Source organism: Herbaspirillum sp. LeCh32-8 (assembly GCF_017814915.1).
Taxonomy (GTDB): Bacteria; Pseudomonadota; Gammaproteobacteria; order Burkholderiales; family Burkholderiaceae_D; genus Herbaspirillum.
In genome coordinates, this window is record NZ_JAGIPZ010000001.1 from 435,559 (window position 1) to 663,966 (window position 228,408).

At 62.7% G+C, this 228,408-nt stretch carries 211 protein-coding genes, 5 tRNA genes and 1 riboswitch (1 of these 217 only partly in view); of the genes, 128 read left to right on the top strand and 88 right to left on the bottom strand.

The window, feature by feature from the left end:
- Position 1: 1 nt before the first annotated feature.
- The 13 genes from J8I26_RS02055 to J8I26_RS02115 all read left to right on the top strand — a co-directional run bounded on the left by J8I26_RS02055 (position 2) and on the right by J8I26_RS02115 (position 11,462).
- Positions 2–77 (top strand) — tRNA-Gly (locus tag J8I26_RS02055).
- A 418-nt stretch (positions 78–495) separates the two neighbouring features.
- Positions 496–1,461 carry a chemotaxis protein gene (locus J8I26_RS02060; RefSeq protein WP_209603576.1) on the top strand — a complete coding sequence of 322 codons (966 nt, stop codon included), beginning with the start codon at positions 496–498 and terminating at the stop codon, positions 1,459–1,461.
- A gap of 234 nt (positions 1,462–1,695) precedes the next feature.
- The gene (gene cobT, locus J8I26_RS02065) at positions 1,696–2,730 is read left to right on the top strand and encodes a nicotinate-nucleotide--dimethylbenzimidazole phosphoribosyltransferase (protein ID WP_209603578.1); all 1,035 of its coding nucleotides are present in this window, start codon (positions 1,696–1,698) and stop codon (positions 2,728–2,730) included.
- Positions 2,723–3,556, top strand: a complete 834-nt coding sequence (locus J8I26_RS02070; protein ID WP_209603580.1) for an adenosylcobinamide-GDP ribazoletransferase — start codon at positions 2,723–2,725, stop codon at positions 3,554–3,556. The genes cobT and J8I26_RS02070 overlap by 8 nt, the downstream gene beginning before the upstream one ends.
- 4 nt (positions 3,557–3,560) lie before the next feature.
- Positions 3,561–4,175 carry a histidine phosphatase family protein gene (locus J8I26_RS02075; protein ID WP_209603582.1) on the top strand — a complete coding sequence of 205 codons (615 nt, stop codon included), beginning with the start codon at positions 3,561–3,563 and terminating at the stop codon, positions 4,173–4,175.
- A gap of 310 nt (positions 4,176–4,485) precedes the next feature.
- Positions 4,486–4,869, top strand: a complete 384-nt coding sequence (locus tag J8I26_RS02080; protein ID WP_209603585.1) for a response regulator — start codon at positions 4,486–4,488, stop codon at positions 4,867–4,869.
- Entirely contained in the window at positions 4,866–5,489 is a 624-nt protein-coding gene (locus J8I26_RS02085; RefSeq protein WP_209603587.1) for a chemotaxis protein CheC, read from the top strand. Before J8I26_RS02080 ends, J8I26_RS02085 begins: the two co-directional genes overlap by 4 nt.
- Entirely contained in the window at positions 5,486–6,448 is a 963-nt protein-coding gene (locus tag J8I26_RS02090) for a GGDEF domain-containing protein (RefSeq protein WP_209603589.1), read from the top strand. The genes J8I26_RS02085 and J8I26_RS02090 overlap by 4 nt, the downstream gene beginning before the upstream one ends.
- A 323-nt stretch (positions 6,449–6,771) precedes the next feature.
- The gene (locus tag J8I26_RS02095) at positions 6,772–7,206 is read left to right on the top strand and encodes a hypothetical protein (protein ID WP_209603591.1); all 435 of its coding nucleotides are present in this window, start codon (positions 6,772–6,774) and stop codon (positions 7,204–7,206) included.
- 135 nt (positions 7,207–7,341) lie between these two features.
- Positions 7,342–8,220 carry a protease HtpX gene (htpX, locus tag J8I26_RS02100; protein ID WP_209603593.1) on the top strand — a complete coding sequence of 293 codons (879 nt, stop codon included), beginning with the start codon at positions 7,342–7,344 and terminating at the stop codon, positions 8,218–8,220.
- A gap of 153 nt (positions 8,221–8,373) precedes the next feature.
- A complete protein-coding gene (ybaL, locus tag J8I26_RS02105) occupies positions 8,374–10,032 on the top strand; it encodes a YbaL family putative K(+) efflux transporter (protein WP_209603596.1) in 1,659 nt (552 codons plus the stop codon).
- Positions 10,033–10,179: 147 nt separating this feature from the next.
- A riboswitch (FMN riboswitch) is annotated at positions 10,180–10,351 on the top strand.
- Between the two features lie 88 nt (positions 10,352–10,439).
- Positions 10,440–10,973 (top strand): 6,7-dimethyl-8-ribityllumazine synthase, encoded by a 534-nt coding sequence (locus tag J8I26_RS02110; RefSeq protein WP_209603598.1) that lies wholly within the window; start codon positions 10,440–10,442, stop codon positions 10,971–10,973.
- 180 nt (positions 10,974–11,153) lie between these two features.
- A complete protein-coding gene (locus J8I26_RS02115; RefSeq protein WP_209603601.1) occupies positions 11,154–11,462 on the top strand; it encodes a hypothetical protein in 309 nt (102 codons plus the stop codon).
- Positions 11,463–11,563: 101 nt separating this feature from the next.
- Here the strand turns inward: J8I26_RS02115 and J8I26_RS02120 are convergent, their stop codons facing one another.
- Positions 11,564–12,124 (bottom strand): DUF2242 domain-containing protein, encoded by a 561-nt coding sequence (locus tag J8I26_RS02120; protein ID WP_209604747.1) that lies wholly within the window; start codon positions 12,122–12,124, stop codon positions 11,564–11,566.
- A 283-nt stretch (positions 12,125–12,407) separates the two neighbouring features.
- Between J8I26_RS02120 and J8I26_RS02125 the strand changes: the two genes are divergently transcribed.
- From J8I26_RS02125 to J8I26_RS02180, 12 genes are all read left to right on the top strand, one after another.
- Positions 12,408–13,457, top strand: a complete 1,050-nt coding sequence (locus J8I26_RS02125; protein ID WP_209603603.1) for a nitronate monooxygenase — start codon at positions 12,408–12,410, stop codon at positions 13,455–13,457.
- A gap of 208 nt (positions 13,458–13,665) precedes the next feature.
- Positions 13,666–13,887 carry a hypothetical protein gene (locus J8I26_RS02130; RefSeq protein ID WP_209603605.1) on the top strand — a complete coding sequence of 74 codons (222 nt, stop codon included), beginning with the start codon at positions 13,666–13,668 and terminating at the stop codon, positions 13,885–13,887.
- 265 nt (positions 13,888–14,152) lie between these two features.
- Positions 14,153–14,239: transfer RNA gene (locus tag J8I26_RS02135), tRNA-Leu, on the top strand.
- A 31-nt stretch (positions 14,240–14,270) separates the two neighbouring features.
- Complete coding sequence (locus J8I26_RS02140) at positions 14,271–15,677, top strand: integrase (RefSeq protein ID WP_209603607.1); 1,407 nt, start codon at positions 14,271–14,273, stop codon at positions 15,675–15,677.
- Positions 15,674–17,479, top strand: coding sequence for a hypothetical protein (locus J8I26_RS02145; RefSeq protein ID WP_209603610.1), 1,806 nt, complete (start codon positions 15,674–15,676; stop codon positions 17,477–17,479). Before J8I26_RS02140 ends, J8I26_RS02145 begins: the two co-directional genes overlap by 4 nt.
- A complete protein-coding gene (locus J8I26_RS02150) occupies positions 17,476–19,392 on the top strand; it encodes a hypothetical protein (protein WP_209603612.1) in 1,917 nt (638 codons plus the stop codon). Before J8I26_RS02145 ends, J8I26_RS02150 begins: the two co-directional genes overlap by 4 nt.
- Complete coding sequence (locus tag J8I26_RS02155; RefSeq protein ID WP_209603614.1) at positions 19,389–19,796, top strand: hypothetical protein; 408 nt, start codon at positions 19,389–19,391, stop codon at positions 19,794–19,796. Before J8I26_RS02150 ends, J8I26_RS02155 begins: the two co-directional genes overlap by 4 nt.
- A gap of 390 nt (positions 19,797–20,186) precedes the next feature.
- Positions 20,187–21,053 (top strand): alpha/beta hydrolase, encoded by an 867-nt coding sequence (locus J8I26_RS02160; protein ID WP_209603615.1) that lies wholly within the window; start codon positions 20,187–20,189, stop codon positions 21,051–21,053.
- 67 nt (positions 21,054–21,120) lie between these two features.
- Positions 21,121–21,471: a RidA family protein gene (locus J8I26_RS02165; protein WP_209603617.1), complete on the top strand. Its 351-nt coding sequence runs from the start codon at positions 21,121–21,123 to the stop codon at positions 21,469–21,471.
- A gap of 6 nt (positions 21,472–21,477) precedes the next feature.
- Positions 21,478–23,730 carry a bifunctional (p)ppGpp synthetase/guanosine-3',5'-bis(diphosphate) 3'-pyrophosphohydrolase gene (locus J8I26_RS02170; protein WP_209603619.1) on the top strand — a complete coding sequence of 751 codons (2,253 nt, stop codon included), beginning with the start codon at positions 21,478–21,480 and terminating at the stop codon, positions 23,728–23,730.
- 182 nt (positions 23,731–23,912) lie between these two features.
- Positions 23,913–23,989, top strand: a tRNA-Val gene (locus J8I26_RS02175).
- Between the two features lie 414 nt (positions 23,990–24,403).
- Positions 24,404–24,811: a response regulator gene (locus J8I26_RS02180; protein ID WP_209603621.1), complete on the top strand. Its 408-nt coding sequence runs from the start codon at positions 24,404–24,406 to the stop codon at positions 24,809–24,811.
- 96 nt (positions 24,812–24,907) lie between these two features.
- Here the strand turns inward: J8I26_RS02180 and J8I26_RS02185 are convergent, their stop codons facing one another.
- Complete coding sequence (locus J8I26_RS02185; RefSeq protein WP_209603623.1) at positions 24,908–25,099, bottom strand: hypothetical protein; 192 nt, start codon at positions 25,097–25,099, stop codon at positions 24,908–24,910.
- A 528-nt stretch (positions 25,100–25,627) separates the two neighbouring features.
- On the opposite strand from J8I26_RS02185, the gene thrS reads away from it, so the two are divergent.
- The 9 genes from thrS (at position 25,628) to J8I26_RS02230 (ending at position 34,225) form a co-directional block, all read left to right on the top strand.
- A complete protein-coding gene (thrS, locus tag J8I26_RS02190) occupies positions 25,628–27,535 on the top strand; it encodes a threonine--tRNA ligase (protein WP_209603625.1) in 1,908 nt (635 codons plus the stop codon).
- 82 nt (positions 27,536–27,617) lie between these two features.
- Positions 27,618–28,142 carry a translation initiation factor IF-3 gene (infC, locus tag J8I26_RS02195; protein WP_209604750.1) on the top strand — a complete coding sequence of 175 codons (525 nt, stop codon included), beginning with the start codon at positions 27,618–27,620 and terminating at the stop codon, positions 28,140–28,142.
- Positions 28,143–28,382: 240 nt separating this feature from the next.
- Entirely contained in the window at positions 28,383–28,580 is a 198-nt protein-coding gene (rpmI, locus tag J8I26_RS02200) for a 50S ribosomal protein L35 (RefSeq protein WP_006712688.1), read from the top strand.
- Between the two features lie 25 nt (positions 28,581–28,605).
- Positions 28,606–28,968: a 50S ribosomal protein L20 gene (rplT, locus tag J8I26_RS02205; RefSeq protein WP_006712690.1), complete on the top strand. Its 363-nt coding sequence runs from the start codon at positions 28,606–28,608 to the stop codon at positions 28,966–28,968.
- A gap of 211 nt (positions 28,969–29,179) precedes the next feature.
- Positions 29,180–30,208 (top strand): phenylalanine--tRNA ligase subunit alpha, encoded by a 1,029-nt coding sequence (pheS, locus tag J8I26_RS02210; protein ID WP_209603627.1) that lies wholly within the window; start codon positions 29,180–29,182, stop codon positions 30,206–30,208.
- Between the two features lie 66 nt (positions 30,209–30,274).
- Entirely contained in the window at positions 30,275–32,701 is a 2,427-nt protein-coding gene (gene pheT, locus J8I26_RS02215) for a phenylalanine--tRNA ligase subunit beta (protein WP_209603629.1), read from the top strand.
- Between the two features lie 66 nt (positions 32,702–32,767).
- Positions 32,768–33,181, top strand: coding sequence for an integration host factor subunit alpha (locus tag J8I26_RS02220; RefSeq protein ID WP_209603632.1), 414 nt, complete (start codon positions 32,768–32,770; stop codon positions 33,179–33,181).
- Between the two features lie 3 nt (positions 33,182–33,184).
- On the top strand, positions 33,185–33,589 hold the full coding sequence (locus tag J8I26_RS02225; protein WP_209603634.1) for a MerR family transcriptional regulator: 405 nt from the start codon (positions 33,185–33,187) through the stop codon (positions 33,587–33,589).
- Positions 33,590–33,700: 111 nt separating this feature from the next.
- Positions 33,701–34,225: a GNAT family N-acetyltransferase gene (locus J8I26_RS02230; RefSeq protein WP_245200018.1), complete on the top strand. Its 525-nt coding sequence runs from the start codon at positions 33,701–33,703 to the stop codon at positions 34,223–34,225.
- 172 nt (positions 34,226–34,397) lie between these two features.
- Here J8I26_RS02230 and J8I26_RS02235 read toward each other — a convergent pair whose 3' ends face one another.
- Positions 34,398–35,006, bottom strand: a complete 609-nt coding sequence (locus tag J8I26_RS02235) for a phosphatase PAP2 family protein (RefSeq protein ID WP_209603636.1) — start codon at positions 35,004–35,006, stop codon at positions 34,398–34,400.
- A 442-nt stretch (positions 35,007–35,448) separates the two neighbouring features.
- Here J8I26_RS02235 and epsL point away from each other — a divergent pair, with 442 nt between their 5' ends.
- The 11 genes from epsL (at position 35,449) to J8I26_RS02290 (ending at position 50,403) form a co-directional block, all read left to right on the top strand.
- Complete coding sequence (gene epsL, locus J8I26_RS02240) at positions 35,449–36,687, top strand: XrtB/PEP-CTERM-associated polysaccharide biosynthesis outer membrane protein EpsL (RefSeq protein ID WP_209603638.1); 1,239 nt, start codon at positions 35,449–35,451, stop codon at positions 36,685–36,687.
- A 10-nt stretch (positions 36,688–36,697) separates the two neighbouring features.
- Positions 36,698–38,113: an undecaprenyl-phosphate glucose phosphotransferase gene (locus tag J8I26_RS02245; RefSeq protein WP_209603641.1), complete on the top strand. Its 1,416-nt coding sequence runs from the start codon at positions 36,698–36,700 to the stop codon at positions 38,111–38,113.
- 130 nt (positions 38,114–38,243) lie between these two features.
- Complete coding sequence (locus J8I26_RS02250; protein ID WP_209603643.1) at positions 38,244–39,179, top strand: EpsD family peptidyl-prolyl cis-trans isomerase; 936 nt, start codon at positions 38,244–38,246, stop codon at positions 39,177–39,179.
- A 117-nt stretch (positions 39,180–39,296) separates the two neighbouring features.
- Entirely contained in the window at positions 39,297–40,085 is a 789-nt protein-coding gene (epsE, locus tag J8I26_RS02255; RefSeq protein ID WP_209603645.1) for a polysaccharide export protein EpsE, read from the top strand.
- A gap of 92 nt (positions 40,086–40,177) precedes the next feature.
- Positions 40,178–41,584: a chain length determinant protein EpsF gene (gene epsF, locus J8I26_RS02260; protein ID WP_209603647.1), complete on the top strand. Its 1,407-nt coding sequence runs from the start codon at positions 40,178–40,180 to the stop codon at positions 41,582–41,584.
- Positions 41,585–41,651: 67 nt separating this feature from the next.
- On the top strand, positions 41,652–42,533 hold the full coding sequence (epsG, locus tag J8I26_RS02265; RefSeq protein ID WP_209603649.1) for a chain length determinant protein tyrosine kinase EpsG: 882 nt from the start codon (positions 41,652–41,654) through the stop codon (positions 42,531–42,533).
- Between the two features lie 28 nt (positions 42,534–42,561).
- On the top strand, positions 42,562–44,205 hold the full coding sequence (xrtB, locus tag J8I26_RS02270) for an exosortase B (RefSeq protein ID WP_209603650.1): 1,644 nt from the start codon (positions 42,562–42,564) through the stop codon (positions 44,203–44,205).
- Positions 44,206–44,364: 159 nt separating this feature from the next.
- Positions 44,365–45,795, top strand: coding sequence for an O-antigen ligase family protein (locus tag J8I26_RS02275; RefSeq protein ID WP_209603652.1), 1,431 nt, complete (start codon positions 44,365–44,367; stop codon positions 45,793–45,795).
- A 74-nt stretch (positions 45,796–45,869) separates the two neighbouring features.
- Positions 45,870–47,126, top strand: a complete 1,257-nt coding sequence (locus J8I26_RS02280; RefSeq protein WP_209603654.1) for a glycosyltransferase — start codon at positions 45,870–45,872, stop codon at positions 47,124–47,126.
- A complete protein-coding gene (locus J8I26_RS02285; RefSeq protein ID WP_245200019.1) occupies positions 47,123–48,247 on the top strand; it encodes an acyltransferase in 1,125 nt (374 codons plus the stop codon). Before J8I26_RS02280 ends, J8I26_RS02285 begins: the two co-directional genes overlap by 4 nt.
- 62 nt (positions 48,248–48,309) lie before the next feature.
- The gene (locus J8I26_RS02290) at positions 48,310–50,403 is read left to right on the top strand and encodes an acyltransferase family protein (protein WP_348635265.1); all 2,094 of its coding nucleotides are present in this window, start codon (positions 48,310–48,312) and stop codon (positions 50,401–50,403) included.
- 66 nt (positions 50,404–50,469) lie between these two features.
- Here J8I26_RS02290 and J8I26_RS02295 read toward each other — a convergent pair whose 3' ends face one another.
- The gene (locus J8I26_RS02295) at positions 50,470–51,828 is read right to left on the bottom strand and encodes an Atrophin-1 multi-domain protein (protein WP_209603656.1); all 1,359 of its coding nucleotides are present in this window, start codon (positions 51,826–51,828) and stop codon (positions 50,470–50,472) included.
- Between the two features lie 355 nt (positions 51,829–52,183).
- Between J8I26_RS02295 and J8I26_RS02300 the strand changes: the two genes are divergently transcribed.
- The 4 genes from J8I26_RS02300 to J8I26_RS02315 are packed head-to-tail and all read left to right on the top strand — an operon-like array spanning position 52,184 to position 56,252.
- Positions 52,184–53,371, top strand: a complete 1,188-nt coding sequence (locus J8I26_RS02300) for a glycosyltransferase family 2 protein (RefSeq protein ID WP_209603658.1) — start codon at positions 52,184–52,186, stop codon at positions 53,369–53,371.
- Positions 53,358–54,551, top strand: coding sequence for a WecB/TagA/CpsF family glycosyltransferase (locus J8I26_RS02305; RefSeq protein WP_348635266.1), 1,194 nt, complete (start codon positions 53,358–53,360; stop codon positions 54,549–54,551). The genes J8I26_RS02300 and J8I26_RS02305 overlap by 14 nt, the downstream gene beginning before the upstream one ends.
- Positions 54,552–54,594: 43 nt before the next feature.
- Positions 54,595–54,834, top strand: coding sequence for a hypothetical protein (locus tag J8I26_RS02310; RefSeq protein WP_209603660.1), 240 nt, complete (start codon positions 54,595–54,597; stop codon positions 54,832–54,834).
- Between the two features lie 2 nt (positions 54,835–54,836).
- Positions 54,837–56,252 carry a mannose-1-phosphate guanylyltransferase/mannose-6-phosphate isomerase gene (locus J8I26_RS02315; RefSeq protein WP_209603662.1) on the top strand — a complete coding sequence of 472 codons (1,416 nt, stop codon included), beginning with the start codon at positions 54,837–54,839 and terminating at the stop codon, positions 56,250–56,252.
- Between the two features lie 97 nt (positions 56,253–56,349).
- On the opposite strand, the gene J8I26_RS02320 is transcribed toward J8I26_RS02315, so the two are convergent.
- From J8I26_RS02320 to J8I26_RS02330, 3 genes are read right to left on the bottom strand one after another with little or no spacing between them, the layout of a single operon-like run.
- On the bottom strand, positions 56,350–57,309 hold the full coding sequence (locus J8I26_RS02320) for a beta-1,6-N-acetylglucosaminyltransferase (protein WP_245200090.1): 960 nt from the start codon (positions 57,307–57,309) through the stop codon (positions 56,350–56,352).
- 11 nt (positions 57,310–57,320) lie between these two features.
- Positions 57,321–58,322: a polysaccharide pyruvyl transferase family protein gene (locus J8I26_RS02325; RefSeq protein WP_209603666.1), complete on the bottom strand. Its 1,002-nt coding sequence runs from the start codon at positions 58,320–58,322 to the stop codon at positions 57,321–57,323.
- Positions 58,319–59,656: an oligosaccharide flippase family protein gene (locus J8I26_RS02330; protein ID WP_209603668.1), complete on the bottom strand. Its 1,338-nt coding sequence runs from the start codon at positions 59,654–59,656 to the stop codon at positions 58,319–58,321. Before J8I26_RS02330 ends, J8I26_RS02325 begins: the two co-directional genes overlap by 4 nt.
- A 435-nt stretch (positions 59,657–60,091) precedes the next feature.
- Here J8I26_RS02330 and J8I26_RS02335 point away from each other — a divergent pair, with 435 nt between their 5' ends.
- The 5 genes from J8I26_RS02335 (at position 60,092) to J8I26_RS02355 (ending at position 65,440) form a co-directional block, all read left to right on the top strand.
- Positions 60,092–60,634 carry a serine acetyltransferase gene (locus J8I26_RS02335; RefSeq protein WP_209603669.1) on the top strand — a complete coding sequence of 181 codons (543 nt, stop codon included), beginning with the start codon at positions 60,092–60,094 and terminating at the stop codon, positions 60,632–60,634.
- A gap of 29 nt (positions 60,635–60,663) precedes the next feature.
- Positions 60,664–61,695 carry a UDP-glucose 4-epimerase GalE gene (gene galE / locus J8I26_RS02340; protein WP_209603670.1) on the top strand — a complete coding sequence of 344 codons (1,032 nt, stop codon included), beginning with the start codon at positions 60,664–60,666 and terminating at the stop codon, positions 61,693–61,695.
- A 56-nt stretch (positions 61,696–61,751) separates the two neighbouring features.
- Entirely contained in the window at positions 61,752–62,828 is a 1,077-nt protein-coding gene (locus J8I26_RS02345; protein ID WP_209603671.1) for a glycosyltransferase family 2 protein, read from the top strand.
- A gap of 251 nt (positions 62,829–63,079) precedes the next feature.
- The gene (locus tag J8I26_RS02350; RefSeq protein ID WP_209603672.1) at positions 63,080–64,300 is read left to right on the top strand and encodes an acyltransferase; all 1,221 of its coding nucleotides are present in this window, start codon (positions 63,080–63,082) and stop codon (positions 64,298–64,300) included.
- 129 nt (positions 64,301–64,429) lie between these two features.
- Entirely contained in the window at positions 64,430–65,440 is a 1,011-nt protein-coding gene (locus tag J8I26_RS02355) for an LLM class flavin-dependent oxidoreductase (protein WP_209603673.1), read from the top strand.
- Between the two features lie 353 nt (positions 65,441–65,793).
- Here J8I26_RS02355 and J8I26_RS02360 read toward each other — a convergent pair whose 3' ends face one another.
- Positions 65,794–66,957, bottom strand: a complete 1,164-nt coding sequence (locus J8I26_RS02360) for a glycerate kinase (protein WP_209603674.1) — start codon at positions 66,955–66,957, stop codon at positions 65,794–65,796.
- Between the two features lie 297 nt (positions 66,958–67,254).
- On the opposite strand from J8I26_RS02360, the gene J8I26_RS02365 reads away from it, so the two are divergent.
- The 5 genes from J8I26_RS02365 (at position 67,255) to J8I26_RS02385 (ending at position 69,684) form a co-directional block, all read left to right on the top strand.
- Complete coding sequence (locus J8I26_RS02365) at positions 67,255–67,479, top strand: hypothetical protein (RefSeq protein ID WP_209603676.1); 225 nt, start codon at positions 67,255–67,257, stop codon at positions 67,477–67,479.
- A gap of 265 nt (positions 67,480–67,744) precedes the next feature.
- A complete protein-coding gene (locus J8I26_RS02370) occupies positions 67,745–68,605 on the top strand; it encodes a hypothetical protein (RefSeq protein WP_209603678.1) in 861 nt (286 codons plus the stop codon).
- 192 nt (positions 68,606–68,797) lie between these two features.
- Positions 68,798–69,064, top strand: coding sequence for a hypothetical protein (locus tag J8I26_RS02375; RefSeq protein WP_209603680.1), 267 nt, complete (start codon positions 68,798–68,800; stop codon positions 69,062–69,064).
- A 102-nt stretch (positions 69,065–69,166) separates the two neighbouring features.
- Positions 69,167–69,243, top strand: a tRNA-Pro gene (locus J8I26_RS02380).
- A 222-nt stretch (positions 69,244–69,465) separates the two neighbouring features.
- Positions 69,466–69,684: a hypothetical protein gene (locus tag J8I26_RS02385; protein ID WP_209603683.1), complete on the top strand. Its 219-nt coding sequence runs from the start codon at positions 69,466–69,468 to the stop codon at positions 69,682–69,684.
- Between the two features lie 82 nt (positions 69,685–69,766).
- Here J8I26_RS02385 and J8I26_RS02390 read toward each other — a convergent pair whose 3' ends face one another.
- The 4 genes from J8I26_RS02390 to J8I26_RS02405 form a co-directional block, all read right to left on the bottom strand.
- Positions 69,767–70,684, bottom strand: a complete 918-nt coding sequence (locus J8I26_RS02390) for an alpha/beta hydrolase (RefSeq protein WP_209603685.1) — start codon at positions 70,682–70,684, stop codon at positions 69,767–69,769.
- A gap of 239 nt (positions 70,685–70,923) precedes the next feature.
- Entirely contained in the window at positions 70,924–71,322 is a 399-nt protein-coding gene (locus J8I26_RS02395) for an extradiol dioxygenase (protein ID WP_209603687.1), read from the bottom strand.
- 7 nt (positions 71,323–71,329) lie between these two features.
- Positions 71,330–72,025, bottom strand: coding sequence for an SDR family oxidoreductase (locus J8I26_RS02400; protein ID WP_209603689.1), 696 nt, complete (start codon positions 72,023–72,025; stop codon positions 71,330–71,332).
- 42 nt (positions 72,026–72,067) lie between these two features.
- Positions 72,068–73,183 carry an alkene reductase gene (locus J8I26_RS02405; protein ID WP_209603691.1) on the bottom strand — a complete coding sequence of 372 codons (1,116 nt, stop codon included), beginning with the start codon at positions 73,181–73,183 and terminating at the stop codon, positions 72,068–72,070.
- A 105-nt stretch (positions 73,184–73,288) separates the two neighbouring features.
- Here J8I26_RS02405 and J8I26_RS02410 point away from each other — a divergent pair, with 105 nt between their 5' ends.
- Positions 73,289–74,224: a LysR family transcriptional regulator gene (locus tag J8I26_RS02410; protein WP_209603693.1), complete on the top strand. Its 936-nt coding sequence runs from the start codon at positions 73,289–73,291 to the stop codon at positions 74,222–74,224.
- Between the two features lie 206 nt (positions 74,225–74,430).
- Here the strand turns inward: J8I26_RS02410 and dmeF are convergent, their stop codons facing one another.
- A complete protein-coding gene (dmeF, locus tag J8I26_RS02415; protein WP_209603695.1) occupies positions 74,431–75,375 on the bottom strand; it encodes a CDF family Co(II)/Ni(II) efflux transporter DmeF in 945 nt (314 codons plus the stop codon).
- Between the two features lie 14 nt (positions 75,376–75,389).
- Positions 75,390–75,665: a metal/formaldehyde-sensitive transcriptional repressor gene (locus J8I26_RS02420; RefSeq protein WP_209603697.1), complete on the bottom strand. Its 276-nt coding sequence runs from the start codon at positions 75,663–75,665 to the stop codon at positions 75,390–75,392.
- A 325-nt stretch (positions 75,666–75,990) separates the two neighbouring features.
- Between J8I26_RS02420 and J8I26_RS02425 the strand changes: the two genes are divergently transcribed.
- The 11 genes from J8I26_RS02425 to J8I26_RS02475 all read left to right on the top strand — a co-directional run bounded on the left by J8I26_RS02425 (position 75,991) and on the right by J8I26_RS02475 (position 88,331).
- Complete coding sequence (locus J8I26_RS02425; RefSeq protein ID WP_209604759.1) at positions 75,991–77,631, top strand: methyl-accepting chemotaxis protein; 1,641 nt, start codon at positions 75,991–75,993, stop codon at positions 77,629–77,631.
- Positions 77,632–77,818: 187 nt separating this feature from the next.
- Positions 77,819–78,691: a CheR family methyltransferase gene (locus J8I26_RS02430; protein WP_209604761.1), complete on the top strand. Its 873-nt coding sequence runs from the start codon at positions 77,819–77,821 to the stop codon at positions 78,689–78,691.
- Positions 78,688–79,293: a chemoreceptor glutamine deamidase CheD gene (cheD, locus tag J8I26_RS02435; RefSeq protein WP_209603699.1), complete on the top strand. Its 606-nt coding sequence runs from the start codon at positions 78,688–78,690 to the stop codon at positions 79,291–79,293. The genes J8I26_RS02430 and cheD overlap by 4 nt, the downstream gene beginning before the upstream one ends.
- Before the next feature lie 72 nt (positions 79,294–79,365).
- Positions 79,366–80,442, top strand: a complete 1,077-nt coding sequence (locus tag J8I26_RS02440) for a chemotaxis response regulator protein-glutamate methylesterase (RefSeq protein WP_209603701.1) — start codon at positions 79,366–79,368, stop codon at positions 80,440–80,442.
- Between the two features lie 180 nt (positions 80,443–80,622).
- Positions 80,623–81,018, top strand: a complete 396-nt coding sequence (gene cheY / locus J8I26_RS02445; RefSeq protein ID WP_006712751.1) for a chemotaxis response regulator CheY — start codon at positions 80,623–80,625, stop codon at positions 81,016–81,018.
- 1 nt (position 81,019) lies between these two features.
- Entirely contained in the window at positions 81,020–81,670 is a 651-nt protein-coding gene (gene cheZ, locus J8I26_RS02450) for a protein phosphatase CheZ (protein ID WP_209603703.1), read from the top strand.
- A 318-nt stretch (positions 81,671–81,988) separates the two neighbouring features.
- Positions 81,989–83,164 carry a flagellar biosynthesis protein FlhB gene (gene flhB, locus J8I26_RS02455; RefSeq protein WP_209603705.1) on the top strand — a complete coding sequence of 392 codons (1,176 nt, stop codon included), beginning with the start codon at positions 81,989–81,991 and terminating at the stop codon, positions 83,162–83,164.
- Between the two features lie 2 nt (positions 83,165–83,166).
- Positions 83,167–85,266 (top strand): flagellar biosynthesis protein FlhA, encoded by a 2,100-nt coding sequence (gene flhA / locus J8I26_RS02460; protein WP_209603707.1) that lies wholly within the window; start codon positions 83,167–83,169, stop codon positions 85,264–85,266.
- Complete coding sequence (flhF, locus tag J8I26_RS02465) at positions 85,263–86,756, top strand: flagellar biosynthesis protein FlhF (protein WP_209603709.1); 1,494 nt, start codon at positions 85,263–85,265, stop codon at positions 86,754–86,756. Before flhA ends, flhF begins: the two co-directional genes overlap by 4 nt.
- Before the next feature lie 34 nt (positions 86,757–86,790).
- Positions 86,791–87,591, top strand: a complete 801-nt coding sequence (locus tag J8I26_RS02470; protein WP_209603711.1) for an antiactivator of flagellar biosynthesis FleN protein — start codon at positions 86,791–86,793, stop codon at positions 87,589–87,591.
- Positions 87,592–87,596: 5 nt separating this feature from the next.
- On the top strand, positions 87,597–88,331 hold the full coding sequence (locus J8I26_RS02475) for an RNA polymerase sigma factor FliA (protein ID WP_209603714.1): 735 nt from the start codon (positions 87,597–87,599) through the stop codon (positions 88,329–88,331).
- Between the two features lie 87 nt (positions 88,332–88,418).
- On the opposite strand, the gene J8I26_RS02480 is transcribed toward J8I26_RS02475, so the two are convergent.
- The 3 genes from J8I26_RS02480 to flgA all read right to left on the bottom strand — a co-directional run bounded on the left by J8I26_RS02480 (position 88,419) and on the right by flgA (position 90,169).
- A complete protein-coding gene (locus J8I26_RS02480; protein WP_209603715.1) occupies positions 88,419–88,880 on the bottom strand; it encodes a flagellar protein FlgN in 462 nt (153 codons plus the stop codon).
- A 61-nt stretch (positions 88,881–88,941) separates the two neighbouring features.
- On the bottom strand, positions 88,942–89,265 hold the full coding sequence (gene flgM, locus J8I26_RS02485) for a flagellar biosynthesis anti-sigma factor FlgM (protein WP_209603717.1): 324 nt from the start codon (positions 89,263–89,265) through the stop codon (positions 88,942–88,944).
- A gap of 166 nt (positions 89,266–89,431) precedes the next feature.
- Positions 89,432–90,169, bottom strand: coding sequence for a flagellar basal body P-ring formation chaperone FlgA (flgA, locus tag J8I26_RS02490; RefSeq protein WP_209603719.1), 738 nt, complete (start codon positions 90,167–90,169; stop codon positions 89,432–89,434).
- 211 nt (positions 90,170–90,380) lie between these two features.
- Between flgA and flgB the strand changes: the two genes are divergently transcribed.
- From flgB to flgL, 11 genes are all read left to right on the top strand, one after another.
- On the top strand, positions 90,381–90,809 hold the full coding sequence (gene flgB, locus J8I26_RS02495) for a flagellar basal body rod protein FlgB (RefSeq protein WP_209603721.1): 429 nt from the start codon (positions 90,381–90,383) through the stop codon (positions 90,807–90,809).
- 6 nt (positions 90,810–90,815) lie between these two features.
- Entirely contained in the window at positions 90,816–91,220 is a 405-nt protein-coding gene (gene flgC, locus J8I26_RS02500) for a flagellar basal body rod protein FlgC (protein WP_209603723.1), read from the top strand.
- Positions 91,221–91,234: 14 nt separating this feature from the next.
- Positions 91,235–91,957, top strand: a complete 723-nt coding sequence (locus J8I26_RS02505; RefSeq protein ID WP_209603725.1) for a flagellar hook assembly protein FlgD — start codon at positions 91,235–91,237, stop codon at positions 91,955–91,957.
- A 38-nt stretch (positions 91,958–91,995) separates the two neighbouring features.
- Entirely contained in the window at positions 91,996–93,306 is a 1,311-nt protein-coding gene (gene flgE, locus J8I26_RS02510; RefSeq protein ID WP_209603727.1) for a flagellar hook protein FlgE, read from the top strand.
- Between the two features lie 110 nt (positions 93,307–93,416).
- Positions 93,417–94,154, top strand: a complete 738-nt coding sequence (flgF, locus tag J8I26_RS02515) for a flagellar basal-body rod protein FlgF (protein ID WP_209603729.1) — start codon at positions 93,417–93,419, stop codon at positions 94,152–94,154.
- Positions 94,155–94,185: 31 nt separating this feature from the next.
- Positions 94,186–94,968 carry a flagellar basal-body rod protein FlgG gene (gene flgG, locus J8I26_RS02520; protein WP_209603731.1) on the top strand — a complete coding sequence of 261 codons (783 nt, stop codon included), beginning with the start codon at positions 94,186–94,188 and terminating at the stop codon, positions 94,966–94,968.
- A gap of 62 nt (positions 94,969–95,030) precedes the next feature.
- On the top strand, positions 95,031–95,690 hold the full coding sequence (locus tag J8I26_RS02525; RefSeq protein WP_209603733.1) for a flagellar basal body L-ring protein FlgH: 660 nt from the start codon (positions 95,031–95,033) through the stop codon (positions 95,688–95,690).
- A 42-nt stretch (positions 95,691–95,732) separates the two neighbouring features.
- A complete protein-coding gene (locus tag J8I26_RS02530; RefSeq protein WP_245200022.1) occupies positions 95,733–96,863 on the top strand; it encodes a flagellar basal body P-ring protein FlgI in 1,131 nt (376 codons plus the stop codon).
- 97 nt (positions 96,864–96,960) lie between these two features.
- Positions 96,961–97,935 carry a flagellar assembly peptidoglycan hydrolase FlgJ gene (gene flgJ, locus J8I26_RS02535; RefSeq protein ID WP_209603735.1) on the top strand — a complete coding sequence of 325 codons (975 nt, stop codon included), beginning with the start codon at positions 96,961–96,963 and terminating at the stop codon, positions 97,933–97,935.
- 122 nt (positions 97,936–98,057) lie between these two features.
- The gene (gene flgK / locus J8I26_RS02540; RefSeq protein ID WP_209603737.1) at positions 98,058–100,352 is read left to right on the top strand and encodes a flagellar hook-associated protein FlgK; all 2,295 of its coding nucleotides are present in this window, start codon (positions 98,058–98,060) and stop codon (positions 100,350–100,352) included.
- 20 nt (positions 100,353–100,372) lie between these two features.
- A complete protein-coding gene (gene flgL, locus J8I26_RS02545; protein WP_209603739.1) occupies positions 100,373–101,506 on the top strand; it encodes a flagellar hook-associated protein FlgL in 1,134 nt (377 codons plus the stop codon).
- 96 nt (positions 101,507–101,602) lie between these two features.
- Here the strand turns inward: flgL and J8I26_RS02550 are convergent, their stop codons facing one another.
- From J8I26_RS02550 to fliL, 10 genes are all read right to left on the bottom strand, one after another.
- A complete protein-coding gene (locus J8I26_RS02550; protein ID WP_245200093.1) occupies positions 101,603–102,979 on the bottom strand; it encodes an efflux transporter outer membrane subunit in 1,377 nt (458 codons plus the stop codon).
- A gap of 107 nt (positions 102,980–103,086) precedes the next feature.
- Positions 103,087–105,054, bottom strand: coding sequence for a MacB family efflux pump subunit (locus J8I26_RS02555; RefSeq protein WP_209603743.1), 1,968 nt, complete (start codon positions 105,052–105,054; stop codon positions 103,087–103,089).
- Positions 105,055–105,061: 7 nt separating this feature from the next.
- On the bottom strand, positions 105,062–106,285 hold the full coding sequence (locus tag J8I26_RS02560; protein ID WP_209603745.1) for an efflux RND transporter periplasmic adaptor subunit: 1,224 nt from the start codon (positions 106,283–106,285) through the stop codon (positions 105,062–105,064).
- 199 nt (positions 106,286–106,484) lie between these two features.
- Positions 106,485–107,291 (bottom strand): flagellar biosynthetic protein FliR, encoded by an 807-nt coding sequence (fliR, locus tag J8I26_RS02565; protein ID WP_209603747.1) that lies wholly within the window; start codon positions 107,289–107,291, stop codon positions 106,485–106,487.
- 88 nt (positions 107,292–107,379) lie between these two features.
- The gene (fliQ, locus tag J8I26_RS02570) at positions 107,380–107,649 is read right to left on the bottom strand and encodes a flagellar biosynthesis protein FliQ (protein ID WP_209603749.1); all 270 of its coding nucleotides are present in this window, start codon (positions 107,647–107,649) and stop codon (positions 107,380–107,382) included.
- Between the two features lie 9 nt (positions 107,650–107,658).
- Positions 107,659–108,396, bottom strand: coding sequence for a flagellar type III secretion system pore protein FliP (gene fliP / locus J8I26_RS02575; RefSeq protein WP_209604765.1), 738 nt, complete (start codon positions 108,394–108,396; stop codon positions 107,659–107,661).
- 70 nt (positions 108,397–108,466) lie between these two features.
- Positions 108,467–109,033, bottom strand: coding sequence for a flagellar biosynthetic protein FliO (gene fliO / locus J8I26_RS02580; protein ID WP_209603750.1), 567 nt, complete (start codon positions 109,031–109,033; stop codon positions 108,467–108,469).
- Positions 109,034–109,052: 19 nt separating this feature from the next.
- Entirely contained in the window at positions 109,053–109,508 is a 456-nt protein-coding gene (gene fliN, locus J8I26_RS02585) for a flagellar motor switch protein FliN (protein ID WP_209603752.1), read from the bottom strand.
- Between the two features lie 2 nt (positions 109,509–109,510).
- Positions 109,511–110,515 (bottom strand): flagellar motor switch protein FliM, encoded by a 1,005-nt coding sequence (gene fliM / locus J8I26_RS02590; protein ID WP_209603754.1) that lies wholly within the window; start codon positions 110,513–110,515, stop codon positions 109,511–109,513.
- A gap of 22 nt (positions 110,516–110,537) precedes the next feature.
- Positions 110,538–111,053, bottom strand: coding sequence for a flagellar basal body-associated protein FliL (gene fliL / locus J8I26_RS02595; protein WP_209603756.1), 516 nt, complete (start codon positions 111,051–111,053; stop codon positions 110,538–110,540).
- Between fliL and J8I26_RS02600 the strand changes: the two genes are divergently transcribed.
- A complete protein-coding gene (locus J8I26_RS02600; RefSeq protein WP_209604852.1) occupies positions 110,968–111,174 on the top strand; it encodes a hypothetical protein in 207 nt (68 codons plus the stop codon). The genes fliL and J8I26_RS02600 overlap by 86 nt on opposite strands.
- A 40-nt stretch (positions 111,175–111,214) precedes the next feature.
- On the opposite strand, the gene J8I26_RS02605 is transcribed toward J8I26_RS02600, so the two are convergent.
- From J8I26_RS02605 to fliF, 6 genes are all read right to left on the bottom strand, one after another.
- The gene (locus J8I26_RS02605; RefSeq protein WP_209603758.1) at positions 111,215–112,474 is read right to left on the bottom strand and encodes a flagellar hook-length control protein FliK; all 1,260 of its coding nucleotides are present in this window, start codon (positions 112,472–112,474) and stop codon (positions 111,215–111,217) included.
- 42 nt (positions 112,475–112,516) lie between these two features.
- Entirely contained in the window at positions 112,517–112,957 is a 441-nt protein-coding gene (fliJ, locus tag J8I26_RS02610; RefSeq protein WP_209603760.1) for a flagellar export protein FliJ, read from the bottom strand.
- Positions 112,958–112,994: 37 nt separating this feature from the next.
- Complete coding sequence (gene fliI / locus J8I26_RS02615; protein WP_209603762.1) at positions 112,995–114,401, bottom strand: flagellar protein export ATPase FliI; 1,407 nt, start codon at positions 114,399–114,401, stop codon at positions 112,995–112,997.
- Positions 114,402–114,429: 28 nt separating this feature from the next.
- Positions 114,430–115,137 carry a flagellar assembly protein FliH gene (gene fliH, locus J8I26_RS02620; protein ID WP_209603764.1) on the bottom strand — a complete coding sequence of 236 codons (708 nt, stop codon included), beginning with the start codon at positions 115,135–115,137 and terminating at the stop codon, positions 114,430–114,432.
- A 64-nt stretch (positions 115,138–115,201) separates the two neighbouring features.
- Positions 115,202–116,197, bottom strand: coding sequence for a flagellar motor switch protein FliG (gene fliG / locus J8I26_RS02625; protein WP_209603766.1), 996 nt, complete (start codon positions 116,195–116,197; stop codon positions 115,202–115,204).
- On the bottom strand, positions 116,190–117,971 hold the full coding sequence (fliF, locus tag J8I26_RS02630; protein WP_209603768.1) for a flagellar basal-body MS-ring/collar protein FliF: 1,782 nt from the start codon (positions 117,969–117,971) through the stop codon (positions 116,190–116,192). The genes fliG and fliF overlap by 8 nt, the downstream gene beginning before the upstream one ends.
- Positions 117,972–118,225: 254 nt before the next feature.
- On the opposite strand from fliF, the gene fliE reads away from it, so the two are divergent.
- Positions 118,226–118,588: a flagellar hook-basal body complex protein FliE gene (gene fliE / locus J8I26_RS02635; protein WP_209603770.1), complete on the top strand. Its 363-nt coding sequence runs from the start codon at positions 118,226–118,228 to the stop codon at positions 118,586–118,588.
- Positions 118,589–118,733: 145 nt separating this feature from the next.
- Here the strand turns inward: fliE and J8I26_RS02640 are convergent, their stop codons facing one another.
- The 10 genes from J8I26_RS02640 to lexA form a co-directional block, all read right to left on the bottom strand.
- The gene (locus tag J8I26_RS02640; RefSeq protein WP_209603772.1) at positions 118,734–119,489 is read right to left on the bottom strand and encodes a flagellar brake protein; all 756 of its coding nucleotides are present in this window, start codon (positions 119,487–119,489) and stop codon (positions 118,734–118,736) included.
- The gene (locus tag J8I26_RS02645; RefSeq protein WP_209603773.1) at positions 119,490–119,858 is read right to left on the bottom strand and encodes an EscU/YscU/HrcU family type III secretion system export apparatus switch protein; all 369 of its coding nucleotides are present in this window, start codon (positions 119,856–119,858) and stop codon (positions 119,490–119,492) included.
- A complete protein-coding gene (locus tag J8I26_RS02650; protein ID WP_209603774.1) occupies positions 119,845–121,020 on the bottom strand; it encodes a flagellar hook-length control protein FliK in 1,176 nt (391 codons plus the stop codon). The genes J8I26_RS02645 and J8I26_RS02650 overlap by 14 nt, the downstream gene beginning before the upstream one ends.
- Before the next feature lie 2 nt (positions 121,021–121,022).
- The gene (locus J8I26_RS02655) at positions 121,023–121,352 is read right to left on the bottom strand and encodes a flagellar protein FliT (RefSeq protein WP_209603776.1); all 330 of its coding nucleotides are present in this window, start codon (positions 121,350–121,352) and stop codon (positions 121,023–121,025) included.
- 2 nt (positions 121,353–121,354) lie between these two features.
- Positions 121,355–121,816 (bottom strand): flagellar export chaperone FliS, encoded by a 462-nt coding sequence (fliS, locus tag J8I26_RS02660; protein WP_209603777.1) that lies wholly within the window; start codon positions 121,814–121,816, stop codon positions 121,355–121,357.
- 29 nt (positions 121,817–121,845) lie between these two features.
- Positions 121,846–123,927, bottom strand: coding sequence for a flagellar filament capping protein FliD (gene fliD / locus J8I26_RS02665; protein ID WP_209603781.1), 2,082 nt, complete (start codon positions 123,925–123,927; stop codon positions 121,846–121,848).
- Between the two features lie 229 nt (positions 123,928–124,156).
- A complete protein-coding gene (locus J8I26_RS02670; RefSeq protein WP_209603783.1) occupies positions 124,157–124,516 on the bottom strand; it encodes a flagellar protein FlaG in 360 nt (119 codons plus the stop codon).
- A 78-nt stretch (positions 124,517–124,594) separates the two neighbouring features.
- Positions 124,595–125,683 carry a flagellin gene (locus J8I26_RS02675; RefSeq protein ID WP_209603785.1) on the bottom strand — a complete coding sequence of 363 codons (1,089 nt, stop codon included), beginning with the start codon at positions 125,681–125,683 and terminating at the stop codon, positions 124,595–124,597.
- A 441-nt stretch (positions 125,684–126,124) separates the two neighbouring features.
- Complete coding sequence (locus J8I26_RS02680) at positions 126,125–128,077, bottom strand: tetratricopeptide repeat protein (RefSeq protein WP_209603787.1); 1,953 nt, start codon at positions 128,075–128,077, stop codon at positions 126,125–126,127.
- Between the two features lie 232 nt (positions 128,078–128,309).
- Positions 128,310–128,963 (bottom strand): transcriptional repressor LexA, encoded by a 654-nt coding sequence (gene lexA / locus J8I26_RS02685; protein ID WP_209603789.1) that lies wholly within the window; start codon positions 128,961–128,963, stop codon positions 128,310–128,312.
- 309 nt (positions 128,964–129,272) lie between these two features.
- Between lexA and rpsF the strand changes: the two genes are divergently transcribed.
- From rpsF to J8I26_RS02720, 7 genes are all read left to right on the top strand, one after another.
- Positions 129,273–129,638: a 30S ribosomal protein S6 gene (gene rpsF, locus J8I26_RS02690; RefSeq protein ID WP_006462645.1), complete on the top strand. Its 366-nt coding sequence runs from the start codon at positions 129,273–129,275 to the stop codon at positions 129,636–129,638.
- 36 nt (positions 129,639–129,674) lie between these two features.
- On the top strand, positions 129,675–129,968 hold the full coding sequence (gene priB, locus J8I26_RS02695; RefSeq protein ID WP_209603791.1) for a primosomal replication protein N: 294 nt from the start codon (positions 129,675–129,677) through the stop codon (positions 129,966–129,968).
- Between the two features lie 52 nt (positions 129,969–130,020).
- Entirely contained in the window at positions 130,021–130,305 is a 285-nt protein-coding gene (gene rpsR, locus J8I26_RS02700; protein ID WP_006462643.1) for a 30S ribosomal protein S18, read from the top strand.
- Positions 130,306–130,331: 26 nt separating this feature from the next.
- The gene (gene rplI, locus J8I26_RS02705; RefSeq protein WP_209603793.1) at positions 130,332–130,784 is read left to right on the top strand and encodes a 50S ribosomal protein L9; all 453 of its coding nucleotides are present in this window, start codon (positions 130,332–130,334) and stop codon (positions 130,782–130,784) included.
- 241 nt (positions 130,785–131,025) lie between these two features.
- Entirely contained in the window at positions 131,026–132,471 is a 1,446-nt protein-coding gene (locus J8I26_RS02710) for a replicative DNA helicase (RefSeq protein WP_209603795.1), read from the top strand.
- Positions 132,472–132,669: 198 nt separating this feature from the next.
- Positions 132,670–133,296, top strand: coding sequence for a DUF47 domain-containing protein (locus J8I26_RS02715; RefSeq protein ID WP_209603797.1), 627 nt, complete (start codon positions 132,670–132,672; stop codon positions 133,294–133,296).
- 66 nt (positions 133,297–133,362) lie between these two features.
- Positions 133,363–134,370 (top strand): inorganic phosphate transporter, encoded by a 1,008-nt coding sequence (locus tag J8I26_RS02720; RefSeq protein ID WP_209603799.1) that lies wholly within the window; start codon positions 133,363–133,365, stop codon positions 134,368–134,370.
- Positions 134,371–134,492: 122 nt separating this feature from the next.
- Here J8I26_RS02720 and J8I26_RS02725 read toward each other — a convergent pair whose 3' ends face one another.
- The 10 genes from J8I26_RS02725 to J8I26_RS02770 all read right to left on the bottom strand — a co-directional run bounded on the left by J8I26_RS02725 (position 134,493) and on the right by J8I26_RS02770 (position 145,244).
- Positions 134,493–136,184, bottom strand: a complete 1,692-nt coding sequence (locus tag J8I26_RS02725) for a PhoH family protein (RefSeq protein ID WP_209603801.1) — start codon at positions 136,182–136,184, stop codon at positions 134,493–134,495.
- A 454-nt stretch (positions 136,185–136,638) separates the two neighbouring features.
- The gene (locus J8I26_RS02730) at positions 136,639–137,115 is read right to left on the bottom strand and encodes a peroxiredoxin (RefSeq protein ID WP_209603803.1); all 477 of its coding nucleotides are present in this window, start codon (positions 137,113–137,115) and stop codon (positions 136,639–136,641) included.
- Between the two features lie 54 nt (positions 137,116–137,169).
- Positions 137,170–138,111 carry a xylanase gene (locus J8I26_RS02735; RefSeq protein WP_209603805.1) on the bottom strand — a complete coding sequence of 314 codons (942 nt, stop codon included), beginning with the start codon at positions 138,109–138,111 and terminating at the stop codon, positions 137,170–137,172.
- Between the two features lie 293 nt (positions 138,112–138,404).
- Complete coding sequence (locus J8I26_RS02740) at positions 138,405–139,460, bottom strand: bifunctional UDP-4-keto-pentose/UDP-xylose synthase (protein ID WP_209603807.1); 1,056 nt, start codon at positions 139,458–139,460, stop codon at positions 138,405–138,407.
- Between the two features lie 27 nt (positions 139,461–139,487).
- The gene (locus J8I26_RS02745) at positions 139,488–140,405 is read right to left on the bottom strand and encodes a formyltransferase (protein WP_209603809.1); all 918 of its coding nucleotides are present in this window, start codon (positions 140,403–140,405) and stop codon (positions 139,488–139,490) included.
- Complete coding sequence (locus tag J8I26_RS02750) at positions 140,402–141,358, bottom strand: glycosyltransferase (RefSeq protein WP_209603811.1); 957 nt, start codon at positions 141,356–141,358, stop codon at positions 140,402–140,404. Before J8I26_RS02750 ends, J8I26_RS02745 begins: the two co-directional genes overlap by 4 nt.
- Before the next feature lie 143 nt (positions 141,359–141,501).
- On the bottom strand, positions 141,502–142,623 hold the full coding sequence (locus J8I26_RS02755; RefSeq protein ID WP_209603813.1) for a DegT/DnrJ/EryC1/StrS aminotransferase family protein: 1,122 nt from the start codon (positions 142,621–142,623) through the stop codon (positions 141,502–141,504).
- 81 nt (positions 142,624–142,704) lie between these two features.
- Positions 142,705–143,076, bottom strand: a complete 372-nt coding sequence (locus tag J8I26_RS02760; protein ID WP_209603815.1) for an EamA family transporter — start codon at positions 143,074–143,076, stop codon at positions 142,705–142,707.
- Entirely contained in the window at positions 143,073–144,797 is a 1,725-nt protein-coding gene (locus tag J8I26_RS02765; RefSeq protein ID WP_209603817.1) for a glycosyltransferase family 39 protein, read from the bottom strand. The genes J8I26_RS02760 and J8I26_RS02765 overlap by 4 nt, the downstream gene beginning before the upstream one ends.
- 54 nt (positions 144,798–144,851) lie before the next feature.
- A complete protein-coding gene (locus J8I26_RS02770; RefSeq protein ID WP_209603819.1) occupies positions 144,852–145,244 on the bottom strand; it encodes an Mth938-like domain-containing protein in 393 nt (130 codons plus the stop codon).
- 437 nt (positions 145,245–145,681) lie between these two features.
- Here J8I26_RS02770 and J8I26_RS02775 point away from each other — a divergent pair, with 437 nt between their 5' ends.
- Both J8I26_RS02775 and J8I26_RS02780 read left to right on the top strand, forming a co-directional pair.
- Positions 145,682–146,911: a pyridoxal phosphate-dependent aminotransferase gene (locus J8I26_RS02775; RefSeq protein ID WP_209603821.1), complete on the top strand. Its 1,230-nt coding sequence runs from the start codon at positions 145,682–145,684 to the stop codon at positions 146,909–146,911.
- A 72-nt stretch (positions 146,912–146,983) separates the two neighbouring features.
- Positions 146,984–148,294 carry a homoserine dehydrogenase gene (locus tag J8I26_RS02780; protein ID WP_209603823.1) on the top strand — a complete coding sequence of 437 codons (1,311 nt, stop codon included), beginning with the start codon at positions 146,984–146,986 and terminating at the stop codon, positions 148,292–148,294.
- 86 nt (positions 148,295–148,380) lie between these two features.
- On the opposite strand, the gene J8I26_RS02785 is transcribed toward J8I26_RS02780, so the two are convergent.
- The 5 genes from J8I26_RS02785 to J8I26_RS02805 form a co-directional block, all read right to left on the bottom strand.
- Positions 148,381–148,821 carry a surface-adhesin E family protein gene (locus J8I26_RS02785; RefSeq protein ID WP_209603825.1) on the bottom strand — a complete coding sequence of 147 codons (441 nt, stop codon included), beginning with the start codon at positions 148,819–148,821 and terminating at the stop codon, positions 148,381–148,383.
- A gap of 198 nt (positions 148,822–149,019) precedes the next feature.
- Positions 149,020–149,868, bottom strand: coding sequence for a hypothetical protein (locus J8I26_RS02790; protein WP_209603827.1), 849 nt, complete (start codon positions 149,866–149,868; stop codon positions 149,020–149,022).
- Positions 149,869–149,888: 20 nt separating this feature from the next.
- On the bottom strand, positions 149,889–150,500 hold the full coding sequence (gene lpoB, locus J8I26_RS02795; protein ID WP_209603829.1) for a penicillin-binding protein activator LpoB: 612 nt from the start codon (positions 150,498–150,500) through the stop codon (positions 149,889–149,891).
- 50 nt (positions 150,501–150,550) lie between these two features.
- The gene (locus tag J8I26_RS02800) at positions 150,551–150,964 is read right to left on the bottom strand and encodes a YcfL family protein (protein ID WP_209603832.1); all 414 of its coding nucleotides are present in this window, start codon (positions 150,962–150,964) and stop codon (positions 150,551–150,553) included.
- Positions 150,965–151,014: 50 nt separating this feature from the next.
- Positions 151,015–152,649: a hypothetical protein gene (locus J8I26_RS02805; protein WP_209603834.1), complete on the bottom strand. Its 1,635-nt coding sequence runs from the start codon at positions 152,647–152,649 to the stop codon at positions 151,015–151,017.
- 219 nt (positions 152,650–152,868) lie between these two features.
- Between J8I26_RS02805 and J8I26_RS02810 the strand changes: the two genes are divergently transcribed.
- The 6 genes from J8I26_RS02810 to J8I26_RS02835 all read left to right on the top strand — a co-directional run bounded on the left by J8I26_RS02810 (position 152,869) and on the right by J8I26_RS02835 (position 159,521).
- Positions 152,869–154,017, top strand: coding sequence for a hypothetical protein (locus J8I26_RS02810; protein WP_209603835.1), 1,149 nt, complete (start codon positions 152,869–152,871; stop codon positions 154,015–154,017).
- 90 nt (positions 154,018–154,107) lie between these two features.
- A complete protein-coding gene (gene thrC, locus J8I26_RS02815; RefSeq protein ID WP_209603837.1) occupies positions 154,108–155,568 on the top strand; it encodes a threonine synthase in 1,461 nt (486 codons plus the stop codon).
- A gap of 226 nt (positions 155,569–155,794) precedes the next feature.
- Complete coding sequence (glp, locus tag J8I26_RS02820) at positions 155,795–157,057, top strand: gephyrin-like molybdotransferase Glp (protein WP_209603839.1); 1,263 nt, start codon at positions 155,795–155,797, stop codon at positions 157,055–157,057.
- Positions 157,057–157,314, top strand: coding sequence for a molybdopterin converting factor subunit 1 (moaD, locus tag J8I26_RS02825; RefSeq protein WP_209604767.1), 258 nt, complete (start codon positions 157,057–157,059; stop codon positions 157,312–157,314). Before glp ends, moaD begins: the two co-directional genes overlap by 1 nt.
- A 1-nt stretch (position 157,315) precedes the next feature.
- Positions 157,316–157,948 carry a class I SAM-dependent methyltransferase gene (locus J8I26_RS02830; RefSeq protein WP_209603841.1) on the top strand — a complete coding sequence of 211 codons (633 nt, stop codon included), beginning with the start codon at positions 157,316–157,318 and terminating at the stop codon, positions 157,946–157,948.
- A gap of 202 nt (positions 157,949–158,150) precedes the next feature.
- Positions 158,151–159,521 (top strand): gluconate:H+ symporter, encoded by a 1,371-nt coding sequence (locus tag J8I26_RS02835; RefSeq protein ID WP_209603843.1) that lies wholly within the window; start codon positions 158,151–158,153, stop codon positions 159,519–159,521.
- A 638-nt stretch (positions 159,522–160,159) separates the two neighbouring features.
- Here the strand turns inward: J8I26_RS02835 and J8I26_RS02840 are convergent.
- The 6 genes from J8I26_RS02840 to vgrG form a co-directional block, all read right to left on the bottom strand.
- Positions 160,160–161,542: a hypothetical protein gene (locus tag J8I26_RS02840; protein WP_209603845.1), complete on the bottom strand. Its 1,383-nt coding sequence runs from the start codon at positions 161,540–161,542 to the stop codon at positions 160,160–160,162.
- The gene (locus J8I26_RS02845) at positions 161,542–161,799 is read right to left on the bottom strand and encodes a PAAR domain-containing protein (protein ID WP_209603846.1); all 258 of its coding nucleotides are present in this window, start codon (positions 161,797–161,799) and stop codon (positions 161,542–161,544) included. Before J8I26_RS02845 ends, J8I26_RS02840 begins: the two co-directional genes overlap by 1 nt.
- Positions 161,800–161,847: 48 nt before the next feature.
- A complete protein-coding gene (locus J8I26_RS02850; protein WP_209603848.1) occupies positions 161,848–162,576 on the bottom strand; it encodes a hypothetical protein in 729 nt (242 codons plus the stop codon).
- Between the two features lie 20 nt (positions 162,577–162,596).
- On the bottom strand, positions 162,597–164,540 hold the full coding sequence (locus J8I26_RS02855) for a DUF3274 domain-containing protein (RefSeq protein WP_245200025.1): 1,944 nt from the start codon (positions 164,538–164,540) through the stop codon (positions 162,597–162,599).
- A 107-nt stretch (positions 164,541–164,647) separates the two neighbouring features.
- A complete protein-coding gene (locus J8I26_RS02860) occupies positions 164,648–165,337 on the bottom strand; it encodes a hypothetical protein (RefSeq protein ID WP_209603851.1) in 690 nt (229 codons plus the stop codon).
- 69 nt (positions 165,338–165,406) lie between these two features.
- Entirely contained in the window at positions 165,407–167,929 is a 2,523-nt protein-coding gene (gene vgrG / locus J8I26_RS02865; protein WP_209603853.1) for a type VI secretion system tip protein VgrG, read from the bottom strand.
- Between the two features lie 187 nt (positions 167,930–168,116).
- On the opposite strand from vgrG, the gene moaE reads away from it, so the two are divergent.
- Together moaE and J8I26_RS02875 are read left to right on the top strand one after the other, a co-directional pair.
- Positions 168,117–168,569 (top strand): molybdopterin synthase catalytic subunit MoaE, encoded by a 453-nt coding sequence (gene moaE / locus J8I26_RS02870; RefSeq protein WP_209603854.1) that lies wholly within the window; start codon positions 168,117–168,119, stop codon positions 168,567–168,569.
- A gap of 47 nt (positions 168,570–168,616) precedes the next feature.
- Positions 168,617–169,966, top strand: coding sequence for an Nramp family divalent metal transporter (locus J8I26_RS02875; RefSeq protein ID WP_209603856.1), 1,350 nt, complete (start codon positions 168,617–168,619; stop codon positions 169,964–169,966).
- Positions 169,967–170,046: 80 nt separating this feature from the next.
- Here J8I26_RS02875 and J8I26_RS02880 read toward each other — a convergent pair whose 3' ends face one another.
- The 5 genes from J8I26_RS02880 to J8I26_RS02900 form a co-directional block, all read right to left on the bottom strand.
- Positions 170,047–170,235, bottom strand: a complete 189-nt coding sequence (locus J8I26_RS02880) for a hypothetical protein (RefSeq protein ID WP_209603857.1) — start codon at positions 170,233–170,235, stop codon at positions 170,047–170,049.
- 227 nt (positions 170,236–170,462) lie between these two features.
- Entirely contained in the window at positions 170,463–171,443 is a 981-nt protein-coding gene (locus J8I26_RS02885) for an HlyD family secretion protein (RefSeq protein ID WP_209603859.1), read from the bottom strand.
- A gap of 81 nt (positions 171,444–171,524) precedes the next feature.
- The gene (locus J8I26_RS02890; protein WP_209603861.1) at positions 171,525–171,725 is read right to left on the bottom strand and encodes a DUF1656 domain-containing protein; all 201 of its coding nucleotides are present in this window, start codon (positions 171,723–171,725) and stop codon (positions 171,525–171,527) included.
- Positions 171,715–173,958: an FUSC family protein gene (locus J8I26_RS02895; RefSeq protein ID WP_209603863.1), complete on the bottom strand. Its 2,244-nt coding sequence runs from the start codon at positions 173,956–173,958 to the stop codon at positions 171,715–171,717. The genes J8I26_RS02890 and J8I26_RS02895 overlap by 11 nt, the downstream gene beginning before the upstream one ends.
- The gene (locus tag J8I26_RS02900; RefSeq protein ID WP_209603866.1) at positions 173,955–175,451 is read right to left on the bottom strand and encodes an efflux transporter outer membrane subunit; all 1,497 of its coding nucleotides are present in this window, start codon (positions 175,449–175,451) and stop codon (positions 173,955–173,957) included. The genes J8I26_RS02895 and J8I26_RS02900 overlap by 4 nt, the downstream gene beginning before the upstream one ends.
- Positions 175,452–175,663: 212 nt before the next feature.
- On the opposite strand from J8I26_RS02900, the gene J8I26_RS02905 reads away from it, so the two are divergent.
- From J8I26_RS02905 to clpB, 5 genes are all read left to right on the top strand, one after another.
- The gene (locus tag J8I26_RS02905) at positions 175,664–176,644 is read left to right on the top strand and encodes a LysR family transcriptional regulator (RefSeq protein WP_209603868.1); all 981 of its coding nucleotides are present in this window, start codon (positions 175,664–175,666) and stop codon (positions 176,642–176,644) included.
- 76 nt (positions 176,645–176,720) lie between these two features.
- Positions 176,721–177,095: a fluoride efflux transporter CrcB gene (gene crcB / locus J8I26_RS02910; RefSeq protein ID WP_209603870.1), complete on the top strand. Its 375-nt coding sequence runs from the start codon at positions 176,721–176,723 to the stop codon at positions 177,093–177,095.
- A gap of 199 nt (positions 177,096–177,294) precedes the next feature.
- The gene (locus J8I26_RS02915) at positions 177,295–178,425 is read left to right on the top strand and encodes a mandelate racemase/muconate lactonizing enzyme family protein (RefSeq protein WP_209603872.1); all 1,131 of its coding nucleotides are present in this window, start codon (positions 177,295–177,297) and stop codon (positions 178,423–178,425) included.
- Between the two features lie 172 nt (positions 178,426–178,597).
- Positions 178,598–179,920, top strand: a complete 1,323-nt coding sequence (locus tag J8I26_RS02920; RefSeq protein WP_209603874.1) for an MFS transporter — start codon at positions 178,598–178,600, stop codon at positions 179,918–179,920.
- Positions 179,921–180,079: 159 nt separating this feature from the next.
- Positions 180,080–182,665 carry an ATP-dependent chaperone ClpB gene (gene clpB, locus J8I26_RS02925; protein ID WP_209603876.1) on the top strand — a complete coding sequence of 862 codons (2,586 nt, stop codon included), beginning with the start codon at positions 180,080–180,082 and terminating at the stop codon, positions 182,663–182,665.
- Between the two features lie 51 nt (positions 182,666–182,716).
- Here the strand turns inward: clpB and J8I26_RS22770 are convergent, their stop codons facing one another.
- Positions 182,717–184,435 carry a methyl-accepting chemotaxis protein gene (locus J8I26_RS22770; RefSeq protein WP_209603878.1) on the bottom strand — a complete coding sequence of 573 codons (1,719 nt, stop codon included), beginning with the start codon at positions 184,433–184,435 and terminating at the stop codon, positions 182,717–182,719.
- 366 nt (positions 184,436–184,801) lie between these two features.
- Here J8I26_RS22770 and J8I26_RS02935 point away from each other — a divergent pair, with 366 nt between their 5' ends.
- Both J8I26_RS02935 and rraA read left to right on the top strand, forming a co-directional pair.
- Complete coding sequence (locus tag J8I26_RS02935) at positions 184,802–186,484, top strand: sensor domain-containing diguanylate cyclase (RefSeq protein WP_209604772.1); 1,683 nt, start codon at positions 184,802–184,804, stop codon at positions 186,482–186,484.
- Between the two features lie 33 nt (positions 186,485–186,517).
- On the top strand, positions 186,518–187,009 hold the full coding sequence (gene rraA / locus J8I26_RS02940; protein WP_209603880.1) for a ribonuclease E activity regulator RraA: 492 nt from the start codon (positions 186,518–186,520) through the stop codon (positions 187,007–187,009).
- 84 nt (positions 187,010–187,093) lie between these two features.
- Here rraA and J8I26_RS02945 read toward each other — a convergent pair whose 3' ends face one another.
- Both J8I26_RS02945 and J8I26_RS02950 read right to left on the bottom strand, forming a co-directional pair.
- Complete coding sequence (locus J8I26_RS02945; protein WP_209603882.1) at positions 187,094–189,319, bottom strand: FUSC family membrane protein; 2,226 nt, start codon at positions 189,317–189,319, stop codon at positions 187,094–187,096.
- A gap of 250 nt (positions 189,320–189,569) precedes the next feature.
- Complete coding sequence (locus J8I26_RS02950) at positions 189,570–190,100, bottom strand: PaaI family thioesterase (RefSeq protein ID WP_209603884.1); 531 nt, start codon at positions 190,098–190,100, stop codon at positions 189,570–189,572.
- A 469-nt stretch (positions 190,101–190,569) separates the two neighbouring features.
- On the opposite strand from J8I26_RS02950, the gene aceA reads away from it, so the two are divergent.
- Entirely contained in the window at positions 190,570–191,877 is a 1,308-nt protein-coding gene (gene aceA, locus J8I26_RS02955; protein WP_209603886.1) for an isocitrate lyase, read from the top strand.
- A gap of 278 nt (positions 191,878–192,155) precedes the next feature.
- On the opposite strand, the gene J8I26_RS02960 is transcribed toward aceA, so the two are convergent.
- Genes J8I26_RS02960 through modA form a run of 3 tightly spaced genes read right to left on the bottom strand, consistent with a single transcriptional unit; the run spans position 192,156 to position 194,347 of the window.
- A complete protein-coding gene (locus J8I26_RS02960) occupies positions 192,156–192,833 on the bottom strand; it encodes an ATP-binding cassette domain-containing protein (protein ID WP_209603888.1) in 678 nt (225 codons plus the stop codon).
- Between the two features lie 44 nt (positions 192,834–192,877).
- On the bottom strand, positions 192,878–193,552 hold the full coding sequence (gene modB, locus J8I26_RS02965) for a molybdate ABC transporter permease subunit (RefSeq protein ID WP_209603891.1): 675 nt from the start codon (positions 193,550–193,552) through the stop codon (positions 192,878–192,880).
- 24 nt (positions 193,553–193,576) lie between these two features.
- The gene (gene modA / locus J8I26_RS02970; protein WP_209603893.1) at positions 193,577–194,347 is read right to left on the bottom strand and encodes a molybdate ABC transporter substrate-binding protein; all 771 of its coding nucleotides are present in this window, start codon (positions 194,345–194,347) and stop codon (positions 193,577–193,579) included.
- 208 nt (positions 194,348–194,555) lie between these two features.
- On the opposite strand from modA, the gene J8I26_RS02975 reads away from it, so the two are divergent.
- From J8I26_RS02975 to J8I26_RS02990, 4 genes are all read left to right on the top strand, one after another.
- Complete coding sequence (locus tag J8I26_RS02975; protein WP_209603895.1) at positions 194,556–194,912, top strand: LysR family transcriptional regulator; 357 nt, start codon at positions 194,556–194,558, stop codon at positions 194,910–194,912.
- Between the two features lie 12 nt (positions 194,913–194,924).
- Positions 194,925–196,661 carry a ClcB-like voltage-gated chloride channel protein gene (locus tag J8I26_RS02980; protein ID WP_209603897.1) on the top strand — a complete coding sequence of 579 codons (1,737 nt, stop codon included), beginning with the start codon at positions 194,925–194,927 and terminating at the stop codon, positions 196,659–196,661.
- Between the two features lie 254 nt (positions 196,662–196,915).
- A complete protein-coding gene (gene rlmJ / locus J8I26_RS02985; protein ID WP_209603899.1) occupies positions 196,916–197,803 on the top strand; it encodes a 23S rRNA (adenine(2030)-N(6))-methyltransferase RlmJ in 888 nt (295 codons plus the stop codon).
- A gap of 151 nt (positions 197,804–197,954) precedes the next feature.
- Positions 197,955–199,298, top strand: coding sequence for an EAL domain-containing protein (locus J8I26_RS02990; protein ID WP_209603901.1), 1,344 nt, complete (start codon positions 197,955–197,957; stop codon positions 199,296–199,298).
- Between the two features lie 143 nt (positions 199,299–199,441).
- Here the strand turns inward: J8I26_RS02990 and J8I26_RS02995 are convergent, their stop codons facing one another.
- Positions 199,442–200,047, bottom strand: a complete 606-nt coding sequence (locus tag J8I26_RS02995; protein WP_209603903.1) for a hypothetical protein — start codon at positions 200,045–200,047, stop codon at positions 199,442–199,444.
- Between the two features lie 9 nt (positions 200,048–200,056).
- On the bottom strand, positions 200,057–200,947 hold the full coding sequence (locus J8I26_RS03000; protein ID WP_209603905.1) for a methylglyoxal synthase: 891 nt from the start codon (positions 200,945–200,947) through the stop codon (positions 200,057–200,059).
- 238 nt (positions 200,948–201,185) lie between these two features.
- On the opposite strand from J8I26_RS03000, the gene greB reads away from it, so the two are divergent.
- Together greB and J8I26_RS03010 are read left to right on the top strand one after the other, a co-directional pair.
- Positions 201,186–201,743, top strand: coding sequence for a transcription elongation factor GreB (gene greB / locus J8I26_RS03005; RefSeq protein WP_209603907.1), 558 nt, complete (start codon positions 201,186–201,188; stop codon positions 201,741–201,743).
- Positions 201,744–201,875: 132 nt separating this feature from the next.
- Positions 201,876–203,216, top strand: a complete 1,341-nt coding sequence (locus J8I26_RS03010; RefSeq protein WP_209603910.1) for a DUF3422 domain-containing protein — start codon at positions 201,876–201,878, stop codon at positions 203,214–203,216.
- 88 nt (positions 203,217–203,304) lie between these two features.
- Here the strand turns inward: J8I26_RS03010 and J8I26_RS03015 are convergent, their stop codons facing one another.
- Positions 203,305–203,913, bottom strand: coding sequence for an FMN-dependent NADH-azoreductase (locus J8I26_RS03015; protein WP_209603911.1), 609 nt, complete (start codon positions 203,911–203,913; stop codon positions 203,305–203,307).
- Between the two features lie 246 nt (positions 203,914–204,159).
- Here J8I26_RS03015 and J8I26_RS03020 point away from each other — a divergent pair, with 246 nt between their 5' ends.
- Complete coding sequence (locus tag J8I26_RS03020) at positions 204,160–205,197, top strand: LysR family transcriptional regulator (RefSeq protein WP_245200026.1); 1,038 nt, start codon at positions 204,160–204,162, stop codon at positions 205,195–205,197.
- Between the two features lie 100 nt (positions 205,198–205,297).
- Here the strand turns inward: J8I26_RS03020 and J8I26_RS03025 are convergent, their stop codons facing one another.
- From J8I26_RS03025 to J8I26_RS03040, 4 genes are all read right to left on the bottom strand, one after another.
- Positions 205,298–207,559: a bifunctional (p)ppGpp synthetase/guanosine-3',5'-bis(diphosphate) 3'-pyrophosphohydrolase gene (locus tag J8I26_RS03025; protein WP_209603912.1), complete on the bottom strand. Its 2,262-nt coding sequence runs from the start codon at positions 207,557–207,559 to the stop codon at positions 205,298–205,300.
- A 35-nt stretch (positions 207,560–207,594) separates the two neighbouring features.
- Positions 207,595–207,798: a DNA-directed RNA polymerase subunit omega gene (rpoZ, locus tag J8I26_RS03030; protein WP_209603913.1), complete on the bottom strand. Its 204-nt coding sequence runs from the start codon at positions 207,796–207,798 to the stop codon at positions 207,595–207,597.
- A 57-nt stretch (positions 207,799–207,855) separates the two neighbouring features.
- Positions 207,856–208,494 carry a guanylate kinase gene (gmk, locus tag J8I26_RS03035; protein ID WP_209603914.1) on the bottom strand — a complete coding sequence of 213 codons (639 nt, stop codon included), beginning with the start codon at positions 208,492–208,494 and terminating at the stop codon, positions 207,856–207,858.
- Positions 208,495–208,571: 77 nt separating this feature from the next.
- Complete coding sequence (locus J8I26_RS03040; RefSeq protein ID WP_209604774.1) at positions 208,572–209,465, bottom strand: YicC/YloC family endoribonuclease; 894 nt, start codon at positions 209,463–209,465, stop codon at positions 208,572–208,574.
- 347 nt (positions 209,466–209,812) lie between these two features.
- On the opposite strand from J8I26_RS03040, the gene rph reads away from it, so the two are divergent.
- The 5 genes from rph to J8I26_RS03065 all read left to right on the top strand — a co-directional run bounded on the left by rph (position 209,813) and on the right by J8I26_RS03065 (position 215,829).
- On the top strand, positions 209,813–210,541 hold the full coding sequence (rph, locus tag J8I26_RS03045) for a ribonuclease PH (RefSeq protein WP_209603915.1): 729 nt from the start codon (positions 209,813–209,815) through the stop codon (positions 210,539–210,541).
- Positions 210,542–210,576: 35 nt separating this feature from the next.
- Complete coding sequence (gene rdgB, locus J8I26_RS03050; protein ID WP_209603916.1) at positions 210,577–211,167, top strand: RdgB/HAM1 family non-canonical purine NTP pyrophosphatase; 591 nt, start codon at positions 210,577–210,579, stop codon at positions 211,165–211,167.
- The gene (hemW, locus tag J8I26_RS03055) at positions 211,164–212,408 is read left to right on the top strand and encodes a radical SAM family heme chaperone HemW (protein ID WP_209603917.1); all 1,245 of its coding nucleotides are present in this window, start codon (positions 211,164–211,166) and stop codon (positions 212,406–212,408) included. Before rdgB ends, hemW begins: the two co-directional genes overlap by 4 nt.
- A gap of 146 nt (positions 212,409–212,554) precedes the next feature.
- The gene (locus J8I26_RS03060) at positions 212,555–213,754 is read left to right on the top strand and encodes an HDOD domain-containing protein (RefSeq protein ID WP_209603918.1); all 1,200 of its coding nucleotides are present in this window, start codon (positions 212,555–212,557) and stop codon (positions 213,752–213,754) included.
- Positions 213,755–213,759: 5 nt separating this feature from the next.
- Positions 213,760–215,829 (top strand): EAL domain-containing protein, encoded by a 2,070-nt coding sequence (locus tag J8I26_RS03065; protein ID WP_209603920.1) that lies wholly within the window; start codon positions 213,760–213,762, stop codon positions 215,827–215,829.
- A gap of 79 nt (positions 215,830–215,908) precedes the next feature.
- Here J8I26_RS03065 and J8I26_RS03070 read toward each other — a convergent pair whose 3' ends face one another.
- From J8I26_RS03070 to J8I26_RS03085, 4 genes are all read right to left on the bottom strand, one after another.
- A complete protein-coding gene (locus J8I26_RS03070) occupies positions 215,909–216,628 on the bottom strand; it encodes an ABC transporter substrate-binding protein (protein WP_348635281.1) in 720 nt (239 codons plus the stop codon).
- A 583-nt stretch (positions 216,629–217,211) separates the two neighbouring features.
- Positions 217,212–217,305 (bottom strand) — tRNA-Ser (locus J8I26_RS03075).
- A gap of 145 nt (positions 217,306–217,450) precedes the next feature.
- A complete protein-coding gene (locus J8I26_RS03080; RefSeq protein ID WP_209603921.1) occupies positions 217,451–218,704 on the bottom strand; it encodes an aspartate kinase in 1,254 nt (417 codons plus the stop codon).
- Between the two features lie 478 nt (positions 218,705–219,182).
- Positions 219,183–219,464, bottom strand: a complete 282-nt coding sequence (locus J8I26_RS03085) for a DUF4148 domain-containing protein (protein WP_209603922.1) — start codon at positions 219,462–219,464, stop codon at positions 219,183–219,185.
- A 199-nt stretch (positions 219,465–219,663) separates the two neighbouring features.
- On the opposite strand from J8I26_RS03085, the gene J8I26_RS03090 reads away from it, so the two are divergent.
- Positions 219,664–220,575, top strand: coding sequence for a LysR family transcriptional regulator (locus J8I26_RS03090; protein WP_209603923.1), 912 nt, complete (start codon positions 219,664–219,666; stop codon positions 220,573–220,575).
- Between the two features lie 15 nt (positions 220,576–220,590).
- Here the strand turns inward: J8I26_RS03090 and J8I26_RS03095 are convergent, their stop codons facing one another.
- Entirely contained in the window at positions 220,591–221,016 is a 426-nt protein-coding gene (locus J8I26_RS03095; protein ID WP_209603924.1) for a thioredoxin family protein, read from the bottom strand.
- 111 nt (positions 221,017–221,127) lie between these two features.
- Between J8I26_RS03095 and tsaB the strand changes: the two genes are divergently transcribed.
- From tsaB to J8I26_RS03115, 4 genes are read left to right on the top strand one after another with little or no spacing between them, the layout of a single operon-like run.
- The gene (gene tsaB / locus J8I26_RS03100; protein ID WP_209603925.1) at positions 221,128–221,847 is read left to right on the top strand and encodes a tRNA (adenosine(37)-N6)-threonylcarbamoyltransferase complex dimerization subunit type 1 TsaB; all 720 of its coding nucleotides are present in this window, start codon (positions 221,128–221,130) and stop codon (positions 221,845–221,847) included.
- Positions 221,848–221,894: 47 nt separating this feature from the next.
- Entirely contained in the window at positions 221,895–222,323 is a 429-nt protein-coding gene (gene rimI, locus J8I26_RS03105) for a ribosomal protein S18-alanine N-acetyltransferase (protein WP_209604778.1), read from the top strand.
- Positions 222,320–223,387 carry a uracil-DNA glycosylase gene (locus J8I26_RS03110; RefSeq protein ID WP_209603926.1) on the top strand — a complete coding sequence of 356 codons (1,068 nt, stop codon included), beginning with the start codon at positions 222,320–222,322 and terminating at the stop codon, positions 223,385–223,387. The genes rimI and J8I26_RS03110 overlap by 4 nt, the downstream gene beginning before the upstream one ends.
- 1 nt (position 223,388) lies before the next feature.
- Positions 223,389–224,420 carry a DUF1853 family protein gene (locus J8I26_RS03115; protein WP_209603927.1) on the top strand — a complete coding sequence of 344 codons (1,032 nt, stop codon included), beginning with the start codon at positions 223,389–223,391 and terminating at the stop codon, positions 224,418–224,420.
- Between the two features lie 52 nt (positions 224,421–224,472).
- On the opposite strand, the gene lplT is transcribed toward J8I26_RS03115, so the two are convergent.
- Entirely contained in the window at positions 224,473–225,741 is a 1,269-nt protein-coding gene (gene lplT / locus J8I26_RS03120) for a lysophospholipid transporter LplT (protein ID WP_209603928.1), read from the bottom strand.
- 224 nt (positions 225,742–225,965) lie between these two features.
- Here lplT and alr point away from each other — a divergent pair, with 224 nt between their 5' ends.
- Together alr and J8I26_RS03130 are read left to right on the top strand one after the other, a co-directional pair.
- Positions 225,966–227,045, top strand: a complete 1,080-nt coding sequence (gene alr / locus J8I26_RS03125) for an alanine racemase (RefSeq protein WP_209603929.1) — start codon at positions 225,966–225,968, stop codon at positions 227,043–227,045.
- 128 nt (positions 227,046–227,173) lie between these two features.
- Positions 227,174–228,408, top strand: the 5' portion of a protein-coding gene (locus J8I26_RS03130) for an L-cystine transporter (RefSeq protein WP_209603930.1). The gene runs 154 nt beyond the window's last position; 1,235 of the gene's 1,389 nt are visible here — the first part of the coding sequence; its start codon is at positions 227,174–227,176; the stop codon falls past the right edge of the window.

Sequence of the window (228,408 nt, forward strand, 5' to 3'; positions counted from 1 at the left end):
TGCGGGAGTAGCTCAGTTGGTAGAGCGATACCTTGCCAAGGTATAGGTCGAGAGTTCGAGACTCTTCTCCCGCTCCAAAATCGAAAAAGAGGAAGCCTGATGGCTTCCTCTTTTCGTTTCTGCTTTTCCTTCCTGTTTTTTCTCATCTGTATTCGCTGCCGGTGTCGCCGTACCGGGGAGCTTTCGTGCTGCTTTCGCCGCGCGCGATGAATCGCCGAGGGGCGGTATTCAGACACATCACGATAGTTAGGACAGCGCTTTTTTTTGCGTCGTTTCCATGCGCCGATCCGGTGGGAGTGGCTGCGATTTTTGTTGATTTTTCTTGCCGGAATTCATGTGTGGCACAACAATTTTTGAGTCCAAGCAACGAAAATCAACTTATCGCACCACAAGCGCGCGATAAGTGAATTGCACAATTGCTATTGCCGGGTTTCCCATCTACATTGAGCGAAGCAGGCGTTCGCCTGTTCAACTCCATTTGATTCGGGGGAAACAATGGACAGCTTTCAAAAAGAGATTGATGAAAGAACCAATCTCACGGCATCCAACAAGTTCGAGCTTCTGTTGTTCCGTCTGGGGACGGATCCGCACGGAGAGCGTTCCGAGCTGTTCGGCATCAACGTGTTCAAGATTCGCGAGATCGTTCCGATGCCGCCGGTTACCAAGGCCGCAGGCACGCAGTCGCCGATGCTGGGCATGGTCAACATTCGTGGCCAGATCATTTCCGTGATCGACTTGCCGGCCGTGGTGGGCTGTACGCCCAAGACCGGGCTGAACATCCTGCTGGTGACCGAATACGCGCGCAGTACGCAGGCCTTTGCGGTGGAGTCGGTGGATGAGATCGTACGCCTGGAGTGGAAGCAGGTGTTGTCGGCCGAAACCAAGGCCGGCGGTCGCTTCGTCACCAGTATTGCGCGTCTGGATTCCGATCAGGAGACCAGCCGCCTGGCGCAGGTGCTCGACGTCGAGCAGATCCTGCACGAGATCATGCCCAGCAATCGGGAAGAGAAGGTGGCCGGCATGGTCAAGGTGGATGGCCGCATGAAGGCGGGCACCATCGCCATCGCGGCGGATGACTCCAAGGTCGCGCGTTCGCTGATCGAGCAAGGCCTGAATGCGATGGACATCCCGTTCGAGATGCACAACACCGGCATGGATGCGTGGCAGAAGATCCAGCGCATCGCGCGTGAAGCGCGCGCTGAAGGCGTACCGATCACCGACAAGATCGCTTTTGTGCTGACCGACCTGGAAATGCCCGAAATGGACGGCTTCACGCTGACCCGCAACATCAAGGCGGATGATTTCCTGAAGCGGATCCCGGTGATCGTCCACTCCTCGCTGTCCGGCGAGGCCAACGAGGATCACGTGCGCAGCGTCGGCGGCGATGCCTATGTCGCCAAGTTCGAGGCCAATGCGTTGTCAGCCTCCATCCTGAGTGTGTTGAGTCCCGTGCCTGCCTGAGCACCACTGGAAGCCCAGCCTTCAGCGCGCCAACAGAACGCAAAAACGCCGGGTGCATGCCCGGCGTTTTCTTTGGCTCGGCCTCGCCGCCGCGATTTGAACTGCCAGAAGCAGGGCGCAGCTGTTCCTCCCTCGGCGGCGCGCTATCTCGTATACTGTCGTCCTTTCCATTCCTGTCGCGCCACAGGCGGTGGTCCAGCCGGCCGTCACTTCCATCACCTCATTGACCTGTTCATGCAGATTCCCGCCATTGCCCCCATTTACGATGCAGAACTGGCCGCGCGCCTGGATCGTCGCATCGACGACAAGACCAAGCCGCAGGGGAGCCTGGGCGTGCTGGAGCGACTGGCGCGGCAAATCGGCCTGATCCAGCGCAGCGAACGGCCCGTGACCGCCAGGCCGGCCATCGTGGTGTGCGCCGGCGACCATGGCGTGACCGCGGAAGGCGTGTCGGCCTATCCGCAAAGCGTGACCTGGCAGATGGTGGAAAATTTCCTGGCCGGCGGCGCCGCCATCAACGTCTTTGCGCAGCAGAACGCTTGCGCGCTGCATATCGTCGATACCGGCGTGAACCATGATTTCGGAGTGCGTGCCGGCCTGGTCGATCGCAAGGTCGCGCCGGGCACGCGCAACTTCTGCGAGCAGGCCGCCATGAGCTCCGCGCAGTGCGAGCGCGCTCTGCAAGCCGGCATGCAATTCGTCGACGAGTTGGATTGCGACGTGCTCGGTTTCGGCGAGATGGGCATCGGCAACACCACCGCAGCTGCCGCACTGATGGCGGCGCTGACCGGCATTGCCGCGCGCGACTGCGTGGGCGCGGGCACCGGCCTGGATGAGCAGGGCGTCGCCCGCAAGCGTGAAGTAGTCGAGCGCGCTCTGCGCCTGCACGCCGATGCGCGCGATCCGCTGGCCATCCTGGCCGCGTTCGGCGGTTTCGAGATCGCCTTCATCGCCGGCGCCATGCTGCGGGGCGCGCAGCTGCGCAAGGTCTTGCTGGTGGATGGATTCATCGTTACCTCTGCGCTGCTGGTGGCGTCTGCCCTGCAGCCTGCGGTGCAGGACTATTGCGTGTTCTCGCACTGCTCGGATGAGGCCGGGCACCGCCGCATGCTGGATCACCTGAAGGCGCGTCCGCTGATGCAGCTCGACCTGCGTCTGGGAGAGGGCACCGGCAGCGCGCTGGCCTTGCCGCTGCTGCGCGCGGCGGTCAACTTCCTGGAGCGCATGGCGACCTTCTCGTCGGCCAGCGTCAGCGGAAAACATGACTGAGCCGATCGGCGACGGCACCCTGCAAGCGCCCTCCAGCCGGGGCGCGCTGCACCAGCTGCGCCTGTTCTTCATCGCATTGCAATTCTTCACGCGCCTGCCCATCCCGCGCTGGGTGGGCTTTCACGCCGACTGGCTGCAGCGCTCGACCCGTTACTTCCCCCTGGTCGGCTGGGTCGTGGCCTGGGCGGCGGCGCTGGTCTATGTATTGGCGGCGCAGTTGTGGCCCCAGCCGGTCGCGGTGCTGCTCTCGACCATCGCCGGCATCTGGCTTACCGGCGCTTTTCATGAAGACGGTTTCGCCGACGTGTGCGACGGCCTGGGCGGCGGGCTCACGCGTGAGCGTGCGCTGGAGATCATGCGCGATTCGCGCGTCGGCGCTTACGGCGTGATCGGCATCGCGCTGCTGCTGGCGACTAAGGTGGCGGCGCTCAACGCGCTGCTGCCGTTCCAGCTGCTGGCCGCGCTGGGGATTGCTCATCCGTTGTCGCGCTGGCTGGCGACCTGCCTGATCTGGCGGCTGGACTATGTGAGGGAAGAGGGCAAGGCCAAGCCGCTGGCGCAGCACATGGGCGGCGGCGAATTCCTGCTGGCCACCTGTTTCGCGGTCGTGCCCGTGATAGGTGTGATTTGCCTGGGCATGATGTCGTGGCAGCGGGTTGTGGCCGGGCTCGTGTTGGCGGCGATCGCCGCGGCCTGGCTGGCGCGTCGCTTCGTCAGGCGCCTGGGAGGCTATACCGGCGATTGCCTGGGCGCCGTGCAGCAATTGAGTGAAACCGCTTTTTACCTGGGCGCGCTGGCCGCGACGCCCGGCATCTTCAGATATTGATCCCATGAAGCTCCATCTCGTTCGCCATCCCCAACCCATCCTCGACAAAAGCTACTGCTACGGCAGCAGCGACGTGGCGGTCGCCGCAGAGACGCTGGAACTGTGCAGCGAGCTGGTGGCGAGCCAGCTGCCGCGCGGCGTGCCGATCTGCTCCAGCCCCTTGCAGCGCTGCGCCGATCTGGCTCTGGCATTGGCGCAAGCATTGGGTGTGGAAAGCATCGCGTTGGATAGCGGCCTGCAGGAGATGCATTTCGGCAGCTGGGAGCTGCGCGCCTGGGACGACATCGCCTGGGCCGAGGTCGAGGCCTGGAACCGCGATCTCGCGCATCACGCCCCGGGCGGCGGAGAGACCCTGGTGAACGTTGCGCAGCGCGTGTGGGAAGTGTTTGATGAGCTGTGCCTTGCGCGGGTGAGCGACACCATCGTGGTGTGCCACGGTGGTTCGATTCGCATGCTGCGCGCCTGCGCCGCGTGGCAGGCAGAGCATGGCGCCGGGGCCGCGCCGGATGCTACCGCGTTTGAGGCGATCGCCCTGCGTGCAGCGGCGGACCGGCGCGACATCGGCTTTGGCGAGGTGCTGCTGCTGGAGGTGGCGGAAGCGGCGCAACTGGCGGGATAGTTGCAGAGCGGGGTGGGGCTATCAGCGCCTCTCCGTCGGATGGCAACATTGGCGGCGACCGGTAAAGCGGCAAAGCAAAAAGACAAGAGACCTGACGGTCTCTTTTTTTCGTCCCGCATCTGCAGCAGATATCCCGCATCCGCCTGTTTTGGGGACGCATGAGGGCCATGCCATGCGGCAAGTGGACTCAGGAATTTCCTTATACGATTACCAACTTTTTTTAACTACTATTTGACCAATAGTCGCAAAAGGTCTTGTTTCCAATAGTAATATGTGGAAAAAATGACAACTAATTTTGGAGTGTTTTCTCATGGCAATTGATATGTCCGGCAAGACGGTTCTCATCGTCGACGACAGCAAGGTTTCCAGGATGGTGATCAAGGCGCATATCATTGCGGCGCATCCGGACTGGAAAGTGCTGGAGGCGGGCAATGGGGAGGAGGCCGTCAAGCTGGTCGACCAGTCGCCGCCGGATTTCTGCACCATGGATATCAACATGCCGGGGATGCTCGGCACCGACGCCGCCGCCGCGATCCTGCAATCGCATCCGCAGGTGCGTATCGCCATTTTCTCGGCCAATATCCAGGAAACCGTCCAATCGCGCGCCCAGCAACTGGGTGCGACCTTCGTCGCCAAGCCGGTGACCGAAAAGTCGATCGGCCAGGCCCTGCAGCACTTCCTGGGGGCAGCGTGACGATACTCTCCGAGATCGAAACCGATGCGCTGACCGAAATCTTCAACGTCGGCGCCGGGCGCGCTGCGCTGAGTTTGTCGGAAATCGTCGGCGATGAGGTTCGGTTATCCGTGCCGTCGGTCGAAGTGCTGCGCACGCGCGAAATCGATGAGCGCGTGCTGGCGCTGGCCAATGCGCGCTTCGCCACCGTCAGTCAGATTTTCGACGGCCCCTTCGATGCCGAGGCGGTGCTCTTGTTCACGGAAGAGCACGCGCTGGAGATCGTACGCGACATGATGGGCTCGCAGATGAGTCTGGACGAACTCGCCGAGTTCGAGCAAGAAGCCATGTGCGAGCTGGGCAACATCATCCTTAACGCCTGCCTGTCGGCCATGGCGGATATGCTGGGCATCACGCTCAATAGCTCGCTGCCGAACTACGCCGTCTCTTCCCCGGCCGAGATTTCCACGCGCCTGGCTACCGGCGAAAGCGAGGAGACCTACGTCCTGGTACTGCATATCGATCTGGTGATCGAAAAGCACCACACCGAAGGGCACCTGATCTTCCTGTTGAGCTCGACTTCGCTCAACAAACTCGTGACGCACATCCAGCGTTACCTGAACAACATCGCGCTGTCATGACCAGCATCGTTCCAGGCCGCTTTGCCGCTGAAGACGTCTATGACAATCTGAACTTCGGATTGGTCATGCTGGACAAGGACTTCAACATCCTGCTCTGGAACCAATGGATGGTCAGGCACAGTCGTGTGCCGGCCGAAGGCGCCCTGAACGCCAACTTCATCGCGCTGTTCAACCAGCAGCTGGCGCCGGGCTTCCTGCGTGCGCTGTCCAATACCATCAGTTACGGCTTGCCCGCGATGTTGTCGAGTGCCTTGCATCGTTCGCCGCTGCCGCTGTATCACGTCTATGTGCCCAACGACGGCGAGCCGCCGGCGCGCATGGTGCAATCGGTGGTGATGACGCCGATTGCGGCGCCGGACGGCAGCCGTTCCTGCCTGATTCAGATCAGCGACTCCAGCCACTCGGTCAAGCGCGAGAAAATCCTGATGTCGCACTCCGAGGCGCTCAAACGCCAGGTGGTGACCGACGGTCTGACCGGCGTGAACAACCGTCGCTTCTTCGACGAGAACTACACGCTGGCGTTGCAGCAGGCCATGCGCAACCACAGCACGTTGTCGCTGTTCATGATCGACATCGATTTCTTCAAGCAATACAACGATCACTACGGACACGTTGCCGGCGACCGCGTCCTCAAGCGGGTGGCCGAGACGCTCAAGGAGCAGCTGGCTTCGCCCACCGACGTATTTGCGCGATACGGCGGAGAGGAGTTCATCATTCTCTCGGGCGGGCTGGAGAAGGACCAGGCGGCGGAGTTCGGCGAGCGCTTGCGCGAAAGTGTCAGTGCATTGGGAGAACCTCACGACAAATCGCTGGTCAACCGCTGTATGACGATCAGCGTTGGCGTATGTACTCGTGCTCCGGGCGAGGAGGTAGACGGCCGCAACCTGCTGGCCACCGCCGATGCCGCGTTGTACCGCGCCAAACTGGGCGGGCGCAACAAGGTGGTCTCCACCGACTGAGGGCGGCCAGACCGGCATTAATCGCCCGGTCAGTCGTCAAGGCAGCCGTCGATTACTGCAGCAAACATGGCGCGCGAGGTCGCGCCATTATCCACCGATCCATCAATTGTCCAATTCTCGGGCAATTTATAGGAAACCCTTACCCGGCAAGGCTGTCCGATCTTCAGTCGCGGCTTATCAACAGACTTGTTCACAGCTTTTGTGAGTAACTTTTTTGCCGGCGTCTAACCCGCGTGGGGCGGGGATTTGCTCACTTTGCGTATAATGCCGGGCTGCCGCACTGTTGATGGCGTGCAAATAATTTCCTTCCTGATAATGACCTGATGCGACGACTGCTGTTACTGCTGTTGACCTTCCTGCTCCCGCTGCAATTGCTGGCGGCGACGGTGGTCGACCTGCCGTCGCCGGTCGCGCAAGCGCATGCCGCTGCAAGCGCCGACGGCGAGGCGTGCCGGTCGCCTGAGGTTGCGACGATCAACCGGATTGTTGTCGATCCGGCACCCTTGCATGCCTCGACATTCGTCACTGACGGGGCTGTCGCGTCGTCTGCTGCACTGTCTGAATCCGGCGCCGGTCAGGATGGCGAAGAAGACGACGGCGCCGCGCCGTCCGCACAAGCCGAACTCGAAGATCACACCATCCCGGCGCGCATCGCAACGCCGGACATTCCCTGGCAGCCGTTCCCGCACCTCTTCTCGGCTCCGTTGAGCTGGGCCTCCTTCGTGCGCGACCAGCAACGCCCACCGCCGCTAGTTTGATGTCCTTCATGCGCTGACCGCGCCGGGCGCTTGCGTCCGGGCGGGCGCATGCCTGTGCCTTCCTTTCGCAAGTTTCGCAATGCCGCGCCGCACCGGCAGAGGTGCCACGGCGCTTCAACCACCTCGGGAAAAATCATGAAACGCATCATTCTGTTCCTCGTCACCAACTTGGCTGTGATGTTGGTGCTCAGCTTTACCGCCAGCCTGCTCGGCATCAACCGCTATCTCACCGCCAACGGCATGAACTTCGGCATGCTGCTGCTGTTCTGCGGCCTGATGGGCTTCGGCGGCTCCTTCATCTCGCTGTTCATGTCCAAGACCATCGCCAAGTGGTCCACCGGCGCGCGCGTAATCGAGCAGCCGCAGAACTCCACGGAGCTGTGGCTGATGACCACTGTGCAAAACCTGGCGACCCGCGCACAGCTGCCGATGCCGGAAGTGGCGGTGTACGACGGCCCGCCCAACGCCTTTGCCACCGGCGCCAGCAAGAGCAATTCGCTGGTGGCGGTGTCCACCGGCCTGCTGCAGGGCATGACCAAGGAGGAAGTGGAGGCGGTGCTGGCGCACGAGGTGGCGCACATCGCCAACGGCGACATGGTTACGCTCACCCTGATCCAGGGCGTGGTGAATACCTTTGTGATGTTCTTCGCGCGCATTGTCGGCTACTTCGTCGACTCCTTCCTGCGCCGTAACAACGAGGAGAACAACGGTCCCGGCATCGGCTACATGGTGACCGTGTTCGTATGTGAGATCGTGTTCGGCATCCTGGCCAGCGTCATCGTCATGTACTTCTCGCGCCAGCGTGAATATCGCGCCGACGCCGGCGCCGCGTCGCTGATGGGTTCCAACGCGCCGATGATCAATGCGTTGCGCCGCCTGGGCGGCATGCAGTCCGACGGCTTGCCGCAAAACCTGCAGGCGTCCGGCATCTCGGGTCGCGAGTCGTGGCTGGGCCTGTTCTCCAGCCACCCGCCGCTGGAGTCGCGCATCGCCGCGCTGCAGTCGCGTCGCTGATCTCCCGGTCACGCATTCGTGCGGCGCCGCGCCATGCGCCGCACGGATGTTGCCGCACCGACATGTTGACGTGTTAGGCTTGCGGTCGTCGCCGGTGCTTCTTCTTCGCAGTCACTCCAAGACCATCATCCACCCAGAAAGGATCACTGACTGATGCCCCATCACACCCCCCTCATCGCCACCATTGTCGGCGGCCTGGTTCTGGCCTTCATCTTCGGCACCTTGGCTAACCGCTTCAGGATGCCGCCGTTGATCGGCTACCTGGTCGCCGGCATCGCCATCGGTCCCTTCACGCCTGGCTTCGTCGGCGATGCCGACCTGGCGCAGGAGTTGGCCGAGATCGGCGTGATCCTGCTGATGTTCGGGGTGGGGCTGCATTTCTCGCTCAAGGATCTGCTGTCGGTGAAAAATATCGCTATCCCCGGCGCGGTGGCGCAGATCGCTATTGCCACGCTGCTGGGCATGGGGCTGGGGTGGGCGCTGGGCTGGCCGTTCGGTGAGGGCTTCCTGTTCGGGCTGGCGCTGTCGGTGGCCAGCACCGTGGTGCTGCTGACGGCGCTGCAGGAACGTCGTTTGGTGGAGACCAAGCGCGGTCGCATCGCCGTCGGTTGGCTGATCGTGGAAGACATCGCCATGGTGCTGGCGCTGGTGCTGATCCCGGCGCTCTCCGGCGTGCTGGGCGGCAAGGGCGACGCCCTGTCCGGCAACGCCTTGCTGCTGACGCTGGGCATCACGCTGGGCAAAGTGGTGGCCTTCGTGGCGGTGATGCTGATCGTCGGTCGTCGCGTGATCCCGTGGATCCTGGAGCGCATCGCCGACACCGGTTCGCGCGAGCTGTTTCGCCTCGCTGTGCTGGCCATTGCGCTCGGGTTTGCGCTTGGCTCGGCCTATGTGTTCGGCGTCTCGTTCGCGCTGGGCGCTTTCTTTGCCGGCATGATCTTGTCCGAATCCGAGCTGAGCCACCGCGCCGCCGAAGAGTCGCTGCCGCTGCGCGATGCTTTCTCCGTGCTGTTCTTCGTCTCGGTGGGCATGCTGTTCGATCCGTCGGTGCTGGTGCGCGAGCCACTGCTGGTGCTGGCGACCGTGCTGATCATTGTGGTCGGCAAGTCGTTGGCGGCGCTGCTGATCGTGCGTGCCTTCGGCCATCCGATGTCGACCGCGCTGACCATCTCGGCCAGCCTGGCGCAGATCGGCGAGTTCTCCTTCATCCTCGCCACGCTGGGTATTTCACTGGATCTGCTGTCGCCCGTCGGGCGCGACCTGATTCTTGGCGGCGCGATCCTGTCCATCCTGATCAATCCCTTGCTGTTCTCGCTACTGGACAGGCTGCAGGCGCGCGCGAGCGGCGAGGGCGATGCCGCCGCAGCCGAAGCGTCGCTGCAGACGGTGGATCTGGACGGTCACGTGGTGCTGGTCGGCTACGGCCGCGTGGGGCGCGGCATCGGCGAGCAATTGCGCGCCCAGGGGCATCCCTTCGTGGTGATTGAGGCGCAGCTGGAAAATGTCGATGCCTTGCGGGCCCAGGGCGTGCCGGTCATCTACGGCAATGGCGCTCAGAGCGAATTGCTGAAGGCCGCGGCCATCGAGCGCGCGCGCTGGCTGTTGGTGGCGATTCCGGAGGCGTTCGAGGCGGGACAACTGATTGAGCATGCGCGCGCCGCCAATCCTGCTGTGCAGATCGTGGCGCGTGCGCATTCGGATGCCGAGATCGAGCATCTGGAAAAGCATGGCGCGCATCAGGTGATCATGGGCGAACGCGAGATCGCGCGCGGCATGCTGGGGGTCATCGGCACCGGTGCACAGGGCGCTTGAGCTTCGGCGATATTTGGGTTTCGGCGATATCCCCGATATCCCGGGAGCGCAGGATCAAGCTGCGGCGTCTTGCGTCCTGCAGCATTTTTTCAGCCATGCTACAGTCCCGTCTGCCGTGGGGTTGGACTTCACGTCCACTGCACGGCAACAAGTTCTCGGGGCGGGGTGAAACTCCCCACCGGCGGTAATCCCGCGGCGCCACCCGGCGCCGGCAGGTAGCCCGCGAGCGCCCGGCAGTCGATTTGTTCGGCAGCCGGGGTCAGCAGACCTGGTGAGATCCCGGGGCCGACGGTCACAGTCCGGATGAAAGAGAACGGGATGTCCGACACCGCGTGCTGCGTTCGCAGCGTGTGAGCGGCCGCGCATTCCCACGCCCTGTTTATTCATCGAACAGGAGTCCTGAACCCATGTCTCAATCGCATCAAACGCAGCAAGCGCATCTTTCCGCAATCCATTCCCATCACGGCAAGCGCATCGCCTTCGTCCAGGCCAGCTGGCACAAGGACATCGTCGACCAGTGCCGCATCGCCTTTACCGAAGAAATGGGCAAGCTGGGCTGGCCGCTCGAGAGCATCGATTTCTTCGAGCTGCCCGGCGCCTTTGAAATCCCCCTGCACGCAAAAGTGCTGGCCAAGACCGGCAAGTATGCCGGCATCGTCGCCAGCGGCCTGGTGGTCGACGGCGGCATCTATCGCCATGACTTCGTCGCGCAATCGGTGATCTCGGCGCTGATGCAAGTGCAGCTGGAGTCCGAAGTGCCGGTATTCTCGGCAGTGCTGACGCCGCATCATTTCCATTCGCACGGCGAACACCAGACCTTCTTCCACGAGCATTTCCTGGTCAAGGGGCGCGAGGCGGCACATGCATGCGCCAGCACCGTGGCCAAGCTGGCGCAAGTGAAGGCGGCTGCGGCGGCGCAGCCGGCGTTGAACGCGGCGTAACCCAGTTCGCTTCATGAGGGAGGGCGGCGCAATGCCGCCCTCGCGCCAAACGGCATTCATTGAAGTAATGTTCTTGATGCTTGTGAAGCATTTGCTTACAAACATTACGCCTTTTCTCTAGATGCACTGTGAGTGCAGGCCTATATTCACGATACGTATTCCAGAACAAGAGGAGCCATCGTGAAAAAATCGATTTCCATGATTGCCGGCATGTTTGCCATTGCGGCCGTGGCCGGTCTTTCCGCCGCCCCGGCCATGGCCGGACATGTGTCCATCGGCGTCAACATCGGCGTGCCCGGCGCTTACATGGCGCCGCAGCCGGTGTATGTCCAGCCGGCGCCGGTGTACGCGCCGCCGCCTCCGGTGTATGTGCGCCCGGCGCCGGTCTACTACGTCAACCCGGCGCCGGTGTACGTGGAGCGCGACTACTATCGTCGTCATCGCCACTGGCATCGTCCGCCGCCGCCTCCGGGCTACTGGCATCGCTGATGCGCAAGCGTCCGGCTCGACGCCAACATCGGTATTGAGCGCGGCAATAAAAATGGCGGCCTTGGGCCGCCATTTTTTGTTGTCTGCACGATGCTGGAGGCTTACTTCTGCGCCGGCTTGTCGTCGTCTTCGGTGTCCACCAGCAGATAACGCTCGGCCGCGCCGAAGAAGCGATCATAGAAATCGGAAGAGCGGATGGTTTCGCTGGACACGCGCACCATGGAGTCGTCGCTGCTGCCGAACGGCATCGATACCGAACCCAGCACGCCCACGCCCAGGCTGGCCGACGAATTGCTCTTCTTTAACGCGAAGCCATCCTGGGTGGCGCTGACGAACATGGTCGAGCTCTTGCCGTTGCCATTGGAGGCGCACACCACGTGGAAGGCGATTTCCATGTGCTTGTCGCTGGCCGGCTGGAAGCTCTTGTTGCCGTCCAGCGAATTATCGGTAGTCTTGTTGATGATGTAGCCCTGGCCCAGCAAGGCGCGGCGCGCGGCCTCGCATACCGCTTTTTCGCTGCCGGGGAAGCTGCGCGAGAAGGCGCTGGTGTCGCTGAACTCTTCCTGATGATAGAACGCGGTCTTGCCGGTCGTGCAGGCGGCAAGGCTCAGGGAGAGTGCGGCGATGAGGCAGGACAAGCGAGAAAAGCGCGAGCGTGACATGTGGGGCGTACGGGACATGATGCAGCGGATCTCCGGCGGCAAAAAATCGGGTGGCCTGAATTGTAAGGGATTCGATGCGCGGCGGGTTTGTCGAGTTCGTAAATATCAGTAACGGTCGCGTAATCGGTAGTAACGTAGCTGATCGGTCGCGCATGTTCATGCAACGTGCTCGCGGGGAAATTTCCGTCCGGCCGCGCTCCTGCCGGTTTGCATGAGGCCTGCTATGCTTGACGGCATCGCATACCTGATGCGGCCAATCACGGACCATCATACGGATCATCACATGAGCGCACTGCAAACACTGTTCGGCATCAACATTCCCCTGATCCAGGCTCCGATGGCGGGCGTCCAGCTGCATGGACTGGCGGCGGCGGTGTCCAATGCCGGCGCACTGGGTTCGCTGCCTTGCGCGATGCTGGCGCCAGCTGCCCTGCAGGAGGAGCTGACCAAGCTGCGCGCGGCCACCGACCAGCCCTATAACGTCAACTTCTTTGCCCACACCAATCCCGAGCCGGACGCGGCCCGCGAGCAGGCGTGGCGCCAGGCGCTGGGGCCGTACTACGAAGAGTTCGGCATCGATCCCGCGTCGATCGGCGCCGGTCCCGGTCGCCAGCCCTTCAGTGCGCAAGTGGCCGACTTGCTGGAAGAGTTCAAGCCCAAGGTGGTCAGTTTTCATTTCGGCTTGCCGGCGCCGGAGCTGATGCAGCGCGTGCGTGCCTGGGGTTCGCGCATCATTGCGTCGGCCACCACGGTGGAGGAGGGCAAGTGGCTGGCCGAGCGCGGCGTCGATGCCGTCATCGCTCAAGGCGTGGAAGCGGGCGGGCATCGCGGCATTTTCCTGTCCGACGATCTCACCACGCAGATCGGCACCTTCAGTCTTGTGCCGCAGCTCGCGCGCGCGCTCAAGGTGCCGGTGATCGCCGCCGGCGGCATTGCGGATGCCAACGGCGTGGCCGCGGCGATGGCGTTGGGCGCGGCAGGGGTGCAGGTCGGCACGGCCTACATGCTGTGTCCCGAGGCCATCACCAGTGCCTTGCATCGTACAGCGCTCAAGAGCGACCGCGCGCGCCATACGGCCTTGACCAATTTATTTACCGGTCGTCCGGCGCGCGGCATCGTCAATCGCGTCATGCGTGAGCTCGGGCCTATCAGCGCACTGGCGCCGGCATTTCCCCTGGCGACATCAGGTATCGCGCCGCTGCGCGCCAAGGCCGAGGCCGCCGGCATCGATGATTTCACTTCAATGTGGTCGGGGCAGAACGCCGACGGCTGCAAGGAGATTCCCGCTGCGGAGCTGACACGTGAGTTGGCCGCAGGATTCGCCGCACACTGAAGCGCGCAGCAGCAGTCGGTTTTGTTATCGCCAGATGAGAAAGGCTGGGGCGGATCGTCGGGAAGGCGTCACAGACGTAAAATTGTTTGAGAATCTGCCCCGCTGTAAGCAATATTTAATGAATTGGTGGTATCGTCCCGGCATCAGAACTATCGTGAATCCACATGGGAACGCGCGGATTCGAACAACGCCTTGTTTAAAGATAGCAATGGATAAAACTCAGAAAGCGGAATTGGAGCGCATCCAGAAGGAACTGGTGGATGCTCACAATAAGGCTGCCTGGCAAATGGCGGCTACCATCATCAAGGCATCGCTGGTCAAGGACGGCATGGACCAGCCACCGACTGCAGCCGAGCTGGCCGATCTCAACGCCACCATCACCAACCTGCGCAGCGTCGCCGAAGACGCGCTGGAGCTGCTCAAGCGCTGAGCCTTCCCGCAGCGATAGCGCGGCACATGGCCCAGGCCATCGTGCCGTTTTTATTTGCAGGGATACAAAACATTCCCGGGAACGGCCTGAACTCGCTGTTATAATGCGAACCTTTTTCGGCGACCGATCGCCGGATTCCACCCGCCTGAGTGGTGAAATTGGTAGACACAGCGGACTTAAAATCCGCCACTTTCATGTTTTTCGGAGCTGGTAAAAACTTTCACGTTAAATTAAAATGGACAACTGGTAGCTGATGTTCATTCCTGCCGGGATGGCGAAATTGGTAGACGCATGGGACTTAAAATCCCCCGCCCGTTAGGGCGTGCGGGTTCGATTCCCGCTCCCGGCACCATCTGGATATTGGCCTTTAGGATTGAGGGTCCATGCCAGAGTCCAAAGAAAAACGTCGAGAAATAATTCCGCTACTCAGTCCCACATGTGTCAGTGAGTCGGTTTCCCCTGGTGATGTCCAGGTTAAATACCGTCATAGGGGACGAGAAGTTTCCTACCACCGTCGTTACGCTGGCCGAAAAAATGGCCCGCGTGAGATTCCCCGTGTTCCAATCGTTCTCACTGTGGACGGAAGTCCTTGGGTTGAAGCTAGTCTTTACTTGCTCGACCGCGCCAAAGGAAAGCCACTAACCACAGGCTCCCTTGCCCCAATAGCAGCCGATTTGGCCACCTACCGAGCGTGGCTCGATGAATATGGCTTCGAGTGGGACGATTTCGATAGTCACGACAAATACGCCACTCCGACTTATCAATACCGTGCGTTTCTAGGCGACGAGATGGATGCCGGCCGGCTGAAGAGAAGCCTCGCTCGGAGGCGTATCTCTAGTCTTCAAGGCTTTTACAGGCACATGATGGAGCACCCCCGCTACGGTTTTGAGCCCGTCCATCGGCCGTGGCGGGAGAAGAAGATTGGGCTTCCTTCTACTGATGGCAAGGGTTTTGAGCGAATCATTGAGGTTACCACTACTGATTTGGCTGTCGCTGGAGCCGAGACTGGAACTGCGTGGGATTTGACCATCAATGATGGTGGACAGCTGCGACCACTTCCCATGGTCGAACAGGTAGCGCTGTTCAATGCACTGAAATCGCTCGGAAACACAGAGTATTGGTTAATGCATCTTGTATCAGTCATCACAGGCGCTCGCATCCAGACCGTGCTCACGCTGAGACTCAAATACTTTCTTGCACCGCCGACGGCTCAAGGCAAGCTATTCAAACTTCAATGCGGGCCAGGAACAGGAATCGACACGAAATTCAACAAAGCCAAAGTTTGGCTGTCCATCCCGAGAGCGCTGTATGAGGCGCTGCACACATATGCCAAATCTGAGCGTGCGCTAAGGCGCCAAGATAAGTCAGTGACTGGTCGTGATGGCGATAACTATCTGTTCCTCACTCAGCATGGAAACCCGTTCTATGAGGCCAAGGACGACCTGCTGAAAATTGGGCGAGGCAAGAAAACTCAGAAAGTGGCCCAGGGCGTATGGGACTTTATCAATAAGCAAGTAATCCCCGAAGTGCGAAAGACACTCCCAGACTTCTCGTACCGATTCCACGACATGCGCGCAACCTTTGGCCTAAATTGGTGCGACGCTATCGAGCGCATCGAAGGCGGGAAGCATAGCTACCAATGGGCACTGAATCAGTTAAAGCAGCGCATGTGGCATAACGATTCAAAAACGACAGAGCATTACCTAAAGTATCGTCAAAATCACGAGCTGCTCGAAAAGGCCGAAGAAGCTTATGGATTGTGGCTGAGTGGATTGATTGAGAGCACGTGAAGATGAAGGTTAATGCTGGTTCAAGGAGCAGAATGCCTGCTCTCGCATTCCCTTGCGAAGAAGTCCCGGAGCTGTTCAAGCCTGAGAATAGCGTTCTGGAGCTGACGGACGGCTCGCGCATTTCTATTTTCAAACTTTGCTACTTAGTCCGCCCGACTGATGGGAGGTCGAACGGGGATTACACAGAAAAGTCGGCTCTCCGAATAGCAGCGCTTCCGGGCGTCCTATTGAAGTTGTCAAATTTTTTTAGAGTCAAAGGCCTCAAAAGTCCCACGCAAGCCAACTACCTTCGTTTCTTACAGAATTTTTTTGATTGGGCTGATTTAGCCGAAAATGAGGGGCGATTCGAGGCGGTGCTTACGGATACAGGGCTAGCGGTGGCGGCCATCGAAGGCTATAACGCATGGCAAAAAGCAATGGTTCAAGTGGGCAAGTTGGGGCTAAATACCGCTTCGGCTCACGTAAAGGCGCTCCGCACAATGTTGTCGGAATTGCATGAGCAGGACTATGCCGAAGAAACTGAAGTTCTGGCTGCATCTAATCGCACAAAAAAGCCCACGGTTCCTGCTGAATCATCTGATGTGCAACATTTTCTTTCTGCCGTTGCTGGTGCTTTCGACCTTTGTGCGGAAATAGTATTAAAGCCGGGCTACGCTGAGGAAAAAGAATGGGAGGTAGTGGCCACTAATGGCGCTACAGAGCAAAAGTATCTTTTTCGTCGCGATGCTGACGGGATGGTGGCCCTGGACCTGGCCTGCATGTGTTTCGCAGCCCTGGCCATCGGGGACTCAGGTACAAACGAGGCTCAAATCACTCGAATGGACTATTCGGACGAGATTTACGAACAATTGGCTGATGCGAACATCGTCACTATGCGTCGTAAAGAAGTTAAGTTCCGAGCGGGAGGTAAAGAGGTGCCCGTCCACTTCACCGCGGTTGTGCGGACACGTTTCCATACGTACTTGGCGTTGCGCACTCGAATTCTCGAACTTTTTCCGAATGATGACTTGGAAGCCGCCTTGTTTCTTCGGTTGGTTGTCGCTCAGAAAACTGAATTTGCTTCGTTTAACGCCATTGGCTGCAAACGGGTCACCGACCTCTTAGACACGCTTCGAGGACGATTCAATACTTGGTTTGGTTTGCCGCTGCCTAAGGTCACTCTACGGCAACTGCGATTGCACACTGGGAACAAATTCACTGAAATAGCCGGACCCAAAGTGTCTGCTGAACGCTTGGGTCACTCCTTGCGAACTGCCATTAGGAACTACAACAACGGGCCCCAGAGCACGCGAAACAGCGAGCTCGGGGATTTCTTTGGTTCCGTCGCTAAGAGCGCTGTAGAGGCTGCCAGGACCGGTGACGAACAAGTACCGCCAGACACTGAACTGGTAACGGGCGCCTGCAAGGAGCGAGGTAAGCCCCAGCTCTTGACTGCAGCTCCTGTTACCGTCGAGCCAGACTGTCGTAAAACAGAGGGGTGCCTGTTTTGCGCCCAATACCGAGTGCACGCAGACGAAAAAGACATGAGGAAACTGATTAGTTGTAATTATGTTATGAAGCGTCTTGCATTGAGAAGTGGCTCAGCGAACGACGTCGAGATGATTTATCAAGCAATCATGGCGCGGGTGCATACACTCCTGGCCGAGCTCAGCCAGCGAAGTCCTGACGTATTTGAAGCGGTTAAGAAGGATGTTCAGGTAAATCAGAATCTAAGCCCATATTGGGCCGCACGCTTCCGACAACTTTGCCTTCTCGGTGTAATTACCGCGCCTGTGGACTCTCAAGAAGGAGCCGGCGCATGACAACCGGAGTGGCCGATTTTTCGATACTGACTGACCCGACGGCGGAAGCTTTAGTGCCTGGTTCGAGCCGGACGTACTTTCCACCTAATCACGTGGTCACCAGAGATAGCATTGGAAATCCAGTATCTCGTTATTCAGAAGAGTCTTGGGACTTTGCCGCCATTTCGACAGCTCGAGAAACTCGAGTATGGTTTTATGGACAGACATCAGGTGTTGACCATCCGGAGCTCGATTGGCTTCTGAGAGAGCAAGGCAAGGCTCTAGTTTGCCAGTATCTCGAAGGTGGTTCTATTCGCGCTTTTTCTACGATATATCGGGTCAATCTGGTATGCGTGAAATGGTGTGAATATGCTCGAACGTGCGAAATGGAGCTGTTTGACGTTCTGTGCGCACCAGACTTGTTAAAAGAACATTTGCTCAGTTTGAGCTCTGTCGACATATCTCTCACGGGCTCTCTTATTACCGCTCTGTGGAAGGGGCGAAAGCGATTTGGTATTAAGCCAAACCGTGCGGCGTTGAGAGCTGTCATGACGGAGGTGTATGCTTCGCTGCCAGAAAACCAGCAGACACCCCTCATTCCAAGCAAAATTTACACCGCAATCCTTGGGAATCTCATTTCCCAGATGGATGTTATTGAGCATAACCTTGACCATCTCTTAGCCGCATTTCAGACTTGCCGAGACTTGGAGGTTCAACTAGACGGTGAACGCGATAGAAATCGGCGAACTGCGGCCCGGCGTGCATCCCTGGACGGATATGTGGAAAAGCTGCGCGAGCTTGGCTACAAAAGCGGTTCGATAGAAAACTTCGTCCGAGGGATGATTAACAAATATCAATCGACCTTGATGTTTGTCGTCATCGCCTTCACTGGAATGCGCGTAGGTGAGTGCGTAAAACTACCGGTGGAAAATGTCCTATCCAAAGTCATGCACCTTGATACGGCGCATTGGCTAATAAATGGCTTCACTCATAAATTACATTTTGGCATCAAAAAAGAGGCCAGTTGGGTCACGGTAGAAGAAGGGCGTCGGGCAGTGCAGATTGCTTTACGTATTTCCAACGCTGTATATGACGGTGTCGGCCGGCCGGACGGAGAGCGCATACTTTTCTGTTCGTCCGGAAATCCATGTGAAATCAAAGGCAGTACACAGCTCATCGAAGGGCGGTCATGGGTGCAATCTATTGTCTGTCCGATAATTTCTCAAGAGGACCTCAACGAGCTTGAGATTATTCGTCTCGACAGGGATTGGGAGCTTGATGGCATTGCAGTTGGACACGTTTGGCCGATTGCCCCTCACCAACTTAGGCGTTCGCTCGCGGTCTACGCACATCGCTCGGGAATGGTATCGCTGCCCAGTTTGAAGGCCCAACTGCAGCATATTACGGAAGAAATGACGCTGTACTATTCCTCAGGATTCCAAGATGCCGCGAATGTGGTCTTTGACCGAGACCATTTCTCTTACGACTGGAATTCCGCTAATGCCGAGTCATCGTATTTCGGCATGGCACTAGGAGTTTTGCTCAATAACGAGGAGCTGCTTGGTGCTGGGGCAAATTGGCTCATGAGCGACCGTGTTCAGGCTTCGCCGGTGTCTGCTCACTCGCGGGCCGAATCGCTCGAGTTATTTAAAAAAGGACAACTGGCCTTCAATGAGACGCCATTGGGCGGCTGTATGTCGACCGAGCCATGCAAGACGATGCCCTTGGAGCCCATTCAATACGAATGCCTTGAAAGTAACTGTCCCAATTTGGTTGTCTTCGGCAAGCGCCTAGACCTCGTGATACGCACTCAAGAGAACGTTGTCTCTGTGCTTGCTTCGAGCAGCCCAGATGGCGTCGAGCACCGGCTCGAGGCCGCTAACCTGCAAACACTTCTAAACGCACGTATGCGCCTCAAGCGAGTCGACCAATGAACAAGGCTACAGATAAGTATTTCGAGGCGTTAAAGCGGCTCCAGGCGGCGGGCAAGAAGATAAATAACGATACCGTAGCTATTGAGGCTGGTTCCAAGAAGGGAAGCATCAAAAGCGGGCGTCCTTCCCATGAGGCTCTCGTTCAAGCCATTGACGCAGCCGCCGCGGCCGCCAAGGATGCAAGGGCTTCTGACCCGGTGCCCGGACTTCGCGAAGACGTCAAGGGCCTCCGGCAGCGGCTGGATGAGGCCTTGGAGCGTGAAATCAACCTATTGGATGAATTGCTGACCGTGCGTTATGAGCGTGATACTTTGCGCGAAGAAGTCAAATCACTGCGCAGTGGAAACCTGCAGTTGTTCTCCAGGAAGTCCTCCGGCAAAAAGCCGCACCCAGAGGCTGACTAAGTCACCTTGCTTGAGTAGATTGACGGATTGGCAAGGGTGGAAAAATGGACAGTATCACTCGCCTGTGTCCATTTCTGCGAATTTTTGATGGACATATGATTTTTCATAACTCCTTGATTTATTTATTGTTGGAAATGTCCATTTTCTGTTAACATGAAAGTACTCCGCCGCTTACCCGTGAGGGGGCGTGCCGGTTCGACCCCGGCCTCAGGCACCATGCGGCAAGCTCCGCAGCCCGCGACGGCGGGTATTCCTTTCCATTCATGCTGATCAATACGCTTGCGCCGCGCATTTGCCGCGTCGGCAACGGCAGCTGTACGCATGTGTCGTTACGGCAAGTCGCGGCGGGATAGTAAAATGTCGACTTCATCCACCAGACGAGCCGAGACCATGACTGAAGCTGTAGTGAAAACAGTGCAGTGCATTTCGCCCGCCGGATTGCACACGATGGCCTACAAGGAATGGGGCGACGCCCGCAATCCCAATGTGCTGGTGTGCGTGCATGGCGTGACGCGCGTGTCGGACGACTTCGATCGCATGGCGCGCGAGCTGTGCGATACCTACCGCGTGGTGTGTCCCGATGTGGTCGGGCGCGGCCGTTCCGGTCGCCTGAAGAATCCTCAGTTCTATACCGTGCCGCAATATGTGAGCGATATGGTGACGCTGCTGGCGCGCCTGGATGCGGAGATCGTCGACTGGTTCGGCACCTCGATGGGCGGCCTGATCGGCATGGGCCTAGCCTCGCTGCCGGAAAACCCGATCCGCCGCCTGGTGTTGAACGACATCGGCCCGTCCATCAACGGATCGGCGCTGGCCCGCATCGGCGAGTACATCGGCCAGGATGTGCGCTTCGATACCTTTGAAGAAGCCGCCAATTACATCCGTACGATTTCCGCCAGTTTCGGTACCCACAGCGACGAGGAGTGGCACAAGCTGGCCCACGACGTGCTGCGCCAGAACGACGAGGGCAAGTGGGTGCGCCACTACGACCTGTCGTTGGCGGTGCCGTTCAAGCTGACCACGCCCGAGGTCGCCAGCGCCGCCGAGCAGATGCTGTGGGCCGCCTATGATGCGATTCGTTGTCCGACCTTGCTGGTGCGCGGCGCCCATTCCGACCTGCTGTTGCCCGAGGTGGCGCAGCAAATGACGCAGCGCGGCCCCAAGGCCAGGCTGGTCGAGCTGCCCGACGTCGGCCATGCGCCGACCTTCATGCATGCCGACCAGATCGAGCTGGCCAAGCAGTTCCTGCTGGGCTGATCCCGCGCTTTTGAATATTTGATCTGAACCGCCAGTCCGCTGGCACCCGATGAATAAAGGAAACAACATGTCCGTACAACGCCTGCACGTCGGCAAGCGCCTCTCCGAAGTGGCCATCCACAACGGCACCGTCTACCTGGCCGGCCAGATCGCCGAAGACACCACCCAGAACATCGAAGGCCAGACCCGCGAGGTGCTGGGCCATATCGATCGCCTGCTGGCTGAAGCAGGCAGCGACAAGAGCAAGATCCTGTCGTGCCAGATCTTCCTGTCCGACGTGAAGGACTTTGCCGGCATGAACGCTGTGTGGGATGAGTGGGTTGCCGCCGGCAATGCGCCGCCGCGCGCGACCGTCGAGTCCAAGCTGGCGCGTCCGGAACTGCTGGTGGAAATCATCATCGTCGCCGCTCAGAAGTAAGTTGCCATGGTTTCGGTAGCAAGCATCCACGGCGAAGGCCTGGCTGCGATCACCGCCGGGCTGGGGCCCGACGACGTCGCTCGTGTTGAAAAAGCGCTGGCCGGCTTGGAGCCGCTGTATCAGGACAAGCAGATATTGTCCGGCCAGAACGCGCTGCAATTCGTCTTGTCGGTCGCCAGTGTGCTGACCGCGCTCAACGTCGACGCGCCGACGCGCATCGCCGGACTGGTGTTCGAGGCGCAACTGCTGTATCCGGAGTTGGCGGAAAAACTCGAGGAGCAATATGGCCGCGAGATCGCCGACCTGGTCGGCAACGTACGCCAGTTGATGCGTTTCCATAGCCTCAGTTTCAATGCCCCGCAGCAGGAGGTGCTGCGCGGGAAGAATGCCGCCCAGCAGGCCGCGGCACAGGTCGAGACCTTGCGCAAGATGTTGCTGGCGATGGCCACCGACATGCGCGCGGTGCTGGTGCGCCTGGCCTCGCGGGTGGCGACGCTGCGCTATTTTGCCGAGACCAAGCAGGAAAACGAGGCCAGCGCGCAATACGCCCGCGAAACCTTCGAGCTGTATGCGCCGCTGGCTAACCGCCTGGGGATCTGGCAGCTGAAGTGGGAGCTGGAAGATCTGTCGTTCCGCTTCCTGGAGCCGGCCACGTACAAGCGCATCGCCAAGATGCTGGAGGAAAAGCGGCTTGAGCGCGAGGCCTTCGTCGCCAACGCGATCGCGCGCCTGCGCGGAGAAATGGCGGCGCAAGGGGTCAAGGCTGAGGTCAGCGGCCGCCCCAAGCATATCTACAGCATCTGGAACAAGATGCGCGGCAAGTCCATCGACTTTTCCGAGCTCTACGACGTGCGTGCGTTCCGGGTGATCGTGGACGACGTCAAGACCTGCTACACGGTGCTGGGCATCGTGCATGACATCTGGACGCCGATTCCCGAAGAGTTCGACGACTACATCTCGCGCCCCAAGCAGAACGGCTACCAGTCGCTGCATACGGTAGTGCTGGCCGAGGACGGCCGCGCGCTGGAAGTGCAGATCCGTACCCACGAGATGCACCATTTCGCCGAATACGGCGTGGCCGCGCACTGGCGTTACAAGGAAAGCGGCGGCTCCAATTTCTCGGCGCAGAAGTACGACGAGAAGATTGCCTGGTTGCGCCAGCTGCTGGCCTGGAAGAATGAAGTCACCGACGCCGTGGTGGATCAGGAGGAGGTGCGCCGCGATTGGGTGGAAAAGCTCAAGTCCGCCACCCTGGACGAGCGTATCTATGTGCTCACGCCGCAGGCGCGTGTGATCGAGCTGCCCAGCGGCTCCACGCCGATCGACTTTGCTTACCACCTGCACAGCGACGTCGGTCATCGTTGTCGCGGCGCGCGCGTGGATGGCGTGATGGTGCCGCTGAACACGGTGTTGAAGAACGGCCAGACGGTCGAGATCATCACCGCCAAGAGCGGGCCGGGCGTGGGGCCGTCGCGCGACTGGCTCAGTTCCGACTACACCGCCAGTTCGCGCACGCGCTCCAAGATTCGCGCCTGGTTCAATGCGATCGAGCAGCAGGAGACTTTGTCGGTAGGCCGCAGCCTGCTGGAAAAAACGCTGCAGCGCGAGGGCAAGACCGCCGTTAATCTGGAAGAGCTGGCACAGAAGCTGGGCTTCGCCAAGGTGGATGATCTATGTCTGTCGCTGGCCAAGGAAGAATTCAGCCTGCGCCATGTCGAGCAGGCCCTGCACGAGGGCGAGGACAAGAAGCCCGAGATCGACGACGAGACCCTGATCACGCGCAAGAGCCGCGCCTCCAGCATCGTGCAGGGTGCTAAGTCCGGCGTGCTGGTGGTCGGTACCGACGGCCTGCTGACCCAGCTGGCGCGTTGCTGCAAGCCGGCGCCGCCGGATCCGATCGCCGGGTTTGTCACGCGCGGCAAGGGGGTGTCGATCCATCGGGTGGATTGCAAGAACTTCGCCGAGATGAGTGCGCACGCGCCGGAGCGCGTGATCCAGACTACCTGGGGCGCGCCGGCCAAGGATACGGTGTATCCCGTCGATATTTTCGTGCTGGCCAGCGATCGCCAAGGCTTGCTGCGCGATATCTCCGATATCTTCTTGCGCGACAAGATCAATGTCATCGGCGTGAGCACCCAGAGCAGCAAGGGGCATGCGCGTATGGCTTTCACGGCGGAGATCGCGTCGACCGAGCAGCTGCAGAAAGCGCTGTCGGTGATTCGTGAGGTCAAGGGCGTGATCGAGGCCAAGCGCCAGTAGGCGAAGGGCGCGATTTGTACGGGGAGGAGGGCGATGTGAAAGGCGTTGCTTTCTTCCCCGTTGGTCGCAAGTGCAAGCCGTTGGATGCTGTGTGAAATGAGGGGGGATAAAATATTTTCATATTTTTGTCATTTACCCCTTGGCAAAAGTGAAAAGGCGTCCTATACTCTTGCTTCTTCGTTAGGCGCGTAGCTCAGCTGGTTAGAGCACTACCTTGACATGGTAGGGGTCGTTGGTTCGAGTCCAATCGTGCCTACCAATTCTTCTGTTGATGCGGTCGAGTTGGATAGCGAAGAAAAACTGAAATGGAAGCGCGTATGCGGCTTCCATTTTTGTTTTGTGCGCTCGGTTTTTCTTCCTCCGCTATCTCTCATTCCTCTCCCGGTTCTTGTCTGCCTTTGTGGTGCTCATGGCGAGTGCGGTGCATAAGCGCTGCGCGGATGTGATTGGCGTTTGTGCATGACAAGGGGTGTGGGATTCAATCCTGTGCGATGAGAGGCACCTGCGCGTAATGGCGGCAAAACTGCCCCTGATCAACTGAGATGATAATTTCTCTTGGTCGAATCCTCGCTGTCGTGAGGAAACTTTCTGAAAATGCTTTAAACTTGCGATCGAATTTTTTCGTGAGTTTTCTATCTAACCCAATATCTTTCTACGGACGCGCGACTTAGCTATGGCGGCAGATGATCAGTATTTCTTAGTGGTCGATGACTTTTCGACAATGCGGCGTATCGTCAGCGGCCTGCTGAAGGAGCTGGAGTACACCAGGATTGCCGAGGCGGATGACGGTTCGTCGGCGTTGAAAATCCTTGAGGGCGGCGCCATGCCGATCACCTTCGTGCTCACGGACTGGAACATGCCTGTGATGGATGGCCTGACCCTGCTCAAGAAGATCCGCTCCACGCCGGCGCTGGCGCATCTGCCGGTATTGATGATTACGGCCGAGGCCAAGAAGGAGAACATCGTCGAGGCGGCGCAGTCGGGCGCGGACGGTTATATCGTCAAGCCGTTCAACGCGGCCACGCTGAAGGAGAAGATCGAGAAGATCCTGGCGCGTCGCGCCAATCTCGAAAAGGCATAAGGGGGTGCGGGTTGCTGGCCCGTTGCATGCTCGAATGAAAAACGGCATCCCAGTGGATGCCGTTTTTGTTTGTGCGCAACGCGCGTTGGGTCGGGCTCAGCCGCGGTTCAGTCCGAAGTAGGGGAGGATGTCTCCGCGGGTCCATGACTTCACCTCGGTGCCATTCTGCAATACCCGGTATTCCTGATGGCGTTCGCCGTTATCCAGCTCTACCGTGCGGCTTTGCAGGGTGTATGAAACATCGTTGATCACGGTATGGTGTTCGATGCAATTGTGTTCGTCAGGCATGTTGCGGTTCTCCGAAGGGCAGCGTGGATCGTAGCACGGGAGGGCGCCTGTATTTATGACTGTGTTGCGTTAAAAAAGCTCATTTGCATCTGTTAATGGTGAAAGAATTTTGAACAATTGGCGGCATGCAATTGTTGTGCGGAATTGTCGGACTTGGAGTAACTGCATGTAATTGTGCATAACGCCTTATTCATGCCTGAAGTTGGTTGTTGGGCAAGTAATGAACTTGTTCGGGCGCGGGCATTAATTTGCTATAATCAACGGCTCATCGATTGGCATATGCATTGGCCGCCCGACCGATGGGGCGCGCAGTCTTTGCGCGGATCCACACATTCATTCTGTAAGAGCGAGAAAGGCAAACCGGTTATGACACCGCGAACTACCACCGAGGGTTTCGAGCGACGCTAGTCGGGTTCTTTTTCGTCTTAAGAAAAAGCGCGGCTGGCCCGCGTTTTTTTTCGTCCGTCATTTTTGACATCATCTACCCAAAACAGGCAAGGCAGCATGGCTGCCGACATGGAGTGCAAAATGGTTTCAGTTCGTCTTCCCGATGGTTCGCAACGCCAGTTCGATGGCCCGGTGACGGTGGCGCAGGTCGCCGCCAATATCGGCACCGGCCTGGCCAAGGCGGCGCTGGCAGGCCGCGTTGACGGCAAGCTGGTGGATACTTCATTCCTGATCGACAAGGATTCTGATCTGGCCATCGTGACCGACAAGGATGCTGACGGCCTGGAAGTGATCCGCCACTCCACCGCCCACTTGCTGGCCTATGCCGTCAAGGAGCTGTTCCCTGACGCGCAGGTGACCATCGGCCCGGTGATCGACAACGGCTTCTACTACGACTTCTCGTACAAGCGTCCCTTCACCCCTGAGGACCTTGAGGCGATCGAGAAGAAGATGGCCGAGCTGGCCAAGAAGGATGAGCCGGTGACCCGCAAGGTGCTGCCGCGCGACGAGGCGGTGAGCTACTTCAAGTCCATCGGCGAAGACTACAAGGCAGAGATCATCGCCTCCATTCCGCAGAACGAGGACGTCTCGCTGTACAGCGAGGGCAAGTTCACCGACCTGTGCCGTGGTCCGCACGTACCGTCCACCGGCAAGCTGAAGGTGTTCAAGCTGATGAAGCTGGCCGGCGCCTACTGGCGCGGCGACTCCAACAACGAGATGCTGCAGCGCGTGTACGGCACCGCCTGGGCCAAGAAGGAAGACCAAGAGGCCTACCTGCACATGCTGGAAGAGGCCGAGAAGCGCGACCACCGCAAGCTGGGTCGCGCGCTGGACCTGTTCCACTTCCAGGACGAGGCGCCGGGCCTGATCTTCTGGCACCCCAAGGGCTGGTCGATCTGGCAACAGGTCGAGCAATACATGCGTCGCATCTATCAGGACAGCGGCTATCAGGAAGTGAAGGCGCCGCAGATCCTGGATCGTTCGCTGTGGGAAAAGACCGGTCATTGGGATAACTACCGTGACAACATGTTCACCACCGAGTCGGAAAACCGCGCCTATGCGCTCAAGCCGATGAACTGCCCGGGTCATATCCAGATCTTCAACTCCGGCCTGCACAGCTACCGCGACCTGCCGCTGCGTTACGGCGAGTTCGGCCAATGCCACCGGAACGAGCCGTCCGGCGCGCTGCACGGCATGATGCGCGTGCGCGGTTTCACTCAGGATGACGGTCACATCTTCTGTACCGAAGACCAGGTCCAGGAAGAAGTTGCTGCCTTCAACAAGGTGGTGCGTGAAGTCTATGATTGCTTCGGCTTCAAGGAAGTCGCGGTCAAGCTGGCGCTGCGTCCGGAAAAGCGCATCGGCGCCGAAGAGGTCTGGGACAAGGCGGAAAACGCGCTGCGCGAAGCCATTCGCGCCTCCGGCTCGGAGTGGGAGGAGTTGCCGGGCGAGGGCGCCTTCTACGGCCCCAAGATCGAATACCACCTGAAGGACTCGATCGGCCGTTCCTGGCAGTGCGGCACCATGCAGGTCGATTTCTCGATGCCGGCGCGCCTGGGTGCGGAATATGTCACGGAAGACAACGACCGCAAGGTGCCGGTGATGCTGCACCGTGCGATCGTCGGCTCGCTGGAGCGCTTCATCGCCATCCTGATCGAGAACCATGCCGGCGCGATGCCGCTGTGGCTTGCTCCGGTGCAAGTTGTGGTGCTGAATATTTCCGACGCGCAAGCCGATTACGTCAAGAGCGTTGCACAAACGCTGAAGAAACAAGGGTTTAGGGTCGAGACCGATTTGCGCAACGAGAAGATTACCTATAAAATACGGCAGCATTCCATTCAGAAGCCGCCCTATATCTTGGTTGTCGGCGATAAAGAACGGGATGCCAACACAGTGGCCGTGCGTGCGCGGGGCAATGTCGATCTGGGCGTGATGTCCATCGACACCTTGGTGGAGCGCCTCAAAACTGAGGTCGACACCAAAGCCTGATCAAGTTGATCGGAGGAAGCAAAAGCTTCCTCTTCAGCGCAAAAGCACGGCTTAATTTATTGGATTTTAAAAGGAAACGGCAATAGCTACTGACAAGTCGTCGCATCGCCTGAATCGCGAGATCACTGCGCCGGAAGTGCGCTTATCGGGTGTCAATAACGAGCCGCTGGGCATCGTCAGCTTGGCAGAGGCCTTACGCCTGTCGGAAGAGGCGGAAGTGGATCTGGTCGAGATCGCGCCAACCGCTCAGCCTCCGGTCTGCCGCTTGATGGACTATGGCAAGTTCAAGTACCAGGAGCAGAAGAAAGCTCACGAAGCCAAGCTCAAGCAGAAGGTCATCCAGGTCAAGGAAGTCAAATTCCGTCCTGGCACCGATGATGGCGATTACAACATCAAGCTGCGCAACCTGACCAAGTTCCTGGAAGAAGGGGACAAGACCAAGATCACGCTGCGTTTCCGCGGTCGCGAAATGGCCCACCAGGAGATCGGCATGCGCATGCTGGAGCGTTTGAAGGCTGATTTGGAGCCTTTCGGCCAAGTCGAGCAGTTTCCCAAGATGGAAGGTCGCCAGATGATCATGGTCCTGGCGCCCAAGAAAAAGAAGTAAGCAGTCACTGCAGTTAGCCGTATCCGGACGATGTCTCCCCGATATCGTCCGCGCCGCGAAAGCGGTCAAGCGTAAGGCCGACAAAGGATTTGCCCGGTGCAGTCAAATGTGCAGGGCAAAAGCGGCGAGGGTGAAAATCCCGCGCCGTCAAATAAGTGAGAGCAGGCATCAAAGAGCAGCGAGCATTGCTGCCACCTGCAATCATCAAAAAATGGAGCTGTCCGGAAGGACAGAGTTGCTATGCCTAAGATGAAATCGAAGAGCAGCGCGAAGAAGCGTTTTCGCGTTCGCCCGGGTGGCACCGTCAAGCGCGGTCAAGCCTTCAAGCGTCACATCCTGACCAAGAAGACCACCAAGAACAAGCGTCAACTGCGCGGTACTGAGGGCGTCCACGAGACGAACCTGAATTCCGTTCGCGCAATGCTGCCGTTCGCTTAACCTCACACTCAATTAAGGAGCTACTATGCCTAGAGTCAAACGTGGGGTAACAGCGCGTGCCCGTCACAAGAAAGTCCTCGCCCTCGCCAAGGGTTACCGCGGTCGTCGTAAAAACGTCTACCGTATTGCCAAGCAAGCAGTCATGCGCGCTGGTCAATACGCGTACCGTGACCGTCGTAACAAGAAGCGCGTGTTCCGTGCCCTGTGGATCGCCCGTATCAACGCCGCTGCGCGTTCGCACGGCGTGACCTACAGCGTGTTCATGAACGGCCTGAAGAAGGCTGCGATCGAACTGGACCGTAAGGTTCTGGCCGACATGGCTGTCACCGACAAGGCTGCATTCGCCGCCATCGTCAACCAGGTGAAGGCCAACATCGCTGCCGCCTAAATCGTCAGCGTGTTGATGCGGTCGCCGGCGGCCTCTACGTCAACGTTTCTACGTTAAATTATGCAGCCGGCGCTGCAATCCTGCGGGGCAAAGGTGAAATACCGATGCCCCGTATGTTTTTGATCCACCGATTTTCTGATCCCGCTTTGTGCGCGGATCTTTTTCTTTTCGACTTCGTCGTCGGATTTTCGATTGGAGCGAGACTTACCGCATGAATCCCCTAGACCAACTTCTGGGTCAACTCGTTACGCAGGCACAAGGCGATTTCGCCGCCGCGATTGACGCCGCCGCACTGGAAAACGCCAAGGCCAAGTACCTCGGCAAGACCGGCCAGATCACCGAGCAGATGAAGGGACTGGGCAAGCTGGCTCCCGAAGAGCGCAAGGCCCAAGGGGCGATCATCAACGTCGCCAAGGAACAGATCGAAAACGCGCTCAATGCGCGTCGCGACGAACTGGCCAACGCCCAGATGCAGGCGCGCCTGAATGCGGAAGCGATCGACGTCACGTTGCCCGGCCGTGGTCGCGGCGTCGGCGGCATCCATCCTGTGATGCGCTCGTGGCAGCGCGTCGAGGAAATCTTCCGCTCCATCGGTTTCGACGTGGCCGACGGCCCGGAAATCGAGACCGACTGGACCAACTTCACTGCATTGAACAGCCCGGAAAACCACCCGGCGCGCTCGATGCAGGACACCTTCTACATCGAAGGCAACGACACCCAGGGCAAGCCGCTGCTGCTGCGTACCCACACCAGCCCGATGCAGGTGCGCTACGCCCGCATGAACAAGCCGCCGATCAAGGTCATCGCCCCGGGTCGTACTTACCGCGTCGACAGCGACGCCACCCACTCGCCGATGTTCCACCAGGTCGAGGGCCTGTGGATCGCCGAGGACATCAGTTTCGCCGACCTGAAGGGTGTCTACCTCAACTTCGTCAAGGCCTTCTTCGAGACCGACGACCTGCAGGTGCGCTTCCGTCCCTCGTACTTCCCGTTCACCGAGCCTTCGGCCGAGATCGACATCGCCTTCGGCAGCGGTCCGCTGAAGGGCCGCTGGCTGGAAGTCTCCGGCGCCGGCCAGGTGCACCCGACCGTGGTGCGCAACATGGGCCTGGATCCCGAGCAGTACATCGGTTTCGCGTTCGGCTCCGGCCTTGAGCGCCTGACCATGTTGCGTTACGGGATCAACGACCTGCGCCTGTTCTACGAAGGCGACCTGCGCTTCCTGAAGCAATTCAATTAAATCGATAACGAAGCGCGCCGCGTGCCAGAACGCGGCGCGTCCGGCTGATAGCTGAAAGTCTGAATCATGCAATTCTCTGAAAACTGGTTGCGCACGATGGTTAATCCGAACATGACGTCGGATGAGCTCTCGCATTCGCTGACAATGTCCGGCCTGGAAGTGGAAGAAGTCGAGCCGGTCGCGCCGCCCTTCACCAATGTGGTGGTGGGCGAGGTGCTGGAAGTGACCAAGCACCCCGACGCCGATCGCCTGAACGTGTGCCGCGTCAACGTGCACACCGGCACCATCCTCAACATCGTGTGCGGCGCTCCCAACGTGCGCGCCGGCCTGAAGGTGCCGTGCGCCATGGTGGGCGCCGTGCTGCCGCCGGGCGCCGATGGCAAGCCTTTCGAAATCAAGGTCGGCAAGCTGCGCGGCGTGGAATCGCAGGGCATGCTGTGCTCGGCGCGCGAGCTGAAGCTGTCGGACGAAAACAGTGGCCTGCTGGAGCTGCCGGACGATGCCCCGGTCGGCCAGAATTTCCGTGATTACCTGCAGTTGAACGACCTCAAGTTCACCATCAAGCTGACCCCCAACAAGGCCGACTGCCTGTCGGTGCTGGGTGTGGCGCGCGAAGTGTCGGCGCTGACCGGCGCGCCGCTGAAGGCGCCGGCGTTCCAGTCGGTCGCATCTAACTTGGATGAGAAGCTGCCGGTGCGCATTTCCGCGCCCGACCTGTGCGGTCGCTTCGCCGGTCGCGTGATCCGCGGCCTCAATGCCAAAGCCGCAACCCCGCAGTGGATGAAGCAGCGCCTGGAGCGCAGCGGCCAGCGTCCGATCTCGGCGCTGGTGGACATCTCCAACTATGTGATGCTGGAGCTGGGTCGTCCGTCGCACGTGTTCGACCTGGACAAGATCCACGGCGGCCTCGATGTGCGCTGGGGCAAGAAGGGCGAGTCGCTCAAGCTCCTCAACGGCAATACCGTGGACATCGACGAATGGGTCGGCGTGATCTCGGACGAGAAGGAAATCGAATCGCTGGCCGGCATCATGGGCGGCGACTCCACCGCCGTTTCGCTGGACACCGCCAACATCTATCTGGAAGCGGCTTTCTGGTTCCCGCAGGCGATCCAGGGCCGTGCGCGCCGCTACAATTTCTCGACCGATGCCGCTCATCGCTTCGAGCGCGGCGTGGACTTCGCCACCGTGGTCGACCACATCGAGCGCATCACCGCGCTGCTGATCGAAATCTGCGGCACCCCGAATACCAAAATCGGCCCGGTCGACGACCAGATCGTCAACCTGCCCAAGCGCGAGCCGGTGCAGCTGCGCACCGCGCGCGCCACCAAAGTGATCGGCGTGGCCATCACCGACGAGATGGTGTCCGACATCTTCAAGCGCCTCGGCCTGTCGTTCACGCAAGAGCCGGGCCTGTTCTCGGTGACGCCGCCGTCCTATCGCTTCGACATCGAGATCGAGGAAGACCTGATCGAAGAAGTCGCCCGCGTCTACGGTTTCGAAAACATCCCGACCTTGCCGCCGGTGGCTGCCAACGCCATGCGCATCGCGCCGGAGAATACCCGTTCGCTGTTCGCCATCCGTCGTCTGCTGGCTGACCAGGACTATCAGGAGGTGGTCAACTTCAGCTTCGTCGAGACGGCGTGGGAAGCGGACTTCGCCGGCAATGCTGATCCGATCAAGCTGCAGAACCCGATCGCCAGCCAGATGAGCGTGATGCGTTCCTCGCTGATCGCCGGCCTGGTCGCCAACGCGCGCTACAACATCAATCGCAAGGCTTCGCGCATTCGTGTGTTCGAAGCCGGTGCGGTATTCAGCAAGAACGTCGCCGTCGCCGACGGCCCGCTGTCGGTGGCCGGTTTCGACCAGCCCAAGCGCGTCGCCGCACTGGCCTACGGCCCGGTGGTGGAAGAGCAGTGGGGGCAGGGCAGCCGCAACGTCGACTTCTTCGATGTCAAGGCCGATCTTGAGGCCCTGTTCGCGCCGCGCACGCTGCGCTTTGCCAAAACCGAACACCCGGCCCTGCATCCGGGACGCTCGGCGCAGGTGATGCTGGGTGAGCAAGTCATCGGCGTGATCGGCGAACTGCACCCCAAGTGGCAGCAAAAATACGACCTGCCGCTGGCGCCGGTGGTGTTCGAGGTGGATGCTGATGCATTGCAGCAGCGCGACCTGCCGACTTACGCCGAAATCTCCAAGTTCCCGGCGGTCAGCCGTGACCTGGCGCTGGTGGTCAAGCAGCCGGTGGCGGCCCAGCAATTACTGGATATTTTCGCTGCCGAAAAGCAGGCCAACCCGGCGTGCGGTATCATCCAAGCCATTGTTTTATTTGATGAATATCAAGGCAAGGGTCTGGAAAATGACGAAAAAAGCCTTGCGTTCCGATTCACCTTGCAAGATACTCAAAACACCCTTCAGGATGACAAGGTCGACGTTGCGATGAGTGCTCTGGTGACAGCAGCGACCGCAAAGCTTGGCGCCAGATTGCGTGCCTGATGTGATCCCCGCGAGTAAAACTAAAACAGACCGGAATCGGTATTACAGGCCCTGTCATTCATCGCCATGAACAATGTGAATTCGAACGAATTTCAATCCGTATTGGATGCCGACCTGCATCGCGCCGTGATGGAATCGCAGGCGCGTTCGCAAGCCGACAAGAGCCTGCCCACGCTGACCAAGGCCGAACTGGCCGAACTTTTGTTCGAGCAGGTCGGTCTGAACAAGCGCGAAGCCAAGGACATGGTGGAAACCTTCTTCGACGAGATCCGCAACGCCCTTGAGCGCGGCGAGGCCGTCAAGCTGTCCGGCTTCGGCAACTTCCAGCTGCGCGACAAGCCGCAACGGCCTGGCCGCAATCCGAAGACCGGTGAAGAAATTCCCATCACGGCACGGCGTGTGGTCACGTTCCACGCCAGCCAGAAACTCAAGGAAATGGTGGAGCTCTCCAGCGGCAATCCCGTTGAGTTGCCCGTCTAATCTATGAACGATCGCGTCAACAAACCAGCGGCAATCGTCTTGCCGCCGATTCCCGCCAAGCGCTATTTCACGATCGGCGAAGTCAGCGAACTGTGCGGCGTGAAGCCGCACGTGCTACGTTACTGGGAGCAGGAATTCACCCAGTTGAAGCCGGTGAAGCGTCGCGGCAATCGCCGCTATTACCAACACCACGAAGTGCTGCTGATCCGCCGTATCCGTGAGCTGCTGTACGAGCAGGGCTTCACCATCAGCGGCGCGCGCAACAAGCTTGATGGCAGCAACGAGCCCGAGCAGCCGGAGATCGTGCAGCCGCCCGCCATCAGCCTGGACGAAGAGGGTATCGAGCGCGTGCGCGCCGAGCTGCTCAACGTGCTCGACATTCTGCGTCCCGGCGCGCGACAGGCATAAGGCTTTAGGCCTAAGCCGACACGTCGGCGCCTGCGCGAAAAACCGCTGCCTCGCGCAGCGGTTTTTTTATTGCCCCCGGATTTTTTTACAGCATTTCATTTCGCATCGCTCATGGATCAGACAGGCAAGAACGTGAAGCACACATGGCGGCCGATGACGGCAGCCGATCTCGATCATGTGATGGCGGTGGCTGCCGTGGTGCATGCCGGATTCTTCGAGCGGCGGGAAGTCTTCGTTGAGCGCCTGGCGCTATATCCGCAGGGATGCCTGATCGCGGCGGGCGAGGGCGGTGACGTCATCGGTTACGCCTTCATGCATCCGGCGCGTCTGGGCGTGCCGCCGGCGCTGGACAGCAGGCTGCAGCAGATCGATGCGGCGGCTGATTGCCTCTATCTGCATGACGTTGCTTTGCTGCCTGCTGCACGCGGCGCGGGCTTGGGGCGTGCGTTGATGGCGTTGTTGTCTGCATTGATGGCGTGCGAGGCCTATGCGCAGGCGGCGCTGGTGGCGGTGCATGGCTCGGCGCCGTATTGGCGTAGCTTCGGCTTCGATGACGTGGCCGCGCCTTCGGCCGCGCTGCGCGACAAGCTGGCCAGCTATGATGCGCAGGCCTTGTATCTAGTGAAGCGGATTTGATGAGGCAAGCGTGCTGCAAAAAAAGCCGGGCGGATGCCCGGCTTTTTTATTGGCCGATGCCGATACCGGTGTCGGTGGCGTCGCGCATGGCATCGCATGTCGATGCGACCTTCACCGCATCACAGGTGGGCGGCGCGTCTCGCCACATCGCGCACACGTACCGCTGTGCGCGTCAAAGCGGGATGGTGCGCGAATACACCTGATCGCGTCCCGACAGCGATTGCGCAATCTGTTTGAGCAGCGCCTGCGTGGGGGCGGGCTGGCCTGCCGTTCCGGTGAGCATGAAGGCGGCGGCCGCCACCAGCACCAGGCTTGCGCGCAAGCTTTTACGCTCCGGCGCCAACCCGCGGCAGAACCACCACGCCGCCGCCGCGCCCACCATCAATCCGGTGACGACTTCTGACGCGGAGTGCACCTTGATCATGAAGCGCGAGAGACCCACCGACAGCAGCAGCGCGCAGGCGAGCGTTAGTGCCAAGCCGCGCGCCTGTGCTGATCTGCCTTCCGTGAGCAGCACCGCCAGCGTCAGGTAAAGCGCCGTCGCCGATGCCGTGTGGCCGCTGATGCCGGTGAAGTTGTAGAGCAGCGGCGGCGTGATGTTCCAGCCCATGAAGAGCAGCTTGGTGATTACCACGATCATCATCGCCACGCCGAACGCCAGCAGCCAGCGCAGCATCTGCCGCCACCAGCCGTTCAAGCCCAGCCACAGCGCCACCATGCAGGCGCCGGGAACGGTGAAGGCGCTGTCGCCTAAAAAGGTAATGGTGTGCCACCAGCTCATGTATTGAATTCCGACATTTGAAGAACCTATTTCCGACTCCAGCGATCTTAAGTTTTGTTCGGTGTGACAAATGAATATTTATTAGATGTCCATCGATAACTTTGCGGCATCAGCCTGAAGATGAGGTTGATTGCCGGCGGTGGCGCAAGTTCGCGCAAGAGCAAAACTTGTCGCCAATTCCGGGCTTGTCGGCATTACGGGAGCAGAAACTTCCTGCTTTCCTACAGCGGCTGTCGGGATTCTCCGATTGACGAACATTGAGTGTTTTTGCATTAACACATATTTTTACACTCTGCAACAAATTTCTCCAATTTTTTTTGATTAATTGGCGAAAATGATGCATGATGAAACCTGATTTTTCCTGTTGCGATGCAGCAATAGCGGCGCCGGAAATTGCCATTGTTTTAAAAGACGAATTAAAAAAGAAAGGACATTGGGAAATATGGCTTGGCAGGTTAACCAATGGAGTACCCGTCGAAAGAGCGCGCAAGTCCTTGCTTTGATTGCCTTTGCGACGATGCAGCAGGCGCGTGCGGCGGACGACCAACAAGTCATCACCCCTTACGCGCAATACTCGATTCTCTACGACGACAATTTGCTGCGACTGCGAGATGCCGCCGCTGCGCAATCCGCCGTCGGCACCACCCAGATGTCCGATTACGTGCATTCCACCGTAGGAGGGATTCGCTTCGACAGGATGTTCAGCCGTCAGCACATCAAGCTGGATGCCAGTCTCAACAAAAACAGTTTCGATTACTTCAAGCAGTTCGATAACGATGGCCGCGATCTCAATGCCTATTGGGGCTGGGCTCTCGGCGAGCATTTGACGGGCGACATCGGGTATGTGTATTCGCAGGCCCTGACGCCGTTCCAGAACCTGCGCGTGCTGGAGAAAAACATCCGCACGATGCAGACCAAGTACGCAACGATTGCATGGCAGCTGCATCCGGACTGGACCGTGCGCGCACAGTATTCGCGCTTCGGCCTGGACTACGACCTGCAGTCCCAGCAGGCGAACAACTTCACGCAGGACATCGCCGACCTGGGCCTGGATTACACCGCACGCAGCGGCAGCATCGCCGGCGTGGTGGTGCGGCATACGAAGGCGAACTATCCGGAGTCGACGGTGCTCAACAACGGTTCGTCGATCAACAACTCGTTCACCCAGGATGAGCTCAAGGCGCGCGTGACCTGGCTCTACAGCGCCAAGACCAAGCTGCAGTTCCTGGGCGGCTATGTCACCCGCGAGCGCGTCAATGGCGGCTCTGCGGATTACAGCGGATTCAACGCGCGCCTGATCGCGGACTGGCAGGCAACTGCAAAGACGGCGTTCAAAATGAATCTTTGGCGCGAGATCGGTGGTCTGAGCGACGTGGATGCGAACTACGCATTGACCACCGGCATCAGTCTGGCGGCAACGCTGAAGGCGTCCGACAAGCTGAGGTTCGACGGATCGCTCGATTATCAGCGCCGCAACTACAACGGCGCGGCGGTTATCACAGGCGTCACTCCTTCCAGCCGGAAGGACAGGTATCAGAAGGCCAGTTTCGGCATTACTTACTACCCGACCAGATCGCTCTCGCTGATGATGGGTATCTATCGGGAAGATGTGCAGTCAAACATCGACAGTTTCGGCTACGTCTCCAACGGTATTGCATTGACCACGCGCTATGAGTTCTGAGGCCCCAAAAATGAATAACGAAATCCAAGACACTTTGCCATTGGTCAATGTGAAGCCCAATGTGATCGTGATGGTCTTCAAGCGCCTGCTTGAGCCGGCCCTGATCGTGAGTTATCTGTGGGTGCTGGTGCGCCTGAACGGCCTGTCGTTCTCCGGTGACTATTGGGTGCTGGCGATCATGGCCTTCTTCATCAGCTCCTATTTCTTCTCCGAGTTCCACGAGCGTCGCCTGCGCCGCAACCCCAAGGGCGTGCACTCGGTGGCGCCGATCTTCATCGACTGGCTGGCCGTGGTCGCGGTGCTGGGTCTGATCGGCTACATCTGCGAGTTCTACCAGCAGTTCTCGCCGCAAGTGATCACCGCCTGGGTGCTGGGCACGCCGATCGGCCTGATGGTGTCGCAATATGCGCAGGGCCGCGTGATGCGCGACCTGCACACCAAGGGCGAAGTCAGCAAGGCCATCATCATCGGCGTCAACCCGGCCGCGCTGAAGATGGCCGAGCGCATGGAAAACTATCCGGCGCTGATGATCAAGCTGATGGGCTTTTTCGATGACCGTGAAATCAACCGCCAGCCGCAGGGCACCTTCACCCCGCTGATGGGCAAGATGTCCGATGTGGCCGCCTACGTGCGCAAGCACAACATCAACATGGTCTACATCAGCATGCCGATCTCGGCGCAGCCGCGCGTGCTGCAGATGATCGACGAGCTGCAGGACACCACCGCCTCGATCTACTTCGTCCCCGACATCTACATCTTCAACTTGATCCAGGCCCGCTTCGACTACGTCGGCGGCATGGCGGTGATGGCCATCTGCGAGACGCCGTTCACCGGCATGAACAACTTCATCAAGCGCGTCAGCGACATCATCCTGGCCTCCATCATCCTGCTGATGCTGTTGCCGGTGCTGATGGTGGTGTCGATCTGCGTGAAGGCCACTTCGCCGGGACCGATCATCTTCAAGCAGCGCCGTTACGGCCTCGATGGCGAAGAGATCGTGGTCTACAAATTCCGCTCCATGACCGTCATGGAAGACGGCGCCGCCGTCAAGCAGGCCCAGAAAGGCGACATGCGACTGACCAAGATCGGCGGCTTCCTGCGCAAGAGTTCGCTGGATGAATTGCCGCAGTTCGTCAATGTCCTGCAGGGCCGCATGAGCATCGTAGGGCCACGTCCGCATGCGGTCGCGCACAACGAGTTGTATCGCAAGCAGATCAAGGGCTACATGCTGCGTCACAAGGTCAAGCCGGGCATCACCGGTTGGGCGCAGGTCAACGGCCTGCGCGGCGAGACCGAGACGCTGGACAAGATGAAGGCGCGTATCGAGTTCGACCTGGAGTACCTGCGTCGCTGGTCGCTCACCTTTGACCTGTGGATCATCGTCCAGACCGTGCGCCTGGTGCTCAAGCGCGAAAACGCTTACTAGGCCGCCCCCTAACAACAAACAGAAACGGGCGGATCTTGCACCATCGCAGGCATTGCGGAGCTGTCGGCCGCAGTGTGGGGCAGTTGCCGCCTTTTCACTCACCGAGACATCAACACTGAAAGCTCTGAGGATGACAAAAAGAACATATCGACTGTCCGCCGCCACGGGGGGACTGAAAGCCGCAGCCTGCATCTCGCTGCTGGGATTGCTGGCGGCATGCGGCAGCAAGAATGAGGCTTCGTCCGGCCAGGCGCTGGCCAGCGTCGACGGCAAGGAAATCACCGTACACCAGCTCAACGCGGAGCTGGGCCGGGGCGGTGCGCGCGAAGCCAGCAAGCAGGTGCTGGACGGCCTGGTGGCGCGGCAACTGCTGATCAATGCCGCCAAGAAGGACAAGCTCGACGCCAACCCGACCGTGCTGGCCAACATGGAGCGCGCCAAGGATCTGGTGCTGGCGCAGAGCTACGTGCAGATGAAGCTCTCCAAGCCGTCGCGCCCGACCCAGCAGGAGATCGCCGACTTTTACGGCCAGCATCCCGACTGGTTCGCGCAGCGCAAGCAGTTTGAATTCTCGGAGCTGGTGATCAGCAACGCCAACCTGAGCAAGGAATTGAATGAACTAATGGTGGGTACGCGCCCTCTTGAAGAGGTCGCCGCATGGCTGAGCTCGCGCAACATCGCCTTCAGCCGCCTGCAGGTGACCAAGACATCGATGGATCTGCCGCCGCCGATGCTGGCCGAATTGAAGACCATGGAGCGCGGCCACCTGTTCATCGTCAAGGAAGGCGAGGCCGCCATCCTGACCTCGTTGGCGGACGTCAAGCCGGCCCCGTTGACATCGGTGGCCGCCGCGCCGCAGATCGAGCAGTACCTGATGGCGCAACGGCAGGGCCAGATCACCGACCAGGCGATCGGCAACTTGAGGGCCGAAGCCAAGATCGATTACTTCGACAAGGCCAAGTCGCTGAAGGACAACGCGCAGGCGGCGCCGGCCGCCGCGACTGCTGCCGATCCGGCAGGCGCCAAGGACGACTCGGTCGCGCGCGGCCTGTCCGGGCTCAAGTGAGGCCGCGAGACGGCATTCGACAGATTTGATGGTGGGCTAACCGACGTACCCGATGCATCCGCAGGACCGATGCCTTCGATGTACCAACAGACGTAAATCCGGAGTTAAAAAAACATGATGAAAAAAATCTTACTGCTGCTCGCAGGCCTGATGATCGCCGGTTTCGGCCCCTCCGCCTTCGCGGACGACATTCCCCTCGGACCGGGCGACGTGATCCGCGTCAACGTCTATGGCAGTCAGGACCTGACCCTGGAAACCCGCGTGAGCGAAGCCGGTTCCATCAGCTATCCGCTGATCGGCGAAGTGCAGGTCGGCGGCATGTCGACCTCGCAGGCCGAGCGCAAGATCGCCGACCTGCTGAAGAAGGGCGGCTACCTGGTCAACCCGCAGGTCAACATCCTGGTCACCACGCCGCAAAGCCAGATGGTCTCGGTACTGGGCCAGGTCTACAAGCCGGGCCGCTATCCACTGGACGGCAAGCGCAACATCGCTGACGCGATCGCGCTGGCCGGCGGCGTGAACCCCGACGGCGGCGATACCATCACCATCGTGCGCACCGTCAATGGCCAGATCAGCCGCACCCTGGTGGACATCTACGCCATCACCCACAACGGCGACACCAGCGAACTGCCGACGATTTCGCCCAATGACGTGATCTATGTGGAACGCTCGCTGCGCTTCTACATCTACGGCGAGGTGCAACGTCCCGGCATGTACAAGCTGGAGCGCGGCACCACCGTGCTGCAGGCGCTGTCGGTGGGCGGCGGCCTGACCCCGCGCGGCACCGAGCGCGGCCTGCTGGTCAAGCGCCGCGATGCTGAGGGCGCGCTGCAGGAAGTGCCGGTCAAGAAGGAAGACATGCTGCAGGCCGACGACATCGTCTATGTCAAGGAGAGCTGGTTCTGACCTTGGGTCGGAACCGGGAAAACACAGATGCGCGCCTCGGCTGACAGAGCGACGACGCGCACCATTCGCCAGATTTTCCAGGAGTAACGAGAATGAACCTATCCCAGTTTCTGCTGATCCTGCGGGCGCACATGAAGATCATCCTGCTGATCTTCGGCGTCACCGTGGCGACCGCCCTGGTGGTCAGCCTGCTGCTGCCCAAGACCTACAAGGCGACGTCCTCGGTCGTCTTGAACTACAAGGCCAACGACCCCGTCACCGGCCTGATGGTCACGGCCCAGGCGCTGCCGGGCTACATGCCGACCCAGGTCGACATCATCAACAGCCGCAACGTCGTGCTGACCGTGATCGACAACCTGAAGCTGGTCAACGAGCCGGCCGTGAAGGCCAGCTACGCCAGCAGCGGTTCGCCGCTGGACATTCGCAACTGGCTGGCCGACGCGCTGTCGCCCAACCTGGATGCAGTCGCCTCGCGCGACAGCAGCGTGATCGACATCACCTACAAGGGCCGCGACCCGCAGTTCGTGGCGACCATGGCCAACGCCTTCGCCGAGGCTTACCAGCAGGTGAGCATGCAGCTGAAGCTGGATCCGACCCGCAAGGCATCGGTCTACTTCAACGACCAGATCAAGGTGCTGCGCGAAAACTATGAAAAGGCGCAGAACCGCCTGTCGAAGTACCAGCAGGAAAACGGCATCACCAACCTCGACAATCGCATGGACGTCGAGAACAACCGCCTGAACGATCTCTCCACGCAGCTGGTGGCCGCACAGGGAGCTTTGTCGGAAGCCCAGTCGCGCCGCCAGGCCGCCGGCAGCGCCGCCAACTCGCCCGACGTGCTGGCAAATCCTCTGGTGCAGAACCTGAGGGCCAACGTCGCAGCCTCCGAGGCCCGCTTCGCGCAGGCCGCCAAGCGCCTGGGCACCAACCATCCGGACTACCTGAACGCCAAGGCGGAGCTGGACGGCCTGCGTGCGCAGCTGAACGCGGCGATCGCCTCGACCTCGGCCAGCGTCAGCACCAACGCTTCGATCCTGGCCAAGCGTGAAGCCGAGATTCGCGGCGAGTTCGACGCGCAAAAGAAGAAGGTGCTGGATCTGAACCGCAGCCGCGACGAACTCTCGGTGCTGCAGCGTGACCTCGACAGCGCCCAGAAGGCCTATGAGCTGACCTCGCAGCGCTTCACCCAGACTAATCTGGAAGGCCAGTCCAACCAGTCGGATATCTCGCTGCTGGCCACCGCCGTGCCGCCGACCGGCCCGGCCAGCCCGCGCATCTTCGTCAACCTGGTGCTGTCGATGTTCGTCGGCCTGGTGCTGGGCGTGATGGCCGCGCTGGGTCTGGAACTGATCAACCGCCGCGTGCGTTCGGAGGTGGACCTGGTCGAAGGCCTGGGCCTGCCGGTGCTGGGCAGCATCGCACGCCCCAGCCTGCATGCGCGCCGCGGCAGCCGCCGCCCGGCGCTGGCCCGCAACGTCAGATCGCTGCCCGCCGCCTGAGGCGGGGAGCCCAGACCGGTTTGCCGGATCACAACGTACCTCGCGTACACAACGAATCGGAACTCACATGGACACTGCAATCCTGATCAGCAACAAGGCCAGCAACACCTTGCCCAGCCGCTCCATCGGCGCGATCCTGATCGACATGGGCAAGCTCACGCCGGACAAGGCCGAGCGCATCCTGCGCCTGCAACGCGAACGCGGCATGCGTTTCGGCGACGCCGCCATCCAGCTGGGTCTGCTGACCCAGGACGACATCGATCATGCGCTGTCGTCCCAGTTCGACTACCCCTACCTGCAAAAGGGCGAGAGCCTGGTCAGCCAGGAAGTGGTGGCCGCCTACGACCCCTTCAGCCCGGAAGTGGAAACCCTGCGCGCGCTGCGCAGCCAGCTGATGCTGCGCTGGTTCGACGCCGATAACGGCCACAAGTCGCTGGCCGTGACCAGCCCGGGCAGCGGCGAAGGGCGCAGCTACCTGGCCGCCAACCTGGCGGTGGTGTTCTCCCAGCTGGGGGAACGTACGCTGCTGATCGATGGCGACATGCGCAATCCGCGCCAGCATGAACTGTTCGGCCTGGACAACCGCTTCGGCCTGTCGGCGGTGATCGCCGGTCGCGCCGGCGCGGCCGAATCCATCCATCGCGTGCCCGCGCTGGTGGACCTGTCGGTGATGACCTCCGGTCCCACCCCGCCCAACCCGCAGGAGCTGCTGGGGCGCGCGCCGTTCGCGCAGCTGCTGCAGCAGCTGGCGCCCAGCTATGACGTGATCGTGATCGACACGCCGCCGGGCATCGACTGCGCCGACGCCCAGATGGTGTCCGTTCGTACCGGCGCGGCGCTGATGGTGGTGCGCAAGAACGTCAGCCACATCACCAGCGTGCGCACCCTGGCCGATACCCTCGCCAGCGCCCACGTGCGCGTGGTGGGCAGCGTGCTCAACGAGTTCTGATGCCCATCGACCCCGGCCAAGGCGCACCATGACCATCGAGCAGACCCTCCCGCTGCAGGAAAAGAAGAAGCTGAGCTTGTCGCCCTGGCTGGTGATCGCCGTCGGCCTGGCGGCGATGTACATCCCCAGCTTCATCGACCTGTTCCACGGCGTGTGGGGCACCGAGCGCAATGCGCACGGGCCCATCGTGCTGGCGGTGGCCTGCGTCTATCTGTTCGTGCGGGTGCGCCAGCTGCGCGAGGAGGGCCTGATCGAACGTCGTCCCGCGCCGCTGGCCGGCGGCCTGGTGCTGCTGTTCGGTTTGCTGTGCTTCGCCCTGGGGCGCTCGCAGACGGTGCTGTTCATGGAGGCGGGATCGCTGATCCCGATTCTGGCCGGACTGGTGCTGATGTTCTTCGGCGTGCGCACCTGCCGCCGCCTGTGGTTCGCGTTCTTCTTCATGCTGTTCATGGTGCCGCTGCCGGCCTCGGTGGTGGACCTGCTGACCCAGCCGCTGAAGATCGGCGTGTCCTTTGCCTCCGAGCACCTGCTGCGCGCCTTCGATTACCCGATCGCCCGCAGCGGCGTGATCCTGTACATGGGCCAATACCAGCTGCTGGTGGCCGACGCCTGCGCCGGCTTGAACTCGCTGTTCACGCTGGAGGCGCTGGGCCTGCTCTACATGAACCTGGTGCGGCACCAGTCGCTGCTGCGCAATACCACGCTGGCGCTGCTGATCGTGCCGATCTCGTTTACCGCCAACACGGTGCGCGTGGTGGTGCTGGCGCTGATCACCTACTACATGGGCGATGCGGCGGGGCAGGGCTTCCTGCACGGCTTCGCCGGCATGCTGCTGTTCCTGGTGGCGCTGGGCCTGATCATCGGCCTGGACAGCGTGCTGCGCCTGATCGCGGTGCGTTACGCCCGCTGGCGCGGCATGGCCGAACCGGAGGCGGTGCCGCGCGTGCGCAAGCAGGCCCGCGAGGAGCGCAGCGGCCTGTTCGCCATCGGCCTGCCGACGGCGCTGGTGCTGGCGGTCGGCATGGTGGCCTCGGTCGGCGCAGCGCATGCGCTGGCCCCGCATGAGGCCAATGTGGTCAAGACCACCAGGTTCGACTCCTTCGTGCCGGCGCAATTCGGCGAGTGGCGCGAAGTGCCGTCGCCTTATGTGCAGGTCAGCGTGGACGTGCAGGACGGCACAACGCGCGACTACGACCAGCCCTATGACGACGTGCTCAGCCGCACCTACGTCAACAGCCGCGGCGAGCAGGTGATGCTGGCGCTGGCCTATGCCAACGAACAGATGCAGGACGTGAAGATCCACCCGCCCGAGGTGTGCTACATCGCCCAGGGCTTCGTGATGATGGGCGGCGCGCCGCTGGCCATGCAGACCGCCGAAGGCAAACCGGTCACGGGGCAGCGCTTCCTGGCGCGCAACAACGACCGGCTGGAAGCGGTCAGCTACTGGATGCGCATCGGCGACGCCTTCCCGGACGGCGGCCTGGCCGCGCGCTGGAAGATCTTCACCGCCGGCATGGCCGGGCGGATTTCCGACGGCATCCTGGTGCGCGCCTCCAGCCTGGTGCAGAACCCGTCCCAGCAGGAGGGCGCCTATGCGCTGCAGCAGCGCTTCCTGAAGGACCTGGAGGCCGCCATGCACCGCGGCCATCCGGGGCTGATGGTGCCAGCCTGATTTATATCCAAACGGCCGCGGTCGGCGCCCGGCGTCTTCATCCCCGAGGCGCGACCGTGCTCAATTCATCCACGCCGTGCAAGGCGGACTGCAACGGGCGAGCGTGCCCGGCCGCGCATCGTTGCCGGCCAATGCGGCCGCAAGCAGAGGAATAAAAGCATGAAAAATACCACCCTCGACAAATCGCAACTGGTCGTACTGGCCGCCGCTGTGCTGGTCTCGATACTGGTCGGCATGGCGCTGCCGGTATTCACCGGCCTGGCCGGCAACAGCATCGGCAAGCTGGCGGCGCTGCCGGCGCTGTTCGTGCTGGGCGGCCTGTTCATCTTCAACCGCCGTTTGCTGCTGTTGATGATCTTCTTCCTGCGCGCCTCGGGCGACATCGTGCTGGAGTCGACCCGCGTGGGCGGCACCGGCGGCGTCGGCCTGGGCGGCGCGATCAACGCGCTGATCATCCTGATCGCCTTCCTGTTCGTGGTGGAGAAGCCCAAGCTGCTGCCGCGCCGCGTGATCGTGCCGTGGCTGATCCTGATGGCGGTGGCCTGCGTCGGCGTGGTGATCTCGCCGGACCGCGGCGCGGCAATCAAGATCGTGCTGTCGTTGTCGTCCTATTTCGCGGTGTTCATCTGCGCCTTCTACGTGGTGCGCTCGCCCGAAGATTTTCGCTCGATGGTCAAGCTGATGGTGGCCTCGTCGGTCATCCCGGCGCTGTACGCGATCGTCAACACCGCACTGCACGCCAGGGGCGGGCTGGCCAATTTCCGCCTGCAGAGTACCTTCGGCCACCCCAACATCTTTGCCTTCTACCTGACGCTGGTGATTTCGCTGGGCCTGTACATGGTCAAGAAGAAGGAGTTCGCGCTCAACCAGTTCCAGCGCTTCGTACTGGTCGGCTACATGGTCGGCCTGTTCGGGCTGCTGCTGCTGACGCAGACGCGCAGTGCGTGGATCGCCTGCTTCATGCTGTTTGCGGTGTACGGCCTGATCTTCGAGCGGCGCTACCTGATCTACCTGGCGGTGCTGCCGATGCTGGCGCTGCTGGTGCCCAGCGTGCAGGAGCGCGTGATGCAGCTCGACAGCGGCAACACCGTCGAGACCTACGCCAAGCTGAACTCCTTCGCCTGGCGCGTCTACCTGTGGGAGTCGGGCCTGAAGTGGATGTCGGTCTCGCGCTACCTGACCGGCTATGGCGTGGAGTCCTTCCCGTACTACTCGCAGACCTTCTTCCCGCTGGCCGGCACTACCAAGTGGGGCGCCCACAGCGTGTTCGTGCAGTGGTTCTTCGACACCGGCCTCATCGGCACGGTGGCTTACCTGGCCGTGTTCTTCCAGGTGGCGCGCATGCTGATCAAGCTCTACGCGCTGGACCGCCTGGGCGCGGTGATCCTGATCTGTACCCTGATCGAGTACCTGGTGGTGTCGGCCTCCGACAACCTGCTGGCCTACCTAGCGTTCAACTGGTACTTCTGGCTGTTCCTGGGGATGGGGTGCTCGGTCTATTTCAACAGCGAAGCCTTCCAGGCCGAACAGCTGAAGAAGAAAACGCGCGGCGCGCAGCAAGCCGGCATGCAGGGATTGCGTCGCGCCTGAGGCCCGCCGCGATCGTTCCCCGCTGATGCGGCGTGCCCGAACGCCGCTCGCTCAACATTGCCACAAGAGATGACATGCCAACAAAAATAGCCTATTTCATCAACCAGTATCCCAAGGTCAGCCACAGCTTCATCCGGCGTGAAATCGCCGCCGTGGAGGAGCAGGGCTTCGAGGTGCAGCGCATCGCGCTGCGCGGCTGGGATGCCGAGGTCGTCGACGAGGACGACCGTGCCGAGCGCGCGCGTACGCAGTACATCCTGCAGCGCGGCATGGGCGGCCTGCTGGCGCCGCTGGCGCGCCGGCTGATGGCGCGGCCGGGCAGGTTCTTCTCGGCGCTCGGGCTGGCCTTCAGGATGGCCATGCGCGGTGAGCGTTCGCTGCCTTACCACCTGGTCTACCTGGCCGAGGCGGCGCAGGTGGTCGAGTGGACCGCCGCCTTCGGCGCGCATCACATCCACGCCCACTTCGGCACCAACTCCACCGAGATCGTGATGCTGGCGCAAGCCCTGGGCGGCCCGTCCTACAGCTTCACCGTGCACGGCCCGGAGGAGTTCGACAAGCCGTTCGCGTTGGGTCTGGATGAAAAAATTCGCCGCTCGGCCTTCACCGTGGCCATCACCTCGTTCTGCCAGAGCCAGCTGTACCGCTGGGTCGAGCAATCCGCCTGGAGCAAGGTCGCCATCGTGCATTGCGGCCTCGACCGCGGCTTTTATGCCGGCGCGCCGACGCAGGTGGCGGCGGCGCCGCGGCTGGTGTGCGTGGGCCGCCTGTGCGAGCAGAAGGGCCAACTGCTGCTGGTGGACGCAGCCGCCCAGCTGCATCGGAAGGGCCTGGATTTCGAGCTGGTGCTGGCCGGCGACGGCGAGATGCGTCCGCAGATCGAAGAGCAGATCCGCCGCCACGGCCTGCAGGACAAGATCCGCATCACCGGCTGGATCAGCAGCAAGCAGGTGCGCGACGAGCTGCTGGCTGCGCGCGCGCTGGTGCTGCCCAGTTTCGCCGAAGGCCTGCCGGTGGTGATCATGGAGGCCATGGCGCTGCGCCGCCCGGTGCTGACTACTTATGTGGCCGGCATCCCTGAGCTGGTGCTGCAGGGCGAGAACGGCTGGCTGTTCCCGGCCGGCGACGTCGAGCGGCTGGTGGAGTCGATGGAGCAGTGCCTGGCCGCCTCGCCCGAGCAGCTTGAACGCATGGGCGTGGCCGCACAGGTGCGCGCGGTGGAGCGTCACTCGATCAGCGTCGAGGCCGGCAAGCTGGCGCGCCTGTTCGCGCTGCATGCAACGCCGCAGGCGCAGCGCATTCACGCAGCGCAGGTGGAGGGCGCGCAATGACGGTGGCCCACGCCAAGCAGCGCGACGACGAGGTGCTGACCGCCGAGCGCCCCGGCGCCGCCGGCAGCATGGTGCACACCCAGCACAAGGAAATTGCCTCGCTGGACGGCTGGCGCGCGGTGGCCATCGCCATCGTGTTCCTGAGCCATGCAGGGCTGGGCAAGATCGTGCCCGGCGGCCTGGGCGTGACGATTTTCTTTTTCCTCAGCGGCTACCTGATCACCACCTTGCTGGTGCGCGAATTCACCAAGACCGGCGGCATCAACATCCGCCACTTCTACGTGCGCCGCGTCTTGCGATTGACGCCGCCGCTGCTGCTGGTGCTGACCATCACCTACCTGCTGACGCACTATGGCGTCTTCACCGGCCACGCCGGATGGAGCGGCTTCTTTGCCCAGCTGTTCTACTTCGCCAACTACTACGTGCTGTTCTTCGATGCCGGCCATACGGTGCCGCAGGGCACCGGCGTGTTCTGGTCGCTGGCGGTGGAGGAGCATTTCTATTTCGTCTTCCCGGCGCTGTTCATGCTGCTGATGCGCCGCGCCGACCATCGCCGCATTCCGCTCTACCTGCTGGGCCTGTGCGCGGCCTTCCTTGCCTGGCGCTACTACCTGGTGGTGGGCACCGGCTCCTCGATGGAGCGCACCTATTACGCTACCGACACCCGCATCGATTCCATCCTCTTCGGCTGCATTCTGGCCACGCTGAAGCTGCCCGACGCGTGGCGCGCCTTCCTGATGCGTCCCGCAGCGCGCATGGTAGGCGTGGGCGCGGGCGTGTTCCTGCTGCTGCTGTCGCTGGTGGTGCGCGACGACGTGTTTCGCGAGACGCTGCGCTACTCGGTGCAGGGCGTTGCGCTGATCCCGCTGTTCTTTTATTCGGTGTCGCACCCGCAGAGTTTTCCGTTCCGCTGGCTCAACCTGCGCTGGGTGCAGCGCATCGGGATCTATTCCTATTCGATCTACCTGTCGCATGAAGTCCTGTTGAGCAACGTGGATTGGGTGTCCTCCAATCCGGCGCTCAACATTCTGGCGGCGCTGGTGTTCTCACTGTTGTTCGCCATGCTGGTGGACCGCTTCATCGACGTGCCGCTGCGCGCGGTGCGCGCACGATTCCGCTAAGCGGGCCGGCTTGTCCGGCCTGCTTGATCCGCTCATTCCAACGCAAGATTGGAGGCATTGACGTGTTACTGATCAATAAAAATGATGCCGGACAACCGGCAAACCTGAAGGGCCGCCACGGGGAAGCGGCAGGGGAGGTCGCGCCCGCCGCGATCCAGTCCCCCCATCCGGGGCTGCATCCCAAATACCGTCCCGACATCGACGGCCTGCGCGCCATCGCGGTCGGCTCGGTGGTGATCTTCCACGCCTTCCCGGAGTGGTTCGCGGGCGGCTTTATCGGCGTGGACATCTTCTTCGTGATCTCAGGATTCCTGATCTCGCTGATCATCTTCAACAACCTGGAGCACGGGCGCTTCTCCATCATCGACTTTTACGTGCGACGGGTGAAGCGCATCTTCCCCGCGCTGATGACGGTGATGACGTTGTGCATGGCCGCGGGCTGGGTGGTGCTGTTCGCCGACGAATACAAGCAGCTGGGCAAGCACCTGTTCGGCGGCTCGACCTTCATCTCCAACTTCCTGTTCTGGCGCGAGAGCGGCTACTTCGACAACTCGGCCGAGACCAAGCCGCTGCTGCACCTGTGGAGCTTGGCCATCGAGGAGCAGTTCTACCTGTTCTGGCCGCTCCTGCTGGCCTTTGTCTGGAAGCGCCGCTGGGGCTTCCTGGGCATCATGGGCGTGATCGCCGCGCTGTCGTTCGCGGTCAACATCTACCTGATCGGGCACGACCAGACGGCTGCCTTCTACTCGCCGCTGGCGCGCTTCTGGGAGCTGATGGTGGGCGGCGCGCTGGGCTACATCACTTTGCACCGGCAAGACCTCAACCGCCACTACAAGAACCTGCAGGCCTGGCTGGGTGTGGGCTTGCTGGTGGTGGGCTTTGCCTTGATGGACGGTTCGCGCGCCTTCCCGGGCTGGTGGGCGCTGCTGCCGGCGATCGGTGCGTTCCTGCTGTTGTCGGCCGGGCCTGAGGCCTGGTTCAACCGCACCGTGCTGGCCAGCAAGCCGATGGTGTGGATCGGCCTGATCAGCTATCCGCTTTACCTGTGGCACTGGCCGCTGCTGGCGTTCGCCACCATCATCGAGGGCCAGACCGCGCCGCTGGCGGTGCGCGCCGCCGCGCTGGCGGGCGGCGTGCTGCTGGCCTGGTTGACCTTCCTGTTCATCGAGCGGCCGCTGCGCGGCTCCGGCAACATGCGCGTGGTGCTGGCGCTGCTGGCCGTCAATGTAGCTGTGGGACTGGGCGGGATGGCCATCTACAAGAACGACGGCTACGACCAGCGCGCGCTCAACAAGAAGCTGGACTACCTGTCCCAGAACGACATCTTCGAGGGCTCGCGCAATTCCGACGGCAGCTGCAGCCGCCTGAACCGGCTCAACGGCGTGGATGAAGAAGTGTGCCTGTCCAACTCGGCCGCGCCGCAGACCCTGTTCGTCGGCGACAGTCACGTCATGGCGCTGCACTCGGCGATCTTCTCGCGCCAGGTGAACATGCCTGCCATCATGGTGGCCGGCCACGCCTGCCGCGTTTATCCCAACCTGCCGTACCAGGCCACGCACCTGCTGCGCTGGTCCAACAACTGCACGGCGATTGCCAATGAAGCGATCTCGGTGGCCGGCAAGCTGCCCTCGATCAGCACGGTGGTCATCAGCGGCGCCTATCCGCGCGACAACCTGGACCGCCCGTCCGAGTATGCCGTCGACGGCCGGACCTTGAGCGCGCGCGAGGCCTTCCTGTCCGGCTACGGCGCGCTGATCGACAGCTTCGCCAAGGCCGGCAAGCGGGTGGTGTTCGTGACCGACGTGCCTTACCTGAAGCTCGATCCGCACTCCTGCGTGAACCGCTTCGAGGACGGCGTCTCGCGCGAATGTGCCTTTACCCAGGCCGAGCACCGCAGCATCCGCAAGGACTACGACGCCGCCGTTGCCGAGCTGCAGCGGCGTCATCCGGCGGCAGCCTTCTTCAATCCCGAGTCGCTGTTCTGTCGCGACGGCATGTGCCGCGCCAAGCAGGGCGACGCCTACCTGTACAACGACACCCAGCACGTCAGCCTGGCCGCGTCGACGTACTTGCTGGGCACGATGCAGCAGCAGGGCCTGTTGCCGGCTGCGCAAGCACCGGCGCGGCCGCAGCAACAGGCGCAGCCGGCGCAATGAAGAAACCCCGCCGTCCGTGAGGAGGGCGGGGCTGCGTTGCGGGTGGTGCCGTCGGGCGGTGTTGCTTCAGTCCGCCTTCAGCAATTCGCCGCCGGCGCTGGAGACGCCGCTGGTGCCGCTCCTGGCGTAGATCGCCAGGGCCGGCGTGGTGGCGGTCCAGGTGAAGGTCTTGCTCTGGCCGTTGTCGAGATAACCGGTGTCAACCGTCATCTTGCCGGCCGCCTGGTCATACACCGAGAAGCGCAGCTTGGCGCCGCCGGTGGTGCGGGCGGTGATCTTGTAGGTGGCGCCCATGACCGGCTTGGCCCAGGTCACCGCGTTCATGCCGCGGTTGCTGTAGTTGACCACTTCCGAGACCGTGGTGGTGGCCGGGAACACCACGGCCTGGTCCCAGGAGCTGTACTTGCCCAGGGCGCTGCCGGATTGCTGGGTCCAGGTGCCGCGCATGGACAGCAGGTTGAGGTTTTGCGTCGGCGTGAAGGTCTTGCCGTTGCCGTCGATCCAGCCCGATGCGCCGGTGACACGTCGCAGGGCGGCGCGGATGACCTGCAGCTCGCTGGCCACGGTGTTGTTCCAGCCGTTGGGATGCAGGTTGTAGCCGGCGCCGATCTCGGCATAGATGACGAAGGGCGTGCCGGTGTTGGCGTCGACGATGTAGGCGCCGTAGCGCTTGAGGGTCTCGGCCACGCGGCGCAGCTCGGGGTCGGTCAGCTGGCTGGTGTTGAAGGACGGCGGCAGCATCACCAGCGCGCCTTCCGGGAATTTGCCGCTGTTGAGTTTGGCGGCGTTGGTGTCGGCCGAGGTGGCCGGGAACACGTAGGTCGGGTTGGCCGAGAGGCCGTTGAAGGTCAGCGACATCGCCAGCGCGTGCGCATAGTACTCCGGCTTTTCCGCCACCTCGTGGGTGCGGATCAGCCCGCCCGAGGCCGGCACGCCGGTGGCGCGCGCGCCTTGATAGTAATGGCCGGGATCGGGCCAGCCGCGACCGTTCAGCGGCGCCCATGAATACTGCGCGGCGGTCCATTGCGTGCCTTGCTGCTTGAGCTGCCAGAACGAATGGATGATGTTGTTGGCCGGGTCGACGATGTCGGCATGACCGTCCGAACCGGGCGCCGGCTTGGCGGCGGCAGGCCAGTGCGGGATGGTGACGTCGTGATAGTTCTCGTCGTCGGTATTGAACAGGCCCTTGCTGCCGGAGGCGCCGGTCACGGTGACCGCCGGGTCTTGCGGCGAGGCCAGGAACACGCCGGTGGAGTAGGCATTGGCGGTGATCGCCGGGAAGTAGCTCGAGGTCGGGATGACGTCCTCGCCGAAGGTCGGGTTGACCGGGCGGCTGTTCCACAGGGAGTCCGCCGCAAACGGTTTGCGATAGGTGCCCCAGTCGTCGGCCACGGCCGAGGTGCAAGCCCAGACGGTGCTCAGCATCACGACCGCCGGAAGTAACCGAAGTGCGCGTGGTTGAGGTTGCATCATTGCTCCTTTGTGATGAAAGTGGGATGAGGAGAAGAAGGCGACTTCTTGTTATGTTGGGCTGGCGCTGCGCTTGCGGATGCGGTCGGCCGATGTCGGCGACCACGATGCATTGACCGCGTGAAACGATCTGCGTTTCGAATTCTTTTGCGGTTGTGGAGATTCATGTGGAATTTTTTCGATGATGAGCTCTCCAAAAATAGATGCGATGCGGCATGAACCCGCAAGCCTCTTCGACAACCGCTGAGGCCGAGGTTCCGCCTGACATTGCGAGTATGCCGTCAAGGCGTCTGTTAATGAAAGATCGACCATGATCCTTGCACTGCAATATCTCCTGTTATTGGCTCTTCTGTTGCTGACCGTGCCCGTTGTGGTGCTGTTGGTGCAGGTGATGGTGGCGCGCTTCGGGCGCGCGCACCTGTCGCCGGGCAGCCAGCGCCGTCCCGGCATCGCGGTGCTGGTGCCGGCGCACAACGAGGCCGCCGGCATCGCCGAGGTGGTGCGCGGCATTCGCGACCAGCTGCTGCCGGGCGACCGCGTGCTGGTGGTGGCCGACAATTGTTCCGATACCACCGCAGTGCTGGCGCGATCGGCCGGGGCCGAGGTGAGTGAACGTTTTCACGACGCGCTGCGCGGCAAGGGCTACGCGCTGGACCACGGCATCCGCCAATTGTCGGCGCAGCCGCCCGAGGTGCTGATCATGGTCGACGCCGACTGCCTGCTGGGCAAGGGCGCGCTGGACCGCATCGCCCGCGTGTGCGCGCACAGCGGTCGTCCGGTGCAGGCGCTGTACCTGATGCACGCGCCGGAAAGCGCCGGCCCGATGCGCCGCATCGCCGAATTCGCCTGGGTGGTGAAGAACCTGGTGCGCCCGCTGGGCTTCCAGAAGCTGGGCCAGCCGTGCCAGCTCATGGGCACCGGCATGGCCTTCACCTGGGAGCAGATCCGCAGCGCCGAGCTGGCCAACGGCCACATCGTCGAAGACATGAAGCTGGGCGTGGACCTGGCCGGCAGCGGCCAGGCGCCATTGTTCTGCCCGGATGCGATGGTCTACAGCTTCTTCCCCAGCAGCGAGAGTGGCGCCCAGACCCAGCGCACGCGCTGGGAACATGGGCATTTGAGCGTAATCATGAGTTACGTGCCGCGCCTGCTGGCCGGTGCGGTCAAGACCGGCAACGGCGCGCTGGCCGCGCTGGCGCTGGATCTGTGCGTGCCGCCGCTGGCGCTGCTGGTGATGCTGGTGGTGGCGGGCTGGTGCGTGGCGCTGCTGGGTGCGCTGCTGTTCGCCTGGTCCTGGCCGCTGGCGCTGGCCAGCGTGCTGCTGCTGGCGATCGGCGCGTCGGTGATGCTGGCCTGGTCGGGCTTCGGCCGCCAGGTGCTGAGCCTGGGCGAGCTGTTGTCCGCTTTCGGTTACGTGGCGCGCAAGCTGCCGCTCTATTTCAAATTTTTGTTCAACCGCCAGGTGGAATGGGTGAGGTCAAAACGTGACTCTGAATAACGCTCAGGCGCTGGATCCTTCGCTGTTGGCCGCGTCGGCCGACAGCGCGCAATCCCTGCCGCAATCGCTGTCCAACTTCGACCGCGACGTCTACTGCATCCTCGGCCTGCCGTTCGACCGGGTCAGCCTGGAGCAGGCCGGGGGCATCATGCGCAACGCGGCTGCGGCCGGGCGTCGCTGCTTTCTTTCCACGCCCAACCTGAACTTCGCGGTGGCGTGCATGGACGACGCGGCCTTCCGCAATTCGGTGATCCAAAGCGACCTGTCGATCGCCGACGGCATGCCGCTGGTGTGGATCGCCAAGGCGCAGGGCCTGCCCATCCGCGAACGGGTGGCCGGCTCATCGCTGTTCCAGGCGCTGCGCGAACGCAAGGCCGGCGCCTCCGAACGCCAGATGCGCGTGTATTTCTTCGGCGGCCCGCCGGGCGTGGCCGAGGCCGCCGCCGAGCGCCTCAACGCCGAGCCCTCGGCCATGCGCAGCGTGGGCTTCGCTTCGCCGGGTTTCGGCACCATCGAGCAGATGAGCGATGCCGACACCATCAACCGCATCAACGACAGCGGCGCCGATTTCCTGGTGGTGGCGCTGGGCGCCAAGAAGGGCCAGGCCTGGATCCAGCACAACCTGAAGCAATTGAAGGCGCCGCTGGTGAGTCACTTGGGCGCGGTGGTCAATTTCGTCGCCGGCACCGTGTCGCGCGCGCCGGTATGGGCGCAAAAGACCGGCCTGGAATGGCTGTGGCGCATCAAGGAAGAACCCAAGCTGTGGCGTCGTTATTGGGACGACGGCGTGGCGCTGTTGAACCTGCTGGCCTGGCGCGTGCTGCCCTGCGCCTGGGAGTCGCGCCGCCGCCGGCCTGCCGCCACCGATTACGAGGAAGCCGGGATGCAGTGCCGCCGCGATCGCGGCGATTGCGAACTGTTGCTCTCCGGCGCCATCGGCGCCCCCAATATCGCCAAGCTGCGCCAAGTGTTGAAGCAGGCCGCCGCAGCCGACGAGCCGGTGGTGGTCGACTGCGCCAAGGTCAGCCACATCGACGGCGCGGCGCTGGCGTCGCTGATGCTGCTGTACGGCGACTGCGTGGCGCGTGGGCGGCCGTGGGCGGTGATCAACCCCGGCGCGCCGCTGCGTCGGCAGTTCGCGCTGCATTGCGCCGACTATCTGCTGCAGCCGCTGGCCTGAGCGCGGCGCCGATCATTCATTCACCATCAGCGTTGAGGTATGCATGAAAGCAATCATTTCACCGGCCGCAATGCCGCCCCGGGACGCGGTTTGCGCCGATTCGGGACTGGTTCTAAGCGGCCGCTTCGAGTACACTCGCGGTACGTTGTCGGCTTTCCCCGATCCCATTGAATTCGGCATTGCAGCGGCGCTGCATGCCCAACAACAAGACACCCATTGGAAGACGGCGCACGACGGCTGCCTGCAGCAGCCCGGCGCGCCGGAACAAGCCTGGAGGGCCTGAATATGAAGATCTATCCCGTCATCCTGTCCGGCGGCGCCGGAACCCGCCTGTGGCCGCTGTCGCGCGCCGCCTATCCCAAGCAGCTGCTGCCGCTGGTGAGCGAGCAGACCATGATGCAGGAGACCGTCACCCGCGTCTGCGCCTGGCCGGAAGCGCTGGCGCCGGTGCTGGTCTGCGGCAACGAGCACCGCTTCATGATTGCCGAGCAGATGCGCGAGATCGACGTGCGCCCGCACGCCATCATGCTTGAGCCGCAGGGCAAGAACACCGCGCCGGCCGTGGCCGCCGCCGCCTTCCAGCTGCTGCGCCAGGATCCCGAGGCGGTCATGCTGGTGTTGCCGGCCGACCACGTGATCAAGGATCGCGCCGCCTTCCATGAAGCGGTGCGCCGCGCCATGGTCTCGGTCGAGCAGGGCGCGCTGGTGACCTTCGGCATCCAGCCGTCCAAGCCGGAAACCGGTTACGGCTACATCCTGCGCGGCGAGGCGCATGGCGACACCGGCAACTTCGCCGTCGACAGCTTCGTCGAGAAGCCGGACGCCGTGCGCGCCCAGGCTTTCCTCGATGACGGCCGCTACTACTGGAACAGCGGCATGTTCCTGTTCCGCGCCCGCGATTTCCTGGACGAGCTGGAACAGCATCGTCCGCTGATCGCCGCCGCGGTCAAGGAGGCCGTGTCCAAGGCCTACGCCGACCTCGACTTCTGCCGCCTGGACGAGTCGGCCTTTGCCTCCTCGCCCTCGGAGTCGATCGACTACGCCGTGATGGAGAACACCAAGCGCGCCGTGGTGGTGCCGGCCGACATCGGCTGGAGCGACGTCGGCTCCTGGAGCGCATTGCAGGAAGTGATGCCGGCCGACGCCAACGGCAACGTGGTGCGCGGCGATGTGCACCTGGACGGCGTCTCGAACACGCTGGTGCGCGCTGAAAGCCGCATGGTGGCGGTGCTGGGCGTCGACGATCTGGTGATCGTCGAGACCGACGACGCGGTGCTGGTGGCGCACAAGGACAAGGCCCAGGATGTGAAGGGCGTGGTCGACACGCTCAAGAACAGCAAGCGCAGCGAGCATATTCACCACAAGCGCGTGTTCCGCCCCTGGGGCAGCTATGAGAGCGTGGACGAGGGCGAGCGCTTCCAGGTCAAGCGCATCATCGTCAAACCGGGCGAGAAGCTGTCGCTGCAGATGCATTACCACCGCGCCGAACATTGGGTGGTGGTGAGCGGCTCGGCGCTGGTCACGCGCGGCGAAGAGGTCACGCTGCTGAGCGAGAACGAGTCCATCTACCTGCCCATCGGCGTCACCCACCGCCTGGAGAACCCGGGCAAGCTGCCGCTGCACCTGATCGAGGTGCAGTCGGGCAGCTACCTGGGCGAGGACGACATCGTGCGTTTTGAAGACGTCTACAAGCGCGCCTGAGCAGGGTGCCTGGAAGTAAAAAAGGAGAGCCGAGGCTCTCCTTTTTTTATGGCTGAATCATCGCTGCAGCCGGTTGCCGCAGCGGGACGCCGCCGGTTCAGTTGTTGATGGCCGCTACCGGGATATCCATCACGACCGGTCCTTCCGCGCGGGCCTTGCGGTGGTTCGCAGCAAACAGGGCCTCGACCACTTCCCAGGGCTTTTCGTCGAACTTGCGGGCGAACAGGACCTCGCCGCCCGGCAGCGGGCAATTGTGGTTGGCCGAGTTCATCACCACCGGCTGGGCGAAGTGTTCAAGGTGGAGTTCCTTGAGCGTGTCCGGGCTCATCTGGTTGGGGCGCCAGTTGGTGTAGGTAATGCTGGGAGCGAGCGTGCCGGCGAAATGGGAATTGCCGAGGATGGTCTGGAAGAAGAATTCGTCCGAGCAATCCACGTGGTGCGAAAAGCGCACGAAGCGCGGGTGCTCGGCGACATAGTCCAGGATGTAATGGCAGGCCTTGCCGGTAATGGCCCACCACTGCGAGCCGGCCATCGGCTGCAGCTCACCCAACGCAGCCTGGTAGTCGCGCAGCGGCGCGTACTTGTTGATCAGGTCTTGCAGGTTCCACTTCAGGCGCAGCATCGGTTTGGCGCGGCGCAGCCAGTAGTGCTGCAAGCGCCCCAGCGTCTTGCCGTACTGCTCGTTGGGCATGGCGAAGGCTTCCATGAAATTGGCGTCCGGCTGGCGCGCGAAGAAGTCTTCGATATAGCCGGTCGGCTGCACCGGCAGCGTTGCCCCGGACAACAGCACCACACGGTTGAAGCCGGAGTCGTGGCGCATCGCCATGGCCATCATGTCCAGCGTGGCCTGCACCAGCGAGAAATCGGCCCAGGCGCCGTTGATGCGGTGCTCGCAGAAGTACACGCGCGGCATGTCCTTCAATGCGCTGAAGATGGAGATGTCGGCCTTGCTGTCGATGTGCACGAAAAAGCTGGCGTGCTCGCTGGAGAGCTCGCCGACCAACCGCGCCAGCAGCTTCGGATTGTTGTGCGCAAGGATCAGGTAGGCAATCTTCATCGTCACGTCCTTTACTCCTTGACCAGGGTGGTCAGCGGGCTTTCGCGCGTCCACTGGTTCATGTAGGTGGAATTCTTGCCGTAGCTGTTGTCGATCACGATGTTCTTCTTGTCCATCAGGCAGGACAGGATGTGGCCGTGCAGGCGGTCGGTGACGATGGTCTCGTGGTCGGCGAACAGGCGCACCGCCTTGCGCACGAAGCGGCGCGACACCGGCACCCAGAACCACAGCGCCAGCCGGGTCAGGGCGCGATCCCAGCCGTAGCGGTCGAAGCGCCATTCGAGCTTGGCGAAGAGCGTCATAAGCTTACGCTCGTCGCCGATCACTTCGACCCAGTCGGTGGTGGTGCGGATCGGCAGGTCGCGCAGGCTGTCCGGCGTCTTCGGTTTTTCCGGGTCGACGCGCTGGATGCGCACATTGCCCTGGGCGGCGCCGCCGGCGTACTGGATCGGGTACAGGTGATGCGCCATGTCGGGCACCAGGTAGACCTTGTCGGTGAATTCATGCGCCATCTTTTCCGAGACCGTATCGCGCACGAACAGGTGCAGGTCGGGATGGCGGCGGATCACCTGCGCCGAGCTGGCGCGCGCCTCAGGGGAAGAGAAAAACAGCGTCTGCGGCATCAGGATAATGCGGTTGTTGGGGAAGGCCGAGATCAGCTTTTCGCGCAGTGCATGGATGTTGCCGTAGATGTCGCCGAAGTTGCCGCCGCCGTGGAACACCAGGATGTCGTTGGCGCGCACCCACTTGTGGTCGAAGTAATAGGTGTTGGACACGGTGGCCGGCGTCAGGCCGTGGTCCTTGAAGAAGCGCACTGTGCCAAGCATGATCAGCAGGTCGCCGATGTTGTCGTGCACCGGGATGTCGATGTAATGAAAACGCTGGCCCTTGAGCATCGCGGCAATCGCTTCATGGTGCAGCTTGAGGTCCTGCATGATCTCCTGGTGTTTCTGCATGGTGGTCTTTTCTTGTGTGAGGTCCTGGCGCGGCAGGCCGCCGGCGATGGTGTTCATACGGGTTCTCCTTTGCTTACGCGCCGGGCTTGCAGGCGCGCCTTGATCATGGACCAGCCTTTTTGCAGCTCGTCCCGCGAAGGGAACAGGCGCGGCACCGGCTCCTTCAGGACGTAGGGATAGATCGCCAGCGTGATGGCCATGCGCAGCGACGCGCCCAGCAACATCAGCAGGCCCAGGTAGACCGAGATGTTTTCCTTGGGCAGGAAGGGCAGCAGCGCCACCACCGGCAGCACCGAGATCAGCTGGCGCACCAGCACCAGGCCCGGGCGGCCGGCGGCGTTGAAGCGCTGCGCCAGGGTCCAGCCGGCGCCGGAGACCACGCACTCGAACATCAGCACGCAGAAGGTCGGCGTGACGGACGCGAACTTGGGGCCGTAGACCAGCTGAATCAGCCAGGGCGAGAGCAGGGCGCCGATGCCGGCCAGCGCCATCATGGGCAGGAAGGTCAGGCGGAAGGCGATGTTGATGCTGTGGGTCAGCTCTTTCTCATCCTTGCCGGCGTAGCGCGAATAGAGCGCCGTGTTCATCGCGTCGAACAGCACGCCGATCAGGCGCGAGGTGGTGAAGGCCAGCGAGTAGTAGCCGAACTCGACGATGGTGCCGACCTTGAGCAGGTAGACCTTGTCGAAGTTGGTCAGCGCCAGGCCGATCAGCACCGTGCCGTGCTGGTTAAAGGCGTATTTGAGCAGGTGACCGGTGGAGGCGTCGCGCGGCGGCTGCGCATCCGGCGCAAGCGTCACCGGCTGGAACACGTTCTTGCCGGCCCAGTGCAGGCACAGCGCGATCAGCGTCAGCGCGCAGACCAGCTGGCCGATCAGCACGTAGACGAATTCGACCGGACGAAACGCCAGGAACAGCAACACCAGCGCCGCCAGGTTGAGGAACACGCCGACGATGCGGGTCACATTGAGGAAGCTCAGGCTGGGCTGCATCTGAGTCAGGTTGACCAGGTAGTTCTGCAGCGCCGTCACCAGCGCGAAGCCGGTGATCAGCGCCATGTGTCCGCGCAGTTGCGGGTCATGGTTGAACAGCAGGCCGCCCAGCGCCAGCACCGCCGCCAGCAGGCCGATGAACAGCGCCGACAGGAACACGAAGCGCTTCTGGTGAAAACGTTGCCCGGCGCCGCGGTGATAGATGTAACTGAAGGCCAGCCCGCAGGCGGCCACCGAACTGGAGAGCGTGACGATCAGCACCGCGCCCGACAACAGGCCGCGGCCTTCCGGCCCCAGCATGCGCGCTGTGAGCACGGAGATGAAGAAGCCAATGGCGGTGACCCCCACCGTGGTAAGCAGGGTCTTGCCCGAGGATTTGACGATTTCTTTGAATGACATTCGGCTTTTGGCGTAGTAATGACTTCAACGGGTGGAATACCTGCGCCCGGGCTTGTCGCCGGCTGCGCCTGCTGAGCTTGCGCCGGGCTGCCTGCACGCGATGCCTGTTGCCTGTATTCCTCGTTTGCTTTGTTGCGAATGCGGCCGCCTGATATTGCTTTATCTGAAAGCGGATGAAGCGCACTGGAAGTGCAGCTCCCCCGAGGGGGAATGCGCCTTGCGGGTCGTGGACACCCTCGGGCCAGCGCCGTGAATGTTTCAAATTGTTGCGGCGCACATCGGTTATTGACGAGATAAAACCGCAAGCTTTGAGATGCTGTTACCGAAAATAATTCCCGGTTCGCAGAACTTTTTGTGTCCCGCAGAGCTCCCTGTATCTATAAAAATGAAAGCGGGCCACACCGGCCTGTCGATGTCCGATAGGAAACATTCGCCATGAGCAGAGACACCGACTGGGAAGCAGATTTGTTGCGATACAACATGCGCCGTCCCTTCCTCAAGGAACAGTCGATCTGGGCCATCTGGGTCTATCGCTGGGGCCGTCGTATCGAGGCCCGTCCCCCGGGATTGACCAGGAAGGTGCACAACGCGCTGTACTGGATCGCGTTTCGCTTCGTCGAGACCGCGTTCGGCATCAGCCTGCCGCGTACCGCGAAGATCGGCCCCGGGCTACGCATCTGGCACTTCGGCAATATCTTCTTGCACGGCGAGGTGGTGATCGGCGCCGGCTGCACGCTGCGCCAGGGCGTGACCATTGGCAACCGCCGTGAAGGCGGGTCGGTGCCGGTCATCGGCGACAACGTCGAGTTCGGCGCCTATGCCCAGGTGTTCGGCGCAGTGCATATCGGCGACGGCGGCAAGGTCGGCGCGATGTCGGTGGTGCTGGACGACGTGCCGCCGGGCGCTACTGCGGTGGGCGCGCCGGCGCGCATCGTGACCAAGGATGTGGGCAAGGAAGCGCTTGCCCTGAAGAATTGACCCCAACAAGTCCTGACAAGGAATCCACAATGACGAGTTCCACCATCCTGGTTACCGGCGGCGCCGGTTACATCGGTTCCCACACCTGCGTCGAGCTCATCCATGCCGGCTATGACGTGGTCGTGCTGGACAACCTCTGCAACAGCCGCGCCAGCGTGATCGACCGGGTGGAACAGATCGCCGGGCGCAAGCCGCATTTCGTGCAGGGCGACATCCGCGATCCGGAGGTGCTGGACCGCATCTTCAATGAATACAAGATCCACGCCGTGATCCATTTCGCCGGCCTGAAGGCGGTGGGCGAATCGGTGGCGCAGCCGCTGCGCTACTACGACAACAACGTCAACGGCAGCAATGTGCTGTTCGAGGCGATGGGGCGCCACGGCGTGAAGAACATCGTGTTCAGCTCCTCGGCCACGGTCTACGGCGATCCGGCCAGCGTGCCGATCACGGAAGAGTTTCCGCTCTCGGCCACCAACCCCTATGGCCGCAGCAAGCTGATGGTGGAGCAGATCCTGGGCGACCTGCACAAGTCCGATCCGAGCTGGCGCATCGCGCTGCTGCGCTACTTCAACCCGGTCGGCGCGCACGAGAGCGGCCTGATTGGCGAAGACCCCAGCGGTATCCCCAACAACCTGCTGCCCTTCATCGCGCAGGTGGCCGACGGCCGCCGCGCCGCGCTGTCGGTCTACGGCAGCGACTACCCGACCACCGACGGCACCGGCGTGCGCGACTACATCCACGTGGTCGACCTGGCGCTGGGCCACCTGAAGACCTTGCGCAAGCTGGAAGACGGCCCCGGCGTCTACGTCTACAACCTCGGCACCGGCCGCGGCAACAGCGTGCTGGAAATGCTGGCCGCCTTCGAAAAAGCCTGCGGCAAGACGCTGCCTTACCAGCTGGCCGAGCGCCGTCCCGGCGACATCGCGATGTGCTACGCCGCCACCCAGCGCGCGCAGAGTGAACTGGGCTGGCGCGCGCAGCGCGGAGTGGAGGCGATGTGCGCCGACACTTGGCGCTGGCAGGCGCTGGCCAAACAACTGTCGGAGAACGAGGCCGCCTGAGGCGCGCCTCGGTCTTCCTCCATTTCATCTCAGGCTGACACTCAGGAGTTTCATTTATGGCGACCATCGACGTCCTGCTTCCGGTAAAGAACGGCGTGGATTTTCTGGCGGAATCGCTGGACAGCGTGCTTGCGCAAACCTACCGGGACTGGCGCCTCATCGTGCTCGACCACGGCTCCACCGACGGCAGCCGCGAGATGGCCGAGCGCTACCACGAGAAGGATCCGCGCGTGGAGCTGCATAGCTTCCCGGAGGCGGACGGTTTGTCCGGCCTGCTCAACAAGGGCCTGGAGATCAGCGACTGCCGCTACGTGATGCGACATGACGCCGACGACATCTGCTACCCGCGTCGCATGGAGATTTCGCTGGCGGCCTTCGAGAGCCATCCCGAATGCATGGCCATCGGCGGCCAGGCCGACGTGATCGACGCCCAGGGTGCGCCCATCGGCGACATGAAGATGCCCATCGGCGGCAAGCGCGTGGGCGCGGCCAGCCTGTTTCGCAACCCGATCGCGCACCCGACCGCGATGCTCGACTTCACCGAAGTGCAGAAGGCGGGCATCCGTTACGGCGTGGACTTCCTGAAGCTGTTCCCGGAAGAACGCCGCATGACCGTGAAGAACCTTGCCGAGGACTATTACCTGTTCGGCCAGCTCGGCATCCAGGGCAAGTGCAACAACGTACCGGAGAAGCTGATCAAGTACCGCTGGCACGGCAACAACGTCAGCGCCAAGCGCTTCGACGAGCAGATGACCGTGTCGCTGCAGGTGTCGCGCTACCTGGCGCATGCCTTCTCGCTGATGCATGACGTCAAGTACTTCGACCCGGCGCCGTTCTGCAACCACGGCGGCCTGCTGTTCGATATCGACGGCCGCAGCGACTTCTCGGCCGAGTTCGAACGCATGGCCGCCAGCGTGCGCGAAGGCTTCGACTATTCGCCGGAGGTCGAGCGCGAGCTGACCTTCCGCAAGCTGGCCACCACCCGCAATGAAGTCTCGCTGCTGTGGCGCTATTTCTTCTTCCAAAGCGGCAATGTGCCGGAAACCGGCGAGTGGAACGCGGTGCGCTCCTGGCTGATTCGCCGCTTCCCGGGCAAGCGGCGCATGAGCGCGCCGGCGGAGGTGCCGGCGTAAGTGATGGCGGGCGTGTGGATGCAGCGTTGCGCTGCTGAGCTGCGGCCCGATATCTTCAGCCCGATTTTCAGCCCAATTGTGCGCCCGCGGAGCAGGGCCCCGCGCAGCCAAGCCCGGCCGTGGGAACCGCCCGCGCGTATGCGCAGTCTGTCGCGTATCGCCTTTCTTGGGCCGGCGTCCTGCCGAGCTGCGCCAAGCCGCTCCCGATCACACCGATTCACCCATCCACCGGACTGCAGAGGTACCGCGCCATGACCGACTCCTCATCAACGCCCGCGTCCAAACAGGCGCACCTTCCCTGGCTGGACGGCCTGCGCGGCCTAGCCGCGTTCTGGGTGCTGGCCTCGCACGTGCAGATCCTCTCGGGCCTGCGCGACTTGCCGGTGCTGTCGTGGGGCGGCATTGCGGTGGACCTGTTCATGCTGCTGTCGGGCTTCCTGATGGCGCACAATTACTTCCTGCGACGCCAGGCCGAGCCCTGGGGCGAGTCGCGTACCTTCGTTCTGTTCTGGCTGCGCCGTTTCTTCCGTATCGCGCCGCTGTACTACCTGCTGCTGATCGTCGCGGTGGGCATCGGCGGCATGCTGGCCGACGGCCGCTCGGCGATCGCCGCCATCTGGCCGAACACCGCCACGCCGCTGCGCCGCTATCTGGATGACAGCGCCATCAACTTCCTGGCGCACTTCAGCTTCGCCTTCGGCGTCCTGCCGGATTACGCTTTTCGCACGGCCTTGCCGGACTGGTCGATCGGACTGGAGATGCAGTTCTATCTGGTGTTCCCGTTTGTGATGCTGGCCGTGCTGCGGCTGGGCGCCTACGCCGGCACCTTCGGCGCGCTGGCGCTGTGCGTGGCGACGTGGTTCCTGTTTCCCGGTTACTTCGCCAGTTTCGAGATGCCGGCGTTCATCGGCATGAAGTTGTGCGTCTTCATGGCAGGCATGTGGATCGCCATCGGCCGCCAGAACGGCGCGATGACGCGCGCGCTGGCGGCGGCGCTGGCGATGATGGTGATCTGGGCGCTGGTCGGTCGTCATCTCCACGCCGGCGAGCCTCGCATCCAGATCCTGTGCAGGCTGTGCATCGTGGTCGGCATGTTCTATCTGATGAACGACGGCAGCCTGCCGGGCAGTGCGCTGCTGGCGCGGCCTGTCGCATGGTTGCGCGGCAAGTTGTCGGGCCGGGTGGCGCGCTTTTTGGGCGATACCTCCTATTGCACCTACCTGCTGCATCTGCTTATCCTGCTGCCGGTGGCCGGTACGCTGGCCGGGCGTGCGGACTACGTGGCGCTGCCGTCGCCGCTGCGCTTCCTGCTGTGCCTGGCGTTGGTGCTGCCGCCGGTCTATCTGATTTCGTGGGGACTGTTCCGGACGGTGGAGACCTATGGCATCCATCTGGGCCGCAAGGTGGTGAAGGCGGTGGGCGGCACGCGCCCACGCGCCGCCGTGACTCGCGTCAATGCCGACGCCGGTTGATGGGCAGTACGGCTGCCGCGAAAGAAAAAAGCCCGGCAGCGCCGGGCTTTTTTATTGGCGAGGCCACGGCGCACGCGTAATCGCGATTGCTGCTATCGTCGCTTCCTGTTTTCTCTCGATGGAACTGCAATGAAGATCAGCGTCCTTGATCAGGCCCCGGTGTCCGAAGGCGTCAGCAGCGCGCAGGCGCTGCGCAATGTGTTGGAGCTGGCGCAGCTGGCCGACCGGCTCGGCTTTTACCGTTACTGGGTGGCAGAGCACCACGGTAGCACGTCGCTGGCCTGCGCCAGCCCGGAGGTGCTGATCGGCCCGATCGCCGCCGCCACGCAACGCCTGCGGGTGGGCAGCGGCGGCGTGATGCTGCCGCACTACAGCGCACTGAAGGTGGCGGAATCCTTCGGCATGCTGTCGGGCCTGTACCCGGGGCGCATCGATCTGGGACTGGGCCGCGCGCCGGGCAGCGATTCGCTGACCGCCTCGGCGCTGCAACGCGACCGTCGCCAGCGTCCACCCGACGATTTCTTCGAGCAGTTGAACGAGCTCCTGGCTTATCAGTGGGATCGCGTGCCGGCCGAACATCCTTATGCGCGGCTGGCCGATCTGCCGGGCCGTCCGGAGTCGCCGCAGACCTGGTTGCTGGGATCCTCGCCGCAAAGCGGGATCTGGGCCGCCGAGCTGGGCCTGCCTTACATGTTTGCCGACTTCATCCAGGCTGCCGGCGAGCCTGTGTGCGCGGCTTATCATCGCGACTTCGTCGCTTCGGATGCGCTGGCGGCACCGCATAGCGGTGTGGCCGTGCAGGTGATCTGCGCCGATACCGACGAGGAGGCCAGGCTGCTGGCCAGCAGCTACGCCATGCGCCTGATCCACATGCACACCGGTCGGCGGCTGGACAAGATCCCGTCGGTGGACACCGCGCTGCGCTTTTTCGAGCAGCATCAACTGCCCATCGACAGCCTGCCGCCAGGGCGCCGCGCCATCGTCGGCAGCCCGCACCGCGTGCGCGAAGAGATCGAAGCGGTGGCCGCGGCCTACGGCGCCTCGGAGGTGATGGCGGTCAGCATCATCTATGACCATCAGGCGCGCATGCGCTCCTATGAATTGCTGGCGCAGGCGTTCGAGCTGCAAGTCGCCGCCTGAGGCGCTGGCGCGCGGTACATGTGTTTACTGCGGCATCCACCGCGCGCGGCATGAAAAAGCGCAGCCGGATCAAGGACTTGGAAAGATCATCCCGGGGTTTTCCACAAGCTTGCCCCCATTTTCTGGGGATAAGTCCGCACGGGGAGGCGAGGGTGGGAAAGCGCGTGCAGCGAGCGCAGTATTCAGAGGGTTTTCACCCGGCGGGCGACGCAAAAAGCAGCTGCTGCACGCATCTGCGCCGTCCGTGGAAAACGTTTTCGGATCAATGACTTGAGGCGTTTTTCCTCAGCTTTTCCACAGGCCTGTCCCCGGTTTGTGTGAACAAGTCGGCGGCCTGTGGAATGTCGCTGAGCTTACTTGCCGCCGGCGGCGGTTTGCCACAGTCGGGCGATTTGTTCGGCGCTGGCGCGCAGCAGCTCGGGCGCGTCGGCAATCGCATCTTGCAGGCTGCCGGGGCCGAACACGATGGAGAAGCAACCGGAGAAGCTGCCCTGCAGCTCGGCCAGCGATTTGCGGTCGATGCCGCCGGAGAGCAGGGTGGTTGGCACGCCGGCGCGACGTGCGCGCTGGCTGGCGATGAAGGGCGCTTTGCCGTGCAGGGTCTGGGCGTCGCTGCGGCCTTCGCCGGTGATCAGCCAGTCGGCGCCGGCCAGGGCGTCGTCCAAGCCGATGTGGTCGGCCACGGTTTCCGCGCCCGAGCGGAATTGCGCGCCCAGCATCAGCAGCGCATACCCCAGGCCGCCGGCCGCGCCTGCGCCGGGCGAACCGGCGGCCGAGCGGCCCATTTCCTTTTCCAGCACCTGCGCGAAGTGCGCCAGCGCGCGATCCAATGGCGCGACCTGTTCCGGCGTCACGCCTTTTTGCGGGCCGAATACGGCGGTGGCGCCGATCTCGCCGCACAGCGGATTGTCGACGTCGGACATGGCGACGATCTTCGCTTCTCTGATGCGGGCGTCAACGCCCGAAGCATCCACCTTGGCGACCTTGTGCAGCAGGGCCGGCTGCGGCGCCACCGCGTCGCCTGCGGCGTCGAAGAACTTCACGCCCAACGCGGCCAACAGGCCGGCGCCGCCGTCGTTGGTGCTGCTGCCGCCGAGGCCGACCAGGAAGTGGCGCGCGCCGCGGTCCAGCAGTTTTTGCATGGCGTCGCCCAGGCCCAGGGTGCTACGCTGCTCCACCGGGATGGCGGTGCCGGCGGGGTCGGTCAGGCCGACGATGGCGGCAGACTCGATCACCGCGCTGCCATCCTTGAGGATGCCCACCGGTGCATCGGCGAACTGGCCGGCGGCATTGCGGCAGGAGATCGTCAGGCGTTCGCCGCCGGCATGCATCAGTGCGTCCAGCGTGCCTTCACCTCCGTCGGCGATCGGGCGCAGGCGCACCTGCGCGCCGGGAATGGCGGCCTGGATGCCGGCGCCGATGGCGCTGGCGACTTCTTCGGCCGTGAGCGAGCCCTTGAAGGAGTCAGGGGCGATGACGACGACGGGCGGGCGGGGCGATGTGCTGGTGTTGGTCATGGGCGTAGATCGTTGGCGGCGGCGCGCTGCGCGGGCCGGATTGCGGGAGTCTCTCTGTTTGTTATCGTGGGCGCGCGTGCGCCAGGGTCGGGCCATTATATAAGCAGAGCCTTATCCGATTATGGCCCTGCAGGTATAAACAGTAGAGACGGCGGCGACCAATCCTTGGTTTGCCGCGCGGCAAGGCGCAGGCGGGCTGCAAGCGTCGCGTAACAAAAGGTAAGGGCGGTGGCTGCCGCGTCCCGGCTGCGCGATAGTCCTCAGATTGGCGCCAGTGCGCGCCGGAGGAGCATTGCCATGAAGCCTTTCCTGATCCGTATCGTCATTCCGGTTGCCGCAGCGCTGCTGCTGGGCGGCTGCGTGGCGGTGCCCTATGACCCGTATTACGGCGCGCAGGCTTACCCGACGTATCCCGCCTATCCGACGTATCCTGCCTACTATCCTTACTATTCCTATCCGTCCACTTCGGTGTATTTCGGTTATGGCGGCGGTTGGGGCGGGCACGGCCGCTGGCGCCATTAAGGGCGGCTGCCTGACGCGGCAAAAATAGGGGGAACCGCCCGCCTGAAAGACGGCCAAAAAACGGTAAAATATTGCGTTCAAAAAATTGGCCGCGTCAGGGACGGACAAGGGGCCGGGCAAGTAAAGCAGGGACGATGCGCTCGTGGGCATCGGGCCCGCCGGCGGGCGATGTCCCGGCCTGTTCTTGCAGTTTCTCCCCGCTTGAAGAACGTTCCCGCACGCCGCCAGGCGCCAGCCAACCATCAGGAATCCGCCGCCGCAAGGTATGAGTTTTTTCAGTTCGTTCACCCGTACAGACACCGTTTCCCGCACGCGGCGCCGCACCGTGCTGGGACTGGTGCTGTCGGTGCTGATCCACGGCGTGCTGTTCATGGTCCTGCGCGCCAAGCTGAACGAGCCGCCGCGACTGGATAGTTCCGGCAAACCGGACGCGCCCTTGCAGGTGACTTTCGTCACCCCGCCGACGCCGGCGCCCAAGCCCGATGTGCCCAAGGCCCAGCCGGAGCCGCCCAAAAAGGCCCCGGCGCCGCCGAAGAAGCAGGCCGTCAAGCCTGCGGCCAAGCGCAATTCCCCGCCTGCGAGCCGTACCGAAACCGCCCGCGCCACGCCGGCGCCGATCACGCCGGACGGCAACACCCCGCCGGTGGCGCAAGCCGCCCCCGAGATGGACTTCAGCTCCATGATCAACCGCAACCGCGAACGTCGCCAGGCGGAGGAGCAATCCGCCGCTGCCGAGAACGCAGCCGCGCGCGCGGCGGAAAATCCCTCCGCCAATGACATCGCCAAGGCCAACATCGCCTTCCAGGAGCGCCGTGGTCGCGGCACTAACGGCGTGTTTGAGATCGTCAGCAAGGGGCCGCGCGTGGCGCAGTACACCTTCCGCGGCTGGACCAGCGACCAGCGCCGTAGCCAGAGGCAGTTGATAGACGTCGATGCCGGCCCGGGCGGCAACGTCGAGCTGGCCGTCGTGAACAGCATGATCGCGCTGATCCGCAAATACTATTCGGGCGACTTCAACTGGGATTCGCAGCGCCTGGGGCGGGTAGTGGTGTTGTCGGCGCGCCCGTCCGACACGCGCGGCCTGCAAAGCTTCCTGATGGACGAATTCTTCCGCAGCGGCGGCTGATTCGCCTTTGCCCCTCTTTTTCTTGCCGTCATGGCATTGCCTGTCGCGCCGCCCGCCGAAAAACCAACGTTTCGTTGGCGGGCTGCCAAGATTGCAGGCGCTTTCTGGCCCTCCCGGGAATTTCCTTAGGGAAAAACAAAATATTTCGTGCTAGGATTTCTCCAGGTTTCCGTGGGGAAAAGAGAGGGCAGTATGAATAACGAACTCACAGGCGAAGAATTGCGCTGGATGTACAGTGTGTTCAAGGGCGAATTCCGCATCATCCCGGGCGGCATCGTCAAGAGCGTGGTCTCGAAGGGGCTGGGGATTCCCAATCTGGGCGGCGCCTTCAACCTGACGCGCGCCGGCAAGGAAGTCTTCCGCCGCACGCCGCAGGGATATGTCGAGGAGCCCGAGGACGAGGAGATGCACATCGTGCGCGCCGGGGATCAGCGACGCGGCCGCCGGCGTGCGAAGTAAGTGCAGGGCTGGGTTGTCAGGCTCATTCAATAAAATATTTAAATGGTTCTGAGAAACAGTTGAACAAAAAACATATGGGCTGCTATAATAGCTAGCTTCAGTCGGGGCGTAGCGCAGCCTGGTAGCGTACTTGCATGGGGTGCAAGGGGTCGAGTGTTCGAATCACTCCGTCCCGACCAAGAAATCAAAGGGTTACAAGCTTTTGCTTGTAACCCTTTTCTGTTTTTCGGCTCTATATTTGCTGCGGTTTGCCGGCGGGCCGGCGTTACACAAACACACAATTCCATGTCCGCAAGGCCGTTGCGCCGCGCGTTATCTGATCACCACGGAACACAACGTGGATGCCGGAGCGATCCGGAACCCGCCAAACGCCAAACGCCAAACAAGATCGGAGCGCAAACATGAAATCCCTTTTATTGATTCCCGCCGTCGCCGGCGCCCTTGCTCTGGGCGGCTGCGTGGTGCAGCCGGTTCGTCCCGCCTATGTCGCGCCGCCGGGCGTGGTATACGTCGCCCCGACTTACGTGTCGCCCGGACCGGGCTATGTCTGGGAATACCATTCGCACTACGGCTGGGGCTGGCATCACCCGCAATACGGCTGGCATCGCGGCTGGCGCTGATGCACTTGGCGCATCCAGACGTCAGAGCGCCCACGGCAACGTCGGCGCTTTTTTCATGGGCGTTCCGGAGCGGCGAGCTGGCTTATTGCAGGAAGTTGATGATCACCGACATGGTCGCATCCGGCTGTTCCTCCATCAGCCAGTGCCCGGAATCGGGAATCACGGCGCCTTGGACATTGGTCGCGACAGCACGGGCCACGGTTTCCATGGTCGTGCCGAACGACTTTTCACCGCCCACGGCCAGCACCGGCATCGGCAGCGGTCCTTGCGCAATGTAGGCCTTGTTGTCGACGGCATCCTGATCAAACGCATGGAATTGTTCGAACCCCGAGTGCATTGCGCCGGGCAAGGCGTAGAACTTCGCGTAGTGCCTGCGCGATGCTTCATCGAAGCGCTTCGGGTCAGCCGAAAATTCATTCCAGAAGCGGTCGAGATAAATCCGTTCCCGTCCTTTTACCAGGCGTTCCATGTCGGGGCCGCCGAAGCGGAAATGCCAGAGCAACGGGCTCTTCAGGATCTCGTCCCAAGGGCCTGCGCCGGGTATCGGGGCGTCCATCAGCACCAGCCTGGTGACGCGTTCAGGCTGCTGCGCGGCAAAGGCGTACGCCACCATGTTGCCGATGTCGTGCGCGACGACGTCGACCTTGCCGATCTTGAGCGCGTCCAGCACGCCTGCGATATCGAGCGCCTGGTTTTTCTTGTCGAATCCGGCTGCCGGATGGTCTGACAGCCCCATGCCGCGCAGGTCGGGAACGATGACGGTGTGGTTGGTCGCCAGTTTGGCCGCCAGCGGAGCCCACATGTCCCCGGTTTCGCCGAAGCCGTGCAGCAGGATGACGGTGGGCCCCTGGCCGGCGCTACGCACGTTCAGACGCGTACCGTTGACCGCCAGTGTCCGGCTCTTGAAGCCGGCGGGGAAGGTGAAGTCCTTTGCCGCAGCGTGGGACGTCAGGGGAAGCAGAGAAGCAACCGAGAGCAGTAGTGCAAAGATCTTTCGCATGTGAACCTCCATAAGTTGGCCAACCGTGCTCGGCTGGCTTGCGGATACGGCCATCAACAATGTCCCCTGCGGCGTGCTGTCGGGTTTCAGTGCAACCGCACGGGGACGCTAAGGTGAAACTTTCCCGGCCTTGTCGCCCGGGCGATATGCCCGAGGCATATCCGTCATTGATCGAAGTCCGGCCGATGACGTGAGCCGGGTCTGCGCCACGGCCCTTGTGCAAAGAGGTCCCTGGCTGTTCAGGCCAGGTACCTTCCGTCAATGACAAACTCCACCGTCACGTCAGGAACCGGTGTGACGAACAGCTGCTGCTCCTGTTGCGCACGCATCCCGGAGAGTTGGTAGGGGATCTGGCGTTCACGCAGGCGACGCAGCAGTTGTTGCCATTCAATGAGGCTGTCGATGCGCAGCGCCATGTGGTCGATGCGGGCTGGCGGACCGCCGATGCGCACACCGGCGCCGGAAGGTGCATCGGGGCGCTCGATCAGGTGCAATACCGGTTGGCTGTCCAGGTAGAGCCAGTGTCCGCTGATGCCGAAGGGCGGTCGCGCACCTTCTTTCAGACCGACGACATCGACGAAGAAGCTTCGCAGGCAGGCGCACTCGTGCGCCACGATGGTGATGTGATCGAGTTGCATGGCCGGCTCACAGCAGGCCGCCGCCGTCCACGTCGACCACGCTGCCGGTCATGAAACCGTTTTGCATGAGCATCAGGTAGGCCTGCGCCAGGTCGGCGCCCTGGCCGACGCGGCCTACCGGCAGATTGGCGCCGGCGCGCGCAGCCATGGCTTTGCGCTCGGCCTCGCTCAAGTCGCCCCACATGCCGGTTTCCACCATGCCGGGACTGACCACATTCACGCGCAGCGGCGCCAGTTCCTTGGCCAGCGTCTTGGCCATGATCTCGGTGGCGGCGTTCATGGTCGCCTTCACCAGTGCGCCGGGCGCAGCCTTGCGCGCCAGCAGGCCCGACGTCAGCGTGATCGATCCGGCTCGGTTGATGTGGCGCAGCGCCTGCTGCGCTACGCGCATCTGGCCGAAGAATTTGACGTTGAAGGCGGCGATGGCGTCCTCGATGGCGAGGTCGGCCAACCTTGCCGAGCCGATCACCGGACCGGCGGTGACCACCAGGTGGTCAAAGGCGCCGATGCCGTCGAACAGGCGCACGACCGAGGCGTCGTCGCCGATGTCGACGTGTGCGGTGGCCATCGATGTCGGAAAGTCGGCGGGCGTTGCCCGGCGGCCGGCGGCGATCACGCGCGCGCCGGCCGCTGCCGCTTGTTCTGCCACTGCGCGGCCAATGCCGGAGAGGCCGCCGATGACGACGACTGTCGTGTCTTTCATGGTTGTGCTCCCAAAAAGGATGAGATGAAGCGTGGTTGGAATTCAGGCCGCGGCTGCCAGCGGCAGTGCGGGGTAGTCGGTGTAGCCGCGTTCCGTGCCGCCGAACAGCGTGGCGCCGTCGAACTCGGCCAGCGGCAGGTCCTCGCTCAGTCGACGCGGGAAATCCGGGTTGGCGACGAAGGGGCGACCAAACGCGACCAGGTCTGCATAGCCATGTTCCAGCACCCATTGGGCGCGCGGCTTGTCATAGTTGCCGGCCACGATGATGGGACGGGCAAAGCGCGTGCGCAGTTGTTGGCGGAACTCTTCGGTGAACTCGGGGGCGTCGTCCCAGTCGGCTTCGACCAGATGCAGGTAAGCAATGCCGCGCGATTGCAGGAACGAAGCCGCGTCCAGGATGGTGGGCAGGATGTCGGGGCAGTCCATACCGCGCGTGGTCAGGAACGGTGCCAGGCGGATTGCCGTGCGGTGTGCGCCGACCTCGCCAGCCACCGCGTCCACCACTTCCTTCAGGAAGCGCAGGCGGTTTTCGCGCGTGCCGCCATATTCGTCCTCGCGACGATTGGAGGTGGTGCGCAGGAACTGGTCGACCAGGTAGCCGTTGGCGCCGTGGATTTCAACACCGTCGAAACCGGCATCGATGGCATTGCGCGCGCCCCGGCGAAAGTCCTCGACGATGGCGGCGATCTCGGCGCGCTCCAGTTCGCGCGGCGTTGGGCAATCGACCATCGCGCCGATGCCGGTGGCGGCGTCGACCTTCCAGATCTGTGCTTCGAACGGCACCGCTGACGGCGCGACCGGTAGTGCGCCGTCGTGAAAATCGGGATGCGACATGCGGCCAACGTGCCACAGTTGCAGGAAGATACGGCCGCCGGCCTGGTGCACCGCGTCGGTCACCAAGCTCCAGCCGTGTACCTGCTCCTGGCTGTAGATGCCGGGCGTGAACGAATAGCCCTTGCCTTGCGGCGAAATCTGCGCGGCTTCGCTGACAATCAGGGCGGCCGAGGCGCGCTGGGCGTAGTAGGCGGCGTTGAGCGCATTGGGCACGTCGCCGGGTTGCGTGCTGCGGGCGCGCGTCATGGGCGCCATCACGATGCGGTGGGGCAGGGCGAGCTCGCCGACGGTGAGCGGGGCGAGAAGGGGCTGGTTCGGTTGCATGAGTAGACTCCAGAAGGGTTTTGACTGGAGGCCATTATGCGAATCCGCCTTGGTTTTGATAATTGGTCTAGTATTTGAATTATTTTCAAATAAAACAAAATAATCATGACGCAAAACCTGGGAGACTTACGCCTCTTCATCGAGGCCGCCAGCCTGGGCAGCCTGTCTGCTGCAGGGCGCAAGATGGGCCTGTCGCCGGCCGCTTCCAGCGCGCGCCTGGTCAAACTGGAGGCCTCGCTCAACACGCGTCTGTTCGAGCGCACCACGCGCCGCCTGCGTCTGACCGCCGAAGGCGCGATGTACCTGGCGCACTGCCAGCAGGCGCTGGATGCACTGGACGACGCCCAAGCCGCGTTGCAGGCGGGGCGCAGCGCGGTCAGCGGCAAGCTGCGCATCGCCGCCACCTCGGACTTCGGGCGCAATGTGCTGCAGGGCTGGCTGGAAGAATTCAACCGCCTGCATCCGCAAATCACGCTGGCGCTGATCCTGGGCGATGCGGTCGCCAATCTGCTGCAGGACGATCTCGACCTGGCCATCCGTTTCGGGGTGCCGCAGAACAGCTCCATGGTCGCGCGGCCGCTGGCGTTCAACCGCCGTGTGCTGTGTGCATCCCCCGCTTATGTGGCGGCGCAGGGCATGCCGGAGCATCCTGACGATCTGCATCGTTTCCGTTGCATTGTGTTGTTCTCCGCCTCGGGCATGGCCAATGAATGGCGCTTCGAACGCGACGGAAAAGTGGCCTCCTTCGTCGTGCCGGCGGCCGGCGCGCGTGAGACCAACGACGGGGCCGTCGCTCGCGCATGGGCCATCGGCGGCCACGGCATCGCCATGAAATCGATATGGGATATCGGCGCCGACCTGCAGGCCGGGCGGCTTCAGGTGCTGATGCCGGAATGGCGTACGCCGGATGCGCCGGTGCATGCCTTTTATCAGCGAACGCGTTATATGGCGCCGCGAGTGCGCGCCTTGCTGGACTTCCTGGTCGAGCGCTTCGCGCAGGCGGGGACGGAACTGGAGGCGCTGCTCCGGCGGCACGGATAGGGGCCAAAGCCCTGCGCCGGCTTGCCGGCAGAGCGATGCGGCGGCTGACATTCGCTATGGAACAGCTGCATCAGAATCAGAATGAAAAAGCCCCTGCGAGAGGGGCTTTGGCGTACTTGCGGCGGGCAAGCTGCCCTGACTATCGACAAATAGTCGGAGGATTATTCTCGGACCGCCTTTGCATTGCGCGCTTTGTTTGTGCTGGTTCAGGCCACGCGGTGTTCCAGCGTGATGTGCTTGAGCTCGGCGATGCCGGCCAGTTTTTCGCGCAGAATCGCTTCGCTCACGCGCGCCGGGGTCGAGACGCTGATGATGGCGGCGCGCGCAACCGGGCCGATGCGCCAGACGTGCAGGTCGTCGATCTGCGCCTGGCCGTCGAGGGCGTGACGAATTTTGTCGGCCAGCTGGTCGTCGGTGACGTCCAGCAGCACGGTCGATGTCTCGCGCAGCAATGAATACGACCAGCGCGCGATGACCACTGCGCCGATCACGCCCATCAGCGGATCAAGCCAGGTCCAGCCAAGATAGAGGCCGGCCAGCAGGGCGCCGATCGCCAGTACCGAGGTCAGGGCGTCAGCCAGTACGTGCACGTAGGCAGAGCGCAGGTTGTTGTCGCGGCCATGATGATGGTGGCCGTTGTCGTTGTCGTGGTGGTGAGGATGGTCATGGTGGTCATGCTGATGATGTCCATGGCCGTGGTGCTTGTCCATCAGCAGCAGCGCGCTGACGATGTTGACCACCAGGCCGATCGCGGCGATCGCAATGGCTTCGCTGAACTCGACCGCGGTCGGGCTGGCCAGGCGCCATACCGATTCGGCGGCGATGCCGATGGCGACCACGGCCAGTATCAACGCCGAGGCGAAGCCGGCCAGGTCACCCACCTTGCCGGTGCCGAAGCTGAAGCGCGCATCGCGGGCATGGCGACGCGCGAAGCTGTATGCGCCGGCGGCGATGGCCAGGGCGCCGGCGTGGGTGGCCATATGGAAGCCGTCGGCCAGCAATGCCATCGACCCGGTCACGTAGCCGGCGATGATCTCGGCCACCATCATCACGGCGGTCAGCAGCACCACCCACAACGTGCGGCGGGCGTTGCGGTCGTGGTCGACGCCGAGGTAGACGTGCTCGTGCGCGAAGGGTGAGGTGTTTTGCATGATGGTCCTCCTGCTTATTTTGAATAGCGGCGAATCGCTTCCAGGATCTCGTCCAGGCCCTGGTTGCGCTCCATGTCGGACAGGCCGGGGCGCGCCACGTGTTCACGCGCGTGGGCTTCGATCAGTTCATCCATCAACCCGTTGAGCGCGCCGCGGATGGCGGCCGCCAGATGCAGCGTCTTGGCGCAGCCGGCATCGTCGTCGATGGCGCGCTCCAGCGCCTGAACCTGGCCGCCGATGCGGCGTACCCGTTTGAGCAGCGGATCCTTCTGTTGTGCGAGATGGCTCATACCATACCCCCCTATCCTATGTGATGAGCGGAGTATAGCATCGCAATGCTCAATTAGCCGCGCCGCCGAGCGATGTCATTCGGACAAGCAAAGCCGCTCTGGTGGCCGCTCATGACGAAATATTGATATTCGAACAACCGTGCGTTTTATAAGCTATGCGTAAGCTAAGCCATCTACGATGCGGACAATGCGGCTCATTACGCACGCAGCCATGCCTGCCGGGACGCGGGCACATACAAGCGGGATACCCGCAGGGAGACAAGCGATGGCAGAGGTGAAGGCAGGAGGGCCCGGGGCGGGTGCGCGGGCTTGGGGCGTGGCATTGTTGCCGTGGTTGGCGGGGGCGCTGATCGGCTGCGGCGCCGTATTTGCGCTCGATGCTGCGGGCGTTGGCAACGTCGCCGGCGCACCGTGGCCGGCGTGCGCGGCGGTGTTGTTGGCGCTGGCCGGCTTTGCGCTGGCGCAGCGGCGCGGCAAGTCCGGGGACAGCCAGCTGGTCGACAAGGTGGGCGGAGAGATCGACCACATCATGATCGGCGCGGCCGAGACTTCTTTCTTCGTCGACTCCATCAAGAGCAAGATCAGCAAGGACGTCGACTCGGCCAACAACATCGCGGCCAGCGCCGAACAGAACGCGGCCACCACCGAGCAGATCGCCGCCAATGCCGAGCGCGCGTCGGCGATTGCCTCGGAGGTTCGTTCCGAGAGCGTCAGCGGCCGCGCCGAGGTTGACCGCGGCCTGCAGCAGATCGGCCAGGCGCGCACCGACGCCTTGTCCGCCTCCGGCATGATGGAGCAGCTGCAGGAAAAATCGCGCCGCATCCACGGCATTACCGAAGTGATCAGCGAGATCGCCGCGCGCACCAACTTGCTGGCCTTGAACGCGGCCATCGAGGCGGCGCGCGCCGGCGAGCAGGGGCGCGGCTTTGCGGTGGTGGCGGGCGAAGTGCGCCAACTGGCCCAGCGCACCAAGGAGGCCACCGACGATATCGGCGTCATGGTGCGCGCCATCAATGAAGAGGCCGAGCGCGCGGCCTCGGGCATGACGGCCCTGAGCGGGCGGGTGCTGGAGGCGGCGCAGAATGTGGAGAAGGTGCACGGCCTGTTGAACAGCATCGAGCGCTCGGCCGGCCAGTCGCAGGAACAGATCGAGGAGATCGCGCTGGCGTCGCGCGAACATGTCCTGACCACCCAAAATATTGCCGAGTCGATCACTGCGATTCGCAACGGCATGCTGCAGACCGATACAGAGCTTCCGCGCGTGGCGGCGTCGGCAATGGCGTTGTCGGAGCGGGCCGAGACCGTATTCGAGGCGATTGCCGAAAGCGGCGCACGCTCGGCGCACGATGCCATCCGCCTGGCGGCCACCGAGGGTGCGCGGCAAGTCGGGCGGCTGTTCGAGGAGTCGATCAAGGCCGGGCGCATCGCCGAGGCGGCATTGTTTGATCGCACCTACAAGCCCATTCCCAACACCTCGCCGCAGAAGCATTCGACCCAGTTCGACGGCTTCACCGACCGTGTGCTGCCGGCGATCCAGGAGGCCATTCTGGAGCGCATGCCGCAGCTGGCCTATGCCGGTTCGGTGGACAACAACGGCTACTTCCCCACGCATAACAAGAAGTTCTCGCAGCCGCTGACCGGCAACTACGACGTCGACCTGATCAACAACCGCACCAAGCGCATCTTTACCGACCGCACCGGCAAGCGCTGCGGCGCCAATACCAAGCCTTTCCTGTTGCAGACCTACAAGCGCGACACCGGCGAGGTGATGCATGACCTGTCGGTGCCGATTTATGTGAATGGCAAGCATTGGGGCGGTTTCCGCGTCGGTTACCGTTCCAGTCACGCGCCTGCCGCGGCTCCCCAGGCGCAGGCCGCGCAAGTCGTGCCGACATCGGCGCGGGGCGCGTCGGGTTTGCCGGCGCCGCTTCGCCAAGGCGCGCGCACCGGGGTTTCGCGCGCTTGAGCATGCATGGAGGGCCAGCGTTGACTTGGCGCAATAGCGGGGTAAAACCGCTTCATTTCCACGGCTGATTTGCTTGACCCGGTTCGGCGGGTGATAGATTATTCGACAAGGGGGTACTGTCCGCAGGAGCGGATGGAAAACAAAGTGTTGCGTGCCGTCCGGGCGCCGAGAAAGTGAAGGAATGACATTGAAGCCTACGGCGCCAAGCAAGGGGGAATCCTCCGGCAAAGAGTTCGATTTCAACAGCCGTGATTTCGAGCGGGTGCGGGGACTCATTTACCAGCGGGCCGGCATCGCCCTGGCCGACAGCAAACAGGAAATGGTTTACAGCCGCCTGGCGCGCCGTTTGCGCGCCACCGGCATCCACTCGTTCAACCAGTACCTCGACATGCTCGAGCGCACTCAGGATTCGGACGAGTGGGAGGCCTTCACCAATGCCCTGACCACCAACCTGACCTCGTTCTTCCGCGAGGCCCATCACTTCCCCATCCTGGCCGATTTCGTCAAGACGCTGAAAGAGCCGGCGACCATCTGGTGCTCCGCGGCATCGACCGGGGAGGAGCCCTATACCATCGCGATGACCGTGTGCGAGGCGTACGGCACGCTGACGCCGCCGGTGCAGATCGTTGCCACCGACATCGACACCAATGTGCTGGCCACCGGCGCCAACGGCGTCTACCCGATGGAACGCATTGAGAAGATGTCGCCCGAGCGGGTCAAGAAATTCTTCCTGCGCGGCAAGGGCAGCCATGAGGGCTACGTGCGCGTGCGACCGGAGCTGCGCAAGCTGATCACCTTCAAGCAGTTGAACCTGCTGGCCGACGGCTGGCCGATCAGCGGCCCGTTCGACGTGATCTTCTGCCGCAACGTGATGATCTATTTCGACAAGCCGACCCAGAGCAAGATCCTGTCGCGCTTTGTGCCCCTGATGAAGCCCAATGCCTTGCTCTTCGCCGGGCATTCGGAGAACTTCCTCTATGTCTCCGATGCGCTCAAGCTCAAGGGCAAGACGGTCTATGAACTGAATGCCGCCCAGCGCGGCGCGAGGAGCAAGGCATGAGTCAGGCCCCCGACCAGTTTGCGACCAACCTCTATTACGATCGCACCTTCGACTGCGACTCGGCCAAGATCCTGCCCGGCGAGTATTTCTTCACGCACAAGGACATGATGATCGTGACGGTGCTCGGCTCCTGCGTGTCGGCCTGTATCCGCGATCGCGTCTCCGGCATCGGCGGCATGAACCATTTCATGCTGCCCGACGGCGGCGGTGACGACGGCAGCCCGGTGTCCGCCTCGGCGCGTTACGGCAACTACGCGATGGAAATCCTCATCAACGACGTGCTCAAGGCGGGCGCGCGCCGCGAAAACCTGGAAGCCAAGGTGTTCGGCGGCGGCAACGTGCTGCGCGGCTTCTCGGCGATCAACGTCGGCGAGCGCAATGCCGAGTTCGTGCGGCGCTACCTCAAGGCGGAAAACATCCGGGTGGTGGCGGAAGACCTCAACGACATCTGGCCGCGCAAGGTTTATTTTTTCCCACGGACCGGCAAGGTGCTGGTCAAAAAACTCAAACAGCTGCACAACAACACACTGGCGGATCGGGAAAAGGCGTACGCAAGCAAGCTGGTGACCAAGCCGGTCAGCGGCGCAGTCGACTTGTTCTAAGGGCCGGCGGCAAGCCGGCGTGCGCAGGACGCCACAGCCGCAAGTGTGGCAGGCAATACGGAAAGCATGAATATGAAGATCAAAGTTCTTATCGTTGACGACTCCGCGCTGATCCGCAGCGTGATGCGCGAAATCATTGGCAGCCAGCCCGACATGGAAGTGGTCGGCGTGGCCCCGGACCCGATCATTGCCCGCGAGCTGATCAAGCAGACCAATCCCGATGTGCTGACCCTGGACGTGGAAATGCCGCGCATGGACGGCCTCGATTTCCTCGAAAAGCTGATGCGCCTGCGCCCCATGCCGGTGGTGATGGTGTCCTCGCTGACCGAGCGCGGCTCGGAAATCACGCTGCGCGCGCTGGAGCTGGGCGCGATCGATTTCGTGACCAAGCCTAAGATTTCGATCCAGAGCGGCATGCAGGAATACGCCGACATGATCGCCGACAAGATCCGTGCCGCGTCCAAGGCGCGCGTACGCGCCCGCGCGCCGCGCGCGGCCGAGCAGGCGGGCGGCGCCGGCGAGGCGCTGCCGCAGATCCGCAACCCGCTGACCAGTAGCGAAAAGCTGATCATCATCGGCGCCTCCACCGGCGGCACCGAGGCCATCAAGGAATTCCTGATCCGCATGCCGTCCGATTGCCCCGGCATCCTGATTACCCAGCACATGCCGGAAGGCTTCACCCGTTCGTTCGCGCAGCGCCTTAACAACCTGTGCAAGATCTCGGTGGTCGAGTCCGCCGGCAACGAGCGCGTGCTGCCGGGCCACGCTTATATCGCACCGGGCCATTCGCACCTGAAGCTGGTGCGCAGCGGCGCCAACTACATGACTCAGCTTGATCAAGGTCCGCCGGTGAACCGTCACCGGCCGTCGGTGGACGTGCTGTTCCAGTCGGCTGCGGCCTGCGCCGGCAAGAACGCCGTGGGTGTGATCCTGACCGGCATGGGCAAGGACGGCGCGCTCGGCATGATGGATATGCGCAACGCCGGGGCCTATAACTTCGCCCAGGATGAAGCGTCTTGCGTGGTGTTCGGCATGCCGCGCGAGGCGATCGCCATCGGCGCCGCCCACGAGGTGCTGTCGCTGCAGGCGATGCCGGGCAGGGTGCTGGCGTGGCTGGCTGAACACGGAAGCCGCGCCCTGCGCGTCTGAAAACGGAGCGGCACGCCGATTGAGCTGCCATTTTCGGCATTGCTGCACTACAATGCCGTGGCGAAGGAGAGGGCGTATGGGTTGGCCGCATGGCCCGGCCCGTGCGAATAAGGCAGACGGTTCAAGTTCATACAGTGGCTTGCCGTTAACCAAGATTAATTGAATAGATGGAGTCTTAGCATGTCGGGTCCCAATACCAAGTTCTTAGTCGTCGACGATTTCTCGACGATGCGCCGCATCGTGCGCAACCTGCTCAAGGAGTTGGGCTATACCAACGTGGATGAAGCCGAAGACGGCGTGCAGGCGCTGCAAAAACTGCGCAGCGACCAGTTCGACTTCGTGGTCTCCGACTGGAACATGCCCAACATGGACGGCCTGACCATGCTGCAGGAAATCCGCAAGGATCCGGCGCTGTCCAAGCTCCCGGTGCTGATGGTGACTGCCGAAGCCAAAAAGGAAAACATCGTGGCCGCGGCCCAGGCCGGCGCCAACGGCTACGTGGTCAAGCCGTTCACTGCCGCCACCCTGGACGAAAAGCTGGGCAAGATCTTCGAGAAGATGGCCGCAGGTGGCTGATATGGACGGCAGTGTGAAATCCGGCGTTCAAGCCGGTGAGGCCGCCGGCCCCGTCAACGACGAGGTGCTGGCCCGCATCGGCCACATGACGCGCAACCTGCACGACAGCTTGCGCGGCTTGGGCTTTGATCGCCTGCTGGAACGCGCCGCCAGCGACATGCCGGACGCGCGTGATCGCCTGGAGTACGTGGCGCGCATGACCGAGCAGGCCGCGCAGCGCGTGCTCAACGCCACCGAACTGGCCAGCCCGATGCAGGATCGCATCAGCGATGGCGCCGCCGACCTGAAGGCGCAATGGGATGCGGCCGGCAGCGGCAGTTTCTCCGAGGCCGACTATCGCGCCTTGGGGGCCAAAACATCGGCTTTCCTGGCGCAAGCCGGCGAGGACAGCAGCGCCACCAAGCAGCAGCTGCTGGACATCATGATGGCCCAGGACTTCCAGGATCTGACCGGCCAGGTGATCAAGCGCGTTACCGAGCTGGCGCATGAGCTGGAGTCGCAACTGGTGCAGCTGCTGGTGGATTATTCGCCGGGCGACGCCAAGCGCGAAGACACCGGCCTGCTCAACGGTCCGCAGATCGACCCGACCGGCAAGGATGTGATCGCCAACCAGGGCCAGGTCGATGACTTGCTGGAGAGTTTGGGTTTCTAAGTTGTCTTTCCATGCTGTTGTGCTTGTCTGAAATGCAATAAAACGACGCCGGATCACGAAGTTTCTTCCAGGGAAATTTCTCCGGCGGCGTTGCTTCATTGGTTTTTCTCTTCGCTCGACAGTTTCTGTCATCTTTCCATTTCGATACGCTTCGTTCTGTCAGAGGCAGAGCCGGGCGCTTTTGCCTAGTCCGAAATGGGGGACGATTGTCCCGTTATTCCCCATATGATTTTGATGCCGGGTCGCCAATAATCCTGCCTATCGTTCTCGAAATCCGTCTATCAAAACGGGAACGAGGTTTATGCAGGGGGTGCGGCAGTGGCCGAAGACAGCGATATGGAGCGGACAGAACCCGCCACGAGTAAACGCATTGAGCGTGCTCGTGAGCAGGGTGATGTGCCTCGTTCGCGCGAGATGGCTACCTGCATGCTGTTGCTCATCGGCGGCAGCTGCGTCTGGATGTTCAGCGGGCCGCTGGTGACCAGCCTGAACCGCCTGATGGTGGCGACCATGAGCTTCGAGCGCGCCGTCGCCTTCGATCCCGTCGTGCTTTACCAGTTGTTCAGCGCGCATTTCATGGAAGTTGCCATTGCGATCATCCCGCTCGCCTTCATGATGACCCTGGCCGCCGTGGCCTCGCCGCTGATCCTCGGCGGCTGGCTGTTCAACGTCCAGTCGCTGGCGCCCAAGTTCAGCAAGCTCAACCCCATCAGCGGCATCACCAACATGTTTTCGCTCAATTCGCTGGTCGAATTGCTCAAGGCGGTGCTCAAGACCGTGCTGGTCGGCACCGTCGCGTGGCTGGTCATCATGAGCCAGATCGACGCCGTGATGGGCCTGGGCGTCGAGCAGTTGAAAACTGCGAGCAGCCATTCGGCGCACCTGCTGTGGATCAGCTTTATCACCATGGTGTGCGCGCTGATCCTGATTGCCATCATCGATGTCCCGTACCAGATCTGGAACTACGGCAAGAAGCTGCGCATGACTCGCGAAGAGGTCAAGCAGGAGCACAAGGAGTCCGAAGGCGACCCGCACGTCAAGGGCAAGATCCGCGCGATGCAGCGCGCCATGGCCCGCCGCCGCATGATGGCCGAAGTGCCGACTGCCGACGTGGTGGTCACCAACCCGACCCACTATGCGGTCGCGCTCAAATACACCGAGGGCAAGATGGGCGCGCCCAAGGTCGTGGCCAAGGGCTTCGACGACATCGCCGCCAAGATCCGCGAAGTGGCGCGCGAGAACAAGGTGCCGCTGCTGGAAGCGCCGCCGCTGGCGCGCGCCTTGCACACCCATACCGAAATCGGCGACGAGATTCCGGAAGCGCTTTACACCGCCGTGGCCGAAGTGCTGGCCTACATCTTCCAGCTTCGCACCTACGGCCAGTTCGGCGGCAACCGTCCGGTCGAGCCGACCGAGCTCGACGTGCCCAAGGAATTGGACCCGCTCACCGCAACCAAGAAGCGGCGTGGACCGCAGCGTAGAACAACGCAGTAACTATGGCAAAACTGAATACATTGAAAATGCCGGCCTGGATGCCGTTGAAGAGCACCAGGGCACTGGCGGCCCCGATCCTCATCGTCATGATGCTGGCGATGATGGTGCTGCCGTTGCCGGCGTTCATGCTGGACTTGCTGTTCAGCTTCAACATCTCGCTGTCGGTCATCGTGCTGATGACGGCGCTCTATACCGTCAAGCCGCTGGACTTCATCGCCTTCCCGGCGGTGCTGCTGGTGTCGACCATGCTGCGCCTGTCGCTGAACGTGGCTTCCACCCGCGTGGTGCTGACCGAGGGCCATACCGGTCCGGACGCGGCCGGCAAGGTGATCGAGGCCTTCGGCCACTTCCTGATCGGCGGCAATTACACCGTCGGTATTGTCGTGTTCGTGATCCTTACCATCATCAACTTCATGGTGGTGACCAAGGGCGCCGGCCGTATCGCTGAAGTGGGCGCGCGTTTCACCCTGGACGCGATGCCCGGCAAGCAGATGGCGATCGACGCCGACTTGAACGCCGGCCTGATCGGTGAGCCCGAAGCCCGCGCCCGCCGCAAGGAAGTGGCGCAGGAGTCCGAGTTCTACGGCGCCATGGACGGCGCCTCCAAGTACGTGCGCGGCGACGCTATCGCCGGCATCATCGTCACCGTGGTCAACATCGTCGGCGGCCTGGTGGTGGGGATGGTCCAGCACGACATGGCCTTCGACAACGCCATCAAGAACTACACGCTGCTGGCCATCGGTGACGGCCTGGTGGCGCAGATTCCCTCGCTGATCATCTCGACCGCGGCCGGCGTGGTGGTCTCCCGCGTGGCCAACGACCAGGACGTCGGCGGCCAGCTGATCAACCAGCTGTTCGCCAAGCCGGAGGTGCTGTACATCACCGCCGTGATCATCGGCGGCATGGGCCTGATCCCGGGCATGCCGCATTTCGCCTTCATCCTGCTGGCAGCGGCCATGGGCGGCAGCGCATACGCCATCAGCAAGCGCGCGCAGCAAGCCAAGGAAGAGAAAGTGCAGCCCGAAGCCGTCGCCAGCAACGCGCCGGTTCAGGAAATGGAAGAAGCCACCTGGGGCGACGTCATGCCGGTCGATACGCTGGGCCTGGAAGTGGGCTATCGCCTGATCCCGCTGGTGGACAAGGCGCAGGGCGGCGAATTGCTCAAGCGCATCAAGGGCATCCGCAAGAAGTTCGCCCAGGAAGTGGGCTTCCTGTCGCCGCCCATCCACATCCGCGATAACCTTGAATTGAAACCATCGGCCTATCGCATTACCCTGAAGGGGGTGGAGGTCGGCAAGGGCGAGGCGCATGCCGGACAGTTCCTGGCGATCAATCCCGGCATGGTGACCGGGCCGCTGCCGGGCATGATGACCACCGATCCCGCCTTCGGCCTGCCGGCCGTCTGGATTGACAGCAGCATGCGCGAACAGGCCTCCACCATGGGTTACACCGTGGTCGACGCCGGCACCGTGGTGGCCACGCACCTGAACCACCTGATCACTACCCATGCAGCCGAGCTGCTGGGGCGCCAGGAGGTGCAGAGCCTGCTGGATCACCTGGCCAAGGACGCGCCCAAGCTGGTGGAGGATCTGGTGCCGAAGATGCTGCCGCTGGGCACCTTGCAGAAGGTCCTGCAAAACCTGCTTATGGAAGGCGTGCACATCCGCGACATGCGCAGCATCATCGAAACCATGGCCGAACACGCCGCGCGTATCCAGGATCCGAGCGAACTCACGGCGATCGTGCGTATCGCGCTGGGCCGTGCGATCGTGCAGCAGATTTACCCGGGCGAGAGCGAGCTGCCGGTGATGGCGCTGGACTCCAAGCTCGAGCGCCTGCTGATGCAAGCGCTGCATGCCAGCGGCGACAGCGGCGGCATCGAGCCGGGCCTGGCCGATTCGCTGGTGGTTCAGACCGAGCAGGCCGCCCAGCGTCAGGAACAGATGGGCTTGCCCACCGTGCTGCTGGTGTCGGGTCCTTTGCGTACCTTGCTGGCGCGCTTCTTGCGCCGTGCCATGCCACAATTGCGCGTGCTGTCGCACGCTGAAGTTCCGGAATCGAAAACGATTAAAGTTACCAGCCTAGTTGGAGGGCAAGCATGAACGTCAAGAAATTTATCGCCAATTCGTCTCGCGAGGCGTGGCGCCAGGTTCGCGAGGCCTTGGGCCCGGACGCCGTCATTCTCTCCAATCGCAATATTCCGGATGGCGTAGAAATCCTCGCCATGGCCAATGAGGACATGACCACGCTGGTCGGTCCCAACGGCGCCCGCCATCCGGCAGGTAGCCCGCAGGCAGCCTCGCTGCAGCAGCAGTCGGGTTTGCCGCCGGCGCAGCAGCCCCGGCGTCCGGCGCTGTTGTCCTCGCCGATCGCGCAGCAGGCGCATCGCCCGGTTCACGCATCGCGCAGCGACGATGCGCCGCTGCTGGATCAGCAGCCGTTGGGCCGTATCTCCGCGCGTGACGCCGAACAGGTGCCGCCGGCCGATGCGCGCGTCTGGCGCAGCCGCGGCAACGACGGCGGCGGCAACCGTCGTCACGAGGCCGCGCGTGAATCCAATGAAGAGCAGGATCAACGTCCGCGCTCGGCGCTGCCCGAGTTCGACGGCAAGGACTACGACGAGATCCTGTCGGAAGTGATGACCGAGATCCGTTCCATGCGCGGCGTGCTGGAAACCCAGCTGGCCGAGATCTCGTGGGGCGGCACCCAGAAGCGCGAGCCGCTCAAGGGCCAGGTCATGAAGGAAATGCTGGCGGCCGGCTTCTCGGCCAGCCTGTCGCGCCTGATCACCGAAAACCTGCCGACCAACTCCAAGACACAGGACATCATGTTCTGGGTCAAGTCGGTGCTGGCACGCAACCTCAGCACGCTGGGCAACGAGAACGAGCTGCTGGAAAACGGCGGCGTATTTGCTCTGGTGGGCCCCACCGGTGTGGGCAAGACCACCACCACCGCCAAGCTGGCGGCGCGCTGCGTGATGCGCCACGGCTCCGGCAAGCTGGCCCTGATCACCACTGACGGCTACCGTATCGGCGGTTACGAACAGCTGCGCATCTACGGGAAGATCCTGGGCGTGATGGTGCACTCGGTGAAGGACGAGACCGACCTGCGCATCGCACTGGAAGAGTTGAAGGGCAAGCACACCGTGCTGATCGACACCGCAGGCGTGGGTCAGCGCGACCAGATGGTGGCCGAACAGGACGCCATGCTGGCCGGCGCCGGCGTGGACATCAAGCGCCTGCTGTGCCTGAACTCCACCGCCACCGGCGGCACCCTGAACGAGGTGGTGCATGCGTATTCCAAGTCCGGCCTGGCCGGCTGCATCATCACCAAGCTTGATGAGGCCGCCACCATCGGCAACGTGCTGGATGTGGTGATTCGCCACAAGCTCAACCTGCACTATGTGGCCAACGGCCAACGCGTGCCGGAAGACCTGCACGTGGCCAACAAACTCTACCTTGCCGACCGCGCCTTCAAGCAAAAGCGCGAGACCGCGCCGTTCGAATTCCAGGAGGGCGAGTTGCCGGGAGTCGTCGGCCCGACCGCTCTGTCGATGAATGACAAAGGCCTGCGCGAGGTGAGCTTTGGCTAGTTACGATTTCGACCAGGCGGCAGGCCTGCGCCGGATGCTGGAGCGTCCGGTGCCGCGCCTGTTCACCTTCTTCTCCGTGCTCGGGGAAGAAGACAAGAGCGCCATGCTGATCAACCTTGCGGCCTCGCTGTCCCAGGGGGGGCATAACGTGCTGGTGGTGGACGGCGGTGTGGCCTCTTCGGGCTTGCTGACCCGCATCGGTCTGCGCCACGACGTGGCGACGCTGCAGGAAGTTGCGCGCAAGGAACGTCCCATGCATGAGGCGATGCGCCTGTTGCCGGAGGGCTTTTCGATGGCGCGCGTCGCGCGCCGTACGGTGCCGGCCTCGTCCAATCCGCAGGCCGGGCGCCTGACGGAGATCTTTGACAGCCTGATTGAACAAGCCGAAATTACACTGGTCAACGGTGTATTGGCGGACGACCAGTCACTGCCGGTGTCGACCATGGAAATGGGTGAGATCGTCATCCAGGTGTCCACCACGGCATCCTCGATCAAGGCGGCCTATGTGCTGTTGAAGAGCTTGAGTGACCGCCTGGGTCGCCGTCCTTTCAGCCTCATCGTCAATGACGCCAGCGAGGCCGAGGCGCAAACCGTTTATGCCAACATGGCGCAGGCGGCGAGTCGCTATCTGGCGGCGCAGTTGAACTTCCTCGGATCCATCCCCGCCGATGAGCATATCCGGCGGGCTTGCGGTCAAGGCAGGGCGGTGATGGACGTGTTCCCGTTCGCGGGAGCGACCATCGCTTTCCATCGCCTGGCCAAGCGTTTCATCGCGCCCGAAACGGCGCGCAGCACTTACGGAATGGCAACCGACGGTGCAAGTCTCGGAGTGTGACGTGCATGTATAACGTCAAGGGAAAAACAGGCAAGAACGACATGCTGGAGCTGCATGCGCCGCTGGTCAAAAAGCTGGCGCATCAGATGAAGGCTAAATTGCCCCCTAGCGTCGAGGTGGACGACTTGATTCAGGCCGGCATGATGGGCCTGCTGGACGCGGTCAACCGTTACGAAGAAACCCACGGCGCGCAGTTCGAGACCTATGCCGTGCAGCGTATCCGCGGCGCCATGCTCGATGAGCTGCGCAGCAGCGACTGGCTGCCGCGCAGCATTCGCCAGAACGCCCGCAAGGTGGAAGATGCGCTGCAGTCTCTGCTGCAGCAGCTCGGCCGCCAGCCGCAGGAAAATGAAGTGGCGCAGCACATGAAGCTGAGCCTGGCGGAGTACCAAGCCATGCTGACCGAGTGCGGCGGCCATCAGTTGATCTACTACGAAGACTTCCACGACGACGAGGGTGGGCATGAGCACTTCCTCGACCGTTACCAGACCTCCGGTTCCGACGATCCGCTGCAGAACCTGATCAACGGCGGCTTCCGCGAGGCAGTGGTAGATTCGATCCGCGCCTTGCCGGAGCGCGAGCAGATCCTGATGGGCTTGTATTATGAGCAAGAGATGAACTTGAAGGAAATCGGCGCCGTGATGGGTGTCTCCGAATCGCGCGTCTGCCAGCTGCACAGCCAGGCGATCTCGCGCATGCGCTCCTACTTGCGCGAACATTCCTGGACCGGCGTGGCCTGAGTTGCTTGTTGCTCTGCCAGAAGATTGGACAGGAATGAAAAAGCCCGGCATGCCGGGCTTTTTCGTTGATGCGGTATCGGTCTCGGGTCAGACCACGCCGAGGCGGCGGCCGCTGGACTTGATGCTGTTCTGGCCATCCGGGCCGTAGAAGCTGCCGGTGCCGGTCTTGCCTTGCAGTACGGTCAGGGCGCTCTGGTTGATCGACAGTTTCTTGCCGATGAGGATGCCGTTGATGCGGTTGAGTTCGCGGGCGTCTTGCGCCAGTTCGAACAGGGCGGCCCAGACATCCTTGTCGGCATCGGTTCCGCGTTCATTCATCCATTGCTGCATGCCGGATTCATCGTCGGCGTAGCCCAGCTCGGCCAATACGCGATGGCGGTTACCGGCCAGCGTGGTCATTTCGGCAACAATGGTGGCCTTCTCGCTGATCATGTCGGTCATGCCTTCGGCCGTGGTCTCCGACAGCAGGGACTGCTCCTGGCGGAGCTTGTCGACCAGGCGTGCCAGGGATGCTTGTTCCTGGGGCAGGCTGCTTGCGGGATTGCTCATGCCGAAATTCCGTGTCAAACGATTAACGTTGCGATCAGGTATTGCTGCGGGTGTTGCTGGATCAGGCCTTGCGCGCGCTGATCAGGGTCTTGACGGTGTCCAGCAGGCCGGTGGCGACTTTCTCGGGATCAACCTGGAAGGTGCCGTTGGCGATGGCGGCTTTGATTTCGGCAACTTTCTTCGCGTCGAAGCTGCCGCCGTTGCTGCTCACCTTGGTTTCCAGAGTTTGGTAGGTTGCCGACAGACGCACGCTATCCGAAGCGGCGGCCGTGGCGGCAGCGCTATTGCCGGTCGCAGCGCCAGACTGGGCGCCGCTGCGCGGTTGGGCCTGGGTCTGCTCGGTGGTGCGGCCGGCAGCGGATTTGAGGGCGTCATTAACGTTCACGGCAGTATTCCTTGTAGGGTGGGGGCGCAATGCACCCGCCTGTCGCTAAGATTATCGGCGATTTCTCCGCAAACTTTAACATCCGAGGCCGTTAATTTAGGCCTCCGGCACAATTTTCTTTACAAGCGCAGAGCTGAATAATTCCACCGGGAACTATTGCCCTCTATTAATAGTTGATTTCCAGAATCCCGCCGGCCTTGGCGATCCCGCTGACCACCTGTCCGGCCGGCGTGCGCGCCTGCGCCATCTGGCCTTCGTTGGCATTGGTCAGGGCGCGCGCTTCGGTCGAAATCTGGAAGCCCGGTCCGTTGGACACCACCCGCACCGGCTGGCCTTGCTGCACCACGCGCTGGTTGCGCACCGAGTCCACGCGCAGCGGCGTGCCGGCGCGCACCGACATGGCGGCAACCCGGCCCACGGCCTGCGCTTCCTCGGTGATGACGCCGTTGGGCAGGCTGGACATGTCGCCGCGCACCCGGGTCACGTCGGTAATGCTGATGGTCTGGCCCTGCACCAGCGGCACGGCGGCGACCAGGTAATCCGAGATGACCTGCACGCTGGCGCGCAGATAAATGGTCCAAGGGGAGGGCGCCACGCATTTCACGCCGATGGTGGTCTTGCCCCACAGACGGGCGCCGTTGGGCATGAAGGCTTGCGGCTCAACGCAGGCGGCCAGGTTCAGGCGCTGGTCGACCGGGTCGACCTCGATATTTACGCTGCCGGGCAGGCCCGAAGTCTGACTCTTGAGGAATTGCTCGGCAGTCTGTTGCAAGGCAGCCAAGTTCTGACGCTGCGGCACATTGGGATCGTTCTGGGCAAACGATGTGCTGCAGATCGTCGCGCCGACCGCCAGGGCGGCAAGGGCGATGAAGGCGCGGCGCAGGGCGCGGAAGGGGTGTTTCATTTTATGCAACTCGCCCCAAGCGGGGCATTGGCGAATCTTGGCAGCAATGTTACTTCGCGCGCGTGAGGTCAAAAGCAGAAACAGGGGACGCTTTTCTCTGCTTATCGCCCATTAAAGATCCGGGGTGGAACGTATGATCAAGCCTACGTAATTCCATCATCGGCGCAGTCCGCTAGAAACTTGAGCGGGGCCGGTATTCCTGGAGGACCTGATGGTCTCTAAGCTCGACGACTACTTTCGTTTCAACGAACTGGCGCTGAACCTGCGTGCCCAGCGGCAACAGTTGATCGCGTCCAATATCGCCAACGCCGATACGCCCAACTACAAGGCGCGCGACATCAACTTCGCCGATACGCTGAAAAACGCGATGGACAACAAGACCACCGCGATGCCCCCCGTGACGATGGCGCGCACTTCCGCCGCCCACGTGGCCGGCGCGGCAGCCGCCACCGGCGAGGGCAGTATCGGCGGTTCGCCGCTGCTGTATCGCAACCCGGCCCAGGGCAGCGTGGACGGCAACACCGTCGACCTGGACGTGGAACGCAATGAATTCGTCGACAACGGCATTCGCTACGAAGCCGGCGTCACCTCTGTGAACGGCCAGATCAAGGCCATGATCAACGCCATCCAACCGGGTTAATAAGCCATGTCCCTTTCCAACATCTTCAACGTTGCCGGTTCGGCCATGAGCGCGCAGTCGCAGCGCATGAACGCCACCGCCAGCAACATCGCCAACGCCGACAGCGCCACCAGCCCGGACGGCACGCCTTACAAGTCCAAGCAGGTGGTGTTCCAGGCGATCCCGGTGGGCGGCGTCAAGGACAGCGGCGTCAAGGTTGCCGCCGTGGTCGAGGATCAGGCACCGCCCAAGCTGGTGTACGACCCCAAGCATCCGATGGCCGATGCCAACGGCTATGTGGCCATGCCCAACGTCAATCCGGTCGAGGAAATGGTCAACATGATCTCGGCCTCCCGCTCTTACCAGACCAACGTGGAAACCATGAACACCGCGAAGGCCATGCTGGTTAAAACCTTGACCATCGGTCAATAACAGGAATTCACGCCATGACTACCGTATCCAGCGACCTGCTCACCGCGATGAATGGCACGAGCACCACCAGCTCGGCCAGCAGCAGCTCCAGCCTGAACGACAACAGCCCGGACGCGATCCAGAACCGCTTCCTGACGCTGTTGATCGCGCAGATGAAGAACCAGGATCCCAGCAACCCGATGGACAACTCGCAGATGACTACCCAGATGGCGCAGCTGTCGACGGTCTCGGGCATCAGCCAGCTCAACGCCACGCTGTCGACCCTGATGGGCAACCTGAGCTCCTCGCAGGCGCTGCAGTCGGCCAACATGATCGGCCACAGCGTGTTCGCGCCGGGCAACAACATCCAGCTGACCTCGGATACCACGAAGGCAGAAGACGGCACCGAAACCACCACGCAAAAGGCGGTGTTCGGCGTCCAGCTCGATACCGCGGCCTCCAACGTCACCGTCACCGTCAAGGACTCCACCGGCGCCGTGGTGCGCACGATGGACCTGGGTTCGCAGGCCTCCGGCACGGCGCCGGTGATCTGGGACGGCACCAACGACGCCGGCGGCAAGGCTGCCGACGGCAAGTACACCTTCACCGTCACCGCGTCCAATAACGGCACTGCCGTGAACGCTACCGCGCTGGCATTCGGCACCGTCGCCAGCGTCACCACCGCGTCCGACGGCGTCAAGCTGAACGTCACCAACATCGGCACCATCAAGCCGACCGATGTTGTGCAAATTCTTTAATCGTCATACCGACAACTTTCGGGGCAAAGGGGTATCACATGAGTTTTCAACAAGGTCTGAGCGGACTGAACGGCGCAGCTAAGAGCCTGGATGTCATCGGTAATAACGTGGCCAACGCCAGCACGGTCGGCTTCAAGCAGTCGCAGGCGCAGTTTGCGGACATGTACGCAAACTCGATGAATCGTTCCGGCAACTCGCCGGTCGGCATCGGCGTCACCGTGGCCAACGTCGCCCAATCGTTTACCCAGGGCAACGTGACGTCGACCAACAACCCGCTGGACATCGCCATCAACGGCGACGGCTTCTTCCAGCTGTCGTCCAGCCTGGACAACAGCTCGCCGATGTACGGCCGCAACGGCCAGTTCCAGCTGGACAAGAACGGCTACATCGTCAACCCCAGCATGAACGGCGCCTACCTGATGGGTTGGGCTGCCGGCTCCTCGGGCGGTGACCCGGTTGCACTGCAGATCAATACCTCGTCGATCCCGGCCACCACCACCACCACGATCAGCACCAAGGTGAACCTGGACTCGCGCCTGAGCGTGCCGACCACCACGCCGTTCAATGCCGCCGACCCGACCACCTACAACAACTCGACCGGCGTCACGATCTATGACAGCCTGGGTAACCCGTACAGCGTGCAGACTTACTACGTCAAGAATGCCGCCACCGGTACTCCGCCGACGACCACCTGGGACGTCTACGCGACCGTCGACGGCAAGACCCTGACCACCACCACCGGCGGCACCACCCCGCTGAAGCTGGGTTCCATGGTGTTCAACTCCACCGGCACGCTGACCAGCACCCTGGACAGCACCGGCACTGCAATTGCGAGCGGCAACATCCCCATCGACTTGACCACCGCCGGCACCAACGCCGGTGTCGTCAAGGCCGGCGGTGTCTTCGCCAGCACCATTGCGCTGAACTACGCCGGCTCGACCCAGACCGGTTCGGCCTTCGTCAACCTGGCGCAGTCGCAGAACGGCATGGCGCCGGGCACGCTGTCGAGCTTCTCGATCGACAAGGACGGCACCATCGTCGGCTCCTACAGCAACCAGCAGACCAAGAACCTGGGTACCGTGGTGCTGGTGAACTTCGCCAACCCGAACGGCCTGCAGCCGCTGGGCAACAACCTGTACCAAGCGACCGCCGCCGCCGGCAGCCCGCTGGTGGGCCAGCCGACCACCGGCACCTTCGGTACGCTGCAGGCGCGCGCGGTGGAAGACTCCAACGTCGACCTGACCGCCGAGCTGGTCAACATGATCGTGGCCCAGCGCGTCTACCAGGCCAACTCGCAAACCATCAAGGTTCAGGATACCGTCCTGCAGACCCTGGTCAGCCTGCGCTGATCGCTTGATGGGCGCGCGCCTTCGGGCGTGCGGGTTTCAAGGTCGCCGGCGTTGCCGGCGACCAGTTTCAATCAGCGGCGCCGCAGGCCGGTGTCGCGCAGAGGGGTTTTATGGATCGTCTGGTCTATACCGCGATGTCCGGCGCCAAGCACACGCTGGAGCAGCAGGCTACCGCCAGCAACAACCTGGCCAATGCCACGACGACGGGCTTTCGCGCCCAGCTCAATACTTTCCGTTCGGCGCCGGTCAAAGGCGAAGGCCTGGCCACCCGCGCCTTCGTGGTGGACTCCACCGCCGGCAATGACTTCTCGCAAGGGCCGATCCAGGACACCGGTCGCGCGCTCGACGTGGCGGTGCAGGGACGCGGCTGGATCGCCGTGCAGACACCTGACGGCGCCGAAGCCTACACCCGCAACGGCAGCTTCAAGACCAACGAGAACGGCATCCTGCAGACCCAGTCCGGCCAGCCCGTGCTGGGCGACGGCGGCCCGATCACCATTCCGCCCGACGTCACCGTGGCCATTGCCGCCGACGGCACCGTCTCGGCGATCCCGACCAACGGCATTCCCAACGCGGTCAACGTGCTGGGTCGCATCAAGCTGGTCAACCCCGACGACAAGAACATGAAGCGCGGCGACGACGGCATGTTCCGCACCATCACCGGTGCGGCCCAGCCCGACGCCAACGTGCGCCTGGCGAGCGGAGCGCTGGAGGGCAGCAACGTGAACGTAGTGGAGGCGATGGTCAACATGATCAACCTCTCGCGCCAGTTTGAAATGAACATGAAGATGATCCAGACCGCCGAAAGCGATGCGACCAAGGCGACCCAGATCCTCTCGCTGTCCTGATTGTAGTAACCGCCGATTACCGGAGAAATAGATGATTCGTTCCCTTTGGATTTCCAAGACCGGCCTGGATGCGCAGCAGACGCAGCTGGACGTGATCTCGAACAACCTGGCCAACGTCAGCACCAACGGCTTCAAGCGCTCGCGCGCGGTGTTCGAAGACCTGCTGTACCAGACCGTGCGTCAACCCGGCGCGCAGTCCTCGCAGCAGACCCAGCTGCCTTCCGGCCTGCAGATCGGTACCGGCGTGCGTCCGGTGGCGACCGAGCGCATCTTCACCCAGGGCGCGGTGAACCAGACCAACAATGACAAGGACCTGGCGATCCAGGGCGCGGGCTTCTTCCAGATCCTGCTGCCGGACGGCACCACCGCGTACACCCGCGACGGCGCGTTCCAGACCGACAGCCAGGGCCAGTTGGTGACCTCCAGCGGCTATACCGTGACGCCGCCGATCACCATCCCCAACAACACCACCAAGCTGACGGTGGCGCGCGACGGCACCGTGTCGATCATGACCGCCGGTTCGACCGCGACGACGCAGATCGGCCAGATCCAGGTCGCCACCTTCATCAACCCGGCCGGCCTGGAAAGCCGCGGCGAAAACCTGTACATGGAAACCGCCGCCTCCGGCACGCCCAACGCCAACACCCCGGGCACCAACGGCGCCGGCGCCCTGTGGCAGGGTTACGTGGAAACCTCCAACGTCAACGTGGTGGAAGAGCTGGTCAACATGATCCAGACCCAGCGCGCTTACGAAATCAACAGCAAGGCCATCACCACGTCCGACCAGATGCTGGCCAAGATTTCGCAGCTGTAAGGCGGTTGAGCAGTTTTGCATTGGCAGTTTGAAGTTTGAGTATGAAGAAGGAAGAGGCAGATATGAAACGCTTGCTGAAATTGGCCGCAATCGCGGGCGCATTCGGCGTCGCCGGCTGCACCACCGTGCCCGACACCATCGTGACCGGACCGACCACCGCGCGCCCGCAACCGGCTTCGTATGCGCCTCCGACTTCCGGCGCCATCTTCCAGTCGGCGGCGTATCGCCCGCTGCTGGAAGACCGCCGCGCGCGCCTGGTGGGCGACACTATTACCATCGTGATCAACGAGAAGACCAGCGCCGCCAAGTCGGCCGGCAGCTCGGCCAGCAAGACCGGCACTGTAGCCTCGCCGGCGCCGACCATCTTCGGCACCAGCATCAAGGAGCTCTCGGCCAGCGGCACCTCGTCCAACAAGTTTGAAGACAAGGGCGCCACCACCTCCAGCAACACCTTCACCGGCACTATCGGCGTGACCGTGGTCGAGGTGCTGCCCAACGGTAACCTGGTGGTCAGCGGCGAGAAGCAGGTCGCGCTGGACAAGGGCGTGGAATACGTGCGCTTCTCGGGCACCGTGAGCCCGGACAACATCCAGACCGGCAATACGGTGTCGTCGACCCTGGTGGCCGACGCCAAGGTCGAATACCGTACCAATACCCGCGTCGACATGGCTGACTTCATGTCCTCGCTGGGACGATTCTTCTTCAGCGTTTCTCCTTTCTGATTGGGGCGAAGCAGGGCAATGGTTAGCAAAGGAATTACCGCGATGAACATGATGCAGATGACGCGCAAGGCGCTGGCGGCTGTAGTGACGGCCGGCCTGTGCCTGGTTGCCGCGGCGCCGGCTCACGCGGAGCGTTTGAAGGACCTGGCCAGCATCCAGGGCGTGCGGCAAAACCAGTTGGTCGGCTACGGTCTCGTGGTCGGCCTCGACGGCAGTGGTGACCAGACCACACAGACCCCGTTTACCGTGCAAAGCGTGATCAGCATGCTGCAGCAGCTGGGCGTGAACGTGCCCACCGGCACCAGCAGCAACATGCAGCTGAAGAACGTGGCGGCGGCGATGGTGACGGCAACCTTGCCGGCCTTCGCCCAGCCGGGCCAGATGATCGACGTGACCGTGTCCTCCATCGGTAACGCCAAGAGCATTCGCGGCGGCACGCTGCTGATGGCGCCGCTGAAAGGCGCCGACGGCCAGATCTACGCGATCGCCCAAGGCAACATCGTGGTCGGCGGCGCAGGCGCGTCGGCGGCCGGCAGCAGCACCACCATCAACCAATTGTCGGCCGGTCGTATCTCCGGCGGCGCCACGGTGGAGCGCGCCGTGCCCAGCGCGCTGGGCGGCGGCGACATGGTGATGCTGGAACTGAACGACAACGATTTCTCGACTGCTTCGCGTGTGGTCGACGCCGTCAACAAGCGCTTCGGCATGGATACCGCGGTGGCGCAGGACGGCCGCGTGATCCGTATTCGCGCGCCGATCTCCAGCGGCGACCGCGTGGCCTTCCTCGGCGCGCTGGAAAACGTCGACGTGACGCCGGGCAAGCTGGCGGCCAAGGTGATCCTGAACGCGCGTACCGGCTCGGTGGTGATGAACCAGAGCGTGATGCTGGACACCTGCGCGGTGTCGCACGGCAACCTGTCGGTGGTGATCCAGGCCGACAATGCGGTGTCGCAGCCCAATGCGCTGGCCGGCGGCAACACCGCGGCGGTGCAGAACGCCCAGATCTCGATCAACAAGGAGCCGGGCAAGGTCATGCTGCTCAAGGGCGGCGCCTCGCTGGCCGATGTGGTCAAGGCGCTCAACGCCATCGGCGCCACCCCGCAGGATTTGCTGGCCATCCTGCAGGCGATGAAGGCGGCGGGTTCGCTGCGCGCAGAACTTGAAGTAATTTAAGACGAATTAAAGCAATTCAATACGAGGCGATTTTGCTGACCGGGCTGCCGAAGACGGCCCGGCCCAAGAACAACCGATCTCTCATCCAAGGTATTCCATGCTCAACAAGATCAACCCATCCAATCCGACCGAAGGCCTGGCCGTCGATGCGAATGGGCTGAACAGCCTGCGCGAAGCCGCACGTCAGAACGGCAACTCGCCGGAAGCGGTGAAGGGCGCGGCCAAGCAGTTCGAGGCGCTGTTCCTGAACATGATGATGAAGAGCATGCGCGACGCGACGCCGCAAAACGGCCCGTTCGACAACGAGCAGACCAAGATGTTTACGTCCATGCTGGACCAGCAGATGAGCCAGAACCTGGCCCAGAAGGGCATCGGCCTGGCCGACGTGCTCACGCGCCAGCTGTCGGCCTCGCTGCCCAAGAAGCTGCCGGACGCGCAGGACGTGGATTCCCAGCAGCAGGACGACGGCTTGCCGATGGGCATTCCGCTGGTCAAGGACATGAGCGAAGCCGACCGCGCCAAGTTCATCCAGAGCTTCGTGGCGCAGCAGCAGGGTGCCGACAGTACCGACCAGGATGGCCGCAACAAGCAGCGCCGCAATTCCAACAAGCCGGCCCACGTGGAGGCGTTCCAGAACCGCCTGCAGGCCGACGCCGAGGTCGCCAGCAAGATGACCGGCATCCCGGCCAAATTCATGCTGGCGCAGGCTGCGCTGGAAACCGGCTGGGGCAAGAAGGAAATCGTCACCCGCGACGGCCGCTCGGCGCACAACCTGTTCGGTATTAAGGCGACCGGCAACTGGACCGGCAAGGTTGTCGAAGCGACCACCATCGAATACATCAACGGCAAACCGCAAAAGCGCGTGGAGAAATTCCGCGCCTATGATTCTTACGCCGACGCCTTCAAGGACTACGCCAATTTGCTCAAGAGCAACCCGCGTTACGAGAAGGTGCTGGCCAGCGCACAGGACGCGCACGGTTTCGCCTATGGCCTGCAGCGCGCGGGCTATGCAACCGATCCGCACTACGCCGAGAAGCTCTCGCGCATCATTCGCCAGTCCCTGTCGGCATAAAGCGCGGCAAAGCTCGACTGTTCCGGGCCGGAAACAAATCCGGCCCGTATCGTCTAAAGTTTTTGTAAAGCGTGCCGTTGACTTGGGTATTCCGCTAAAAGCTTTCAGGACGACGACCTAGCATGGCAACTAACATCTTCAGCATCGGACAGAGCGCGTTGCAGGCGGCCATGGCGGCGCAAGCCACCACCAGCCACAACATCTCCAACGCCACTACGCCAGGCTATAACCGCCAGGTCGTCGTGCAAAGCACCGCCGGCGGCATCAACTACGGTTATGGTTTCGTCGGCCAGGGCACCCAAGTGGCCGAGATCAAGCGCGTCTACAACGATTTCCTGGTCAAGCAGCAACTGGCCTCGCAGACCACCGCCAGCTCGCTGGACTCCTACTATTCGCAGATCTCGCAGATCAACAATCTGCTGGCTGACAGCGACGCCGGCCTGTCGCCTGCGCTGCAGGACTTCTTCAAGTCGGTACAGAACTTCGCCTCCAACCCCAACACCGACGCCTCGCGCCAATCGGTGCTGTCGATGGCGTCCACCCTGGTGGCGCGCTTCCAGAGCCTGAACGACCAGCTGGCGCAAAGCCGCACCAGCGTCAACAACCAGATCACCTCGACCGTCGATACGCTGAACTCTTACGCGAGCCAGCTGGCGGAGCTCAACAAGGCCATCGTCAAGGCGCAGGGCGCCGGCGGCGGCCAAGCGCCGAACGACCTGCTGGACCAGCGCGACCAGGTGATCGCCAACATCAACAAGTACGCCAAGGTCAGCACCGTGCCGCAGGACAACGGTGCAGTCAGTGTGTTCATCGGCTCCGGCCAGCCGCTGGTGATCGGCGACGTGCCGTCCACGCTGGTGGCGACGCCTTCCAAGGATGACCTGACTCGCCTGCAGATCGGCTACACGCTGAGCGGCGGCGGCACCGCCACCATCCCCGACAGCTTCTTCTATGACGGCGGCAGCCTGGGCGGCTTGCTGAAGTACCGCACCGAAACCCTGGATCCGGCGCAGAACTCGCTGGGCCGCGTGGCTACGGCGCTGGGCAACGCCATCAACGACCAGCAAAAGCTGGGCCTGGACCAGAACGGCGTGCAGGGCACCAATATGTTCAACGTCGCGCCTCCGCGCGTGACCGGCGCTACCGCCAACAGCGCGACGGCGGCCGTGACGGCCACCATCACCAACGCCTCGGCGCTGACCACCAGCGACTACACGCTGGCCTACGACGGCACCAAGTACACCATCACGCGCCTGTCGGACAACAACAAGACCGTGGTCGACCCGACCGCTACGCCGGCCGGCACCTTCCCGGTGACGGTGGACGGCGTGACCTATTCGGCGCCGACCATGGCCGCCGGCGACAGCTTCAAGATCCAGCCGACCGTCGACGGCGCAGCGCAGCTGACCATGGCCATGAGCAATACCCAGCTCATCGCCGGCGCCGCGCCCATCGTCACCGGCGGCAATGCCGCCAGCACCGTGGGCCTGACCACCACCGGCAACACCGGCAGCGGCGTCGTCTCCAATTCCTCGCTGGACACCTCCACCTTTGTTCAGGGTTCCAAGCTGAGCTTCGCCACCTCGGCCGGCCCCAACTTGACCGCGACCTGGACCGGCGTGACGCCGGCGCCGTCCATCGTGGTCACCAACAGCGCGGGCACCTCGACCACCTATGCGGCCGGCGCGCCGATTCCTTACGTTGCCGGCTCGACCTACAGCAGCGGCGGCGTGAGCTTCACGCTCTCGGGTACCCCGGCGACCGGCGACAACTTCAACTTCGCGCCGGTGGCGGGCAACAAGGGCACGGCATCGATCAGCGCCGGTTCGGTGGATTCGAGCTACTTCGCTACGCCGCTGACCACGCCGTTGAAGATGACCTATTCGACCACCGCTCCGGTCGGCTTCAATCTGTCGTCGGCAGTGCCGGCAGGCGGCGCGGTGATCACCCACAAGGACGGCACCACCACCAACGTGGCCGCAGGCGCGACCAGCCTGACGTACGTGCCGGGCGACTCCTACACCATGGGCGGCATGACGTTTGCCGTGACCGGCCAGCCGTCCAACGGCGACCAGTTCACCGTGTCGGCCAACACCAACGCCACCTCCGACAACCGCAATGCGCTGTTGCTGGCAGGCGTGCAGACCAAGAACACGATCGGCAACACCACGCTGCAGGGTTCGTATTCGCAGCTGGTGGCCACCATCGGCAACAAGACCAACGAGATCAACGTCACCAACACGGCCGAGAAGGCGCGTCTGGAGGCGATCACCGGCGAGCTTTCGTCCGAGTCCGGCGTCAACCAGGATGAAGAGCTGGCCAACATGATCAAGAACCAGCAGCAATACCAGGCTGCGGCCAAGATCATCCAGGCGGCCAGCGACATGCTCAACGTGCTGTTCCAGGTGATCAACTAAGTATCTAGAGGAAGACCGTCATGCGTATTAGCACCCAGATGCTCTATCAGATCAGCAACAACGATCTGACCAACATGCAAAGCCAGATCCTGAAGCTGAACCAGCAGGTGACTGCCGGCCAGAAGGTTCTGCTGCCCTCGGATGATCCGGTGAACGCCGCCCGCGCGCTGGACATGACCCAGACCCAGGCGCTCAACACCCAGTACGAGACCAACCGCAAGAACGCCAACAGCTCGCTGGCGCAGGTCTCCAGCACGCTGGACAGTTTCACCGATATGCTGACCAAGCTGAAGTCGGACGTCATCAAGGCCGGCAACCAGTCCTTCAGCAACTCCGAGCGCGCCAACCTGGCCTCGGAACTGAAGAGCAACTTCCAGGAAGTGCTGGGCTACGCCAACGCCACCGACGGCCAGGGCAATTACCTGTTCGCCGGCTTCAAGAGCACCACCCAGCCGTTCACGCTGGACGGCAACGGCAACGCGGTCTACAACGGCGACCAGGGCACCATGTCCCTGCAAGTGGACTCCACCCGCCAGATGGAGATCAGCGCCTCCGGCCAGGCCATCTTCCAGGGCAATGGCCAGGACATCTTCCAGAGCATGAGCAACCTGATCAGCGTGTTGTCGGTGCCGGTCACGGAAGCCGCCAACAACGCCGACGAGCAGGCCGCCAACACCTTCGAATATCCGGCCGGCTCGGGCCTGTTCCCGATCCAGGCCTACAAGACCGCGCAGGCCACGCTGGACGCGACCGACGCGTCGGATCCGACCTATGCCGCCAAGTTCTCGGCCGCCGCTGCCGCCAAGCTGAAGTCGGACACCGCCGATGCCGCCCGTACCCCGGTGCCGGGCAGCCAGGCCAGCCTGACCCGTCAGCTGGCCACCTTCAACGGCCAGTTCAGCGCCATGATCGACAACGTCGGCACCGTCAGCGCCTCGGTCGGTTCGCGCCAGAACGAGCTGGACAGCCTGGACGCCGCCGGCAAGGTCAAGGACCAGAACTACACCTCGGCCGTGAACGACATGCTGGGCCGCAATACCGCCGACGTCAGCGAACTGATCAGCGACCTGACGCTGAAGCAGACCTACCTGTCGGCCGCGCAAAAAGTGTTCGTGTCCACCAGCGGCCTGACGCTGCTGAACTACCTGAAGTAATCATCCGATCCCGTCGCAGCGCCGGTGTGCTGCGTGCGGGTCAAAACAAAAAAGGCGAACCTCGGTTCGCCTTTTTGCTTTTCATTCCCGGAAAAATCAACTTCCCGATTTGCTCGATTCGCCCGACTGCGCCAGCTCAGCCGAAGGCACGCGCGCATCGCCGCCGATGGCCTGGTACAGGGTCATCTGGTTCTTCAGGCGATTCAGGCGCGCCTCGGCCAGCGAGGTCTCGGCGGTGCGGCGTTTTTCCTGCTGGTCCAGCCAGGATTGCAGCGTGACCGAGCCGGCGCGGTAGCGCAGCTCATAGAGTTTCTCGGCATCCTGCGCGGCCTTCAGGTTGCGTTGCAGGAGCACCTCCTGCTGCGCGTATTGACGGCGCGCCGAGAGCGCGTTCTCGACGTCGCTGAAGGCCGAGTAGAGGGTCTGGCGGAACGAGGTCACCGCGCTGTCGTAGTCGGCTTGCGAGACCTTCACGTTGAGCTTCATCTCATTCCATTGCAGGAAGGGCAGCGTCAGCTGCGCGCCCAGTGAGGCCAGCGGATTTTGCACCAGGCGCATCAGCGCGTCGCTGCTGGTGCCCAGCGAACCGGTCAGCGTCAGCTTGGGATAGTAGTTGGCGCGCGTGGCGTCGACGCTGGCCAGCGATTCACGCAGGCGCAGCTCGGCCGCACGCAGGTCGGGGCGGCGCGACAGCAGCTCCGCCGGCAGGCCGGCTGCCAGGTCGGGCAAGGCCTGTTGGGGCAACTGCGCGGGCAGGGCGACGAGCTTGCCCGGCGGGCTGTCGAACAGGATGGAGAGCGCGTTGTCGTTCTCCACCCGCTGCTGGATCAGCTCGGTGTGGGTCGACTGCTGGGTGATCAGGTTCTGCTCCGCCTCCAGCATCTCCAGCGAGGACACCGAGCCGGCGCGATATTGGGTGCGCACCAGGTCGAGCGTCTTTTGGGCATAGGTGATGCTCTCCTGGCTGACCGCGATGCGCTGGTTCAGGTAGGCGCCTTGCCAGTACAGGTTGGCGGTGGTGCCGATCAGCGTCAGCGCGGTGCTCTCGCGGTCCTGTTCGGTGGCCAGCGCTTCCCAGCGCTTGACGTCGTAGTTGGCGCCCAGCCGGCCCCACAGGTCGGCTTCATACGACAGGCTGACCGCATTGCTGCTGGAGCGCACGGTACTGCGGCTACCGCTCAGGTATTTGCTGCCGGTGCTGGAGGCCGAGGCGCTCAGGGCCGGTACGCGGGCGTCTGCCGCCAGGCCGGCTTCCAGCTGCGCGCGGCGCACCTTGATGCCGGCCACGGCCAGGTCATTGTTCTTGCGCAGCGCCTCGTCGATCAGGCGGTCGAGTTCGGCGTCGCCGAACTGTCGCCACCATTGGTCGGCCAGCACTTCGTCGACCGCGCCGCGCTGTTGCCAGGCGCTTGCCGCCTGCGTTTGCGGCGCCTGGTAGGGCGTGCGCACGGCCGAGGCGCAGCCGCCCAGCATGGTCAGCGCAAGCGCGATGGAGACGGCGGCCGTCAGGCGTTTGACGCTGGTCAGGCGTTTGACGGTGAATTCAACAGACGAAGCGGGGGCGTGGGTGTGAAGTGTGTTCATTCGCGTGCAAGTGCATCGACAGGGTTCAGGCGGGCCGCATTGCGCGCTGGCAGGAAGCCGAAGATTACACCGATCAGGGTGGAACAGGCAAAGGCGCTGATGATGGAAGCGGCGGAATAGATCATGTGGAAGCCGGAGACAAAGTGCGAGAACAGTACGCCGAAAGACAGCGCCAGCAGCACGCCCAAGAGGCCGCCGGCCAGGCAGACCAGCACGGCCTCGATCAGGAACTGCTGCATGATGTCGCCCTGGAGCGCGCCCACCGCCATGCGCACGCCGATCTCGCGGGTGCGCTCGGTGACCGAGACCAGCATGATGTTCATCACCCCGATGCCGCCTACGACCAGCGAGATCAGCGCGATCATCGACACCAGCAGCGTCATGGTGGCGGTGGCTTTCTCGATGGTCTGGCGGATGCTGTCGGTGTTGAAGATGTAGAAGTCCTTGGTGCGATGGCGCAGCGTCATCAGCTTGACGATGCCTTCCTCGGCGGCGGCGCTGGGCACCTGGTCGCTGATGCGCACCGTGATGCCGGACAGATAGCGTTGGCCGATCACCCGGCTCATGGCCGTGGTGTAGGGCACCCAGACGTTGAGGGCGCTGTTGTTGCCGAAGCCGTTCTCGCGCTTTTGCGTCACGCCGATCACGCGGCACGGCACCGAGCCCAGGAAGACCACCTCGCCCAGCGCATTGGCGTTGCCGGGGAAGAGTTTCTCGTAGGTGTTGGTGTCGATCACCACCTCCTGCGCGTAGCGCCGGATCCCGTCGCCGTCGAAGGCCTTGCCCTGCGCCATCTGCAGGCCGCGCACGCGGAAGTATTGTTCGCCCACGCCGTTGATGGTGGCCGACACCGAGATGTTGCCGTAGCGCGCCGACGAGGAGGTGGACACGCTGGGCGTGACGCTGTCCACGAAGTTCTGCCCGGCCAGCGCATCGGCGTCAGCCGGCGTGAGCGTGCGCACCGCGGCCGACTTCATGTCGCCGAAGCCGGAGCCGGGGAAAACGTCGATGGTGTTGGTGCCCATGGAGCTGATGTCGGACAGGATCTTCTCGCGCGAGCCGGTGCCCAGCGCCACCACCGACACCACCGAGGCGATGCCGATGATGATGCCCAGCATGGTCAAAAAGCTGCGCAGGCGGTGTGCGTTCATCGCCAGTAGCGACATGCGCAAGGCTTCCTTCATCCGATCCAGCCAGGCGCGCCAGGGCGAGGATTGCGCGTGCGCGGCATCGCGTTGCACGCCGCCCGCGCGCGCGGCGGCGTCTGCGTTGCTGTCGCCGTTGGGGCGGTCGGCGATAATCACGCCGTCGCTGATCTCGATGATGCGCTGCGCGTTGCCCGCCACCTGCATGTCGTGGGTGACGATGATGATGGTGTGGCCCTCGGCGTGCAGCTCCTTGAGGATGTTCATCACTTCATGGCCGCTGTGGCTGTCGAGCGCGCCGGTGGGCTCGTCGGCGAGGATCACGTCGCCGCCGTTCATCAGCGCGCGCGCGATCGACACGCGCTGCTGCTGGCCGCCGGAGAGCTGGCCGGGCTTGTGGTGGGTGCGTTCGGACAGGCCCAGGCGCGCCAGCAATTGCAGGGCGCGGGCGCGGCGCTGTTGCGTGTCCTGGCCGGCGTAGACCGCCGGCACTTCGACGTTGGCGGTGGCGTCCAGGTCCGACAGCAGGTGGTAACGCTGGAAGATGAAACCGAAGTGTTCGCGTCGCAGCTGCGCCAGTTCGTCGGCTTGCAGTTCGCCGGTTTCGCGGCCGGCCACGCGGTAGCTGCCGGCGCTGGGCTTGTCCAGGCAGCCGAGGATGTTCATCAGGGTCGACTTGCCGGAGCCTGAGGCGCCGACGATGGCCACCATCTCGCCGGCATGAATGTCGAGGTTGACGTCGTTCAAGACCGTCACGACGTCTTCGCCGGCCGGGAAATCACGCCGCAGGCCGCGCAGCTGGAGCAGGGGAGTCGTCATGGCGCGCTCACATCATCGGCGGCGGGCCGTGATGCTCCGAAGACGAGGCCGTGGTCGTGCCCGGCGTGGCCATGCCGGTGACCACCCGTTCGCCGGCCTTGAGGCCTTCGGTGATCTGCACCTGGGCATTGGTGTTGATGCCGATCCTGACCTTGCGCGCATGCGCGCGGCCTTGCTCGTCCAGCACGCGCACGGTGTAGGAGCCGTCGGCCGCCTTGTCGCCCAGCGCGGTGGACGGCACCACCAGCGCGCCTTTGGCGCTGGAGAGCACGATGTTGACCTGGGTCGTCATGGAGATGCGCAGCTTGCCGTCGGCGTTGGGCACATCCAGCAGGCCGTTGTAATAGATCGCGGTCGAGCTCGAGCTGCTGCTGGTGGAGGAGGAGCTGGTCGAGGTGGTGGAGGTGTCGTCCTGCAGGATGGAGTCCGGCGCCGGCTCGATGGCGCGCAGCGTGGTGCTGTAGCGCTGGTCGGGCGCGCCCAGGATGGTGAAGTAGACCTGCTGGCCCGGCTTGACGCGCACTACGTCGGCTTCCGAGATCTGCGCCTTGACGGTCACGGTGTCCATGCGCGCCACCTTGATGATGGTGGGCGTGCTTTGGTTGGCGTTCACGGTCTGGCCTTCCTGCGCCACGATGGCGACCACCTGGCCGTCGATCGGCGAGCTGATGCGGGTGTAGCCCAGGTTCACGCGCGCGGTGTCGACCGAGATGCGGCCTTCGTTGATCTGTGCCTGCAGCGCGAGGATATCGGCCTTGGTGGTGTTCAGGGTGGCTTCTGCGCTCTCGAAGCTCTCGCGCGAGCTGGCGTCGCCGGCCAGCATGGTCTTCTGGCGCTCGTAGGCCAGCTGCGCCTGCTTGAGCGTGGCTTCCTTGGAGCGCAGCTGCGCCTGCAGGTTTTGCAGCGAGTATTCGGCGGTGCGCAGCGAGTTGGCTTGCGTCAGCGAATCGATCTCGGCCACCAGCTGGCCCTTCTTGACCTGCTCGCCCAGCGCCACCTTGAGCGACTTGATCTGGCCGGAGGCCTGGGCGCCGACGCTGACCTGCTTGTAGGCCTTGACGGTGCCGCTGGCCAGCACCGTATCTTCGATATCGGCGACGCCGGCGATGGCGCTGAGATAGGACGGCGCCGGCGGCGGCGTCAGGAATTTATAGGCGAGAGACCCGGCAATGGCGACTGTGAGGATGGCTGAGACGAGGTACTTCGGCTTGCGGAGCAGGCTGATATTCATGCGGAGTTCGTGCGAAGCGGAAAAGCGCGCAGGGCGCGTGGTGAATCAGGCCCCAAAGTGTGCCCGTGGCCGGCCTGAACAGGTGTCAATTTGTGTAAATTATTCGTTTCTGCGCTGTAAAAGGAGGTTGCAAGCAGCTTGCCCACTGTTTGCGCGAAGTTACGACATCACGGTTTGCGTGAAGTTCTGTAGGCAGGGCTCAGGGCAGCTTGGGCAGGGCCTTGATCGGCGGCACGCTGCCCAGGAGACGCACCATCTCCACGCCGTCCGAGAGAAAGCGCTGCAGGGGCGTAAGCATGTAGGGCAGGCCGAAGCCGATCAGGATGAAGCCCGCCAGCATGGTGATGGAAAAGCCGATGCCGAACAGGTTCAGCTGCGGCGCCGAGCGGGTCAGGATGCCCAGCGCGAAGTTGGTGATCAGCAGTGCGATCAGGAACGGCAGCGACAGCTGCAGCCCCATGCTGAAGACCTTGGCGCCCCACAGGCCGAGTTGGTGAAAACCTTCGGTGGTGATCGGCTGGGCGCTGATGGGCAGGGAGTGGAAGCTTTCGGCCATCACCTGCAACAGGATCAGGTGACCGTTCAGGCTCAGGAACACCATGGTGGCCAGGAGCGAGAAGACCTGGCTGACCACCGAGGTGCGGCCCTGGGTCTGGGGATCGAAGAAGGCGGCGAAGGACAGGCCCATGGTGGAGCTGGTCAGTTCGCCGGCGGCTTCCACCGCGGCGAACACGATGCGCATGGCCAGGCCCATCGACAGGCCGACCAGCAGCTGCTGCAGCAGGATCAGGATGCCGGTCATCGACATCGGATCGAGCGCGGCGGGAATCGGCACGTCGGGTGCGATCACCGCGCCGATGGCAACGCCCAGCAAGACCTTGACCAGCATGGGCACGCTGGCGCTGCCGAAGGGCGGGGCGATCGCCAGCAAGCCGAGGATGCGCGTGGTCGGCCAGATGAACATGGCGATCCAGGCGTAGAGCTGCTGGCTGGTGAAGGTGAGCATGGGGGAACGGCGCGGCCGGAAAAGACGGGAAAAGACGGGAAAAGACGAGAGAAGATCGCCCGTGGGGCGGCCTCCTCAGGTGTCCTCTTTACTGGACCATGGCCGGAATGCTGGTGAACATGGTGCGCATGTAGTCCAGTATCAGCGTCAGCATCCACGGGCCGGCAATGATCATGGCCAGGAACACGCCGACCAGCTTGGGAATGAACGACAGGGTCTGTTCGTTGATCTGCGTGGCCGCCTGGAAGATGCTGACCAAGAGGCCGATGGCCAGGGCCGTGGCCAGCATGGGCAAGGCCAGCAGCAGGGTGACTTGCATGGCATCGCGGCCAAGGGTCATGACGCTTTCAGGAGTCATGGTTCTCTCCTAGTAAAAACTTTGAGCAAGGGAGCCGATCAGCAGCTGCCAGCCGTCCACCAGCACGAACAGCATCAGCTTGAAGGGCAGGGACACGATCGCCGGCGACATCATCATCATCCCCATCGACATGAGGATACTGGCCACCACCATGTCGATGATGAGGAAGGGGATGAAGATGGCGAAGCCGATCTGGAACGCGGTCTTGAGTTCGCTGGTGACGAAGGCCGGCACCAGCAGGCGCAGCGGCACGTCTTCCGGCCCCTGCAGTTCAGGGCCGCGCGAGAGCTTCACGTACAGCGCCAGGTCGGACTGGCGGGTCTGCTTGAGCATGAATTCCTTCAACGGAGCGGCGCCCTTGTCGAGCGCTTCCATCATCTGGATCTTGTTTTCCGAGAACGGCTGGTAGGCCTCGGTGTAGATGCGGTCGAACACCGGGCCCATCACGAAGAAGGTCAGGAACAGCGACAGGCCGACCAGCACCTGCGTGGGCGGTGTGGACTGCGTGCCCAGCGCCTGGCGCAACAGCGAAAGCACGATCACGATGCGGGTGAAGCAGGTCATCATCAGCATCGCCGCCGGAATGAACGACAGCGATGTGAGCAGCAGCATCGTCTGGATCGGCAGCGAATAATTCGTGCCGCCGCCGGGCGCGGGCGTGCTGTTCAGTGCGGGGATGCCTTGCTGGGCCGAGGCCGCCAGCGGCAGGCACAGCAGGAGGAGGGTCCAGAAGCGGCCGGAGCGCAGCAGCGATGCCGCTTGCGCCAGCCCATGCCGGGCGATCTTGCGTGCCGGTGTCGAAATCAGCCGTTGCGGCTCAGGTTGTGCTGCCATCATTGCCTGTGCGGCCCTCGGTTGCGGGGCTGCCGTTACGTTTGTCCATGGTGTGCTTGAGCCAGGAGGCGAAAGCCGGCGTGCCGGGTTTGGCCTGCTGGTGCGAAGGGAGTTCCTGGCGCGGCATGGTGGCGAGGGCGTTCACGCGGCCGGGCGCTACGCCCACCACGATCCATTGCTCGCCTACTTCGATCACCATCACGCGCTCGCGGGTGCCGACGCTGACGCCGCCGATCACCTTGGCCGCGGCATTGCCGCTGAAGTTCTGCGTCAGGCCGAAGCGCTTGAACAGCCAGGCCACGCCGGCCATCAGCGCCAGCACCGCGATCAGTCCGAACAGCATGGTAAACACGCTGCCCGACGACGAAGGCAGCGCGGCGCCCGCCTGCGCGGCGGCGCCGCCGGCGGCCGTCGCGCCGCTGCCGTTGTCGGCCCAGGCCTGGCTCAGGAACAGGAAATTACCGCCCAAAAACAGCAGGGCGGACGGCAGGCATGCCTGCGTCCGCCGTGGGCTGTTATTGGTGCGCAATACTGCGGAGATATGCTTCATCAGCGGGCAGCTGAACCGCTTAGCGGTTCAGTTTGCGGATACGTTCGGCCGGCGTGATGATGTCAGTCAGGCGAATACCGAACTTGTCGTTCACCACCACCACTTCGCCCTGGGCGATCAGGCAGCCGTTGACCAGCACGTCCATCGGTTCGCCGGCCATGCCGTCGAGCTCCACCACCGAGCCCTGCGCCAGTTGCAGCAGGTTCTTGATGGCGATCTTGGTGCGACCCAGTTCCACGGTCAGCTGGACCGGGATGTCGAGGATGAAGTCGATGTCGTTGGGCGTATTGGTCTGGATGTCGGCCGCGCTCAGATCCTTGAACACGGTGGCCTGGACGGACTGGCCGGTCACGCCGACTTCATCTGCCATCTGGCCTTTTTTCTGTACCTCTTCGGCTTGCGACTGTTCGGCCATCGCCGCACCCCACGGATCGTCTTCCGCTGCGGTTTGACCTTCTACGTTCTCATCAGCCATTGCTACTCTCCTTGAAAGCTTTCTGGTGTTTCTTGTTGCGTGATGGAAAGCAGCTTTTCAACGCGCAGTGCGTATTGGCCATGCGATTGGCCGTAGCTGCATTCCATCACCGGCACGCCGTCGACCTCTGCATTGACGGTCTCGGTGGTCTGCAGCGGGATCACGTCGCCGACCTGCATGTTGAGCAGGTCGGTAAAGGTAACGCGGGCAGTGCCAAAATTGACGATCAGTTCGACCTCGGCGGTCTGGATCTGCTGTTTCATCAGGCGGATCCAGCGTTTGTCGACTTCCAGCGCCTCGCCCTGCATGCTGCTGGTGAGGCGGTCACGCACCGGCTCGATCATGGAGTAGGGCGTGCAGATGTGGATCTCGCCGGAGACCGGACCCAGTTCGATGGTGAACGTGGTCGACACCACCACCTCGTTGGGAGTGGCGATGTTGGCAAACTGGGTGTTCATTTCCGACCGGATGAATTCGAATTCGATCGGGTAGATGGGTTCCCACGACTTCGAGTAGTTCTCGAAGGTGATTTCCAGCACGCGCATGATGATGCGCTGCTCGGTGGGCGTGAATTCACGACCTTCGATGCGGGTGTGGAAGCGGCCATCGCCACCGAACATATTGTCCACCAGCATGAACACGAACTGCGGGTCGAACACCACCAGGCCGATGCCGCGGAAGGGCTTGATGTGGACCAGGTTCAGGTTGGTCGGCACCACCAGGTTACGGATGAATTCGCTGTACTTGGACACCTTGACCGGACCGACCGAGATCTCGGCGGTACGGTGCAGGAAGTTGAACAGGCCGATGCGGAACAGGCGGGCGAAACGCTCGTTGATGATTTCCAGCGTGGGCATGCGCCCGCGGACGATACGTTCCTGAGTCGCCAGGTTATAGGTACGTACCGTACCGGGGGTCTCTTCGACAAGTTTTTCCTCGTCGTCATCCCCTGTCACGCCCTTCAGAAGGGCATCGACTTCTTCCTGCGATAGAAAGTGCTCGGACATGTTCGTATGACTCTTCTGAAGCTTACTGCTGCTGGATCACGAAGGACGTGTAGAACACGTCGTTGATCTGCGGGCCCTTGCCCTTGCCGGAGAACGGTTCGCCCAGCTGGTCGACGATCTCGTCGGTCAGCTTGCGCTTGCCTTCGCCGGTCAGGAGCTCCGACGCCTTCTTGCTCGACAACACCATCAGCAGGCGGCTGCGCACTTGCGGCATGTACAGCTTGAGCGCCTCGGCGGTCTGGGCGTCGGGCACCTGCAGGGTCATTGCCACTTGCAGATACTGGTCGCCGGTTTCCTGCTGCAGGTTGACCACGAACGGCTCGATGACCACGAAGGTGGGCGCCTTGGCCTCGACCTTTTCTTCGGCGTGATCTTCTTCGCCCTTTTTCTTGCCGCCCATCATGAAGAATGCCGCTGCGCCCCCGATCACCAGCACCAGGACGGCGCCGACGATGATGAACAACATCTTCTTGCTGGACTTCGCTGGTGCTGCATCTGCTTCAGCTCCCTTGGCCGGGGCTTTTCCTTTTGTTGCCATCTACTGTTTCCTTTCTGTTCGTCAGCGCGTATTGCTTGGATGTGTGCTTATCGGCAAAGAATTCTTATTGTTGAGTCTTGCGCGGACGATAAAGCTGTTCCCCGTGATGCTTGTTGCCTGAGACCCGCCCCCCGAGGCCGCCGTCGTGCCGGCGGTCGTCGTCAGGCGAAGGTGTCGACCAGGCCCAGGCCGCTGCTGGTGACGGCTGCCGTGCCTGCCGCCGCCACGGCGAGATCGCCTTCTTCTTCCTTGCCGAAGCTGCCGCTGGAGGAGCGCGCTTGCTGCTGACCGTTGGCGCCCTGGTGCTGGTTGGGCATGCCGGTGTTGACGGTGGCCTGGCCCAGCTGGATGCCGGCCTGGTCCATCATCTCGCGCAGCTTGGGCATGGCCGCTTCCAGCGCCTGCTTGACTTCCGGCTGGGCGGTGATGAAAGTGGCGTCAGCCTGCTGGTTGGTCACCGAGAGCACCACCTGCATGGGGCCCAGGTCAGGCGGATTGAGTGTCAGCGAGGCGCTCTGGATGCCGCCGCTGACCATCCATGTGATCTTCTGGCCGACGGCCTGGTCCCAACCGGCGCTGCCGACGTTGGGCTGGATCTTGTCGGTATAGACCGCGCCGAACACGGCTTGCGGCTGCGCCGCTGCGATCGACTGCTGCACCGCCGGCATCACCACCGGGGTGGGCGTGGCTTGCGGCAGATCCTGCTTGGCGACGGCGACTTCCGGCGCCAGCTTGGCGCTTTGCGCCTTGGCGGCCAGCGCGCCGACGTCTTCCTTGGGGGCGGCCTTGGCGTCTGCGCCCAGGTCGACGGCGGGCTTGTCGCCCTTGGCGCTGCGTGCGGCAACGTCGGCGTTTTGCTGGGTCAGGTCGGGCGCGGCTTCCTTCTTGGCGCTGTTGGCGGCCACGGCGTTTTGCAGGCCGGCGAAGTCGATCTTCTTTTCCTTGCCGTCCAATGCCAGCGGCTGCTCGTCGTCAGCCTTCAGCGAGAGCTTGGGGCCGCTGCGCTTGGCCTGGGCCAGCAGGTCGCCTTCGGTGTCTTCGCTCTTGCCGTTGGAGACCGGCTTGACCGCGTTCTGTTCAAGGTTGGCCACCAGCGCCAGCAACTCGGCTGAAGCCTGGGTGGTGCTGTCGTCGGCCTGATCGTCTTCCTTGTCGTCGTCCTGCTTCTTGGCCGTGGTGTCGGAGGAGGCCGGCTTGCTGCCTGCGGCCTGCGCGGGTTGCGTCGGCTGGGCCGGTTGTTCGGCGGCGCGCGGCTTGTCCTGCGACTGGTTTTCGGCGTTGCGGTTGTTGACCTGGCTGTTGAGGACCTGGTTGAACGGCGCATCGGCGCTGAAGCTGTCGGCCGGGTTGGACGAACGCGAACCGGTAGCCGCGCTTTGCGAGCCGGTGATTACGTTCAACAGCGGCAGGGATGTGTTCATGATATGGGCCTGTCGAGTAACTTGGTCGTTGCTTCGTCGAATCTATCGCTTGTAGAAGGTGATGCGGGCGGCATGCTCGTCCATCGCCTTCTGGTCGCGCTTGTTTTCCTTCTTCAGTTCCTTTTCCTTGGCGCGCGCTGCCAGGGTGTCGTAGGACATGCGCTTGCGCTCGCACGCCTGCCAGGCCGTGCGCGCTTCGGCCACGCGTTGCTGGCTGTTGCGCACGACGTCCTGCTGTCCGGTGATGGCGGTATCGATTTTTTCGATGAAGAGCTGGAAATTGCGATAGCTCAGCGCCGTCAGGCCGGTGGTCAGCGTGTCCTGGAAGCGCGCGGCGTAATCGTCGCGGTACTGTTGCAGGATGACAAGTTTCTGCTGCGCTTCCTCGCTCACACGGATAGCCCGGCCGAGGCGCTTGGTCGCTTCGTCGGTCTCTTTGGTCGCCAATTCGATCAGCGTCTCAAGTGCGGAGGGGGTAGCCATGATAGTTTTGATTATATTTTTGCGTGCAGGTGCTCAATCAACCGAATAGAGCGGTAAGTTGCCTCAAGCTCTCTGATACATCGGCCTGCTCGTGAATTCCCTGCTGCAAAAACGCTTCGATTCTTGGCAATAAGGCAATGGCCTCGTCCAGGATCGGGTCGCTGCCGGCGGCGTAGGCGCCCACGCTGATGAGGTCGCGATTGCGCTGGTAGCGCGAATACAGCTGCTTCAGATGGCGCGATCGGCGCTGGTGGTCGGCATCGGTGATGCTGTGCATGGCGCGGCTGATCGACTGTTCGATGTCGATGGCGGGATAGTGTCCGGCTTCAGCCAACTGGCGGTTGAGCACGATGTGGCCGTCCAGGATCGCGCGCGCTGCGTCGGCGATCGGATCCTGCTGGTCGTCGCCCTCGGTCAGCACGGTATAGAAGGCGGTGATCGAGCCGCCGCCTTCGTCGCCGTTGCCGGCGCGTTCCACCAGCGCGGGAAGCTTGGCAAACACCGACGGCGGGTAGCCCTTGGTGGCCGGCGGCTCGCCGATGGCCAGGGCGATCTCGCGCTGGGCCATGGCGTAGCGGGTCAGCGAATCCATGATCAGCAGCACGTCCTTGCCCTGGTCGCGGAAATACTCTGCGATCGAGGTGCAATAGGCGGCGCCCTGCAAGCGCATCAGCGGCGGGGTGTCGGCCGGGGCGGCCACCACCACCGAACGCGCCAGGCCTTCGGGGCCCAGGATCTGCTCGATGAATTCCTTCACTTCGCGGCCGCGCTCGCCGATCAGGCCGACCACGATAACGTCGGCGCTGGTGTAGCGCGCCATCATGCCCAGCAGCACGCTCTTGCCCACGCCTGAGCCTGCGAACAAGCCCATGCGCTGGCCGCGGCCCACGGTGAGCATGGAGTTGATGGCGCGAATGCCGGTGTCGAGGATGTCGCGGATCGGTGCGCGGCCGAGCGGATTGGCGGCGCGCACGGCCAGCGGCGCCGAGCGTTCGGTGTGCAGCGGACCGTAGTTGTCGAGCGGGCGACCGGCGCCGTCCAGCACACGACCCAGCAGTTCGTCGCCGACCGGCAGGCGGCGGCTGTGCTCATCGGCGCGGCGCGGCGTGAAGGTAATGGGGCCGGTGCGCGGCGGCGGCTTGACCGGCTCGACCGGGAACACGCGGGTGCCCGGCACGATGCCTTCGACATCGCTTTGCGGCATCAGGAACAGGCGCTCGTCCTGGAAGCCGACGACTTCGGCTTCGATCATCATGCCGTTGGGCAGGGGGACGTTGCAGGGGCTGCCCACGGGCAGCTTCAGGCCGACCGCTTCCATCACCAGGCCCGCCACGCGGGTGATGCGACCGGCGGTCTGGGTGGGCTCGGCCATGCTGACCAGGCTGCGACAATTGTGCAGGTAGGCTTGCCAGAGACTGCTGTGAGAGGGCATCGGGGAGTTCATGCGGGGCTCCCGGTCAAATGGTCATCGTTCAGTCCAGCCAGTCGAGCTGTTTGGACAGCGACTCGGCCAGTCGCTTCCAGCGCGTCTGCGTAGTTGCATCGATCTGGTTGCTGCGGGTTTCCACGCGGCAGCCGCCGCGCTGGAGGTGCTGGTCCTCGTCGATGGCCCAGCCGTGCTTGCTCAACTCTTCGCCCATGTGCTCGCGCACCAGCGCGGCGTCTTCCGGATGCAGCGTCAGCGTAGCCGGCAGTTGCAGGCCGGGCAGGGTCTGGATGGCGGCCGAGACCGTCGGCAGCACCAGCTCAGGGTGCACGTTGAGCGCGGTCTTGAGCATGGCCTTGGACAGGTCCAGCGCCAGGTCGAGCATCTCGGGCGCCATGCTTTCGCTGCATTGGGACACTTCGGTGCCGAAGTTGACGGCGATCTGGCGGAAGTGCTGGATGACTTCGTTGATTTCCTTCTGGCCCTGCTGCAGACCGGCCATGTAGCCTTCGGCGCGGCCGGCCTCCAGGCCGTGCTGGCGGCCTTCGGCAAAGCCTTCCTGGCGCGCGGCTTCGCGGATCGCGTCGAGCTGCTCGGCAGTCAGTTGCGGGACCGGCGGCGGTTCTTCGTCGAACTCGTCCTCGATGACCGGCGGCGCCGGTTCCGGCTCAGGTTCTTCCCGCTCGTTGAACGACGCCAGCTCCCAGCGCTGGTAGGGCGTCATCTCTTCCTTGGGAATGATCTTCGCACGCATGGCTTACATTAACTCCAACTCAAGACCGGCATGCACGAGGGGTGCGACAACAGGCAAATCAGCATCAGACGAACGCATCCTCGCCCTTGGCGCCCAGCACGATCTGGCCTTCGTCGGCCAGGCGGCGCACGATCTGCAGGATGGCCTTTTGCTGCGCGTCCACTTCGGACAGTCGCACGGGGCCTTTGGATTCCAGGTCTTCCTTCATCATCTCTGCAGCACGCTGCGACATGTTGGCGAAGATCTTGTCGCGCAGGCCCTGCGAGGCACCCTTGAGCGCCACGATGAGCGACTCCGACTGCACTTCGCGCAGCAGCAGCTGGATGCCGCGACCGTCGATGTCGATGATGTTCTCGAACACGAACATTTCGTCCATGATCTTCTGCGCCATATCTTCGTCGTAGCCGCGCAGGTTGTTCATCACCGAGGTTTCGTTCTCGCCGGACATGAAGTTCAGGATCTCGGCCGCAGTACGGATACCGCCCATCTGTTGCTTCTTCAGGCTTTCGTTGCCGGTCAGTAGCTTTGTCAAAACGTCATTCAATTCACGCAACGCGGCCGGCTGCACGCCGTCCAGGGTTGCAATACGAAGGATCGTATCGTTGCGCAGACGTTCCGTGAAATGATTGATGATGCCGCATGCATGGTCGCGCTCGAGGTGGACCAGGATGGTGGCGATGATCTGCGGGTGTTCGTTGCGGATGAGTTCGGCGACCGACTGCGCGTCCATCCACTTGAGGGCTTCGATGCCGGATGCGTCGCGGCCTCCCAGGATGCGGTTGAGCAGGGAGGTTGCCTTGTCGTCGCCCAGCGCCTTGGTCAGCACGCTGCGGATGTATTCGTCCGAATCCAGGCCCAGCGAGGAGGCCTGGCCGGTTTCTGCGACGAAATCGGCCAGCACGGCGTTGATGTCCTCGAAGCTGATGTTCTTCAGCGCCGACATGGCCGCGCCCAGTTTCTGGACTTCCTTGGGGCCGAGGTATTTCATGACCTCGGCGGCCTCGTCTTCGCCCAGCGCCAGCATCAGGATGGCACCTTTTTGAACGCCGTCGTTACTCATTGTTCACCCAGCCCTTAATGATGCTTGCCACCAGTTTGGGATCGTTCTTGGCCCACTGCTTGGCGGTGTCGAGGTTCGCCTTGTACTGCGCGCGGTCGTCCATTTCCGGCTCGCCGGAGAGGTTGACGATGGCGTCCGGATCGTCCGGATCGAAGCCGGCGGCGACTGCGGCTGCCGCTGCGGCGGCTTCGGCCTCGGCCTTTTCCTTGGCCAGGCGTTCGCGTTCTTCGCGGCCCGACAGCTTCCAGATGATCGGGCGCAGCACGCCGAAGTAGAGGTACAGCAGGACGGCGGCCAGCAGCACGTACTTGCCGATTTCCTTGGCCAGATCGATCATGCCCGGCTGCTTCCACAGCGGCAGATCTGGTTCCAGATCGGTGCTGAACTGGGTGTTGACCACGTTGAGCGAGTCGCCGCGATCCTTGTTGTAACCCATCGCTTCCTTGACCAGGTCGCTGATCTGGTTGCGCTCGGCTTCGGTCAGCGGACGCATCACGATCTTGCCGGTGTTGTCCAGCGTGCGCTTGTAGTTCACCACCACGGCGACCGTCAGGCGACGCACGCCGCCCATCGGCTGCTGGGTGTAGCGCACGGTCTTGTCGACTTCGTAGTTGACGGTCTCGTCCTTGCGCGAATTGCCGCTGGAGCTTGGGGCCGGAGCCGCGCCGTTCGGCGTGGCCGCAGCACCTGCCTGACCCGGTGCATTGGCTGCGGCCGGGTTGACAATCTGGGCGGTGGCCGGGGCAGGGGGCTGGTTGGTCAGTGCGCCAGGAACGCCGGAGGTGCCCGACGACGCGCTGTTGGCCTCGCTGCTCTGCTTGCTGCGCACTGCAGCCGTATCCTGCGTCTGGTTGGGCTTGTAGGCCTCGGATGCCTGCTCGGTGCGGGAGAAATCCACGTCTGCGGTGGCTTCGGCGCGTACGTTGCCGTTGCCGACGATGGGGGCGATGATCGATTCGACGCGCTTGACGATGTCTTGCTGCATGTCCTGGACATACTTCAGCTGGGTCGGGTCGAGCGTGTTGGTCTGGGCTTGCTTGGAGGTGTCGGACAGCAGGTTGCCGTTCTGGTCGACGATGGTGACTGCCTTGGGCGAGAGCTCAGGCACGCTGCTGGCCACCAGGTGGACGATGGCGCTGACTTGCTGCTGATCCAGGAAGCGGCCCGGGTACAGGCTCAGGATGACCGAGGCGGTCGGCTTTTGCTGGTCGCGCACGAACACCGAGGCCTTGGGCAGGGCCAGGTGCACACGGGCGTTCTGGACGGAGGACAGCGACTGCACCGAGCGCGCCAGTTCGCCTTCCAGCGCGCGCTGGAAGTTGACTTGTTCGAGGAATTGGGAAATGCCGAGCTTCTGGTTCTCCATCAGCTCGAAGCCGACGTTGCCGCCCTTGGGCAGGCCCTGCGCAGCCAGTTTCAGGCGTGCGTCGTGAACCATGTTTTCAGGAACCAGAATGGCCGTGCCGCCTTCGGAATACTTGTAGGGCACGTTCATCTGCTGCAGCGAGGCGACGATGGCGCCGCCGTCACGGTCATTGAAGTTGGAGAACAGGACCCGGTACTCGATCTTCTGGCTCCACATCCAGATGCCGATCATCAGCGCGACAGTGGCTGCCGCAGCGACGATGAGCAGGATGCGCCGGCCTTGCGGCGAGCGCGCATAACCCACCACGCCGCCTTGGGCGGCAGGCTGAGCGCCTGCGCCGTCTGCGCCGGTTGCGTCAGTCGGGTTGTTTGCGTCGCTGGTCATCGTACCGTCGGCTGCTACCGCCATGATTTCCCCTCTGGCGAGCCCCCGGATGCCGGGTTGATAATGACTTTATTCACTGCTTACCTGCCCTTGATAGGTTTTTTGCTCAGTGTGGATTGTCCGTTGGACGCCGGAATTTGATCGCCCGAACAGAATGGCAAATTCCCCCCTTATTGTTGCGAGTTGTAAATGCAATGGTGTTAAGGTGCTCGTGTAGAAGCCGGTGGTGCGGGTTGAGCGCCGGGGCATTGAAAAATATTGAAACCGCGAGGTGGAAAATGGCAGTTCAGAGCGTAATTGATACCAGCAAGATCGAGGCAATGGTCGCGCAGTTGAAGGCTGCTGCGGCGCGCGCCCAGGGCGCGCCGGCGGTGGAGTCGGTGCAGGGCGCCGGCAAGGTCGAGAAGGCCGCGCCGCGCGTGGACTTTGCCGATGTGCTCAAGGGTGCGATCGATCAGGTCAATGATTCGCAGCAGCAGGCATCCAAGATGTCGCAGGCGTTTGCCCTGGGAGACGACAACGTGAACCTGTCGGACGTGATGATTGCCTCGCAGAAAGCCAGCATCTCCTTCCAGACTAGCATCCAGGTGCGCAACAAGCTGGTGTCCGCCTACCGTGACATCATGACGATGCAGGTGTGATGTTTTTTTGTGGGATTTTCGTCAATATTCGATAAATCTTTCCTCGTTGCAAATTTTATTGCTGAATTCGCAATAGCCTTGCAGCAAAGTCCAAATAAAAAAGCCCGCGATTGCGGGCTTTTTTGTTGGATGCGCTCGGGTGTCTTTACATCATGCCCGACGCCTTGGCGTTCTGCTCGCGTTCCAGCTTGGTGATGAAGCGTTGGATAGCGGCCAGCACGGCGCGCGGAATATCGACGAACTGGCAGCCGAAGCGATGCACGGTCTTGCCGTTGGTCATCTTGAATTCCTTGCAGTCGCGGATCTGCAGTTTGACGGACACCAGGGTATTGTCGGTCAGCTCCAGTTGGCAATCTTCGTAGATCACGCCTTGCGTGGTGGGCAGCACCTTCTTTTCGTCGGTGATGCCGACGCCGCCGGCGCTGATGTTGTTGAGCAGGGTGACGATGGTGACGAAGGAGCCGTCCGGCTGAGTGACGCGGAAGGTGCAGCGCAGCGGCTTGGCGATCGGCGTCGGAATGCGGTAGAACTCGCGGCGCTGCAGGCGCACCAGGCTGGTCGGGATGTCGATCTGCAGGGCGGGGCGATTCTGGTATTCGACCTTGCGCGCCTTATCGACCACGAAGGTGATGCGAATGCTGTTATACAGCGCTTCGAAGGCGATGCGGTTGCTGGCAACGATGCTTTCGTTGAGCATGGTGCTGGGGGCGGCATCGATGATCACCGTATTGGCGTCATCATCGATATCGAGAATCGACGTGATGACGGACTCCGAGCCCCCCTTGATCAGCAGGCTCAGCAGCTGATTTTTTTCCATCATGCTGTTCAGCAGGGAAACGATCTCCCTCCGTGAATGAACCCGGAATGGGCTGTCGTCTTGGTTCTGGTCGGTGTTTGCCATCTATGCGTCTTGTACGTCTGAATTCAGCGAATCTGGATCGCCTTCCCCGGAGGAATTTTTTATGTAATTTAACCCCGTATCATACATCAGTGGCTGTCCTAATTGCATTTTTTCAATACGATAAAGCCAGGCCAACAGCTCTGCGACGGTGCGATACAACGCAGGGGGAATTTGCTGATCCAGTTCGACCTGCATCAGCAGCGATACCAGCTCTTTGGACTCATGGACGTAGACGCCGCTTTCGCGCGCGCGGGCGATGATGGCCTCGGCCACCAGGCCGCGGCCCTTGGCGACGACCGTGGGGGCGGCTTTGCTTGCGTTGTAGGCGAGCGCGACCGCGTTCTGCAGGGGGATGTTAGGCTTCTCCATCTTGCTTGACGATCAGCGAGTCGAGAGAAGTACCGGCGGCCGACATGGCGTCGGCGAACGAACCGGTATTACTGCGCAGCGCGGCGGCTGCGATATCGTTGTCCGCCTTGACCTGGACGTGGATCTGCTGGCCGATCAAGCGTATCGATGCCGAGACTTCGCCCAACTGCGCGAAGTTGAACTTGACCACGCTGTGCCAGGTTGGCAGGGCTTCTTCGCCATCCTGCTGGCCGGCTTGTCCGTCGGGCGCCTCCTGGTTGATTTCCCAGTCCATTTGTTGGCCGGGCCAGACTTCGCCATGCCAGACCAGCCGTTGCTGCTCCAATGCGTTGAGCTGCAGGTTGATGATCTGCCCCAGCTGGTTCTGCGCGGGATCGTTCTGGCTCAGCAGGTTGATGTCGCCAGCGTTTTGGCGGCCCACCTGTGCCTGCGGTTCCTTCATCAGTTCTTCGGTCGGCAGGCGTCCTTCGGCCCAGGCCGAAACGTGCGATTCGTAGAACACGCCGCTATGGTTGATGGCGTCCTGCAGCGCCGATGCCATCTGCTCGGCCGGCAGGCCGGCCTTGGGCAGCAGCGGGGCGGGGGAGGTCACGTGGTTGGCCACGTTGCCTTGCTGGGAGGCCTGCAACAGGCTGTCGATCAGCTTGCCGGCATTGCTGAGCGTGGTGGTGGTGCTGGACGGGGCATTGGACTGCGCCTGGCGGCCGCCGCGCGCCTGGCCATCGATCGGGATGTCCTCGTGGTCGGCAACGCCGCCGGCGCCGTCGCGGGTGACGAACTGCAAGGACTTCAGGTCCTTCTGCATGGCCCGACCGGCCTTACTGAGCGAGACTGCTGCGCTCTCGTCGTCCTGGTGCAGGCTGCCTTCCTTGACTGCGAAGGTCGGGCGCGGATCCTTGGAGACCAGTGTCAGGATCAGGGTGTCGCCGGTGCGTGCGGTCGAGGGCAGCACCATGCGCGCCGCCGTGTTGGCGATGCGCACGAGATAGGTGCCGTCTTTGAAGTCGGAGAGAATGCGCCCGGACATTTGCTGTCCGATGGCGATTTGGGCAAGGCGGCTGAAGGCCTCCTGCTTGGTGTCCGCGACCGAAACAACGGCGGTCGCAGCGTCAACGGCGTGAACTGGCTGGACGGCGGTGGCGATATCAGCCCGCGGCAGCATGATCAGCTACCCATGCCGTAGGTGTTGAGCAGCTTCTGTTCGGTCTGGTTGCTTTGGATGAGGGCCGACAGCTTGCGCAGGCCCGGCTCGGTCAGATTGCGGATGTCGCGATCGTCTTCAAGGATCTTCCTGATGATATCGACTTTGCGGTTGCGCAAGTCGTCAGAGAGGGAGATGTTGTCTTCGACGTTTTTCAGGGTGGCAATGTGCTTGCCGCACTGGGTCTCCAGTTTGGTCAGCAGTTCCCAGTCCGCCGCACGGGCTGCGGCCAGCATTTGGTCGGTCAATTGGGAGATTGACTCGTAAATGGCGATGACGTGGTCACCGTTCATATTCAGGCTTTCGCGAAGCTGTTTTGCGGGTTGAGGGCATCGAAGGGCGACATTTGCGGCGCCGATGCGCCGGCGTTCGGGCCGATCTGTTCCCAGGCGGAGCGGATTTCTTCCAGCAGGCCGTGGACTTCGGTCAGGATCGCCTCGTTGTTCGTAGTGTTCGCCTCGAACAGGCGGCGGCTCATGTATTCGTACAGGGAGTCCAGGTTCAGCGCCAGGTCGCCGCCGACATTCTTGTTGAGGCTAGCGCGCAGGCCGTTATCGATGATCAGGATGGCCTTGGTGATCGATTCGCCCTTGTTCTTGATGTCCTTCTCGGCCATATACTTTTTGGCCATGGAAATGGCCACCAGCGCGCCGTCAAACAGCATCGTGATGAGTTTGTGCGGGCTGGCGGCGATCACGCCGGTTTCCACCCCGATGTTAGCGTAGGCGTTAGCGCCACGCTTCATGGTACCGAACATGATGTTCTCCTATGTTCGCGGATTCAATATCAGCTGCTTACTTTGGGCAGGTTCGCCAGCTGCTGCGTCAAGTAGCTTTGCGTCGCCTGCATGCTGGCCAGCGTCACGTTGAGCTGGTTGAACTGGTTGGTGTAAGCATCCTTCATGTTCGTCAGGCGGGTCTGCACAGCGGTCTGGCGATCCTGGTTGATCTTCAGACTGGCTTGCAGGCCGTTGGTCTTGGTGGCGATGATGCCATCATCGCTCAAGATGCTCTTCATCAACGTTGTCAGCTTGGTGACGATACCATTTTTGGACGAAGTGGTGTTGGTCGTGTCCGGGTCGGTGCCGCTGAAGAGGTTGGCGATGCCTGCAAAATTGTTGGTCGCCGCGGTCGACAGCTTGGCAGCGTCCAGCGCCAGGGTGCCGTCTTTCTGGAAGGAAATGCCGATGTCGGACAGGCTGCTGATGCCGTTGCCGCCATCCACCGATGCGAACAGCGTGCTGCGCAGCTGGCTCATGATGGTCTGCACCGACGATTCGCTCGCCAGCGGCGAGGAGGTGTCGGCTTCGCCCAGCGTGGTGGACGGGGTCTGCTTGGTCAGGCTGGACACCGCCTTGACCAGCGTGTTGTAGGCCGAGACAAAGGTGTTGGCCGCGCTGGAGATGCCGGAGGTGTCGTTGGAAATGTTCAGCGTGAAATTGTCGGACGCGGTGGTGACCTTGGCCAGGTTCAGCGTCACGCCGGAAATCACGTTTTCGACGGTGTTGCTGGCGCTGGTCACGGACACGCCGTCGATGGACAGCTTGGCGTCCTGCGCTTTCAACAGCTGGCCCATGCCGCTCATGGTCAGGCCGGTGTAGTCGCCGGTGCCGGTCAGCGAGACTGCACTGGTGGCGGCCGAGCCGGTCGGGGTCAGCACCAGGTGGTCATAGGTGCCGTCGTTGCTGATGCTGGCCGTGACGTTGGCGCCGGCGGCATTGATCGATGCCATCACTTCGCTCAGGCTGATTGAGCCGTCGTTGTTGCCGTCGTTCAGGGTGATGGTGCTGGTGGTATCGCCGACCTTCAGCGTCAGGCCGCCGTTGGCGGGGCCGTAAGTCTGATTGGTCGCCACGTTGGGCGAGGTCACGGTGCCGCTCGGATCGAAGGTGAAGGCCGAGTAGCCGCCGGTGCCGGTGATCTTGACCGTATTGGCCGCGCCGCTGTCCTTGGCGGTAATGACCAGGTGGTCATTGGTGCCGTCGCTGACGATGGTCGCGTTCACGCCGGCGTCGGACGAGTTGATGGCGTCGCGCACGCCCTGCAGGGTGTTGGTGGTCGGATTGATCAGCGTGGTCGAGCCGGTGCCGGTCTTGATGGCCAGCACGCCGCTACCGAAAGTCTGTCCGGGGGTGAAGCCTATCGAGCTCAACTTTTGCGTCTGCGCCAGTTGCGACACGGCGACGGTGTAGGTGCCCGAGGCTGCCTTGGACGCATCGCGCGGCGCCTGGGTCTGCGACATTTGGCTCGAGCTCGAGCTGGACGGGTCGTAGGCGAAGCGCGACAGCGAATTGTTGGCGGTGACCTTGATCGTGTTGGCCGTGCCGCCGGTATTCGATTCCAGCACCAGATGGTCGCCGGTGCCGTCGGTGACGATGGAAGCGGTCACGCCGGCATTGCCGGCATTGATGGCGTCGCGCACGCCGGCCAGCGTGGCATTGGCCTTCAGGGTGATGAAGGTGGGCGAATTGGTGCCGACCTTAATGGCGATGGAGTCGCCGCCGTTGAAGATGGTGCCGCTGGATACGCCGTCGGACTGGATCTTCTGCGCCAGGACCTTCGTCGAGTTGTCGCTGTTGACGTCGGCGGTAAAGGGATCGGTCGTCAGGGTGGTGCCGGTGCCGGAGTTGCTGACGGTGCTCTTTTGCGAGCTGAAGCTGGCAGCGGTCAGGGCGGCGATGGCCGACTGATAGGTCGACATGGCGCCCTTCAGGTTGCCGTACGCGGAAATCAGGGTGTTGTAGCTGCTGGCCTGGGTGGTCAGCGGGGTCAGTTGCGATTGGCTTTCAGCCGAGATCAGCTGGCTGACCAGCGTGGAAACATCGAGGGGACCCGCCGAGGTGGAGATGGTACCGGTGGAAGTTGCCATTGTTCACTCCTGAATCTGTGCGTTGCACACAGCGTCTTGCAGGCTGCGAGCCGCGGTCAAGAGGAGGATTGGCTCTCAAATACGGCGTCGGTGCAATATTGACGCTGTGAGGGGGAAATACCTTTAACTACGGAATCCGTTATGAACTGTGGTACACGAAACTATCATGCGCAATGCCGATGAACATTGGCGCATGACGCTCTTCGTGCCACTTCAGTTCGTACCAGACTCAGGCCTTGTGATTGATCAGCAGGCCTTGCATCTTGTCGATCGACTTGGCGATCGCAATCGCTTCTTCGCTGGGGATCTGGCGGATCACGGTGTCAGTTGCCGTATCGACAACCTTCACGATGGTCTTGCCGGTATCCTGGTCCTTGGAGAAATTCAAGGCAGAGGCGTTTGCTGCTGCGAAATCGTTCAACTTGCCAACGGCGTCGTTGACATCACTCTCGGTCGCGCGGCGCGCTTCCGGAGTTGCTGCCGGTGCAACGGTCGACACCACTGGATCTGGCTTGGCGGCGGTCTGCGGCAGCGCGTATGCGGTACCCGAGTCACCTGCAGCTGTAATATTAAGTGGGGCAATCGACATGGTGTTACTCCCTTCCTCAAAGTAACGTGCGGAGAATATTGCTTATCCTCCGCACGTCATCCTACCTAGCTCTCAAGCTTATTTCAACAGCGACAGAACGCTCTGCGGCGAGGAGTTCGCCTGCGACAGCATCGCGGTACCAGCTTGTTGCAGGATCTGCGCACGGGTCAGGTTTGCAGTTTCTGCAGCGTAGTCGGTATCCATGATACGGCTGCGCGACGCGGTGATGTTCTCGCTCGACACTTGCAGGTTGTTGATAACCGCGGTGAAGCGGTTCTGCACGGCACCGAACTCTGCACGCTTGGAGGAGATCACGTTGATCGCCTTGTCCAGGTTCTTGATCGCCTTTTGCGCATCGCTTTGAGCGGTCGGGTCGGCGATAGCCTTGTCCAGGGCCAGCTTGGCGCTGTCGATGGTGGTCTGCAGGCTCACGGCCGAGGAAGCCAGAGCGTCCGAGGTCATGGTCGACGCGGTCGAGAACAGGGTGTCCAGAGCAGCCTTGGCCGAGGTGTAGGTCGCTTGGGCAGTGGTCACGCCGCTGGTGTCGCCCAGACCGATCAGGCCCTTGGCGCTGGTGCCGATGACGTCAGCCATGGTGCTGTTGTTGGACAGGTCTTCCAGGGTGATGGAGATCTGGTCGTTCAGCTTGTTGTCGGTCACGTTGGCGCCGACCTGGAAGGACAGGGTCAGAGCAGCCGAAACGTTGGCCGAATCCGAACCGGTGCCGGCCGAAGCGCCTTGGCCGGTACCGGTGAACAGGTTTTGGCCGTTGAAGGTGGTGCCGTTCAGCACGCGGAACACTTCGTCCGACAGTTGCTTGTATTCGTCGTTCAGGGTCTTGCGGTCTTGCGCGCTGTTGGTGCCGTTCGAAGCTTGAACAGCCAGTTCACGCATACGCTGCAGGTTGTCGGTCACGGTGGACAGAGCGCCTTCAGCGGTTTGAGCCATCGAGATACCGTCGTTGGCGTTACGTTGTGCAACGGCCAGGCCCTTGACCTGAGCGTTCATGCGGTCGGCGATTGCCAGGCCGGCGGCGTCGTCCTTGGCGCTGTTGACGCGCAGGCCCGAGGACAGACGTTGGATAGAGGTGTTCAGCGACGACTGCGAGCTGTTCAGGTTACGTTGCGTGTTCAGCGACGCAATGTTGGTATTGATGACTGATGCCATGTTAATTCTCCTAAGATTTGAGACCGATGATCCGAGTTTCAGTGCTTAACTTTGGTCTTCTACCCATGAGCCCCAGGCGTTTCAACCTCTGTTGTTTGCTTTATCGGGCAGCCTTGGAAAAAGTTTAGGGCTTTTCGCAAAAAATCTTTTTCAGGGCTTTCCGAACTAAAACTGCGTGCTTATAAAAACCAAGCAAATCACTTTTCGGCGTCTTCCTGGAAAACTTTAGGTTTTAGAGGTGTGATCGGGAATTTCTGTCAGGAATTTTCGATGTTGATCGGCAATATTGTGAAATTGCCATTGTTTTGGGCTTGCCCTTCGATTTTCTGTCGAAGTTCTTAGGCGGGGAATTTGCCGGCTGCGGCGGCTGGGCGGGGATTGCCAATGCGAGGAGGGGGGGGGCCGCCCCGAGGATAGGGGCGGACGTTCTGGGGTGATGGCTCAGGTGCTGCCGCGCATCGAGGAGAGTTCTGTTGACAGCTTGTTAATGACGGTATCCCAGTCGCCGTCCTTCGGTTGTCGAACCAGGCGGGTATTGGGGTACCAGACGCAATCTTCGCGGTTGAGCAGCCAGCGCCAGTCAGGGGTGTGCGCCAGCATGACGCGGGACTTGGCGCCAAGCGCCCCGGCGAGGTGGATCACGGAGGTGTCGACGCTGATGACGATATCCAGGTTGGCAATCGCTGCAGCCGTATCGGCGAAGTCCGTGCAGTCATCGCCCAGATTGAACACGCGCAGGTTGGGCGGCAGTTGCTGCAGATCCTCCGTCGGTTTGCCTTTCTGCAGGGAGAAGAAGTCGATGCCCGGCAGTTCGAGCAGCGGCAGCATCTTCTTCAGGGGGATGGAGCGGCGGCGGTCGTTGCCGTGTTCCGGGTTGCCGGCCCAGACAAAGCCCACGCGCAGGTTGCCGGGTTGGGCGAGGGCCTCGATCTTGTTCTTCCAGATGGACTTGAGGGCCGGATCCGCCGACAAATAAGAAGGGGAGCTCGGGATGTCCTCGACGGTGTCGGTGCCGAGGGCGTAGGGCAGGCTCATCAGCATGTATGACCAGTCGCAACGCGGCAGCGGGTCGCTTTCGCGCACGAGCAGGACATCCGGCGAGAAGCTCTGGAACAGGCGGTAAAGCGGATTCTTGACGTGCAGCGCAACTTCGGCGCCCATGTCCTGCACCAGCTTGGCGTAGCGAAGGAACTGGATGCTGTCGCCAAAGCCCTGTTCGTGCATCAGGATGATGCGCTTGCCTTTCAGCGAGGACGAGCCGTCCCATTTGGGGATGATCTTGAAGAGCTTGTGGACTACGCGATAGACCTCGGCGCGCTCACGCGTGACCAGGCGTGACTCGTGGTTTGCCCAGCCCTCCTTGAAGTTGCCTTGAAGTAACTGGCTCAGCGCCATGTTGTGCATAGCGGTCGAATAGTTGGGCTTGAGCTCCATGGCCTTCTTGAACAGCGGGATGGCTTCTTCATGCTTGCCATTGTCGTGCAGGATCGCCCCCATGTTGTTGTAGGTCAGGGCGTGGCGCGGATCGATTTGAAGGGCTTTCTCGAACAAGGCCAAGGCCTCTTCGACCCGATCCTGCGTATTGGCCAGGCTGACGGCGAGCTTCGCGTAGCTGTTGGCGTCGTTGGGAACCAGGTCAATCACGCGGGAGTAATGCTCGTGCGCTTTGTCAATTTCATTCAACTTCAGGTAAGTGTCGGCAATCTTGTAGTGGGCGTAGATATCCGTGGCGTCGAGAAGCAGGGATGTCTTGTGCGACTCCAGTGCTTCCTTGTACATCTCCATGGCGTGAAAGGCTTCTCCCAGCGCGGTATGGGAGGGGGCAAAATTGATTTGCATCTCGAGCGACTTCATGATCGTCGCGACCGCTTCGTCGAAACGCTTTGCCTCGATCAGTGCGCGGCCCAGGTGGCTGAGGGGGCCGGGTGCATTCGGTTCGCGCGCGACGGCATCTTCGAAGTAGGCGATGCTGGCGTCGGGATCGTTCTTCTCGTGCAGGGCATTGGCCAGGCCGATTCGGGCTTCGCGATGATCGCTGTCGCAGGCGATGGCGCGCTCGAACAATTTGATGGCCTCTTCCAGGCGTTCTTGCCTCAGGACGCAATTGGCCAAGCTGGTAATGTACTCGGCGTTCTGCGGGTCGCCGTCTATGGCTTTTCTGAGCCACTTTTCCGCTTCGGCGTACTGATATTCCTGCACCGCGATCAGGCCGCGTGCATTGTGCGCAAAGACCAGGTTGGGCGCGCGTTTCAGTACCTCTTCGCATTTGAGGCGAGCTTCCTTGAGTTTGCGCGCCTCAAGCAGGCTCAGGCAGGTTCTTACGTCCAGCAGGTCCTGCAGGTTGGGCTGGGATGCGGATGGTGTTTTTTTGGTGCTGCCCTTGCGCGTAGACATCAAGTTTCCTTGCTATGTGGGTCAGCGCCGACCGTGAGGGAGGTAGGCGCAATGCGATAGCTTCGCATGATATGCGGCACAGCGGCGTGGCGAAAGTGCGAACAGAAAGCAAAACAGGGCGTTTTTGCGTAGACGCAAATGCCCTGTGTCGGTGAGGCGGCGAGCGGTCGGCCCGCTGCGCCGCGGGAGGGGCGTCAGGTCGCCTGACGGGAAGGTGCTGCGGATTGGCGTCTTACCAGCTGCGCAGCAGGCCGACAGCCAGGCCTTCGAGCGCAAAATCCGCTTCGTCTTGGTCGACGATGATGGGCTTGAAGTCGGGATTTTCAGGCAACAGGGTGATCACTGAGCCAGATTTCTGGTAGCGCTTGACGGTGACGTCATCGGCCAGGCGGGCCACCACGATCTGGCCGTTGCGGGCTTGGTCGGCTTTTTTCACTGCCAGCAGGTCGCCGTCGATGATGCCGGCGTCGCGCATGGACATGCCGCGCACTTTCAGCAGGTAGTCAGGCTTGCTGGAAAACAGCACCGGGTCGACCTGGTAAGTCTTTTCGACATGCTCCTGCGCCAGGATGGGCGAGCCGGCGGCCACGCGGCCCACCAGGGGCAGGTTCAGCTGCATCAGTGCGGGGTGGGGGAGCGCCATCTGGCGGGCCGCCTGGATGGCGTTGCCGCCCGGTTCGCGCAGGCGAATACCGCGCGACGTGCCGGGGGAAATTTCAATGGCGCCCTTGCGGGCCAGCGCCTGCAGGTGCTCCTCCGCCGCGTTGGCGGAGCGAAAGCCCAGCTCGGAGGCGATTTCGGCGCGCGTCGGAGGGAATCCGGTGTTTTCGATGGCGTTCTTGATCAGGTTGAGGATCTGTTCCTGGCGCGCGGTGAGCTTGAGCATGTCGTAGGCCTTTCTCGGAGGGAAGGCTGTTTGTATGAACAGTCTGTATTTTTATACAGGTGCAATCTTTGTGTCAACGGCAACATGCACTGCCGGAAGGCTTTTCGGCGAGACTTATCCATATAGGAAAGGCAATGTCGGGCACAGTGTTTGCCAATTCTTGGCGGGGACTGTCGCCGCGCGGCTGCGCGAAGCCACCGTAGTCATTGCTGTTCGCCCGGAAATCTTGTATGATTGCCGGCTTTCCTCTTCCCACACCCGTCTTGACGCCGGGGTGGGCGTTTTGTCAATAGTCCAAAAGGAGTCTACATGCGTCATTATGAAATCGTATTTATCGTCCACCCGGACCAAAGCGAGCAAGTGCCGGCGATGATCGAGCGTTACAAGGGCATCGTCACCACCCGCGGCGGCAAGGTCCACCGTGTCGAAGATTGGGGCCGTCGTCAACTGGCTTACCAGATCCAGAAACTGGCCAAGGCACACTACGTCTGCCTGAACATCGAAGTCGACAGCGAAACGCTGGCCGAAATCGAAACCGGCTTCAAGTTCAACGACGCCGTCCTGCGCCACCTGACCGTCAAGATGAAGAAGGCCGAAACCGGTCCTTCCCCGATCCTGAAGGCAGTGCAAAAGGAAGACGCGGCCAAGAGCCGTACCGAAGCACCGGCAGCCTAATCGGCTGAGCGATTGCGTAGCGATTCATAGCGGAGAGTGAACCAGCTTCAAGTCATTGCCAGCTTGGCGGAGCGTGATGTCATACGTTATACGCCGGCAGGTATCCCGATCGTGACTGCCAGATTGCAGCACCAGTCGGAGCAGACGGAAGCTGGCATGAAACGCCAGGTCGAGTTCGATATTGCGGCCATGGCCGCCGGAGAAATCTCAGGTCGACTCAACAAGGCGGAGCTGGGTGGAATGTTCCAATTCACCGGATTTCTGGCCCGCAGGAATCGCAACAGCAAGAGCGTCGTGTTTCACATCGTTGATTTTGATCCCGTCGCTTAAGCCGACTTAAGTTGATCAGATCTCACCCAATTTACAGATACAGGAGCCAAAAATGGCATTCGGTAAAAAGTTCGATAAAAGCAAGCTGAAAAACAAGCGTCAACAGCAAAACCCGCTGTTCAAGCGCAAGAAATTCTGCCGTTTCACCGCCGCTGGCGTTGAACAGGTCGATTACAAGGACGTGGACACCCTGAAGGACTTCGTTCAGGAAAACGGCAAGATCATGCCGGCACGTCTGACTGGTACCAAGGCACACTACCAGCGTCAGGTTGACACCGCGATCAAGCGCGCTCGTTACCTGGCCCTGCTGCCGTACACCGATCTGCACAACGCGTAATCGTCGTCGAGAAATAGGAGAAAAACATGCAAGTTATTCTGTTGGAAAAAATCGTTAATCTCGGCGGTCTGGGTGATGTTGTCCGCGTCAAGGACGGTTTCGCACGCAACTTCCTGATCCCCCAGCGCAAGGCACGTCGCGCTACCGAATCGGCCATCGCTGAATTCGAAGCCAAGCGCGCCGAACTGGAAAAGGCCGCTGCCGAGAAGCTGGCAGCTGCTCAAGCCCAAGGCGAGAAGCTGAACGGCGCCACCGTGGAAATCTCGCAGAAGGCCGGCGTTGACGGTCGTCTGTTCGGTTCCGTGACCAACTTCGACATCGCTGAAGCCTTGGGCAAGACCGGCTTCGCTGTTGAAAAGGCTCAAGTGCGTCTGCCGAACGGCCCGCTGAAGATCGTTGGCGAGCACCCGGTGTCGGTTGCCCTGCACACCGACGTGGTGGTCGACGTGACCATCGCCGTGAAGGGCGAGCAAGCCTAAGCATCACGCTTGCTGCAATTCGTTTTGCAATAAAAAAGCCGGGTTCGCCTGGCTTTTTTATTGTCGCCTCGCCTGGCGGGGGAAATAGTTTGCATCAGCAATATCCTGATGACCCGCGTAGCCGCCAATGTCGCCGCCGCGGTTTGCATGGCTTCGCTGGAAGCCGCTGCCGGCGAGACTTTGCGCCCGGCATGCAAAATAGCCATTCGGCCCGGAACGGGCTCAATCCGAGCAGGTTATAATGCGCGCCATGAAAGAATCGTCCCGCGCCAAAAAAGAGTTTTTCCGCGGCCCGAAAGAGTCCTCCGATCCCGAGATCGATGCTCTTCGCGTGCCGCCGCATTCCATTGAGGCGGAGCAGTCCGTCCTCGGCGGTCTGCTGCTGGACAATGCGGCCTGGGACCGTATCGCGGACTTCGTCAGTGGTGACGACTTTTACCGCTACGACCACCGCGTCATCTTCGAACACATCGTCAAGCTGATCAACAGCACCAAGCCGGCGGACGTGATCACCGTCTACGAGGCCATGTCGACCAGCGGCAAGGCCGAAGAAGTGGGCGGCTTGGTCTACCTCAACGCGCTGGCGCAAAACACGCCTTCGGCCGCCAACATTCGCCGTTACGCAGAGATCGTGCGTGACCGCGGCATCTTGCGCAAGCTGATTACCGTGGCCGACGAGATTTCCGGCGATGCCTTCAATCCCCAGGGCAAGGACGTCAAGTCCATGCTGGATGAAGCCGAATCCAAGATCTTCGCGATCGCCGAAGAAGGCTCGCGCGGCTCGCAGGGCTTCATGGAAATCCAGCCGCTGTTGACGCAGGTGGTGGAACGCATCGACGAACTCTATAACCGCGATGCCTCCAGCGACATTACCGGCGTGCCCACCGGCTTCATCGACCTCGACAAGATGACCTCCGGCCTGCAGCCGGGTGACCTGATTATCGTCGCCGGTCGTCCTTCCATGGGCAAGACAGCCTTCTCAATCAACATCGGCGAAAACGTCGCCATCGACAGCGGGCTGCCGGTGGCAGTATTTTCAATGGAAATGGGCGGCGCCCAGCTCGCGATGCGTATGCTGGGCTCGGTCGGCCGTCTGGATCAGCATCGTCTGCGTACCGGTCGCCTGCTGGACGAAGACTGGCCGCGCCTGACGCACGCTATCCAGAAGATGAACGACGCGCAGTTCTACATTGACGAGACGCCGGCGCTGTCGCCGATCGAATTGCGCGCGCGTTCGCGCCGCCTGGCGCGCCAATGCGGCAAGCTGGGCCTGATCATCATCGATTACCTGCAGCTGATGTCGGGCAACGGTGGCAGCTCCTCGGAAAATCGCGCCTCCGAAATCTCGGAAATCTCGCGAAGCCTGAAGGGCCTGGCCAAGGAGCTCAATTGCCCGGTGATCGCGCTGTCGCAGTTGAACCGCTCGCTGGAACAACGTCCCAACAAGCGTCCCGTGATGTCCGATTTGCGTGAATCCGGCGCTATCGAGCAGGATGCCGACGTGATTTTGTTCATTTATCGCGATGAAGTTTACAATCCCGATTCTCCGGACAAGGGTACGGCCGAGATCATTATCGGCAAGCAGCGTAACGGTCCGATCGGCAGCATTCGCCTGGCATTCTTGGGCATGTACACCAAGTACGACAACTATATCGGCAACCTGGCGCAGCCTTACGGCGGCGACTGAGGCAGCCAAGATCGGGTGGCGGGGAGGATCCGCGCTGCCTGGCAGGAACCACGGGCGGCGTCGTGCCGCTCGTGTCATGTAATGCGCCGAACCGTTGTGGAGCGGCGCGCGGGACCGGCAGGGCAAGCCAGGGAGGTAAGCCCGCTGGTTCAAAACGGCGCTTGATGAAGCGCGAATCACAAAACGAGAGAGTGAAACATGTTTGGACGATTGATGCCGACGGAAGGCAAATTCTTTGACCTGTTCAATCAGCATGCCGAGTTGGCGGTCAAATGCGCGAAGGAAATGGTCGCGCTGATGACCAATTTCGACGACCTCGAAATTCGCGTGCACGCGATCGAAGCGGTTGAGAAAGAGGCCGACAAGATCACGCACAACGCCATCGAACTGCTGCACAAGACCTTCATCACTCCGCTGGATCGCGACGACATCCACCAGCTGATCACCCGCATGGACGACATCCTGGACCTGCTGGAAGATGCGGCCCAGACCATTTCCCTGTACGACATCAAGGCCATCACGCCTGAAGCCAAGCGCCTGGCCGAGCTGTGCCTGGCCTGTGCCGAGAAGGTGCAGGCCGCCGTCGGCCTGCTGCACAACATGGACAACTCGCGTCAGATCCTGGGTATCTGCCAGGAAATCGACCGCCTGGAGTCCGACGCCGACCACGTGATGCGCGCGGCCATGTCCAAGCTGTTCCGCGACGAGCCGGACGTGCGCACGCTGATCAAGCTCAAGGCCATCTACGAGATCCTGGAAACCGTTACCGACCGCTGCGAAGACGTGGCCAACATCATCGAGGGCATCATCGTCGAAAACGCCTGATGCAGGCGCTGCGGCGGGTCTCCGGTGAGGAGGGCCGCCGCTCCGGCTTTCAATAACGGTTATCCCATGCAAACAGTTCAAATCAGCTTACATATCCTCGCGCTGTTGATCGTCCTGGCGCTGCTGTTCGACTTCATGAACGGCTTCCACGACGCCGCCAATGCGATCGCCACGGTGGTCTCCACCGGCGTGCTGCGTCCGCAGACGGCGGTAGCCATGGCCGCCTTCTTCAACCTGGCGGCGGTGTTCGTGTTCCACCAGCTGCACGTCGCAGCCTCGGTGGGCAAGGGCACCATCGAGCCGGCCGTGGTCGACCAGTACGTCATCTTCGGCGCGCTGATCGGCGCTATCTTCTGGAACCTGGTCACCTGGTATTACGGCATCCCGTCTTCGTCCTCGCACGCCCTGATCGGCGGCCTGGTCGGCTCGGCCGTGGCCAAGGCCGGTACCGGCGCGCTGATCTCCTCGGGCCTGTTGAAAACCATCCTGTTCATCGTCCTCTCGCCGCTCCTGGGCTTGTTGTTCGGCTCGATCATGATGCTCATCGTGTCGTGGATCTTCTTCCGCTCCACGCCGCGCAAGATCGACGGCTGGTTCCGCCGGCTGCAATTGCTGTCGGCCTCGATGTACAGTCTTGGTCACGGCGGCAACGACGCGCAAAAGACCATCGGCATCATCTGGATGCTGCTGATCGCCTCCGGCTATTCCGGCGCCGAAGCGCCGCCGATGTGGGTGATCATCTCCTGCTACTGCGCCATCAGCCTGGGCACGCTGTTCGGCGGCTGGCGCATCGTCAAGACCATGGGCCAGAAGATCACCAAGTTGAAGCCGGTCGGCGGTTTCTGCGCCGAGACCGGCGGCGCCATTACGCTGTTCATCGCCACTGCGTTGGGTATCCCGGTGTCGACCACGCACACTATCACCGGCGCCATCGTCGGCGTGGGCGCGTCGCAAAAGATGTCGGCGGTGCGTTGGGGCGTGGCCAGCAATATCGTGTGGGCCTGGATCTTCACCATTCCGGCATCGGCCTTCGTGGCCGCCATCGGATGGTGGGTGGGCGTGCACATTCTGTAATGACGGGAGGCGGCGCGTCATCGCCGCCGCAGCCTCGACGCTGCCGCATCCTTGCAAAAGAAAAAAGCCACCGCAAGGTGGCTTTTTCTTTGCTGCGGAAGATCAGTGCAAGTTCATCAGGCTCACAGCACGTCGCTGGCATGGTCCGCCAGGCGCGAGCGTTCGCCGCGCGCCAGCGTCACATGGCCGCTATGTGACCAGCCCTTGAAGCGGTCCACCACGTAGGTCAGGCCGCTCGAACCTTCGGTCAGGTAAGGGGTGTCGATCTGCGCGATGTTGCCCAGGCAGATGATCTTGGTGCCAGGGCCGGCGCGCGTGACCAGGGTCTTCATTTGCTTGGGCGTCAAGTTCTGCGCCTCGTCGATGATCAGGAACTTGTTGACGAAGGTGCGGCCGCGCATGAAGTTGAGCGACTTGATCTTGATGCGTGAGCGGATCAGGTCTTGCGTCGCCGCGCGACCCCATTCGCCGGCGTCGCCGTCGGACTTGTTGAGCACTTCGAGGTTGTCGTCGAAGGCGCCCATCCAGGGGCCCATTTTCTCTTCTTCCGTGCCCGGCAGGAAACCGATGTCTTCACCGACCGGCACCGTCACGCGGGTGACGATGATTTCGTTGTAGAGCTTGGTCTCCAGCACCTGCGCCAGACCGGCGGCCAGGGCCAGCAGGGTCTTGCCGGTGCCGGCCTGGCCCAGCAGCGTGACGAAGTCGCACTCCGGGTTCATCAGCAGGTTCAGCGCGAAGTTCTGCTCGCGGTTGCGCGCGGTGATGCCCCACACGCTGTTCTTCGAATGGCCGTAGTCGCGCAGCGTCTGCAGCACGGCAGTCTTGCCGTTGATCTGGGTGACCTGGCCATAGAAGGGCGGCTCGCCGTTCTTGGGCTCAATGAAGACGAACTGGTTGACCAGCAACGAGGGCACGTAGGGGCCGGTCACACGGTAATAGGTGAAGCTGCTGCCGTGCTTGTTTTCCTGCCAGGACTCCATGCCCTTGCCGTGCTTGGTCCAGAAGTCGTCCGGCAGTTGCTGGATGCCCGAGTACAGCAGGTCGGTGTCTTCCAGCACGTGGTCGTTGAAGTAGTCTTCCGCCGGCAGGCCGATGGCGCGTGCCTTGAGGCGCATGTTGATGTCCTTCGACACCAGCACCACGGGGCGATCCGGATACTGCTGGTCCAACGCGCGCACCACGCCCAGAATCTGGTTGTCGGCCTTGCCTTCGGGCAGGCCGTCCGGCAGCGCGGCGTTCTGCAGCTTGGTCTGGAAGAACAGGCGGCCCTTGGCGTCCTTGTTGCCCAGCTTGGACAGGGGGATGCCCTCATCGATCGCGTCTTCGGCGATGTCCGACACCAGCGCATCCAGCGAGCGCGAAATCTGGCGTGCGTTGCGCGCCACTTCCGACATGCCCTTCTTGTGGTTGTCCAGCTCTTCCAGCGTGACCATCGGCAGGTACACGTCGTGCTCTTCGAAGCGGAACAGCGAAGTCGGATCGTGCATCAGCACGTTGGTGTCGAGCACGAACAGTTTGGACACGCCCAGCTTGTCGGCGATGCGGCTGGTGGTGGATTTGGCGCGCGTCTCCACGCTCTTGGGCGCGGCCTTCGGTTTGGCGGCCGGCGCCGTCTTGCCGGCGATGCGCGCGCGTGGTGGCTCGGCCAGCTTGGCCTGAGCCGGCGGCGCGGCGACGATTTCTTGCTTGGCGACGACGGGTGTTTCTACGAGAGTGATGTTCGGTTTGACAGGTTTATTGCGTTCGGCCTTGGGATAGTCCTCGGGAGACAGCAGCGAAGCTGGTTTGCTCGGCATTTTGGGCAGGGGCATCAGGACCTCGGTAGTGAATGAAGAAAACACCGCTTTGTCAGAGCGAACAGGTAGTGCGGTAAAGCTAAAAGCACAGGCAACGACGGCTGGACAACAACACCGCGGGGTCTAATGAAAACCTTGCGCAGGCCCGCCATGCCGGCCGACGGCATTGTGGCAAGGGTGGGGCCATGGGGAGCAAGGGCTTGATTAGCGCCGACGATGGGGTAGAACTGAAAATGAAAAGTAAAAAAGCCGTTTCGGCAGGCCTTCGGCCTAAACCAGAAACGGCTTTCAACAGACTTTTTACTGTTTGAATTCAATGGCTTGTATCGATTGACCGCATATTCGTCGAGCGCGGCAGAATCGCTTGCCAGGCGATCCTGACGCGGCCCGAAATCAGCAGGCGCCGATGGCGCACATGAGCTTTGTGGGCTCCTTCGAGATCTGAATTTCTTCAGTGTCGACTGCTTTCTCAGGCAATGGTTTTGATGAAGGCCAGCACGTCATCCACGTGGGCTGGAACCTTGACTCCACGCCATTCTTTCACCACTTTGCCCGATCCGTCAATCACAAACGTGCTGCGCTCCACGCCGCGAACTTGCTTGCCATACATGTTTTTCATCTTCATGACATCGAACATGGTGCACAGTGTTTCATCGGGGTCGGAAATCAGTTCAAACGGCATGCCCAGCTTGCCTTTGAAGTTCTCATGCGACTTCAGGCTGTCGCGGCTGATACCGAAGATTTCGGTGTTCAGGCGCTGGAATTCAGGATGCAGATCGCGGAACTGCATACCTTCGGTGGTGCAGCCGGGCGTATTGTCCTTGGGGTAGAAATACAGCACCAGGTTCTTGCCCTGATAGTCGTTCAGGTTGAAGGTCTTGCCGCTGGTCATGGCCGCCGAGAAGTCCGGTACGGTCTTGTTCAGGATGGTAGGTCTGTCTGTCAAAGTGGCGCCCCAGTATGTCGGTTGTAATTGAGTGTTCTTTGTGTGCTGCCTTGCTCACATGGCCTGCACGATCATCTCGCCGGAGCGACCGGGAAGCTCGCCCCAGCTGATCGGGAGGATGGGCAGCACGTCGTCTTTCACGCTGGCGTAGTAGTCGCCCATGGACACCAGTTCATAGCCCTGCGCGCGCCAGCCGCTCAGCAACCGTTCGAAAATGGGGGCGAGTTTCTGTCCTTCAAGTTCGGCGTGCAACGTGAAGACGTGGTCGCGCGGCTGCTTGGTCAGGTCCAGCAGCAGTTCTGCGGCGTTGTTGGCGTCGATCATTTTGCCGCGGATGGTGCGGCCCAGGATCTCGTCCAGCGTGGGCAGCGTGGTCGGCAGCTGCACGCAGGCCAGCGGCCGGCCATGGACGGACAGGCGGTGCGGCCCGGCGTCGGGATCGGCCAGGCGGCCGTCCTCGCGCAGCTGCGAGCGACCGTCCGAGGAATAGGCGATGCCGAATTCGTCCAGCTGCACGAAAGCATGGTCGTTCATCTGCCAGCCGGCGGCACCGTGCGTGACCGGAGCGTGGCCGAAGATCTCGTGGTAGCGACTGTAGGCCAGTTGCATGGTCTCCTGCGTCCACTGGGCGTCGGCGGTGCGCACGTCGTCTTGCCAGACGCGATGGTCCCAGGTGTGGATGCCGCATTCAAAGCCGGCATTGAAGGCTTCGCGCATGAACTCGGCGCAGGTCTTGCCGATGTCCGGCGCCGGCAGCAAGGTGCCGTACATCAGCGTCTTCAGGCCGTAGTGTTCCACCACCGAAGTGCGCGAGACCTTGCTGAAGAAGCCCGGGCGGAAGATCTGCTTCAGCGCCCAGCCGGTGTGGTCGTAGCCCAGTGAAAACAGGAAGGTGGCGCCGGCGCCGTGGCGGCGCAGCTGGCTGATCAGGTTGGGGACGCCTACGCGTGTGCCGCGATAGGTATCGGCGTCGATCTTGAGTGTAAGTTTGGGCAAAGTCGATGAATCGATAGGTGAGGGCGCAGCTGCGGCCCGTATTGCAAGTAGTCGGCGCCCGCAATGCAGCGACACGCAAGGATTTGCGTCGTGTTGCATTGCGGTTCAGATTGCGAGACTAGCATTCCATGCTGCAGAGAACAATATGCAGGCGCATGCCGCCGGCAAGATCTGTCCGTAACAGCTTGCTGGTCAAGGTGCCGGCGTTATCGAAGTGTCAATGGTTTGGGCTGGCGCCGCAAAAAGAAAACCGCGCCTAAGCGCGGTTTTCGGGGCAAGTCTGGCAGCGGCGATCAGTCGACCAGCGCGCGGGCTTCGGCCACTTGGCTGCGGTAGGCGTCGAAGATGTTGCGCAGGGTGTCGGCCATGGTGGTCTGCGGCTTCCAGTTCAGCTCTTCGCAGGTGTTGGTGATCTTGGGCACGCGGTTCTGCACGTCCTGGTAACCCTTGCCGTAGTAGGCGGCCGAGGTGGTTTCGACCAGCTTCACCTGCTTGGCGGTCTCGGCGTACTCCGGATACTCGGCGGCCAGCTTCAGCATCATGTCGGCCAGGTCCTTGATCGAGTAGTTGTTGACCGGGTTGCCGATGTTGTAGATCTTGCCGGAGGCGACGCCGCCTTCGTTGGCGATGATCTTCATCAGCGCGTCGATGCCGTCGTCGATGTAGGTGAAGGCGCGCTTTTGCAGGCCGCCGTCGACCAGCGAGATGTTCTCGCCGCGCACGATGTGGCCGAAGAACTGGGTCACCACGCGCGAGCTGCCTTCCTTCGGGGTGTGGATCGAGTCCAGGCCGGCGCCGATCCAGTTGAACGGGCGGAACAGGGTGAAGTTCAGGCCGGCTTCCATGCCGTAGCCCCAGATCACGCGGTCCATCAGCTGCTTGGCGCAGGAGTAGATCCAGCGCGGCTTGTTGATCGGGCCGCAGATCAGTTCGGATTCTTCAGGATCGAACTCCTCGTCATGGCACATGCCGTAGACTTCCGAGGTCGACGGGAACACCAGGTGCTTCTTGTACTTGGCGGCCGAACGCACGATCGGCAGGTTGGCTTCGAAGTCCAGTTCGAACACGCGCAGCGGCGCGTTGACGTAGGTCGACGGGGTGGCGATGGCCACCAGCGGCAGGATCACGTCGCACTTCTTGACGTGGTACTCGACCCATTCCTGGTTGATGGTGATGTCGCCTTCGAAGAAGTGCATGCGCGACTTGTACGCCTCGTTGTCGAGAATGTCGGTGATGCGGTCGGTCATCATGTCCATGCCGTAGACGTGCCAATCCGTGGTTTCCAGGATGCGCTTGGACAGGTGATGGCCGATGAAGCCGTTGACGCCGAGAATGAGGACTTTTTTCATGATGAGAGCTTGGTAAGGTGGCCTGAATCAGCTGGCCATGTATTTCAGGTAATTGTTGAGCGAAGCATCCTGATCATTGATCTGGATGCCCAGAATCTGGAGGAAGTTGCCGTCGCCGCAGCGAGCGTAGAGCTTGCCTCCTTCAAAGAACTTGTCTTGCATGCCGTGCGCCTTCTGCAAGGCAAGATGGGCCGACGGCGGAACCAGCCGGGTTCTCGAAACCGTAATTTTATCACCCGCGATTTCTTCGAAGGCGCCGGGATAGGGCGGGGCCACTGCGCGCACCAGATTATGGATCTCGCGGGCGGTGCGGCGCCACTCGATGCGGCCGTCTTCGGGCTTGCGCCCGCCGAAGTAGCTGCCCTTGGACAGGTCGTTGGGCATGGTCGGAGTGCGATCCGACAGCATGGCCGGCAGCACATTCCACAGGGTCTGTTCGGCGGCCACCACCACCTTGCCGAACACCTCATAGGCAGTGTCTTCGGGCAGGATGGGCACGGCCGTCTGCGCCACGATGGCGCCGGCGTCCGGCTTGAAGGTCATCTCATGCAAGGTGGCGCCGGTCTCGGTCTCGCCGTGCAGCACCGCCCAGTTGATCGGCACGCGGCCGCGGTACTTGGGCAGCAGGGAGCCGTGCATGTTGTAGGCGCCGCGCTTGGCCGTGGCGAGCACTTCGACCGGCAGCATGTGGCGGTAATAGAAGCTGAAGATGAAGTCCGGCTGCGCGGCTTGCACCTGCGCCAGCAGCTGGGGCGACTTCGGGTCGGACGGCGTGATGTAGGGGATGCCGTTGTCGCGGCATACGCCGGCCACCGAACCGAACCAGATGTTCTCGGTGGCACTGTCTTCGTGCGTCACCACCAGCGAGACCTGCACGCCGCGCGCCAGTAGGACCTTCAGGCAGCGCACGCCCACGTCATGGTATGCGAATACGACGGCGTTCATGATGTCTGCTTGTCTTCTTCGGAGGATTGTTCAAGGATGGCCTGCACCACGTAGCGCGGACGCGCGCGTACCTGCATGTAGATGCGGCCGATGTATTCGCCCAAGAGGCCGATCGAGAACAGGATCACGCCCATCAGGAAGAAGGTGATCGCAAACAGCGTGAACACGCCGCCGACTTCCGCGCCGATCAGCAGGCGGCGCAGCACGATCAGGATGAACAGCGCCGCCGAGGCGAACGACAGCAGGATGCCCAGGAGCGAGCAGAACTGCAGCGGCACCAGCGAGAAGCCCGTCACCAGGTCGAAGTTCAGCCGGATCAGGCTGTACAGCGAATACTTGGATTCGCCGGCCGAGCGCTCTTCGTGCTCGACGATGATTTCGGTCGGGTTGCGGGCGAAGGTGTAGGCCAGCGCCGGCACGAAGGTGGTGACTTCCTGGCACTTGTTGACCAGGTCGATCACGTTGCGGCCGTAGGCGCGCAGCATGTTGCCCTGGTCGGTCATCTTGATGCGGGTCAGCTTCTCGCGCAGATGGTTCATGGCCTTGGAGGCATAGGTGCGCCAGGCCGAATCCTGGCGCTTGCGGCGGATCGAGCCGACGTAGTCGTATCCCTCGCGCATCTTGGCCACCAGGTTGCCGATTTCTTCCGGCGGGTTCTGCAGGTCGGCGTCCAGCGTCACGACGACTTCGCCGCGGGTGGCTTCAAAGCCGGCCATGATCGCCATGTGTTGGCCGTAGTTGCCGTTGAACAGGACGACGCGAGTCACGTCCGGGCGGATGCGGTACTGCTCGGCCAGGATGCCGGCGGAGCGGTCGCGGCTGCCGTCGTTGACGAAGATCACTTCGTAGCTGTAGCCCAAGGCGTCCAGCGCCGGGTAGAGGCGCTCGAACAGCTTGGCGAGGCCGGATTCCTCGTTGTATACCGGGATGACGACGGACAGTTCTGGTTTCATCAATGGTTGCTGCTGAAATATGTCAAAGGCCCGAAGCCGCGGCGACCGGCAGGTGTCGCGGCATTCAGGCCTGCTTGAAGCAAAATGCGAATAAAGCGAGTGGTGCCGAATTTAAACGGAAAATTGATACAAAATCAATGAAATCAACGCAAGACCGATTTTACAGTTTCAACCGCGCGCTCAACGTCATCTTTACTCATTGCATTGAACATCGGCAAGGAGACGATGCGCTGGCCCACGCGCTCGGCCACCGGGAACATGCCTTCCTTGAAACCCCGCTCGCGGTAGAGCTTGAGCAGGTGAATGGCCGGGTAGTGGTAACCGATGCCGACTTGCTTTTCCATCATCTTTTCCATGAAGGCGGCGCGCGTGATGCGCTCGGGCAAGACCAGCTGGAACATGTGCCAGTTGGAGTTCTCAAAGTCGGCCACCGGCAGTTGGGCGCCGTATTCGGCCTCGAACTTGTCGCCGAAGGTGGCGAAGTAATGGCGCGCCAGTTCTTTGCGGTGCGCGGTGATGGCGTCGATATGGGCAAACTGGCCCAGGCCGATGGCGGCGGCCACGTCGGTCATGTTGAACTTGCCGCCCAGCACGTCCACTTCCAGGCCGTCGAAGCCGCTGCGGGTCACGCCCTGCAGGCGGTACTTCTCGGCCAGCTTGGCTTCTTCGGCGTTGTTGAGCACCAGGAAGCCGCCTTCGGAGCTGGTGATGTTCTTGTTGGCCTGCAGGCTGAAGGAGACGAAGTCGCCGAAGGCGCCGATGCGGCGGCCAGCCCAGGTCGAGCCCAGCGCCTGGGCGGCGTCTTCCACCACGCGCAGCTTGTGCTTGGCGGCGATCGCGTACAGGCGGTCCATGTCCAGCGGCAGGCCGGACAGGTAGACCGGGATGATGGCCTTGGTGCGCGGCGTGATGGCCGCTTCCAGCTTGTCGAGGTCGATGTTGCGGGTGATCGGGTCGATGTCGGCGAACACCGGGGTGGCGCCGGTCTCGATGATCACGTTGGCGGTCGCCACCCAGGAAATCGGGGTGGTGATGACCTCGTCGCCGGCGCCGACGCCGGCGATGCGCAGCGCGATCTCCATGGTGCAGGTGCCGGAATTGAAGGTGCGCACGATGCGGCCGCCCAGATAGTCGGACAGCGCCTTTTCAAATGCCTGCACCTTGGGGCCGCTGGTGATCCAGCCCGAGCGCAGCACGTCGGCTACGGCGGCGATGGTCGGCTCGTCGATGGTGGGTTTGGCAAACGGCAGGAAGGGCAGGCTCATGGGCGGTTTCTGGTCAGACGGTGTTCTTGAAAATGCGGGATGCGCGCCGGGCCCGGGGCCGCGGCAGCGCGCTATTGTAAATCAGCTTCTGGTCAGCAAGACCACGCCGACGATGATCACGCCGATGGCGATCAAACGCTGGGCGGAAACCACTTCCCCGAGGAAATACCAGGCCCCCACGGCGTTGATGATGTAGCCCAGCGACAGCATCGGGTAGGCCACGGTCACGTCCACCCGCGACAGGCCGATGATCCAGACCGCCACCGAAATCACGTAGCACGACAGGCCGCCGATGATGGGCAGCTGGGTGGCCAGCTTCAGGCCGGTCGAGAACCAGTTGTCGGCCGTCAGATGGATCGCGCCGACGGCGTTGGTGCCGGCCTTGAGCAGGAGCTGCGCGACGGCGTTGAGGCAGATGCCGACGAAGATGAAGCCGAAGGTGGCGAGATTCATTTGCCCGCCTTCTTGCCATCGGCGGCCGCATCCGGGGTCGGATCGTTGGCCACGATCACGCGGCGCGGATCCTGGCCGATCAGGCGCATCGGCAGCTTGCGCTCCACCAGTTGCTGGTAGATGGTGGGGTTGATGATGGCAATGTCCTTCTTGCCGGCGGCATGGTCAGCCACCCACTGCGCGACGAAGGCATCCACCGTCGGCAGCCACAACTGCGGCTCCTGCTTCAGGCCGAACTCCATTTCGTCGGCATGCTGCACCAGGGTCATGGTGCGCTGGAGGTAGAAGGGCAGCGCCTGCTCATAGCGGCCGACCAGGTAGATCGGGGTTTCCGGCTTCAGCTCGGCCTGCAGCGCGGGCACATAATCCACGCCGGCCGAATAGCGGCCCTGCGGGTCGTGGCCGAGGATCAGCAGCTGGCCGGCGAGGAAGGCAGTGGTCGCCAGCGCGGTGACGGCCGCATCCTTATGCTGGCGCGCCAGGCGAATGGCGGCCACGCCGCCGATGAAGAAGATCAGCGCGCCTGCGTACAGGTAGGGAATGTGCGCCTCCACCAGCGGCAGCGAGAAGGCGTCCTTGGCCAGCGAGGGCGCGCGCGGGATGAAGGCCAGCGCCACCGCGCAAGGCACCGCCACCAGCGAGCCGGCCCAGGCCAGCGCCTTGTAGTCGGCGCGCTCCAGGTAGCAGGCGATCAGCAGCGCCAATGCCGGGAAGATCGGCAGGATGTAGGACGGCAGCTTGGAGTCGGAGATGCTGAAGAACACGAAGATGAACGCCGCCCAGATCAGCAGCATCTTCTTGGGCTGGAAACGACCGCCGTTGATGCTGTTGTAGCCGCCGGTGTCGCGCTGCTCGCGCACGCCCTGCCACAGGCCCTGGAAGAACACGCCCAGCCACGGCACGATGCCCAGCACCAGGATGGGAATGAAGTAGTACCACGGGCCGGTGCGGCTATGGATCTTGGTGGTGAAGCGCTGGAAGTGCTCGTGGATGAAGAAGAACTGCGGGAATTCCGGGTTGCGCATCGACACCGCCACGAACCACGGCGTGGCGATGGCGAAGAACAGCAGCAGGCCCTTGACCAGGTGCAGGCGCTTCCAGATCGCCCAGTCGCGCGAGAACAGCGTGTACAGCACCAGCACCGCGCCCGGCAGCACGATGCCGATCAGGCCCTTGGACAGCACCGCCAGCGCCATGCCGGCCCAGCACAGCAGCATCCAGTTGCGCTGGCCGTCGCGCGAGGCGCCGTTGTGCTGCGCCAGCAGCAGCGCGCATAGCGAGATGGTCATCATGCCCGACAGGCCCATGTCCAGCGTGTTGATGTGGCCCATGCCGGCCCAGAAGAAGCTCGATGCCAGCACCAGCGCAGCGTAGAAGCCGACGCGGCCATTGAACACGCGGGCGCCGGTGTAGCCGGCCAGGCCGATGCCCAGGAGGCCGCACAGGCCGGTCCACAGGCGCGCCTGCCATTCACCCAGGCCGAACAGCTCGAAGGTGAGGGCGTTCATCCAGGTTTGCAGCGGCGGCTTCTCGAAGTACTTGATGCCGTTCAGGCGGGTGGTGATCCAGTCCTGGCTGGCGACCATCTCGCGCGCCATTTCGGCGTAGCGGCCCTCATCGGTCGGCACCAGGACGCGCGCGCCCAGCATCCAGAACCAGACCAGCAGAAACAGGATAAGCAGCGTCCAGACGAACGCCTTCGATTTGTACAGTTCGCGCATTTGCGGCGGTTCCTTGTGCGTGTTCTTGGGTTTCTTGTCGCGGCAAAGCGCGGGCTATTGCTTTGGCGATTGCCTGGGCGCGATGATCAGCGCCAGGGCAACTTTGCGGCCTTCGGCCATCAGAATATTGTAGGTGCGGCAGGCGGCCTGGTTGTCCATGCACTCAACGCCGATGCGGCGCGCGGTCAGCACGGCGGTCAGCTTGGGATGGATGAAGCGCTGGCGCTCGCCGGTGCCCAGGATCACCACGTCGGGCGAGGTGGCGTCGATCTGCTCGAAGTGCGCCGGGGTCAGCGCCTCGAAGCTGTCCACCGGCCACGGCGTCGGTTCGGTTTCTGGCAGCACCACCAGACTGTGGTCGAAGCGGATCGCGTTGAACTCGACGCCGTCGTCATCGTAGGCGGTCACGGTCTGGTACTGCTTGGTTTCGGTAGTGTGAAGCTTCATCGCAAGACTGGCTAGGACGGGCCGCAAGGCAGCCGGATCATCGGTAGGCAGGCAGCCGTGATGTCATTCCGACATGCATTGCAGCAATCTGGTCGTAAAGTGCAGCATTGTAGCCGTTTCCATCTCCGGCGCACGCCTATTTGATTGATAAAATGGACAGCTTTGGGCAAAATGGCCGGTTCCCGGCCGGCTGGCGAGGCGCCTTTACAAGACGCATCAGGAGCGCGTTTTCAACGCGTTCGCGCCAATCGGGTTGCACTGCAGCGCAGCGTTGCCGCAAGCGCCCGCGCCGCGGGAAATTGCCGCAAGGCACCGGATGCAAATCAAAGGAACGCGCCGTGATGGAGACGCTGGAGCCGGAAAGGTTCCAAGCCCCACGGTGTGCCAGATGGCCAGGCTCGTCACGGAGCCGCGCCGAAACAAGTAGAGGAAGAGCTGTGCGACCGATTCAGAAATCCAAGAAGCTGGCAGATGTGTGTTACGACATTCGTGGTCCCGTGCTGGAAAAGGCGCGGCAGATGGAAGAGGACGGCCACAAGATCATCAAGCTCAACATCGGCAACTTGGCCGCGTTCGGCTTCGATGCGCCCGACGAGATCGTGCAGGACATGATCCGCAACATGGGCAACGCCTCCGGCTACACCGACTCCAAGGGCCTGTTCGCGCCGCGCAAGTCGGTCATGCACTACACCCAGCAGAAGAACATCCAGGGCGTCACCATCGACGACATCTACCTCGGCAACGGCGCCTCCGAGCTGATCGTCATGAGCGTGAACGCGCTGTTGAACACCGGCGACGAAGTGCTGGTGCCGTCGCCCGACTATCCGCTGTGGACCGCTGCGGTCAGCCTCTCCGGCGGCACCCCGGTGCACTACGTATGCGACGAGCAGCAAGGCTGGCAGCCCGACATCGCCGACATCAAGAAGAAGATCACGCCCAACACCAAGGCGATCGTGGTCATCAACCCCAACAACCCGACCGGCGCGCTGTATTCGGTGGACGTGTTGAAGGAACTGGTCGAAGTCGCGCGCCAGCACCAGCTGATCATCCTGGCCGACGAGATCTACGACAAGGTGCTCTACGACGGCAACACCCACACCTCGCTGGCCTCGCTGGCCGATGACGTGCTGTTCATCACCTTCAACGGCCTGTCCAAGAACTATCGCTCCTGCGGCTACCGCGCCGGCTGGATGGTGGTGTCGGGCGAGAAGAAGCATGCCAAGGATTACATCGAAGGCCTCAACATGCTGGCCTCGATGCGCCTGTGCGCCAACGCGCCCGGCCAGTACGCGATCCAGACCGCGCTGGGCGGCTACCAGAGCATCAACGACCTGGTCGCGCCTAACGGCCGCCTGACCAAGCAGCGCGACCTGGCGCACAAGCTGTTGACCGACATCCCGGGCGTGACCTGCGTCAAGCCCAAGTCGGCGCTGTACATGTTCCCGCGCCTGGATCCCGAGATCTATCCGATCAAGGACGACCAGGAGTTCGCCTACGAGCTGTTGGCCGAGGAGAAGGTGCTGATCGTGCAGGGCACCGGCTTCAACTGCCCGACGCCGGATCACTTCCGCGTCGTGTTCCTGCCCAACACCGACGACCTGACCGAGTCGATGGGCCGCATCGCCCGTTTCCTCGACGGCTATCGCCGTCGCCACGGCACCGCGTAATTGCAGTACCCGCCGCGCTCAGGCTGCAGGCCCGGGCGCGGCGGTTTTTTTCATCAACCACGAAGACAATTCATGAAATCCATCAAAGTAGGTTTGCTCGGCATCGGCACCGTGGGTTCCGGTACTTTCAATGTTCTCAAGCGCAATCAGGAAGAGATTGCCGGCCGCGCCGGCCGAGGCATTGAAATTACCATGGTGGCCGACCTCAACACCGAGCGCGCCACCGAACTGACCAATGGAGAAGTCAAGGTTGTCAACGACGCCAACCTGGTGGTAAACGATCCCGACATCGACATCGTCATCGAGCTGATCGGCGGCTACGGCATCGCCAAGGACCTGGTCCTGAAGGCGATCGCCAACGGCAAGCACGTGGTCACTGCCAACAAGGCACTGATTGCCACGCACGGCAACGAGATCTTCAAGGCCGCGCAGGAAAAGGGCGTGATGGTTGCGTTCGAAGCGGCCGTGGCCGGCGGCATTCCCATCATCAAGGCGCTGCGCGAAGGCCTGACCGCCAACCGCATCCAGTGGATCGCCGGCATCATCAACGGCACCACCAATTTCATCCTCTCGGAGATGCGCGACAAGGGCCTGGATTTCGACGTGGTGCTGAAGGAAGCGCAACGCCTGGGCTACGCCGAAGCCGATCCGACCTTCGACATCGAAGGCGTCGACGCCGCCCACAAGCTAACCATCATGGCCTCGATTGCTTTCGGCATCCCGGTGCAGTTCGACCGTGCGCACGTGGAAGGCATCACCAAGCTGCAGGCCAGCGACATCACCTACGCCGAGCAACTGGGCTACCGCATCAAGCTGCTGGGCATCACGCGCCAGACCGAAAAGGGCATTGAACTGCGCGTGCACCCGACGCTGATCCCGGCGCAGCGCCTGATCGCCAATGTGGAAGGCGCGATGAACGCGGTGGTGGTGCGCGGCGACGCCGTGGGCGAGACCCTGTACTACGGCAAGGGCGCCGGCTCCGAGCCGACTGCCTCTGCGGTGATCGCCGACCTGGTCGATATCACCCGCCTGGCCACCGCCGACCCCGAGCACCGCGTGCCTTACCTGGCCTTCCAGCCCAACGCCATGGCCGATACCCCGGTGCTGCCGATGGCCGAAGTCACCACTAGCTACTACCTGCGCATGCGCGTGGCCGACAAGCCGGGCGTGCTGGCCGACGTCACCCGCATCTTGGCCGACTCGTCGATTTCGATCGACGCCATGCTGCAAAAGGAACCGGCCGAAGGCGAGCAGCAGACCGACATCATCATGCTGACCCACCAGACCCAGGAAAAGAACATCGTGGCCGCCATCGCCAAGATCGAAGCCCTGGCCACCGTGGTCGGCGCGGTGACCAAGATCCGCCTGGAAGAGTTGAACTGACCAGCAATGCCGGCCAGCAGTTGGCCGGCGCTGCGACAATAAAAAACGGAGCCCTCGGGCTCCGTTTTTTTGTCCGCGCGCAGCGATTACTTCTTCTTCAGTTCAAAGCCGCAGACCGCTTGCAGCATGGCGTCGCCCACCGACATCGGCTTGGGTTTGGCGAACTCCATGCCCTTCAATGCGTCGGAATGGTCGCGCTTGTCGCCCTTGCCGTCGTTCTCGGCAAAGATGATCTCGCGCACCAGCTTCATGGAGCCTGCCTTGCAGTTGTACTGGTGCAGGTCCTTGTACGACTTCAGGGCGGGGAAGTCCTTGTCGCCGCTGTTGGGGCGCGCTTCCTTGAAGTTCCACAGCGACCATGCTTCGCGGATACCGCCGGACTCCACGATGGAGTCGGTATCCACCAGCAGCTCGGACTGGTCGGAGCCGCCCAGCGACTGCCAGTTCTCGGCGTGCGCCGGTGCGCCCGCCAGCAAAGCGCCGAACATGCTTGTTGCAGCCAGCAGGGTCTTGATCTTGTTTGTCATGCCGTTTCCATCCTTCTCGAGTTGAATGCCGTCTTTGATCGGCCCGTCGTACAGGAATTCCCGCCATCTGCCGGGATGCACGAAGTGCCGCAGCATAGCCCGGCAGTGCCGGGCTTTCAAGGGTGGTAACGTTTTATTTCATGTGGTCGCCGGCGGATTTGTTTCTGTTTTGAAACAAATCCGAGCACGCGCCGGGCATTACTTGAAGACCACGGTGCGTTCTTCCTGCGCCGCTCCGCCGGCCGGCATCGCATTGCGCGCCGAGCCGCGCGCGGTGCCGGACACGCCGGATGGATTGAACTGCGCTTCCATCTCATTGGCCACCGCCTCGCCCAGCGAGCGCGAGACTTCCTGCATGACCTTGCTCTTGTTGAGCGAGATGCGGGTGCCGGCGGCGTTGACCAGGCGCGTGTCCGATCCTTCGCCCATGGCCGAGAAGGCCGCCTTGATCTCGTAGGTGCGCGTGTTGATCAGCGAGAACTCGCCCACCAGCTCCAGCGCCAGCGAATACGACACCGCGTTCGAGCCCTGGATGGGGTTGTTCTCCTGGCGGAAGTCGATGTTGTTGATGCTGCCGAACAGCACGTAGTCGGCGCCCGGATAGTAGCCCTGCTTGATGCGGGCGATGATGTCGTAGAGCTTCTCGGTGTTCTGCTGGGTCCAGGGCTTGCCCTGCACCAGGCGGTAGGCGCCGGACTTGAGCAGTTCGCCCTTGATGTCCGCGGTGAACTTGCGCATCTCGCCGCGGCTGATCACGGTGATGCTGCCCGAGGCCGCCACCACCGAGCTTTCGCCGCGGCTGGAGGCGCGCTCGGAGGCGGAGCCCGACGAGCTGTTGGCCGAATCGCGGAAGCTGCCGTTGGCCGAGTAGCTGTTGTCGTGCTTTTCGCGCGCCTCGAAGTACTGGAAGTATTCCTTCACCTTCTCCTCATACGACAGGTCGGTGACGGCGATCTTCGGCAGGTTCTGCGCCGGCGCCTGGGCTGCAGCGCCCAGGCAGGCGAGGGCAAAGGCGACGCGCAGCGCGCGCAGGGTAGTGTGGAACATGAGCTTGCCTCCCACCCTGATCAGCGACGCGAAGTCTTGCGGATTTCCTTCTCGTCGGCCCACTCGATGGTGCCGGCCTCGACGTCGGTCATGATCAGGCTGAACTTGTAGTAGACGTCCTTGATGTCGCCGCCGCGCTTAACGATGGAGGTGATGTTGCCCTCGATGCGGTATTTCGCGCCTTCCATCTTGCCCAGTTTGGCGGTGGCCGATTTCTTGTACAGGCCGCTGTTGTTCTGGCGGGTCAGCTCGTCGGTCTGGTTCTGCATGCCCTCGATATTGGTGGCGAAGCGCATGGTGCCGCTCTTGACCAGTTGCACCCGGATCGAGTCGGTGATGGAGCGGGTGTCGATGTATTCGCTGGTCTTGTTCTTGACGTCGGCGATGGTCACCAGCGGCTTGCTCTTGTAGCCGCTGGCCGACTGCGCCAGCGAGCGCGCCATCGCCTCGGCGATGCTCTGCAGGTCGGTCGAGCCGAATTCGTTGGTGACTTGCTCCACCGCCTTGGCGTCGCCGTACTGGACGTTGCCGCCCACGGTCGGCGTACCCGGCGTGGCGCAGCCGAACAGGGTGGCGCACAGGCCGCACAGGGCGGTATAGCGGACATGGCGGGAACGGATGATGGCTTGCATGGTGACTTCCTCGTTTCAATGACGGTGTTCGAATGGCGCGTGAAGCGCGATCAGGGGCTGTTGGTGTTGGCGCCGGACTGGCTCAGCGAGCGGTTGTCGGAGGCGCTGAACTGGATCTTGAAGTCGCGCGCCTTGGTGGTCGGCGCCACCATCTGCAGCGTGAGCTTTTGCGCGCCGTGCAGCATCAGCGGCTTCCAGGCTTCGTCGTCCCATACCTGAAAGCCGGCGTCGTCCAGCCACTGCACGCGGTAGTAGGCGGTCTGCGGCTTGGTGTCGTTGTTGCTGACCACGGCCTGGACCTGGATCAGGCCGTTCTGCTCGCGCATGCGCAGTCCGGTGAACTGCAGCATGGCGGGTTCGCCCATGATCTCGAGCTTGGAGGCGATGGTCTGCGCCGTCGCCGGCGGCGCGGCCGCCAGCGCGCAGGCCGCGGCCAGCAGGGTGTTGCGTAACAGGTGTTGCATACGGATTCCTCGTTGACTGCTTGTGGTGTTTCTTTTTCTGCCGTTGCTGCTTATTTGTCCGCAGCCGAGGCCGAGACGGGCACGATCGCGCTCTTCTTCGCGGTAGCCGCGGCAAGCGCCTTGTCCTTGGCCGCAGCGGCAGCCTTGGCGGCGTTGCCGTTGGGCGCGGCCTTCTTGCCCGCCTTGGCGGTCTTGACCGGCTTTTCCGGTTCCGGCGGGGTATCCGGCGCGGCCATGGCCAGCGCGGCCTTTTGTTCGTCGTACGGGGTTTGCGCCAGGTACAGCGCCGGACCCGAGGTGCGCATGGTCACCACGGCATAGTTGCCGGAGAGTTTCACTTCACGCGTCAGCGGTCCGGCTGCGGAGGGCAGGATGATGGTGTGCGCGCCCACCGGCAGCTTCACCCGCGCCACCGAGAAGAAGTTGGGCAGGGTGCGCCAGGTGCGTTCGTCGGCCACTTCAATGGCCACCGAGCCGACCTTGGCGGCCAGGCTCAGCAGCGAGCCGAAGGCGCCCAGCGAGCCGGCGTTGTTGTCGATCGCCTTTTGCGCCACGCCGCGGGTGATGGCGCGCACCGAGGAGCGCGCGATGATGCCCGGCATTTCATCGGACAGCGCCTTGCGCGCCATCTGGTCGACGCTGGTCAGCAGGGCCACCGGCGTCGGTTTGCCGTCGATGGTGATCGAGCCCGGCACGGCCGAGGTGTCCGCGGCGCGAATCACCGGCCACGAGATCGGCGTGGCGATGATGGACAAGCCGCTGGTGCTGGGAATCGGCAGCAGGATCGGCAGGGTCATCGAAGTGATGGCCGGGGCGCTGCCCGACTCGATCACGATCAGGGTGTCCACCAGCTTGGGCGAGCGCGCGCGTACGCGTCCATCAAGGCCCTTGAGGCCGTCTTCCAGCACCGCCTCGCCGGGGCGCATTTCGATCGCCTTGCGATAGCCGGCGGCGGCCAGCGAGGGCTCGCCCAGGCCTTCGTAGACGAAGCCGGCTAGGTAGTTGGCCACCGCCGATTCATAGGAGTTCTTCAGCGCCTGCACCTGCGGATCGCTCAGGGTTTCCACCGGGTAACCGTTGAGTTCCTTGAACGACGTGGTCTTCAGGCCCTTGGATTCGGCGCTGCTCTTGGCGGCATCCAGTTCCTTGCTGCGGAACTCGGCGATGATGGCCTCGCGCTCGTGCATCTTCTTGATCTCGGTGCGGGCCGAATCCCAGTCGCCGATGGCCAGGTGGTCCAGCGCCAGGCGCAGGTTGATGAAAGTCTTTTCGTAGTCGCGGCCGTCGTAGCGGCGGGTGGTGTCGTTGATCAGGAAGGAGCCGACGTCGCCCAGCAGCTTGGAGGGATCGGTCTTGGCCTGTTCTTCCCAGCCGCGCACCTTCTCGTCGGCGGCCAGCCAGCTTTCCTTGCTGGCCTCATAGGAACCCTTCATGCGCAGCAGCTCGCCCTTTTCCATGAAGTAGAGCAAGTCCTTGTCCTTGTCGGGATTCTGTTGCTCCAGCGCCTGCAGCGCCATCTCGGCATTGCCGGCCTGCATCGCCCCCACGGTGCCGGCGGCCTTGTGGTCATAGCCTTGCGTGGCGCAACCGGTCAGCAGGCCGGCGGCCATGGCGCCGATGAAGAACTGCTTGCCCCAGCGGGCGGTGAGCGCGGCGGCGCGGCCTTGCTGTGCGTTGTCCTGCATGTTGTTTCTCCCCGGAATCCCCACCACACCGGTTGCTTCGTCCCCCTGACGAAAGCCTTCCTGGGGAAGGCGAGCTGACCGGTGTTGGTCCGGAGAAAATTCTAGGTAGATGCGACAAAAAAAACCTCATCCGTTTGAATGAGAAAGTGAAATGTTCTATGCTCGCTCAAGGGGCAGGTCAATACGGTCGCCGCTCACGAGCGACCCGGGGATATAACAATGAAAAACGCCAATCAGGAACAGCGGTTCGACCGCCTGGTCGAGCTGATTTACGAGTCGGTGCAGGATGTCGGGCAGATCGCGCCCGCCATGCAGATGATGTGTGACGAGATCGGCGCCTTCGCCGGGCACTACCTGCACATGAACGTGCCCACCCGCGAGATCTTCAGTTCGGTCATCAGCGACCAGGCCCTGAGCGCCGGCGAAGCCGAGTACTGCAGCTACTACAGCAGCGTGGACGAGCGCCTGCAATGGGTGGCTACCGGCGCGGTGGGCGAGTGGCGCGCCGACTACGAACGCTTCGATGAACGCTTCGTACGCCGCAGCGAGATCTACAACGACTTCCTCTTCAAGTACGGCGTGCGTCATCTGGTCGTCGGTCGCATCGGCGGCGCGCCGTGGGAGAACGAGTGCCTGTCCTTCCTGCGCCCGCTGGGGGCCGAGCAATACGACGAGGATGATCGCCGATTCCTGGCGCGCGCCACCGGCCACTTCGTGCGCTCGGCCGAGCTGCGCAGCCGCCTGCGCGCGCTGGAGCGCCAGCAGCAGGCCGACCAGACGCTGCTGCAGCACCTGCCCTACGGCACCGTCTGGGTCGACGCCGCCGGGCGCGTGGTGTCCTTCAACAACGTCGCCGCCGATATGCTGGCGGCGGCCGACGGCGTGCGCATCAAGGCGCAGCGTCTGCAGGCCGACGATGCCGGCGCCAACCGCGCGCTGGCTGCGGCCATCACCCAGGCGACCGCCGTCGAAGGGCGGCGCGGCGAGTGGCTGGCGGTGCGCCGCAAGCGCAGCGCCCAGCCGCTGGTGGTGTCCGTGATCCCGGCGCGACCGGCGCAATTGCACGAGCGCGCCAACGACGGGCCGCTGGCCTTGGTGATCCTGCAGGACATGGCGCGCCGGCCGCTGCCGCGCGGCGCTGCGTTGCGCAAGATGTACGGCCTGACGCCGGCCGAGACGCGGCTGGCCGAGGCCCTGCTGGACAACCAGACCGTGGAGAGTTACGCGCTGTCGACCCAGGTCAGCCGCAATACCGTGCGCACCCACCTGGCCAGCCTGTTCGCCAAGACCGGCACGCGGCGCCAGGCCGAGCTGCTGCGCATGCTGCTGCTGTCGGAACCGCAGGTGCCGGGCGCCGCGCAAATGTGATCGGGAGCGCGGCGGGGCGCTATAATGTGGGTCTTTCCGATTTTCCGCCCACTACGCGCACACCGCGCTTTTCTGCTGCCTTCACACGTCATGCAATACGTCTCCACCCGCGGTCACTCTGTCACTCCTTCCTTCTCCGAGATCCTGCTGGGCGGCCTGGCGCCGGACGGCGGCCTGTACCTGCCGTCGCAATACCCGCAGGTGAGCGGCGCCGAGCTGGACCAGTGGCGCAAGCTGTCCTACGCCGACCTGGCGTTCGAAGTGCTGAAGAAGTTCGCCACCGATATTCCCGAGGCCGACCTGAAGGCGCTGGCGCACAAGACCTATACCGCCGACGTCTATCGCAACACCCGCGCCGGCGAGGACGCCGCGCAGATCACGCCGCTGCGCACGCTGGAAGACAAGGACGGCAAGAAGCTGGTGCTGCAGGGCTTGTCCAACGGCCCCACGCTGGCCTTCAAGGACATGGCCATGCAGTTGCTGGGCAACCTGTTCGAATATGCGCTGGCCAAGAAGGGCGCGGAGCTCAACATCGTCGGCGCCACCTCCGGCGACACCGGCAGCGCCGCCGAATACGCGATGCGCGGCAAGAAGGGCATCCGCGTCTTCATGCTGTCGCCGCACAAGAAGATGAGCGCGTTCCAGACCGCGCAGATGTTCAGCCTGCAGGATCCCAACATCTTCAACATCGCCGTGCAAGGCGTGTTCGACGACTGCCAGGACATCGTCAAGGCAATCTCCAACGACCTCGACTACAAGGCGGCCAAGAAGATCGGCACCGTCAACTCGATCAACTGGGCGCGCGTCGTGGCGCAGGTGGTGTACTACTTCCGCGGCTACCTGGCCGCCACCACTTCCAACGAGCAGAAGGTGTCCTTCACCGTGCCCTCGGGCAACTTCGGCAACATCTGCGCCGGCCACATCGCGCGCATGATGGGCCTGCCGATCGACAAGCTGGTGGTGGCCACCAACGAGAACGACGTGCTCGACGAGTTCTTCCGCACCGGCGTCTACCGCGTGCGCAAGTCGGCCGAGACCTACCACACCAGCAGCCCCAGCATGGACATCAGCAAGGCCTCGAACTTCGAGCGCTTCGTCTACGACCTGCTGGGCCGCGACGCCGGCCGCGTGAAGGAGCTGTTCCACAAGGTCGAGACCGCCGGCGGCTTCGACCTGACCGGCAAGCCGGGCAGCGACGGCAACGAGTTTGCCAGCGTGATCAAGTACGGCTTCGCATCGGGCCGCTCGACCCATGCCGACCGTCTGGAGACCATCCGCTTCGCCGAGAAGAGCTACGGCATCACAGTCGACACCCATACCGCCGACGGCATCAAGGTGGCGCGCGAGAACCTGACGCCGGGCGTCACCATGATCGTGCTGGAAACCGCGCTGCCGGCCAAGTTCAACGAAACCATCCGCGAAGCGCTGGGCCGTGACGCCGATCGTCCGGCCGGTTTCGAGAACATCGAGGCGTTGCCGCAGCGCTTTGAAGTAATGCCGGCAGAGGCCGCCCAAGTCAAGACTTACGTGGCCGAGCACACCGGCCTGTAAGCGAAAGCCAGGCGCGTTTTGCGCTGATGACGCCGCCCGCGCCACGACGGCGCGCGCGGCGTTTTTCATAAAGCGGCAGCGTGCTGCGTCGGCCGTGGCGGATGCGCCGTTTGCATTAGAATGTCGGGTCGCTGTATTCATGCGACAACAACGCGGCAGCGCAAGGCAAGACCGCAAGGCAAGATCGCAAATCGTCGTCCATCATCCGACTCGTCACAGGCAAGACATGCAAGCCAATACTCCCGCACAGAATTCTCCCGGCCGTCCTGCGCTGCAAAGCGTGGCGCAGGCGCTCCAGACCTTGCTCGACGCCGCAGCGCCGGTCGAGGGCGTCGAGACCGTCTCCACGCTCAATGCCTGCGGCCGCATTCTGGCCGCGCCGGTGCAGGCGCACATCAACGTGCCGGGCATGGACAATTCGCAGATGGACGGCTATGCCGTGCGCGCCGCTGATTGCGCCTCGGGCGAGGCCCGCTTGCCGGTGTCGCAGCGCATTCCCGCCGGCCATGTCGGCGCGCCGCTGCCGCCCGGCACCGCCGCGCGCATTTTCACCGGCGCGATGATGCCGGAGGGTGCCGATGCAGTGGTCATGCAGGAAGCCTGCGAGGCCGATGGCGAGCACGTCATCGTGCGTCACGCGCCCAAGCCGGGTGAGTGGGTGCGCTATATCGGCGAAGACATCCGGCAGGGCAGCGCCATCCTGGAGGCCAGCACGCGATTGCGCCCGCAGGAGCTGGGCCTGGCCGCCTCGGTGGGCCAGGCGGAACTGAGCGTGCGTCGCCGCGTGCGCGTGGCGGTGTTCTTTACCGGCGATGAACTGACCATGCCCGGCGAGCCGTTGAAGCCCGGCGCCATCTACAACTCCAATCGTTTCCTTCTGCGTGGCCTGCTGGAGAAGCTGGGCTGCGAGATCAGCGACTACGGCATCGTGCCCGACAATCTCGAGGCGACCCGCAAGACCCTGCGCGAGGCAGCACAGCAGCATGACCTGATCGTCACCAGCGGCGGCGTGTCGGTGGGCGAGGAAGACCACGTCAAGCCGGCAGTGGAGGCGGAAGGGCGCATCAACATGTGGCAGATCGCCATGAAGCCGGGCAAGCCGCTGGCCTTCGGTGAAGTGAACCGCCAGTCGGCTGATCAGGGCCGCGCCTTCTTCATCGGCCTGCCGGGCAATCCAGTATCGTCCTTCGTCACCTTCCTGATGTTTGTACGTCCCTTCCTGCTGCGCCTGCAAGGCCTGCCGCGCGAAGCCGCGCTGCCGCAACCGGTGGCCATGCGCGCCGACTTCAGCTGGCCCAAGGCGGACAAGCGCCAGGAATTCCTGCGCGTGCGCCGCAACGCCGGCGGCGGCCTTGACCTGTTCCCCAGCCAGGGCTCCAATGTGCTGACGTCGACCGTCTGGGCCGACGGCGTGATCGACAATCCGCCGGGCCGCACGATTGCCGCCGGCGATACCGTTTCCTTCATTTCTTTCCAGGATTTGCTTTGATCAAAATAGAACTCCGCTTCTTCGCCAGCGTGCGGGAGGCACTGCAGACGTCGCAGGAAGTCATCACCGTGCCCGACAGCGTCAAGACCGTGGGCGACGTGCGCGCCTTCCTGATCGGTCGCGGCGGCGTCTGGGCCCAGGTGCTGAGCCCGGAGAAAAACCTGCGTATGGCCTACGACCACAATATGACCGAAGCCGACACCGAGATCGCCGACGGCGGCGAGGTGGCGTTCTTCCCGCCGGTGACCGGTGGCTGAGATGAGTGCGCGCGAGGATGCCTCGGCCGGCACGCTGGGCCATTACAGCCGCAATGCCGACGGCTTTCGCGCGGGCACCTGGGACCACGACGTCAGCCAGAATATTGAAGCCCTGCTGGATGCCTTGTCGATGCGCCGCGGCCCGGCCGGCAACGGGCCGTTTTCCATCCTCGACTTCGGCTGCGGGCCGGGACGCGACCTTGTGACGCTGTCCAGGCTGGGGCAGGAAGCGGTGGGGCTGGACGGCACCGAGGAGTTCGTGCGAATGGCGCGCGAGGCTTCCGGGTGCGAGGTGCTGCACCAGGACTTCGTGAACCTGGACCTGCCGGCGCAGCGCTTTGACGGCGTGTTTGCCAACGCTTCGCTGTTCCACGTGCCCTCGGCCGCGCTGCCGCGCGTGCTGGCCCAGTTGCGCGATGCCTTGAAGCCGGGCGGCATCCTGTTCAGTTCCAACCCGCGCGGCGAGGATGTCGAAGGCTGGAGCGGCGAGCGCTACGGCGTGTGGCATAGCCTGGAAGGCTGGCGCCGTTACCTGGATGCTGCAGGATTCGTCGAATTGCGGCATTATTACCGCCCTGACGGATTGCCGCGCGAGCAGCAACCGTGGCTGGCCAGCGTCTGGCAAAAGATCTGACGCGGCCGCCATCGGCCCTGGCGGATTCGGGCGCGGTTCAAGATTTCATTTCGAGACCCGCTTCAAGATTTCGCTTAACGATCCGTTTCTTTGGGAGGAGACCGGGCATGCGCCAAACATGCCCGAGCAATGGGGGAGTTGCACCAGACGCCGTGAACAATAAACGGCGCGCATTCATCCACACCTAAAGAAGGAACACATCGTGATATCCACTCAACTGGCCGCCTGGGCGGCCCAGGACACCCAGCTCCTGCTGGTGACGCTGGCGGCGCTGGTCGCCATCGTCGTCTTGATCAGTTTCCTGTCCATCGCTCCCTTTCTCGCCATCCTGATCGGCACCTTCGTGGCCGGCATCGGCGCCGGCCTGCCGCTGGAAGACATCGCCAAGGCCTTTAGCAAGGGCGCCGGCAGCCTGCTCGGCGAAGCCGGCATCATCATCGCCTTGGGCGCCATGCTGGGTGCGCTGATGGCCGACTCCGGCGCCGCCGACCGGATCGTCACCACGTTGCTGCGCTACGCGCGCGGCCGCGCCATCCCGTGGATGATGGCGGTGGTGGCGCTGGTCATCGGCCTGCCGCTGTTCTTCGAGGTCGGCCTGGTGATGATGGCGCCGATCATCTTCGTCATGGCGCGCCGCGCCGAGCTGCCCATCATGCGCGTGGCCATTCCCGCGCTGGCAGGCATGACCACGTTGCACGCGCTGCTGCCGCCGCATCCGGGCCCGCTGATCGCCGTCAGCGCGCTGCATGCCGACCTTGGCACCACCATGCTGCTGGGCTTCGTGGTGGCGATTCCGGCGGTGATCATCGCCGGCCCGCTGTACGGCAATTTCCTGGCGCCGCGCCTGAACGTCTCCGAGCCGGACCAGATCGGCAAGCTGTTCAACGCCAGCGAAAAGAAGTCGCAGCCCGGCTTCTTCGCGGCGCTGGTCACCATCCTGTTGCCGGTGGCGCTGATGCTGGGCCGCACCGTGGCGCGCATCTGGGTTACGCCCAAGACCGAGCTGTTTGAAATGCTGAACTTCTTCGGCGAGCCCATCATCGCGCTGACCGTCACGGTGCTGTTTGCGGTGGTGGTGCTGGGCTGGGGCCAGGGCAGCAGCCGCTTCGACGTCGGCGCCACGCTGCGCAAGGCCTTGCCGCCGATCGCCGGCCTGCTGCTGACCATCGGCGCCGGCGGCGGCCTGAAGCAGGCCCTGCTGACTGCGGGCATCAGCGACACCATCACCAAGGTCGCCGCAGGCACCCATATGCCGCTGATCCTGCTGGCCTGGATCATCGCCGTGGCGCTGCGCCAGGCGACCGGCTCGGCCACCGTGGCCACCACCGCCACCGCCGGTATCGTGGCGCCGCTGGTGGCGGGCCTGTCGGCCACCCACAACTCGCTGATGGCGCTGGCCATCGGCGCCGGTTCGGTGTTCTTCTGCCACGTCAACGACGCCGGCTTCTGGATGGTCAAGGAATACTTCGGCCTGAACCTGAAACAGACGCTGGCGACCTGGTCGGCGATCCAGACCATCGTGTCGGTGATCGGCCTGGGCATGACGCTGGTGCTGTGGGGATTCCTGGTTTGATGTCCAAGCCTGATTTCATGCTGCTGGCGGTGTTCTGCTCGTTCATCCTTGCTTTGTGGCGGGGGCGATAGCATCAGGCTCCGTTAACGTCGCTGGGTCCGGGCCTGCGCCGGGACGACAGGTAATGGATGAACGCGAACCATTGGTGGTTCAGGTTGCCAGCTTCTTGTCGTCCCGGCGCAGGCCGGGATCCAGTGTCGTTTGCAGCCGCCGCGCCGCTGGTAGAATCTCCCGCAGCACTCCATTCATTTCCTGATCCCGCCATGCCCGTACGCGTCCAGACCGCCGATTTCGATCTCTCCGCCGAAGTGGCGCACCAGGTCTGCGATACCATTTCCGCATGTTTTCGCTTCTGATTTGCATGCCGTGGTCAGGGCATGTACCGTCAGCAATGTCCTCCCAATACAACCTGAATGCAACAGAGTTACGCCATAGTGCGACACTGATATAAATTTCCAGGCCGAGCACCGTTATCCACATAAGAGCGGAGATCAAAAAGTCAACTGGATTTCCTTCCATGACAAAGAACGCGGTGGCGGTGACCGTTTCGACTATGCATAGCGCTATTCCTGGCTGCAATTCATTTTCGTTACAAAGCCCAACATGCCTAAATGCTCATACATGAACAGGTGGCGAAATTAGTCAAGCCCATCGACCTTGCGCCAGAAATCCCGAGCGGTAAGGTGCGTAAAAAGAATCCCTACCAGCATCAAAAAGACCATCGTGCCTAGACTCAGCCCCAGCATGATGAGCGGCGACGCAATCGTCGCCTCATCCTGAAGGGCATCGTTGACGAACCAGACGCTGATCGGAACGAAGAAAGCAAGACAGAGATAGTTTGATAAGGGAACGACATATCCGGCCTGCGCCAGTGGCGGCAAGGGTTTTGCAGTAAGCAGATTGCACGTCACGTTATCGGCATCTCGGCTGCTAATGACCAATTGGTCACCTTGTCCATGCTTGACCATTTGCACCGCCAGTGCCTGTTGCAGCCAACCGTTGGATTCGCCGGCCTTACCCAGCGCATGGTCCACATCATGCAAGGCGGCATTGGGTGCGAGCTCGTGAACTGCTGCGCGAGCAGCATTGCGGGCGGGTTTGCCGAGCCGGCTGATCCATGTGTGCCTGAGCGCCGTCCAATCTGTTTGTCGCCCTTGAGAGAGAGTCCTCAGCGACTCCCCCAACATTTCCGTCTCGCTCTCGATGGGGCGCATGATGACCGTACGCACCTTCATCTTGAGCATATTGGCGACCTCGTCTGTGATGAAAACCAGTCCGGCTCCCAATTCAGAGCAATTCGACGCATCGTCAGCCCGTTCTTGCAATTGATAGCTCAAAATCACATTGCACGGCTTTGAAGGATTCTGATGCGTGCCATCGAAGAGAAATGGATCCGGTGGCGACTTCAAGAGGTCTTGATACCTGGGTAAGTCAAGCTCTTTCCAGATAAGTGCAAGCGCGGCTTCATCATCGATGGCGTTGCCCAACAGATAGACTCTCGGCGGCGAGATGTTCCCCGCAGCGCGGATAGCCTCGGCCAGCGGTGATAACAGCTGCATCAGCAGCGTCGCGCATCGGTCCCCATTACCATCGCCATCCAATGGCAGAGACAGGTTTTTCCCGGGATTCTCAGGTCTGGCGCCTTCCAGACCCAGCAAGCGTTCTGCAACATCGGCCTCCGGCGTCACCACTGCTACCGCCGAGACGACCCAGTGCAATTGCGCCCAATTCTGGCGGTAGATGGCGTATTGCTGCCTTAGGCAGCGCCAGTTTTTCTCCATCATCTGGTGCATTTCGATACGGCCCAGCAAAATGCAACTGACCATAATCCACGCCATGGTCGGCATCAGCAGCCTTATCCAAAAGAGAATGTCAGGCGCTTTGCCTTCTGGCCAGGTGATCAGGCATAGCACAATGCCCAGAATCTGTAACACAACGAAGAGCACCACAAACAACCAGGGCGAATGATTCTTGGTGGGCGTCTTGACGGGGACCTCGACCATCGTCCATGAATAACGCATCACGCCTCCATGCCGGAGCCACCGGCGATAATCACACAACCGCAAGCGCAGCGGCAGCTATCGGCAACGAGCAGCCGGCCCCCTTCGGAAAGCCCGGTAACCCCTTCGATGATCTTGTTGTTGCCATGGCGTGGGCAGGAAACCTCATCGCCCACCAGCGCGGCACGTTTGCCGTGCAGCACAAAGGTGGAGGAGGCAGAAATGATGGCGCCGCCGTGGCTGGTGGCGTCGCCCAGACAGGCGATGTTTTTGCTCATGTTGGATCTTTCGGTTGAATGAAAATACGCAAGAGATATGGCGCACGGCTACTTAGCCTGCGGCAGACTGCTTGGACGGATAGTGGCATCGCAGCTCAAACGTTCTTGACCAGAGGGCGTGTGCAGGGGCGGAAGTGGTTTATTTGATAGATATTCATCGTGCAGTCCATTTGGATACGGCTTCTCAAGATCAATGCCTGATGCCAGAGGAAATTTGGTCACTCTGTTGTCAATTTTTCCCTTTGCATATTCATGCGTTTTCACGACGTAAAACCCATCCTGCGCAACAAGGACGGAGTAGTTTTCAGAGTCTTTGGTGGGATAGAAACTGTGCATATATTGTTTGTATTTGAAGCTCCTGCCAGCGTCGGTGGAATAGGCGAGGCGGACATTGCAACCTTTGTCCCTGCAGGTGATGGCAGGTGCGCTGGGGATAACGATGTTCATCCCGGTCGGATCGGCATTGACGAGGCGTCCCCGATATTCGCTCAGATTGTCGGTCCAGATTTTGGTGTGCAGGCCGAGACGAGTGTCGACGTAATAATGATCGCCATAGCAGCTGTCATAGTTCTCCAGCGAGACATAGCGATGGTCATCGATACGATAGACCACCTGAGGCGGCAGATCCGGGCTGGGGCGTAGTATGTTCATGTTGGCGAGGTCGGGCGTCATGTCGCCTTGACTGGCGCATCCTGCTAAACCAATGGCCAGCAAGATCGTGCCGACCATGCCCGTCTTTTGTCGCCAGCTGGTGTAGCTCATCGTGGTGTTGTTCATGTTCTGTCCTTTCGGTTTCATTACGCGCCTCCAAATTTCTTGAACTGTTCTTCGTCACGCTGACGCTGGTACGCGCTGACGGTCTCGCGATCGATCTCGGGCGGCATGGGCGGGATATCGAGCTTGCCTTCGTTGAAGTACTTGTCGTAACCCGCAGTCCAGTCAGCCAGGCGGATCAGCTTTCCCCAATGCTCCAGGTTGTAGCTTTCTCCATAACCCACCGGCAGGTCGTAGGCCACTACCCGTTTCATGAATTCCGTGTGCATGGGCATGGTGCTGTGGTTGGTGGGCATGGGATACCAGTGGGTGATGCGCTTCTGCATTTCTTCCTGAGTTTCCAGTTCATGCTTCTTGCCGCCCGGACTGTAGATGTCGTCGCGGTCGACGTAGGTATCGCGCTCGTAAATTGAGGCGAAGTAGGGAAAGTCGGGCTCGTAGGGCTTGCCTGTTTTGGGGTTGAGCTCTCCCCATTCGTTGGCCGTGGCCAGCGCGCGATCAAAATAAATAGCCTTCCCGTTGTCGGCCGTCGCTTGCTGGGCGCTCATCTCCTCCTTCGTCAAGGGCTTGGGCACCTTCTCCGCATTGACCGACACCATCTGATCCCGGGGCGGCTCGGCCCACAGTTTGGCGAAGACGGCGATGGTGCGGTTCTTGTTCCAGAACTCGCCCCGTTGCACTCCAGGTTCCGGATCGGGGATCGGCGGCAAGGTGCCAAAGGGCGTCAATGCAGGCTCGTCACCACAAGGCGTGCCGCGCGCCAGCATGCGCTGCTTGACCACGTCTTGCATGCCAAACAGATCGCCGCCGGGAATGCCTTGCCAGCCTATGCTTTGCAAGGGCGCCGAGCCCATCACGCGGTCGTGCGGATTGAAATAGTTATAGAGCCGGCCATGGTTGTCGCGCTCGGGCGTGCCGCAGGGGTGGACGATGTCGGGCCGCCAGTCGAACAACTGGCCGCACTTGGTCGCGCCGACTGTCATATTGTCCAGGCGCTTTTGGGTAAAGAACTGTTGATTGGGGCGGATCTTGTCGGCCACTGCCTGCAAGGTGCGCAAGCGCGCGCCGCTGGTAGGGCGCAGGCTGCCGATGGCCAGGGCATCGGTGGTCTTGTCGGTCATGGCGTAGGGCGAGTTCATCAGCATGAGTGCATCCGGCGCGCGCTTCTTGCACAAGAGCGTGGCCGCCAGCGCGATCATGGTGCCCTGGCTATGCGCCATCAGCGTGACAGTGTTGAGCGACTGCTCACGGATGGTATCGATCAACTTCGCCAGGCGGCCGGCGGCGTGGGCGTAATAGTCGCGTGGCGGCGCGTCGTTCAGCTGGCGTTCGGTTTCGGTATTGAGGTGCTGCATGTCGAAGCCCAGCACGTGGCGCTTGAAGCCTTCCTTGCTCCAGAGCTGTTGCAAATTGTTGGTGCCGTTTTGGAAAGGGCCACCACCCCAATACCAGGGCGTATCGGCCTTGGGGTCATGGCCATGTTGGGCGCGGTCGAGCTGGTCGGGGTTTTTAAGGGGGATGCGCCATCGGTCTTGTTCTCCGTCCTGGGCGCGGTAGCCCCAGTAGAAGCGGATGACGGGGGAGCGGCCGTCATTGTTGGCGGTTAGTTGGCGACGGATAGGTTTGCCTGTATCTTCATTGACGGTGATGTATTTATTGGGCGTCAGGTCATCTCGATTAAGTCGTTCATTTAAACCGTCGCAGAGAGCTTTCTCTGCAGCGTCATACCACTCGCCTTCTGAGTTGACTCCGTGTACGAAAATAATGATGCCAGGCATGCCGATCGGAAGATCGACACGGGCATAGACCTTGTAGCTATCTGGTGTTTCATAGGACTGCCAGAACATCCGGCCGAATTCGTCGAATTGCCGCTCGACGGGATGCATGGCATCGGGATGTTGGTACGCGGGATTGCCGGATTCGCCGTCCGGATAAATCTTTTGCGGGGGATAGTTCACAACGGCCATGTGGGCCTCCTTAAGACTATTGAATCTAAGAATGTGCTTGTGGCGCCCTGACGAGGCAGAAGCGGCACGTTGATTGGAATCAGCCAGTGGCGATTACCAACCAACGGTCATTTGGGGAGCGGTAGATTGCTAGGTCGGATAGCGGCATCGCAGGTGATGTGATCCTGACCGGATGGTGTGCGTAGAAGCGGCAAGGGTTTTTTGGAGGTCGGAAAACCTTCCCCCTGCACTCCAGGAGGGTAAGGTTTATCAAGGTCGATACCGGGGACGAGCGGGTATTTGGTAACGTAGGTTGCCCCATTTGTCTGGCTGCGTTTCTCCGCTACATAGACCCCATCCTGCCCAACAAGGATGGAGTAGTTTTGAGAGTCTTTCGCGGGACTTTCCGCCTGCATGTATTTCTTGTATTTGAATGTTCTTCCGCCGTCGGTGGAGTAGCCGAGGTAGGCGTTGCATCCTTTGTCGCCGCATACGCCTCCTGGTGCTTCGGGAATGACGATGTTCATACCGGTGGGATCATCAATGACGAGCTTGCCGCGGTATTGGCTCAGGTTGCCGGTCATGATTTCGGTGCGGATGCCGGCCTGGGTATCGATGTAGAAGTTCTGGCCCCGGCAGCGGTCGTAATTTTCTAACGAGATATAGCGATGGTCGTCAATGCGATAGATGACCTGCGGCGCCACGTCATACATCGGCGGCGGCACGGGCTTTCTTTGTTGGTTCAGCGGATCGCTGGCGCAGGCGGACAGGGTGATGACCAATAAGCTCATGCCAACCGTTCGGACTGTGTTCATCATGTTGATTCCTTTTGGTCTTGTATTGAAGCGGTGAGTGAGGACGCTGCTGCGTTCGCATTTCTGCTGCAGTCAGCCTTCTTTAATGAGATCAGTGAGGAGGGTGATGCCGCGCGCCACGTCACTTTGTGTGAGGCTGGTGCGTCCTTCGGCATCAGTGGTGCCGCTGACGATGCTGCCGTCTGCCAACCGGATGCGGTAGTCGCGATGGATGTTGGGGCGATTGGTGACGGTGTTCATCAACACATAGCGTTCCGACTGCGCGATGTCTTTTTGTTGGAAGGCGGGCAAGGGCAGATTGAGCGCACCAGGACCGTCTTTGGAGACGCTGGCGATCTTGAGATCGAGCTTGCCCGCGCCGCCGATCTCGATATTGTCTCCGTGGATCTTGATGTAGGCGCTGCCGCCGCCATGCAATAGCACGCCGTTGGAAGCATTGACGGTAGTCTTGCCCTTGGCGCTGGTGAGTTGGACGTCCTGCTGCCCGGTTATTTCCAGCGTGTCGTTTTGAGCCTGGATCTGCACCTTGCCTTGGGCGGCGAACAGCTTGATGCCCATCTTGTGCGTAAAGAGCGAGAGCCCCTGGCTGGCGGCCAGCATGATGCGTTTGGCTGCGCTGATACTGTGGTCGGCGCCGCTACGCTGGGCAATATCTTGTCCGGCCGATAGATTGATATGGACGGGCGTGGCAGCAGCGATGCCTTTGGGCGAAGACAGCAGCAGAGCGGCTTCTTTAAGTTCGGCCACGCTATTGCTGAGCCACTGACGATGCATATGCAACTCGGCCACTTCTGCACGGGCGACATCGGCTACCTGTGCCAGGCCTTGTGCCTGGGCTTGCAGCTGCTCAAGCAGCGTTTGCGCAGCGCTCATGTCGACTTGTTTGCCACCTGCTCGCAATTGAAGGTCCGAGGTCAGTAGCAAACCATGACCACCTCGCACCACGCCGTGTGCATCAGTGCGTAGTTCGAAGCCCGCGCCGCGCTTTTGCCGCCGTCCGTCGACCTTCCGCCCGATGGGCATATGGCCTAACGTCAATTGGCTCTTGCCGGAGTGTTCAGTGGAGAGCTTGACGTGTTCCTCCCCCTCGAAATCTTCCATCTGCAGCTTGTTGTCACGTTGCGTGCGGATGACGTTGCGCGAGAGCCAGCGGTCGTCGCTGACGATCAAGTCACCCTGGCGGCTGTTGTGATGCAAGTAGGCGATGTAGGGCTTGTTGGGATTGCCGTCGGTGAAGGCGATCGCGGCCTCGGTTCCGGCGAGGATGGGAAAGTGGAAGCCGGTCTGCCGGCCCCCGGCAAACGGTTTGGCCAGGCGCAGACGCACGCTCTCGCCGCCGGCGCGCCAGTCATCGAAGTCAAAGTCGAAGCGCACGATGTAGTGCCCTTGCGAATCGATATAGGCGTATTGGTAGTTCGCCGGAGAAGTGACGCGGGCGGACAGCGTGCCGGAAACCTTGGGCCAGTTGGCTTCATCCAGCGCAATACGATAACGGCGGTCACTGGGGATGGCGGTGTAGGTATTGCTGTAGGCCATATCACGCGTGCCGCGATGGGTGACGCTGACGATGACCTGGCCGTTGGGGGCATCCGGTAGGTCTTGATCCATGCGCAGGATGCGCGCGGGGCGCAGTTCGAGTACGTTGCTGCTGCCGTGGTAGACGACTTGCCCGGCCAGGACAGCTTCATGTCGAAGTCGGGCTTCCCATTGCGCTTCATCCTGATCCAGGTGGTGCGTGCCGTAGACATAAGCCTGGCCGTAGGTGGTGGTGTCAGCGCGGGCGATATTGGCTTCGTTCTGAAGGCGATCCAAGGCTTTGGCGGGGTTGTAGTCGGCGACCTTGACCGATTGGGCCACGGTCTGGGTGTGCGTCTGCAGACTGAGGATGGCTTCGGTGTTGGCCTCGAGGCCGGCGGTCTCGCGATAAGGGACCTTGAGCTCGGGCTTGTAAATGTAGTGGTCGATGTCGTCGCCGAAAACGATGACGTCGCCGAAGACATCACCGTGCTGGCCGGCGGCGAAATAACAATACAACCCTTCTTGCCGCATCAGCAGATGAATATAGTCCCAGTCGCTTTGCTGGTACTGCATGCGAAAAGCGTGCGCGGGGTAGTTGCGACGCGTCTTGAACTGGAACTGGTTGCCGTCAAAGCCATGACGACGCAGGATGGCCTCGATGATTTGTAGCGCAGACTGGCTCTGGTAGATGCGGCTGGCGGTGGCCAGCTTAAGCCGGGCTACGCGCGGCTCGATGACGATTTCGTATTGATGAAAATCTGCAGTACGGCTGACCTGATTGAATCGTGTGATGCATCCTGAGAAGGCCCTGGGTTCCGTCGCAGCCTGAACAGCGGCCAGCCAGTCGGGGGCGGGTGGTGTGATGTGGAAGCTGGCAGGCTTGCCTAGGTAGTCGGAACGATTCAGCGCATTGGCATGCGTGAGCGCGATGGTGATGCAGTAAGGAACGCCCAGCTTCTCAACGGCCTCGAAAGAAATGACGGACAGGAATTCAGCCGAGGCGGTGCCAGGGACCTTGACGTGGTAACGCTGTTTGCCGGATTGTTCTGTAGCGAAGTTTTGCAGTGAGGCCGCCATGGTATCGTCTTTCGGAAACGAGGAATGGCTGCCATCGTAGAGTGCATTGTATGGATATGAGCTTGAATGTTTATATCGGTAAGAAAAAATGGGGATACTTCGAAAATGAATCGTTTTTATCGAATATGCCCAGATCACGTGGCTGGTAAAATCGTTTCTCTTCCAATGAATTTGATTCCGATCCGCCATGCCCGTACGCGTCCAGACCGCCGATTTCGATCTCTCCGCCGAAGTGGCGCAACTGCGCCAGGCCAATCCGAAGGTCGGCGCGGTGGTGTCCTTCGTCGGCACGGTGCGCGACCTCAACGACGGCGCGGCGGTCTCCGAGATGGAGCTGGAGCACTATCCCGAGATGACCGAGCGCGCGCTGGAACAGATCGTGGCCGAGGCCCGTGCGCGCTGGCCGATCTTCGACGCGCTGGTGATCCACCGGGTGGGGCCGATGCAGCCGCGCGAACAGATCGTGCTGGTGGCGGTCACTTCGCCGCATCGCGGCGAAGCCTTTGCCGCCTGCGAATTCATCATGGATTACCTGAAGACCCAGGCGCCGTTCTGGAAGAAAGAACAGACGCCGCAGGGCGCGCGCTGGGTCGACGCCCGCGAGAGCGACGACGCCGCCCTGGATAAATGGAAAAAATAAGGCCGCAACGGCGGCTGCACATTGCATAAAAACAGGGGAAACCGCTCTTGCCATTCACGTTCAAACTGCCGCGCATCCCGGGCTTGCCCACTACGGCCACGGCGCCGTTCTGTCCCTCCGAGGTGGCCGGTTCGGTCGATGTGCCGGCGGGCGCATCGGTCTGGCAAAAACTCAAGATCTACATCGGCCCCGGCTTGCTGGTGTCGATCGGCTACATGGACCCGGGCAACTGGGCCACGTCCATCCAGGCCGGCTCGCAGTTCGGCTACCAGCTGCTGTTCGTGGTGATGCTCTCCAGCCTGTCGGCCATCGTGCTGCAATGCCTGTGCGCGCGCCTGGGTATCGCCACCGGCAAGGATCTGGCCGTGCATTCGCGCGAGCATTATCCGCCGGCGGTAGGACGCGGCATGTGGGTGCTGGCCGAGCTCTCCATCATCGCCTGCGACCTGGCCGAGGTGCTGGGCTGCGCGTTGGCCTTCCACCTGCTGTTGGGCGTATCGCTGCCGGTGGGCGTGATGCTGACCGCGCTCGATACGCTGATCGTGCTGGGCCTGAAGGGCAGGGGATTCCGCCAGGTAGAGGCGATCATCCTCGGCCTGGTGATCACCATCGCCGTCTGCCTGCTGGCGCAGCTGGCCTTCGTCAAGGCCGACTGGCAGGCGGTGGCGGCGGGCTTCGTGCCCTCGCTGCAAGCCATCTCCGGTCGCGAGCCGCTGTATCTGGCGATCGGCATCATCGGCGCCACCGTGATGCCGCACAATCTCTACCTGCATTCCTCCATCGTGCAGACGCGCGCGGTACGGCGCGATGCGCCGTCGCTGGCCGACGCCGTGCGCTACACCCGCATCGACACCATCGTCTCGCTGATGATCGCCATGGTGCTCAACGCCGCCATCCTGATCCTGGCGGCGTCGGCCTTCCACCAGAGCGGCAACACGCAGGTGGCCGAGCTGGACGAGGCCTACCACCTGCTGGACCCGATCACCGGTTCGGCGGCGGCCGCCGTGCTGTTCGGCGTCGGCCTGTTCGCCGCCGGGCAGAGTTCCACCTTCACCGGCACTATCGCCGGGCAGGTGATCATGGAAGGTTTCCTGAAGCTGAAGATCCCGTGCTGGCAGCGCCGCGTCATCACACGCGGGCTAGCGCTGGTGCCGGCCCTGATCGGCGTGCTGACGCTGGGCCCGCACTCGGTGGGCAAGCTGCTGGTGGCCAGCCAGGTGGTGCTGTCGCTGCAGCTGCCGTTTGCCATGTATCCGCTGATCCGCCTGACCAGCCGGCGCGATTTGATGGGCGATCTGGCCAACCCGTGGTGGGTGGCGGGCGTTGCATGGATACTCTTCGCTGCGATCAGCGCGGCCAATGTCTGGCTGGTGGTGCAGGTGTTTGCCGGCGACTGATCCGCAAGCGCTTGCAGGGCCGTCATGCCCGGGCTGAGGCCCGGGCATTTTCATTTGTGAATGCGGTCATTCCACTGATGTCATCCCGGCCTGGCCTTGCCGCTGGGATCGGCGTGCGCGCCGCCGGCGGGCCGTTTCGCTGTGCCGTATTCCTTGCCGTCATTGTGGGAGCCCTGGCCTTGCGGCAAAGGCGGCCGGTGATGGATGGGTTGATGCATGGAAGGTTCGGTTTGCTTGTCCGGCTCGGTCGGTTTTTGTGGTTTGAGCATGGCGATGTCTCCTCTTGTCTGAGGGCGCCGGCTTGCACGATGAATCAGGGCCAGGCCCTCATTCCGATGCTAGGACGGTCGGGGCGCGGCGGCTATCGGCGCTTTCCTGCATGTGGCGGTATTGTGCGCTGTCATCCTTGCGGGATTTGCAGAAGTCCGTCCGACCCTAAAAGGCAAAAAAAAAAGCGACCGTGAAGGTCGCTTTTTTTTATGTCGCTTGCTGCGGCTCAATTCTTCGCCGTCGGCTGGTTCTGCTGCTTGCCGCTGCCGGGTTCCAGCACCACGGTGCAGGTCAGGCCCGAGGCCAGCAGCACGTCCTTGGGCACCTCATCCAGATGGATGCGCACTGGGATGCGCTGGGCCAGGCGCACCCAGTTGAAGGTCGGGTTGACATCGGCGATCAGCTCGCGGCTTTGCGGGTTGTCGCGGTCATAGATGCCGCGCGCGATGCTGTCCACGTGGCCGGACAGGGAGGCGCCGTTGATCAGCTGGATCCTGGCCTTGTCGCCCAGGGACAGCAGCGGCAGCTTGGTTTCTTCAAAGTAGGCGTAGACCCAGAACGAGTGGCTGTCGATGACGGCGATCTTGGCCGCGCCGGCCGTGGCGAAGTCGCCGCGACGCACGTTCAGGTTGGTGATGTAGCCATCCACCGGCGAGAACACCTTGGTGCGCTCCAGGTTCAGCTTGGCGGTGTCGCGCTGGGCAATGGCGGCCTCGTAGTTCGCTTGCGCCGACTGGTACTGGGCTTGCGCGGCCTGGGTCTGGGCCTGGGCGGCGGTGACTTGCGTACCGGCGTCTTCGCGCGCTTCACGCGAGACCACCAGCGCGTCCATGTCGGCGCGGCGGCGGGCCTGGTCGCGACGCATGCTGAGGTCGGCGCGGCGGGCATCAACTTCGGCGCGACGCACGTCGAGCTCGGCCTTGCGGGCGGCGACGGCGGCCTCGGCCTGTTGCAGCGCCAGCTGGTAGCGCGCCGGATCGATTTCCATCAGCAGGTCGCCTTTCTTGACCAGCTGGTTGTCGTGCACCGGCAGCGCGACCACCTGGCCGGAAACGTCAGGCGCGATGTTGACGACATCGGCGCGCACGCGGCCGTCGCGGGTCCAGGGCGAGAGCATGTAGTGCTGCCACAGCGTCCAGGCGAGCAGGATCGCCAACAGGAAGATCACTAACGTGATGATGGTGCGGAAAATCGATTTGACCGACATGATGAACTACTCCTGATGATTTCTTTATCTTTTGGTATGACTTGTAATGGTTGGCGCGGAAGAGCTGGATGAGCGTTGCGGCTAGCTGTACACGTAAAGCCCCATGAGCGAGGCGAAGCAGACGAACATGCTTACGCGAAACAGCGCCGGGTGCCAGGTCAGGTCGTAGAAGCCGAAGCGCACCAGGATGCGGTCGGCCACCAGGGCCAGGGCGGCGGCCACGATGACCAGCAGCAGCACCGTGGGGATGTAGGCGTCAAAGAATGAAATTTCACGTGGCATGGCGTGCTCCCGGATTGCTTGAGTTGTTGGCGTTGCCGGCGCCGCCGGCGCGCATGGTGTGCAGCGGCGATTGCTCGTCCAGCAGGGCGGTGCGGATGAAGTGCAGGTAGCTCAGCGTGCGCTGCAGGCGATGGCGTTCGCTGCGTTCGCGGTAATGCGGGCCGATGGCGCGCTGGACCTCGACGATGGCGCTGTCGTTGGCCGCCAGCGCGGCCGCCATGGTGTCGCGGCCGGGTGCGCCGAACAGGGCCGGCACGGTTTCGCGCAGGCGGTTCAGCGCGGCGTAGGCCGAGGGCGGCAGCAGGTCCGGCGCTTCGGTGCGGATGCCGTTGAGCTCGGTGCGCAGTTCGATGATGGCGTGGCCGATTTCCAGCGTGGCGAACATCCAGCCGAAGGCGTTCTGGCGCAGCGTCGGGCGGCTGCTGGTGAGCATGGTGATCTGGTGCATCAGGTCGCGGGTGCCGCTTTCGAACTTCAGCGCCAGGTGGCCGAGCTTGCCGAAGCAGGCGTCCACCACCTGTTTGCGCAACTGCTTTTCCAGCACGCGCACGGTCCAGTCGGTGGTCGGCGGCAGCAGCAGCATGAAGGCCACGGCGGTCACCACCAGCGACACCATCAGCGCGATCGCCTCGTTCAGGTAGCCGGCGGCGTTGAAGTGGGCGAAGTTGTCCGGCACCGCCAGGAACGGGAAGAAGATGCAGATGCCCAGGCCGTAACCGGCCCACTTGGGCTTGGTGGTCAGCAGCACGGCCAGCATCAGCACCGGCATCAGCGCGGCGGCCAGCATCCAGTAGCCGTCCAGGCGCGGCAGGATATGGAAGGTGTAGAAGTAGCCGGCAATGGCGGCGAACACCACGCCGATGGCGACCGTGCGCGTGGCCTTGGCCGGATCGGGCGCGGCCGAGGTGATGGCGCAGAAGGCGGCGGCGTTGAGCGCGGCGACGTCGCCGCTGGGCCAGCCGCTGGCCAGCCAGAACGCCGACAGCAGCAGCAGGGTGATCGAGGCGCGGGCGCCGGCGATCAGCGCGGTGGTCATGCTGGTCTTGGGCGAGTAGACGTGTTCCCACTCTTCGCGCTCATGGCGGCGCTGGGTCAGCGAGGCGTAGGTGAGGGTGTAGGCGTGCAGTTCTTCGATCACCCGATACAGCAGCTCGGAGGCGGTGTCGAAGTCCAGCATGGCGCTGTCGCTGTCCAGCGCCAGGGTGTCGCGGGTGGCGCGCACGCGGCGCGGCAACTCGCGCTTGTAGGCTTCCAGCTTGAGGGCGGCGTCGGCGGCGTCGAGCGCGCTCATGACCGGCTCGCCGCTTTCACGCGTGAGCAGCGGCTGCACTTCCTTGAAGTAGGGCGAGAGCGCGGCGATCACGGTCTGCGCGCTGGTCGCGGGGTTGGCGTGGAGCCGGTTCATCAGCTGGTGCAGCGCGTGCACGCGGGTCGACAGCGCCATGAATTCGCTGTTCATGCGGGTCAGGCGACCGCTGCGCAGGCGGATTTCAGGATCTTCGAAGATGGCCGAGCTGCGCAGCGCTTCCAGGCCGATGATGTCGCCCACGAAGCGGGCGTTGGTGGCTTCGAGCTGCTTGCGCTCGGTGGTGCCGCCCAGCGTGGCGCCGATCAGGTCGACAAAGGCCGAGAAGCGGCCGCGGATGATGCGCACCAGGCCCGGGGCGCTGGCCTGCGGGAACACCAGCGCGCTGACCAGGCCGGCGCAGACGATGCCCACGGTGATCTCGGTCACGCGGGTCATCACCGAGTCGAAGGTGATGCCGGGGTTCAGCGCCGCCGGCAGGCCGATCAGCGCCACCGTATAGCCGGACAGCACGAAGCCGTAGGAGCGGAAGTTGCGGTTGTGCGCCGAGCCCACCGTGCACAGGCCGATCCACAGCGCCGAGGCCAGCAGGAACAGCTCGGGCGTCTGCGCGAACAGGCCGACGAAGACCACGATGGCGACCGAGCCGATCAGGGTGCCGATGACGCGATAGAAACTCTTGGCCAGGATCATGCCGCTTTGCGGCTGCATCACGATGAACACCGTGATCAGCGCCGAGCGCGGCGACTCCAGGTCCAGCGCATAGCCGATGCCCAGCGCCAGCAGGCCGGCGAACACCATCTTGAATACATAGATCCAGTTGGGGCCGTCATTGCGCAGCCAGTCCGAGGCAGCCTCGCGCAGCTGCGTTCCGAAGGAGGCAGGCGCTGGCGCCGCGTTGGCCTTGGTGTTGGCGGGCTGGTTCATTTTGCGGCGGCCTTGATGGTGACGTCGCGGGTGTCGGCTTCAGGCGCGGGCGCTGCGATGGGCTCCAGGCCGCCGCCCAGCGCCGCGGTCAGCGAGGCGTAGGCCGACAAATGCTGGGCCTGCAGCTGTTGCACGATCTGCTGTTGGCGCAGCCATTGGGTCTGCGCGTGCAGCACGTTGAGGTAGTCGGTCAGGCCGCGCTGATAGGCGCGGGTGGAGATGTCGACGTTCTTCTGCGCGGCGGCCGTGGACTCACGTGCCTGCTGCTGCTGGCGCTCCACCGATTGCAGCGTCACGACTTGGTCGGAAATGCCCTTGAGCGCCTGCAGCAGCAGCGCGTTGTAGTGCTCGACCTCCAGGTCGTAGCCGGCGGTGGTGGCGCCCAGTTGGCCGCGCAGGCGACCGCCTTCGAAGATCGGCAGCGAGACGGCGGGGCCGTAGCTGGTCTGCCAGTTCTTCATGCTGAGGAAGGACAGCACGCCGCCGCCGGCGGCCGCCGGGCCGATGCCCGCCAGCAGGTTGACGTTGGGGTAGAAGGCCGCCTTGGCCACCGCGATGCCCTTGGCCGCGGCTTCCACGCGCCAGCGCGCGGCGCTGATGTCAGGACGGCGGCCCACCAGCTCGGCCGGCAATGCGCTGGGCAGGCCGATGGCGGCATGCAAGGCCAGCACCGGGCGCGCGATCTTCTCGCCGGCGCCAGGGCCCTGACCCAGCAGCGCGGCCAGCTGGTTGCGCACCAGCGCGATGCTTTCATTCAAGGCTTCGATCTGGCGGCGGGTTTCGGGCAGGGGGGCTTCGGCCTGGGTGATTTCCAGCTGGGTGCCGATGCCGCCTTTCAAGCGGCGATGCGCCAGGTCGAGGATCTTCTGTTCTTCCTTCAGCATGGCCTCGGTGTTGTCCAGCAGGCCGTACTGCAGCGCCAGCTGTACGTAGGTGCGCACCACATTGCTTTCCAGGTCGAGCTGGGCGGCGCGGGCGTCGGCGGCCACGGCGTGCATTTCATCCTCGGCGCGTTCGGTAGTGTTCTTGTTGCGGTCCCACAGGTCGACGCTGTAGGCCAGGCCGAGGGTGGCGGTGTTGTTCCAGGTCAGCTTGTCGCGGAAGCTGGCGCCGTAATAGACGTTGTCGGACCAGTCCTTGCGGCCGACCGCCACGTCCAGCTGGGCGCTGGGCAGCTCACCGGCATGTGCGACCACGGTCATCGACTGCGCCTGGCGCACCCGGGCGGCGGCGATCGCCATGCTGGGGTTGCCGGCCACGGCGGCGTCGACCAGCGCGTCGAGCTGCGGATCGTTGTAGGCCTTCCACCATGCGCGCTGCGGCCAGCCGGCTTCCGCGCCAGCTTTGCGCACGGCCGAGCCGGCATCCAGCGTGGCGACGTCGCGTACTTGCGCTTGCGGCTTGATGCCGCCTTGGTCGGCGCAACCGGCGATTGTCAGGGAGAGTGCAATGACGGTCAGGGCGGACAGGCGATGGTAGGGGATGCGTTTCATGGAATTACCCAAAAATATGCAAATATCAGATGGTATGTATTATATTTTGTAATTATTGCGGGAAAAATTCGCCTGTTCGCAATTGTTTATCTTAATTATTGCAATAATTATTGCTCCATTTTGGGTAACAATCCTGTCATCCGCCAGTGCGTAAAACGCGAGCCCATCCACGGTCGAGCTTATCGCGCAACTGGTTACAGCATAGGAAGAGTATGGATACCTTGCAAAACATGCGCGTGTTCGTGCGCGTGGTCGATGCCGGCAGCTTCACGTCGGCAGCCCAGCAGATGGGCTTGACCACGGCCCACGTCTCGCGCGCGGTGGCAGACCTGGAGCGCCATCTGCGCACGCGCCTGCTGAACCGGACCACCCGCCGCATCGCCCTGACCGAGGCCGGCGAGCGCTACCTGCTGCGCTGCCAGCAGATCATGTCCTATGTGGAGGAGGCCGAGGCCGAAGCCGGCGCCGCCTATGTAAAGCCTTCCGGCCGTTTGCGAATCCACGCCATGACCAGTTTTGGGCAGCGTTACGTGATCCCGGCCATTTCGGGCTACCAGAAGCGTTATCCGGATGTGGCGGTGGAGCTGACCCTGGCCCAGCGCATCCCCGACATGCTGGAGGAAGGCTACGACGTGTCGCTGGTGCTGGCGCGCGAATTGCCGGACTCTGGCCTGATCTTCCGCCAGCTGGGCAGCACCTTCAGCATGCTGTGCGCCTCGCCCGCTTATCTCGACAAATACGGTGCGCCGCAAAAGCCGGCCGAACTGGCCAACCACGCCTGCCTGCAACTGGTGAGCCCGGTCTCGCCGCTGGACGAGTGGGTGCTGGAAGGGCCGGAAGGCGTGTCCGCCACCGTGGTCAAAAGCAACTTCCAGGTCAACGTGGCCGAGGCCATGCTGGGTGCGGTGCGTGAAGGCATGGGCATCGGCGTGCTGCCGATCTACTCGGCGGTCGACCCGCTGCGCGCCGGCACCATCGTGCGGGTGCTGCCGCAGCACCGCATGCAGCACATGGGCGTATATGCGCTCTATCCCTCGCGCCAGTACCTGGACGCCAAGATCAGCACCTGGGTGGACTGGATGCACGAGAGTGTGGACAAGGCGCTGCAGGAGGACCACCAGGCGTTGGAGCGCATCGGTACGCTGCGCGAAGAAATGCAGGGCATCGTTACCGCGCAGGAGCACACGTCCTGACGCCGGGCCGGCCGGCGCCGGCAACTGTTGCAGTTTCTGGCATCATCGCGACGACGACACAACAGCGGAGGGCGGCATGGGATGGTTGGCGGTAGGCATAGGGGCGACACTGGGCGCGTGGCTGCGCTGGCAATTGTCGGTGATCTGGAACGTGGCCGGGCATTTGGTGCCGGTCGGCACGCTGGCCGCCAACTGGATCGGCGCCTACGTGATCGGTTTTCTGGTCGCCTACTTCGAGCAGCATCCGGCGCTGCCGCCGGAGTGGCGGCTGTTTGCCGTCACAGGCTTTCTCGGCGGCCTGACCACCTTCTCCACGTTTTCGGCCGAGGCCATGATCCTGCTGCAACGGGGTGATTACCTGTGGGCCATCGGCCATTCGGCGCTGCACTTGCTGGGCTCCATCGCGTTGTGCGTGGCCGGCTTTGCAAGCTATCGGGCACTGGCGGGGTAGACGAGTACAACGTGCGCTGTCACGCCCGGCGCGGGCGGGCAAGAAGCGATTCTCGAAATAAGCAGAATTTTGGCGGGTCATGAACGGTGCGCGGCGAGCGCTCGCCGGACTGCTCCTATGATGGATGACGTGAAGGACAAGGCAGGCGCGCTGCAAGTAGCTTGCCTTGTGTGTTTTCAAGCCAGCCAAAGGAGCACAGATGGCCAAGATCGTTGCCGTTGAAGTCATTCAGGCGAACCTGAAACCCAAGGTCAAGCGCACGGATGCCGTGCAAAGCTTCGAACTCCAGGAGACGCCCATCGTGCGCATTGTCGACGCCGATGGTGCAGTCGGCCTGGGGTATAGCTATACCATCGGCACCGGGGGCTCGTCCGTCTGCAAGCTCATCGACGACCATCTGGCACCGGCCCTGATCGGTGCCGAGGCCGAGGAGATCGAGGCGGTGTGGCGCGCCTTGTTCTTTCGCGTCCACGCCACAGCGGTCGGCGCCATCACCTCGATTGCCCTGGCGGCGATTGATACCGCGTTGTGGGATCTGCGCGCATGCAAGGCCAAGCTGCCGTTGCACCGGCTGGCCGGCGGCGCCAAAGACAGCATCGCGCTTTATTACACCGAAGGCGGCTGGCTGCACATGGAGGAGGCCGAGCTGGTCGAAGAGGCGCTCAACGCCCAGGCGCGCGGCTTTGGCGGCACCAAGATCAAAGTCGGCCGCCCGCACGTATCGGAAGACATGAAGCGCCTGAGCGCCGTGCGTGAGCGGGTCGGCGATGGCTGGGAGATCATGACCGACGCCAATCAGGGCCTCACGTTGGATGAGGCGATCCGCCGGGTGCGTCATTACGAGAAACTCGACATCGCCTGGTTCGAGGAGCCTATTCACGCTGACGACGTGGGCGCGCACCGTCGCCTGTCCCAGTCGACAACGGTTCCGATCGCGGTGGGCGAATCCATGTACTCCATTTCACAGTTCAAGGACTACCTTGAGGCGGGCGCCTGTTCCATTGTCCAGGTCGACGTTGGTCGCATCGGCGGCATTACGCCCTGGCTCAAGGTGGCGCATATGGCGGAGGCGTTCAATGTGCCGGTCTGTCCGCACTTCCTGATGGAACTCCACCTCGGCTTGTGCTGCGCCGTGCCCAACAGCAGATGGCTGGAATATATCCCGCAGCTCGATCTGGTGACCGCATCGCCGATACGCATTGAAAACGGCCGCGCCATGGCCTCCGATGCGCCCGGCCTGGGCATCGACTGGGACTGGGAGGCCCTCGAGCGCGCCGTCGTTCATCGCCAGGCGCACGGTGCGATGCCGCCTTTGAGAACAAGCGGCTGAGCCCGGTCTCGCGAGGCTACACAACCCCCGTTTTATCGAACTGTCATCGTGTCGACACGCGCTGGCCACGCTGGCGCTCGGGCGTCCTCATCAGTGGGGCGCGCGCAAGCGATGTTCCAGGGCGACGCCTGCGCGATAGCTGCGCAGCACCATCCCGAAGAAGGAGAGCTTCATGTCGAATACCGTGGCAGAAGGGCAGTCCCAAGCCGAGCGTCTCAATATCCGGCGCGCCTTGCTGGCGGCGACCATCGGAACCATCATTGAATGGTTCGACTACGCCCTCTATGGGGCTGCGGCCGGCTTGATCATCAATAAGCTGTTTTTTCCGCAGTTGTCTGCGTCGGTCGGGGTGCTGGCCGCCTTCGCCACGTTTGCCGTGGGATTCGTCAGTCGTCCGCTGGGCGGCATCATCATTTCGCATGTGGGGGACCGCTTCGGGCGCAAGCCGGCATTGGTGTTCACGATCGCCTTGATGGGCGCCTCCACGGTGGCGATGGGATTGCTGCCGACCTACGCCCAGGCGGGCCTGTGGGCGCCGTTGCTGCTGGTGATCCTGCGGTTGTTGCAGGGCTTTGGCGCGGGCGCCGAGTATGCCGGCGCCGTCACGTTGGTCGCGGAGTACGCGCCGCCCGGGCGCAAGGCTTACTACACGGCCTATCTACAGTCCGCCACCGTCATCGGCACCATGCTTGCGACACTGATGTTCCTGATGGTCTCGTACCTGCCCGAAGAGACCTTGTTCGGCTGGGCCTGGCGGATCCCTTTCCTGATGTCCGCCTTGTTGTTTTTCGTGGCGCTGTACATCCGGAAAAATCTTGATGAAACACCTGAATACGTAGCAGCAATGCAGCGCGCCGATGCCCGGCGCCACGCCGCAAGGGTGCCCCTGGGCGAGCTGCTGCGCAAGAGCTGGCGCGAGGTGCTGTTCGGATTCCTGTCAGTGACCGGGCACAACGCCAATGTCTACATTCTCAGCGCTTTCAGCCTCGGCTACATGACCAATACCCTGGGCTTTGCCCGTACGGACGCATTGCTCGCGGTAATGATCGCGACGCTGACCGGCATCGTCATGACGCCGCCCATGGGCGCCCTGGCGGACCGCATCGGGCATGCGCGCGTGTACCTGTTCGGCGCTGTCTTCGTCTTCGTGTTTGCCGTCCCGATGTTTGTCCTGCTCGAGACGAGAAGCGTGGTGTTGGCCACTTGTGGCCTGAGCATCGGTTACGGCATCGGATTCGCGGGCCTTGCCAGCGCGCAAGGCGCTTTCCTGGCCAATCTGTTCCCGACGCGCTATCGATTCTCGGGTATTGCCATGTCCCGCGAGCTCAGCAGTTTGCTCATCGCGGGCCCGACGCCGTTCATCGCTTCGGCTCTGGTGTCGGCCGCCGACGGCAAGCCGGACTGGGTGGCGCTCTACCTGATGCTGTGTTGCGGCGTCACGGCGGTGGCCGTTCTGGTGATCGCTTCGCGTTCGTATGAACGTCCTCCGGCGTAGTTCATCATTGCTTGGCGGGTGCGGTCCCCAAGGTATTGCTGACGAAGCAACTTTTTGGCCGCATGCTCCGGGTTCTGTTCGCGATGCCGGGGATCAGCTCATGCTTGAAAATGACTGGGCCGACCCAATTTTCATCTCATTGAAAAATTGGAGCGAACCATGCGTCTCGACAAACTCACCACCAAATTGCAGGAAGCGCTGGCCGATGCGCAGTCTCAGGCAGTCGGCAGCGACAATCAATATATCGAACCGGTCCACCTCGTCATCGCCCTGTTGAACCAGGACGACGGCGGCGCGCGCTCGCTCTTGCAGCGCGCGGGCGTGAATGTGAACGGCCTGGCCACCGCCTTGCAGGGAGCCTTGCAGCGCTTGCCGCAAGTCTCCGGCCACGGCGGCGAAGTGCAGGTCGGGCGCGAGCTGGTGGCCTTGCTCAACCTGGCCGACAAGGAAGCGCAAAAAGCCGGCGACCAGTTCGTCGCCAGCGAGATGGTGCTGCTGGGCCTGGCTGACGACAAGTCCGACGCCGGCCGCGCCGCACGCGAGAACGGTCTCACCCGCAAGGCGATGGAAGCCGCCATCAAGGCCGTGCGCGGCGGCGCTTCGGTGTCCTCGCAGCAGGACGAGGGCCAGCGCGAGGCGCTGAAGAAATACACCCTGGACCTGACCGAGCGCGCCCGCGCCGGCAAGCTCGACCCGGTGATCGGCCGCGACGATGAAATCCGCCGCGCGATCCAGGTGCTGCAGCGCCGCAGCAAGAACAATCCGGTGCTGATCGGCGAACCCGGCGTGGGCAAGACCGCCATCGTGGAAGGCCTGGCCCAGCGCATCGTCAACGGCGAGGTGCCCGACAGCCTGAAGTCCAAGCGCGTGCTGTCGCTGGACATGGCGGCGCTGCTGGCCGGCGCCAAGTACCGCGGTGAGTTTGAAGAGCGCCTGAAGGCGGTGTTGAAGGAGATTGCCCAGGACGAGGGGCAGACCATCGTCTTCATTGATGAGCTGCACACCATGGTCGGCGCCGGCAAGGCCGAAGGCGCGATGGATGCCGGCAACATGCTGAAGCCTGCGCTGGCGCGTGGTGAGCTGCATTGTGTGGGCGCCACCACACTGGATGAATACCGCCAGTACATCGAGAAGGACGCCGCGCTGGAGCGCCGCTTCCAGAAGATCCTGGTCGACGAGCCGAGCGTGGAGGCGACCATCGCCATCCTGCGCGGCCTGCAGGAAAAGTATGAAGTGCACCACGGCGTGGACATCACCGACCCGGCGATCGTGGCCGCGGCCGAGTTGTCGCATCGCTACATCACTGACCGCTTCCTGCCCGACAAGGCGATCGACCTGATCGACGAGGCCGCGGCCAAGATCAAGATCGAGATCGACTCCAAACCGGAGGTGATGGACAAGCTTGACCGCCGCCTGATCCAGTTGAAGATCGAGCGCGAGGCCGTCAAGCGCGAGAAGGACGAAGCTTCGCAGAAGCGCCTGCAGCTGATCGAGGAAGAGATCCTCAAGCTCGAGCGCGAATACGCCGACCTGGAAGAAATCTGGAAGGCGGAAAAGTCGACCGCGCAGGGCGGCCAGCAGTTGAAGGAAGAGATCGAAAAGGTGCGCCTGCAGATGGAAGAGGCCACCCGCAAGAGCGACTGGCAGAAGGTCTCCGAGCTGAAGTACGGCAAGCTGGCCGAGCTGGAAGCCGCGCTGGAAGTGCAGAACAAGAAGGATGCCGCCGGCGCCGCCGCCGAGAAGCCCAAGCTGGTGCGCACCCAGGTGGGCGCCGAGGAAATCGCCGAGATCGTGGCGCGCGCCACCGGCATTCCGGTCTCGCGCATGATGCAGGGCGAGCGCGAGAAGCTGTTGCACATGGAAGACGTGCTGCATGAGCGCGTGGTGGGACAGAACGAGGCGATTGTCGCCGTCTCTGACGCCATTCGCCGTTCGCGCGCCGGCCTGGGCGATCCGAGCAAGCCGTACGGCTCGTTCATGTTCCTGGGCCCCACCGGCGTGGGCAAGACCGAGCTGTGCAAGGCGCTGGCGTCTTATCTGTTCGACACCGAGGAGGCGATGATCCGCATCGACATGAGCGAGTTCATGGAGAAGCATTCGGTGGCCCGTCTGATCGGCGCGCCGCCGGGCTACGTCGGCTATGAGGAAGGCGGCTACCTGACCGAGGCCGTGCGTCGCAAGCCGTACAGCGTGATCCTGCTCGATGAAATCGAGAAGGCGCACCCGGACGTCTTCAATGTCCTGCTGCAGGTGCTGGACGACGGCCGCATGACCGATGGCCAGGGGCGTACGGTGGACTTCAAGAACACGGTGATCGTGATGACCTCGAACCTGGGTTCGCACAAGATCCAGTCGATGGAAGAGAGCGATCCGGCGCTGGTGAAGCTGGCCGTGATGGCCGAGGTGCGTACGCACTTCCGTCCGGAGTTCATTAACCGGGTGGACGAGATCGTGGTGTTCCATGCGCTCGACGAGAAGAACATCGGCGCCATCGCCAAGATCCAGCTGCGCATCCTGGAGCAGCGTCTGGCACGGCTGGAGATCGGCCTGGAGATCAGCGATGCCGGTCTGCAAAAGATCGCCGAAGCCGGTTTCGATCCTGTGTATGGCGCGCGGCCGTTGAAGCGCGCCATCCAGCAAGAGATCGAGAACCCGCTGTCCAAGGAAATCCTGGCCGGCAGGTTCGGCCCCAAGGACGTGGTTCACGTCGATGTGAAGAACGGGCAGCTGGTATTCGTCAAGTAAGCCGAACGAGGCGGCTCCGCGATCTCGCTGCCTTGTGACGCGGTGACGGCCTCAGAAGGTTTGCCAGTCGTCATCCGCGGCCGATGGCTGCGGCTCGGGCCGGCTGCGTGGTGGCGCAGCCGGTGTTTTTTTGGGGGGTGCGAGCGCTTTGGTCGCGGCCGGGTGCCCGGCGCTGGTCGAAGAGGGGGGCGCCATCGGCGATACTGCGCCGGCGTGAGCGCCGGCCTTGAGTTTGAACACCGCCACCATCTGCGCCAGCTTGTTGGCCTGGTCCTGCAGCGATTGCGCTGCAGCGGCGGCTTCTTCCACCAGCGCGGCGTTCTGCTGCGTGGTTTCATCCATGCCGACGATGGCCAGGCTGACTTCCTCGATGCGTTGGCTCTGACTGCGGCTGGCCTGCGAGATCGCGCTCATGATCTCGGATACGCTGCGCACGCTTTGCACCACTTCCTGCATGGTGGCGCCGGCCTGTTCCACCAGCTTGCTGCCGGAGGCGACCTTTTCCACGGAGTCGTCGATCAATCCCTTGATTTCCTTGGCGGCGGCCGCCGATCGTTGCGCCAGCGCGCGCACTTCGGTCGCCACCACGGCAAAGCCGCGTCCCTGTTCCCCGGCGCGCGCCGCTTCCACGGCCGCATTCAGCGCCAGGATATTGGTCTGGAAGGCGATGCCGTCGATGACGCTGATGATGTCCACGATCTTGTGCGCCGACTGATCAATCGACTGCATGGTGCGAATGACCTCGGCCACTACGTCTCCGCCGCGCGTGGCGATGGATGAGGCTGAACCGGCCAGTTGATCCGCCTTGGCGGCGTCGTCGGCGTTGTTCTTGACCGTCCCCGTCAGTTCGCGCGTGAGGGTAGCGGTTTGCGCCAGCGAGCCGGCCTGCTCCTCAGTGCGCGAGGACAGATCGAGATTGCCCTGGGCAATCTGGCTTGACGCGGTGGCGATCGAGTCGATGCTGATCTTGACCTCGCCCACGATGCGCACCAGGTTGTCGTTCATGCCCTTGAGCGCGGTCAGCAATTGCCCCGTTTCATCCCGGCCGCCGCCTTCGATATGCGTGCTGAGGTCGCTGGCGGCTACCGTCTGCGCAATCCCGACCGCCTGCTTCAACGGAACCGTGATGTTGCGGTTCATGCCCCACGCGAGTGCCGCCGCCAGCAGCGCGCCGACCAGAGCGCCGAGGCTCAACGTCAGCGAGGTGAGGCGGGTAAGCGATTGCACCGCAGCGTTACGCTCCTTCATCAGTTGCATTTCGTCCTGGATGATGTCGGCGAAAATCTGGCGCATGCCATCCATCATCGTCTTGCCTTTGGCAGCCTGTTCGAAGGCAATCGTGTCGGGGATGCTTTGCGGGCCGTCGGCGCGGCGCAGCGCAATCGAGGGCGAGGCGGCGCTTTGCACCCATTGCTTCTGCATCTCGGCGAGTCGCGCCAGCCTTTGCTGCTGGTTCGGGTTATCTCCGGTCAGCTTGCGCGCGAGGGCGAGATTGCGGGCGAATTCTTCCTCTCCTGCCTTGTAGGGAGCAAGCGAAGCCTCATTGCGCGTCAGGGCGAAGCCGCGTTGTCCCGTTTCCATGTTGACCAGGCTGAGCATTGCGCCATTGACGGCACCGACGACGGCGTGGCTGTGCTCGTTCCATTCGCTGGATTGTTTCAGTTGGGAAAAATTGCCGTAGGCGACCAGAATGATGCCGATGAACAGCAGGGCAAGGATGCCAAAGCCTGCGTACAGGCGTGCGCCGATCTTCAGGCGAGAGAATCTCATGGGACGTTCCTCCAAGGGAAAATGGATAACAGCAAGACATATCGAATTTTTATTGTTAAACGAACATCTTCCCTCGTCCCCCTCCATACTGCTTTTGTTTTCCTTTTTGCAAACTTTGGGTTAGCGGGGGAAAGTCCGCTCTTATCCGGAACAAGCGCGCACATGCCCATAAGTTCGCGAAGAAACGGGTTTTTGTCATACAATGGTTTCTTGACTGAAAGAGCGCGCGCAGCGCCGGTTTCAGGGCGAGTTGCGCAGCTATCGGGGAACTATGCGAACGATCAACGGCGGTAATCATCAGTGCGGGGGGCGGTTCTGAAGCAATCGTCTTTGCAGCGGCTGTTCATCCTGCCGTTCATCTTCCTGATGATCTGCCTGGCGCTGACCATCGGCTGGTTCCTCTATCGCGCCGGTGATGACGCCACCGAGGTGTTGGCGCGCAATGCACTGATGGAAGTGATGGGGCGCGTGAGCCAGTCGATCGAGCGCCAGACCCTGAGCGCGCGCGAAAGCCTTAACGTAGTGGCGCCGCCGCCGGTGCCGTCGGCCAAGGCCGGCGAAGCGCCGGCGATACTGCCATTCCCCAAGGATCGCAAGCAGCTCGAAGAGCGCCTGTGGCTGGCCAATTTCCTGATCGACGACGCCAGCTACGTCTATTTCGGCGGCGCTGACGGCAGCTTCCTGGGCATCAAGCAGGAAAGCCCGAATGTCTTCATGTACAGCGTGCGCGAGCCGGAGGGCAAGGACTACGTCTACCACCTGCGCGGCCCCAACACCGAGATGACGCTGACCACCGTGCAGGACTACGAGCCGCGCAAGCGCCCGTGGTACACGCAGACGGTGGAGCGCGGTCGCCAGACCTGGTCCTCGGTCTACACCGATTTCCGCCAGAAGCATCTGGGCATCAATCTCTCCAAACCGGTCTACGACACTGACGGCACTTTCCTGGGCGTGGCCAACAGCAGCATCGGCTTGCGCCAGCTCACCGAATTCCTGCAGAAGCTGCCGCTGGGACGCAACGGCGTGGCCTTCGTCACCGAACTCAAAGGAGACATGATCGCCACATCCCTGGACGAGCCGTTGCACGAGGTCAAGGGCGATACCGGCGAATTCACCCGCCTGAAGGCGCAGCAAAGCAAGTCGCCGCTGGTGCAGCAGGCTTTCGCCGAAGTGCAGCGCCATCTGGCGACGCAGCGCGTTGAGCCGGGCCAGCTGGTGCTGCTGGGCGCGCGTGCCGAGGGCAGCAAGATCGAGGTCGCCTTCCGCCTGCATCACGACGATGCCGGTCTGGACTGGCTGGCCATCAGCGCCGCGCCGCGCTCGGACTTCCTGGGCTCGGTCACCGGCGGTGTGTACCAGACGCTGCTGCTGGGCCTGGTGGCGGTGTGCCTGACCTTCGTGATCGGCTTCCTGTTGCTGCGCTGGGTGCTGCGCGATATCCGCAAGCTGACGTTGGCGGCCAAGAGCATCGGCAACGGCAGCCCGTTCCCGGCGCTCAACATCGACCGCAACGACGAAATCGGCCAACTGGCGCACAGCTTCCAGGAGATGGAGCGCAACCTGCGCACGGATCGCCTGACCAATGTGCTCAACCGCGATTCGCTGATCGCGCAGATCGACTTCCGCCGCCGCAATTCGTCCGAGGCCAACCCTTTGCACTTCGCCATGCTGTTCATCGACCTGGATCGCTTCAAGGCGGTCAACGACGAACATGGTCACGATGAAGGCGACAAGGTGCTGATCGCCATCGCCGAGCGCCTGCAGCACACGCTGCGCCACGACGACTCGGTGGCGCGCTTCGGCGGCGACGAGTTCGTGGTCTACCTGCATGGCGTGTCCGACATGGAGATCGCGCGCACCATCGCCGACAAGATCCGTCACTCGGTCAACAAGCCCATCGACGGACGCAACGGCAACAGCTACACGGTCGACGCCTCGGTCGGGGTGTCGCTCTATCCGGCCGACGGCCTGGATGTGGAAACCCTGCTGCGCGTGGCCGACTCGCGCATGTTTGACCAGAAGCGCCTGCATCGCATGCTGTCGGTGTGAGGCCGCCGCAATGACCTGCTAAAGGAGAATGTCATGAACTTTGCCACCTGCGACCTGTGCGATGCCAATGAGGACAAGCTGGCCGCGGGGACGCTGCATGTGCTGCCGCCGATCTTCGCTTCCTTCGGACGCAAGCCGGCCTTCGCCGGTCCGGCCAGAACGCTCAAGGTGTTCGAGGACAACGTGCTGGTGCGCGCCGCGCTGGAGACCCCGGGCGACGGTCATGTGCTGGTGGTGGACGGCGGCGGCAGCCTGCGCTGCGCGCTGGTGGGCGGCAACCTCGGCCAGCTGGCCGAGAAGAACGGCTGGGCCGGCATCCTGGTCAACGGCTGCGTGCGCGACGCGCTCGAGCTCAACGCCTGCGAAGTGGGGATCCGTGCGCTGGCCACGCATCCGCAGCGCAGCTTCCGCAAGGGCGCCGGTGACCGCGACCTTCGCGTCACCATCGCCGGCGTGGCGGTGCATCCGGGCGACTGGATTTATGCGGATGTGGACGGCGTGCTGGTGTCGCGCGCTGCGCTCTGAGCGAAAGCATCCTCAATAAAGAACGGCTTCCCGCGGGAAGCCGTTTTTGTTTGCGCCTGTGTGCGCGTCTTGGGGAGGAACGGCTCAGTTCTTGCGCAGAATATTGTCGATCGCTGCCGTCTGCGTCACGATTTCCTGCAGGTCCTGGTTCAGCAGGCTGGCGCGCCGCTGCAACGTGGCCCAGCCCGACCAGGCGCTGGCTTCGGCGGCCAGCGGCTCGGGCGTGACCGGGCCGACCAGTTCGATCCTGCCCGACAACGCCTTCTGTTCCGGCGCCTCCGGCGACACCACCACGGCGCCTTTGCGCTTCCTGGGTTGGGGCGCGAGGATGCGCTGGGCTTCGGCCAGGTGCTGGCTGGCTTCCAGGTAAGTGTCTTCGATCAGCTTGTTGACCGGGCCTTCGGGGACGTTATCCTGATGGCGCCGCAGCATCAGGCGCAGCGCGGCGATGTGCGCGGCCACCAGATAGTTCTGCACGATGAAGCGGTTCAGCTCCTTGACTGCGCGGTGCTTGGTCACCGGCTCGTCCATCATGCGCACCAGCGCCGAGATCAGCGCCGCCAGGCTGTCCATGAAGCCCTTGCGGCAAACGCGGTAGAAGAAGTCGTCCTTGACCTTGCCCTCCAGCATGTCGCGGCTGGCGGTGAGGTAGCGCTGGCTGGCCTTGAGCACGTTGCGCAGCAGCTTGGGCAGGTCGCGGTATTCCCAGGCCGGCAGCACGTAGCTGAACAGGGTGGCGATGACCACGCCGATGATGGTGTCGATCAGGCGCTCGCCGATCACGCCCTGATGGCCGGCCGGCACCAGCAGGTTCAGCAGCATCAGGATCTGCACCGAGGCGGCGATGGCGGTGTAGCGGTACTTCACGTAGGTGAAGGCCGGCGCGGCCACGCTGGCGGCGAACAGCACTGCCATCTGGCCCATCGGGTTGTGCACGAAGCGCAGGATCAGCATGGTGATCAGGCAGCCGATGATGGTGCCGATCAGGCGATCGGCCATGCGTTGCTTGGTGGCGCTGAAATTGGGTTTGAGGATGATGACGATGGTCAGCACGATCCAGTAGCCGTGCGCCATGTAGGGCAGGTGGTTGGAGATCCACAGCCCGGTGGTCACCGCCAGCGCCACGCGGATGGCGAAGCGGAAGATCGGCGACTGCCAGCGCATGTTCACCAGCAGCATGTTGAACTTGAACTTTTGCTGGGTCAGGAAGGGCGTCATGTCCGATCCCGGCAGGATCGGGATGGGGTCGACCGGGTTCTGCGTGGCCTGGTGCAGCTGGCCGATCAGCTCGATGATGTCGCGGATCTTGTTGTAGGTGACGCGCAGGATGGTCAGCGCTTCCTCGGAGGCCTGGTTCGGCCCCGGTTGCGCCATCTGCTGCATCTCGAACTGCAGCGCGCGCAGCTCCGCCTTGTAGCTCACCAGCGGCGCCGAGGCGCGCTTGCGGGTGATGGCGTAGGCGATCGATTCAATGTCCTCGCCGGCCTTGTTGGCAAGGTCGCGCAAGAAGATCATCACATCGGCATCGCCGAAGTGGTTGCGCAGGAAGGCATAGTCGGCATGGGTGGACAGGACCTGCTCGTAGAGCTCCAGCATCGACAGGTGCACCTGCACCAGCAGGCCGTCCTGCTTGGTGTACAGGTCGCGCAGGATCAGGTCGCGCGAGGCCTGCTGCTTGTCGGCCACCACGATTTGCTGGCGCACCAGCTGGTTGAACTGGTTGGCGAGGTCGTGCCGTACGTCATAGAAGTCGGCCTTGATGCGCAGGTAGCGCGCCAGCTCGAACAGCGCCTCGGCCAGCACCTGCTGCTTGATGCGGCGGCGCAGGAACCACGACACCGCCATCGAGTAGGCCAGGTAACCCAGGCCGCCGGCCAGGAAGAACAAGGCGTGCAGCAGGGCGTCGGCGATCGGCACCTGGTTTTCCATCGACAGCGTCATCACCATCAGCGCGGCGAACTGCAGCGGCATGGTCTTCTTGCCGTACACCACCATCATGCTGGCGAAGAAGCTGACCACCACCATCATGGCGCTGACCAGCCAGGGAATCGGCGCGGCCAGGCTGATCACCAACATCACCACGGTACACAGCAACACGCCGGCCAGCATTTCATTGAATTTGTGACGCAGCGGGCTGGGCAGATCCATCAGGCTTGTGCACAGCGCGCCCAGAAACACCGTCATGGTGGTTTGCATGTCGGCCACGTTGTAGACCAGCATCGTGAAGCCGACCACTCCGATCGCGATCCGCACCCCAGTATAGAAATAATGACTGAATAGAAACGTGCGGATGTCCAGGGCGTAATGCATGAAGACGTATCGACGTTGAATCGCCGTTCAATTTTAGTAGGTGCTTATTCTGTGCCTTCTCGGACGATTAAACAACAGAGGGACGGCCCCGGTGTTCAAAACAAATACCTTGAACAAAACGGAGCGAGGAAGGTCGGGCGCATGCAGCGGCGTCGGCAAGCGGCTGTGCGCGGGCACAGCACGAACGAAGTGAAGTTTTTTCACCGCCGCCGGCCATGCAGGCGAGGGCGGCGGTGGATAGATCACGCAATCAGGGCAGCGGGAACACGAGGCAGGTGGTGGTGGCGTGGGCGTACAGCTTGCCCTCGGCATCGATGATGCGGCCTTCGGCGATGCCGACTTGCTTGCCCACCTGGATGACTTTGCCTTCGGCACGCACCGGGCCGACCTTGTCGGTGAGCGCGCGCACCAGGTTGACCTTCAGCTCCAGCGTCGTGTAGCCCATGCCTTGCGGCAGCATCGAATGCACGGCGCAGGCCACGGCCGAATCCAGCAGCGTGCAGAAGTAGCCGCCATGCACGCTGCCCAGCGGATTGTAGTGGCGCTTGCTGGGCGTGCCCTGGAACACGATGCGCCCGGGTTCGCCCTCGACCGGGATGAAGTCCAGCGTCTCGGCGATGGGCACCGAGGGGAGCAGGCCGTCCCAGATCTTCTGCAGGAATTCCATGCCGCTGCCGGCCTTCAGGTCTTCCAGGCTGGATACGCCCGGCGGCGCCAGCTTGGCGCGGACTTCTTCTTCCTGCTTGCGCCACAGCGCGAGTGTCTCTTCTCTGGTGGTCATTGTGCTTCCTCTGGACGCGCGGCGTCCTGCGTCTCTCTTATAGGTGGTGGATCGGGAGGCCTTGCCTGCGGCAAGTGACTTTTATTATGCAAGACGATAGTGCGGTCGTCAAAAATTTCTCGAACGTTCGTTTTAAAGCGTCAGTTTGATGGTCTGCAGGTTCTTGCCGAGCTTGCCGGCAGTGAAAGAAGAGCTCGGGCAAGGCCCCTTTTTCACGATGAGAATTTTTCATTTCGCATCGTGAAAACTGCAGGTGCACAGCATCAAAAACATTTTTCATTTTCCGAATTTTCTTTCCGTATCGCGAAAATGTGTAATTAAGTGTTTGATTTTATTGGTATAAATAATTTAATAATGTCTTATATAAGACATTGTTGCTCTGCACATGGCGGGACTACTATGAAGTCATGGAATTCGCGATTTCATCCAGTTTTTAAACACCTCAACATTGATGGAAAAGGAGAACACCATGAGCACACGTGAACAGCAGATCCAGGCACTGGAACGCGACTGGGCCGAAAACCCGCGTTGGAAGGGTATCAAGCGCAATTACACCGCCGCCGACGTGGTTCGCCTGCGCGGTTCGCTGCAGGTCGAGCACACGCTGGCCAAGCGCGGCGCCGACAAGCTGTGGAACCTGGTCCATAACGAGCCCTTCGTCAACGCCCTGGGCGCGCTGACCGGCAACCAGGCGATGCAGCAGGTGAAGGCCGGTCTGAAGGCGATCTACCTGTCCGGCTGGCAAGTCGCCGGCGACGCCAACCTGGCCGGTGAGATGTATCCCGACCAGTCGCTGTACCCGGCCAACTCGGTGCCGATGGTGGTCAAGCGCATCAACAACACCTTCGCCCGCGCCGACCAGATCCAGTGGTCCGAAGGTCGTGACGACATCGACTTCTTCGCGCCCATCGTGGCCGACGCCGAAGCCGGTTTCGGCGGTGTGCTCAATGCCTTCGAACTGATGAAGTCCATGATCGAAGCGGGCGCCGCCGGCGTGCACTTCGAAGACCAGCTGGCGTCTGTGAAGAAGTGCGGCCACATGGGCGGCAAGGTGCTGGTGCCGACCCGCGAAGCCTGCGAAAAGCTCAATGCGGCGCGCCTGGCGGCCGACGTGATGGGCACCAAGACCCTGGTGATTGCCCGTACCGACGCGGAAGCGGCCGACCTGCTGACCTCCGATGTGGATGCCAACGACAAGCCGTTCCTGTCCGGCGAGCGCACCGTCGAGGGCTTCTTTAAGACCCATCCGGGCATCGACCAGGCGGTCTCGCGCGGCCTGGCCTACGCCGAATACGCCGACATGGTGTGGTGTGAAACCGGCAAGCCGGACCTGGCCTTCGCCAAGACCTTCGCCGAAGCCATCCACGCCAAGTTCCCGGGCAAGCTGCTGGCGTACAACTGCTCGCCCTCGTTCAACTGGAAGAAGAACCTGGACGACGCCACCATCGCCAAGTTCCAGCGCGAGCTGGGCGCGATGGGCTACAAGTTCCAGTTCATCACGCTGGCCGGCTTCCACGCCCTGAACTACTCGATGTTCAACCTGGCGCATGGTTATGCCCGCAACCAGATGTCGGCCTTCGTGGAGCTGCAGGAAGCCGAATTCGCCGCCGCCACCAAGGGCTTCACCGCGGTCAAGCACCAGCGCGAAGTCGGCACCGGTTACTTCGACGCCGTGACCCAGGCGATCCAGCAAGGCCAGTCGTCGACCACCGCGTTGCACGGCTCGACCGAGGACGAACAGTTCTTCGAAGACAAGTCGGAGAAGAAGGCGGCCTGATGACGCAGCCGTAACGATGGTCTTGAGTGTGGTGTGACGCCGGCCTGTTTCGTGTGCAGGCCGGCAGGGGTGATCCCCCAACCTGGAACCGCAGCCCAAAAGGCTGCGGTTTTTTTATGGGTGGTGTGGCATGACGAACGTCACTGGATCCCGGCCTGCGCCGGGACGATCGGTAGTAGAGGGATTCGCTCGACCGAGCGTTCAGGAAACCTTCCCATGGTCGTCCCGGCGCAGGCCGGGACCCAGCGTCGTTGAGTTGACGGCGCTGTAGGGAGAAACTACAACGTACGCTGCCCGCTGATGCGCCCGTCGCGCACTTCGAAGACTTCATCGCCCAGCGCCTCGACGTCGGCCGGGTCATGGGTGATCAGTAGCATGTGCACGTCCAGCCGTTGTTGTAGCTCGGCCAATTCGCGCCGCATGCGTTCGCGCAGGGAGGGGTCGAGCGCGGAAAAGGGCTCGTCCAGCAGCAGGATGTCGGGTTCCGAGACCAGCGCCCGCGCCAGCGCCACGCGTTGCCGCTGGCCGCCGGAGATCTGGCTGGGGTGGCTGCCCGCCACCGCTTGCAGCTCGAAGGCCGCCAGCCATTTCTGCACGGCCGGGTGCGAGGCCGGGCGACGCAGGTTGAAGCAGCCGCGCGCAAGGCCGAAGGCGATGTTCTGCGCCACGGTCAGGTGCGGGAAGAGGGCGTAGTCCTGGAACAGATAGGCGACGTTGCGCTCCTGCACCGGGACGTTGATTTGTTGCTGCGCGTCGAACAAGGTGCGGCCGTCCAGTCGGATGTGGCCGGCGTCGGGCGTCATCAAACCGGCCATGGCCTTGAGCGTGAGGCTCTTGCCGGAACCGGAGGGGCCGTACAGCACGATACGGTCGCTGTCGGAGGCGAAGGCGATGTCGAGGTCGAACACGCGGTCGCCCGCGCGCAGTTTTTTCTGGATCTGGAGTTCGACGCTCACGGCGGGTGCGAAGGGAGAAAAGAGAAGAGGGAAGCTTAGCGCAATCAGCGCAGCTGCAGCTGGTTGCGGTCCGGCACCAGGCGTCCGGCCAGCATCAGCACAGCCACGCAGGTGATGGAGGTGATCACTACCAGCATGGTGGCGGCGCCGTCGTCACCGGCTTGCACCGCCTCATAGATGGCCACCGACAAGGTCTGGGTGCGCCCCGGCAGGTTGCCGGCCACCATCAGGGTGGCGCCGAATTCACCCAGCGCGCGGGCGAACGCCAGCAGCACGCCGGCGGCGATGCCCTTGGTCGCCAGCGGCAGGCTGACGCGGAAGAACACGCCGGCTTCCGTCACGCCCAGCACGCGGGCGGCGTTTTCCAGCTGGTGGTCGACGTTCTCGAAGGCGGCGCGCGCAGCCTTCAGCACCAGCGGGAAGGCGACGATGGTGGACGCTACTACTGCGCCTTGCCAGGTGAACACCAGCTGGATGCCCATGCTATCCAGCCAGGCGCCGAAGGTGCCGCGGCGACCGAACAGCACCAGCAGGTAATAGCCCAGCACCGTTGGCGGCAGCACCAGCGGCAGCGTCAGCACCGAGTCGATGAAGTCACGCAGCGGCGAGCGCCAGCGCGACAGCCCGTAGGCGGCCGCCACGCCTAGCACCATATTGGCCAGGGTGGCCAGGCCGGCGACCTTCAGCGAGAGCAGCAGTGGTGTCCAGACCGGGTGCATGGCGTGCGCGTCCTTGTGCAGCTATTACGGTTTCAGGAAGCCGTAGCGCGCCAGCACGGTCTGGCCGGTCGGCGACAGGATGTAGCTGACGAACTTGTCGGCCAGTTCCTTTTGCTGGGTGCCGGCGGTCACGGCGATCGGGTAGGTGGCCGGGGTGTCGGACGGGATGCGCACGGCGACCTTGACCTTGTCCGGCATCACGGCGGCATCGGTGGCGAACACGAAGCCGGCGTCGACCTCGCCGCGGGCGACGTAGTCGAGGCTGGTGCGCACGTTCTCGGCCATCACGCCCTTGGCTTGCACTTGCGACCACAGGCCGGCTTGCTCCAGCGCGGTCTTGGTGTAGCGGCCGAACGGCACCGAGGCCGGGTTGCCCAGCGCGATGCGCTTGTATTCAGGCTTGGTCAGGTCGTTCAGGGCGGCAGGCACCAGCTTGGCGTCATGCGGGATGATCAGCACGATGCCGTTGGCGGCGAAGTTCTTGCGGGTGGCCTGGTTGACGGCCTTTTCGGCGACCGCCTTGTCCATCGCGGTCTGGTCGGCCGAGGCGAACACGTCGGCCGGCGCGCCGCGCACGATCTGCTGCATCAGGATGTCGGAGGCGCCGAAGTTGGTGACCACTTTCACGCCCGGATTCTGCTGTTCGAAAGACTGGGCCAGCTCCTTGAAGGCATTGGTCAGGCTGGCGGCGGCCGAGACCACCAGGTCGGTGGCGTGCGCGGCGCTCGCGGAAAACATCAGGGTGGCGGCGAATGCCGCGCCGAGGGCAGCTTTCAGGCGTGTTTTCTTCAGCATCTGTGGTCCTCTGGTTTGGTGTGGAAATCGGCGCCAGGCACATGGGGTGTGCAGACAAGCAAAAGCGCGCGGCCCCCGGGCGACGCGCGCTTGAATTCGTCGAAATATACGCAAGGATATAGCGGCAGTCAACCGGATGCCTAACTGTGCTCGATTCCACGCCGCTTGTGTGTACCCACCGCTGCGACGCCCTTGTACAATCACGCGCATGAATGATTCCAAGACCATCCGATTGCGCGTGATGCAGGGCGACGCCATCGCCTTCGGCCCGGGGAAGGCCGAGCTTTTGCTGGCCATCGAGCACGCCGGGTCGATCTCCGGCGCCGCGCGCGAGATGGAGATGTCCTATCGCCGCGCCTGGCTGTTGGTGGAGGAAATGAATCGCTGCTTCGCCAGTCCGCTGGTGACTACCGCCACCGGCGGCGCGCGCGGCGGCGGCGCTGTGGTCACCGACGTCGGGCGCGATGTGCTGGCGCGCTACCAACGCATGCAGAAGAAGGCCAACGCCAGTATTGCCGCCGATCTTGCCTACTTGCGTTCGTTGATGGGCGACGAGGCACCATGAGGGGCGCCGCCGATGCATGAAATCTGGCTCAAATACCGGCTGCGGGTGCTCAATGCCTGCCGCGTCTCGGAAAGCCATTCGATGTTGTTGTGGGGCGCGTTGGCCGGTTTTGTGGGAGCGCTGGCGACAATCGCCTTCCGCGAATGCATTGCGCTGCTGCAGCAATTGCTGACCGGCCAGGACGGCAGTTTCGTCGATATCGCCAAAAACCTGCCTTGGTATATGCGGGTGCTGCTGCCCACTTGCGGCGGCGTGGTGGCGGGCTTGTTCCTGGTCTGGGCCAAGCGCACCCCGGCCGGCGCCGGCGGCGACTATATGGAAGCGGTCGCCATCGGTGACGGCGCCATTCCCGTGCGCAACACGCTGTTGCGCAGCATCTCTTCGCTAGCCACGATTGCCTCGGGAGGCTCCATCGGTCGCGAAGGGCCGATGGTGCAGCTGGCCGCCTTGTGCGCCTCGCTGGTGGGCAAGTTCTCGCATTTCCCGGCGTCGCGCCTGCGCCTTCTGGTGGCGTGCGGCGCGGCGGCCGGCATTACCTCGGCCTATAACGCGCCGATCGCCGGCGCCTTCTTCATCACCGAGATTGTGCTCGGCTCGCTGGTGATGGAAAGCTTCGGGCCGGTGGTGGTGGCCTCGGTGGTGGCCAACATCACCATGCGCGAGCTGCCCGGCTACAAGCCATCCTATGAAATGCCGTTCTTCCCCGAGATCGCCGGCTGGGAGGTGCTGTTGTTCGTCGTGCTGGGCGTGCTGGCCGGCATGCTGGCGCCGCAGTTCCTGCGGGTGCTGGAGTTCGGCAAGGCGGCCTTCGGCAAGTTGCGGCTGCCCTTGCCGGTGCGCCTGGGCGTGGGCGGCCTGCTGGTCGGCCTGATTTCGATCCGGGTGCCGGAGGTGTGGGGCAACGGCTACAGCCTGGTCAATTCGCTGCTGCATACCACCTGGGTGTGGCAGGCGGTGCTGACGGTGCTGGTGGTCAAGGTGCTGGCAACCTCAATTACCGTGGGTTCCGGCGCGGTGGGGGGGATTTTCACGCCGGTGCTGTTTGTCGGCGCCTCGGTGGGCTTTTTGTTTGGCGACGCGGCGCAGGCGCTGCTGCCGTTCCATGTATCGCAGCCGTTCGCCTACGCGATGGTCGGCATGGGGGCGTTTCTGGCGGCAGCGTCCAATGCGCCGCTGATGGCCATTCTGATGATCTTCGAGATGACGCTGAGTTACCAGGTGGTGCTGCCGCTGATGCTGTCGTGCGTGCTGGCCTATGTGGTGGCGCGCGGCCTGGACGGCCGCTCGATGTACGACATCACGCTCAAGCGCCACAAGGATGCCGAGGAGCGCCTGCGCCTGCGCGGCACCCACATGAGCGAGCTGATTCGCCCGGCTGAGACGGTGTTGCGCGAGGATGCCAGCTTGGAAGAGGTGAGCGCGGTGTTCCTCAAGTACCCGGTGAAATATGTCTACGTTGTGGACGAGCGCGAGCGCTACCAGGGGGTGGTGGCGCTGCAGGACATCACCTCCTGGCTGCTGGACAAAAAGGAGCCGGGCGGGCGCCTGGCTCGCGATTTCCTGCGGCGGCATTTCCTGCATGAAGTGACGCCCGAGATGTCGTTGGGCGAAGCGCTGCAATTGTTCCTGGATCACCAGGGCGAGCGCCTGCCGGTGGTGGCCAGCGCCGAAGATCCGCGCCTGTTGGGGGTGGTGTTCAAGACCTCGCTGCTGGATGCGTATTTCAGGCTGGACCGCTCGGGCAACTAGGCGGCGTAATTCCCTGTTAATTATTTTCAGGCGCTGTTGCCGTCGGCGCTGGCTCGCATCTTCAGGCCGGGCGCGGCTTCCCCCTCCGGCAAGGCTGGCGCGGGCATCGGCAACTGCTGTTTCTTTGTAACAAAAACGGGACGGCGGGCCTAAGCCACTCGTATCCTTGCTAGAATGCCAAACGTTTTCCTCTGTCGGACGGCGGCATTGCGCCGACTCGTGCGATTTCCAACCCCTTCTAATACGAATTCCAAATGCTGAGTTATCGCCACGCTTTTCATGCCGGCAATCACGCCGACGTCCTGAAGCACATGGTGGTGATTCAATTGATGCGCTACCTTGGGCAGAAAGACACTGCCTACATGGTCATCGACACGCACGCCGGCGCCGGCGTGTATGCGCTCGATGGCGACTACGCCAGCAAGAACGCAGAATACGAAACCGGCATCGCCCGCCTGTGGAACCGCGACGACCTGCCGGAAGCGGTGCAAGAGTACGTCGACGTGGTCAAGTCGCTCAATCCGAGCGGCAAGATGCGTTATTACCCCGGCTCGCCGTACTGCGCCGAGAAGACCATGCGCGACCAGGATCGCCTGCGTCTGTTTGAGTTGCACCCGACCGAGGTCAAGGTGCTGGACCAGAATTTCCGCAAGCTCGAAGAACACGCCGCAGCGCAAGGCCAGCGCCCGAGCGCGCGCGGCAAGCGCGTGATGGTGCAAAAAGGCGACGGCTTCCTGGCGTTGAAGGCGATGCTGCCGCCGCCGTCACGCCGCGGCTTGGTGCTGATCGATCCCCCTTATGAAGACAAGCGCGATTACGCGCGCACGGTCGAAGTGCTGCGCGATGCGCTGACGCGCTTCCCGACCGGCATGTATGCGGTGTGGTATCCGGTCCTGCAGCGCAACGAGTCGATCCAGCTGCCCGAGCGCCTCAAGCGCCTGGGCGCCAAGAGCTGGCTGCACGTCACGCTGGCCATTCACGGCCCGGCGCCGGACGGTTTCGGCTTGCACAACAGCGGCATGTTCATCCTCAATCCGCCGTGGACGCTGGAGCCGATGCTGCGCGAGCTGATGCCTTACCTGGTCGACGTGCTGGGTGTAGACGAGAGCGCCGGCTTTGTCCTCGAATCGGGGGAAGTATGACGACTGCTCATTCGTTGCGCATGAGTATTTATGATTTTTTTGATGTTGATAGTTTCCCGCATGGTGGAAGCGATGCCGAATCGGCATACAATGTCGGGATTGCTCAAAATAAAGAATCATTGCATCGCTTGGGGTAACTAAAATAACAACCATGCCTGATCAGTCATCTGACAATTCCAACGCCGCGCAGCACGCCCTGGATTTCTTCCTGGCACGCCAGCCCATCCTGAACCGCGAGCAGGATCTGATCGGCTACGAGCTGCTGTTTCGCAGCGCCGCGTTCGGTCCGGCCAACGTCAAGGACGGCGTGACGGCGACGGCGGCGGTGATTGCGCACGCGTCCGAACTGGGGCTGTCAAACGTCATCGGCAACCTGCAGGGCTTCATCAACGTCGATGCGGCAGTGCTGATGAGCGACTTCATCTACTTCCTGCCGGCCGACAAGGTGGTGCTGGAAATCCTGGAAACGGTGCGGGTCACCCCGGAACTGGTGACGCGCGTGCGCGAGCTGGTCAAGGCGGGTTACGTGTTCGCGCTGGACGACGTGGTGGCGGAGTCGGCTGAAATCGAACAACTGCTGCCGATGATCAAGATCATCAAGATCGACGTGATGGAAGTCGATCCCAGCAAGCTGCTGAAGCTGTCGGTGCATTTCAAGCGCGCGCAGAAGGAGCTGCTGGCCGAAAAGGTCGAGACGCTGGAGCAGTTCAACGATTGCGTGACCTTCGGCTTCGATTATTTCCAGGGCTATTACTTCGCCAAGCCCATGATCTTGCAGGGCAAGAAGCTGGAAGCGTCGAAAGTGGTGATCATGCACCTGTTGACGCTGCTGGTGCGCAACGTCGACAACGGCGAGATCGTGCGCTACATCAAGCGCGACGTGGCGCTCAGCCTGACGCTGCTGCGCCTGGTCAATACGCCCGTGTACGGCTTCCAGAAATTCATTGATTCGCTCGGCCAGGCGCTGATCGTGCTGGGTCGCCGCCAGTTGAAGCGCTGGCTGCAGATCCTGCTGTACGCCAACACCGAGAAGGACAAGGCCGCGCTGTCGCCGCTGATGATCCTGGCCGCTACGCGCGGCAAGATGTTGGAGTTGATCACGGCCAAGCTGCGTCCCGGCCGCCGCAAGATGTCGGAGATGGCCTTCACGGTCGGCATCATGTCGCTGGTCGATGCGCTGTTCGGCATGAGCATGGAAAGCGTGCTGCGCCAGATCACCGTCAGCACCGAAATCCGCGAAGCGCTGCTGCGTCGCACCGGCTTTTACGGCATGGCCCTGAAGCTGGTCGAGTGCACCGAGCAGCGTGAGCAGGATCAGGAGGAAATGCAGCGTCTGCTCGACGAGCTGCAGCTGTCGGCCGACGATTTCTTTGAAGCGGAAAAGTACGCCTTCGAGTGGGGCAACAGCATCTCCACCAACAACGTTGGCCAGTCGGCCAATGTGTCGATGGCGCCGCCGCCGGACGGCTACATCGACGACGATGACGACGATTGAATCAAGGTCGTGCCGGATGAGGTGATGAACAAAAGGCTGCTGTCGAAGCAGCCTTTTTCATTTCTGCTGGATCTCTGTTTTATGTCTTCTTGTTTCCGGCCTTGCAGGCCGTGACGCCACAACGGCAAGGCGCGACGACGAATTCAGTGCGAGCGATATTTCTTCATGCGCGCGGCCAGCCGCCGCAACAGGCGCGCCAGCCGGCTGCCTTCGGGACGGGTCTTCCAGCGCGCGGCGAAGCGGCGCAGCGAGCGCTTGAGCGTCGCCAGCAAGGCGTGCGCCTGGCGCCAGCCGGCGCTGGCATGCAATTGCGCGATCACCCTGTCCTTGAAGGCCAGCAAGCGGTCATGGGCGCGCTGGAACCATGCCAGCGACAACAGGCTGCGCCGCGTCAGCGCGTAGATGCGCGCCACCAGCGCGGTGCCGAATATCTTGGCGGCGAGGATGATGAGCAGGCCCAGCGTGGGGTGGCCGTGGGTGATGGAGAGCAGCGCCAGGATCTTGACCGGCAGCAGCAATAGCGTGGGCGCCAGGAAGATCAGCAGCGCGGCATAGGGCGAGAGCCGCTCCACCCAGCGTTGCAGCCGAATCAGGAACGGCCAGGCAGGAATGCGCGCCAGCACGGCCTGGGTGACATCCCACAGCCACTCCTCCAGCATCAGCAGCAGCGCGGCCGTGTAGATCAGCGGCGCCAGCAGCCGGCGCCGCCATTTGGCATGGCGCGGCGGCGGTGGCGTGGGTTGCGGCACGGAAGGGCCTCAGACCTGGCGGGCCTTGATCAGCGACAGCCAGCGGTCGCCCCACTTGATGTCGCTCATGCAGGAAGCGTAGTCGGTCACCACGCGCGCGGCGCGCTCCAGCAGCTGGATGTCGGCTTCGTGCTGGCGCGCCACGTGCGGGTCTTCCAGGAACAGGACGCGGCGGCACTGGCGCTCCAGGATCAGCTCGGCGATCTGGGCGTCGCCGCCCAAGGGGCCGGAGAGGAAGGGCTTGACCCAGTTGCGGCCGGCTTCGCCCTTGATTTTCATGGCCAGCTGGTTCAGCAGGCCGCCGGTGGTGCCGGTGGCGCAGCGGAAGGCGAACTTGTCGAGCACCTCGAAGTGTTTCTCGGCCAGCTCCAGCATGCGCGACTTCATGGCGTCGTGGGCGATCAGGGCGATGCCTTCCTGGCCCAGCTTGTAGCGCTCGTCAAAGGCCGGGTCGGGCGCTTCGCCGTTGGCGATGGATTCCAGCTCGAACCACTCTTGGGCGCCGGCCAGCGTCGACAGGAAGGGCTTGCCGTGGATCACGCACTGGCGCTTGAGCGCCACCGCCTCGGGGAAGGTGGAGGAGGGGTCGACCGGGTCGATCAGATAGATCACGGCGTCCAGCGTGCGCTCTGGATCGGCATCCACGGTGCGCGAGACCAGTTTCATCAGCCCGCCCTGGCGCCCGTACGGGAAGCGCACCAGGTGGGGGTAACCCGGCAACAGGTCCATCTGGCCGATGGCGTCGAGTGTGCGGCCGACCACGATCAGCTCGGGCTGCAACGTCTCGATGCGGCGGCGCGAGCCGGTCAGCAGCTGAACCAGCGCGGAGTCGGGGGCGTCCTGATGGGTGCGGTTGGCAATGAGGCCGATGCGGTAGCGGGGGGCGATGGAGGAAGGCATGGATGAGCGCGTATAAGGGCTAGGCTGGGCTGGTGAGCAGGGGCGATGAGATGAGGATTATCGCCGAGCGCGGCGCAAAGGGCGAGGGGGCGGCGCAGAAAAGCGCACGACGCGCCCGACGTACACCGCCGCGGCGAGTGCAACTGTACCTTCGTCGCGCCCGCCATGCGGCTACAATGTGGTTTGACCTTCGCACCCGATCAGCGGGCGCGGCAAGCATATCCGGACTGAATACAGCATGAACAAGGCGTTTGTAAAAGAATCCGACGGCGGCGACGACGATGACGGGATCGCGTTGCCGGCCATCCCTGCCGGCTCCAAGAACTACATGACGCCGCAGGGCCACCAGCGTATCAAGGACGAGCTGCTGCACCTGATCGACGAGGAGCGGCCGGAGGTGGTCAAGATCGTGTCCTGGGCCGCCTCCAATGGCGACCGCTCGGAGAACGGCGACTATCTCTACGGCAAGAAGCGCCTGCGCGAGATCGACCGCCGCATCCGCTTCCTGACCAAGCGCCTGGACCTGGCCGAGGTGGTCGACCCAGCCGTGCACCACGGCAGCGACCAGATCTTTTTCGGCGCCACCATCACCTACGAGAACCAGCGCGGGGAAGAGCACACGGTGACCATCGTCGGCATCGACGAGCTGGATCCCTTGAAGGGCAAGATCAGCTGGATTTCGCCGGTGGCGCGCGCGCTGACCAAGGCGCGCGAGGGGGATGAGGTGGTGCTGCAGACGCCGTCCGGCGTGGAGCAGCTGACCATTCTTGAAGTGAGCTATCCGGCCCCGCAGTAAGCGCGGCCGCGCCAATACCGATCCAATCGAGGACGAGGAGCCCGGCATGCCCATTGGCTTGCCGGAACAACATGACTGCGAGCGCCGCCGACGGCGCCACGTTAACAACATCCAACTGTCCACGGGAACACCATGTCCATCGTCTTTGCCAGCCTGAATCATCCGCAACGCGTCGTCCTGGCGGCCGAGGTGCATTCGCGGCCTTTCCTGCAGCTCACGCGCTCAGAAACGCTCACGCACCTGGCCGTCTACGTGCGCGAAGACGGCAACGGCAGCCAGCACGCGCGGGCCCAGCATGCCTTGCTGGACGCCTTGTGCGCGCACTTCGGCGTGGTGGCGCCGGGCGCCGAAGCCAAGCACTTCTATCACGACTTTGGCCGCTTCCGCCTGAAGTGGGAGTGTCACACCGAGTTCGCCACTTACACCTTCGCCCAGGCGCACGAGGACGAACTCTCCACCACGGAGGCCTTCGCCCGCGCGCCGCTGACGCATATTCCGCAGCAATGGCTGCTGTCGCTGCAGGGCAAGTTGATGGTGGCCGCGCACGTCGTGGTTGAGCCCGGCGCCGACGACACGGCGGCCACCGCGCGCAACATGCAGCGCATCTTCGAGGGCAAGCTGATGAGTTCCAGCAAGGTGCTGCAGGGCGGCGAGATCTGGACCGACTTCCAGATCCAGTCGGACGGCTTCTCGCGCTTCGTGGTACGCGACATCGGCCTGCGCGAGCTGCAGGGCGGTCGCCTGGCCCAGCGTATCCTGGAGATCGAAACCTATCGCATGATGGCGCTCTTGGGCTTGCCGCATGCGCAGCAGTCCGGCCCCTTGCTGAACCAGATCGAAGGCGACCTGGCGGCCCTGACCGCCGCCATGGTGCAGTCCGAGCAGTCGACCGGCGGCACGCCCGAGCAGCAGGCCGAGGACGAGCGCGTGCTGCACAAGATCACCGGCCTGGCGGCGCGCATCGAGAAACTGTCGCTGGAGAACAGCTACCGCTTTTCGGCCTCGCAGGCTTACTTCCGGCTGGTGCAGGCGCGCATCGAAGAGTTGCGCGAGCAGCGCATCGAAGGCGTGCCGACCATCGGCGAATTCATGGAGCGCCGGCTGATGCCGGCTATGAACACCTGCCAGGCGATCGCGCATCGGCAGGAAGCGCTGGCCGAGCGTATCGCCCATACCAACGACTTGCTGCGCACCCGCATCGGCATCGTGCAGGAGCAGCAGAACCGCCAGATCCTGGAGTCGATGAATGCCCGTGCGGCCCAGCAGCTGAAGCTGCAGCAGGCGGTGGAGGGCTTGTCGGTGGCAGCCATCTCGTATTACGTGATCGGCCTGATCGGCTATGCCGGCAAGGCCGCCAAGGCGGCCGGACTGCCGATCAATCCGGACCTGGCCACCGGGCTGGTGGTGCCGGTGGTGGCGGCCTGCGTGTGGCTGGGCTTGCGCCGCATGCACAAGGGACTGGGGCATCATTAAGCGTCCGTTGCCGCCGGCGAGAGCGTAAAAAAAACGGGGCGAACCGCTTGTGGCGGCTCGCCCCGTTTGCCTCCAGGGGAGGATGCGATCAGATGGTCGAGGTGATCTTTTGCTCGGCGCTGGCCAGGGCCGCCTTGATGGCGTCGTCGCCCATGGAGACGCCTTCGGCCACCACCAGTTCGACATCGGTGATGCCGATGAAGCCCAGCGCGCTCTTGATGTACTTGCCCTGGAAGTCCAGCGCTTCCATCGGGCCTTCGGAATACTTGCCGCCGCGGGTCAGGATCACGATGGCTTTCTTGCCGGTGACCAGGCCGACCGGGCCGTTTTCGGTATAGCGGAAGGTGCGGCCGGCGCGGAACACGTGGTCAATCCAGGTCTTCAGCGTGGACGGTGGGGCGAAGTTGTACATCGGCACGCCAATCACCAGGGTGTCGACCGACAGCAGCTCGTCAACCAGGGCATCGGATTGCTTGATCAGCGTGGCCTGCTCGGCATTGCGGTTCTCGGCCGGGGTGAAGTAGGCGCCCAGCAGGGCTTCGGTGATGTGCGGCAGGGCGTCGCTGGCCAGGTCGCGGTGAACCACCTTGCCGCCCGGGTTCTTGGCCTTCCATTGCTCGGCAAAGGAGGCGGTCAGCTGGCGCGAGATGGAGCCGCTGGTGCGGGCGCTGGAGTCGATGTGCAGCAGGGTGCTCATGGTGTTTCCTTTCGATTGCGTCGCCATTGTTTGCTTGGTGGCAATGGCGTCGGTGGTGGGTGTTGCCGACGGGAACCCCGCGGCAGATCGTCGAATGCAGCGCCGGAAGCGGTGGAGACGAAATGGATGTATCGTTGCTCCCTGATTTGCGTCGCTTGCGGCGTTGAAAGAACAATACCCAGTTTTCAATTCCTGCAGTAGATGCGAGAATCGCATTTCACTGATCCATTTTTTTCATTAATCTCCATGGTCGACCTGAACGATATCTGGCTTTTCGTCCACGTGGTCCGCTCCGGCAGCTTTGCCGCGGCCGGTCGCAAGCTGTCGATGCCGCCCAATACCATCAGCCGCCGCCTGCAGGCGCTGGAGGCGGGGCTGGGCGTACGCCTGCTGCAGCGCTCCACTCGGCAGCTCAACATGACTGCGGCCGGGCGGGAGTTTTTCGAGCGCTGCGCGCCGGGCCTGGAGGATATCGAGCACGCCAGTGCCAGCCTGACCGAGAGCAACGGCGAACCCTCCGGCAGCTTGCGGGTGGCCGCGCCGGTGGACTTCTTCGATAATTTCTCGATCGAGTGGATGCACGAGTTCATGCGCCTGTATCCCAAGGTGCAACTGGAGTTCGTGCTCAATGACGGCCGCGCCGACCTGATCGCCGAGGGCATCGACCTGGCCTTCCGCGGTGGCGTCCTGCCGGATTCCAGCCTGGTAGCCAAGAAGCTGGTGGAAAGCCACCGCGGCCTGGTGGCCAGCCCACGCTATCTGGAGCGCTTCGGCGCGCCGCAGACTTTGTCCGACCTGGTTGAGCATGCCTGCCTGGCGACCTCGCAGGCCTCGCAGCACACCACCTGGAAGCTGGAGGGGCCGCAAGGGCCGGAGACGGTGCGGGTCAATCCGCGCCTGTGCATCAATACCGCCCAGGGCCAACTGCGGGCCGCGCGCGCCGGGCTGGGCATTGCGCTGCTGCCGACCATGCTGGCGTCCGAAGACCTGCGCAACGGCACCCTGGTGCACATCCTGCCGGACTACCAGCGCGACGCCATGGGTTTGTATGCGGTCTATGTGCATCGCCGGCAGTTGCCCAGCGCGGTGAGCGCGTTGATCGATTTCTTCGCCGATAAACTGGAGCGCGGCATCGCCGACAAGGGCGAGCAGGTCTGCCAGGAGCATTTCGCCCGTGAGGAGGCGGCCAAGAAAGCGGCTGCGGCAGTGGCGACGCAGACATCCAGGGCCGGCAAGAAAGCGCCGGCGGATAGCCGCGAGCGCCGCGAGAAGGCGGTGGCGTGAGCTTGTCCCCGGCAAGCAAACTCCGGATGCCCGGAAAATAAAAAACGCCCGCATGACGCGGGCGTTTTTTATTCGGACGACAGATCTTGCCGTGCCGGGATCAGCCGCGCTCGCGCAGGATGCGGGTCACGCCGTCGATGTTGCGGATGCCGCGCATGGTGCGCGCCAGGTGCACGCGATCTTCGACCTGGATGGTGAAGCGCAGATACTTCATCGAAGACCCGCCGTCGTCGTCCATGCTGACCGAGACGATGTTGGCATCGGCTTCGCCGATTTCGGCGGCGATGCGCGCCAGCGTGCCGCGTTCGTTGTGGATCAGGATGGTGATGCGGCAGTCGAAGCGGCGATTGAGCTCGTGGCCCCACACCAGTTCGATCCAGCGGTCCGGCTCCTTCTCGTGCAGGCGCTTGGCTGTCTCGCATTCCTGGGTATGGACGATCAGCGTCTGGTCCGGCTTCAGGTAACCGGTCAGGCGGTCGCCCGGGATCGGCATGCAACAGGACGACAGCTGGGCCGATGCGCCTTCGCTGCCGGTGATGACCACCGGATCGGGCTTGTTGGGCAGCATCTGGCCCTCCGGATCCAGCTGCGGCACCGAGGAGCCGGCATCCATCATGCTCATGATGTGGCGCGCCACCAGCGGCGCCATGCGGGTGCCGATGCCGATCTCCGCGTACAGGTCGTCCAAGGTCTTGGCGCTGGATTCGTTCAACAGGCGTTCGACGATGTGGCCCGGCAGCTCCGGCTCGATGCCCAGCGTATGCAGAGCGTTGCCCAGCAGGCGCCGGCCGACGGCCTGCGACTCGATCTTGTTGGCGGTGCGCAGGCGATGGCGGATCGCCGAACGCGCCTTGCCGGTACGCACGTAGCTCAGCCAGTTGGGGCTGGGGCGCGAGGTCGGCGAGGTGATGATCTCGACGATGTCGCCGTTGTGCAGCTCGGCGCGCAGCGGAGCGGGCTCGTGGTTGATGATGGCCGAGGTGGTCTGGTCGCCGATGTCGGTGTGGATGCTGTAGGCAAAGTCCAGCGCCGTGGCGCCGCGCGGCAGGGCGATGATCTTGGACTTGGGCGTGAACACGTAGACCGAGTCGGGGAACAGGTCGACCTTGACGTGCTCCAGGAACTCGGCCGAGTCGCCGGTCTGCTTCTGGATGTCCAGCAGCGACTGCAGCCAGGCGTGGGTGCGCTGCTGCAGGTCGGTCAGGCTGCCTTCGTCGTCCTTGTACAACCAGTGCGCCGCCACGCCGGATTCGGCCACGCGGTGCATCTCGCGGGTGCGGATCTGGAACTCCACCGGGGTGCCATAGGGGCCGATCAGGGTGGTGTGCAGCGACTGGTAGCCGTTCAGCTTGGGGATGGCGATGTAGTCCTTGAACTTGCCCGGCATCGGCTTGAACAGCGAGTGCAGGGTGCCCAGCGCCACGTAGCAGTTGGCGAAGCTGTCGACCACCACGCGGAAGCCGTACACGTCCAGCACTTGCGAGAACGTCAGGTGCTTGTTGCGCATCTTGCGGTAGATGCCGTAGAGGGTCTTTTCGCGGCCGTCGACCTGGGCCGGGATGCCGGCGGCGATCAGCGTGCTGGTGACCGATTCCATGATCTTGGTGACCACTTCGCGGCGATTGCCGCGCGCGGCCTTGACCGCCTTGGACAGCGTGCGGTGGCGCAGCGGATAGAGGTGCGAGAACGACAGTTCCTGCAGCTCGCGGTAGATGTTGTTCAGGCCCAGGCGGTGCGCGATGGGCACGTAGACTTCCATGGTCTCGCGCGAGATGCGGCGTTTCTTCTCGGGCGGCATCGAGCCCAGCGTGCGCATGTTGTGCAGGCGGTCGGCCAGCTTGACCAGGATCACGCGCACGTCGCGCGCCATCGCCAGCAGCATCTTGCGGAAATTCTCGGCCTGGGCTTCGACCTGGCTCTGGAACTCGATCTTGTCCAGCTTCGACAGGCCGTCCACCAGCGAGGCGACGGGCGCGCCGAAGCGCTCGATTAGCTCTTCCTTCTTGACTCCCTGGTCTTCCATCACGTCGTGCAGGAAGGCCGCCATCATGGCCTGGGCGTCGAGCTTCCATTCGGCGCAGATCTCGGCTACCGCCAGTGGGTGCGAGATGTAGGGTTCGCCCGACTTGCGCATCTGGCCCAGGTGCATCTCATCGGCGAAGCGATAGGCTTCCTTGACCTTCTTCAGTTCGGAAGGCGTCAGATACTCTTCAAGCTTGGGAATCAGATGCGCGAACGTCGCCACGCCGCTGTGCGCAGCGGCGGGGACGGCTTCGTTCGGGGAAGTCGAGCGGCCGGAACCGGCTGCTCGTTTGTTGCTAGTCGTCGCTGATAATGAGGATTCGGTGGGGGTGAGGCTCATGCTTGACCGTTATCAGCTTCACGGACGGACCAGGATCAGGCCGGGACCTTTTTCAGCATTTCCAGGCCGACCTTGCCTGCGGCGATTTCGCGCAGGGCGGTGACGGTCGGCTTGTCCTTGGCGTCGACCTTCGGGGTGTGGCCCTGCAGCAGCTGACGGGCGCGATAGGTAGCGGCCAGGGTCAGCTGGAAACGGTTCGGGACTTGCTTGAGGCAATCTTCGATGGTGATGCGGGCCATGTAAAACTCCTGAATGACGGTCTTGCTTGAAATGATTGGAATGTCCTGGCGCCGAACTTACTGCGCGTGGATGCCAAGCTGGGTGAACAGGTAGGCGTTGCGCGCGGCTTGCTGCGGGAAGCGGCAGCGGGCTGCCTGGACAATCGCCGTCAGCTCGGACAAAGCGACGGCAAACTCTTGATTAATAATAACATATTCGAACTCGGGAGAGTGCGCGATTTCGCCGCCAGCGGCCAGGATGCGGCGGGTGATGACATGCGGCTCGTCCTGTCCGCGCTTCTTCAGGCGTTCTTCCAGCGCCGCAATCGATGGCGGCAGGATGAAGATGCCGATGGCGTTGGAGAACTGCTTCTTGACCTGCTGCGCGCCCTGCCAGTCGATTTCCAGCAGCACGTCGGTGCCGTTGGCGATCTGGTCGGCGATCATCAGGCGCGAGGTACCGTAGTAGTTGCCGTGCACCTCGGCCCATTCCAGGAACTCGCCCTCGGCCTGGCGCTTCAGGAAGTCGTCGGCACTGGTGAAATAATATTCGCGGCCGTGCTCTTCGCCCGGGCGCGGCGCGCGGGTGGTGTAGGAGATCGACAGCTTGATGGCCGGCTCCTGTTTCAACAGGGCATTGACGAGGGTCGATTTGCCGGCGCCGGACGGGGCGACCACCATGAACAGGCTGCCGGAAGTGGGGGTTTTAGCTGGCATGGGATCCTCGCTGTTTTTGTTGTGTGATTCGTAAATAGGGCTGTGGAGTCTGTCGCACGGGCGCAATGCCCGCCGGATTACTCGAGATTCTGGACTTGCTCGCGCATCTGGTCGATCAGCAGCTTCAACTCCATCGAGGCGTCGGCCAGTTCCTTGACGGCGGCCTTGGAGCCGACCGTGTTGGCCTCGCGGTTGAGCTCCTGCATCATGAAGTCCAGGCGCTTGCCGACCTGGCCGCCTTTTTTCAGGATGTGGCGGGTTTCGCCCAGGTGGGCGGACAGCCGCGCCAGCTCTTCGGCGATGTCAATGCGGATGCCGTACAGCGTGACTTCCTGACGAATGCGCTCAAGCGATTCCTCGCGCGTGGCCACGGGTGTTCCCTGGGTTTGCAGGGCCAGGCCCAGGGCCTCGGTCATGCGCTCGGTGGCCTTTTGCTGGAATTGCTCGATCAGTTGCGGCACCAGTGGCGTGATGCGGGCCACGATGGCTTCCATGGCGTCGACCCGGGCCAGGATCACCGCTTGCAGCGCCGCGCCTTCGCGTGCGCGGGTGTCGACGAAGGCGTCCAGCGTCTGGCCCATGGTGGCGACGATGTCGGCCTGCAGGCTTTCCTGGCTGATCTCGGCTTCTTCCATCACGCCGGGCCAGCGCAGCAGCTCATTGACCGACAACGGGGCGGCGTCGGGGAACTGGGCGCGCAGTTGATCCTGCAGCGAGGCCAGCCCGGCCACCACGCCGGCGTTCAGGGCCTGGCTGTTGCCGCTGGCCACCTTGCGGCCGAAGGACAGGCGGCATTCCACCTTGCCGCGCACCAGGCGGCCCATGATGGCTTCGCGCAGCAGGGGCTCGACCGCGCGCAGGTCGTCGTTGATGCGGAATTGCAGGTCGAGGAAGCGCGAATTGACGCTCTTCATCTCGATGGTGACCGTGCCGGCTGTGGTTTCACGGGTGGTGACGGCGTAGCCGGTCATGCTGTAAATGGTCAAATTCGGGCTCCGGTGGGCTGGCGCCGGCCCTGGGCGGGCGGCGCGTTGGCGGGTCATTCTGTCGGTTGTCGGCGATGCGCTCGGCAATGCGCGGGAATCGGGGCAGACCGCGCTGAGCGGGTCCTCATCCTTTACAATGCCGGTTTTGACTATTCCGGCAAGCGTTGCGACGCTTGCCTTGGCATCGCCCGCGGATCCCGCATTTTAAAGAAGATTGGCGGCGACGCGCTATCAAAACATCCAAATTGCCGGTTTTTCATGCGTGTTCAGCGTGTTTGCACGCGCGCATGAGTGCCGGACTCCCCATTGCCAGACACAGTACAAGGATCACCATGACAGCATCTCAACGACCCAGCGGCCGCGCCGTTTCCCAATTGCGCGACGTGCGCCTGACGCGCCACTACACCAAGCACGCCGAAGGTTCGGTGCTGGTCGAGTTCGGCGACACCCGTGTGCTGTGCACCGCCAGCATCGAGGAAAAGGTGCCGGGCTTCCTGAAGGGCAAGGGACAAGGCTGGCTGACCGCCGAATACGGCATGCTGCCGCGCTCGACCCACACCCGCATGGACCGCGAAGCAGCCAAGGGCAAACAGTCCGGCCGCACCCAGGAAATCCAGCGCCTGATCGGCCGCGCGCTGCGCGCCGCCTTCGACCTGGAGGCCTTCGGCGAGCGCACCCTGCACCTGGACTGCGACGTGCTGCAAGCCGACGGCGGCACCCGTACCGCGGCCATCACCGGCGCCATGGTGGCGGCCTATGACGCCTTCTCGGTGCTGAAGTCGCGCGGCCTGATCGAGACCATTCCGGTGAAGCACTTCGTCGGCGCGATCTCGGTGGGCGTCTACAAGGGCGTGCCGGTGCTGGACCTGGATTATCTGGAAGACTCCGACTGCGACACCGACATGAACGTGGTCATGACCGACGCCGGCCATTTCGTCGAAGTGCAGGGCACCGCCGAAGGCGCCGCGTTTGATCGCGCTGCGCTGAACAGCCTGCTGGACCTGGCCCAGCAGGGCATTGCCGACCTCAACAAACTGCAGAAGCAGGCGCTGGGCCTGTAAGCGCGGGCGAGACGAACGACAAGAGCCAGACAAGTATGAATATCAAGCAAAAGATCGTCATGGCGTCCAACAACGCCGGCAAGCTCAAGGAATTCGCCAGCCTGTTGGGCGGCATCGGCCTGGACGTGCGCCCGCAGGGCGAATTCAACGTGCCCGAGGCCGAGGAGCCGTTCGGCACCTTCGTCGAAAACGCGCTGACCAAGGCGCGCCACGCCGCGCGCCTGACCGGCCTGCCGGCGCTGGCCGACGACTCCGGCGTGTGCGTCAACGCACTGGGCGGCGCGCCCGGCGTGTATTCGGCGCGCTATGCGGGCGAACCGAAGTCGGACGCCGCCAACAACGCCAAGCTGGTCGCCGACCTGGCCGCGCACGCCGACAAGTCGGCCTATTACTACTGCGTGCTGGTCTACGTGCGCCACGCCGACGATCCGCAGCCGGTGATCGCCGACGGCGTCTGGAAGGGCGAAATCGTGGCCGACGCGCGCGGCGAGGGCGGTTTCGGCTACGACCCGTATTTCCTGCTGCCGGCGCTGGGCAAGACCGCCGCGCAATTGAGCGCGGCCGAGAAGAACGCCGTGTCGCATCGCGGCCAGGCCCTGCGCGCATTGGTTGAGAAGCTGAAATGATCCCCATCAAACCGGTCCCGGCCAATGTGCCGGCCGAACAGGCATCGTCCGGCCCGGCGCAAGCCGCGCTGGCCTTCCTTAAGCCGGGCAGTTTGCAGCTGACGGCCTTGCCGCCCTTGTCGCTGTACGTGCATTTCCCGTGGTGCGTGCGCAAGTGCCCGTACTGCGATTTCAATTCGCATGAGGTTAAGGGCAGCTTCCCGGAACAGGAATACCTGGATGCCCTGCGCACCGACCTGGAGCAGGCACTGCCGCTGATCTGGGGCCGCAAGATCACCACCATCTTCATCGGCGGCGGCACGCCGAGCCTGCTGTCGGCCCCCGGACTGGACCGCCTGCTGTCGGACCTGCGCACCCTGTTGCCGTTCGACAGCGACATCGAGATCACGATGGAGGCCAATCCCGGCACCTTCGAGGCCGAGAAATTCCGCTCCTACCGCGACAGCGGCATCAACCGCCTGTCGATCGGGATCCAGAGCTTCAATGCGCGCCACCTGGAGGCGCTGGGGCGCATCCATGACGGCGGCCAGGCGTTGAAGGCGGTCGAGATTGCCCAGGCCAACTTCGACAATTTCAACCTCGACCTGATGTACGCCTTGCCGCAGCAGACGCTGGCCGAGGCGCGCGCCGATATCGAAACCGCGCTGTCGTTCGCGCCGCCGCACCTGTCGCTGTACCACCTGACGCTGGAGCCCAATACGCTGTTCGCCAAGTTCCCGCCGGCCGTGCCCGACGAGGACGCCAGTGCCGACATGCAGGATCTGATCGCCGAGCTGACGTCCGGCGCCGGTTATGCCAACTATGAAGTCTCGGCCTACGCCCAGCCCAAGCGCCGCGCCCGGCACAACCTGAACTACTGGCAGTTCGGCGACTACCTCGGCATCGGCGCCGGCGCTCATTCCAAGCTGTCGTTCCCGCACCGTATCGTGCGCCAGATGCGTTACAAGCATCCGCAAAGCTATTTGGAGCGAACCCGCGCCGGTGCGCCGGTGCAGGAAGAGGCGGAAATCGGCCGCGATGCGCTGGGCTTCGAGTTCATGCTCAACGCGCTGCGCCTGACCGAAGGTTTTTCGCCCAATCTGTTTGCCGAACGCACCGGCATGGGCCTGAACCAGATCGAAAAGCAGTTGGATCTGGCCGAGCAAAAAGGAATGTTGTATCGCGATCACGCTTTGATCCGGCCGACCGAATTGGGGCGACGTTTTCTTAATGATTTGCAAGAAATTTTCTTGTTGAGTTAAAGCCTGCTTGCAAGCCGGTTTTTATCATGTATATTTAGAAAAATTTGAATTTAATTAAGTATTCTGCTGGGAAACTTTTTAATAGTTTTTCATCATGATCGAACGCCTTCAACAATAAAAAAACGGGGCGTCAACGATAAAAATATATGGCTGTCCAGGATAAAAGCGTTCCTTTTCCCCTCGTGTTTTTGCAGCCTGTCGCCGACGTTCATCACGTGTGGACTGCGCTGTCGTTACACATTTCGCCCATCGACGAAGATGGCAGTGCACTGCTATCCCGACTTTTCAATGAGTTCGGCCTGCTGGAGGCGCTGGGCGGCCTGAGCTGCATCATCCCGGTGCGCGACCCGGCCGTCTTTGCTCCCGAGTTCGAGCACCAGATTCCGCCTGGCCAGATTGCTTTGCGCGTGCCGGTCGAGCATTGCGTCGATCCCGGCAAGATCGATGCGCTGGATTGGCTCTACAGCCGCGGCTTCGCGATCATCGCCGACGGCCTGCCGGCCCAAGGCGCCAGCATCTTCCCCTTCGTCGAGTCGCTGGCGCTGGACGCCAGCGTCGGCAGCCTGCCGGAGGCGGTGCAGTGGCTGCACAAGCTGCGCGGCCCGCATTTGGTGGAAAACGTCGGCGATGCGATTCAGTTCGACATGTGCCGCGCGGAAGGCTTCCGCTGGTTCTCGGGCGACTACGCCCTGCATCCCGACAGCCGCCTGTCGCAGAAGAATTCGATTTCGCGTGCGCGCCTGCTCAAGCTCTTGGAGCTGGTGGCGCGCGACGCCGACGCCGGCGATCTGGAATCCTTGCTGAAGCAGGATCCGGCGCTGTCCTACCAGCTCTTCAAGCTGGTCAGCTCGGCTGCTTTCGGCTTCTCGGCGCACATCACCAATTTCACGCAGGCGATCAACCTGCTGGGCCGCCGCCAGCTGCAACGCTGGCTGCAGCTGCTGCTGTACGCACGCTTCCCGGGCGACGAGTCGGCCAATCCGCTGCTGCCGCGCGCGGCTGCGCGCGCCGCGCTGATGGAGGCCTTGGCGCAGCGCGTCGAATGCACCGAAGAGGAGCTGGACCGCGCCTTCATCACCGGCATGTTCTCGCTGCTGGACATCCTGCTCGGCATGCCGCTCAACGACATCATCGAACCGCTCAAGCTGCCGGTGGACATGGTCAATGCCTTGACCACGCGCTCCGGCCGTCTGGGCAAGCTGCTTGATGTGGTGGAGCGATCCGAGTACGGCCGCATTCCCTTGCGCCACAGCGACCTGGAGGCCGCCGGCCTCGATGCCAGGACCTACTGCGAATGCCTCATGCAGGCCTTTAACTGGGCAACCCGAGTCAGCACAGAGGCCTGAATTCCATGATTTCCTCCGTCGGCACCGATGATCTGGCATGTTGCTCTGCACTGCTGGACGCGATGCAAAACCTGCATGGCCTGGCGCTGCACGCAGCGCTGGGCGGCATTGCATCGGGTTTCCTCAAGCGTCCCGGCGGCCGCTATGTGAGCGGCGCTGCGCCGGAAGGCGGCGGGCTGCGCCAGCCGGTGGAGCATGACGGCGAGCTGTTCGGTCACTTCATGTTTCCCGAGCTGGCCCGTCCCTACACGCAGCCGGAGCGCGACCGCCTGACCGTCCTGGCCGGCTTTACCGGCCGTCTGATGCAGCGTCGCGCCGAGACCGAAAAGCGCGCCCGCGCGCTGGACCAGATCGAGTCCAAGCTGGAGCAGCAGGCGCAGATCCTGAACCAGATGCACGAGTCGGTGATCACGATGGACGCCGCCGGCTTCATCACCAGCTGGAACCGCGGCGCCGAGCAGTTGTTCGGCTACACCGCGATGGAGGCGATCGGCCGCAACGTGCTGTTCCTCTATGAAAATGAGGACGAGGAAGACACGCTGGCCGGCATGTTCCTGGAGCAGGGCGGCCGCGAGATGGAGGTGCGCCGCCGCAAGAAGTCCGGCGAGACCTTCTGGGCCAGCCTGTCGCTGTCGATCATGCGCGACCAGCACGGCAATCCTATCGGCCTGATCGGCTACATCAACGACATCACCGAGCGCAAGAACGCCGAAAAGCTGATCCATCACCTGGCCTACTACGACTCGCTGACCGGCCTGCCCAATCGCACGCTGCTGACGCGCACCGTCGACCAGGCCCTGCTGGAGGCGCAGCAGGGCAGCATGCATGGCTGCGTGATGTTCATCGACCTGAACCGCTTCAAGCCCATCAACGACACGCTGGGCCACGTGGCCGGCGACATGCTGCTGGTCGAGGTGGCGATCCGCCTGCGCCGCGCGTTGCGCGAGCAGGACGTGGTGGCGCGCCTGGGCGCCGACGAATTCGCGGTAGCGCTGTTCGACATCGACAAGGATTACCATCCCGGCTTCGTCGCGCAAAAGCTGCTGTCGCTGTTCGACGAGCCGTTCTTCATCGACGGCCACGAGCTGCGCGTGGGCGCCAGCATCGGCGTGAGCATGTACCCGGAAGACGCCAGCGACACCGAGACGCTGCTGCGCCTGGCCGACATCGCCATGTATCGCGCCAAACGCGGCGGCGACAACAACGAGGGCGGTTACGCCTACTACAGCCAGGAGATGAACCGCAACACGCTGGATCTGCTGCGCATCGAAACCGGCCTCCTGCACGCCTTCGAATATAACGAGCTGCTGCTGTACTACCAACCCAAGGTGGACATGTTGACCGGCGCCATTACCGGCGCCGAGGCGTTGGTGCGCTGGCAGCATCCGGAGCGCGGCCTGCTGTTGCCGGGCGAATTCATTCCGATTGCCGAAGAGACCGGCCTGATCGTGCAGTTGAGCGACTGGGTGCTCGACGCGGTATGTCGCCAGGCGCGCGCGTGGAAAGAAGCCGGCCTGGCGCCGATTCGCATCGCCCTGAACGTGACCGCGCGCGAATTCACGCGCTCGCTGCCGGACCGCATCCGTGCCGCGCTGAGCCGCCACATGCTCAGCGGCGAGTGGCTGGAGCTGGAGATCACCGAGAGCATGCTGATGCACAGCACCGATCACGTGATCGCCATCATGGAGAAGGTCTGCAGCCTTGGCATCACGATCTCGCTGGACGACTTCGGTACGGGCTATTCCAGCCTCTCTTACCTGAAGCGCTTCCCGATCAATACGCTCAAGATCGATCGTTCATTTACCATGGGCATTCCGGACGACACCAACGACTGCGCCATTGCCAGCGCCATCATCGGCATCGCCAAGCAGCTGCGCCACAAGGTGATCGCCGAAGGCGTGGAGACCAGCAAGCAGTTCAACTTCCTGAAGGACGCCGGCTGCAACGAGCTGCAGGGTTACATCTTCTCGCGGCCGGTGCCGGCGGCGGACTTTCACGCCATGCTGATGGAGGGGCGCCGGTTGACCGTCGCCAGCGAGCATCCGCTGCTGCCGTTGGACGACATCGGCGTGTGAGATCTTTCGGCGGGCAACAAACAATGGCCACGGGTACTTTCCCGTGGCCATTTTCTTTCGTGCGGTGAGTGGAGCGAGGTCAGTCGTTGGGGCCGGCCACCGCAGCGCCTTCGATACCGTGGCGCGCCAGCGAGGCCGCCACGAAGCCCGAGGCCTTCATCTCTTCCACGAAGGACGCCAGATAGGCAGCCGCCTGCGGGCCGCGTCGGGTAGGCACGCCCATCGCCTGGCGGATCACCATGAAGCGTTGCGGCAGGATGCGCAGGCCGCCGGCCTGTTGCGCGTCGTGTTCGAGTTGTTGCTTCACGCCAGCGGCGACGTCGAGCTTCTGGTCGATAAAGGCCTGCACCACGGCCGGAGAGGTCGGCACGCGCACCAGCGTGGCCTGCTTCAACTCGCGAGTCAGGAACAGATCGTAGGCGCTGCCTTTGCCCACTGCGACGGTGACGCCGGTTTGGTCGACCTGCGCATTGCTGGTGACGGGCGAGTCCTGGCGCACTGCGTAAAAGCCTTCGATCAGCACGTAGGGGCCGGTGAAGCTGATTTCCTGCGCCCGCTTGGGATCGATGGCGAAGAAGCCAATGTCGGCCTTGTCCTGCTCGATGTTCTCGACCGAATTGCCGGCCGATTTCACCACGACCAGCTGTAGCGGCACGCCCAGGCGTTTGGCGAGTTCTCGCGAGAGGTCGACGGAGACGCCTTTGGCCTCGCCGGTCTGCGCATCGAGGCTGGCCAGCACCGGGTTGCCCAGGTTGATGGAGGCGCGCAGCGTGCCGCCGGGCGCGAAGCTGCTGACGATGGCTGTGCCGGGCGCGGTGGTTTGCGCGTAGCCGGATGAACTGACGATAAGGGCGCAGGCAAGCAGCGTGCAAATGAGGCTGGGCTGGTTGAGGAGGGTGGCGATTTTCATCATGTTGGCGTTGGCTGGATTGGTATTGTTGGATGCAGCCGGAACAGCATAGCCGAGATGCAGGGCGAGCGTGAGGTCGCAGCGCGCCGCCGGAAATGAAATGCCCATATGCGCGGGCATGTGCATGCTATCGAAGCGTGCAACGCGGGGCGCGCTGGACATGCAGGCGCAATCTCTGGATTCCAGTACAAGGCTGGCAGAGATCATGTCGGTCTTCGCGGGGCGATTTGCTGCGCAAACGAAATGAGGGCTGCAAAATAAAAATGCCCGCTTGCGCGGGCATTCGTATTTTGGCGGAGACGGAGGGATTCGCCTACCCTCGGCAGGCCGCGGTTGCGCTTGCAAGCGCAACCCTTCGAATCCCTCGCACAAGGCCCGCAGGGGCCTTATTCGTCTCCGTGTGAAGATGGTTTGCTGCGCAAACGATGAGTCTACAAAATAAAAATGCCCGCTTGCGCGGGCATTCGTATTTTGGCGGAGACGGAGGGATTCGAACCCTCGATACAGGTTTAAGCCCGTATGCTTCCTTAGCAGGGAAGTGCCTTCGACCACTCGGCCACGTCTCCACACCGCAGGCGCTTACTGCACCGCCTGAGCGAAGTCCCGCATAATAGCTTCTCATCTGCATTTGGTCAATCAGAGTCTTGCAAAAAAACACTGATTTTTATGCGGGGCTTCTTTTTGCTTCGATGTCGCGTGATCAGCTGATGATTACTTGGCGCTGTCCAGGTCGAATGCCTTGTGCAAAGCGCGCACGGCCAGCTCCATGTACTTCTCGTCGATCAGCACCGAGATCTTGATTTCCGAGGTGGAGATCATCTGGATGTTGACGCCTTCTTCCGACAGCGTGCGGAACATCTGCGATGCGATGCCGACGTGGCTGCGCATGCCGACACCCACCACCGACACCTTCGACACCTTGGTATCGCCGTTGATGGAGGCGGCGCCGATGTGGGCCTTGACGCTGTTGTTCAGCACTTCAACGGCCTTGGCGTATTCGCCGCGCGGCACCGTGAAGGTGAAGTCGGTCTTGCCGTCGACGGATTGGTTCTGGATGATCATGTCGACTTCGATGTTGGCGTCGGCGACCGGGCCCAGGATCTGGTAGGCGATGCCCGGACGATCCGGCACGCCCAGCACGGTGATCTTGGCTTCGTCGCGCGAGAAGGCGATGCCGGTGATGGTTGCTTGTTCCATGTTGTTGTCTTCCTCAAACGAAATCAGGGTGCCGGAGATGGTCTCTTCGGCGAGCGGCATGAGCGGGTCGGTCAGCGACGACAGCACGCGGGTCGGCATCTTGTAGTTGCCGGCGAATTCCACGGAGCGGATCTGCAGGACCTTGGAGCCCAGCGAGGCCATTTCCAGCATTTCTTCGAAGGTCACCGTGTTCAGGCGACGCGCTTCGCTGACCACGCGCGGGTCGGTGGTGTAGACGCCGTCGACGTCGGTATAGATCAGGCACTCGGCAGCCTTGATGGCGGCAGCGACCGCCACGGCCGAGGTGTCCGAGCCGCCGCGGCCCAGGGTGGTGATGTTGCCGTCGGCGTCAACGCCCTGGAAGCCGGTGATGATGACGATCTTGCCGGCGTTCAGGTCTTTGCGCACCTTGGCGTCGTCGATCGAACGGATGCGGGCCTTGGTGAAGGCCGAGTCGGTCTTGATCGGCACTTGCCAGCCGGCATAGGAGACGGCTTCTTTGCCCAGCGCCTGCAGGGCGATGGCCAGCAGAGCAACCGAAGCCTGCTCGCCGGTGGAGGCCAGCATATCCAGCTCGCGGCCGTCGGGCTGGGCCATGATTTCCTTGGCCAGACCGAGCAAGCGGTTGGTTTCACCCGACATCGCCGAAGGAACGACGACGATCTGGTGGCCTGCGTCGTGCCACTTGGCAACGCGCTTCGCGACATTCTTGATGCGCTCGGTCGAGCCCATCGATGTGCCGCCGTATTTGTGAACGTATAAAGCCATAGGGATAAAAAAATGTGGCCCGACTTGATGAACAACCGCTAGCTAGGCCGGAGGGAACAAACCCTTGACTTTACATCCGAAGGGCTAAAACCTCAAGGAAAAGCTGGCCTGGCAAGGCTTTTGCCGCAGACATTTGTATGTGGCAATGCAGCAAAAACGGGGTATGACGATGCCATTCGCGCAAATTTCTGCGCTTGGAACGAAAGCATGCGAAAAGCGTGCGAAATATACGGGGATTGAGGTGCCCGGGGCGGGCGCTGGGGGAGGGTGGGCACCAGCTGTCATGCGCTGCGGGTCTCGCAGGCGGCATGGCAGTTGGTGCTGCGGTACTGACGACGTGCTTCGGTACTGCCGGTGGTGCCTGCTGCTTGCCGTTCAGCCCCGGGACGGCGGTTCGGACGCGTGACGCGGAACGCTGCCGGTCGAGACTGGACTTGTCGCTGCCTGATCAGGCGGGTGACAAGGGCAAAAACTGCGATCAGGCGCCGTTGTACAGGCTTTGCACCTTGGCGCTGTCGGCTTGTTGCAGTTGCGCTTGCACTTCCTGGCGGCTCAGGTGCGATTCTGCCTGGTGCTGGATCGGGTACTCGTTGCGCACGGCGATTTCGTGGTTGGCTTGGGCGCGTTGCAGTTCAGCCTTGACGTCGGCGCGGGTCTGGGTCGAGACGAACGGGGTTTCCGGCGGATACGGGGTTTCGGCCATGGCGGCGCCTGCGGCGACCAGGAGAGCGGCGGCGATGGTGATGTTCTTGATGTTCATGATCTTGTCCTTCTTTCTTGATAGGTTGATAAAACTTCACGGTTCCATCATCTGTGCATCGGATTCCCGGGAAGCCCGGCTGGTAGGGCTGTTGCGTTCCGCCAACCGATGTACGCAGTGTAAATATTGCCTTGGCAAAGAAAAACGGCTTTAATCGGAATTGACTATTTCTATATCCGGAACAATCTGAGAGGAACTAATGGACCGGCTGCAATCCATGCGGGTATTTGCCAAGGTGGTGGAGCAGGGCAGTTTCGTACGCGCGGCGGAGATCATGGAGATCTCCAACGCCGTGGCCACGCGCTTCATCGCCGACCTGGAGGCGCATCTGGGGACGCGCTTGCTGAATCGTTCAACGCGCCGTCTTTCCCTGACCGAGGCCGGGCAGGCCTATCTGGACCGGGTACGCCTGATTCTGGCCGAGATCGAAGATGCCGAGGCGCTGGTCTCGCTGGATACCAAGAAGCCGACCGGCACGCTGTCCATTTATTCGCACGCCGGTTTCGGCCAGAGCCAGTTGGGCGAACTGGTGTCGGGCTACTCGCAGGCCTATCCGGAAGTGGTGCTGGACATCACGCTGTCGGACCGCGCCGTGGACCTGGTGGAAGAGGGGATCGATATCGGTTTCTTCAGCAGCCTGCAGAAGGTCGACGCCAGCATGATCGTGCGCCAGCTGGGCATGGCGCAGGTGGTGTTGTCGGCGTCGCCGGCGTATCTCGACCTGCATGGCGCGCCCGAGCGCCCGGACGACCTGACGCGCCATAGCTGCCTGAACTTCTCGCACGAGTATCTGCGTCATCACTGGCACGTCAACACGGTGGACGGGGTGCAGGACGTGCCGATCAATAGCAAGGTGGTGTCCAACAGCGGTGTGCTGCTGCGCGAGTTCGCGTTGGGGGGCATGGGCATCACCCTGCGGCCGTCATTCTCGCTGGGGGATGACCTGCGCAGCGGCAAGCTGGTGCGTGTGCTGCCCGATTACGATATCGGCCAGGTAGGCATGTCGATGGTGTATCCGAGCCGCCGCTTGTTGTCGGCCAAGGTGCGCAGTTTTGTAGAATTCGTCAGCGCGCGTTATCCGCATCCGGAGAGCGATCCCTGGCTGGCGTGAGGACGGCGTTACGGCTCAGATAACGTCGGCCAGCTTGTCCAGCAGGCTGCATTCTTCCTGCCACTGGCGGCGTTCCGGGGTGCTGATGGCTTCACGCTGCAGCTCGCCGTCGCTCTTGTCGAGCTGCGACAGCAGGATGCGCTCGGCCAGGCGGGTATCGGGCTCCATCGGCCCGAAGAAGGCCACGGTGGCGCCGCGTTCGATCAGCAGCGTGGGGAAGTTGTCGATGTCGAGGTCGCCGACCAGGTCGGCCTGGTCTTCGATGTCGATCCAGACGAAATGGTGTTGCGGATAGCGTTGCGCCCAGGCGCTGAAGGCGAGGTCGTATTCGCGGCAGCTGCCGCACCAGCCCGCGCACAGGCAGGCGACGACCCAAGTGTCGTTGCGCAGCGCCTCGGCGAGTTGACGGCGGTTGGTCTGGTCTAATTTCTGGTAGGACATGGCGTCGCTATTTTACCTGCTTCGGACGGCGGGGATTTGCGCCGGAGCAAAGCGCGTCGTCGCGCATCGCACAAGCCCGGGATTTGCCGCGCCTCACGGTAAAATAGCGGGATGTCCACGATTCTAGCCATTGAAACATCTACCGAGCTCGCATCTGCGGCGCTGCTGCATAACGGCGAGCTCATTGCGCGCGAGTCTGCCGGCGCGCAGACGCATTCTGACTCCATCCTGCCGATGATCCAGCAGCTGCTGGCCGAGGCCGGCATCGCGCTGGCCCGGTGCGATGCACTGGCCTTCGGCGTCGGCCCGGGTTCCTTCACCGGCGTACGCACCGCTTGCGGCGTGGTGCAGGGCCTGGCCTTTGGCATTGATCGCCCGGTGGTGCCGGTGGTCACGCTGGAGGCAGCCGCGCAAGCCGCACGTGCATTGCAGGCCGATGCCGACGAGGTATTGGCCATTCTCGACGCCCGCATGGGCGAGGTCTACTGGGCGCGCTACCGCGCCCGCACCGACGGCGGCTGGGACGAGCTGGCCGCGCCCACGCTGTCGGTTGCTGCCGAAGTCGTCACCGCCGCTCGCCCGGTGGCCTGCGGCAACGGCCTGGGGGCGTATGCCGCGCATTTCACCCCCGCATTCTGCGCGGCCGAATTCGCCGCGGCGCTCCCGCAGGGCATGCCGCACGCGCGCCACGTGGCCAGCCTGGGTCAATATCATTTTGCCCATGGCCGCGCACTGCCTGCACAGGACGCCCAACCGCTCTACCTGCGCAACAAGGTGGCGCTGACCACGGCCGAGCGCGAAGTGCGCGATGCCGGCAAGGCGGGCGCGTGAGCGTGGCCATCGCGCCGGCGCCTGACCGGGACGTGCAGTTCGCGCCGATGACGGCCGACGACATCGATGCCGTGGTGGTCATCGAAAACGCCGTGTACTCGCATCCCTGGACGCGCGGCAATTTCCTCGATTCGCTTTACAGCGGCTACCAGGCCCAGACGCTGCGCGATGAAAGCCAGCAGCTGCTGGGTTATTTCCTGGTGATGCTGGCGGTGGAAGAGGCGCATTTGCTCAACATCAGCGTGGCCGCCGCGCACCAGCATCAGGGCCTGGGCCGGCAACTGTTGAACCGGGCCACCGACGTGGCGCGCAAGCATGCCATGCGCACCATGCTGCTGGAGGTGCGCGAGTCCAATGTGCATGCGATCAAGGTCTACAAGCGCTACGGCTTCGCTGAAATCGGCCGCCGCAAAAACTATTACCCGGCCGCCGACAACACCCGTGAAGGGGCCATCGTCATGAGTCTGGCGCTATGAGTGAAGAATTGAAGAACGAGAACGGATTTGGCTCCTCGCTGGAGCTGCTCGACGCCCTGGGCATCGGCCCGGTGTGGGTGCGTCGTGAGCTGGCGGTTGAAGAGGCGGTCGCGCAGGAGGCGCCTGTGGTTGAGGCTCCGGCAAGGCCGGCCGTCCAGCCTGCCGAGCCTGTTGCATCGCCGGTTGCCGAGGCGGCGCCGGCCGGCGGCAGCGATCTGGAAGATGCCTTTGCGGCCGCGCCGGCGACTCCGGTCGCGCTCCCGGTGGCCCGTCCGGCTCCAGCCGCGCCCGTGGCGCAACCGGCTGCGCCACGCGCTCCCGAGCGCCGCAGCCCACCGGTCGCAGATGACGGCGGCCCGCCGTCCTGGTTGGACGAGATGGACTTTGCCGCATCGATGGAGCCGCTGCTGATTCCCGACGGCGGCGAGCATGACGAGGACGACGCCCCGGCGCAGGTCGACCCGATGGTGGCCAGGATCGCCGCCATGGACTGGCCGCAGCTGAAGGAGATCGTGTCCGATTGCCAGCGCTGCGGCCTGTGCAAGGGACGCAAGAACACCGTATTCGGCGTCGGCGATGAAAAGGCCAAGTGGCTCTTCATCGGCGAAGGCCCGGGCCGCAACGAGGACCAGCAGGGCGAACCCTTCGTTGGTCCCGCCGGCAAGCTGCTGGACAACATGCTGGCGGCCATGGGCGTGAAGCGCGGCGACAACGCCTACATCGCCAACATCGTCAAATGCCGCCCGACCGGGGACGACGGCCGCGACCGTCCACCTTCGCCGCAAGAGGTGGCGTCCTGCCTGCCTTACCTGCAGCGCCAGATCGCGCTGATTCAGCCTACCGTGCTGGTGGCGCTGGGCAAGACCGCGGCGATCTCGCTGCTGGGCATGGATCCATCCACGCCGGTCTCGCGCCTGCGCGGCACCGTGCATCGCTATCAGGACTTGCCGTTGGTGGTCACCTACCACCCGGCCTACCTGCTGCGCACCCTGAGCGACAAGAGCAAGACCTGGGCCGACCTGTGCCTGGCGATGAGCACCTATCAACAGCAAGCCCCTAACTGAGATGCAGGACGGCAGCGTCATGCCGGCCGGCGGCGACTACCAGCGGCGCTTCCAGCGTCGCTGGCCGCGCCTGCGCGACCCGCATGTACGGGCGCTGGCCTGGCTGCTGGATGCGCCTGACCTGATGGCGTCGGACGCGCCGTGCTGGGAAAACCGCATCGCCACGCTGGGCCCCGTCAGCGACGAGGTCGCGGCCTGGCTGAACCGCCTGCAGGACGATCCCGAACTCAACGCTGCCCTGCAGGCGCACATGGCGCACCAGCCCTCGGCGCGTCTGGGCCGTTATGCGGAGAAGCTGCTGGGTTTTTACCTGGTCCGCCAACGGCAACTGGTCGCGGCGAATCTGCAGGTACGCAACACCGGCGCCACGCGCGAGACGCTGGGCGAGTTCGATTTCCTGGTCAAGCGGCCGCATGTGGATGCCGGCGCCGGCTTGGAGCACTGGGAGTTCGCCACCAAGTTTTATCTGCTTGAGCAGGCGCCATCTTCGTCCGGTGCGGGCGTGGAGGCCGACGCCTTCGTCGGCCCCAATCTGGCCGATTCGCTGGGCCGCAAGATGCGCAAGATCATGAGCCAGCAGCTGATGCTGTCGCGCCATCCGGCGGCCGCTGCGGTGCTGCCGGAGCCGGTGGCGGCAGCACAGGCCCTGGTCAAGGGCTGGCTGTTCTATCGGGACGGCATGCCTGCCGCAGCGCCGGCCATCGGCATCGCGCACGACCATTGCCGCGGCTTCTGGTGTGATGCGGCGCAATTGCAGGCGCGCACTTTCCCTGAGGATGCGTCGTTCGTGGTCATGCCAAGGCTGGAATGGCTGGCGCCGTTACGTGCTGAGGCCGGTCATGCGTTGGCATTGCCGGCGCTGCTGACGGAGTTGCAGGCGCGTTTTGCCGTCGAGGAGGCGCCGGTGATGGTGGCGGTGTGCCGGCCCTCGGACGAGGGCGAGGTGGTGGAGGCCGAGCGCGGCTTCATCGTGCCCGACGGATGGCAACAGCGCGCCGCGCAAACGGTCAGGCACGCAGTCGTCAGGGTCTGAAAGGCAGGGCGCTGCGGACGGGCGAGCAATGCCCGCCCGGATGGATATGGGATCAGTGGGGATGCTTGTCTTCGCCGATCAGCGCCAGCGAATCGTGCTCGCGCTGATTGGCGGCATGGCGGCGCATGATCAGGTACATCACGCCGGCCACGAAGGTGCCGAAGATCAGGATGACGGTATTGACGTCCAGGTTCATGCGCACCATGACGGCGTACAGCACCAGCATGGTCAGCACCGACAGGTTTTCATTGAAGTTCTGTACCGCAATCGAATGGCCTGCGCTCATCAGCACGTGGCCGCGGTGCTGCAGCAGCGCGTTCATCGGCACCACGAAATAACCCGACAGCGCGCCGATGATCACCAGCAAGGGGTAGGCGATCCAGACCGAGGAGGTGGTGGTCATCAGCATCACCACGATGCCCATGATGATCCCCAGCGGCATCACGGTCAGCGACTTCTTCAGCGGCACGAAGCGGGCGGCGGCGATCGCGCCCAGCGCAACGCCCACGGCGACGATGCCCTGCAGGATGGCGGCGCGATCCAGCGGCATGTGCAGCGACTTCTCGGCCCATTTCAGCACGATGAACTGCAGCGTGGCGCCGGCGCCCCAGAACAGTGTCGTCACCGCCAGCGAGATTTGGCCCAGCTTGTCCTTCCAGAGGGTGGTGAAGCAGTTGGCGAAGTCGATGATCAGGCGCACCGGGTTGCGCTGCTGGTGCTCGTAGCGGGCGCCGGTATCGGGGATGCTCAGATTGAACAGGGCGGCGATGATATAGATGACGGAGATGATGCACAGCGCCGCTTCGGTGGGCGTATCGATCGGGAAATCGAAGAGGGGGAAGTCGAAGCTGAGAATCATGGAGGCGATGTGCGGATTGACCAGCGCGCCTCCCAGTACCGTTCCCATGATGATGGAGCCGACCGTCAGGCCCTCAATCCATCCGTTGGCGGCGACCAGTTTCTCCGGTGGCAGCAGTTCGGTCAGGATCCCGTACTTGGCCGGCGAGTAGGCCGCTGCCCCGAACCCGACCACGGCGTAGGCCAGCAGCGGGTGCACGGTGAAGAACATGAGCGAGCAGCCGAAGATCTTGATCATGTTGGTGATCAGCATGACCTTGCCCTTGGGGAAGGCATCGGCGAAGGCACCGACGAAGGCGGCCAGGAGAACGTAGGAGAGGACGAAGAAGAGCTTGAGCAGCGGCGTCATCCACGCGGGGGAATGCATTTCGGCCAGAAGAGCGATAGCGGCGATCAGCAGCGCGTTATCGGCGAGCGACGAAAAGAATTGCGCCGCCATGATGGTGTAAAAACCGCGATTCATCCCTGTCCAAAATGTAACAAATTAGGTCCGGCTAGCTTTATACCATGAAACCGTGACGATCCCGTGATAAGTCTGACCAGAAACATGTTCGTCCGGTAAAATGCCCGCTTGTTCCCGGCCGGGCAAAACTTCCGGGCGAACCGCCGCCGGCGCCTGCGTTCTCATGGCCTGGGGCGGCCAGCATTGCCAGCCTGCGCCCACCGCCTAAATCGCACCAGGACATCATGCCAAGACCGATCGTCGCTTCCATCAGCATTTCCGCACTTCAACACAATCTTTCCGTTGCCAAGGCGCGCGCACCCAAGGCGCGGGCATGGGGCGTGGTCAAGGCCAATGCCTACGGCCATGGGCTCGAGCGCGCCGTGCGCGGGCTGGCCGCGGCCGACGGGCTGGCGCTGATCGAGGTCGATTACGCGGTGCGCTTGCGCGAACTGGGCTGGACCAAGCCCATCCTGCTGCTGGAAGGCTTCTTCGACGCCGCCGATCTGCCGCTGCTGGCGCGTCACGATATCCAGTTCGCCGTGCATTGCGACGAACAGATCTCGCTGCTGGAGGCGTTTCGGACCGACGCCGGCCTGCATGCCCACCTGAAGATGAACAGCGGCATGAATCGCCTGGGCTTCAAACCCGATGCCTACCGCGCTGCATACGAGCGACTGAAGAAGATCCCGGCCATTCGCAGCATCACCATGATGACCCACTTCGCCAATGCGGACGACGCCGGCAATCCCGGCCTGTCGCTGCAGGAGCAGGTCCGGCGTTTCGAGGCGGGCACGGCCGGTCTGGAAGGCGCCAGGAGCGTGTGCAACTCGGCCGCCGACCTGCTGCACCCTGAGCTGGCGCATGACTGGGTACGCCCGGGCATCATGCTGTACGGCGGCACCCCGGGCGGCGGCAGTGCGGCTGATTTCGGCCTGCGTCCGGTGATGACCTTGACCAGCGAGATCATCGGCGTGCAGGACATCGCGCCCGGCGAGGCGGTCGGCTATGGCAGCCGTTTCGTGGCGGACAAGCCAATGAAGGTGGGGGTGGTCGCCTGCGGTTACGCCGACGGCTATCCGCGTCATGCGCCCAACGGCACGCCGGTGGTGGTGGACGGCCAACGCACCGGCACCATCGGCCGGGTCTCGATGGACATGCTGGCGGTCGACCTCACCGCCATTCCCGGCGCACGCGTGGGTAGCCGGGTGGAACTGTGGGGCGAGGCGCTGCCGATCGACGAGGTGGCGTTTGCCGCCGGCACGATCGGCTATGAATTGATGTGCGCGCTGGCACCCCGGGTGGCCGTGCGCGAAGTCGCATAGTCGAAGCAATCGGGGCAGCCTGAGTTTTCGTAGCTTGTCCGCTTGCCCGTTTATCGGCCTGGTTGATGGATGTCTCCGCATGAGAGGGCGCCCATCCCAGGCTATTTTTACTGAAAGAAATGGAAGAAATGAATCTGGCGCTCGTCATCAACATCGGAGTATTCGTTGTCCTCTTGTGGCTGTTGAGCCAAACCCAGCGCTGGCAGTGGAGCCTGGCGAAGAAAGTGCTGGCCGGCCTGGTGCTCGGTGTGCTGTTCGGCCTGGGGCTGCACCTGGCCTACGGCGAGGGCAGCGATATCGTGAAGGCGTCCATCACCTGGTTCAACATCGTCGGCGGCGGTTATGTACAACTGCTTCAGATGATCGTGATGCCGCTGGTCTTCGCATCCATCCTGAGCGCCATCGCACGACTGCATTCGGCGTCGTCGCTGGGCCGGATCAGCCTGCTGGTGATCGGCACGCTGTTGCTGACTACCCTGGTGGCGGCGTTGGTCGGGGTGATGATGGCCAACCTGTTCGGGCTGACCGCCGAGGGGCTCATCCAGGGTGCGCGGGAGACTGCCCGCATGTCTGCCATCCAGAGCAACTATGCGGGCAAGGTGGCGGACATGAACGTGCCCCAGCTGATCTTGTCGTTCATCCCGAAGAATCCGTTCGCCGACCTGAGCGGCGCCAGCCCGACTTCGATCATCAGCGTGGTGATCTTCGCCGCCTTCCTGGGCGTGGCTGCACTGCAGCTGCTGAAGGACGACGAAGAAAAGGGCCGGCGCCTGCTGGCGGGCATCGACCTGGTGCAGGCCTGGGTGATGAAGCTGGTGCGCCTGGTGATGCGCCTGACGCCCTATGGCGTGCTGGCGCTGATGACCAAGGTCGTGGCCAGCTCGAATCTCCAGGATATCGTCCAGCTGGGGAGCTTCGTTGTGGCGTCCTATATCGGCCTGGCGATCATGTTCGTGGTGCACGGCGTGCTGCTGGCGGCGTTCGGCGTCAATCCGCTGCGCTTCTTCCGCAAGATCTGGCCGGTGCTGAGTTTTGCCTTCACCAGCCGTTCCAGCGCCGCGACCATTCCGCTGAGCGTTGAGGCGCAGACGCGTCGCCTTGGCGTGCCGGCGTCCATCGCCGGTTTCGCCGCTTCGTTCGGCGCGACCATCGGGCAAAACGGCTGCGCAGGGCTTTATCCTGCAATGCTGGCGGTGATGGTGGCGCCCACGGTGGGCATCAATCCGCTCGATCCGATGTGGGTCGCCACGCTGGTGCTGGTGGTGACGGTCAGCTCGGCCGGCGTGGCCGGTGTCGGCGGCGGCGCCACGTTTGCCGCGCTGATCGTGCTGCCGGCAATGGGCTTGCCGGTAACCCTGGTGGC

Bases quoted from the DNA above. Each gene is read 5' to 3' on its own strand.
- J8I26_RS02060 (WP_209603576.1), top strand. From the start codon at position 496: ATGGACAGCTTTCAAAAAGAGATTGATGAAAGAACCAATCTCACGGCA.
- cobT (WP_209603578.1), top strand. From the start codon at position 1,696: ATGCAGATTCCCGCCATTGCCCCCATTTACGATGCAGAACTGGCCGCG.
- J8I26_RS02070 (WP_209603580.1), top strand. From the start codon at position 2,723: ATGACTGAGCCGATCGGCGACGGCACCCTGCAAGCGCCCTCCAGCCGG.
- J8I26_RS02075 (WP_209603582.1), top strand. From the start codon at position 3,561: ATGAAGCTCCATCTCGTTCGCCATCCCCAACCCATCCTCGACAAAAGC.
- J8I26_RS02080 (WP_209603585.1), top strand. From the start codon at position 4,486: ATGGCAATTGATATGTCCGGCAAGACGGTTCTCATCGTCGACGACAGC.
- J8I26_RS02090 (WP_209603589.1), top strand. From the start codon at position 5,486: ATGACCAGCATCGTTCCAGGCCGCTTTGCCGCTGAAGACGTCTATGAC.
- J8I26_RS02095 (WP_209603591.1), top strand. From the start codon at position 6,772: ATGCGACGACTGCTGTTACTGCTGTTGACCTTCCTGCTCCCGCTGCAA.
- htpX (WP_209603593.1), top strand. From the start codon at position 7,342: ATGAAACGCATCATTCTGTTCCTCGTCACCAACTTGGCTGTGATGTTG.
- ybaL (WP_209603596.1), top strand. From the start codon at position 8,374: ATGCCCCATCACACCCCCCTCATCGCCACCATTGTCGGCGGCCTGGTT.
- J8I26_RS02110 (WP_209603598.1), top strand. From the start codon at position 10,440: ATGTCTCAATCGCATCAAACGCAGCAAGCGCATCTTTCCGCAATCCAT.
- J8I26_RS02120 (WP_209604747.1), bottom strand. From the start codon at position 12,124: ATGTCACGCTCGCGCTTTTCTCGCTTGTCCTGCCTCATCGCCGCACTC.
- J8I26_RS02125 (WP_209603603.1), top strand. From the start codon at position 12,408: ATGAGCGCACTGCAAACACTGTTCGGCATCAACATTCCCCTGATCCAG.
- J8I26_RS02130 (WP_209603605.1), top strand. From the start codon at position 13,666: ATGGATAAAACTCAGAAAGCGGAATTGGAGCGCATCCAGAAGGAACTG.
- J8I26_RS02140 (WP_209603607.1), top strand. From the start codon at position 14,271: ATGCCAGAGTCCAAAGAAAAACGTCGAGAAATAATTCCGCTACTCAGT.
- J8I26_RS02150 (WP_209603612.1), top strand. From the start codon at position 17,476: ATGACAACCGGAGTGGCCGATTTTTCGATACTGACTGACCCGACGGCG.
- J8I26_RS02155 (WP_209603614.1), top strand. From the start codon at position 19,389: ATGAACAAGGCTACAGATAAGTATTTCGAGGCGTTAAAGCGGCTCCAG.
- J8I26_RS02160 (WP_209603615.1), top strand. From the start codon at position 20,187: ATGACTGAAGCTGTAGTGAAAACAGTGCAGTGCATTTCGCCCGCCGGA.
- J8I26_RS02165 (WP_209603617.1), top strand. From the start codon at position 21,121: ATGTCCGTACAACGCCTGCACGTCGGCAAGCGCCTCTCCGAAGTGGCC.
- J8I26_RS02170 (WP_209603619.1), top strand. From the start codon at position 21,478: ATGGTTTCGGTAGCAAGCATCCACGGCGAAGGCCTGGCTGCGATCACC.
- J8I26_RS02180 (WP_209603621.1), top strand. From the start codon at position 24,404: ATGGCGGCAGATGATCAGTATTTCTTAGTGGTCGATGACTTTTCGACA.
- J8I26_RS02185 (WP_209603623.1), bottom strand. From the start codon at position 25,099: ATGCCTGACGAACACAATTGCATCGAACACCATACCGTGATCAACGAT.
- thrS (WP_209603625.1), top strand. From the start codon at position 25,628: ATGGTTTCAGTTCGTCTTCCCGATGGTTCGCAACGCCAGTTCGATGGC.
- rpmI (WP_006712688.1), top strand. From the start codon at position 28,383: ATGCCTAAGATGAAATCGAAGAGCAGCGCGAAGAAGCGTTTTCGCGTT.
- rplT (WP_006712690.1), top strand. From the start codon at position 28,606: ATGCCTAGAGTCAAACGTGGGGTAACAGCGCGTGCCCGTCACAAGAAA.
- pheS (WP_209603627.1), top strand. From the start codon at position 29,180: ATGAATCCCCTAGACCAACTTCTGGGTCAACTCGTTACGCAGGCACAA.
- pheT (WP_209603629.1), top strand. From the start codon at position 30,275: ATGCAATTCTCTGAAAACTGGTTGCGCACGATGGTTAATCCGAACATG.
- J8I26_RS02220 (WP_209603632.1), top strand. From the start codon at position 32,768: ATGAACAATGTGAATTCGAACGAATTTCAATCCGTATTGGATGCCGAC.
- J8I26_RS02225 (WP_209603634.1), top strand. From the start codon at position 33,185: ATGAACGATCGCGTCAACAAACCAGCGGCAATCGTCTTGCCGCCGATT.
- J8I26_RS02230 (WP_245200018.1), top strand. From the start codon at position 33,701: ATGGATCAGACAGGCAAGAACGTGAAGCACACATGGCGGCCGATGACG.
- J8I26_RS02235 (WP_209603636.1), bottom strand. From the start codon at position 35,006: ATGAGCTGGTGGCACACCATTACCTTTTTAGGCGACAGCGCCTTCACC.
- epsL (WP_209603638.1), top strand. From the start codon at position 35,449: ATGGCTTGGCAGGTTAACCAATGGAGTACCCGTCGAAAGAGCGCGCAA.
- J8I26_RS02245 (WP_209603641.1), top strand. From the start codon at position 36,698: ATGAATAACGAAATCCAAGACACTTTGCCATTGGTCAATGTGAAGCCC.
- J8I26_RS02250 (WP_209603643.1), top strand. From the start codon at position 38,244: ATGACAAAAAGAACATATCGACTGTCCGCCGCCACGGGGGGACTGAAA.
- epsE (WP_209603645.1), top strand. From the start codon at position 39,297: ATGAAAAAAATCTTACTGCTGCTCGCAGGCCTGATGATCGCCGGTTTC.
- epsF (WP_209603647.1), top strand. From the start codon at position 40,178: ATGAACCTATCCCAGTTTCTGCTGATCCTGCGGGCGCACATGAAGATC.
- epsG (WP_209603649.1), top strand. From the start codon at position 41,652: ATGGACACTGCAATCCTGATCAGCAACAAGGCCAGCAACACCTTGCCC.
- xrtB (WP_209603650.1), top strand. From the start codon at position 42,562: ATGACCATCGAGCAGACCCTCCCGCTGCAGGAAAAGAAGAAGCTGAGC.
- J8I26_RS02275 (WP_209603652.1), top strand. From the start codon at position 44,365: ATGAAAAATACCACCCTCGACAAATCGCAACTGGTCGTACTGGCCGCC.
- J8I26_RS02280 (WP_209603654.1), top strand. From the start codon at position 45,870: ATGCCAACAAAAATAGCCTATTTCATCAACCAGTATCCCAAGGTCAGC.
- J8I26_RS02285 (WP_245200019.1), top strand. From the start codon at position 47,123: ATGACGGTGGCCCACGCCAAGCAGCGCGACGACGAGGTGCTGACCGCC.
- J8I26_RS02295 (WP_209603656.1), bottom strand. From the start codon at position 51,828: ATGCTGAGCACCGTCTGGGCTTGCACCTCGGCCGTGGCCGACGACTGG.
- J8I26_RS02300 (WP_209603658.1), top strand. From the start codon at position 52,184: ATGATCCTTGCACTGCAATATCTCCTGTTATTGGCTCTTCTGTTGCTG.
- J8I26_RS02310 (WP_209603660.1), top strand. From the start codon at position 54,595: ATGAAAGCAATCATTTCACCGGCCGCAATGCCGCCCCGGGACGCGGTT.
- J8I26_RS02315 (WP_209603662.1), top strand. From the start codon at position 54,837: ATGAAGATCTATCCCGTCATCCTGTCCGGCGGCGCCGGAACCCGCCTG.
- J8I26_RS02320 (WP_245200090.1), bottom strand. From the start codon at position 57,309: ATGAAGATTGCCTACCTGATCCTTGCGCACAACAATCCGAAGCTGCTG.
- J8I26_RS02325 (WP_209603666.1), bottom strand. From the start codon at position 58,322: ATGAACACCATCGCCGGCGGCCTGCCGCGCCAGGACCTCACACAAGAA.
- J8I26_RS02330 (WP_209603668.1), bottom strand. From the start codon at position 59,656: ATGTCATTCAAAGAAATCGTCAAATCCTCGGGCAAGACCCTGCTTACC.
- J8I26_RS02335 (WP_209603669.1), top strand. From the start codon at position 60,092: ATGAGCAGAGACACCGACTGGGAAGCAGATTTGTTGCGATACAACATG.
- galE (WP_209603670.1), top strand. From the start codon at position 60,664: ATGACGAGTTCCACCATCCTGGTTACCGGCGGCGCCGGTTACATCGGT.
- J8I26_RS02345 (WP_209603671.1), top strand. From the start codon at position 61,752: ATGGCGACCATCGACGTCCTGCTTCCGGTAAAGAACGGCGTGGATTTT.
- J8I26_RS02350 (WP_209603672.1), top strand. From the start codon at position 63,080: ATGACCGACTCCTCATCAACGCCCGCGTCCAAACAGGCGCACCTTCCC.
- J8I26_RS02355 (WP_209603673.1), top strand. From the start codon at position 64,430: ATGAAGATCAGCGTCCTTGATCAGGCCCCGGTGTCCGAAGGCGTCAGC.
- J8I26_RS02360 (WP_209603674.1), bottom strand. From the start codon at position 66,957: ATGACCAACACCAGCACATCGCCCCGCCCGCCCGTCGTCGTCATCGCC.
- J8I26_RS02365 (WP_209603676.1), top strand. From the start codon at position 67,255: ATGAAGCCTTTCCTGATCCGTATCGTCATTCCGGTTGCCGCAGCGCTG.
- J8I26_RS02370 (WP_209603678.1), top strand. From the start codon at position 67,745: ATGAGTTTTTTCAGTTCGTTCACCCGTACAGACACCGTTTCCCGCACG.
- J8I26_RS02375 (WP_209603680.1), top strand. From the start codon at position 68,798: ATGAATAACGAACTCACAGGCGAAGAATTGCGCTGGATGTACAGTGTG.
- J8I26_RS02385 (WP_209603683.1), top strand. From the start codon at position 69,466: ATGAAATCCCTTTTATTGATTCCCGCCGTCGCCGGCGCCCTTGCTCTG.
- J8I26_RS02390 (WP_209603685.1), bottom strand. From the start codon at position 70,684: ATGCGAAAGATCTTTGCACTACTGCTCTCGGTTGCTTCTCTGCTTCCC.
- J8I26_RS02395 (WP_209603687.1), bottom strand. From the start codon at position 71,322: ATGCAACTCGATCACATCACCATCGTGGCGCACGAGTGCGCCTGCCTG.
- J8I26_RS02400 (WP_209603689.1), bottom strand. From the start codon at position 72,025: ATGAAAGACACGACAGTCGTCGTCATCGGCGGCCTCTCCGGCATTGGC.
- J8I26_RS02405 (WP_209603691.1), bottom strand. From the start codon at position 73,183: ATGCAACCGAACCAGCCCCTTCTCGCCCCGCTCACCGTCGGCGAGCTC.
- J8I26_RS02410 (WP_209603693.1), top strand. From the start codon at position 73,289: ATGACGCAAAACCTGGGAGACTTACGCCTCTTCATCGAGGCCGCCAGC.
- dmeF (WP_209603695.1), bottom strand. From the start codon at position 75,375: ATGCAAAACACCTCACCCTTCGCGCACGAGCACGTCTACCTCGGCGTC.
- J8I26_RS02420 (WP_209603697.1), bottom strand. From the start codon at position 75,665: ATGAGCCATCTCGCACAACAGAAGGATCCGCTGCTCAAACGGGTACGC.
- cheD (WP_209603699.1), top strand. From the start codon at position 78,688: ATGAGTCAGGCCCCCGACCAGTTTGCGACCAACCTCTATTACGATCGC.
- J8I26_RS02440 (WP_209603701.1), top strand. From the start codon at position 79,366: ATGAAGATCAAAGTTCTTATCGTTGACGACTCCGCGCTGATCCGCAGC.
- cheY (WP_006712751.1), top strand. From the start codon at position 80,623: ATGTCGGGTCCCAATACCAAGTTCTTAGTCGTCGACGATTTCTCGACG.
- cheZ (WP_209603703.1), top strand. From the start codon at position 81,020: ATGGACGGCAGTGTGAAATCCGGCGTTCAAGCCGGTGAGGCCGCCGGC.
- flhA (WP_209603707.1), top strand. From the start codon at position 83,167: ATGGCAAAACTGAATACATTGAAAATGCCGGCCTGGATGCCGTTGAAG.
- flhF (WP_209603709.1), top strand. From the start codon at position 85,263: ATGAACGTCAAGAAATTTATCGCCAATTCGTCTCGCGAGGCGTGGCGC.
- J8I26_RS02470 (WP_209603711.1), top strand. From the start codon at position 86,791: ATGCTGGAGCGTCCGGTGCCGCGCCTGTTCACCTTCTTCTCCGTGCTC.
- J8I26_RS02475 (WP_209603714.1), top strand. From the start codon at position 87,597: ATGTATAACGTCAAGGGAAAAACAGGCAAGAACGACATGCTGGAGCTG.
- J8I26_RS02480 (WP_209603715.1), bottom strand. From the start codon at position 88,880: ATGAGCAATCCCGCAAGCAGCCTGCCCCAGGAACAAGCATCCCTGGCA.
- flgA (WP_209603719.1), bottom strand. From the start codon at position 90,169: ATGAAACACCCCTTCCGCGCCCTGCGCCGCGCCTTCATCGCCCTTGCC.
- flgB (WP_209603721.1), top strand. From the start codon at position 90,381: ATGGTCTCTAAGCTCGACGACTACTTTCGTTTCAACGAACTGGCGCTG.
- flgC (WP_209603723.1), top strand. From the start codon at position 90,816: ATGTCCCTTTCCAACATCTTCAACGTTGCCGGTTCGGCCATGAGCGCG.
- J8I26_RS02505 (WP_209603725.1), top strand. From the start codon at position 91,235: ATGACTACCGTATCCAGCGACCTGCTCACCGCGATGAATGGCACGAGC.
- flgE (WP_209603727.1), top strand. From the start codon at position 91,996: ATGAGTTTTCAACAAGGTCTGAGCGGACTGAACGGCGCAGCTAAGAGC.
- flgF (WP_209603729.1), top strand. From the start codon at position 93,417: ATGGATCGTCTGGTCTATACCGCGATGTCCGGCGCCAAGCACACGCTG.
- flgG (WP_209603731.1), top strand. From the start codon at position 94,186: ATGATTCGTTCCCTTTGGATTTCCAAGACCGGCCTGGATGCGCAGCAG.
- J8I26_RS02525 (WP_209603733.1), top strand. From the start codon at position 95,031: ATGAAACGCTTGCTGAAATTGGCCGCAATCGCGGGCGCATTCGGCGTC.
- J8I26_RS02530 (WP_245200022.1), top strand. From the start codon at position 95,733: ATGAACATGATGCAGATGACGCGCAAGGCGCTGGCGGCTGTAGTGACG.
- flgJ (WP_209603735.1), top strand. From the start codon at position 96,961: ATGCTCAACAAGATCAACCCATCCAATCCGACCGAAGGCCTGGCCGTC.
- flgK (WP_209603737.1), top strand. From the start codon at position 98,058: ATGGCAACTAACATCTTCAGCATCGGACAGAGCGCGTTGCAGGCGGCC.
- flgL (WP_209603739.1), top strand. From the start codon at position 100,373: ATGCGTATTAGCACCCAGATGCTCTATCAGATCAGCAACAACGATCTG.
- J8I26_RS02550 (WP_245200093.1), bottom strand. From the start codon at position 102,979: ATGCTGGGCGGCTGCGCCTCGGCCGTGCGCACGCCCTACCAGGCGCCG.
- J8I26_RS02555 (WP_209603743.1), bottom strand. From the start codon at position 105,054: ATGACGACTCCCCTGCTCCAGCTGCGCGGCCTGCGGCGTGATTTCCCG.
- J8I26_RS02560 (WP_209603745.1), bottom strand. From the start codon at position 106,285: ATGAATATCAGCCTGCTCCGCAAGCCGAAGTACCTCGTCTCAGCCATC.
- fliR (WP_209603747.1), bottom strand. From the start codon at position 107,291: ATGCTCACCTTCACCAGCCAGCAGCTCTACGCCTGGATCGCCATGTTC.
- fliQ (WP_209603749.1), bottom strand. From the start codon at position 107,649: ATGACTCCTGAAAGCGTCATGACCCTTGGCCGCGATGCCATGCAAGTC.
- fliO (WP_209603750.1), bottom strand. From the start codon at position 109,033: ATGAAGCATATCTCCGCAGTATTGCGCACCAATAACAGCCCACGGCGG.
- fliN (WP_209603752.1), bottom strand. From the start codon at position 109,508: ATGGCTGATGAGAACGTAGAAGGTCAAACCGCAGCGGAAGACGATCCG.
- fliM (WP_209603754.1), bottom strand. From the start codon at position 110,515: ATGTCCGAGCACTTTCTATCGCAGGAAGAAGTCGATGCCCTTCTGAAG.
- J8I26_RS02600 (WP_209604852.1), top strand. From the start codon at position 110,968: ATGATGAACAACATCTTCTTGCTGGACTTCGCTGGTGCTGCATCTGCT.
- fliL (WP_209603756.1), bottom strand. From the start codon at position 111,053: ATGGCAACAAAAGGAAAAGCCCCGGCCAAGGGAGCTGAAGCAGATGCA.
- J8I26_RS02605 (WP_209603758.1), bottom strand. From the start codon at position 112,474: ATGAACACATCCCTGCCGCTGTTGAACGTAATCACCGGCTCGCAAAGC.
- fliJ (WP_209603760.1), bottom strand. From the start codon at position 112,957: ATGGCTACCCCCTCCGCACTTGAGACGCTGATCGAATTGGCGACCAAA.
- fliI (WP_209603762.1), bottom strand. From the start codon at position 114,401: ATGAACTCCCCGATGCCCTCTCACAGCAGTCTCTGGCAAGCCTACCTG.
- fliH (WP_209603764.1), bottom strand. From the start codon at position 115,137: ATGCGTGCGAAGATCATTCCCAAGGAAGAGATGACGCCCTACCAGCGC.
- fliG (WP_209603766.1), bottom strand. From the start codon at position 116,197: ATGAGTAACGACGGCGTTCAAAAAGGTGCCATCCTGATGCTGGCGCTG.
- fliF (WP_209603768.1), bottom strand. From the start codon at position 117,971: ATGGCGGTAGCAGCCGACGGTACGATGACCAGCGACGCAAACAACCCG.
- fliE (WP_209603770.1), top strand. From the start codon at position 118,226: ATGGCAGTTCAGAGCGTAATTGATACCAGCAAGATCGAGGCAATGGTC.
- J8I26_RS02640 (WP_209603772.1), bottom strand. From the start codon at position 119,489: ATGGCAAACACCGACCAGAACCAAGACGACAGCCCATTCCGGGTTCAT.
- J8I26_RS02645 (WP_209603773.1), bottom strand. From the start codon at position 119,858: ATGGAGAAGCCTAACATCCCCCTGCAGAACGCGGTCGCGCTCGCCTAC.
- J8I26_RS02650 (WP_209603774.1), bottom strand. From the start codon at position 121,020: ATGCTGCCGCGGGCTGATATCGCCACCGCCGTCCAGCCAGTTCACGCC.
- J8I26_RS02655 (WP_209603776.1), bottom strand. From the start codon at position 121,352: ATGAACGGTGACCACGTCATCGCCATTTACGAGTCAATCTCCCAATTG.
- fliS (WP_209603777.1), bottom strand. From the start codon at position 121,816: ATGTTCGGTACCATGAAGCGTGGCGCTAACGCCTACGCTAACATCGGG.
- fliD (WP_209603781.1), bottom strand. From the start codon at position 123,927: ATGGCAACTTCCACCGGTACCATCTCCACCTCGGCGGGTCCCCTCGAT.
- J8I26_RS02670 (WP_209603783.1), bottom strand. From the start codon at position 124,516: ATGTCGATTGCCCCACTTAATATTACAGCTGCAGGTGACTCGGGTACC.
- J8I26_RS02675 (WP_209603785.1), bottom strand. From the start codon at position 125,683: ATGGCATCAGTCATCAATACCAACATTGCGTCGCTGAACACGCAACGT.
- J8I26_RS02680 (WP_209603787.1), bottom strand. From the start codon at position 128,077: ATGTCTACGCGCAAGGGCAGCACCAAAAAAACACCATCCGCATCCCAG.
- lexA (WP_209603789.1), bottom strand. From the start codon at position 128,963: ATGCTCAAGCTCACCGCGCGCCAGGAACAGATCCTCAACCTGATCAAG.
- rpsF (WP_006462645.1), top strand. From the start codon at position 129,273: ATGCGTCATTATGAAATCGTATTTATCGTCCACCCGGACCAAAGCGAG.
- rpsR (WP_006462643.1), top strand. From the start codon at position 130,021: ATGGCATTCGGTAAAAAGTTCGATAAAAGCAAGCTGAAAAACAAGCGT.
- rplI (WP_209603793.1), top strand. From the start codon at position 130,332: ATGCAAGTTATTCTGTTGGAAAAAATCGTTAATCTCGGCGGTCTGGGT.
- J8I26_RS02710 (WP_209603795.1), top strand. From the start codon at position 131,026: ATGCGCGCCATGAAAGAATCGTCCCGCGCCAAAAAAGAGTTTTTCCGC.
- J8I26_RS02715 (WP_209603797.1), top strand. From the start codon at position 132,670: ATGTTTGGACGATTGATGCCGACGGAAGGCAAATTCTTTGACCTGTTC.
- J8I26_RS02720 (WP_209603799.1), top strand. From the start codon at position 133,363: ATGCAAACAGTTCAAATCAGCTTACATATCCTCGCGCTGTTGATCGTC.
- J8I26_RS02725 (WP_209603801.1), bottom strand. From the start codon at position 136,184: ATGCCCCTGCCCAAAATGCCGAGCAAACCAGCTTCGCTGCTGTCTCCC.
- J8I26_RS02740 (WP_209603807.1), bottom strand. From the start codon at position 139,460: ATGAAAAAAGTCCTCATTCTCGGCGTCAACGGCTTCATCGGCCATCAC.
- J8I26_RS02745 (WP_209603809.1), bottom strand. From the start codon at position 140,405: ATGAACGCCGTCGTATTCGCATACCATGACGTGGGCGTGCGCTGCCTG.
- J8I26_RS02750 (WP_209603811.1), bottom strand. From the start codon at position 141,358: ATGAAACCAGAACTGTCCGTCGTCATCCCGGTATACAACGAGGAATCC.
- J8I26_RS02755 (WP_209603813.1), bottom strand. From the start codon at position 142,623: ATGAGCCTGCCCTTCCTGCCGTTTGCCAAACCCACCATCGACGAGCCG.
- J8I26_RS02760 (WP_209603815.1), bottom strand. From the start codon at position 143,076: ATGAATCTCGCCACCTTCGGCTTCATCTTCGTCGGCATCTGCCTCAAC.
- J8I26_RS02765 (WP_209603817.1), bottom strand. From the start codon at position 144,797: ATGCGCGAACTGTACAAATCGAAGGCGTTCGTCTGGACGCTGCTTATC.
- J8I26_RS02770 (WP_209603819.1), bottom strand. From the start codon at position 145,244: ATGAAGCTTCACACTACCGAAACCAAGCAGTACCAGACCGTGACCGCC.
- J8I26_RS02780 (WP_209603823.1), top strand. From the start codon at position 146,984: ATGAAATCCATCAAAGTAGGTTTGCTCGGCATCGGCACCGTGGGTTCC.
- J8I26_RS02785 (WP_209603825.1), bottom strand. From the start codon at position 148,821: ATGACAAACAAGATCAAGACCCTGCTGGCTGCAACAAGCATGTTCGGC.
- J8I26_RS02790 (WP_209603827.1), bottom strand. From the start codon at position 149,868: ATGTTCCACACTACCCTGCGCGCGCTGCGCGTCGCCTTTGCCCTCGCC.
- lpoB (WP_209603829.1), bottom strand. From the start codon at position 150,500: ATGCAAGCCATCATCCGTTCCCGCCATGTCCGCTATACCGCCCTGTGC.
- J8I26_RS02800 (WP_209603832.1), bottom strand. From the start codon at position 150,964: ATGCAACACCTGTTACGCAACACCCTGCTGGCCGCGGCCTGCGCGCTG.
- J8I26_RS02805 (WP_209603834.1), bottom strand. From the start codon at position 152,649: ATGCAGGACAACGCACAGCAAGGCCGCGCCGCCGCGCTCACCGCCCGC.
- J8I26_RS02810 (WP_209603835.1), top strand. From the start codon at position 152,869: ATGAAAAACGCCAATCAGGAACAGCGGTTCGACCGCCTGGTCGAGCTG.
- thrC (WP_209603837.1), top strand. From the start codon at position 154,108: ATGCAATACGTCTCCACCCGCGGTCACTCTGTCACTCCTTCCTTCTCC.
- glp (WP_209603839.1), top strand. From the start codon at position 155,795: ATGCAAGCCAATACTCCCGCACAGAATTCTCCCGGCCGTCCTGCGCTG.
- J8I26_RS02830 (WP_209603841.1), top strand. From the start codon at position 157,316: ATGAGTGCGCGCGAGGATGCCTCGGCCGGCACGCTGGGCCATTACAGC.
- J8I26_RS02840 (WP_209603845.1), bottom strand. From the start codon at position 161,542: ATGCGTTATTCATGGACGATGGTCGAGGTCCCCGTCAAGACGCCCACC.
- J8I26_RS02845 (WP_209603846.1), bottom strand. From the start codon at position 161,799: ATGAGCAAAAACATCGCCTGTCTGGGCGACGCCACCAGCCACGGCGGC.
- J8I26_RS02850 (WP_209603848.1), bottom strand. From the start codon at position 162,576: ATGAACAACACCACGATGAGCTACACCAGCTGGCGACAAAAGACGGGC.
- J8I26_RS02855 (WP_245200025.1), bottom strand. From the start codon at position 164,540: ATGGCCGTTGTGAACTATCCCCCGCAAAAGATTTATCCGGACGGCGAA.
- J8I26_RS02860 (WP_209603851.1), bottom strand. From the start codon at position 165,337: ATGATGAACACAGTCCGAACGGTTGGCATGAGCTTATTGGTCATCACC.
- vgrG (WP_209603853.1), bottom strand. From the start codon at position 167,929: ATGGCGGCCTCACTGCAAAACTTCGCTACAGAACAATCCGGCAAACAG.
- moaE (WP_209603854.1), top strand. From the start codon at position 168,117: ATGCCCGTACGCGTCCAGACCGCCGATTTCGATCTCTCCGCCGAAGTG.
- J8I26_RS02880 (WP_209603857.1), bottom strand. From the start codon at position 170,235: ATGCTCAAACCACAAAAACCGACCGAGCCGGACAAGCAAACCGAACCT.
- J8I26_RS02885 (WP_209603859.1), bottom strand. From the start codon at position 171,443: ATGTCGGTCAAATCGATTTTCCGCACCATCATCACGTTAGTGATCTTC.
- J8I26_RS02890 (WP_209603861.1), bottom strand. From the start codon at position 171,725: ATGCCACGTGAAATTTCATTCTTTGACGCCTACATCCCCACGGTGCTG.
- J8I26_RS02895 (WP_209603863.1), bottom strand. From the start codon at position 173,958: ATGAACCAGCCCGCCAACACCAAGGCCAACGCGGCGCCAGCGCCTGCC.
- J8I26_RS02900 (WP_209603866.1), bottom strand. From the start codon at position 175,451: ATGAAACGCATCCCCTACCATCGCCTGTCCGCCCTGACCGTCATTGCA.
- J8I26_RS02905 (WP_209603868.1), top strand. From the start codon at position 175,664: ATGGATACCTTGCAAAACATGCGCGTGTTCGTGCGCGTGGTCGATGCC.
- crcB (WP_209603870.1), top strand. From the start codon at position 176,721: ATGGGATGGTTGGCGGTAGGCATAGGGGCGACACTGGGCGCGTGGCTG.
- J8I26_RS02915 (WP_209603872.1), top strand. From the start codon at position 177,295: ATGGCCAAGATCGTTGCCGTTGAAGTCATTCAGGCGAACCTGAAACCC.
- J8I26_RS02920 (WP_209603874.1), top strand. From the start codon at position 178,598: ATGTCGAATACCGTGGCAGAAGGGCAGTCCCAAGCCGAGCGTCTCAAT.
- clpB (WP_209603876.1), top strand. From the start codon at position 180,080: ATGCGTCTCGACAAACTCACCACCAAATTGCAGGAAGCGCTGGCCGAT.
- J8I26_RS22770 (WP_209603878.1), bottom strand. From the start codon at position 184,435: ATGAGATTCTCTCGCCTGAAGATCGGCGCACGCCTGTACGCAGGCTTT.
- J8I26_RS02935 (WP_209604772.1), top strand. From the start codon at position 184,802: ATGATCTGCCTGGCGCTGACCATCGGCTGGTTCCTCTATCGCGCCGGT.
- rraA (WP_209603880.1), top strand. From the start codon at position 186,518: ATGAACTTTGCCACCTGCGACCTGTGCGATGCCAATGAGGACAAGCTG.
- J8I26_RS02945 (WP_209603882.1), bottom strand. From the start codon at position 189,319: ATGCATTACGCCCTGGACATCCGCACGTTTCTATTCAGTCATTATTTC.
- J8I26_RS02950 (WP_209603884.1), bottom strand. From the start codon at position 190,100: ATGACCACCAGAGAAGAGACACTCGCGCTGTGGCGCAAGCAGGAAGAA.
- aceA (WP_209603886.1), top strand. From the start codon at position 190,570: ATGAGCACACGTGAACAGCAGATCCAGGCACTGGAACGCGACTGGGCC.
- modB (WP_209603891.1), bottom strand. From the start codon at position 193,552: ATGCACCCGGTCTGGACACCACTGCTGCTCTCGCTGAAGGTCGCCGGC.
- modA (WP_209603893.1), bottom strand. From the start codon at position 194,347: ATGCTGAAGAAAACACGCCTGAAAGCTGCCCTCGGCGCGGCATTCGCC.
- J8I26_RS02975 (WP_209603895.1), top strand. From the start codon at position 194,556: ATGAATGATTCCAAGACCATCCGATTGCGCGTGATGCAGGGCGACGCC.
- J8I26_RS02980 (WP_209603897.1), top strand. From the start codon at position 194,925: ATGCATGAAATCTGGCTCAAATACCGGCTGCGGGTGCTCAATGCCTGC.
- rlmJ (WP_209603899.1), top strand. From the start codon at position 196,916: ATGCTGAGTTATCGCCACGCTTTTCATGCCGGCAATCACGCCGACGTC.
- J8I26_RS02990 (WP_209603901.1), top strand. From the start codon at position 197,955: ATGCCTGATCAGTCATCTGACAATTCCAACGCCGCGCAGCACGCCCTG.
- J8I26_RS03000 (WP_209603905.1), bottom strand. From the start codon at position 200,947: ATGCCTTCCTCCATCGCCCCCCGCTACCGCATCGGCCTCATTGCCAAC.
- greB (WP_209603907.1), top strand. From the start codon at position 201,186: ATGAACAAGGCGTTTGTAAAAGAATCCGACGGCGGCGACGACGATGAC.
- J8I26_RS03010 (WP_209603910.1), top strand. From the start codon at position 201,876: ATGTCCATCGTCTTTGCCAGCCTGAATCATCCGCAACGCGTCGTCCTG.
- J8I26_RS03015 (WP_209603911.1), bottom strand. From the start codon at position 203,913: ATGAGCACCCTGCTGCACATCGACTCCAGCGCCCGCACCAGCGGCTCC.
- J8I26_RS03020 (WP_245200026.1), top strand. From the start codon at position 204,160: ATGGTCGACCTGAACGATATCTGGCTTTTCGTCCACGTGGTCCGCTCC.
- J8I26_RS03025 (WP_209603912.1), bottom strand. From the start codon at position 207,559: ATGAGCCTCACCCCCACCGAATCCTCATTATCAGCGACGACTAGCAAC.
- rpoZ (WP_209603913.1), bottom strand. From the start codon at position 207,798: ATGGCCCGCATCACCATCGAAGATTGCCTCAAGCAAGTCCCGAACCGT.
- gmk (WP_209603914.1), bottom strand. From the start codon at position 208,494: ATGCCAGCTAAAACCCCCACTTCCGGCAGCCTGTTCATGGTGGTCGCC.
- J8I26_RS03040 (WP_209604774.1), bottom strand. From the start codon at position 209,465: ATGACCGGCTACGCCGTCACCACCCGTGAAACCACAGCCGGCACGGTC.
- rph (WP_209603915.1), top strand. From the start codon at position 209,813: ATGACAGCATCTCAACGACCCAGCGGCCGCGCCGTTTCCCAATTGCGC.
- rdgB (WP_209603916.1), top strand. From the start codon at position 210,577: ATGAATATCAAGCAAAAGATCGTCATGGCGTCCAACAACGCCGGCAAG.
- hemW (WP_209603917.1), top strand. From the start codon at position 211,164: ATGATCCCCATCAAACCGGTCCCGGCCAATGTGCCGGCCGAACAGGCA.
- J8I26_RS03060 (WP_209603918.1), top strand. From the start codon at position 212,555: ATGGCTGTCCAGGATAAAAGCGTTCCTTTTCCCCTCGTGTTTTTGCAG.
- J8I26_RS03065 (WP_209603920.1), top strand. From the start codon at position 213,760: ATGATTTCCTCCGTCGGCACCGATGATCTGGCATGTTGCTCTGCACTG.
- J8I26_RS03080 (WP_209603921.1), bottom strand. From the start codon at position 218,704: ATGGCTTTATACGTTCACAAATACGGCGGCACATCGATGGGCTCGACC.
- J8I26_RS03085 (WP_209603922.1), bottom strand. From the start codon at position 219,464: ATGAACATCAAGAACATCACCATCGCCGCCGCTCTCCTGGTCGCCGCA.
- J8I26_RS03090 (WP_209603923.1), top strand. From the start codon at position 219,664: ATGGACCGGCTGCAATCCATGCGGGTATTTGCCAAGGTGGTGGAGCAG.
- J8I26_RS03095 (WP_209603924.1), bottom strand. From the start codon at position 221,016: ATGTCCTACCAGAAATTAGACCAGACCAACCGCCGTCAACTCGCCGAG.
- tsaB (WP_209603925.1), top strand. From the start codon at position 221,128: ATGTCCACGATTCTAGCCATTGAAACATCTACCGAGCTCGCATCTGCG.
- rimI (WP_209604778.1), top strand. From the start codon at position 221,895: ATGACGGCCGACGACATCGATGCCGTGGTGGTCATCGAAAACGCCGTG.
- J8I26_RS03110 (WP_209603926.1), top strand. From the start codon at position 222,320: ATGAGTGAAGAATTGAAGAACGAGAACGGATTTGGCTCCTCGCTGGAG.
- J8I26_RS03115 (WP_209603927.1), top strand. From the start codon at position 223,389: ATGCAGGACGGCAGCGTCATGCCGGCCGGCGGCGACTACCAGCGGCGC.
- lplT (WP_209603928.1), bottom strand. From the start codon at position 225,741: ATGAATCGCGGTTTTTACACCATCATGGCGGCGCAATTCTTTTCGTCG.
- alr (WP_209603929.1), top strand. From the start codon at position 225,966: ATGCCAAGACCGATCGTCGCTTCCATCAGCATTTCCGCACTTCAACAC.